Annotated in this window: 204 protein-coding genes, 4 tRNA genes, 3 rRNA genes, 1 other RNA gene and 1 pseudogene (2 of these 213 cut by a window edge); 72 read left to right on the forward strand and 141 right to left on the reverse strand. The window is 36.9% G+C overall.

Annotated elements, in window-relative coordinates; genetic code table 11:
* The 8 genes from nrfF to DYE19_RS06590 all read right to left on the reverse strand — a co-directional run.
* Positions 1 to 142, reverse strand: the beginning of a protein-coding gene (gene nrfF / locus DYE19_RS06555) for a heme lyase NrfEFG subunit NrfF (protein ID WP_115323035.1). It extends 353 nt beyond the left edge of the window; only the first 142 of its 495 coding nucleotides appear in the window; it begins with the start codon at positions 140 to 142; its stop codon lies off the left edge, out of view.
* A complete protein-coding gene (locus DYE19_RS06560) occupies positions 142 to 669 on the reverse strand; it encodes a DsbE family thiol:disulfide interchange protein (RefSeq protein WP_115323588.1) in 528 nt (175 codons plus the stop codon). Before DYE19_RS06560 ends, nrfF begins: the two co-directional genes overlap by 1 nt.
* A gap of 45 nt (positions 670 to 714) precedes the next feature.
* Entirely contained in the window at positions 715 to 2619 is a 1905-nt protein-coding gene (gene nrfE, locus DYE19_RS06565) for a heme lyase NrfEFG subunit NrfE (protein WP_115323036.1), read from the reverse strand.
* Between the two features lie 107 nt (positions 2620 to 2726).
* On the reverse strand, positions 2727 to 3686 hold the full coding sequence (gene nrfD / locus DYE19_RS06570; RefSeq protein ID WP_115323037.1) for a cytochrome c nitrite reductase subunit NrfD: 960 nt from the start codon (positions 3684 to 3686) through the stop codon (positions 2727 to 2729).
* Positions 3683 to 4363, reverse strand: coding sequence for a cytochrome c nitrite reductase Fe-S protein (gene nrfC, locus DYE19_RS06575; RefSeq protein ID WP_115323038.1), 681 nt, complete (start codon positions 4361 to 4363; stop codon positions 3683 to 3685). Before nrfC ends, nrfD begins: the two co-directional genes overlap by 4 nt.
* Entirely contained in the window at positions 4360 to 5007 is a 648-nt protein-coding gene (nrfB, locus tag DYE19_RS06580; protein WP_115323039.1) for a cytochrome c nitrite reductase pentaheme subunit, read from the reverse strand. Before nrfB ends, nrfC begins: the two co-directional genes overlap by 4 nt.
* A 90-nt stretch (positions 5008 to 5097) precedes the next feature.
* Entirely contained in the window at positions 5098 to 6558 is a 1461-nt protein-coding gene (gene nrfA / locus DYE19_RS06585) for an ammonia-forming nitrite reductase cytochrome c552 subunit (protein ID WP_049216246.1), read from the reverse strand.
* Between the two features lie 479 nt (positions 6559 to 7037).
* Positions 7038 to 7508 (reverse strand): surface-adhesin E family protein, encoded by a 471-nt coding sequence (locus DYE19_RS06590; RefSeq protein WP_115323040.1) that lies wholly within the window; start codon positions 7506 to 7508, stop codon positions 7038 to 7040.
* Positions 7509 to 7740: 232 nt separating this feature from the next.
* Here DYE19_RS06590 and purM point away from each other — a divergent pair, with 232 nt between their 5' ends.
* The 5 genes from purM to hda all read left to right on the forward strand — a co-directional run bounded on the left by purM (position 7741) and on the right by hda (position 12331).
* Entirely contained in the window at positions 7741 to 8778 is a 1038-nt protein-coding gene (gene purM, locus DYE19_RS06595) for a phosphoribosylformylglycinamidine cyclo-ligase (RefSeq protein WP_115323041.1), read from the forward strand.
* Positions 8778 to 9419, forward strand: coding sequence for a phosphoribosylglycinamide formyltransferase (purN, locus tag DYE19_RS06600; RefSeq protein WP_115323042.1), 642 nt, complete (start codon positions 8778 to 8780; stop codon positions 9417 to 9419). The genes purM and purN overlap by 1 nt, the downstream gene beginning before the upstream one ends.
* Before the next feature lie 149 nt (positions 9420 to 9568).
* Entirely contained in the window at positions 9569 to 10195 is a 627-nt protein-coding gene (gene upp / locus DYE19_RS06605; protein ID WP_049216250.1) for a uracil phosphoribosyltransferase, read from the forward strand.
* 94 nt (positions 10196 to 10289) lie between these two features.
* Positions 10290 to 11546, forward strand: coding sequence for a nucleobase:cation symporter-2 family protein (locus tag DYE19_RS06610; RefSeq protein WP_115323043.1), 1257 nt, complete (start codon positions 10290 to 10292; stop codon positions 11544 to 11546).
* An 83-nt stretch (positions 11547 to 11629) separates the two neighbouring features.
* On the forward strand, positions 11630 to 12331 hold the full coding sequence (gene hda, locus DYE19_RS06615; RefSeq protein ID WP_218017982.1) for a DnaA regulatory inactivator Hda: 702 nt from the start codon (positions 11630 to 11632) through the stop codon (positions 12329 to 12331).
* A gap of 43 nt (positions 12332 to 12374) precedes the next feature.
* On the opposite strand, the gene DYE19_RS06620 is transcribed toward hda, so the two are convergent.
* The 13 genes from DYE19_RS06620 to DYE19_RS06680 all read right to left on the reverse strand — a co-directional run bounded on the left by DYE19_RS06620 (position 12375) and on the right by DYE19_RS06680 (position 22604).
* Complete coding sequence (locus DYE19_RS06620; RefSeq protein ID WP_115323045.1) at positions 12375 to 12662, reverse strand: hypothetical protein; 288 nt, start codon at positions 12660 to 12662, stop codon at positions 12375 to 12377.
* Between the two features lie 19 nt (positions 12663 to 12681).
* The gene (locus DYE19_RS06625) at positions 12682 to 13296 is read right to left on the reverse strand and encodes a DUF8095 domain-containing protein (RefSeq protein ID WP_223667313.1); all 615 of its coding nucleotides are present in this window, start codon (positions 13294 to 13296) and stop codon (positions 12682 to 12684) included.
* 1 nt (position 13297) lies between these two features.
* Positions 13298 to 13690, reverse strand: coding sequence for an SMU1112c/YaeR family gloxylase I-like metalloprotein (gene gloA2, locus DYE19_RS06630; protein WP_049216254.1), 393 nt, complete (start codon positions 13688 to 13690; stop codon positions 13298 to 13300).
* A 131-nt stretch (positions 13691 to 13821) separates the two neighbouring features.
* Positions 13822 to 14748 (reverse strand): c-type cytochrome biogenesis protein CcmI, encoded by a 927-nt coding sequence (gene ccmI / locus DYE19_RS06635; RefSeq protein ID WP_115323046.1) that lies wholly within the window; start codon positions 14746 to 14748, stop codon positions 13822 to 13824.
* A complete protein-coding gene (locus DYE19_RS06640; protein ID WP_115323047.1) occupies positions 14745 to 15209 on the reverse strand; it encodes a cytochrome c-type biogenesis protein in 465 nt (154 codons plus the stop codon). The genes ccmI and DYE19_RS06640 overlap by 4 nt, the downstream gene beginning before the upstream one ends.
* The gene (locus DYE19_RS06645) at positions 15209 to 15754 is read right to left on the reverse strand and encodes a DsbE family thiol:disulfide interchange protein (protein WP_115323048.1); all 546 of its coding nucleotides are present in this window, start codon (positions 15752 to 15754) and stop codon (positions 15209 to 15211) included. Before DYE19_RS06645 ends, DYE19_RS06640 begins: the two co-directional genes overlap by 1 nt.
* Positions 15751 to 17706, reverse strand: a complete 1956-nt coding sequence (locus DYE19_RS06650; protein WP_115323049.1) for a heme lyase CcmF/NrfE family subunit — start codon at positions 17704 to 17706, stop codon at positions 15751 to 15753. The genes DYE19_RS06645 and DYE19_RS06650 overlap by 4 nt, the downstream gene beginning before the upstream one ends.
* A complete protein-coding gene (gene ccmE / locus DYE19_RS06655) occupies positions 17703 to 18242 on the reverse strand; it encodes a cytochrome c maturation protein CcmE (protein WP_115323050.1) in 540 nt (179 codons plus the stop codon). Before ccmE ends, DYE19_RS06650 begins: the two co-directional genes overlap by 4 nt.
* The gene (ccmD, locus tag DYE19_RS06660; protein ID WP_049216260.1) at positions 18239 to 18442 is read right to left on the reverse strand and encodes a heme exporter protein CcmD; all 204 of its coding nucleotides are present in this window, start codon (positions 18440 to 18442) and stop codon (positions 18239 to 18241) included. Before ccmD ends, ccmE begins: the two co-directional genes overlap by 4 nt.
* Positions 18443 to 18457: 15 nt before the next feature.
* The gene (locus DYE19_RS06665; protein WP_115323051.1) at positions 18458 to 19198 is read right to left on the reverse strand and encodes a heme ABC transporter permease; all 741 of its coding nucleotides are present in this window, start codon (positions 19196 to 19198) and stop codon (positions 18458 to 18460) included.
* Between the two features lie 12 nt (positions 19199 to 19210).
* The gene (gene ccmB, locus DYE19_RS06670; RefSeq protein WP_115323052.1) at positions 19211 to 19876 is read right to left on the reverse strand and encodes a heme exporter protein CcmB; all 666 of its coding nucleotides are present in this window, start codon (positions 19874 to 19876) and stop codon (positions 19211 to 19213) included.
* Positions 19877 to 19939: 63 nt separating this feature from the next.
* Entirely contained in the window at positions 19940 to 20581 is a 642-nt protein-coding gene (gene ccmA, locus DYE19_RS06675) for a cytochrome c biogenesis heme-transporting ATPase CcmA (RefSeq protein WP_115323053.1), read from the reverse strand.
* Positions 20582 to 20801: 220 nt separating this feature from the next.
* On the reverse strand, positions 20802 to 22604 hold the full coding sequence (locus DYE19_RS06680; RefSeq protein ID WP_115323054.1) for a monovalent cation:proton antiporter-2 (CPA2) family protein: 1803 nt from the start codon (positions 22602 to 22604) through the stop codon (positions 20802 to 20804).
* A 369-nt stretch (positions 22605 to 22973) separates the two neighbouring features.
* Between DYE19_RS06680 and DYE19_RS06685 the strand changes: the two genes are divergently transcribed.
* Positions 22974 to 23504: an NADPH-dependent FMN reductase gene (locus tag DYE19_RS06685; protein WP_049216265.1), complete on the forward strand. Its 531-nt coding sequence runs from the start codon at positions 22974 to 22976 to the stop codon at positions 23502 to 23504.
* A gap of 11 nt (positions 23505 to 23515) precedes the next feature.
* Complete coding sequence (locus tag DYE19_RS06690; RefSeq protein WP_115323055.1) at positions 23516 to 24412, forward strand: pirin family protein; 897 nt, start codon at positions 23516 to 23518, stop codon at positions 24410 to 24412.
* A 108-nt stretch (positions 24413 to 24520) separates the two neighbouring features.
* Here the strand turns inward: DYE19_RS06690 and DYE19_RS06695 are convergent.
* Positions 24521 to 25855, reverse strand: a pseudogene (locus tag DYE19_RS06695) (alpha,alpha-phosphotrehalase); the annotation flags it as partial.
* On the opposite strand from DYE19_RS06695, the gene DYE19_RS06700 reads away from it, so the two are divergent.
* The 5 genes from DYE19_RS06700 (at position 25856) to DYE19_RS06715 (ending at position 28463) form a co-directional block, all read left to right on the forward strand.
* The gene (locus DYE19_RS06700) at positions 25856 to 26866 is read left to right on the forward strand and encodes a recombinase family protein (RefSeq protein ID WP_255313156.1); all 1011 of its coding nucleotides are present in this window, start codon (positions 25856 to 25858) and stop codon (positions 26864 to 26866) included.
* A gap of 26 nt (positions 26867 to 26892) precedes the next feature.
* Complete coding sequence (locus tag DYE19_RS11620) at positions 26893 to 27054, forward strand: hypothetical protein (RefSeq protein WP_226690701.1); 162 nt, start codon at positions 26893 to 26895, stop codon at positions 27052 to 27054.
* Between the two features lie 91 nt (positions 27055 to 27145).
* On the forward strand, positions 27146 to 27325 hold the full coding sequence (locus DYE19_RS06705; protein ID WP_049216267.1) for a transposon-encoded TnpW family protein: 180 nt from the start codon (positions 27146 to 27148) through the stop codon (positions 27323 to 27325).
* A gap of 121 nt (positions 27326 to 27446) precedes the next feature.
* Entirely contained in the window at positions 27447 to 28049 is a 603-nt protein-coding gene (locus DYE19_RS06710; RefSeq protein WP_226690700.1) for a DNA alkylation repair protein, read from the forward strand.
* 57 nt (positions 28050 to 28106) lie between these two features.
* Positions 28107 to 28463 carry a VOC family protein gene (locus DYE19_RS06715; protein WP_049216269.1) on the forward strand — a complete coding sequence of 119 codons (357 nt, stop codon included), beginning with the start codon at positions 28107 to 28109 and terminating at the stop codon, positions 28461 to 28463.
* A 94-nt stretch (positions 28464 to 28557) separates the two neighbouring features.
* Here DYE19_RS06715 and DYE19_RS11465 read toward each other — a convergent pair whose 3' ends face one another.
* From DYE19_RS11465 to rsuA, 4 genes are all read right to left on the reverse strand, one after another.
* Positions 28558 to 28680, reverse strand: a complete 123-nt coding sequence (locus tag DYE19_RS11465) for a hypothetical protein (protein WP_255313125.1) — start codon at positions 28678 to 28680, stop codon at positions 28558 to 28560.
* A 114-nt stretch (positions 28681 to 28794) separates the two neighbouring features.
* A complete protein-coding gene (treR, locus tag DYE19_RS06720) occupies positions 28795 to 29739 on the reverse strand; it encodes a trehalose operon repressor TreR (protein WP_049216270.1) in 945 nt (314 codons plus the stop codon).
* A 1-nt stretch (position 29740) separates the two neighbouring features.
* Positions 29741 to 30943, reverse strand: coding sequence for a Bcr/CflA family multidrug efflux MFS transporter (locus tag DYE19_RS06725; protein ID WP_115323056.1), 1203 nt, complete (start codon positions 30941 to 30943; stop codon positions 29741 to 29743).
* 1 nt (position 30944) lies between these two features.
* Entirely contained in the window at positions 30945 to 31646 is a 702-nt protein-coding gene (rsuA, locus tag DYE19_RS06730) for a 16S rRNA pseudouridine(516) synthase RsuA (protein ID WP_049216272.1), read from the reverse strand.
* A 199-nt stretch (positions 31647 to 31845) separates the two neighbouring features.
* Between rsuA and DYE19_RS06735 the strand changes: the two genes are divergently transcribed.
* From DYE19_RS06735 to cpdB, 3 genes are all read left to right on the forward strand, one after another.
* A complete protein-coding gene (locus DYE19_RS06735) occupies positions 31846 to 34122 on the forward strand; it encodes an NADP-dependent malic enzyme (RefSeq protein ID WP_115323057.1) in 2277 nt (758 codons plus the stop codon).
* A 165-nt stretch (positions 34123 to 34287) separates the two neighbouring features.
* Entirely contained in the window at positions 34288 to 34932 is a 645-nt protein-coding gene (gene sodA / locus DYE19_RS06740; RefSeq protein WP_115323058.1) for a superoxide dismutase [Mn], read from the forward strand.
* A 181-nt stretch (positions 34933 to 35113) separates the two neighbouring features.
* Positions 35114 to 37087, forward strand: a complete 1974-nt coding sequence (gene cpdB / locus DYE19_RS06745) for a 2',3'-cyclic-nucleotide 2'-phosphodiesterase (RefSeq protein ID WP_115323059.1) — start codon at positions 35114 to 35116, stop codon at positions 37085 to 37087.
* A 68-nt stretch (positions 37088 to 37155) separates the two neighbouring features.
* Here the strand turns inward: cpdB and DYE19_RS06750 are convergent, their stop codons facing one another.
* The 35 genes from DYE19_RS06750 to rpsB form a co-directional block, all read right to left on the reverse strand.
* A complete protein-coding gene (locus DYE19_RS06750; RefSeq protein ID WP_255313127.1) occupies positions 37156 to 37599 on the reverse strand; it encodes a methyltransferase family protein in 444 nt (147 codons plus the stop codon).
* 22 nt (positions 37600 to 37621) lie between these two features.
* The gene (locus DYE19_RS06755; RefSeq protein WP_115323060.1) at positions 37622 to 39394 is read right to left on the reverse strand and encodes a J domain-containing protein; all 1773 of its coding nucleotides are present in this window, start codon (positions 39392 to 39394) and stop codon (positions 37622 to 37624) included.
* A gap of 21 nt (positions 39395 to 39415) precedes the next feature.
* Positions 39416 to 41122, reverse strand: a complete 1707-nt coding sequence (locus DYE19_RS06760) for a molecular chaperone HscC (RefSeq protein WP_115323061.1) — start codon at positions 41120 to 41122, stop codon at positions 39416 to 39418.
* Positions 41123 to 41519: 397 nt separating this feature from the next.
* Positions 41520 to 44666: an autotransporter outer membrane beta-barrel domain-containing protein gene (locus tag DYE19_RS06765; RefSeq protein ID WP_115323062.1), complete on the reverse strand. Its 3147-nt coding sequence runs from the start codon at positions 44664 to 44666 to the stop codon at positions 41520 to 41522.
* Positions 44667 to 44942: 276 nt separating this feature from the next.
* Positions 44943 to 46103: an ATP-grasp domain-containing protein gene (locus DYE19_RS06770; protein WP_115323063.1), complete on the reverse strand. Its 1161-nt coding sequence runs from the start codon at positions 46101 to 46103 to the stop codon at positions 44943 to 44945.
* 9 nt (positions 46104 to 46112) lie between these two features.
* The gene (locus DYE19_RS06775; protein WP_115323064.1) at positions 46113 to 46853 is read right to left on the reverse strand and encodes an esterase family protein; all 741 of its coding nucleotides are present in this window, start codon (positions 46851 to 46853) and stop codon (positions 46113 to 46115) included.
* A gap of 1 nt (position 46854) precedes the next feature.
* Entirely contained in the window at positions 46855 to 47679 is an 825-nt protein-coding gene (locus tag DYE19_RS06780; RefSeq protein ID WP_115323065.1) for an alpha/beta hydrolase, read from the reverse strand.
* 129 nt (positions 47680 to 47808) lie between these two features.
* Positions 47809 to 48420, reverse strand: coding sequence for a YfgM family protein (locus DYE19_RS06785; RefSeq protein ID WP_115323066.1), 612 nt, complete (start codon positions 48418 to 48420; stop codon positions 47809 to 47811).
* Between the two features lie 18 nt (positions 48421 to 48438).
* Positions 48439 to 49710 carry a histidine--tRNA ligase gene (hisS, locus tag DYE19_RS06790; RefSeq protein WP_115323067.1) on the reverse strand — a complete coding sequence of 424 codons (1272 nt, stop codon included), beginning with the start codon at positions 49708 to 49710 and terminating at the stop codon, positions 48439 to 48441.
* A gap of 31 nt (positions 49711 to 49741) precedes the next feature.
* Positions 49742 to 50845 (reverse strand): flavodoxin-dependent (E)-4-hydroxy-3-methylbut-2-enyl-diphosphate synthase, encoded by a 1104-nt coding sequence (gene ispG / locus DYE19_RS06795; RefSeq protein WP_115323068.1) that lies wholly within the window; start codon positions 50843 to 50845, stop codon positions 49742 to 49744.
* A gap of 26 nt (positions 50846 to 50871) precedes the next feature.
* Positions 50872 to 51825: a RodZ domain-containing protein gene (locus DYE19_RS06800; RefSeq protein WP_115323069.1), complete on the reverse strand. Its 954-nt coding sequence runs from the start codon at positions 51823 to 51825 to the stop codon at positions 50872 to 50874.
* A gap of 114 nt (positions 51826 to 51939) precedes the next feature.
* Positions 51940 to 52491, reverse strand: a complete 552-nt coding sequence (pilW, locus tag DYE19_RS06805; protein WP_115323070.1) for a type IV pilus biogenesis/stability protein PilW — start codon at positions 52489 to 52491, stop codon at positions 51940 to 51942.
* A gap of 35 nt (positions 52492 to 52526) precedes the next feature.
* Complete coding sequence (gene rlmN, locus DYE19_RS06810) at positions 52527 to 53621, reverse strand: dual-specificity RNA methyltransferase RlmN (protein ID WP_325065147.1); 1095 nt, start codon at positions 53619 to 53621, stop codon at positions 52527 to 52529.
* A gap of 337 nt (positions 53622 to 53958) precedes the next feature.
* Positions 53959 to 55212 carry an AI-2E family transporter gene (locus tag DYE19_RS06815; RefSeq protein ID WP_115323072.1) on the reverse strand — a complete coding sequence of 418 codons (1254 nt, stop codon included), beginning with the start codon at positions 55210 to 55212 and terminating at the stop codon, positions 53959 to 53961.
* Positions 55213 to 55551: a nitrogen regulatory protein P-II gene (gene glnB / locus DYE19_RS06820; RefSeq protein WP_049215205.1), complete on the reverse strand. Its 339-nt coding sequence runs from the start codon at positions 55549 to 55551 to the stop codon at positions 55213 to 55215.
* A gap of 26 nt (positions 55552 to 55577) precedes the next feature.
* A complete protein-coding gene (mog, locus tag DYE19_RS06825) occupies positions 55578 to 56165 on the reverse strand; it encodes a molybdopterin adenylyltransferase (RefSeq protein ID WP_049215207.1) in 588 nt (195 codons plus the stop codon).
* Positions 56166 to 56183: 18 nt separating this feature from the next.
* Positions 56184 to 57113: a phosphatidate cytidylyltransferase gene (locus DYE19_RS06830; protein ID WP_049215208.1), complete on the reverse strand. Its 930-nt coding sequence runs from the start codon at positions 57111 to 57113 to the stop codon at positions 56184 to 56186.
* Position 57114: 1 nt separating this feature from the next.
* Complete coding sequence (locus tag DYE19_RS06835) at positions 57115 to 57744, reverse strand: lysophospholipid acyltransferase family protein (protein ID WP_115323073.1); 630 nt, start codon at positions 57742 to 57744, stop codon at positions 57115 to 57117.
* Positions 57734 to 58420 (reverse strand): CDP-alcohol phosphatidyltransferase family protein, encoded by a 687-nt coding sequence (locus DYE19_RS06840; protein ID WP_115323074.1) that lies wholly within the window; start codon positions 58418 to 58420, stop codon positions 57734 to 57736. The genes DYE19_RS06835 and DYE19_RS06840 overlap by 11 nt, the downstream gene beginning before the upstream one ends.
* Before the next feature lie 15 nt (positions 58421 to 58435).
* On the reverse strand, positions 58436 to 60292 hold the full coding sequence (locus DYE19_RS06845; protein ID WP_115323075.1) for an SLC13 family permease: 1857 nt from the start codon (positions 60290 to 60292) through the stop codon (positions 58436 to 58438).
* Between the two features lie 31 nt (positions 60293 to 60323).
* Positions 60324 to 60917 (reverse strand): ribonuclease HII, encoded by a 594-nt coding sequence (rnhB, locus tag DYE19_RS06850; protein ID WP_049215216.1) that lies wholly within the window; start codon positions 60915 to 60917, stop codon positions 60324 to 60326.
* A gap of 9 nt (positions 60918 to 60926) precedes the next feature.
* The gene (gene lpxB, locus DYE19_RS06855) at positions 60927 to 62096 is read right to left on the reverse strand and encodes a lipid-A-disaccharide synthase (RefSeq protein ID WP_049215218.1); all 1170 of its coding nucleotides are present in this window, start codon (positions 62094 to 62096) and stop codon (positions 60927 to 60929) included.
* 76 nt (positions 62097 to 62172) lie between these two features.
* Positions 62173 to 62961: an acyl-ACP--UDP-N-acetylglucosamine O-acyltransferase gene (lpxA, locus tag DYE19_RS06860; RefSeq protein ID WP_049215219.1), complete on the reverse strand. Its 789-nt coding sequence runs from the start codon at positions 62959 to 62961 to the stop codon at positions 62173 to 62175.
* A gap of 17 nt (positions 62962 to 62978) precedes the next feature.
* Entirely contained in the window at positions 62979 to 63437 is a 459-nt protein-coding gene (fabZ, locus tag DYE19_RS06865) for a 3-hydroxyacyl-ACP dehydratase FabZ (protein WP_255313130.1), read from the reverse strand.
* A gap of 104 nt (positions 63438 to 63541) precedes the next feature.
* Positions 63542 to 64570 (reverse strand): UDP-3-O-(3-hydroxymyristoyl)glucosamine N-acyltransferase, encoded by a 1029-nt coding sequence (gene lpxD, locus DYE19_RS06870; protein ID WP_167409474.1) that lies wholly within the window; start codon positions 64568 to 64570, stop codon positions 63542 to 63544.
* Positions 64570 to 65151: an OmpH/Skp family outer membrane protein gene (locus DYE19_RS06875; RefSeq protein WP_049215223.1), complete on the reverse strand. Its 582-nt coding sequence runs from the start codon at positions 65149 to 65151 to the stop codon at positions 64570 to 64572. Before DYE19_RS06875 ends, lpxD begins: the two co-directional genes overlap by 1 nt.
* A gap of 110 nt (positions 65152 to 65261) precedes the next feature.
* The gene (gene bamA, locus DYE19_RS06880; protein ID WP_115323077.1) at positions 65262 to 67631 is read right to left on the reverse strand and encodes an outer membrane protein assembly factor BamA; all 2370 of its coding nucleotides are present in this window, start codon (positions 67629 to 67631) and stop codon (positions 65262 to 65264) included.
* Positions 67632 to 67662: 31 nt separating this feature from the next.
* Positions 67663 to 68991, reverse strand: coding sequence for a sigma E protease regulator RseP (gene rseP, locus DYE19_RS06885; RefSeq protein ID WP_115323078.1), 1329 nt, complete (start codon positions 68989 to 68991; stop codon positions 67663 to 67665).
* Positions 68992 to 69014: 23 nt separating this feature from the next.
* The gene (locus tag DYE19_RS06890; protein ID WP_115323079.1) at positions 69015 to 69881 is read right to left on the reverse strand and encodes a phosphatidate cytidylyltransferase; all 867 of its coding nucleotides are present in this window, start codon (positions 69879 to 69881) and stop codon (positions 69015 to 69017) included.
* 15 nt (positions 69882 to 69896) lie between these two features.
* Positions 69897 to 70616: a polyprenyl diphosphate synthase gene (uppS, locus tag DYE19_RS06895; protein ID WP_115323080.1), complete on the reverse strand. Its 720-nt coding sequence runs from the start codon at positions 70614 to 70616 to the stop codon at positions 69897 to 69899.
* 57 nt (positions 70617 to 70673) lie between these two features.
* On the reverse strand, positions 70674 to 71873 hold the full coding sequence (ispC, locus tag DYE19_RS06900; protein ID WP_115323081.1) for a 1-deoxy-D-xylulose-5-phosphate reductoisomerase: 1200 nt from the start codon (positions 71871 to 71873) through the stop codon (positions 70674 to 70676).
* 122 nt (positions 71874 to 71995) lie between these two features.
* Positions 71996 to 72553 (reverse strand): ribosome recycling factor, encoded by a 558-nt coding sequence (gene frr / locus DYE19_RS06905; protein WP_049215235.1) that lies wholly within the window; start codon positions 72551 to 72553, stop codon positions 71996 to 71998.
* Positions 72554 to 72641: 88 nt separating this feature from the next.
* Positions 72642 to 73358 carry a UMP kinase gene (pyrH, locus tag DYE19_RS06910; protein ID WP_115323082.1) on the reverse strand — a complete coding sequence of 239 codons (717 nt, stop codon included), beginning with the start codon at positions 73356 to 73358 and terminating at the stop codon, positions 72642 to 72644.
* A 142-nt stretch (positions 73359 to 73500) separates the two neighbouring features.
* The gene (gene tsf / locus DYE19_RS06915; RefSeq protein WP_115323083.1) at positions 73501 to 74349 is read right to left on the reverse strand and encodes a translation elongation factor Ts; all 849 of its coding nucleotides are present in this window, start codon (positions 74347 to 74349) and stop codon (positions 73501 to 73503) included.
* Between the two features lie 141 nt (positions 74350 to 74490).
* Entirely contained in the window at positions 74491 to 75213 is a 723-nt protein-coding gene (rpsB, locus tag DYE19_RS06920) for a 30S ribosomal protein S2 (protein WP_049215241.1), read from the reverse strand.
* Between the two features lie 258 nt (positions 75214 to 75471).
* On the opposite strand from rpsB, the gene DYE19_RS06925 reads away from it, so the two are divergent.
* From DYE19_RS06925 to DYE19_RS06940, 4 genes are read left to right on the forward strand one after another with little or no spacing between them, the layout of a single operon-like run.
* Positions 75472 to 76434 (forward strand): HlyD family secretion protein, encoded by a 963-nt coding sequence (locus DYE19_RS06925; RefSeq protein ID WP_115323084.1) that lies wholly within the window; start codon positions 75472 to 75474, stop codon positions 76432 to 76434.
* 15 nt (positions 76435 to 76449) lie between these two features.
* Positions 76450 to 79182, forward strand: coding sequence for a ribosome-associated ATPase/putative transporter RbbA (gene rbbA, locus DYE19_RS06930; protein ID WP_115323085.1), 2733 nt, complete (start codon positions 76450 to 76452; stop codon positions 79180 to 79182).
* Between the two features lies 1 nt (position 79183).
* On the forward strand, positions 79184 to 80308 hold the full coding sequence (locus DYE19_RS06935) for an ABC transporter permease (protein WP_115323086.1): 1125 nt from the start codon (positions 79184 to 79186) through the stop codon (positions 80306 to 80308).
* An 11-nt stretch (positions 80309 to 80319) separates the two neighbouring features.
* On the forward strand, positions 80320 to 81711 hold the full coding sequence (locus DYE19_RS06940; RefSeq protein ID WP_115323087.1) for a TolC family protein: 1392 nt from the start codon (positions 80320 to 80322) through the stop codon (positions 81709 to 81711).
* Between the two features lie 92 nt (positions 81712 to 81803).
* Here the strand turns inward: DYE19_RS06940 and ppiD are convergent, their stop codons facing one another.
* The 6 genes from ppiD to lysM form a co-directional block, all read right to left on the reverse strand.
* Complete coding sequence (ppiD, locus tag DYE19_RS06945) at positions 81804 to 83681, reverse strand: peptidylprolyl isomerase (protein ID WP_115323088.1); 1878 nt, start codon at positions 83679 to 83681, stop codon at positions 81804 to 81806.
* 134 nt (positions 83682 to 83815) lie between these two features.
* On the reverse strand, positions 83816 to 86227 hold the full coding sequence (gene lon / locus DYE19_RS06950) for an endopeptidase La (protein ID WP_115323089.1): 2412 nt from the start codon (positions 86225 to 86227) through the stop codon (positions 83816 to 83818).
* A 118-nt stretch (positions 86228 to 86345) separates the two neighbouring features.
* Positions 86346 to 87581, reverse strand: a complete 1236-nt coding sequence (gene clpX, locus DYE19_RS06955; protein WP_115323090.1) for an ATP-dependent protease ATP-binding subunit ClpX — start codon at positions 87579 to 87581, stop codon at positions 86346 to 86348.
* A gap of 16 nt (positions 87582 to 87597) precedes the next feature.
* Positions 87598 to 88179 carry an ATP-dependent Clp endopeptidase proteolytic subunit ClpP gene (gene clpP, locus DYE19_RS06960; protein ID WP_049215257.1) on the reverse strand — a complete coding sequence of 194 codons (582 nt, stop codon included), beginning with the start codon at positions 88177 to 88179 and terminating at the stop codon, positions 87598 to 87600.
* Positions 88180 to 88350: 171 nt separating this feature from the next.
* Complete coding sequence (gene tig, locus DYE19_RS06965) at positions 88351 to 89649, reverse strand: trigger factor (RefSeq protein WP_115323091.1); 1299 nt, start codon at positions 89647 to 89649, stop codon at positions 88351 to 88353.
* Between the two features lie 211 nt (positions 89650 to 89860).
* Positions 89861 to 90304: a peptidoglycan-binding protein LysM gene (gene lysM, locus DYE19_RS06970; RefSeq protein ID WP_115323092.1), complete on the reverse strand. Its 444-nt coding sequence runs from the start codon at positions 90302 to 90304 to the stop codon at positions 89861 to 89863.
* A 174-nt stretch (positions 90305 to 90478) separates the two neighbouring features.
* Between lysM and ypfJ the strand changes: the two genes are divergently transcribed.
* From ypfJ to leuD, 5 genes are all read left to right on the forward strand, one after another.
* Positions 90479 to 91309, forward strand: coding sequence for a KPN_02809 family neutral zinc metallopeptidase (ypfJ, locus tag DYE19_RS06975; protein ID WP_115323093.1), 831 nt, complete (start codon positions 90479 to 90481; stop codon positions 91307 to 91309).
* Positions 91310 to 91813: 504 nt separating this feature from the next.
* Complete coding sequence (gene leuA, locus DYE19_RS06980) at positions 91814 to 93373, forward strand: 2-isopropylmalate synthase (RefSeq protein WP_115323094.1); 1560 nt, start codon at positions 91814 to 91816, stop codon at positions 93371 to 93373.
* Between the two features lie 185 nt (positions 93374 to 93558).
* On the forward strand, positions 93559 to 94638 hold the full coding sequence (gene leuB, locus DYE19_RS06985) for a 3-isopropylmalate dehydrogenase (RefSeq protein ID WP_115323095.1): 1080 nt from the start codon (positions 93559 to 93561) through the stop codon (positions 94636 to 94638).
* A gap of 217 nt (positions 94639 to 94855) precedes the next feature.
* Entirely contained in the window at positions 94856 to 96262 is a 1407-nt protein-coding gene (gene leuC, locus DYE19_RS06990) for a 3-isopropylmalate dehydratase large subunit (RefSeq protein WP_115323096.1), read from the forward strand.
* A gap of 175 nt (positions 96263 to 96437) precedes the next feature.
* Positions 96438 to 97043 carry a 3-isopropylmalate dehydratase small subunit gene (gene leuD / locus DYE19_RS06995; protein ID WP_049215270.1) on the forward strand — a complete coding sequence of 202 codons (606 nt, stop codon included), beginning with the start codon at positions 96438 to 96440 and terminating at the stop codon, positions 97041 to 97043.
* Positions 97044 to 97693: 650 nt separating this feature from the next.
* On the opposite strand, the gene mreD is transcribed toward leuD, so the two are convergent.
* The 3 genes from mreD to DYE19_RS07010 all read right to left on the reverse strand — a co-directional run bounded on the left by mreD (position 97694) and on the right by DYE19_RS07010 (position 100374).
* Positions 97694 to 98182: a rod shape-determining protein MreD gene (mreD, locus tag DYE19_RS07000; RefSeq protein ID WP_115323097.1), complete on the reverse strand. Its 489-nt coding sequence runs from the start codon at positions 98180 to 98182 to the stop codon at positions 97694 to 97696.
* Entirely contained in the window at positions 98182 to 99240 is a 1059-nt protein-coding gene (mreC, locus tag DYE19_RS07005; RefSeq protein ID WP_049215274.1) for a rod shape-determining protein MreC, read from the reverse strand. Before mreC ends, mreD begins: the two co-directional genes overlap by 1 nt.
* Before the next feature lie 78 nt (positions 99241 to 99318).
* Positions 99319 to 100374, reverse strand: coding sequence for a rod shape-determining protein (locus DYE19_RS07010; RefSeq protein WP_049215275.1), 1056 nt, complete (start codon positions 100372 to 100374; stop codon positions 99319 to 99321).
* A gap of 273 nt (positions 100375 to 100647) precedes the next feature.
* Here DYE19_RS07010 and rnr point away from each other — a divergent pair, with 273 nt between their 5' ends.
* Positions 100648 to 103041: a ribonuclease R gene (gene rnr, locus DYE19_RS07015; protein ID WP_115323098.1), complete on the forward strand. Its 2394-nt coding sequence runs from the start codon at positions 100648 to 100650 to the stop codon at positions 103039 to 103041.
* Complete coding sequence (rlmB, locus tag DYE19_RS07020) at positions 103042 to 103779, forward strand: 23S rRNA (guanosine(2251)-2'-O)-methyltransferase RlmB (RefSeq protein WP_049215279.1); 738 nt, start codon at positions 103042 to 103044, stop codon at positions 103777 to 103779.
* A gap of 80 nt (positions 103780 to 103859) precedes the next feature.
* On the opposite strand, the gene sodC is transcribed toward rlmB, so the two are convergent.
* Both sodC and uvrA read right to left on the reverse strand, forming a co-directional pair.
* Positions 103860 to 104420, reverse strand: a complete 561-nt coding sequence (sodC, locus tag DYE19_RS07025) for a superoxide dismutase family protein (RefSeq protein WP_049215281.1) — start codon at positions 104418 to 104420, stop codon at positions 103860 to 103862.
* A gap of 72 nt (positions 104421 to 104492) precedes the next feature.
* Positions 104493 to 107324: an excinuclease ABC subunit UvrA gene (gene uvrA / locus DYE19_RS07030; protein ID WP_115323099.1), complete on the reverse strand. Its 2832-nt coding sequence runs from the start codon at positions 107322 to 107324 to the stop codon at positions 104493 to 104495.
* 167 nt (positions 107325 to 107491) lie between these two features.
* Here uvrA and DYE19_RS07035 point away from each other — a divergent pair, with 167 nt between their 5' ends.
* From DYE19_RS07035 to DYE19_RS07060, 6 genes are all read left to right on the forward strand, one after another.
* The gene (locus tag DYE19_RS07035; RefSeq protein ID WP_115323100.1) at positions 107492 to 108004 is read left to right on the forward strand and encodes a single-stranded DNA-binding protein; all 513 of its coding nucleotides are present in this window, start codon (positions 107492 to 107494) and stop codon (positions 108002 to 108004) included.
* A 154-nt stretch (positions 108005 to 108158) separates the two neighbouring features.
* A complete protein-coding gene (locus DYE19_RS07040) occupies positions 108159 to 108329 on the forward strand; it encodes a transposase (protein ID WP_115322249.1) in 171 nt (56 codons plus the stop codon).
* Positions 108330 to 108494: 165 nt separating this feature from the next.
* Positions 108495 to 109427, forward strand: a complete 933-nt coding sequence (locus tag DYE19_RS07045; protein ID WP_115322250.1) for a nucleotidyltransferase domain-containing protein — start codon at positions 108495 to 108497, stop codon at positions 109425 to 109427.
* Position 109428: 1 nt separating this feature from the next.
* Complete coding sequence (locus tag DYE19_RS07050; RefSeq protein WP_115323101.1) at positions 109429 to 111051, forward strand: ThiF family adenylyltransferase; 1623 nt, start codon at positions 109429 to 109431, stop codon at positions 111049 to 111051.
* A complete protein-coding gene (locus DYE19_RS07055) occupies positions 111051 to 111518 on the forward strand; it encodes a M67 family metallopeptidase (protein WP_115323102.1) in 468 nt (155 codons plus the stop codon). The genes DYE19_RS07050 and DYE19_RS07055 overlap by 1 nt, the downstream gene beginning before the upstream one ends.
* Positions 111505 to 112335, forward strand: a complete 831-nt coding sequence (locus DYE19_RS07060; RefSeq protein ID WP_115323103.1) for a DUF6602 domain-containing protein — start codon at positions 111505 to 111507, stop codon at positions 112333 to 112335. The genes DYE19_RS07055 and DYE19_RS07060 overlap by 14 nt, the downstream gene beginning before the upstream one ends.
* A 740-nt stretch (positions 112336 to 113075) precedes the next feature.
* Here DYE19_RS07060 and folD read toward each other — a convergent pair.
* Positions 113076 to 113924, reverse strand: a complete 849-nt coding sequence (folD, locus tag DYE19_RS07065) for a bifunctional methylenetetrahydrofolate dehydrogenase/methenyltetrahydrofolate cyclohydrolase FolD (protein ID WP_115323104.1) — start codon at positions 113922 to 113924, stop codon at positions 113076 to 113078.
* Positions 113925 to 114083: 159 nt separating this feature from the next.
* Here folD and DYE19_RS07070 point away from each other — a divergent pair.
* The 3 genes from DYE19_RS07070 (at position 114084) to DYE19_RS07080 (ending at position 115873) form a co-directional block, all read left to right on the forward strand.
* Positions 114084 to 114160, forward strand: a tRNA-Pro gene (locus DYE19_RS07070).
* 35 nt (positions 114161 to 114195) lie between these two features.
* Positions 114196 to 114272, forward strand: a tRNA-Arg gene (locus DYE19_RS07075).
* Positions 114273 to 114667: 395 nt separating this feature from the next.
* Entirely contained in the window at positions 114668 to 115873 is a 1206-nt protein-coding gene (locus DYE19_RS07080; protein WP_115323105.1) for a YadA family autotransporter adhesin, read from the forward strand.
* Positions 115874 to 115975: 102 nt separating this feature from the next.
* On the opposite strand, the gene tkt is transcribed toward DYE19_RS07080, so the two are convergent.
* The 13 genes from tkt to DYE19_RS07145 form a co-directional block, all read right to left on the reverse strand.
* Positions 115976 to 117982 carry a transketolase gene (gene tkt, locus DYE19_RS07085; RefSeq protein ID WP_115323106.1) on the reverse strand — a complete coding sequence of 669 codons (2007 nt, stop codon included), beginning with the start codon at positions 117980 to 117982 and terminating at the stop codon, positions 115976 to 115978.
* A 33-nt stretch (positions 117983 to 118015) separates the two neighbouring features.
* Positions 118016 to 118969 carry a transaldolase gene (gene tal / locus DYE19_RS07090; protein ID WP_049215362.1) on the reverse strand — a complete coding sequence of 318 codons (954 nt, stop codon included), beginning with the start codon at positions 118967 to 118969 and terminating at the stop codon, positions 118016 to 118018.
* A gap of 34 nt (positions 118970 to 119003) precedes the next feature.
* The gene (gene tpiA / locus DYE19_RS07095) at positions 119004 to 120053 is read right to left on the reverse strand and encodes a triose-phosphate isomerase (protein WP_115323107.1); all 1050 of its coding nucleotides are present in this window, start codon (positions 120051 to 120053) and stop codon (positions 119004 to 119006) included.
* A gap of 11 nt (positions 120054 to 120064) precedes the next feature.
* Positions 120065 to 120736 (reverse strand): cyclase family protein, encoded by a 672-nt coding sequence (locus tag DYE19_RS07100; RefSeq protein ID WP_049215368.1) that lies wholly within the window; start codon positions 120734 to 120736, stop codon positions 120065 to 120067.
* Positions 120737 to 120746: 10 nt separating this feature from the next.
* Positions 120747 to 122039, reverse strand: a complete 1293-nt coding sequence (locus DYE19_RS07105; protein ID WP_115323108.1) for a TRAP transporter large permease — start codon at positions 122037 to 122039, stop codon at positions 120747 to 120749.
* Positions 122039 to 122515, reverse strand: a complete 477-nt coding sequence (locus DYE19_RS07110) for a TRAP transporter small permease (RefSeq protein WP_115323109.1) — start codon at positions 122513 to 122515, stop codon at positions 122039 to 122041. The genes DYE19_RS07105 and DYE19_RS07110 overlap by 1 nt, the downstream gene beginning before the upstream one ends.
* 63 nt (positions 122516 to 122578) lie before the next feature.
* On the reverse strand, positions 122579 to 123556 hold the full coding sequence (locus DYE19_RS07115) for a TRAP transporter substrate-binding protein (protein ID WP_049215373.1): 978 nt from the start codon (positions 123554 to 123556) through the stop codon (positions 122579 to 122581).
* A 46-nt stretch (positions 123557 to 123602) separates the two neighbouring features.
* Positions 123603 to 124058, reverse strand: a complete 456-nt coding sequence (rpiB, locus tag DYE19_RS07120; RefSeq protein WP_049215375.1) for a ribose 5-phosphate isomerase B — start codon at positions 124056 to 124058, stop codon at positions 123603 to 123605.
* 22 nt (positions 124059 to 124080) lie between these two features.
* The gene (locus tag DYE19_RS07125) at positions 124081 to 125034 is read right to left on the reverse strand and encodes a sugar-binding transcriptional regulator (protein ID WP_049215377.1); all 954 of its coding nucleotides are present in this window, start codon (positions 125032 to 125034) and stop codon (positions 124081 to 124083) included.
* Positions 125031 to 125885 carry a sugar phosphate isomerase/epimerase family protein gene (locus DYE19_RS07130; protein WP_115323110.1) on the reverse strand — a complete coding sequence of 285 codons (855 nt, stop codon included), beginning with the start codon at positions 125883 to 125885 and terminating at the stop codon, positions 125031 to 125033. The genes DYE19_RS07125 and DYE19_RS07130 overlap by 4 nt, the downstream gene beginning before the upstream one ends.
* Before the next feature lie 178 nt (positions 125886 to 126063).
* Positions 126064 to 126690 carry a dihydroxyacetone kinase subunit DhaL gene (dhaL, locus tag DYE19_RS07135; RefSeq protein WP_115323111.1) on the reverse strand — a complete coding sequence of 209 codons (627 nt, stop codon included), beginning with the start codon at positions 126688 to 126690 and terminating at the stop codon, positions 126064 to 126066.
* A gap of 1 nt (position 126691) precedes the next feature.
* The gene (locus DYE19_RS07140) at positions 126692 to 127696 is read right to left on the reverse strand and encodes a dihydroxyacetone kinase subunit DhaK (RefSeq protein ID WP_049215382.1); all 1005 of its coding nucleotides are present in this window, start codon (positions 127694 to 127696) and stop codon (positions 126692 to 126694) included.
* Positions 127697 to 127716: 20 nt separating this feature from the next.
* Positions 127717 to 128730: a 4-hydroxythreonine-4-phosphate dehydrogenase PdxA gene (locus DYE19_RS07145; RefSeq protein ID WP_049215384.1), complete on the reverse strand. Its 1014-nt coding sequence runs from the start codon at positions 128728 to 128730 to the stop codon at positions 127717 to 127719.
* Positions 128731 to 129071: 341 nt separating this feature from the next.
* On the opposite strand from DYE19_RS07145, the gene DYE19_RS07150 reads away from it, so the two are divergent.
* From DYE19_RS07150 to DYE19_RS07165, 4 genes are all read left to right on the forward strand, one after another.
* A complete protein-coding gene (locus DYE19_RS07150; RefSeq protein WP_115323112.1) occupies positions 129072 to 130061 on the forward strand; it encodes a TRAP transporter substrate-binding protein in 990 nt (329 codons plus the stop codon).
* A gap of 24 nt (positions 130062 to 130085) precedes the next feature.
* On the forward strand, positions 130086 to 130646 hold the full coding sequence (locus tag DYE19_RS07155; protein WP_115323113.1) for a TRAP transporter small permease: 561 nt from the start codon (positions 130086 to 130088) through the stop codon (positions 130644 to 130646).
* Positions 130643 to 131923, forward strand: a complete 1281-nt coding sequence (locus DYE19_RS07160; RefSeq protein WP_049215390.1) for a TRAP transporter large permease — start codon at positions 130643 to 130645, stop codon at positions 131921 to 131923. The genes DYE19_RS07155 and DYE19_RS07160 overlap by 4 nt, the downstream gene beginning before the upstream one ends.
* A 252-nt stretch (positions 131924 to 132175) precedes the next feature.
* Positions 132176 to 132598 (forward strand): DUF417 family protein, encoded by a 423-nt coding sequence (locus DYE19_RS07165; RefSeq protein ID WP_115323114.1) that lies wholly within the window; start codon positions 132176 to 132178, stop codon positions 132596 to 132598.
* A gap of 67 nt (positions 132599 to 132665) precedes the next feature.
* Here DYE19_RS07165 and lipA read toward each other — a convergent pair whose 3' ends face one another.
* From lipA to rhlB, 10 genes are all read right to left on the reverse strand, one after another.
* Entirely contained in the window at positions 132666 to 133628 is a 963-nt protein-coding gene (lipA, locus tag DYE19_RS07170; RefSeq protein ID WP_049215394.1) for a lipoyl synthase, read from the reverse strand.
* A gap of 77 nt (positions 133629 to 133705) precedes the next feature.
* On the reverse strand, positions 133706 to 134362 hold the full coding sequence (gene lipB, locus DYE19_RS07175) for a lipoyl(octanoyl) transferase LipB (protein ID WP_115323115.1): 657 nt from the start codon (positions 134360 to 134362) through the stop codon (positions 133706 to 133708).
* A 6-nt stretch (positions 134363 to 134368) separates the two neighbouring features.
* Complete coding sequence (ybeD, locus tag DYE19_RS07180) at positions 134369 to 134665, reverse strand: DUF493 family protein YbeD (protein ID WP_049215397.1); 297 nt, start codon at positions 134663 to 134665, stop codon at positions 134369 to 134371.
* Positions 134666 to 134772: 107 nt separating this feature from the next.
* Positions 134773 to 135957 carry a serine hydrolase gene (locus DYE19_RS07185; RefSeq protein WP_115323116.1) on the reverse strand — a complete coding sequence of 395 codons (1185 nt, stop codon included), beginning with the start codon at positions 135955 to 135957 and terminating at the stop codon, positions 134773 to 134775.
* 22 nt (positions 135958 to 135979) lie between these two features.
* Entirely contained in the window at positions 135980 to 136858 is an 879-nt protein-coding gene (locus DYE19_RS07190; RefSeq protein ID WP_174694536.1) for a septal ring lytic transglycosylase RlpA family protein, read from the reverse strand.
* Between the two features lie 50 nt (positions 136859 to 136908).
* The gene (gene rodA / locus DYE19_RS07195) at positions 136909 to 138024 is read right to left on the reverse strand and encodes a rod shape-determining protein RodA (RefSeq protein ID WP_115323118.1); all 1116 of its coding nucleotides are present in this window, start codon (positions 138022 to 138024) and stop codon (positions 136909 to 136911) included.
* Positions 138024 to 139952, reverse strand: coding sequence for a penicillin-binding protein 2 (gene mrdA, locus DYE19_RS07200; protein WP_115323119.1), 1929 nt, complete (start codon positions 139950 to 139952; stop codon positions 138024 to 138026). The genes rodA and mrdA overlap by 1 nt, the downstream gene beginning before the upstream one ends.
* A gap of 15 nt (positions 139953 to 139967) precedes the next feature.
* Positions 139968 to 140435, reverse strand: a complete 468-nt coding sequence (gene rlmH, locus DYE19_RS07205) for a 23S rRNA (pseudouridine(1915)-N(3))-methyltransferase RlmH (protein ID WP_049215407.1) — start codon at positions 140433 to 140435, stop codon at positions 139968 to 139970.
* Positions 140436 to 140438: 3 nt separating this feature from the next.
* Positions 140439 to 140750, reverse strand: a complete 312-nt coding sequence (gene rsfS, locus DYE19_RS07210) for a ribosome silencing factor (RefSeq protein ID WP_115323120.1) — start codon at positions 140748 to 140750, stop codon at positions 140439 to 140441.
* A gap of 20 nt (positions 140751 to 140770) precedes the next feature.
* Positions 140771 to 142039, reverse strand: coding sequence for an ATP-dependent RNA helicase RhlB (gene rhlB / locus DYE19_RS07215; RefSeq protein WP_115323121.1), 1269 nt, complete (start codon positions 142037 to 142039; stop codon positions 140771 to 140773).
* 212 nt (positions 142040 to 142251) lie between these two features.
* Here rhlB and rho point away from each other — a divergent pair, with 212 nt between their 5' ends.
* Positions 142252 to 143514 (forward strand): transcription termination factor Rho, encoded by a 1263-nt coding sequence (rho, locus tag DYE19_RS07220; protein WP_049215412.1) that lies wholly within the window; start codon positions 142252 to 142254, stop codon positions 143512 to 143514.
* Between the two features lie 51 nt (positions 143515 to 143565).
* Here the strand turns inward: rho and DYE19_RS07225 are convergent, their stop codons facing one another.
* From DYE19_RS07225 to yceD, 9 genes are all read right to left on the reverse strand, one after another.
* Entirely contained in the window at positions 143566 to 144486 is a 921-nt protein-coding gene (locus tag DYE19_RS07225; RefSeq protein WP_115323122.1) for a DUF2167 domain-containing protein, read from the reverse strand.
* Positions 144487 to 144586: 100 nt separating this feature from the next.
* Positions 144587 to 145924, reverse strand: coding sequence for an anaerobic C4-dicarboxylate transporter (locus DYE19_RS07230; RefSeq protein WP_115323123.1), 1338 nt, complete (start codon positions 145922 to 145924; stop codon positions 144587 to 144589).
* Between the two features lie 238 nt (positions 145925 to 146162).
* Positions 146163 to 146393, reverse strand: coding sequence for an acyl carrier protein (gene acpP, locus DYE19_RS07235; RefSeq protein ID WP_034617387.1), 231 nt, complete (start codon positions 146391 to 146393; stop codon positions 146163 to 146165).
* Between the two features lie 263 nt (positions 146394 to 146656).
* Positions 146657 to 147385, reverse strand: a complete 729-nt coding sequence (gene fabG, locus DYE19_RS07240; RefSeq protein WP_115322252.1) for a 3-oxoacyl-ACP reductase FabG — start codon at positions 147383 to 147385, stop codon at positions 146657 to 146659.
* 20 nt (positions 147386 to 147405) lie between these two features.
* Positions 147406 to 148344, reverse strand: coding sequence for an ACP S-malonyltransferase (gene fabD, locus DYE19_RS07245; RefSeq protein WP_115322251.1), 939 nt, complete (start codon positions 148342 to 148344; stop codon positions 147406 to 147408).
* 73 nt (positions 148345 to 148417) lie between these two features.
* The gene (locus DYE19_RS07250; RefSeq protein WP_049215423.1) at positions 148418 to 149371 is read right to left on the reverse strand and encodes a beta-ketoacyl-ACP synthase III; all 954 of its coding nucleotides are present in this window, start codon (positions 149369 to 149371) and stop codon (positions 148418 to 148420) included.
* A gap of 43 nt (positions 149372 to 149414) precedes the next feature.
* Complete coding sequence (plsX, locus tag DYE19_RS07255; RefSeq protein WP_115323124.1) at positions 149415 to 150470, reverse strand: phosphate acyltransferase PlsX; 1056 nt, start codon at positions 150468 to 150470, stop codon at positions 149415 to 149417.
* 31 nt (positions 150471 to 150501) lie between these two features.
* Positions 150502 to 150672, reverse strand: a complete 171-nt coding sequence (gene rpmF / locus DYE19_RS07260; protein ID WP_005544470.1) for a 50S ribosomal protein L32 — start codon at positions 150670 to 150672, stop codon at positions 150502 to 150504.
* A gap of 17 nt (positions 150673 to 150689) precedes the next feature.
* Positions 150690 to 151214, reverse strand: a complete 525-nt coding sequence (yceD, locus tag DYE19_RS07265; protein ID WP_049215428.1) for a 23S rRNA accumulation protein YceD — start codon at positions 151212 to 151214, stop codon at positions 150690 to 150692.
* A 293-nt stretch (positions 151215 to 151507) separates the two neighbouring features.
* Between yceD and DYE19_RS07270 the strand changes: the two genes are divergently transcribed.
* The 6 genes from DYE19_RS07270 to DYE19_RS07295 all read left to right on the forward strand — a co-directional run bounded on the left by DYE19_RS07270 (position 151508) and on the right by DYE19_RS07295 (position 158754).
* Positions 151508 to 153157 carry an ABC transporter substrate-binding protein gene (locus DYE19_RS07270; RefSeq protein WP_115323125.1) on the forward strand — a complete coding sequence of 550 codons (1650 nt, stop codon included), beginning with the start codon at positions 151508 to 151510 and terminating at the stop codon, positions 153155 to 153157.
* Between the two features lie 99 nt (positions 153158 to 153256).
* Entirely contained in the window at positions 153257 to 154177 is a 921-nt protein-coding gene (oppB, locus tag DYE19_RS07275) for an oligopeptide ABC transporter permease OppB (RefSeq protein WP_049215431.1), read from the forward strand.
* 26 nt (positions 154178 to 154203) lie between these two features.
* Positions 154204 to 155115 (forward strand): oligopeptide ABC transporter permease OppC, encoded by a 912-nt coding sequence (gene oppC / locus DYE19_RS07280; protein WP_049215433.1) that lies wholly within the window; start codon positions 154204 to 154206, stop codon positions 155113 to 155115.
* 21 nt (positions 155116 to 155136) lie between these two features.
* Positions 155137 to 156129: an ABC transporter ATP-binding protein gene (locus DYE19_RS07285; RefSeq protein ID WP_115323126.1), complete on the forward strand. Its 993-nt coding sequence runs from the start codon at positions 155137 to 155139 to the stop codon at positions 156127 to 156129.
* Positions 156126 to 157115, forward strand: a complete 990-nt coding sequence (oppF, locus tag DYE19_RS07290; protein WP_049215436.1) for a murein tripeptide/oligopeptide ABC transporter ATP binding protein OppF — start codon at positions 156126 to 156128, stop codon at positions 157113 to 157115. The genes DYE19_RS07285 and oppF overlap by 4 nt, the downstream gene beginning before the upstream one ends.
* A gap of 322 nt (positions 157116 to 157437) precedes the next feature.
* Positions 157438 to 158754 (forward strand): hypothetical protein, encoded by a 1317-nt coding sequence (locus DYE19_RS07295; RefSeq protein ID WP_115323127.1) that lies wholly within the window; start codon positions 157438 to 157440, stop codon positions 158752 to 158754.
* A gap of 149 nt (positions 158755 to 158903) precedes the next feature.
* Here DYE19_RS07295 and DYE19_RS07300 read toward each other — a convergent pair whose 3' ends face one another.
* A complete protein-coding gene (locus tag DYE19_RS07300) occupies positions 158904 to 159662 on the reverse strand; it encodes a carbonic anhydrase (protein WP_115323128.1) in 759 nt (252 codons plus the stop codon).
* Positions 159663 to 160123: 461 nt separating this feature from the next.
* Between DYE19_RS07300 and asd the strand changes: the two genes are divergently transcribed.
* The gene (gene asd / locus DYE19_RS07305; RefSeq protein ID WP_115323129.1) at positions 160124 to 161011 is read left to right on the forward strand and encodes an archaetidylserine decarboxylase; all 888 of its coding nucleotides are present in this window, start codon (positions 160124 to 160126) and stop codon (positions 161009 to 161011) included.
* 25 nt (positions 161012 to 161036) lie between these two features.
* Complete coding sequence (gene bamJ, locus DYE19_RS07310) at positions 161037 to 161669, forward strand: BamJ family beta-barrel-assembly machinery protein (RefSeq protein WP_115323130.1); 633 nt, start codon at positions 161037 to 161039, stop codon at positions 161667 to 161669.
* 42 nt (positions 161670 to 161711) lie between these two features.
* Here bamJ and DYE19_RS07315 read toward each other — a convergent pair whose 3' ends face one another.
* Entirely contained in the window at positions 161712 to 162038 is a 327-nt protein-coding gene (locus DYE19_RS07315) for a hypothetical protein (RefSeq protein WP_049215446.1), read from the reverse strand.
* A 14-nt stretch (positions 162039 to 162052) separates the two neighbouring features.
* Positions 162053 to 163156: a glutamate 5-kinase gene (gene proB / locus DYE19_RS07320; RefSeq protein ID WP_115323131.1), complete on the reverse strand. Its 1104-nt coding sequence runs from the start codon at positions 163154 to 163156 to the stop codon at positions 162053 to 162055.
* 168 nt (positions 163157 to 163324) lie between these two features.
* Between proB and folA the strand changes: the two genes are divergently transcribed.
* Entirely contained in the window at positions 163325 to 163816 is a 492-nt protein-coding gene (gene folA / locus DYE19_RS07325; RefSeq protein WP_115323132.1) for a type 3 dihydrofolate reductase, read from the forward strand.
* 64 nt (positions 163817 to 163880) lie between these two features.
* Here folA and DYE19_RS07330 read toward each other — a convergent pair whose 3' ends face one another.
* The 3 genes from DYE19_RS07330 to DYE19_RS07340 all read right to left on the reverse strand — a co-directional run bounded on the left by DYE19_RS07330 (position 163881) and on the right by DYE19_RS07340 (position 166886).
* Positions 163881 to 166046, reverse strand: coding sequence for a heavy metal translocating P-type ATPase (locus DYE19_RS07330; protein ID WP_115323133.1), 2166 nt, complete (start codon positions 166044 to 166046; stop codon positions 163881 to 163883).
* A gap of 79 nt (positions 166047 to 166125) precedes the next feature.
* Positions 166126 to 166338: a heavy-metal-associated domain-containing protein gene (locus DYE19_RS07335; RefSeq protein WP_049215453.1), complete on the reverse strand. Its 213-nt coding sequence runs from the start codon at positions 166336 to 166338 to the stop codon at positions 166126 to 166128.
* Between the two features lie 77 nt (positions 166339 to 166415).
* Entirely contained in the window at positions 166416 to 166886 is a 471-nt protein-coding gene (locus DYE19_RS07340) for a DMT family transporter (protein WP_049215455.1), read from the reverse strand.
* 190 nt (positions 166887 to 167076) lie between these two features.
* Here DYE19_RS07340 and DYE19_RS07345 point away from each other — a divergent pair, with 190 nt between their 5' ends.
* Positions 167077 to 167784, forward strand: a complete 708-nt coding sequence (locus DYE19_RS07345; protein ID WP_115323134.1) for a 7-cyano-7-deazaguanine/7-aminomethyl-7-deazaguanine transporter — start codon at positions 167077 to 167079, stop codon at positions 167782 to 167784.
* Between the two features lie 35 nt (positions 167785 to 167819).
* Here DYE19_RS07345 and cpxA read toward each other — a convergent pair whose 3' ends face one another.
* From cpxA to yejK, 4 genes are all read right to left on the reverse strand, one after another.
* Positions 167820 to 169223 carry an envelope stress sensor histidine kinase CpxA gene (cpxA, locus tag DYE19_RS07350; RefSeq protein ID WP_115323135.1) on the reverse strand — a complete coding sequence of 468 codons (1404 nt, stop codon included), beginning with the start codon at positions 169221 to 169223 and terminating at the stop codon, positions 167820 to 167822.
* Positions 169224 to 169265: 42 nt separating this feature from the next.
* Positions 169266 to 169970, reverse strand: a complete 705-nt coding sequence (locus DYE19_RS07355) for a response regulator (RefSeq protein WP_049215461.1) — start codon at positions 169968 to 169970, stop codon at positions 169266 to 169268.
* A gap of 75 nt (positions 169971 to 170045) precedes the next feature.
* Complete coding sequence (gene bamE, locus DYE19_RS07360; protein WP_049215463.1) at positions 170046 to 170459, reverse strand: outer membrane protein assembly factor BamE; 414 nt, start codon at positions 170457 to 170459, stop codon at positions 170046 to 170048.
* A gap of 68 nt (positions 170460 to 170527) precedes the next feature.
* On the reverse strand, positions 170528 to 171544 hold the full coding sequence (yejK, locus tag DYE19_RS07365) for a nucleoid-associated protein YejK (RefSeq protein ID WP_115323136.1): 1017 nt from the start codon (positions 171542 to 171544) through the stop codon (positions 170528 to 170530).
* 140 nt (positions 171545 to 171684) lie between these two features.
* Here yejK and DYE19_RS07370 point away from each other — a divergent pair, with 140 nt between their 5' ends.
* The 3 genes from DYE19_RS07370 to DYE19_RS07380 all read left to right on the forward strand — a co-directional run bounded on the left by DYE19_RS07370 (position 171685) and on the right by DYE19_RS07380 (position 174916).
* Complete coding sequence (locus DYE19_RS07370; protein ID WP_049215465.1) at positions 171685 to 171909, forward strand: YejL family protein; 225 nt, start codon at positions 171685 to 171687, stop codon at positions 171907 to 171909.
* A gap of 5 nt (positions 171910 to 171914) precedes the next feature.
* On the forward strand, positions 171915 to 173654 hold the full coding sequence (locus DYE19_RS07375; RefSeq protein ID WP_115323137.1) for a DUF3413 domain-containing protein: 1740 nt from the start codon (positions 171915 to 171917) through the stop codon (positions 173652 to 173654).
* A gap of 272 nt (positions 173655 to 173926) precedes the next feature.
* On the forward strand, positions 173927 to 174916 hold the full coding sequence (locus DYE19_RS07380) for an amidohydrolase family protein (protein WP_049215469.1): 990 nt from the start codon (positions 173927 to 173929) through the stop codon (positions 174914 to 174916).
* Positions 174917 to 175099: 183 nt separating this feature from the next.
* Here the strand turns inward: DYE19_RS07380 and yjjG are convergent, their stop codons facing one another.
* The 6 genes from yjjG to rph all read right to left on the reverse strand — a co-directional run bounded on the left by yjjG (position 175100) and on the right by rph (position 179644).
* Entirely contained in the window at positions 175100 to 175774 is a 675-nt protein-coding gene (gene yjjG, locus DYE19_RS07385) for a pyrimidine 5'-nucleotidase (RefSeq protein ID WP_049215471.1), read from the reverse strand.
* The gene (dusC, locus tag DYE19_RS07390; RefSeq protein ID WP_115323138.1) at positions 175771 to 176712 is read right to left on the reverse strand and encodes a tRNA dihydrouridine(16) synthase DusC; all 942 of its coding nucleotides are present in this window, start codon (positions 176710 to 176712) and stop codon (positions 175771 to 175773) included. The genes yjjG and dusC overlap by 4 nt, the downstream gene beginning before the upstream one ends.
* Positions 176703 to 177317 carry a DUF2238 domain-containing protein gene (locus DYE19_RS07395; RefSeq protein ID WP_049215475.1) on the reverse strand — a complete coding sequence of 205 codons (615 nt, stop codon included), beginning with the start codon at positions 177315 to 177317 and terminating at the stop codon, positions 176703 to 176705. The genes dusC and DYE19_RS07395 overlap by 10 nt, the downstream gene beginning before the upstream one ends.
* Positions 177317 to 178180, reverse strand: a complete 864-nt coding sequence (gene djlA / locus DYE19_RS07400; protein ID WP_049215477.1) for a co-chaperone DjlA — start codon at positions 178178 to 178180, stop codon at positions 177317 to 177319. The genes DYE19_RS07395 and djlA overlap by 1 nt, the downstream gene beginning before the upstream one ends.
* 89 nt (positions 178181 to 178269) lie before the next feature.
* Complete coding sequence (gene pyrE, locus DYE19_RS07405) at positions 178270 to 178914, reverse strand: orotate phosphoribosyltransferase (protein WP_049215479.1); 645 nt, start codon at positions 178912 to 178914, stop codon at positions 178270 to 178272.
* Between the two features lie 13 nt (positions 178915 to 178927).
* Positions 178928 to 179644 carry a ribonuclease PH gene (gene rph, locus DYE19_RS07410; RefSeq protein WP_049215481.1) on the reverse strand — a complete coding sequence of 239 codons (717 nt, stop codon included), beginning with the start codon at positions 179642 to 179644 and terminating at the stop codon, positions 178928 to 178930.
* A gap of 139 nt (positions 179645 to 179783) precedes the next feature.
* Here rph and DYE19_RS07415 point away from each other — a divergent pair, with 139 nt between their 5' ends.
* Together DYE19_RS07415 and ygfZ are read left to right on the forward strand one after the other, a co-directional pair.
* Positions 179784 to 180647, forward strand: a complete 864-nt coding sequence (locus tag DYE19_RS07415; RefSeq protein ID WP_049215482.1) for a YicC/YloC family endoribonuclease — start codon at positions 179784 to 179786, stop codon at positions 180645 to 180647.
* 11 nt (positions 180648 to 180658) lie between these two features.
* On the forward strand, positions 180659 to 181543 hold the full coding sequence (ygfZ, locus tag DYE19_RS07420; protein WP_115323139.1) for a CAF17-like 4Fe-4S cluster assembly/insertion protein YgfZ: 885 nt from the start codon (positions 180659 to 180661) through the stop codon (positions 181541 to 181543).
* 132 nt (positions 181544 to 181675) lie between these two features.
* Here the strand turns inward: ygfZ and plsY are convergent, their stop codons facing one another.
* Positions 181676 to 182293 (reverse strand): glycerol-3-phosphate 1-O-acyltransferase PlsY, encoded by a 618-nt coding sequence (gene plsY / locus DYE19_RS07425; RefSeq protein ID WP_115323140.1) that lies wholly within the window; start codon positions 182291 to 182293, stop codon positions 181676 to 181678.
* A 104-nt stretch (positions 182294 to 182397) separates the two neighbouring features.
* On the opposite strand from plsY, the gene folB reads away from it, so the two are divergent.
* Complete coding sequence (folB, locus tag DYE19_RS07430) at positions 182398 to 182754, forward strand: dihydroneopterin aldolase (protein WP_049215488.1); 357 nt, start codon at positions 182398 to 182400, stop codon at positions 182752 to 182754.
* Positions 182751 to 183659: a DMT family transporter gene (locus tag DYE19_RS07435; RefSeq protein WP_115323141.1), complete on the forward strand. Its 909-nt coding sequence runs from the start codon at positions 182751 to 182753 to the stop codon at positions 183657 to 183659. Before folB ends, DYE19_RS07435 begins: the two co-directional genes overlap by 4 nt.
* 95 nt (positions 183660 to 183754) lie before the next feature.
* Here the strand turns inward: DYE19_RS07435 and DYE19_RS07440 are convergent, their stop codons facing one another.
* From DYE19_RS07440 to dapF, 5 genes are all read right to left on the reverse strand, one after another.
* Positions 183755 to 184177 carry a nuclear transport factor 2 family protein gene (locus DYE19_RS07440; protein WP_174694526.1) on the reverse strand — a complete coding sequence of 141 codons (423 nt, stop codon included), beginning with the start codon at positions 184175 to 184177 and terminating at the stop codon, positions 183755 to 183757.
* A 26-nt stretch (positions 184178 to 184203) separates the two neighbouring features.
* Positions 184204 to 184917, reverse strand: a complete 714-nt coding sequence (locus DYE19_RS07445; RefSeq protein WP_115323142.1) for an HAD-IA family hydrolase — start codon at positions 184915 to 184917, stop codon at positions 184204 to 184206.
* Positions 184914 to 185813, reverse strand: a complete 900-nt coding sequence (gene xerC, locus DYE19_RS07450) for a tyrosine recombinase XerC (RefSeq protein WP_115323143.1) — start codon at positions 185811 to 185813, stop codon at positions 184914 to 184916. Before xerC ends, DYE19_RS07445 begins: the two co-directional genes overlap by 4 nt.
* Positions 185814 to 185837: 24 nt before the next feature.
* Positions 185838 to 186527: a DUF484 family protein gene (locus DYE19_RS07455; protein ID WP_115323144.1), complete on the reverse strand. Its 690-nt coding sequence runs from the start codon at positions 186525 to 186527 to the stop codon at positions 185838 to 185840.
* Between the two features lie 93 nt (positions 186528 to 186620).
* Positions 186621 to 187445: a diaminopimelate epimerase gene (gene dapF / locus DYE19_RS07460; protein WP_115323145.1), complete on the reverse strand. Its 825-nt coding sequence runs from the start codon at positions 187443 to 187445 to the stop codon at positions 186621 to 186623.
* 372 nt (positions 187446 to 187817) lie between these two features.
* Between dapF and clpB the strand changes: the two genes are divergently transcribed.
* From clpB to DYE19_RS07475, 3 genes are all read left to right on the forward strand, one after another.
* On the forward strand, positions 187818 to 190385 hold the full coding sequence (gene clpB, locus DYE19_RS07465) for an ATP-dependent chaperone ClpB (RefSeq protein ID WP_049215501.1): 2568 nt from the start codon (positions 187818 to 187820) through the stop codon (positions 190383 to 190385).
* A 155-nt stretch (positions 190386 to 190540) separates the two neighbouring features.
* Positions 190541 to 190918: a thioredoxin family protein gene (locus tag DYE19_RS07470; RefSeq protein ID WP_115323146.1), complete on the forward strand. Its 378-nt coding sequence runs from the start codon at positions 190541 to 190543 to the stop codon at positions 190916 to 190918.
* Between the two features lie 17 nt (positions 190919 to 190935).
* Positions 190936 to 191664, forward strand: a complete 729-nt coding sequence (locus tag DYE19_RS07475) for a cytochrome c biogenesis CcdA family protein (RefSeq protein ID WP_115323147.1) — start codon at positions 190936 to 190938, stop codon at positions 191662 to 191664.
* Positions 191665 to 191894: 230 nt separating this feature from the next.
* Here DYE19_RS07475 and DYE19_RS07480 read toward each other — a convergent pair whose 3' ends face one another.
* From DYE19_RS07480 to DYE19_RS07490, 3 genes are all read right to left on the reverse strand, one after another.
* Entirely contained in the window at positions 191895 to 193037 is a 1143-nt protein-coding gene (locus DYE19_RS07480) for an N-acetylneuraminate epimerase (RefSeq protein ID WP_049215508.1), read from the reverse strand.
* A gap of 123 nt (positions 193038 to 193160) precedes the next feature.
* On the reverse strand, positions 193161 to 195044 hold the full coding sequence (locus DYE19_RS07485) for a TRAP transporter large permease (RefSeq protein WP_049215509.1): 1884 nt from the start codon (positions 195042 to 195044) through the stop codon (positions 193161 to 193163).
* Between the two features lie 68 nt (positions 195045 to 195112).
* A complete protein-coding gene (locus DYE19_RS07490) occupies positions 195113 to 196096 on the reverse strand; it encodes a sialic acid TRAP transporter substrate-binding protein SiaP (protein WP_049215511.1) in 984 nt (327 codons plus the stop codon).
* A 243-nt stretch (positions 196097 to 196339) separates the two neighbouring features.
* Between DYE19_RS07490 and DYE19_RS07495 the strand changes: the two genes are divergently transcribed.
* The 6 genes from DYE19_RS07495 (at position 196340) to nanA (ending at position 200996) form a co-directional block, all read left to right on the forward strand.
* Positions 196340 to 196939, forward strand: a complete 600-nt coding sequence (locus tag DYE19_RS07495; RefSeq protein WP_115323148.1) for an SGNH/GDSL hydrolase family protein — start codon at positions 196340 to 196342, stop codon at positions 196937 to 196939.
* A 181-nt stretch (positions 196940 to 197120) separates the two neighbouring features.
* The gene (locus tag DYE19_RS07500) at positions 197121 to 197807 is read left to right on the forward strand and encodes an N-acetylmannosamine-6-phosphate 2-epimerase (protein ID WP_049215515.1); all 687 of its coding nucleotides are present in this window, start codon (positions 197121 to 197123) and stop codon (positions 197805 to 197807) included.
* Positions 197808 to 197829: 22 nt separating this feature from the next.
* A complete protein-coding gene (locus tag DYE19_RS07505; RefSeq protein WP_049215517.1) occupies positions 197830 to 198723 on the forward strand; it encodes an N-acetylmannosamine kinase in 894 nt (297 codons plus the stop codon).
* A gap of 9 nt (positions 198724 to 198732) precedes the next feature.
* Positions 198733 to 199200, forward strand: coding sequence for an N-acetylneuraminate anomerase (nanQ, locus tag DYE19_RS07510; RefSeq protein ID WP_115323149.1), 468 nt, complete (start codon positions 198733 to 198735; stop codon positions 199198 to 199200).
* A 27-nt stretch (positions 199201 to 199227) separates the two neighbouring features.
* A complete protein-coding gene (locus DYE19_RS07515; protein WP_049215521.1) occupies positions 199228 to 200094 on the forward strand; it encodes a MurR/RpiR family transcriptional regulator in 867 nt (288 codons plus the stop codon).
* A gap of 20 nt (positions 200095 to 200114) precedes the next feature.
* The gene (gene nanA, locus DYE19_RS07520) at positions 200115 to 200996 is read left to right on the forward strand and encodes an N-acetylneuraminate lyase (protein ID WP_005764817.1); all 882 of its coding nucleotides are present in this window, start codon (positions 200115 to 200117) and stop codon (positions 200994 to 200996) included.
* 96 nt (positions 200997 to 201092) lie between these two features.
* On the opposite strand, the gene ligA is transcribed toward nanA, so the two are convergent.
* Entirely contained in the window at positions 201093 to 203114 is a 2022-nt protein-coding gene (ligA, locus tag DYE19_RS07525) for an NAD-dependent DNA ligase LigA (RefSeq protein WP_115323150.1), read from the reverse strand.
* A 218-nt stretch (positions 203115 to 203332) separates the two neighbouring features.
* On the opposite strand from ligA, the gene DYE19_RS07530 reads away from it, so the two are divergent.
* A complete protein-coding gene (locus DYE19_RS07530) occupies positions 203333 to 205867 on the forward strand; it encodes an autotransporter family protein (RefSeq protein WP_115323151.1) in 2535 nt (844 codons plus the stop codon).
* A gap of 76 nt (positions 205868 to 205943) precedes the next feature.
* On the opposite strand, the gene pgeF is transcribed toward DYE19_RS07530, so the two are convergent.
* Both pgeF and rluD read right to left on the reverse strand, forming a co-directional pair.
* The gene (pgeF, locus tag DYE19_RS07535) at positions 205944 to 206687 is read right to left on the reverse strand and encodes a peptidoglycan editing factor PgeF (protein ID WP_115323152.1); all 744 of its coding nucleotides are present in this window, start codon (positions 206685 to 206687) and stop codon (positions 205944 to 205946) included.
* Positions 206688 to 206699: 12 nt separating this feature from the next.
* Entirely contained in the window at positions 206700 to 207674 is a 975-nt protein-coding gene (rluD, locus tag DYE19_RS07540) for a 23S rRNA pseudouridine(1911/1915/1917) synthase RluD (RefSeq protein WP_115323153.1), read from the reverse strand.
* Positions 207675 to 207779: 105 nt separating this feature from the next.
* On the opposite strand from rluD, the gene DYE19_RS07545 reads away from it, so the two are divergent.
* Positions 207780 to 208562 carry an outer membrane protein assembly factor BamD gene (locus DYE19_RS07545; RefSeq protein ID WP_049215532.1) on the forward strand — a complete coding sequence of 261 codons (783 nt, stop codon included), beginning with the start codon at positions 207780 to 207782 and terminating at the stop codon, positions 208560 to 208562.
* A 45-nt stretch (positions 208563 to 208607) separates the two neighbouring features.
* Here DYE19_RS07545 and DYE19_RS07550 read toward each other — a convergent pair whose 3' ends face one another.
* From DYE19_RS07550 to DYE19_RS07560, 3 genes are all read right to left on the reverse strand, one after another.
* Positions 208608 to 209177 carry a 5-formyltetrahydrofolate cyclo-ligase gene (locus tag DYE19_RS07550; protein ID WP_049215549.1) on the reverse strand — a complete coding sequence of 190 codons (570 nt, stop codon included), beginning with the start codon at positions 209175 to 209177 and terminating at the stop codon, positions 208608 to 208610.
* 14 nt (positions 209178 to 209191) lie between these two features.
* Positions 209192 to 209373, reverse strand: a non-coding RNA gene (gene ssrS, locus DYE19_RS07555) — 6S RNA.
* A 79-nt stretch (positions 209374 to 209452) separates the two neighbouring features.
* On the reverse strand, positions 209453 to 209755 hold the full coding sequence (locus DYE19_RS07560) for a cell division protein ZapA (protein WP_049215534.1): 303 nt from the start codon (positions 209753 to 209755) through the stop codon (positions 209453 to 209455).
* A gap of 137 nt (positions 209756 to 209892) precedes the next feature.
* Here DYE19_RS07560 and DYE19_RS07565 point away from each other — a divergent pair, with 137 nt between their 5' ends.
* Genes DYE19_RS07565 through DYE19_RS07580 form a run of 4 tightly spaced genes read left to right on the forward strand, consistent with a single transcriptional unit; the run spans position 209893 to position 214179 of the window.
* Positions 209893 to 210441 carry a YecA/YgfB family protein gene (locus DYE19_RS07565; RefSeq protein WP_115323154.1) on the forward strand — a complete coding sequence of 183 codons (549 nt, stop codon included), beginning with the start codon at positions 209893 to 209895 and terminating at the stop codon, positions 210439 to 210441.
* Positions 210442 to 210464: 23 nt separating this feature from the next.
* Positions 210465 to 211790, forward strand: coding sequence for a Xaa-Pro aminopeptidase (gene pepP, locus DYE19_RS07570; RefSeq protein WP_115323155.1), 1326 nt, complete (start codon positions 210465 to 210467; stop codon positions 211788 to 211790).
* Between the two features lie 12 nt (positions 211791 to 211802).
* Entirely contained in the window at positions 211803 to 213008 is a 1206-nt protein-coding gene (ubiH, locus tag DYE19_RS07575) for a 2-octaprenyl-6-methoxyphenyl hydroxylase (protein ID WP_115323156.1), read from the forward strand.
* A gap of 1 nt (position 213009) precedes the next feature.
* Positions 213010 to 214179, forward strand: a complete 1170-nt coding sequence (locus tag DYE19_RS07580; RefSeq protein ID WP_115323157.1) for an FAD-dependent monooxygenase — start codon at positions 213010 to 213012, stop codon at positions 214177 to 214179.
* A 302-nt stretch (positions 214180 to 214481) separates the two neighbouring features.
* On the opposite strand, the gene DYE19_RS07585 is transcribed toward DYE19_RS07580, so the two are convergent.
* From DYE19_RS07585 to DYE19_RS07605, 5 genes are all read right to left on the reverse strand, one after another.
* Positions 214482 to 214557 (reverse strand) — tRNA-Trp (locus DYE19_RS07585).
* Between the two features lie 33 nt (positions 214558 to 214590).
* Positions 214591 to 214667 (reverse strand) — tRNA-Asp (locus tag DYE19_RS07590).
* 11 nt (positions 214668 to 214678) lie between these two features.
* Positions 214679 to 214794: ribosomal RNA gene (rrf, locus tag DYE19_RS07595) — 5S ribosomal RNA — on the reverse strand.
* A gap of 51 nt (positions 214795 to 214845) precedes the next feature.
* Positions 214846 to 214961: ribosomal RNA gene (gene rrf / locus DYE19_RS07600) — 5S ribosomal RNA — on the reverse strand.
* 171 nt (positions 214962 to 215132) lie between these two features.
* Positions 215133 to 216231: ribosomal RNA gene (locus DYE19_RS07605) — 23S ribosomal RNA — on the reverse strand; it runs 1799 nt beyond the window's last position.

Genomic DNA, 216231 nt, shown 5'->3' on the forward strand with positions numbered 1-216231 from the left:
GGCAACGTAATGATTTAGCTAACTCAACAGCACGCACACGATCTTCGCTACTTTTAAATACATAAGTATCCACTATGTTTGCTTGGACAAACGTAACCATAAACAAGAGAAAACTCCCCCAAAACCAACCGCACTTTTTCATTATTTTGCCTCTAGTTTATGCAATTCTGGTACAAACCATTGCTGCCATACTTGTGGATTTAATGGCCCAGAGTATCGATAGCGAACAATGCCATATTGATCAATTAAATAGGTTTCGGGCGCACCATCTACACCTAAACTTAACGCCAGCTCACCTTTACTATCATTAATCGTTAAGATAAAAGGATTGCCCATTTGAGTTAACATCGCTACAGCATGTGGGGCTCGATCACGGTAATTTAACCCAACAATCTTGATAGACTTAGCTAGCTCCATTAAAAAGGGGTGTTCTTGCTTACAATAACTACACCAACTCCCCCACACATTTAATAAAAAGGTGCCATGAGGTAAATCTTTATTCGTTAAAACTTGTTCCGTTTTTAATAAATTTGTTTGATAAAATTCAGGTATAGGCTTACCAATCAAGGCAGATACAATTTTTTTCGGATCTTGCTGTAAACCGATAAATAGTAATAAGCAAACCGCTAAAATGACAAAAAGAGGTGAAAATAAAAGGAGCCTTTTCATATTACTATGTTGCATAAGATTTTTCTTGCTTAGCATGTCTTTAGTCTATATGTGTTTTGAGCGCCATAACGCCAATGTTGCGAATAAAGCGCCTAGTGCCATTAAGATACCGCCAAACCATAGCCAGCGAATAAAGGGCTTATATTGTAAGCGAAAAGTGAACTCCCCTTCACCTAGCTTATCTCCCATGACAATATACACATCACCAAACCAGCCCCATTCAATACCGACTTCACTCATATTCATAGTGCGTACATCATAATAGCGTCGTTCTGGATAAATCGTTGCGTATCTTTGCTGGTTTTTATAAACCAAAAATTCAGCTTTTTCACTAGTATAATTAGGACCAATTTCATTTTTAAAACCAAGGTAATGAAATTGATATTCGCCCAGTTGTTGCCGTTGATTTGGTGCAAGACGCACACCAATTTCACTACTATAATAACTACTCATAATAGCGCCTATCGCGGTGATAGCCACACCTAAATGCGCGATTACCATTGCTAATTGTCGTAAAGACAGCTTATACCAACTCGTCCAAACTGTCGCAAATAACAACCATATACTTAAACTTAATAAAATATAAGCAGTCAGATTAAAATGCAGTCCTTCATCAGCTTGAACATATTGCTTAATCATGAAATAAGCAATAAATAAAGCGGGTATCAATAATAAACTACGTTTCAATAAAGCAGGTCGATAATAAGTTTTCCAGCGTAATGATAAAACAGCGATCATCGCAAGTATGATAATAATAAATAGTGGTAAAAAGATCGTATTAAAATAAGGTGCCCCAACTGAAATTGATCCCCACTGAAAAGCAGTAAATAAGATGGGATAAAAAGTGCCAAGAAATACGCTTAATGTTGCAATAGTCAGCAAAATATTCAGTAATAGAATGGCGTTTTCTTTTGAAATTAGGCCAAAACGCACCGCACTTTGTTTTAAATTTACGCGTAATGCAAATAAAGTCAATGCACTGACTGTCAGTAAAAAGAATAATATAAGTAAAGCAATTCCACGTTCACTATCAACAGCAAAGGCATGTACTGAAGTCAAAACACCAGAACGCACAATGAATGTACCAAGTAAGCTGAATGAGAAGGCGAGTAAAGAAAATAAAATAGTCCAATAGTTAAAAATACCGCGCTGTTCAGTAATAGAAAGGCTATGTAATAAGGCTAATCCTAATAACCAAGGCATTAACGATGCGTTTTCTACAGGATCCCAAAACCACCAGCCTCCCCAGCCTAATTCGTAATATGCCCACCATGAACCTAATACAATGCCTAAAGTAAGAAATAACCAAGAAACGAGCACCCAAGGTCGCATCATACGAGCTAACGCGGCATCTAAGTGTCCACTTAATAATGCGGAAATCGTAATCGCAAAATTAACCGCGAAACCTACATAGCCTAAATACAATAAGGGTGGATGAAAAATTAACCCAACGTCCTGCAACATGGGATTAAGATCACGTCCTTCCAAAGCTTGTGGAAAAACACGCTCAAATGGATTAGAGAAAAAGAGAATAAAGCAACAAAAACCTAAACAAATCAAGCCCAAAACGGACAAAGTACGTGCTGAAATAAAAGGGTCCAACTTTCGGCTAGCAAAAGCAAACAGCATTGTCCAAAGCGTTAAGGCAAACAGCCAAAATAACATGGAGCCTTCATGTCCTCCCCATGTTGCTGATAGCTTAAAAAACAGCGGTAATTGGGAGTTAGAATGATGAGCAACGTATTGCACAGAAAAGTCATCTACCGCAAATGAATAAACTAAACTGACTAAAGCAATCGCAGTGAAAATCCCAAGTAAATAACTCAAATTCCATGCCAAACTAATCCTAGTTGGCTTAGCTTGAAAAATACCGATATGTGGCACTATTGCGAGCAATAATGCCGTAAAAGTAGCAATAATCAGTGCATAAAAACCAAGTTCAGGGATCATATATTCAGCTCATGACTCTAGAGAAATGAAATATTAAGTCAATAAATTAAAAAGGCGAACCCCATGTAGCGCAAGGGAATCCGCCCTTATTACTCATTCTGGCGACATTATGCTAATGTCATTTGACCTGCGTAGAGAATAAAGAAGCGCAAACATAGCACGCCGATTAATCCTAAGCAAGAAACCAGTAGCATAAAGCCTTTATTATGTTTTAAGTTATCCGTTGCCACTACATTAAGGAAAAGTGGTAATACTAAACCAATCCCGACAACACCAAACCAAAATACATTTGCCCAGAAACCACCTAAAAGAGCGGTCTCAAATGCAACAGTTTTCTGCCCACCACCTAAATATAAACCAATAAAGAAGGCAGCAAGTAAGAAGATTTCAATATAAATCACAGGCAGTTCAACCTTATGTAAGAAGGCGAGTGATTTAGAATGCGTTTCTTCTTTAGTAAAAAGTAAACTACAGAAAATCAAGGCAGCAATACCAGACGAAGTACCAGATGCTAAAAATAAAATTGGTAACACGGGGTTATTCAGCATTGGATAACTTATTAAAGCAGATAATAAAAAGCCAGTATAAGCCCCCAACAGTACAGATAATAGGATTAAAATAATCTCTATTAAATCTGTAAACTTCGCTACAATCGCAATAAGTGTATTCACAAACACCAAAGGCTTAGCATATTTCTCAATTAAATTTGCCACTAACTTATGGAAAATAATAGCTAGCCAAATAATTAAGAACAGCATATATACTTGGAATAACATGACTCCCATCGACATAATGGATGTTGTGCTGTAATTAAACATCAGATACCAGAATGTCCAAGGTTTAGTTAGGTGGAAAATTAAAATCACTAAACCAACAATAATACTCAATGGCGCCAGCCAAGCTGTACAGCGAATAACATTGTTTTCGGCAGGGTCTTGTCCGACGAGTATCACTCGTTTTAACAGCACTGCTAACATTGTTGCCCCTGCGGAGATCCCAAGCAAAAACAAATAAACTGCAATGGTATGATCCCATACTAAAGACGGGAAATGAAATGGACTGTTCATCGTCTGAGCTCCCCTCTTTTCGCAGGTACATGGTAAAGATTTGGATCCGTTCCCAACTCTACTTTTGTACGATAGACTTGTTTTTCTTTTACTTTTTGCACGATTTCACTGTTTGGATCATTCATATCTCCAAAAGTTAATGCCTTCGTCGGGCAAGACTCAACACAAGCAGGTTGTTTCCCTTGTGCAAGATTAGTATCACGGCAGAAATTACATTTATCTGCAGATTTATACACTGGATGAATGAAACGGACACGATATGGGCACACGGCAATACAATACTGACAGCCTACACATAAGTCTTTGTGCACATCGACAATGCCAGTTTCTGGATCAACAAAAGATGCGCCTGTTGGACATACATGAACACAAGGTGCATTACTACAATGTTGACAAGAATGGCGGAAAAACTCATATTCCGCATTTGGAAATTCGCCATAAGGTTTACTACGGATAATCTCCAAACGTGAAACACCCTCTGGAACTTGGTTTGTTTCGCGACAAGCATCCATACATGCAGTACAGCCAATACAAGCAGTTTCATCATGTAACATTGCATAACGAATTGGCTTTTTCTCATCGCTAATCTGGTGTCCCACTGATTTAATTGATGTTCCCGTCATGAGGATTAATGCTCCCATGCCAGAAACAAAGTTTCGGCGTGAGCAAACTGTCATTTTTTATCCTTTTGTTCGGTCGCATAAATATGTGGCGATTTTAACGCCTCTATACGTTTTTGCTGTTCACCATGGCAATCTACACAAAGTTTCACTTGTTCTTTTTGTGGGATGCCTGACATTTTATCATTAGCAGGATGTAAAGTATGGCAGCTTGCACAAGGCAATTTCATGGCATGTACATCATGTGCCCACAGTTTTTCCTGTAGTTTTTTGGGTTGGTGGCAAGCAAAGCACACTTGATTTTGTTCTTGTACAGTATACATTGGCTGTTTATCACCAAAAATATCACCATGAAAACGCATCACGTCTTTTGCTCCACGACGGTGATCTTCTGAAATATTACCGTGACAATTTACGCAAGTGATTGGTTTACCTGTATTAGGATTTTTTTCAGATAAGTGTGTTCCAAGGAATTTACCAAAGTGAAGATCTCCACCTGACTGACTATCATTTGCTTCTAATTTATGACACTTAGCACAATATTGGTTTGGATCACGTTGGTTTTCTAATTGTGGCTCATAAATGAGCGGACTAACTTCACTATTTTTAGCCGTGTCTGCATTTGCAACAGAAATAAAGCCTAGTGCAGCTAATCCAAGCACAATCGCTATTCCTTGTTTTAAAACGGAATTTAAGCTCATTTTTATTCCCTCAAAAGTAGTGTTAAAAGCACCGCACTTTATCTCATGCTTGCACATAAAAGTGCGGTCATTTTTTTACAAAATTTCTGTTTATTTCTCTGCTGGAAGTAAGCCCTTTTCACGTGCTTCTTTATCCCATTGAGGAACAACAGTTTTGAGGAATTCTGCTTTTGCTTTACGATCTTTCTCAATATCCACCCCCGTTGCTTTCCACGCATCTTCAGGAGTTGAAATATTAGGTAATACAATCGGCTCAGTAATACCGTGTTTCGCCAATACTCTCACTAATTGAGTTCTTGCATCTGCTGCACGATCTAAACCTGTGCCAAGTACTTTTAGTAACACATCAGGCGCATGAATATGACCGCCATGTCCTGCTGCAGAGTAGTCCCAACGCCACTGTGCATGACGAATAGATTGTAAAGCATCTTTCATTTCTTCTTTTGTTGCACCAGCTTCCCAAGCGGCTTTTGCTTCAAAATGTGCTGCAACAAGCTGATCTTCTAGACGTAACATCACATCTTTAATTTCTGCTTTACGTGATTTCACAATTTCTTTTAATTTTTCTTTACTTTGATCGTGGCAATTTGCACAAGTATGCTCAAATGCGTTAAATGGATTACCTATTTGGTGATCTGTGTATACTCTACCATCTGCAGCCTGTACTTTTGGCATATGGCAATCAATACAAGTGACCCCATTCTTTCCATGTACGCCTAACATCCATGTTTCATAATCTGGGTGCTGTGCCTTTAACATAGGGGCTTTTGATACAGCATGAGTCCAATCGACAAAACCAATATCATCATAATATTTTTCCATTGCATCTACTGTAACACCATTATCCCAAGGGAAAGTGACTTGTTTTAAATCGCCCGCAAAATAGTATTCTACATGACAGTTTGCACAAAGCGCGGCTCGTTGATCTGTTTTATCAGAAGTTTCAAATTTATGATCAATTTTTTCTAAGGCACGTAACACATATGGACGCGCAATACGCAGTGCTGGTTTGCCTTCTGCAAAGTCTTTTGATGTAGTGTCATGGCAATCAGCACAACCAATTGGATTCACAACTTCAGCACCCCCACTCGCCCAAGTAGCACCGAAATAACCCGCCTCACCACGCTCTGCAATCAAGCGCGGTACATCTGGACTTTTACATGCCCAACACGCCATTGGCATTGGGCCTGCATCAGGTGTCATAGGCGAACCTGTACGTAAAATATTGCGTACATCAGTAACAGCATAAAAGTGACCACGAGGTTTATTGTAATCTTTAGCAAAAGCATAACCCGCCCATAACACAACAACGCGTGGATCTTCATAATTCACCGAATCAAGATCAGTAGATTGAGCGGTATTAGCCCAACTTTCATATTGTTTTGGGAATTGTGATTTAAAGAGATCATTCCTAGATTCAATCTTCAAATTTGGATTTGCTGGCTCAACTGGCTGTGCAATTGGTTTATATTCAGCTATTGCGCTTGGCACAACTGATAAACCCAATGCAACTGAAATAGCAATGAGTAGGCTTTTTTTGAATGCGTTCACGATAATTACTCCATAAAACAGGTTTAACCTTAAGATGACTTGTGTCTACAAATACTCATAAAAATCATCAACCACCACAACATTGTTAATGAGAATTTTTATCATTAAAAACAACATGATAATTGATAAAAAAAGATCTAATTCAGGCTAAAAATAACAAATAACCATGAGATTTGCTTAGGTATTTGATGATTTATTGCTTTGGATCAAAAATTTTAATAAGAACAATTAGAAAGGAAAAATTTGTAGCATACATAATACCTCTAAATAGGTATGTGACAAATGTTAATCACAAGGAAAAACATGTTTCAGTAACATTTTTTCAAGAACAAATCAAAATAACTATTTAGAGGTATTTGTTTTTTTATGCTACATAAAAACAAAAAATCAATAAAATTATTTTTTATGGATAAAATTATATAAAATGCAGCCAGTGCTAGCTGCATTTCTTCTCTATTTTAGAATAGAAAACAAGTAATTTAGTGCTGATAAATACCAGTACAAACAACCTGTCCTAAAATTCGGTAAGGAGAATTTTTATACAATCTAGCTAACGATGTATTGTGAATGGTAATTGGTGATTTGGTACCATCTCCCCAAAATTCTGTATAATAAGCACTATTCACTAAAGTTAAGCCATGGCTTTCACAATTAACTAGAAAAACTTTGCGCAATGATTTCGCATATTGTAGAGGTTGTTCAGGATACGCATAAACACTCTGAGGAAGATTTTCGACTAAATCAAAAGAAACTAAATTCTCATTTCCTGGTACTTTCTTTACAGTATAAGTATCAATAAATTGATCTTCTTTTAAACGCACAAAACCAGATTTAACTAATGAAGGTAGCGTTAGATTTATATTTTCAGGTTGAATTTTTTCTTCTACTGGTCGTTGAGTACATGCACTGAAGCTCAAAATAGCAAAAATAATAAACAATAATTTCTTCATGATTCCCTCTTTGTTAAATCATTTCTGTTGAGAAAAAACACTTAGCAAAACATACTTTTCTTATTCTAACGAGAGAATCCTATCGACAAAAGCACTTTCTCTATTTTTAGAGTAATAGCAGTTAGTCGTTTCAACGCAAGAAAATTATAAACAACTATCGCAAACGTTTGCCTAAGCATGATACAATTCATTATATTCAATTTTATCGTCTCTTACTGTATAGGAAATCATCGTGAGCAAACAATCATTAAGTTATAAAGATGCGGGTGTGGATATTAATGCAGGTAATGCACTTGTTGAAAAAATTAAAGCTGATGTAAAGCGGACTACCCGTCCAGAAGTCATCGGTGGATTAGGCGGTTTTGGTGCACTTTGTGCTATACCAAATAACTATAAAGAACCGATTTTAGTATCAGGTACAGATGGTGTCGGTACTAAATTACGTTTAGCAATTGATTTAAATCGTCACGACAGCATTGGTATTGATCTCGTCGCAATGTGTGTTAATGACTTAGTTGTACAAGGTGCTGAACCACTCTTTTTCCTTGATTATTATGCGACAGGCAAATTAGATGTCGATGTCGCTGCAAGTGTTATTAAAGGGATTGCAAATGGTTGTGAACAGTCTGGCTGTGCCCTTGTCGGTGGTGAAACAGCAGAAATGCCAGGCATGTATCATAAAGGAGACTATGACTTAGCTGGATTTTGTGTCGGTGTAGTTGAAAAATCTGAGATTATTGATGGAACTAAAGTAACAGCAGGCGATGCTCTAATTGCTCTAGGCTCTAGCGGTCCACATTCTAACGGCTATTCTTTAATTCGTAAAGTAATAGAAGTAGCGGGTATTAATCCAGCTGAGGAGCAACTTGCAGGAAAATCCTTAGCCGATCAAGTGCTGGCACCAACTAAAATCTATGTAAAATCTATCTTAGAATTAATTAAACGAGTTGATGTTCACGCAATTTCACATTTAACAGGTGGCGGGTTCTGGGAAAATATTCCACGTGTACTGCCAAATAATGTCAAAGCAGTAATTAATGAGGCAAGCTGGCAATGGCAACCGATTTTTAAATGGCTCCAAGAAAAAGGCAATATTGATACACACGAAATGTATCGCACATTTAACTGTGGCGTAGGTATGATTATTGCGCTACCACAACAAGATGTTGAAACTGCGTTAACCCTATTAAAACAATCAGGTGAAAACGCTTGGCTAATCGGTCAAATTGAGCCTGCTGCCCAAGATGAAGCACAAGTGATTATTCGCTAATGAAGAAAATTGTTGTTTTAATTTCTGGTCAAGGTACTAATTTACAGGCATTAATTGATGCCTGTAAATCAGGCATGATTCCAGCACAAATTGTTTCAGTTATCAGTAATAAAGCTGATGCATTTGGCTTACAACGTGCTAAAAGTGCGGCAATACCGAGCAAAGTTTTTCTACGTCAAGAATTTGAAAGTAATCTAGCCATGGATCGCCAAATAGCCCACTATATTGAATCTGTCCAAGCAGATTTAATCGTTCTTGCGGGTTATATGAAAATTTTGAGTGCAGAATTTACTCAACGCTTTGCAGGACGAATTCTCAATATCCATCCTTCTCTATTACCTAAATATCCAGGATTACATACTTATCAACAAGCTTTAGATGCTGGTGAGCAGGAACATGGTACGACAGTGCATTTTGTCAATGAAGAAGTCGATGGCGGAACAATTATCCTGCAAGCTAAAGTACCTATTTTTGACAATGACTGCATTGCTGATATTGAAGAACGTGTAAAAGAGCAAGAACTACGCATCTATCCTTTAGTAGTAAAATGGTTTGTAGAAGATCGACTTTCATTAATCGATGGGAAGGCTTTTTTAGATAGTCAATGTTTACCAAAACAAGGCTATGCTACAGAGGAATAAAATAATGATGAAAAGTGCGGTCTGTATTCAGACCGTTTTTTATATCGAAAAAATCTAAAATTAGATCGTATAGTTACTATTAATTTTATTAATTCTGTTTTAAAATTTGACGATTTTGTTTTTAATTATTGTAAATAAAGGAGCATACAATGAAATTAGTACAAGTACAGCATCCTCTTGTGAAGCATAAACTTGGTTTAATGCGTTCTGCTGATATCAATACTAAAAAATTTCGTGAGTTAGCCACGGAAGTTGGTAGTTTACTCACTTATGAAGCAACCTCAGATTTAGAAACAGAAAAAGTCATTATTGATGGTTGGTGTGGTCCTGTTGAAATCGATCAAATAAAAGGTAAAAAAGTCACTGTTGTTCCTATTTTACGTGCAGGTCTAGGGATGATGGATGGTGTATTAGAGCATGTCCCGAGTGCACGTATTAGTGTAGTTGGAATGTATCGTGATGAACAAACCCTTGAGCCTGTTCCTTATTTCCAAAAATTAGCCAGTGATTTAGAAGAACGTTTAGCCATCGTTGTTGATCCAATGTTAGCAACTGGTGGTTCAATGATTGCCACGATTAATTTATTAAAAGAAAAAGGCTGTAAACATATTAAAGTCTTAGTTCTTGTTGCGGCACCAGAAGGTATAAAAGCCCTCGAAAATGCTCACCCTGATATCGAACTTTACACTGCCTCAATAGATAGTCATTTAAATGAACAGGGTTATATTATCCCAGGTCTAGGTGATGCAGGTGATAAAATTTTTGGTACCAAATAATTCAAATATAGCAGCATATCAAATGCTGCTTTTTTCCATGTAATTTACGTCGCTGTAAATTAAAAGTTAATTCAGACAGAGAGTTGAAACTTAAATGACAAATCAAAATCAAACAATTCAAGCAATAGAACAAAATCAAGCCAAACAAGCTTTCGTCGGTCTACAAATGCTTTTCGTCGCATTTGGTGCCCTTGTGTTAGTCCCACTTATTACGGGTTTAAATACGAATACTGCCTTATTAACAGCAGGCATAGGTACACTCCTCTTCCAATTTTGTACAGGTCGGCAGGTACCTATTTTTCTAGCGTCTTCTTTTGCCTTTATCGCACCTATCCAGTATGGCGTTGCTACTTGGGGTATCGCTACAACAATGGGGGGGTTAGTCTTTACAGGTATGGTGTATTTTGCCCTTAGTACATTAGTAAAATTAAAGGGGGCAGGTGCCTTACAACGCGTTTTCCCACCTGTAGTAGTAGGACCCGTCATCATCATCATTGGAATGGGATTAGCGCCTGTTGCAGTAGATATGGCATTGGGAAAAAATAGCCCCTATGAATATAATGATGCTGTTTTTGTATCAATGGCTACATTATTAACGACATTATGCGTAGCTGTTTTTGCTAAAGGCATTATGAAACTGATTCCAATTATGTTTGGTATCACAGTAGGTTACATGCTATGCCTCTTCCTAGGCTTAATCAATTTCCAACCCGTTCTCGATGCACCTTGGTTTAGTGTCCCTGAAATTACAACACCAGAATTCAAACTTGAAGCTATTTTATATTTATTACCAATTGCTATCGCACCTGCTGTTGAACATGTTGGTGGCATTATGGCAATTAGCTCTGTTACTGGCAAAGATTTCTTACAGAAACCAGGGCTACACCGCACGTTACTGGGTGATGGCGTCGCGACAAGTGCAGCTGCATTCTTAGGCGGTCCACCAAATACAACTTATGCGGAAGTCACTGGTGCGGTTATGTTAACCCGTAATTTTAATCCAAATATTATGACTTGGGCAGCTATTTGGGCAATTGCAATCTCATTCTGTGGTAAAGTTGGTGCCTTTTTATCAACTATCCCAACGATTGTAATGGGTGGAATTATGATGTTAGTATTTGGCTCCATCGCAGTAGTAGGAATGAGTACACTTATTCGTGGTAAAGTGGATGTCACTGAAGCACGCAATCTCTGTATTATCTCTGTCGTCATGACATTTGGCATTGGTGGTATGTTTGTAAACTTCGGAGAAGTGTCACTAAAAGGGATCAGCTTGTGTGCGGTTGTTGCAATCTTACTGAATTTAATTCTACCAAAAGCAAAAAACACCTTTACTGAAGATAATCAATAAATAAAATCTGGGTTAAGTCTTGCTTAACCCTTCCTTTTTCGTTTACTCTTAACATTCATTCTCCGCATTAAATAGGCTATTTTTTGTTAGATCATTTTCAGCTACCGCTACCTATTCATCAACTTGATGATGAAACTTTAGAAAATTTTTATCCCGACAATAATTTGTTGTTGCTCAATTCACTGCGTAAAAATTTTACACAACCAGAACAGCAATTTTTCTATATTTGGGGAGAGCAAGGTAGTGGTAAAAGCCATTTATTAAAGGCAATCACTAATGAATTTTTCATTCAACAGCGTCCTGCTATGTATGTGCCGTTAGAAAAATCACACTATTTCTCTCCTGCCGTACTCGAAAATCTAGAATATCAACAATTAGTTTGTCTAGATAATCTACATTCAGTTATAACAATACCTGAATGGGAACTCGCTATTTTTGATCTTTTTAATAGAATTAAAACCGTTGGTAAAACCATTTTAGTGATTAGTGCAAGCCAATCACCAACAGCACTCTGTGTAAATTTACCCGATCTGGCATCTCGTTTACGCTGGGGAGAAAGTTACCAACTTAATCCATTAAACGATCAACAAAAAATTCACGTTTTAAAACAAAATGCACACCAACGTGGCATTGATCTGTCCGATGAAGTAGCAAATTTTCTGCTTAAACGCCTAGAACGAGATATGCACACTTTATTTAATGCGTTAAAAAAACTAGACCATGCCTCTTTACAAGCAAAACGTAAGTTAACTATTCCCTTTGTGAAAGAAATTTTAAATTTATAAGAAAAGACCGCACTTTATACGGTCTTTAAAAGAAATGGAAAGTTTAGTTCCAACGAGTATAATGGTAGCCTACGCTTGGCACTAGTATAACGGATGGCTGTTGGTATTTTGGACGAGGTTCAACGTTAGGACGATTATCACTGGCATTCAAAGGGGACTGAATATCTTTTGAATAGGCTTGCTTTTCACTCGCGGCTACTGTGTCACCACTTTTCACTCGTTGGTTATATTGTTCTAAAGTTTTCAAGTCCATTTGTACATTTGTTTGTTCAAGCTTTTGTGTACAGCCCACCAATAATGCAATCACGAATAATATAGCGACTCTTATCATAAATTGCTCCTTCTATTATTTAACGACAAATGACACCAGATAGCATATTTTTACGTTGCTGAATATTTTGATCTGCTAAATTTTTACCTTGTTTATGTTCTTCAGTTTGCACTTTTTGCGCTAATTTAGGATCTTGAATATAAAATAATGGGACATATTGCATATTTTTAGCATCTGCTTTTGATGAAACTGTCGCTGTAGCAATGTTGGTATAATATTCTGTCTTATTAACAGGTACAACATAATATGTCGTTGCATCAGTGACATCCACACCAACTTTAGAATTAAAACCACTGCAAATTCCAGCACCTGACTCAAAAATAGTATGCGATGATTTAGTTTCATTAATTTGAAAAACTTCAAACTCGATACTTGCAGCCAATGCTTTTGCATCTTTTATATCCATACTTGGATTTAATTTATGAGTAGCACCTCGATTAACATAAGCAATATGTGTCGGTTTTTCATTATGAATATCTAATAAAGAACGCTCTTCGTGCGGCGTTGATTCTTCTGACGAACCATAAGTCTTAGTAAAAGAATTTTCAGAAATACGAATAGACCAAGATTCAGCAAAACTTACACTCGATAGTAGCAAACTTCCTAACATTAATACTTTTAAATGCATTTTCATCTCACTTTTCATATATTTCTAAAGGTAAACCATCTGGATCACGAAAAAAAGTAAAACGTTTACTTGTGATAGGATCTATCCTAATTGGTTCACAGAGAATGCCATTCTGCTGCAAAAATATCACGGTCCCCTCAATATCTTTTACACTGAAAGCCAAATGACGTAAACCAGATGCTTCTGGATTTGTTAAACGTAAAGGAGGATTGGGAAAAGAAAATAACTCAATCTGGCTACCATCACTGAACTTTAAATCTAACTTATAGCTATTCCGTTCAGCACGATAAGTTTCGTTAATTATTTCTGCCCCTAAAACTTCAGTATAAAACTGCTTCGACTTACGATAATCAGAGGTAATAATTGCAACATGATGAAAGCCGATAAATGGCGACTTCATGGTTTTCCTTTTTAAAAATGTGAGTAATTATACGCCTTTCATAGTAAATGTAAAATGAGAGAAGTTCTCAATTGTTACTTGTCCTAAAATACGAAATGGTTAATTCAATATCATAAGTAGCCATCAAATGTTTATTGATGAGGTACAAGTTTTTCACGTTTTTCAGCCTCTTGTGCTTCCTGTGAAGCTCTTGCTGAGTGAATACTACGCTCAATTAATGCTCTTCTAGGATCGTCTTCTGCCAGTAAACGTAGCATCATAGACCAAGTCACTGCAGCCATTTTATAATCTTCCACTTCAAAGTAACGAAAAGCAAGTAAACCTAAAGCTTCAAGATTACTATGATCTTGGCGAATAACCTCTTTCAGTAAATTATCCCCCTGAGACTTATCTGTTGGATCTTCTGAAAACATTAAAATACGAGCATAAGATAATTTATATTCATTATTTTCAGGTTCAAGTTTGTTTGCCCTAGCATAGCTATCTAAGGCAAGTTGTGCTTTATTGGTATTCATTGCAATCTGCCCTAACAACCACCAACTCTTAGCATCTTGTGGGACTTTTTGTAAATGTAAGCGTAGTGCCGTAGAAAACTGTTGTAATTCAGTCTCATTCAATGGGTTATTCTGCTCATCTTTCAAACGCTCATAAAAGTGCGGTAATTTTTGGTAGGTTTTTCCCAACATTTCTTCGGCTTTCCATGAACCAACACTTAAATAGGTCATTGTGGCTAAAATACTTAACGCCAGAAATCCAGAAATAAACCATAATTTACCATAGCGTTTCTGTACTATTGACTCATCTTGAGCTTCAACTGGAATATCTTCTAACAAAGACTGTTGTAGTTCTATCTTTAACTGTTCTGCATTAGATAATAGCCCTTGTGCTTCATCCCGTTCAATTTCTGCTAACCGCTGGAAATACAATGCTTTATTTAATTCATCACGTTTTACTGCCTGTCCTGTTTTACGAGCTGGTTTTATGGCTTTAAAAAGTGGATAAAAACAAATTAATGCCACAATTAGTGTTAATCCCACTACACTTAACCAAAAATTCATGATTTTTTCTCTTTTAATAAATTATGTAAACGCTGTTTCTCATCATCACTCAAAAGGGGGGCAGTAGTCACTGTACTTTGTGTCGCTTTAGGTTGACGACGAAACAATATAACTACACCGAAAATAACCAACATGGCAGGAATAACCCATAGTGCAATAGTCGCAACAGTCAATGGCGGATCATAGGTTACAAAATGACCATAACGGTCAACCATATAATCAACAATTTCTTGCTTGGAATGTCCTTTTTGTAATAATTCAAGTACTTTATGACGCATATCAACAGCAATAGTCGCATTTGAATCTGCAATATTATTGTTTTGACATTGTGGGCAACGTAATTCTTGTGTTAAAGCATGATAATCTTTTTCTTGCTCTGCTGAGCTAAAATTAAATGCATCTATCGCAGCAAAGCTAGAGAAACTTAGCAACAACAAGAAAAGAGCGGTCAGTTTCCTCATTATTTTGTCTCCATTAATTTTTGATAAATGGGTTGCAATTTTTCATGCCAAACTTTTTCATTCACATCACCAGCATGGCGATAATGAATAATACCTTTGCCATCAATAATAAAAGTTTCAGGTGCGCCATAAACACCGAGATCCAATCCTAATGAACCTTTCTCATCTTTAAGTACAACTTGATAAGGATTACCTAAATCTTTCAACCATTTAATCGCTTTGTCTGTTTTATCTTTATAATCTAAACCAATAATTGTTATGCCTTGTTGTGCTAAATAGTTCAGATATTGATGCTCTGCATAACAAGTAGGACACCAAGTTGCCCAAACATTTAACAAAATTGGCTTGTCTTGCTGAAAAATATCAGCGCTATGCTGCTTCTCTTCTAGTAAATCAGCTGCCACTTTTATTGGTACTGGTTTACCGACTAAAGCAGATTCTAAAGCTTTAGGATCATCACCTTGTGCATTACGTTGCAATTGAACTGCAAATGCAATCACTAAGATGCAGAACAACGCTAAGGGAAGATAACGTTTTTTATTCATTCTTCACCCTTTTTTAATAATTTAGAAAAACGATAGCGACGATCAAACATACATAGCAATCCACCGAGTACCATGAATACACCGCCAAACCAAATCCAACGAATAAACGGCTTATAATATAAACGTAATGCCCAAGAACCATCACCTAAACTTTCACCTAGCGCGACATACAGATCGCGACTAAATCCCCAATCAATCGCCGCCTCTGTCATTGTCATTTTACTTACTGTATAAAACCGTTTTTCCGCAAATAAGATCGCCTCGACCTTTCCATCTTTCTTAATATCTACTTGAGCCTTACCCCCTAAGTAGTTAGGTCCATTCGCTTCAGTAATTCCTTGAAAAGTAAAGTGGTAATCTGCAATTTGTACTGTATCACCCACATTCATACGTACATCACGTTCTACACTATAGTTTTGGCTAAAAGCAATTCCCCACACAGACATAGCCACGCCTAAATGTGCTAATACCATTCCCCAATGAGAACGCGAAAGCTTAGTTAAACCAATCAAGAAAGTTGAACGATGGGTCGCACGCTGATGTAATTCATATAAACTCAATAGCACAATAAACACGACCATCATACATCCTAATACTGCACTTACTGTAACACGATCATGCAAAAAGTAAGGCAAAGTGAAACCTGCTATTAACATGATAAGTAGACTCAACAAGACAGGCATGCGGATCGCTGAAAACTCATCGCGTCTCCATTTTACTAAAGGTCCAATCCCAAGTAATAGGGAAAATGGGATCATAATAATCAGAAACATTTGATCAAAGAATGGGGCGCCAATAGAAATCGTACCTAATCCTAATTGTTTATGTACTAAAGGAAGCAGTGTTCCTAAGAACACCACTGAAAGTGCGGTCATTAATAAAATATTATTCAATAACAACATACTTTCACGTGAATAACGTTCTGCATTCTCCCTTGAGCGAATTTGACTCCCTTTATAAGCGTATAGAGCAAGAGAACCGCCGATAACGACAATTAAATAAGCGAGAATATACAAGCCACGAGTTGGGTCGGAAGCAAAAGCATGTACTGAAACTAAAATACCTGAACGCACAAGGAATGTGCCTAATAAACATAGCGAGAAAGCTAAAATTGCTAATAATACGGTCCATGCCTTAAAAGAGCCACGCTTCTCAGTTACAGCCAGTGAATGTAATAATGCTGTTCCCGCAATCCAAGGCATGAAAGAAGCATTTTCAACAGGGTCCCAAAACCACCAGCCGCCCCAGCCAAGTTCATAATATGCCCACCAAGAGCCTAATACGATACCTAAAGTTAAAAAGACCCAAGCTGCCATCGTCCAAGGGCGAGACCACCTTGCCCAAGCGGTATCTAGTTTGCCTGTCATTAAAGAGGCAATAGCAAAAGCAAATGCCACAGAGAAACCTACATATCCCATATAAAGTAATGGTGGATGGAAAATCAATCCAACATCTTGTAATAATGGATTTAACTCTTTGCCATCAACAGGAAAATCAGGAAATGTACGATTAAATGGATTAGACGTAAATAATACAAAAATAAGGAACCCAATACTGATAATCCCCATAATACCTAACACACGAGCAACCGCTTCTTGAGGTAATTGCTTACTAAATAAAGCAACTGCCGCGCCCCATAATGTCAGCAACCAAATCCATAATAAAAGCGATCCCTCATGCGATCCCCAAACTGCGGATAAACGGTAATGTAAAGGTAAATTTGTATTCGAATTATTTACTACATATTGAACAGAAAAATCATTTACTGCGAATAAATAAGACAGTGCAATGAAAGCCACTGTCAAGCTAATGAATAAACCATAAGTCATAGGGCGAGCTAATGACATTAATTGAGCATTGCCTTTTTCAGCGCCCCATAAAGGAAAAATTGCCACCAATACAGCAATGGCAAAACTTAAAGCTAAAGCATAATTTCCTAATTCAGCGATCATTTTTGACCTTCTTGTCCAGTTTTATATTCATATGCTTTTTCTTGGCGATCCCGCTCACTTTCGCCTTTAAGATCAGAAATGCCCATTGGTTTGTGCACTTTTTGCATTTGTGCATCTAATTCAGGTGGAACATAATTTTCATCATGTTTTGCCAAAACTTCCGTTGCAACTAAAATAGTTGGTGCTTTCAACACCCCTTGAGCTACAATGCCCTGCCCTTCACGGAATAAATCAGGCAAAATCCCTTCATATTCCACTGTAATGGAAGGACCTATATCATTAAGATCAAATTTAACTTTTAAACTTGTTGGATCACGCTCAACACTACCTGTCACAACCATACCACCGACACGTAAACGTTGACCGACTTGTGGTTTTTTATTACTGTCTTCTTCTTTCCCATACACAATTTCAGTTGGTGTGTAGAATAAATCAATATTTTGTCGCAATGCATATAAAATTAAACCTGAAGCAACAGACACACCAATTAAAACAAAAAGAATAATAGCCATTCTTGATTTACGTCTTGGATTCATAGTACACCTCTTGAATCATCTTTTTGCAAACGGGCTTGACGTTGTTGCTCACGAATAACATCTTTTAAAATAGACTTGCGTTCTTTTATGCTTTGTACAATCAAAAGTACCACTGAAACAAAACTAATCCCATAAGCAAGCCAGACATAAAAGCCATAACCACCCATATTGAAAAAATCATGCCAAGTTTCAAAAAACATCTTTTCCCCCAACAGTTACTTCAGATTATTCGCTAGTGCTTGTACCCAAGGACGTTTACTTTCTTCCTTCACTAAAGCTGTACGATAACGAATTAATGTTAACCAAATATAAAGCATCATAAAACCAAAAATACATAAAACTAATGGAATTAGCATAGGCGTTGCAATGGATGGCTTCTCAAATTTCGTAATACTGGCTCCTTGGTGTAACGTATTCCACCACTCAACTGAGAAATGGATAATCGGTAAATTAATTACACCAACTAAGCATAAAATCCCTGCCGCTTTCGCCCCAACAGCACGATCTTGAAATGCGGAATACAACGCCATCACACCTAAATATAAGAAGAATAGAATTAATTCAGAAGTCAATCGAGCATCCCAAACCCACCAAGTTCCCCACATAGGTTTACCCCAAACTGCCCCCGTCACTAAAGCCAAGAACGTAAATAATGCACCAATAGGTGCCATTGCGATCATTGCTAAGTGCGCTTGCTTAATTTGCCAGACTAATGCAATGAATGCTGCAATCGCCATTGAGCCATATACCCCCATGGACCAAATTGCAGTCGGTACATGAACATACATAATACGAAAACTATTCCCTTGCTGATAATCTGCTGGTGCAAAAGCGAGACCCCAAACGATACCTGTAATGAGTAAAAGTGCGGTTAAAATGGCAGTAACTGGCAAAAATTTACCACACAAGTAATATTGCGTTTCTGATTTCGCATAAGAGTGTAACCACTTCCACATAAAGCAATCCTTTTATTGATCTAAACTAATTCGCAATGCAGCGGCAATAGCAAAAGGTGATAAAGTTATCGCGCCAGCTAAAATTGCACCTAAAATGGCGAGTTGTCCATGATATGGCATACTCAAACTCGCGGCTTCAAGAGTCGAAGCCGAAAAAATTAACACAGGGATAAATAAAGGTATAACTAATAAACTTAATAACACACCGCCTTTACGTAATCCGACTGTTAAAGCGACTCCAATCGCCCCTAAGCAACTTAAAACGGGTGTACCAATTAACAAGGTTAATACTAATGCCCACCAAATGTGAATCTCTAATGAAAGAAGCAATGCTGCAATCGGTGATAATAAAATTAAAGGTAGTCCAGTTAATAGCCAGTGCGCAATGACTTTGACTAGAGCTGTTAATGCAAGCGGCTGCGCTGTCAGCATTAATTGTTCCAAAGAGCCATCCACAAAATCATCTCGGAATAAACGCTCAAAGGAGAGTAATGCAGACAACAGTGCAGCAACCCATGCAATTCCAGGTGCAATACGCGACAATAATTTAGGATCAGGTCCTATCACCAAAGGAAACAGCGTAATCACAATCAAAAAGAACCACAGTGGATTTAAAATTTCCGCTTGTTTGCGCATTGCAATATGGAGTTCTCGTTTGATGATTTGAATGAATATCATATAGTTACTTAATTATTCTGCTCTAATTTGTTTGTTTAATGAACTATCTGCTTCACAAAAAGTTTAATCCATAAATTTATAGTTTTCTAACTGCACTTTAGTTAATAAATGACTTTGTACATCTTGATGACTGGTGAAAATCACAATCCCCCCTTGTTGAACATGCTGTTCAAAAAGCGCTGTTAGCACTTGTACACCTTTTTTATCAATTGCGGTAAAAGGCTCATCTAAAATCCACAGCGGCGCTTTAGACAGCCATAATCGCGCTAATGCAATGCGTCGTTGTTGACCAGCCGAAAGCTGGGCAGCTGGAATATCTTCACGCCCCAATAATCCAACAGTTTCTAGCACTTGCCACAATATTTCTTCTCCTTGTTCACAAGCACTAATATGCTGGTAGAATTTCAAATTTTCCCAAGCGGTGAGTTCTGGTTTAATTCCTGAATGATGACCTAAATAGAGTAAATTATATTGATACTCTTCACGCTGTTTTTGAATCAGCTCATTATTCCAAAAAACATGTCCTTCAAGTTGTTGCGCCAACCCAACTAAAATACGTAATAAGCTCGTTTTACCAATACCATTATGCCCTTCAATCTGTACAAAATCGCCACTATTCACAGTTAAACTTAATGCTGTAAATAATATTTTGTCACCTCGCTGACAAGCTAGCTTTTCTGTCTTTAATTGATATGTTTTTTGCATAATTAATCAATTCCACCTATTAATGGTTCGCATTCTATCATAAGCAATGTACTTGGCGTAGTGATTGTACTTAGAAACAGATACCTCTTTAGAGGTGTATGATAGGGTTTATTGATTTAGAACAAAAGTTATGATTTATAACAAAAAAATTGCCTATTTATTCAATAGGCAATTTTATTTATTCAGACAAAATTGATTTACTAATTGAGAGTCTCGTTGCTCACTTTATTTTTTCTTCTTCGAGTAATATTTGTATCATTTCTGCAATTTTCTGGTCTTGTAACTTCCCTTCTTCTAGCATAGCCTCATTCGCAAAGAGTGATAATTCTGGATCATATAAACTCGCCATTTTCCCCATACCATTACGATCCATTCTAAAATAAAGCTCACCCACTTTCTCAGCCGTTTCTTTTGGCATACCTAAATATTCTAATGTGCGTTTACCTGAACGAACTGCAGAATCAAAGGTTTCACGGATGATATCATCTACACCTTTACCATATAGCCTAAAAGTATGTACTCGATCATAAGAACGAACAACAAGTTTAATATTCGGATTAACTTCTTTGGCAAATTCTACAATTCGCAATGTTTGTTCTGGATTATCAATTGCAACCACTAATACTTTAGCGTCTTCAATCCCCGCCTTTAACAAGAGCTCTGGACGACTTGCATCGCCAAAATAAGCTTTAATTCCATATTTATTGATACCTGAAATAGTCGTTTCATCTATGTCAATAATTGTTACTTTATAACCACTAAACTGCAAAATACGGTTAATAACTTGCCCAAAACGCCCCATTCCAACTAATAATACAGAATGCTTCTCATCAACATTGTCAGCTTCACGCAATGTTTTTACTTTAGGTTGTAAAAATTTTTGCTGTAAAATTAGTAATAATGGTGTAATTGCCATCGAAAGTACAACAATTGTTGTCATATTCGCATTATCCACTTCACTTAATACACCCTGCGAAGTTGCTGCAGAGTAAAGTACAAAGGCAAATTCACCACCTTGTGCCATTAAAAAAGCACGATCAATCGCCTCTTGATGATCGCTTTTTGCAATACGTGCCACACCATAAATTGTGGCAAATTTCACGATCATTAAAATAATTACACCTGATAAGATCAGCAGCAAATTGTCTGCGACAACTGCCAAATCTAACGCCATACCTACGCCTAGAAAAAATAAACCTAGTAGTAAACCTCTGAAAGGCTCGACATCTGCTTCTAATTGATGACGGAAACTAGATTCAGATAACAATACGCCAGCTAAAAAAGCGCCCATTGCCATTGAAAGTCCACCCCATTCCATTAATAACGCTGAACCTAATACAACTAATAGAGCTGCAGCTGTCATTACTTCTCTCGCTTTATAACGTGCTAAAACTTTGAATAGTGGGTTTAATAACCAACGCCCAATGACAACTAAAATCACAATTGAAAGTAAAGAAATACCGATGCTTTGCCATAAAGGCTTATCACTTTCAGTATGAATAGGAGAAAGAAAAGAAACAATTGCAAGTAATGGAACGATAAGTAAATCTTCAAATAATAATACGGAAACAATTTTTTGCCCACTTGAAGTAGAGAGTTGATTACGTTCTGCTAATTCAGACATGACTATCGCTGTTGATGTCAACACAAAACCTGAAGCACTAACAAAAGAAATGGGCAATGAAAAACCAAATGCAACACCTACCCCTGTTAATAATGCCGCAGCCAAAATAACCTGTAAGCTACCTAAACCAAAAATTTGCTTGCGTAGATGCCATAAATGTGAAGGGTGCATCTCAAGCCCAATGACGAATAGAAAGATGACAACACCTAATTCAGCAATATGTAAAATTGCTTGTGGATCCGTAAATAAACCAAAACCAAATGGACCAATAATAAGTCCCGCGGCTAAATAACCTAATACAGATCCTAATCCTAAACGCTTAAATAAAGGTACTGCAATTACTGCCGCCCCTAATAATGCGACGACTTGCACTAAGCTACTGGCTCCTTCAGCTGCCATCTTTTTCTCCTACAATATATTCAATGAAAAGTGTGCGTATTCTAGCTTTTTTACTAAAAAAATGCACATACAGGTTAAACAGCTTAAATAAACAAACTAAAAATAAACCGCACTTTTCTCACAAAATAACTGCTGATTATTGTATAAAAACAAGCACCTTTTTCTTGCTTATAAATGTCTGGCTATGTCTATTAACATAATACGCTTTCTATCAAAACGTTATCTGTCTATGTGATTTTGTGTCGATATGTTAAATTAGTCGTTTCTCATCACTTGCTTACTCTTTCTATCGATATGTCTTGTATCCAATGTAAGAACTGCAAAATATGAACACTCAAAAGTTTAACCGTTGAATTTAAGGAAGGAATTATGAAAATTGCATTAGTATTAGGCAGTATTAGTCAAAAATCGATGACACATAAGATCGCACGATTTATCGTGGAACAATTTCCAGAAAATATACAATGTGATGTTGTACAAATTCAGGATCTACCTCTTTATACACAAGATCTTGACAGCATCACTATCCCTGTTTATGAGCGTGTACGTGAACAATTAAAAACAGCAGATGCCGTATTAATCGTCACACCTGAGCATAACCGTAGCGTACCTGCTGCTCTCAAAAACTTACTTGATATTGGCAGCAGACCATCTGGACAAAATGTATGGGTGGGTAAAAAAGTCGCCGTTGCAACTGCCTCTCCTGGTTCATACGGCGGTATTAATTCTGGTTTACATACACGTCAAATCCTTCAAGCACTAGGCTGTAATGTACTGAGTGCTGAAGTCTATTTAAGTCAAGCACATACTGCATTGAGTGAAGAAGGACAAGTTACAAATGAACGTACAGCTGGATTCTTAGCTAAATTTGCCGCTAATTTTGTCACTTTCATAAAATAAGGAGATTGTTCATGAGCATTGATAAGTTTACAGCACTGACGAAAGATGTTGGTGGAATCCCTGTTGCTCGACTTTTACCCAAATCAAGCAAAAAAACAATTGGTGCATGGTGTTTTTTAGATCATGCTGGTCCTGCTGAATTTTCACAAGAATCAGATGGTTTACAAGTCGGCTCACATCCTCATACAAACCTACAAACGTTTACATGGATGCTCTCTGGTGAGGTATGGCATCAAGATAGTTTAGGTTTTCGTCAATTAATTCGCCCTAAACAAGTCAATTTAATGACGGCAGGAACGAACAATTATGGTATTTGCCATACAGAGCAAACACCTGAAAACATCAAAGATTTGCACGCGGTACAACTTTGGATTGCATTACCAATGAATCAAGAAATTAAACCGAATTTTGAACATTACTCGACACTACCAGAGTGGTCTGAAGAGGGCATTAATTTTATCTTAACAACAGGTAGCTTTGCTGGTCATACGGCACCCACAACGCAATTTAGCCCATTATTAGGCTTAGATGTACAGTTTACTAAAAAGACCTCGCTGACAGTAAAAGTAGAAAAAGGTTGGGAATATGGTGCGCTAGTGATTGGCGGTAGGTTATGTGTTAATGGTGAAGAATACCAACAAGATGAACTTGCTGTATTAACTGCTTGTGATGAACATGGGACATTTACTTTAGAAGGGGAAGAAGGCTGCCATCTCATGTTATTAGGAGGAGAACCGCTCCCACATCCCACTGTGATTTGGTGGAATTTTGTTGCGGACAAAGCAGAAACCTTAAAACAAGCGGTAGAAGACTGGAATAACAACCATCCTCGATTTGGCCATATTAATCTTGAGGGTACAAAACTTAAACGATTAATTGCTCCTAGAGTACCTGAAAAATTAAAATAACAAAAAAATCGTATTGCTAATATCCTAAAGTGCGGTCCGTTTAAAACACATTTTATCAGTGAGAAAAAAGTGAAAAATAGCTTATTTTTCACTTTTTTATTTCTTTAATTATTGATAAAGATAGACTGCTTGGTAAGGCATTAACGTAACGTTGCTAGTTTCAATTCTATAGTCTCCATAATTATTCATCAAACACATCACTTCCTTATGACACCACTCGGGAGGCAATTCAAATATCTGCTCTACCTCACTTAAATTAGCCAATACAAGTAATTTTGCATCTAAAGTCTGGCGTTGATAACACCACAATAAAGGATGCTCAGGGGCTAAATCTTGATAATCACCTTCTGTTAAAATTGGCAGTTTCTTACGTAATGCGATCAAGCTTTTGTAGGTATAAAACACTGAATTTTTGTCTGCCAGAGCAGATTTTGCATTGATTTTTAAAAAGTTTTTTGCCACTTCAATCCAAGGCTCACCTGTTGTAAATCCAGCCTGTACCGAGTCATCCCACTGCATTGGTGTTCGGCTATTATCACGCGATTTTTGTGCCAAAATTTGCATAATCAATGTTTCATCAATGCCTTTTTTCTGTAATTCTGCATAAGCATTTAAACTTTCTACATCACGATATTGCTCAATAGTAGTGAAATTTGGATTTGTCATACCAAATTCTTCACCTTGATAAATATAAGGTGTTCCTTGCAAGCCGTGTAATAACATAGCTAGCATTTTTGCTGACTCTTGATGCCATTGTGCTTCATTACCAAAGCGTGACACAATACGTGGTTGGTCATGATTACACCAGAACAAGGCATTCCAAGCTTTGCCATACATACCTTGTTGCCAATAATTAAAAATAGATTTCAATTGTACATAATCAGGTTGAGCATAAGTCCATTTTTCCCCATCTGGATAATCGACTTTCAAATGATGAAAATTAAAAGTCATCGAGAGTTCTGTGCCTGCTAAATTGGCATATTTTTGACAGTTTTCTAAGGTTGTCGAAGACATCTCTCCAACTGTCATTAAGCCATAAGGAGTGAGTGCATGTTGATTTAATAACTGTAGATATTGGTGAATTTTAGGTCCATCCGTATAAAAACGGCGCCCATCTCCTTCGTAGTCATCTTCAAATTGTTCAGGTTTTGAAATTAAATTCACCACATCTAAGCGCAAGCCATCAATGCCTTTCTCAGCCCAGAATTTACAAATATCAAATAATTCTTCACGTAATTTCGGATTTTCCCAATTTAAATCCGCCTGCTCGGGTGCAAATAAATGCAAATAATATTTTTGTGCTTTGTCAGACCATTTCCATGCTGAACCGCCAAATTTTGACTTCCAATTGGTTGGACTCTCACGCCAAATATAATAGTCGTGATATTCGCTATTTGGGTCCTCACCTTCAACAAACCATCGATGGAAAGTTGAGCTATGATTATCAGCAAGAAAGTCAAAACAAGCATTAAGACCAAAGGAGCATGCGGAAAGCCCGTTGCAACAGAAGCCCCGTACGGCTATATCAAAGACCCGAACAACAAAGATTTTTGGATCGTCGATAAAGAAGCTGCCGAAGTGGTAAAACTCATTTTTACGCTTTTTATGGAGGGGAAAAACCGCAATCAGATAGCCGTTTATCTGAAAGAAAAAGAAATACTAACCCCAACCTTTTATATGAAACTCCAAGACAGAGGAACCGCAAAAAGCAGAACACTCAATGAAGAAAATCGCTATAGCTGGAATAAAGCAACCCTAACACGCATACTGCAAAGGCAGGAGTATTGTGGCGATGTAGTCAACTTCAAAACCGAAAAGCATTACAAAGATAAGCGAAACCACTATGTCGATAAAGATAAGTGGCAAATCACCCCCGATGTACATGAGCCAATCATCGACCGAGCCACCTATGAAAATGTACAGCGGATATTGAAAAACGCACCTGTCAAAAGACCGAACGAAGATGGTGAAATTCACCCATTATCGGGATTGATGTACTGTAAAGACTGCGGTACGAAAATGCACATTCGCACCATACACAAGAACGATAAAATACAGCATGTAACCTATTGCAGTGAATATGCCAAAGGCAAAGCCAAACACCCCAAATGCCATTCTCCCCACCGTATTGATGTTGATGATGTCATGGAAATGCTCAAAGAGGTTTTACGAAAGATAGGCAAGTTTTCATTCACAAACAAATCAGAGTTTGAAGCACTGGTAAAAAACAGTATTGCCAAAGAACAGACCGAAGAAGTAGGGAAACAGAAAAAGCGTATCCCACAAATCACAGATAGACTGGAACAGATAGAAAGAGTAATGAATAAGCTCTATGAAGATAACGCACTGGGAAATATCGAGCCGATGTCAAAAGAGCAAAATATGCCGTTCAGCGAATCGAAGTCTATTTCAACTATATCGGAAAATTTGAAAATGAACTCACAAAACAGATAGAACCTACAGAACAAGAAATGATACAGATGAGGGAAGAAATCGAAGAAGCTAAGAAAGAAAAAGCACGAGCATATCGTAGGGAATATTACAAAGAATACCGAGCCAAAAATATTGAAAAATGCCGAGAGTATGAAAAAGAAAAAGCAAGAGAATACCGAGCAAAAAAGAAACGACAAGCAACAACCTAACATCAAAAACCAAAACGAAATATCAAGCAATATGAAAAGAGGTTTCCTAAGCATGGGAAATCTTTTTTTGTGCAAGTAAAAGGAGGATTAAATGACCGAAAAACAAAAACCACAGACCAACGAAGAACGAGTGACACCCCAAAAGCCTGATGGTATTCTCACAAAGAAGATAAATGGAAAGACCTTTGTAACAGAAATATATTTTGATAAAAAGAGCAAAGAAACATTTCAAGATAAGTTGTTCAAAGTAATGCATTCTAATGGGGAATAGTAGCGAGTGAGTAGGAAATCTGGCAGTAGAAAAAATCCCTAAAAAATGCTATAATATTAATCAATATAGATAAACAAAGTTGATTTTTGTGAGGTGGCGAGGCTATTTGAAAGAGTATATTATGAGTTTGGAAAAAGAATTTTCTTTGATAGAAAATGGATTTAAAGAGCAAGAGAAAAGAGCCTTTGCTGATTATAAATCTAATGATAATGAGCAAAGTAAAAAATTGGCATTTTTAGCTTATAAATCCAATGTTTATCAAGTTAGAATGTACGGTGTGTTTCTCTTTGGATATTTATCAGCAGATGAAGAAATTTTGACATTTATGAGAGATGAAGTTTCTAAAGATGATAATTGGAGAGTTCAAGAAGTATTAGCAAAAGCATTTGACGAATTTTGCAAAAAAATAGGATACGAAAAAGCTCTGCCAATTATTGATGAATGGTTGAAAAGTAACCACCCTAATACAAGGAGAGCTGTTACGGAAGGACTTAGAATATGGACAAGCAGACCGTATTTCAAGGAAAATCCGAATGAAGCTATTGAAAGAATTGCTGACTTAAAAGAGGATACGAGTGAATATGTTAGAAAATCTGTCGGTAATGCTTTAAGAGATATCAGCAAGAAATTTCCAGAGTTAATAAAAAACGAACTCTATAGCTGGTCTTTGGACAGCAAAGAAATGAAACAAGTATATAAACTGGCAAGTAAATTTATTGAGTAGATTTTCTGGTTGAAAGTGTAAATGAATCTTATTTAAAATGATAAAAAGGAGTTTAAAATGAAAAAATATGATAACTTTTTTGTTCCCGTTGATGACATTGAAATGGCAAAGAAATATTATGAAAATAACTTAGGATTAAAAGTAAAGTTTGACTTTTCAGATATGGGAATGATAGCATTCAATGTTGATGGCGAAGAGGCAGCAATAATATTAAAGGACACAAAAAAATTCAAAGACATGAAACAAACGATATGGTTTGAAGTAGATGATGTGAAATCTGAGTATCAAAAATTAAAAGAAAATGGAGTTGAATTTCTGTCTGAACCTTTTAAAATACGAACAGGATATGCTGCTGAATTTGAAGACCCGTTTGGCAATAGATTTGGTATAACAGATTATTCTGTGTCTGAATAGGAAGTTAGAACTTCAGCATTGAATTTGATAACAACCAATGATTTCTCAAATCTCAATTTGTCTTGTGGAATATACTAATCCGAAAAACAGTAAATCAAAACAGGTTTACTGCTGTAATGTTGTCACGACCACCAACATATTCAATAATTTTATCTACTGCACTTGGATCAATTTTTGCCATAAAATAGCCTCTTTTTTCATCAATGGGAGAAAGCATAAATTATTTCCTATTATAAATATGTTAATTATTCAATCAATGGGAACGTTCCCATAAAAGAGACATATAAATGAGATCAAGATCACAAATTGAATAAAAAGATTAATAAAGACATCAAATCACTAGTCGACAATCAAGACAATCGTGTTGAATAGGTTGATGTGCCAATAAAGCAAATAATTGTTTCACTGCAACTTCGCCTACTTGATCAAACCCTAAATCAACACTTAAAACCTTAGGAAATAAGAACTGTAACAATCGACTTTTGCCGACTCCACATACTTGAATATGTGATAGTTGTTGCTCTTGCAGATATTTTAGTGCGCCAATCGCTAAAGTATCAGTCGCACAAACAAGAGCGGAAACTTCAGGAAAAATAACCGCACTTGTATGATTATATGCCCATTCATACCCTAATTCACCTTGTAAAGAGCAAGGTTGTAAGCTGTATTGTTGACAAAAATGTAAATATGCTTGATGACGAGCATAACCAGTAGTTGTATCTTGATCGTTCACGCCTAAATAACTAATCTGACGATGTCCTTGTTCATAAAGGTGAGACATCAGCAAACGTACTGCTTTTGTATCATCATAGTAAATAGAGGAGAAAGTCGTATAATTCCTCGCAATAACGACCATATTATGCTGCCATCCCTCTAAATCTCTCTCATCTAACTCACTAAATGCAAATAAAATCACCCCATCTACACCACGTTTCTGGAAAAAGGCTAAATGTTCTTTCACTAATTCAGGCTTAAATTGACTTTCAACAATAATAGGTTCGCATTGTTGCCCATAAAGTAAAGGTAGAATACTTGATAACACTTGATTCTCAGCAGTCGAGGATAAACGTGTGACGATAATGCCTATTACGCGATCAGTCACACCACGCATTGCCCGAGCTGATTTTGAAGGCTGAAAACCATACTGTGCAATAACATGTTGTACACGCTGACGCGTTGCCTCACTGACTTTGGAATCATTATTCAACACTCGTGATACAGTAGATTTTCCAACACCACTTAAACGTGCAATATCTTTAATAGTGAGCTTTGTCATTTTAATCTTTAGAATGTCGATAAATTAAAAAATAATAGCAACTGACCGCTGCGATGCTACAACATGCCATAGTTAATAACATCGGTGCAGCGCTTTTCATTGGCATCAAAGCGACTAGAGAACCAACTATTGCTCCCGTACCAAACCGTACACTACCAACAACAGAATTGGCTGTACCAGCCATTTTGGGAAACTTTTCTAAAATAGATGCCATAGCATTAGATGAAATTAAGGGGTTTTGTCCTGCAAAAATAGCTAAACAAAATGTCATAAGCCAAAAACCAAGATCAAAAAGAGAAACCATGATCAAGCCAATAGCCGCGATAAATTGAATAAGCAAACCCGCTCTAAGCATCACTTCAGTCCCTACTTTATTAACAATACGACCATTAATGAAAGATCCGACTGTCATAACAGCAATATTAAACATAAAGAAATAGCCAAATTGATCGACAGGTATACCATAAAGCCCGACATAAACGATTGAACCTGCCGTAATCAAAGCAAATAGACCACCAAAACCAAAAGCAGAAGCAAACATATAACCTAACACTTCTCTTTGCTGACAAAGTGTTAAAAAGTTTCGTCCAACAACACCTAACCTAAGGGGGATCCGCTGTGCTTTGTGATGTGTTTCGGGAATGATCACGAAGACTAATAAACAGGATAAAAATCCCATAAAACTGATAACATAAAAAATAGAATGCCAATGGAACCAAGAAACTAAATGACCGCCAATAATCGGTGCTAATAAAGGTGCTAACATAAAAACCAAGGTAATTGATGACATGATCCTAGATAATTCATTTTTATGAAATAAATCACGTAGAATCGCCCCAACTAAGACTACTGGCGCTGCACCAAAAAAACCTTGTATAAAACGAAATCCTGTAAACTGACCAATTGAATAAATATGAGTTAAAATCAGTGCTGCAAGGGCACTTACGAGCACACCTAGTAAAATAATCGGTTTACGTCCATAGCTATCTCCTACAGGTCCCCAAAAAAGTTGCCCAATTGCCATCCCCGCGGCAAAAAATGTCAAAGTATGTTGAACTTGTTCAGGCGTGACATTTAAATCTTTCGCAATCAGTAAAAAAGCAGGAAGGTACATATCCACCCCTAAAGGTGGCAGCATGGATAAAATCCCTAATGTAATGATAAAAATCGCACCTGCTTTTATAGGCTTTTGTTCAGTTAACATATTATCCTTTATTAAAACTATTTATTTCTTGTTCGGAAAGTGAACGATACTCACCTTCTGCCAAATTTTCGTCTAATTCAATATCGCCAATTTTCCAACGGTGTAAATTAACCACCTTATTACCTAAAGCCGCAAACATACGTTTTACTTGATGATAACGCCCTTCGCTAATTGTTAAATTTACCTGATAATCATCCAGAATTTCTAATTTGGCAGGTTTAGTCGCGACTTTCTCACCACGTAATAAAATACCTTGCTGACAAGATTGCTGATAATGATTCTCTACTGGATCCGCTAATGTAACAAGATAGGTTTTCTCACAATGATGCTTTGGTGAAGTGATACGGTGGGACCACTGACCATCATCTGTCAATAATACAAGCCCTGTCGTATCAACATCTAATCGACCAGCACTATGTAATTTACTTGAAAGTGGATAATCAAAAAACTGATAAATACTTGGATAATCACCCTCATCATGTGAACAGATATACCCTTGGGGTTTGTACAACATAATATATTGCCCTTCTTCTACCCAAGTTAATAATTCGCCTTCAAAATAAATTTCATCTTGAGGCATAATTTTTACTGCGCCATTTTTTTCTACTTTTCCATTTATCATGACCGCACTTTGTTTTAAAGCTTTATTTGCTTGTGAGCGAGTCAATCCCGTATTTTCAGCTAAAAACTTATCTAATCGCATTGTTTATCCAAATAATCCAAGTCTTAAACTCAAGTATTCTACTACGTTTCACTTTTAAAGCGAGTTATTCAACCAAAATAAGCAATCACTCTTTGTAACTAAAATACCAATACTGTGTTTTATATCACATTTTTTCTTTTGATTTTCTTTATAATAAATAGTCTTAATTATTTTTATATCTCAACAAGAGGACTGTTTTATGGATGCACAATTACGTCAAGCCGCACTGGATTTCCACGAATATCCAACACCTGGAAAAATTGAAGTCACACCGACTAAATCTCTTGCGACACAACGGGATTTAGCATTAGCCTATTCGCCGGGTGTTGCTGTGCCTTGCCTTGAAATTCAAGCCGATCCTGCTGCCTCTTATCGCTATACATCACGTGGTAATTTAGTAGCAGTTATTTCGAATGGTAGTGCAGTCTTAGGTCTAGGTAATATCGGTGCACTTGCTGGTAAACCTGTTATGGAAGGCAAAGGCGTGCTATTCAAAAAATTTGCTGGTGTGAATGTTTTTGATATCGAGATTGATGAAAGTGATCCAGATAAACTTGTTGATATTATCGCCTCACTTGAACCTACTTTTGGCGGGATCAATTTAGAAGATATTAAAGCACCTGAATGTTTTTACATTGAACAAAAGTTACGTGAGCGCATGAAAATTCCTGTGTTTCATGATGATCAACATGGTACCGCAATTATTAGCTCAGCAGCCGTACTAAATGGTTTACGCATTGTGAAAAAAGATATCGCTAAAGTTAAATTAGTCGCCTCTGGTGCTGGCGCCGCATCTATTGCTTGCTTAAATCTATTAGTGAGCCTTGGCTTACCACGTGAAAACATTGTGGTATGTGATTCTAAAGGTGTCATTTTCCATGGACGCGATGAGCGAATGGATGAAACGAAAAAACTTTACGCGATTGAAGATAATGGTAAGCGTACTTTAGCCGAAGTGATTAATGATGCAGATATTTTCTTAGGTTGTTCTGCTGCAGGTACGTTAACACAAGATATGGTCAAAACTATGGCAGCAAATCCATTAATTCTTGCACTCGCCAACCCAGATCCAGAAATTCTACCACCACTGGCAAAAGCAGTGCGTCCAGATGCCATTGTCTGCACAGGTCGCTCTGACTACCCAAATCAAGTCAACAACGTTCTGTGCTTCCCATTCATTTTTCGCGGTGCATTAGATGTCAGTGCAACTGCCATTAATGAGGAAATGAAACTCGCAGCAGTCCATGCAATAGCCGATCTTGCTCTAGCAGAGCAAAGCGAAGTGGTGACATCTGCTTACGGTGAAACAGAATTGTCCTTTGGACCAGAATACCTTATTCCAAAGCCATTCGATCCACGTCTGATAGTCAAAATCGCACCAGCTGTGGCAAAAGCAGCAATGGACTCAGGGGTAGCAACACGCCCAATTGAAGATTTTGATGCTTATATTGAAAAACTGACACAGTTTGTTTACAAAACGAACCTATTCATGAAACCTGTTTTTGCCCAAGCGAAGCAAAACAAAAAACGTGTATTATTAACAGATGGAGAAGAATCTCGAGTCTTACACGCAGTACAAGAGATCGCCACTTTAGGGATTGCAACACCAATTCTATTAGGACGACCAAGTGTAATTAAACAAAAAATTAAACAACTTGGTTTACAGCTCCAAGAAGGACGTGATTTTGAATTAGTAGATATTGAAAATAACCCTTACTTTGAAGAGTGTTGTCATGAGTATTACAACTTACTCAAGCGTAAAGGGATTACTCCAGCGGGTGCACAACGTAAAATGCTTCATAATCCAACCGTCATTGGCTCCGTGTTACTTGAATTAGGGAAAGCAGATGCGATGTTATGCGGTCTAGTTGGTCCTTACGCATCTCACTTAAGTAACATCAAAGAAGTCATTGGAGTCCAGCCTTGTGTACCAACACCTGCGACAGTAAATGGGTTAGTTTTACCAACTGGTAATTTATTTATCACAGATACTTTTGTTAACCAAAATCCAACTGCACAAGAGCTTGCTGAAATTACGATTATGGCTGCAAACGAGGTAAGTCGTTTTGGTATTGAGCCTAAAATTGCACTGGTATCACATTCTAATTTTGGTACATTTGATGACCCAAGTGCGGTCAAAATGCGCGAAGTTTTAGCATTAGTAAAAGAAAAAGCACCAGAATTAATCATTGATGGTGAAATGCATTGTGATGTGGCGTTAAATGAAAAGCTACGTCACGAAACGATGCCTGATAGCCCATTAAAAGGCGCGGCAAACTTACTTGTTATGCCAAATATGGAAGCTGCGCGTATTAGTTTAAACTTACTACAGGGTACAGCAACACCAATTACAGTAGGACCAATTTTAATGGGAATGAAGAAACCAGTACATATTCTTACTGCGGCCTCTTCAGTACGACGTATTATTAACATGGTTGCAATTGCTGCTGCGAATGTCGATTCTCGTTGCGCCTAGTTATATATAAAAATCATAGAGCAGATAGTTTTAATCTGCTCTTCTCTTTTTGTTAAAAAAACAGAGAAATAATGATCTCAATCAATTTTTCTGTTAAAATATTGTTACCTTCTTGGCAGTATTGCCTTTTATTTATATTACTTCTACGCAATTAAGGAAATTACTATGGCTTACACTCTACCTGAATTAGGCTATGCCTACGATGCATTAGAACCACATTTTGATGCAATGACAATGGAAATTCACCATTCTAAGCACCACCAAGCTTATGTAAATAATGCAAATGCGGCATTAGAAAATTTACCTGAGTTCGCTAGTGCTTGCCCTGGTGAATTATTAAGCAAACTATCACAAGTACCTGCAGATAAATTTACAGCATTACGTAATAACGCAGGTGGTCATTTAAACCACAGTTTATTCTGGAAAAGTCTAAAAAAAGGTACTACTTTGCAAGGCCCTTTAAAAGAGGCTATCGTTCGCGATTTTGGTTCTGTTGAAGCTTTTCAAGCAGAATTTGAAAAAGCAGCTGCAACACGTTTTGGTTCTGGTTGGGCTTGGTTAGTTTTACAAGCCGATGGAAAATTAGCAGTTGTTTCAACAGCAAACCAAGACTCGCCTATTATGGGTAAAGAAATTGCAGGTTGTGAAGGTTACCCACTTTTAGGCTTAGATGTTTGGGAACACGCTTACTACTTAAAATTTCAAAATCGTCGCCCAGACTACATTAAAGAATTTTGGCATGTAGTAAACTGGGATTTTGTTGCAGAACGTTTTGCTAAGAAAGCAGAACATTGTAACTGCTCAAACTAGTTTATCGCGAATCCCCTCAATTGAGGGGATTTTTATAACAAAATCTGATAAAAATAAACCGCACTTTTTCTCTATTTTATGAGTCAGATCACATTCTCTGGTTAGAAATCACTAGAGAAGTCACTGTAATTTCTCTAGAATGAATACCCCCTAATTTTTCTCATTTCTACATTAAGGAGTCATTATGGATAGAAGACGTTTTCTACAATTAGGTGCTTGCAGTATTTTAACTTTTACTGCCTCTAAATATGTATCTGCTGCTGCGCAAAATTCGGTTTCATTACGCGTTATTGCCACAACAGATGTACACAGTTTCTTAACTGATTTTGACTATTACAAAGATGCACCAACCGAAAAGTTTGGCTTTACTCGCACCGCATCATTAATCAAACAAGCACGTAACGAGGTTCCAAATAGTGTATTAGTTGATAATGGCGACTTAATTCAAGGGAACCCAATCGCAGATTATCAAGCAGCTAAAGGTTACAAAGAAGGTAAATCAAACCCCGCTATTGATGCATTAAATGCAATGCAATATGACGTAGGAACCTTAGGTAACCATGAATTTAACTATGGATTAGATTATCTTGATGACTCAATCCGTCAAGCAAAATTCCCTATTATTAATGCTAACGTTGTCAAAGCAGATTCTAATGAGCCACGTTATCAACCTTATTTTATCCAAGAAAAAGAAGTCGTTGATAGCAATGGTAAAAAACACATGCTCAAAATTGGCTATATTGGTTTTGTGCCACCACAAGTTATGATTTGGGATAAAGCAAATCTTGATGGTAAAGTACTAGCACATGACATCAAGAAAACAGCAGAAAAATATGTACCAATTGTTAAACAAAAAGGGGCTGACATTATTGTTGCACTCGCCCACACGGGTCCATCTGATGAACCATACCAAGAAGGTGAGGAAAATGCCGCATTCCACCTTGCTGATGTAAAAGGGTTAGATGCGATTATTTTCGGTCACGCACATCGATTATTCCCAAATAAAGAATTTGCAAAGTCACCTAATGTTGATATCGCAAAAGGAACAGTTAAAGGTGTACCAGAAAGTATGGCTGGTTACTGGGGCAACAACATTAGTGTCGTTGATTTAACCTTATCACAAGTAAATGGCAAATGGTTAGTCACTGATGGTAAAGCAGAATTACGCCCTATTTATGATGCAGAAAACAAAAAAGCTACTGTTGAAAACCATCCAGAAATCAGCGCACTTTTAGCACCTGTTCACCAAGCCACTCGTGAATTTGTGTCACAGCCTATTGGTAAAGCAGATGATAATATGTACAGCTATTTAGCCTTAGTACAGGATGATCCAACGGTTCAAATTGTTAACCAAGCACAAAAAGCCTATGTTGAAAATGTAGTAAAAGGTTTACCAGAATTAACTGGACTACCTGTTTTAAGTGCGGGAGCACCATTTAAAGCAGGTGGTCGTAAGAATGATCCTACAGGTTATACTGAAGTCGATAAAGGCGATTTGACTTTCCGTAATGCAGCAGACTTGTATCTCTACCCAAACACACTCGTTGTAGTAAAAGTTACTGGTGCGGAGTTAAAAGAATGGTTGGAATGTAGCGCTGGTATGTTCAAACAAATCGATCCAAATAATGAACAACCACAAAGTTTATTAGATTGGACAGGTTTCCGTACTTACAATTTTGATGTAATTGACGGTGTGCAATATCAATTCGATATCACTCAACCAGCACGTTATGATGGTGATTGTAAATTAATTAATGATAAATCACATCGTGTCATTAATTTAACTTACCAAGGTAAACCAGTTGATCCAAAAGCAGAATTCTTAATTGCAACCAACAATTATCGTGCTTATGGTGCTAAATTCCCTGGCACAGGCGATAGCCATATTGTCTTTGCAGCACCAGATGAAAACCGTCAAATTTTGGCTAATTACATTACATCTGAAAGTAAAACACATGGACAGGTTCGCCCTAGCGCAGATAAAAACTGGCGTATCGCGCCAATTAATACAAAAGCCAAACTGGATATTCGTTTTGAAACATCTCCAAGTGAAAAAGCAAAACAATTTATTGAGGAAAAAGCACAATACGCAGTAAAACGAGTAGGCACAGATGAAATTGGATTTGCAGTTTATCAAGTTGATTTAACTAAATAATCTATTACTACAAACAAAAAAGCAAAGTGCGTTCAAGTCACTTTGCTTTTTTATTCCATTCTTTCATTTTATAACCAGCGTCTTACTTTCTGTTTATAATCTAAATAAGTTTGTCCAAATAGCTGCTCTAACACTTGTTCTTCTTGTTTAATTTGCCACTTTGTCATCACTACAATAAAAAGAATGAAAAAAATGACCGCACTTAAACTACCCAACCAGAGCGCCCAAGCTAATAACAACAAAGCTAAACTCAAGTACATTGGATTACGACTAATTTTATAGACACCAGCGACAACTAATGTAGAGGTCTGTTCTAATGCAAGTGGACTCACTGTTGTTCTCGCCTGTAAAAATTGCCACAAACTCATACCTGCGATTAACATACTCGCAAAAACTAAACTTGCTATCAACCAGATCCACTGTGGAAAAGTCATTAAAGCAGGCACATATCCCATTGCGGTTGCACAGCCTATAAATACAACAGGAGGAGGGAGTTTAATTTTATTCATCATGCGTTTTCCTTATTTATTATTTTCAATCCCACAAATAAAAAACGACTTTCTTGATAGCCAGTTGGAATAGATAAAGACATAATAATACTGGATAAAATAAAAATAATGCATAGTCAGTGAATTGACTCAAAGTAGCTAATATCAATAGCGCAATTACAACAATCTCAAAAAGACTACCTCTATCATGTGTCCTTGCTAACCAATTTCCCACCAATGATGGCAATAAACAGAACCATAATAGTATACTGATTAGGCTACTCAACACAAACAAAGGCAGCTCAGTAAATTTTTTAGGTAATTGTAAAAAAGGAGTCTTCATCTTGTCATATAAATACATATAAATAGCAGGATAATATTGAGTCAAAAATAAATTACTATTCAACCAAATTAGCCCCAACATCATAAGAAAACCATCTAACCCGCTATTTTGCCCTTGCAAACCAAATAACCAAAATAATCCTAATGTCGCTAAGTTATAACCAAACTTGTGCCAACCTAGTTCATTATCGATACAACCCCACAAAAAACACACCATGACAAAACATAACAATGGTTGTTGCATAATAAAGCTATCTAATTGCTGAAAATAGAGAGGTATCAACAGTAATATAGGCAATATCACGCCTACAACCAACCTAAAAGACTGATTTTTTGGTGCAAAATACAATACTATTGGAGCAAAAATGGCAAATAACCCCATCATCAATAAAAATAAAATACTCATCGAAAGCACTTGAGCTGTAAAACCAGATTGAGCTTGAATAGGTAAAAAACATAAAACATACATCAGATAAGCTCTCAGTAGCACTCTTAAATATTTACTACGTTGATGTATTTTTAAAAAAGCGAAATTATATTCATCAAATAAAAAACGATATCCCTTTGGTTGCTCATAACACAAGAATGGGTAGACCAAAAAAGTATAAAAAACATTGAGTAAAAAATGACGCCCTTTGGCTATTTGACTCATCAATTTCTTGGCTACTGGATATTCCTCAACACCAAAAGAACTATCACTAACTAAATCTGCAATAAATAAATACTCTCTTAATTGTTCTTGTTCATCAAAAGATAAAAAATTATCAACTTGATAATCATCATGCCAATTAAAATAATTTGACCACTGGGTCCATAAATAAGGATTTGTAATTAAATTATCTTTTAAAAATTGCCATAATAACCAAGAAGCATGATTGCTATCCTCCAAAGGTAAACGGGCTAACTGTGCTTGAATCTGTTCCCAATCAGCAACTAACCCTTTTGCCCCTTTTTGCTCAAAACGTTGTTGAATATCAGCTAGTGCATGCTCTACGGAGATTAAGCTAATATTCATAGTCTGTTGATTAACAAACGTATGGACATTTTGTGTCTCTGTTGGCGAAGTTGACCCAAGGGCAGATTCATCTTGGGTTAGAACTAACTGTTCATCAACCTGCTTACAAGTATCAAGATTTGGCGCTTGAATAGGAGTAAGAACTTCATCTTGACTTGTTGTAGCATCTAATAGGTTGCTTGTTAGGTGCTCTAGCGTAGCGATTTGTTGCTCAGCCACAACAACAGGTTGAGGTAATGCATCTGATGGAATAACATCTTCAGCACTATCCTCCCACCCCCACTCTTCTTGCTCTTGGTAATAGTGTGCAATAGATAATGCTTCATCAAATGCTTCTCGTAATTGTTGATAGCCTTGTGCATCCTCGTCAGGACGTGTTATTTTGACTTGCTTAGCATAAGCGCGACGAATAGCGCGCTCATCACTCGTCGGCTCAATATTTAAGATAGCCCAACAGTTCATAAAAAATCACCACCAACTTACTTATAACAACCAGCCACCATCATAACGGGATAGAAATTCACTAAAATGTTTTTGTGCTCGACGAATTTGAATTTCATCTTGGCTATCAAGTACAGCCAAAAAATAGCCCATATGCTCACTGATAATCTGGCGATTTTCACCAAGATATTCTTCATATAGACGTTTTGCTTTTTCCAATAAGTAAACATTTTGTGCTTGATCACGTGGATGTACTTTAAGTGCGGTCAATTTTTGACGAGATTGCTCGATTTCCTCTGCTGTTAAACTTTGTGCATTTTGTTGAAAAATATCCGATACTTGCAAATTTAACTCTTGATTACTAATATCCACTTCCAATAGCCCATTAGAATCATAACTAAAACGCACATCTACTAGCACTTCCCCTGCAGGTTTTGCGGGGACATGGATACTCATTTCACCTAACTGTAAATTTTCTTTTGCTAATGGTGACTCACCTTGCAAAATTTCAAAGTGAATTTGAGTTTGATTATCAAACACGGTACTAAAAGTCTGCACACGAGAAACAGGAACAGGCATGTTACGCTCAATAATAGGGGCAAATTGTCCACCAATATTCCGCCCATCAAACTCTTTCACCGTATTTGTCCCCAAGGAAAAAGGCATCACATCCGTCAGGACAACCTCTTCTACACTGGCATGACGCGCAATTAAAGCCGCTTGTACGGCAGCACCACGAGCAATCGCCTCATCAGGGTGAATACTAGCTTGTGGAATCCGTTGAAACAGCTGACCAATCATATGGCGAACCATTGGCATTCTTGTCGCACCACCTACAAGAATAATGCCATCAATTTGGCTCGGACGTAATTTAGCATCACGTAGCGCTCTTTCTAAAGGTTTACGTAAACGTGCTAATAAACCTTGTGATGCTTGATAAAATTCATCAAAAGTCACTCTCGCAGAATGTTCTCTTTCATCTATCACTAAAGTAATATCAACAAATTTTTCTTGGCTTAATGTACGTTTAGCACTTTCAAATAATTGCCAGAGAGCTTTATTTTCAGTAATTGTCGCGCGCTCTTTTTCTGTCAAGGTTTGACAACGTTGAAGGAAACAATGATAAACAACTTGTACAAAATCCTCACCACCAAGATGATTGTCACCCGCACTCGCCGATACTTGTACCACACCATCAAAATAATCTAGAATTGAAACATCAAATGTACCGCCACCTAAGTCGTAAATCATAAAGCGAGTATCATCTGGCTTTTCTTGTAAATTATACGCTAAGCCTGCCGCAGTAGGTTCATTAAGCAAACGTAATACGTTTAATCCAGCCATTTGTGCCGCGGCTTTCGTCGCTTGGCGCTGAATTGCATTAAAATAAGCTGGTACTGTAATGACAACATCCGTGACTTCTTCGCCTAAAAACGCTTCTGCATCTTCTTTCAAGCTTCTTAAAATCAGCGCCGATAATTCTTCTGCACGAAATTTTCTCTTTCCTAAATAAAAGACTTTATCCGTGCCCATAAAACGTTTAAATGCAGCCGCACTTAAATGAGGGTTAGTTGATAAGCGTTCACGTGCAGGTAAGCCCACTAAAAGAGAGTCGTCATCGCTAACACTAATCACTGACGGCGTTAAATAATGACCTAATCGATTAGGAATTAAACGCGTTTCTCCCTCTATAAATTGTACAATTAAACTATTTGTTGTACCTAAATCAATACCGATTTGTAATGCCATACTAAAACCTGAAAACTATTAAATAATTATTCAAATATAAAATACTATTATTCGATTGGCTTAATAAAGCCCTATTTTTCATACTGCTATCAAAAAACTATAAAAATAAGCAACAGCACAATGCATGCTTGATAAGTTATCTCCGATATCATATTCTCTTTTTCTTGATTCATGATATGTTTTTTCTTTAAGCCTTACGCATATTATATAAAATAAAAAAGCAACATTGTCATACGTTGCTTTTTTTATTTCGTTATCACATTATTGATAGCTTACATCACAAAGTGATCATAAGCCTGATAAACTAACATGGTTAATGAAACCAAAGTTAAAGTTATTAAATTCATTTTTTAGCTTGATAAATAAGAGAGAAATATTCCCCCTTATTTAACATTAATCACCAGTTATATTTTAAGCCTACTCCGCCACGATACCCTTCATGCTTTCTTTCTCCCGTAAAACTACCTTTATAACTTACATCAATATAAACATACACTTTTTGACTAATTGGATGTTGAATACCTAAACCAATATCCCACCAAGTTTTCTCATATTTATCACGTATCTTGTCTTTACCGATCTTGACTGACTTCGCATGATTAAGATCATGTAATAAATTTGCTGTTAAATAGAAAGTTTTTGTCTGAGAATTCTCATAGCCTGCAGGTTGATTATATGCCAGTCTTGCTCCTAAACGACCACGTAAACTATGTATATTACCTTGTTCAACTTGGCGTTGATTATCATTAAAACCTGCCATATCAAGGTATTGATAACTCAATTGAGCTTGTGGTTCAATTAACCAATTAGCTTGGTTTCTCTCATGTTTATTTAATACAAACGGGCGACCTACTTCTGCTGAAACTAGATAACTTGTTCCTTTATTTTTTGCACTATACAATTCACGAGATGTATATTTATTACTCAAAAAAGTCAATTGACCAACTAAGTCAAGATAACTACCGTTCTCTGCATAACGTGTATGATTTATACCAAGTGCCCAGCCTGTTGCTTTCCCTTTACCAGTGTATTTATCTTCTAATATTAATGCATGTTCTGCACGTAAATGATCGAAGAAATCAGCATTTGCTCGTGTATATGCTGCATAAACACCTGTTAAACGATATCCCTTATCATTTGTTCTTTGTAGTGCAAAGTCATAGCCAATTTGAGCACTTAACATATCTGTGTCATAAGCTAAACGTGTTTTACCTTTAGCGTGTAAGTGCGAACCTCTTATACGTCCCCAACTTTGACCTGAAATATCATTACTATAATCCCAATTAAATATTTGGTTTTCTCCACGGCGACTATGTAATGTTCCTACTGTCATATAGCTTTGTTCTAAATTGACTAGAGGCATTTGTGTGTAAGCTGCAACTGTTGAATCTAAAATTGGCTGAGCCGTATTTGCAACTGTTAAAGTCCATACATACTCACGTACCCTTTGACCTCCTGTTGGATCCATTTTATCTACTTCTTTCAACTGTAACTGACCTGCGCCAGTTGTTCTCGCCGTACCAACAAAAGCATGATGTTCACTTTCTATTGGATTATAAATACGGACAATAGGTGCACTATGAGTATTCAAGTCATTTTTTATACTACCAATACTCCCATCAATCAAATCTTGTTGATGTGTATTCACAGTTCTTGCAAAGACTTGTGTTTTTCCAGAAGCAAAGCCTTTTATTTCAAGTAAATCGGATTTCGAGTTAATGCCGTTTTCATCTCCTGGTGTATTCCATAAAGTATTAACTCTTAAAGTAGCACCTGATTTAGCAGTATAATTCCCTTCTAAAGTTAATACATCATTGTGGGAGTTATTATCCATAGTGATAGTACCAGAATTGGTTAACAAGCCATCACTTCTTGTACTGTCACTACTAAGTTTCAAAGTATAATGTGCTTTATCAGCCTCTGTGAGATATTTACCTGCATCCAAGATCGCTTGATTTGATAAAGTTAAGTTATTCACAACAGAAGTCGTAATATCGCCTTTCTTCTTCTTCAAATTCCAAACGGCATTAGTATCTACATTAACATTAAGTTTAGAGGACAGTGCTTTATACATTAATCCTTCAACAACAGCTTTATCGGAGATATCCACATTAAGATCAGATGAAATATTGCGTTGTCCCTGCACTTCAACCAACCATCCTTGTTCTGCTGCACTGGCGAATGATTTTTCTCCAGATAAAGTAAAAGTCGCATTCTTGACATTAAAATTACCATGCGTTAATTGATCTGAAAATCGACCTTGTTGACCAAAACTCTGGTCTCTTACTCTTTCTGCTTTAACTTTAATTAATGAGTCTGTTACAGATGTAGTCGTCAAAATAGTATTTTTGAGCTTCACACTATTATCTGTATTATTTTCATTACGAGAGGTTTCTATTCTTCCTGCAAACGTTACATCCGCAAATGTTTTATAGTCCTGTGTGTCAAATACAATAGCAGAATTACCTGACTTAATTTCAGATGCTTGATCTGTTTTTTCTCCTGTAATTTCAAACTTAGAGTTTTGTCCAAAAAGACGAACCGCTGCTGATTCTTTTGTCATTGTAGTATCGACTATAAGCTTACCATGAGAAATGACACTGGCACCTTTTTCACCTGTTTCAACACTTTTCTCGATTGGCTTACCAATTTTGATCCCTGCAGAGTTAATACCATTTGCTTTTACGCTAATTGTCGTATCACCATTAAATACTGCTTTCGACCCATTTCCGGAAATATACACTCCAACTAAATAGTCGCCTGCTTTAGCTGTACTACTATCTGTCACATTAATATTTAACTTACCATTTGAAATAAATTCAGGTGTTGCACCATTTTTTCTATAAATCTTCAACCCTGATAGTTGATGACCAAAAATAACTTTTGCTGTTATAGGAAAAACTAAAACAGACTTCGTAACAGTTTTACTCCCCTGTACAGTATTGACAGTATTAGTAACACTAATATCAGCATTATCTACAATTAGCCGAGCATATTTACCATTTTCTCCACCTTGAGAATCATAGCCTAATGCCACACCATAAGAGGCGTTACTATCTGGTGTTCCATTATCTTTATCTTCTTCACTAGCTAAGGTGACGTCCACATTCAAATCTTTAATCCGACTATTAGAATCACCACGAATAATCATACCTTTTGGTCGAGAATGCTTTACTGATGCTTCAGGTGTGATCATAATCGACAGCTTATCTTCTGTTACGAGACTACCATTTGTCACATCAATGCGTGTTTCATTATCACCATTCGCCTTGACATTAAAACTCATATCACCCTTGAGCGTTGCAACAGCACCGTTATTAATATTGAAGAAACTATTATTTAGAGTTTGATCATACTTTTTCCCTGTGACTTCTCCTGTCGTAGATATGGTAATAGGTAAGTTATTCGTTGCATTTACTATGCTCGATGCTGCCAATAAAATCATTCCACCACCAGCTATTTTACCTGCTCGTTTAGATAATTCTGAACATGCTACATAACTTTGTTTTACTGCACACCATTTAGATTTAAAAATTCGATTCATACTTAAATATCCTCTTTTTCCAACCACTATTCCAATAATATATATAAATTTAATTTTTTATGAAATATAGATATTTTTATCATCTTAAAGATCATTTATCAATCAAAATGATTGATTTTTAAACAAAAAATAATATTTATAATATGATTTATGCCATACTGGCTAATTAAAAAGAGGAAGGGAGTTAGGAAGCGAATTACTAATAGTATAATCTTAAATAAAAAGAATACTCAAAAATAACAATGCCCAAAAATATTTGGGCATTCTATTTTAATTTCAAGCACGTAAATAAATTGCTTGCATAACTTCATTGGCTAATGTTTGGCTCTCTGCTTTAACAATATAAACAACATCTCCTTGTAAATCAGCAAAAGCTCTTGGTGTTTCAAGTTTTGCGATAATATATTGCCCATATTTTTGATAAAGCTCCTGCTCAGAATAAGAATAATGAATATCGTAACGCCTTGATTGAGCAACACAGACTGTTTCATCGAATACAACCACTTTTTCTTGATTACCTAATACAGCCTTACCATATTCTTTATATAAGTCAATTTGATATGCCATATTATAGATATCCAGAATATAAGAACCTGGTGGACGATTATTGTATTCAATCACAACATATTCATCATTTGGTAATCTAAAAAACTCCAAATGGAAAAAACGCTCTTTCATACCAAAAGCTTGTGTAATAGCTTTACCATATTTTCTTAACTTTTCATCTGGCGCTTTAACAACATAATAACCAATATCATGTTCTCTCTTAAATAACTCCATTGGACTAATGGTATAAACTAAACTCGTTTCAAATAGAATATTTCCATACTGATCTAATAAGCCATCATATGTAATAATATCCCCTTCGACAAAAGGCTCTAAAAAATAATCCAATCCTTGCCATTGCTGTTTAAACGCAATAACATCCTGTTTTGATGCCAATTTAAATGTACCGCCTGCGCCTACACCAATATCAGGCTTCGCAATCAATGGTAATCCTAACTTTTTCACTGCATTATCAAGTTCTTTTTCCGTCCTAACTAATGCACCTTCTACAACAGGCACAGGGATAGACTGAAAAATTTTCTTCATCTCTGACTTGCGCTTTGTTTTTAACAAGTCATCTGATTTCAAACCAACAACATTAAACTGCTCTCGCAACAATACATCATTGTTGAGCCAATGTTCATTCTGCGATTCGATACGATCAATCGGACCATGTTTATAAAATAAAAAAGCGACAGCTCTTTTTACTTCATCAATATCTTCAAGATTATTGACTCTAAAATATTCAGTTAAAGAAGCACGTAAATTTTCAGGTAACTGCTCATAAGGCTCTTGCCCTATTCCCAATACATTGATACCTAACTCATGCATTTTGATAGAAAATGTTTGGAAATTAGGTGGATAATAAGGTGACATGACGATGTAATTCATAGAACACTCCTAAAAGTGAAGTTTACTTAAGAAATAAGGCATTTGGATACGCCACCAATCCCAATCATGCGCAACATCATGCCCCCAAATATCGAACCATGCAGGAATATGCTTCGCAGCAAATGCTTTTTGTAATTCATAAAATGAAGGCAAGCCATCTTGTTCCCAAGCACCAAGACCTGTACAAATAATAATATCCGCCTCACGATATTGATTTAAAAACCACTCATCTTGCTGTAACCACACATTTTGGCTAGGAGAATTCCGATAGACTAGTGAGTCATCACCATAATCACCAACAAAATAACGTACATCATAGACACCACTTAAAGCAATGACTTTGCTGAATACATCAGGATGTTGTAAAAAGGCATTTACTGCATGAAAACCACCCATGCTACATCCTGTCGCCATCATTGAGTCAAAAAATTGCGTATGATGTTTAATAAAAGGAATGGCTTCTTCAATTAAGTATTTTTCATAAGCAGTATGCATTTGAGCACGATCATGAGGTGATTTCCAATTGGCTAACCAGCTTTCACTATCCACGCTCGATAAAGTAAAAAACTGCACTTTACCCTGATTAATAAAATCCCGACAAGCGTCAATCATACCAAAATCAGCGTATTCATTATGTGTGCCACCCGAACTGGGAAAAACTAAAATAGGTAGACCTGTATGACCATAGCGATTTAACTTCATCTCTCTCTGGAGATGACCACTATAGTGGCTTAAATGTTCAAAATGCATATTACCAATCCTTACTTAAAAAAGATAAACAATCTGGAAGATGTTGTGCCCATTGTGTTTCTGAATGAATACCGTTTGCAATAATTTCAAGCTTTATTTGATCTATTGGCATTCCTTTTTTTAATAAAGTTTGATAATAACTTAATGATGCATCAATATACAATTGCTTTATATTATCTGTCGTAAACTGACTATCTGTATCATCACCTTCTTGTGTCCCTACTTGAATATAAATCTTTTGGCTAAAATCTAAATCACGGCTATCAAAATAAATTTGAAAGTCTTTTGGTGTTAGCCAGCTAGCAGATGAGAAAATACCTAAACGTCCAATATAACTTGCGTACTCTACCCCCATAAACTGAGTAATATTGCCACCTAATGAGCTACCTATCATTGCAGTATACTCTTTCTGGGGTTTAGTACGATACGTGCTATTTATAAAGGGTATAACAACCTGAATAATAAAATCTGCATACTCTTTACCTTTTCCACCAATATTATCTTTTCCTGAATAGACATTTGAATCAAATTGCCAAGTAGAATATTCATTTACTCTATTAGCACCATCATTATCAATGCCAACTATAATCATATCGGCTAACTCAACATTATTTTTAACTAAAGGAATTGTCTTCCATGAGTGTGCACTAAAAGACTCTTTACTATAAAACACATTTTGTCCATCATGCATATAAACAACTGGATAATATTGACTTAAATTTAGTGCATAATTTTTTGGCAATAACACGCGAATGCGTCTAGAAAGAGATTGATAAGGAACGGAAAGTTGATGGTGTTCAAGAGGTAAATAAAACTGCATGTCCATTTTTTATTAATTTATTCTTACAATACAAAAAATGGCAATATAGCATAAAAACAGTACAAAATGTGAATGGGATTTTATCTCATAAAAAATCCCCAAAAAAATTTGGGGATTTTTTCAACATAATGAAAACTACAAATTATTCAACCGCACTTGTAGCCATTGTGCCTCTAAATTAGACGCATGCTGTAAAGCTTGTTCATAACTAGCTTTTGCCGCAACTTTATCACCTTTCGCCAATAAAATATCACCAGTTAATAAACTTTTTCGGCTATCCCAACTTGTTTCTTTCACTAGCTTCAAACTTTCTAGCGCAGCATCAAATGCTTGTTGTTGAAATTGTACTGAGGCTAGACGTAGAGCACTAATTGAAGATAGTGTTTGATCCGTGGATTGTGCTAATGCTTGCTTCAACGATTGCTCTGCTTGGACAAAATCTTTCTTTTCAACCTCTAATTTTGCCTTTTCCAATAAAGCTAAAACAGCATAACTTGTTTTATGATTCGCCTGTACAAATTGGTCAATTTGCGCACTTTTAGTTGCAATATCTTGTGAACTATAAACCACCTGCTCATAAAGTGATGACATTTGTTGAGTCTTATTGATTTGATAACTTTGCCAATAATTCCAACCAAACACCCCCGCAAAGGCAACAACAACTGAAGCAATTAGGGTTTTATAATTTTCTGCCCACCACGCCTTAATTTCATTTAGCTCTTGTTCTTCTTCTGGTGTATAAGCCATTTTATTCTTTCCTCTTGCTTAAAAATGATTCTTAATGTAATCAACAACATCAACCAATGCAAGTGTTTGTTGTTCTGTGCCACTGAGTAAATCCTTCACTACAACTTGCTGGTTTTGCACTTCACTTTCCCCAATGACTAATGCTAGTGTCGCCCCGCTTTTATCTGCACGTTTAAATTGCTTTTTAAAGTTGCCACCGCTGCAATGTAACATTGTACGTAAATGTGGTAATGCTGTACGAATTGTTTCAGCTAATTGAAAAGCTGCTAGTGTTGTCCCTTCACCTTGATACACGAGATAAATATCTACTGCTTTTGGTAGTTCAATTGCTGCATTGACCTCTTGAACTAATAAAACCAAACGTTCTAAGCCCATTGCAAAACCAACGCCACAAGCAGCATGACCACCGAGCTGTTCGACCAAACCATCATAACGCCCACCACCACAAACCGTGCCTTGTGCACCTAATGCAGAAGTCACCCATTCGAATACAGTTTTATTATAATAATCAAGGCCACGAACTAACTTTGGATTTATTTCATATTGAATACCCACAGCATCAAGTAGGCTACATAATTGAGTAAAGTGCTCACGACTCTCGTCATCTAAATAATCTAATAATTTAGGCGCATCATTTAGTACTTCTTGCAATGCTTGATTTTTAGTGTCCAGAATCCGTAATGGATTTTTTTCTAAACGTTCTTTTTCTTCATCGCTGAGTAAATCAACATATTGTTGTAAAAATACCACTAATGCTGAACGATAATTTTTACGGGCTTCTAATGAGCCAATAGAGTTTAGCTGCAAAGTAACATGCTCAGAAATCCCCAACTCACGCCATAACCGTGCTGTCAAGATAATTAACTCCGCATCAATTTCTGGATTAGCGATACCAAACACTTCAACGCCCGCTTGATGGAATTGGCGATAACGTCCCTTTTGAGGGCGCTCATGGCGAAACATTGGTCCCATATACCATAAGCGTTGTTCATTATTATAAATCCAACCATGTTCAATAGCTGCACGCACACAACCTGCCGTTCCTTCTGGACGTAAAGTCAGCTGTTCATCATTATCCCAAAACGTATACATTTCTTTAGACACGACATCAGTTACTTCACCAATCGCACGCGCAAATAAAGGTGTACTTTCTACAATAGGCATACGAACTTCGGAATAACCATAATTTTGTAAAACTGACCGCACTTTTCCTTCTACCCATTGCCATAATGGGCTTTCAGTCGGTGAACAGTCATTCATACCACGAATTGCTTGAATTGTTTTTGCCACAATAATATGTCCTACTTTTTCTCTTGTTATTTTAAATAATCCTATTTTTTGGATCTTGTGCGGCAACACGCGCACGAATTTTCGCTTCTAATTGGTTTATCAAATCATCATTATCAAAACGTTCTTTTTGACGTTCACCATCTAAATAGTAACCACTTTTCTTATTACCGCCTGTCACACCTAAATCAGAGACGAGAGCCTCACCTGGTCCATTTACCACACAACCGATAATGGATACATCCATTGGTGTAGTAATATCTTCAAGACGCTGCTCTAGTGCATTTACAGTACCAATAACATCAAATTCTTGACGTGAGCAAGTAGGACAAGCAATAAAGTTGATACCACGTGAACGTATTCTGAGCGATTTCAAAATATCAAAACCAACTTTGATCTCCTCTACTGGATCTGCTGCTAATGATACACGTAAAGTATCACCTATGCCCTCAGCTAAAAGCATACCTAACCCAACCGCACTTTTTACTGCACCAGCACGTGCACCACCAGCTTCTGTAATTCCTAAGTGTAATGGTTGTTTAATTGCTTTTGCTAATAAACGATAAGATTCAACTGCTAAAAAAACATCCGAGGCTTTAACACTCACCTTAAATTGATCAAAGTTTAAGCGATCCAAAATCTCAACATGACGTAATGCAGATTCTAATAATGCCTCTGGTGTTGGTTCGCCATACTTTTCTTGTAAATCTTTTTCAAGGGAGCCAGCATTTACACCAATACGAATAGGGATATTATTATCACGAGCACAATCTACTACTGCTCGAATACGATCCTCTCGACCGATATTACCTGGATTAATACGTAAACAATCCACTCCATACTCAGCGACTTTTAATGCAATACGATAATCAAAATGAATATCGGCTACTAAAGGTACATTCACTTGTTGCTTAATCAATTTAAATGCTTCAGCCGCATCCATCGTTGGTACCGAAACACGTACAATATCTGCTCCAACACGTTCAAGGGCTTTAATTTGTGCAACAGTTGCCTCTACATCAGTTGTACGAGTATTTGTCATCGACTGTACTGCAATAGGAGCATCACCACCAATAGGCACACTACCGACATAAATTTTGCTTGATTCTCTGCGTTTAATAGTTGGTTTTGCTAACATTTTGCTTTGCTACCCTATGTTCCACATTATTGCAATTGTGGTAATTTAAATCTTGCTACTCGCCCATCTACTTTTAAAGGATAGACTTCTCCTTTATAAGTAATCTTCACATGGCTTGGTGCACCAATAATAAGCGAATAAGTAATATTATCATTAAAGCTTAATGTATCGCCCTCTTTATATTCTTTTTGTGCAAGCACTTTACCTTGCTCATTTTGCACACTAATCCAACAAGGACCTGTTACCTCAATATAAAGTTCATTTTGCTCTGTTAAAATAAGCTCATTATCTACGATAGTCTTATCTGCTTTTTCATCTAATTTATCCATTTCTGCTTTTAACACACCAGCAGACGTGATTGGTTGAATATCTTGTGTGTTATCTACAGGCATACTCACTGAGTGCATAGGAGTTTCTATTGAGGAAATTGCTACTGTTTCTGAGCCAATCTCTACAGGGGGGCTAGCTGAAATAGCAGAAGTTGTAGTTGTATAACTTTCAATAGGGAACGCTTTTGGTGTAGTTTCAACATAACTCTGCACTAAATTATCACGTTCAGCATTAGATTGTTTGTAGTTTTCCCACCACCAAAGACCCGTCATCCCAGCAACAACTAGGAGCACTAATAGGCTTAGCCAACCAATCCAATGGTTATGTGAGGAATAATGATTAACAGCTCTAGTAGCTCGTGCATTTTTACCTAAATCATTTTTATAATCTTCACCAAAACGGGCATGAACCCAGACTGACTCTGGTAGTTTCAAAAATTTTGCATAACTGCGCACGTAGCCTTTCATAAAAGCGGCAGGAATAGCACTTTGTACTAATTCATTATTTTCAATTAATTGTAGAATCGAGGGTTTAAGTGCAATTTTTTTAGACACGTCTTCAAGAGATAGATTGAGGGCCTCACGAGCTTGACGAAATTGCTCACCGAGAGTCGGTTCGTTAGGTCCAATATTATTTGTCGCAGTATTCATTTAGCACCATCGAGTTATACAAAATTCAAAAGGTAAAGTTTAAAGTTGTAAGATGCCTTTTGCAATAGTAATTATATAGATAACTATACCTAATCTAGGTTTTTAGAAAATTTACTAATTGTATGCTAATAAACGAAGAAGTCTTTGTGCTCTAGCCGCATCAATTTTTGCTAATAACAGTAAATTATGTTGATAACGTTCACTATCTTTTGCAGAAAACGCACAGAGGATTAAATTTTCATAAGTATCTGCTTGTTGATAATAATGTTTTATGTTTAAAGCATCATGGAATTGCTTATAAGCTTGCTCAAACGCGCCTTGTTTACACAAAAAAACACCATAATTATTCAATACATCACCTTGCTGATGATCTAAGTTAATCGCATTTAAATAGGATTGGTTCGCTAACTCAAATGCACCTTGTTCCTGATAAAAATACGCTAACGCAGAATGTACTAAATAATAATGAGGTGCATAAGACAATGCTTTATCGAAATTGAGCTTAGCTTGTGTAAATTGATGTTCGGCTAGATAACCTAATCCTAGTTCAATACGTGCTTTTGCTGCCAACTGCTTATTAAATACTGTTGTATATGTTTGAGAAACACAGGCAAAAAGAAAAAGAGAAAAAACATTTACTATCCATAATTTAAAATTGCGAGTCATTTTTTCTCCTTTTATATTTTGATACGTTGACTTACTTAGTGATTACGTACCTCAATTTCTTGTCCAAATTGCTTTTTCTGCGCAGTACGTTTCGTGCGGTCAATCACATCACCCGCTAACTGACCACAAGCCGCATCAATATCATCACCACGAGTCTTACGTACAATCACTGTAAAACCATATTCCATTAATGTTTTTTGGAAACGGTCAATGCGCGTATTTGAGCTTTTCGCATAAGGTGCTTGTGGAAACGGATTCCACGGGATTAAATTGATCTTACAAGGTGTATTTTTCAATACTTGTGCAAGCTGATGTGCGTGTTCAACAGAATCATTCACGTGATCTAACATCACATATTCAATCGTCACTTTGCCGTGGTTTGCATTAGAAACACTGAGATAACGATTTACAGAATCAATTAATGTTTTGATATTATATTTTTTATTGATAGGTACAATTTCATCACGTAGCTCATCATTTGGTGCATGTAACGAAATAGCCAATGCGACATCAATCATTTCACTTAATTTATCTAAAGCAGGGACAACACCCGAAGTTGAAAGTGTGACACGACGTTTTGATAAACCATAAGCAAAATCATCAAGCATAATTTCCATTGCCGGCACTACGTTTGCCACGTTTAACAGCGGCTCTCCCATTCCCATCATGACCACGTTAGTGATTGGTCGCACACCTGTCACACCAAAGTTACCAATGATTTTTGATGCCCGCCATACCTGACCGATAATTTCAGATACCGTTAAGTTGCGGTTAAAACCTTGTTGTGCTGTTGAACAGAAAGTGCAAGCTAGCGCACAGCCCACTTGTGAAGATACACATAATGTCGCACGATCCGCTTCTGGAATATATACGGTTTCCACTTGCTGATCGCCCACTTGCATTGCCCATTTGATCGTACCATCCGCAGAGCGTTGTTCCACCGCCACTTCTGGTGCTTTAATTTCAGCAACTTGTTTTAATTTATCTCTTAACTTTTTGTTAATATTAGTCATATTGTCGAAGTTATCTTCGCCAAAATGATAAATCCATTTTACTAATTGATCGGCACGAAAAGGTTTTTCACCCAACTCTTTGAAAAACTCACGCATTTGTTGGCGCGTTAAGTTCATTAAATTGATTTTTTTCGCTGGTCCTGCAGACACATCAACAGTGTTTACTGCATTTTCAGCACAAGTTTGTTGTTCTAACATAAAGCCTCGTTGTTACACATTGCGGCATTGATAATCGCCTCTAAAAAATGAGTTGCGATTGTACAGAGTTAGTACGCATTAATCTAGCAATTTCGCCAAACTCTGTAAAAAAACACCGCACTTTTTTGCGATCTCGATCGAGAAAGAAAAAAGTGCGGTAAGTTTTTTATGAGTATTAAAACTCTTTTTAAACTGACCGCACTTTTATGCTGATTTTGATTATCAAATTGAAATTCAATTCTCACTTAAAATAGTGTTATTTTTGATCTGCGGCTTTGGCGATGGCTTGGATTTCCGCTTCGATTTCGGCTTTTGCTTCAGCGATAACACCTGCGATGGCTTCGTTTTTCGCTTCTTCTTTTGCGGTGGCGATCGCTTCTGCGATTTCTTCCGCGTTTTCTTCCCATTCAGCTTGCTCTTTCATTCGCTCAGCAGCTTCTTGTTTCGCATCGATAATTTCCCGATTAATATCTTTTACATCACCTAATAAAATTGCATATTTAACTGTTTCAGGGCTCGCTTCAAGGGCAATTTTTAGTACCATTGTAAGTGGTACAGAAAGCAACATTCCTACTGTACCCAACAACCAGCCCCAGAATAACAAAGAAAGGAAAACCACAAGAGTAGATAAACCTAACGTACGCCCCATCATTTTAGGCTCAAGAATATTACCCACAATCATATTGATTGCTCCAACGCCAATAGCAACACCTAATCCAGTAGGAAAACCATTGAGTAGTAAGGCTTGCACAACGATGGGTACTGCAGCAATGATTGAGCCGATATTGGGAATATAATTTAAGATAAAACTTAGGGTTGCCCATAAAATCGCATATTGTACATCAGTGAGTTCAAGTAGAATATAAACACAAATCCCTGTTAATAAACTAGTTAAAGTTTTTACTCCCAGATAACTAATCACACCTTGTAAAATACGGTTGATATGATGTTCTTCACGATGAATATTCCGTACATCAGAGCTAAAAACTAGCGCTAATTTATGTTTTGCAAATGGTGCCTCACTTAACATAAAAATAACAACTAGAAATAATACAAATACATTAGTTACAACCCCTGAAAAACTCAGTAATGTACTACTCACTAAATTCATAATGACACTAGGATCCATATATTCCATTGCTCGCTCAACAGAAAGATCCAAAGGAATATTCCATTTCTTGGCTAAAATAATGACACTGGCAATACGTTCGGATAATAAAAGACGATATTGTGGAATAGATTGTGTAAATTCTCGTGCAGTACTATTAATCAAACCTAATAAGAAGAAAAACACAAATAAAATCATAATGAGAAGCAATGTAATCGCCAACCAATGAGGTACTTTTCTATTCGTCATAAATCGAATAATAGGAGAACAAATAATGGCGATAAAAAGTGATAATAAGAACGGGATCGCAATTTCACTAGCAACTTTCACCCCTGCTAAAATAATCACAATTGATGCTAAAGCAACTAATACTTTTAAGATCGGAGAATCCACTTTGATCATTTAAATTGCATCCTCATTTTCTTCACCAGTACGGATACGGATAACACGCTCAACATCATAAACAAAAATCTTGCCGTCACCAATTTTGCCAGTTTGTGCAGTTTCAATGATCGCTTCAATGCATTGTTCAACTTGCTCATCTGGCACGATGATTTCCATTTTCACTTTTGGCAGGAAATCTACCATATATTCTGCACCACGATATAGCTCAGTATGCCCTTTTTGCCGACCAAAACCACGCACTTCGGTGACTGTCATTCCCGTAATACCAATATCTGACAAACTTTCACGCACATCATCAAGTTTGAAAGGTTTAATAATTGCTTCGATTTTTTTCATAAAACTTTCCTATTTCTGACCGCACTTTAGTAGCTTTCACGGCGTGCCGATTTCGGTCTAAAACTTTCAATCACTTCGGGTTTAGTATCAATATAAATGCCATCAATCAGTTGTAAACAATAAGGTACAGCGCTAAAAATGCCTTTCACAATCACTTTACCATGCTCATCTTTGACCCCTTCCAACGTTTCCTTAATTGCTTTAGGTTGACCTGGTAAATTTAAAATCAAACTATTTTTGCGAATAACTCCCGCTTGGCGTGACAAAATTGCAGTTGGTACAAAATGTAAGCTAACTTGACGCATTTGCTCCCCAAAACCTGGCATTTCACGATCCGCTACGGCTAAAGTTGCATCAGGGGTTACATCACGTTTTGCTGGACCTGTTCCACCTGTTGTCAAGACTAAATGACAATGGCAGTCATCTACTAACTCACATAAAGTTTTTTCAATTTGTTCTTGCTCATCTGGAATCAAACGTGTTTCAACCTCGAATGGCTCACATAATGCCTTGGCTAACCATGACTGTAATTCTGGGATCCCTTGATCTTGATAAACCCCTTGCGAGGCACGATCAGACACTGAAACTAAACCAATCTTTAAAAGTGCGGTCATTTTTCCCTCTTTTTATCATTAAACCCAATAATATCTGACAACATGAAAAAAAATTGGTGCAGCAAAACATAGGCTATCCATCCTATCTAACATTCCTCCATGCCCACTAATCATGTTCCCCCAATCCTTGACTCCCATACTGCGTTTAATCGCAGACATAACCAGCCCGCCTAAAAAGCCCATCAAGCAAATTAATAAGCTAATTAAGATAGCTTGAATAGGCGTAAACGGTGTTAACCAATATAGTAATCCACCTAGAATTGATGCACTAATCACACCGCCAACAAAGCCTTCGACTGTTTTTGATGGTGATAATGTTGGAGCAATTTTATGTTTACCAAACAATTTGCCCCAAACATATTGCAGCACATCACTTGCTTGTACGACTAAGATTAAGAAAATCATCAGTAACAAATGCTTACCTTCAAAGCCTGCAATGTCTAACGTTAAAATAGCGGGAATATGTGAAATACAAAAAACAGAAATCATAATCGCCCACTGTACTTTAGTTGAGCGATCTAAGAAATGTGATGCATCGCCTAACAACGCAGATAAAATCGGTAAAAATAGGAACGCATAGACAGGAATAAAAATAGTAAACATACTAAACCAATCAATCGCGATAAAATAATATTGCACAGGCAATATCACATAAAAACACGCAGCTAACGCAAGATGATCACCACGACGAATATAAATCAAAGAGAGGAACTCACGTAATGCCATAAAAGAAATTAAGAAAAATAAAGCAATGACACCATAAAAACCCATAAAAGCGGCAGTAAAAATGATTAAAATCATTACCCACCATGCATTAATACGTGCATTGAGATTATCAATCACAGTATGTGGTGTTGAAAAGCCTACTTTCCATTTAAGTGCATAGCCAATAGATGATGCAATAATAAGTGTAAAAATTAATCCCCAGAAGAGTTGCCACATTTCCATTTTATTCTCCTTTATGCTTTGGGTTTAATGCTAACAAGGCTTTTTCTGCACGCATTAAAAAATCGCCCTTTTCCTCACCTTGTTGATAACATAATGGTTCACCCAAATATAAATCACACAACAATGGAATAGGTAGCATAAAACCTTTTGGTAACACATTATGCATATTACTAATCCAAACAGGTATCAGTTCTAAATCAGGATTCTGTTTAGCAACATGATATAATCCACTTTTAAACGGTTGTAGCTGGACATCATCATCGGTTTTACGGGTGCCCTCAGGGAAAATAATCAACGAACTTTCTTGCAGTACTTCACTGATCTTATCTGTAATCGCTTTAGGATCATTACCACCACGCTCGATCAATAACATATTAAATACTTTCTCAGCTAAGAAGCGACGTACTTTGCCTTTACTCCAGTAATCAGCTCCTGCAACAGGTCGCGTATTTTTACGCACCTCATAGGGTAGAGATACCCACAATAAAATAAAATCGCCATGACTATTATGATTGGCATAATACAAACGATTTTTACCGTTTGTTTGTTGTGAGATATTTTTTTGCGCTCGAACCCCTGTAATAAAAGAAGTAAAGCGACAGAGAATAAAATCGATAAGTTTAGCGAGCATTGTCTTCTCCTTGTTGTATACTAGTTGGCGTATCAAATGCAGCCGCTTTTTGAAGATTGTCTGCTGAGTTAAATCGAGGTAGCTCAGCTAATCCACTTCGAACACGTTTCACACAAGTTAGTACGAGCAATACAATCACACCCCAAGCTACCCAATATAACCAATCAGGTAATTGTGGTAAAAAAGTATACACTAAACCAAGTAGTCCAAATAAAAAAGCTCGGTCACTTTTACCTAACGGGCCATCATAACGACGTGTTTGTCCCTGAACTTGCCCTAACACACCACAAAATTCAGTGAGCGCAGCCAACCAAATAATCAAACCAATTAATAGAGGATCGAAAGGTGCAATGAGTGCAAATGGCAAATATAACGCAGCATCAGAAACCACATCCGTTACTTCATTTAAATAACCACCCAAACGTGATTTTTGATTAAACTCACGTGCCAGCATGCCATCAATCGCATTCAATGCCATTCGTACGAATAACCAAATTGGGATCAAAATAAACAACCAATGTACCGAAGCTAGGGTGCTTAATAAGATCCCTAACACGACTGAAATAGCGCAAGCAAGCAAAGTCACTTGATTAGCCGTCACACCTCGATTTGCTAATTTAACTACTGAAGGGCGCAGTATATTTTGAAATTTTGGCTTTAAATCATAAATACTCATTTTTCCCTCCTCTACTTAGAACGGAAACAATAAAGGAATTAAAAATACACTCACTACCATCACTAATAAAGTAAAAGGCACCCCAACTTTAACAAAGTCTGCAAACTTATAGCCACCTGGACCAAGCACCATTGTATTGACAGGCGAGGAAACGGGGGTCATAAATGCCGCAGAGGCCGCTACAGCAATAATCATAGCAAATGGCATAGGTGAAACCTGTAATTGATGGGCAATCGTAATTGCAATAGGCGCCATTAAAATAGCAGTTGCAGTATTAGAAATAAATAAACTCACTGCAGCACAAAGCAAGAATAAGCTGACTAACACAGCATGTAATCCCAATCCGCCTACCGCCTCTAGCATTAATTTTACAGCTAAATCTACCCCACCCGTTTTTTGTAAAGCAATAGAAAATGGCATCATGCCGACAATGAGGACTAAGCTAGACCAATGAATAGATTCATAAGCACTTTTACCATCAACACAACGAAAATAACCTAGCATTAAACAAGCAATCAACGCAGCAATCACATTGGGGACAACGCCTGTTACCATCAATACGACCATTGTCAAAATTGAAAATACTGCATGTGGTGCTTGGCTTGCAGCAGGTACAGCCCGTTCTATTTCTAACGGATAATTGAGAACATAAAAATCTTTAGTATGATGTTGCATTTGCTCAATCGCCTTCCAATCACCAACTACTAAAATTAGATCACCTAAAGAATAGCTTACTTCAGAAAAATTCCCCGTAAGTACTTCACCATCACGTTTTACACCAACAACATTTAAACCAAATTGTGAACGGAAACGTAATTCTGCAGTCGTCTTACCAATACAATCCGAATCAGGCACTAAGGTAATTTCGGCCATGCCAATAGATTTTGCTTGCTGAGAAAAATTCTGTGTTCTAATTTCAGCCATTTCTAACTGGTTTTCTTGACAAAATTGTTCAAGATCGAGATCTGGATCACTAATATCCATCAATAAAATATCTTTCTCACGCACTTCAGATGTCCCTAATGCGGCAATAAAACTTGGTCTGAAGCGTTTCCAACGCTCAATTGCTAGGACGTTTAAGCCATAACTAGAACGTAAATGCAATTCATCTAAGGTTTTACCAATAAATACAGAGCCTTTTTTGACCACAAGACGTTTGGTCCGCTCACGCAAGCCATATTCATCAATCAGATCGTTCATAGAACGTCTACTTGTATCTTTTGTTGTAGTTTCATTAGGTTCAGTGAGCCAACGACGTGCCACTAACATATACAAAATCCCCATAGTAAGTACAACTAACCCTATAGGCGTAAAATCAAAAAATTTAAAACGAAACTCTGTATTACGGATTAATTCAGCATTGACTACAAGATTAGGCGCTGTAGCAATTAAAGTCATCATGCCACTAATAAGACCTGCCACACTCAGCGGCATCATAAGACGTTTTGGAGAAATGTTCATTTGCTGACAAATGACTAATACCACAGGAATGAAAATGGCAACAATTCCTGTTGAGCTCATAAATGACCCTAAAATTGCAACAGCCAACATCAATAAAATCAGTACTTTCGTTTCATTATTGTTAGAGGCTTTCAATAGCCACTCACTTACTTGGTAAGCAATTCCTGTTCGTACTATCCCTTCTCCAACAATAAACAACAACGCAATTAAAATGACATTTGGATCACTAAAGCCTGCTAGTACTTCATTAACTGTCAAAATCCCACTTAAGGAAAATGCAACTATCACTAGTAAAGCAACCACATCCATACGGATTTTATTACGTACAAATAATATAATGGCACCCAATAAAAGTGCTAATACCCAGAATAATGGGCTTCCCCATAGTTCATTTTGCAAGCTGAGATCCACGATGCACTCCCCTAGTTAACTTGTTGATTAATTATACATTATCGAATAGTTTTCGCACAGGGGCAAAGCTACGTCTATGCTGAGGTAAAGGCCCAAATTCCGCAAGTTTTTCTAAATGCAATTTGGTTGGATAACCTTTATGTTGTGCAAACGCATATTGTGGATATTGTTGATCGAGTTCTTTCATCTCCTGATCTCTCGCAACTTTAGCCAAAATTGAAGCAGCACTGATTTCTGCCACAAGACTATCACCTTTCACAATGGCTTGTGCTGGTATTTCTAAATTTGGTACACGATTACCATCAACTAAAACCAAGTGTGGTGAAATTTTTAAATTTTCTACCGCTCTTTGCATCGCTAGCATCGTAGCATGTAAAATATTCAGCTCATCAATTTCCTCAGGCTCTGCACGCCCTAAGCTCCAAGCCAGTGCTTTTTGTTTAATTTCCTCTGCTAACAATAAGCGTTTTTTTTCAGATAACTTCTTGGAATCTTTTAATCCCTCGATTCGCTTATTAGGATCTAAAATAACAGCAGCTGTAACTACTGGACCAACAAGAGGACCTCGCCCTACCTCATCAACACCTGCAATTAACTCAACTCCCACAGGGTATTTAAATTCCATACTACTTCCTTATTCTGCTAATAAATCTACTACTGCCTGAGCTGCTTGTTGATCTGCATCACATTGAATCAACTTATGTAAATCAATAAAGCGCTGGATTAGCTGATGACGTTGTTGCAATGCACTTGCTTCCTGACTTAAATAGATAGAAAGCTTTTCAGCTAATTTCTCAGGAGTGCAATCTTCTTGAATTAATTCAGGTACAAGCATTTCATTGGCTAATAAGTTAGGCAGCGAAACATATTCTGTTTTAACTAAACGTCTAGCAAGAAAATAAGTTGTGCTTTTCATCCGATATCCAACAACCATTGGTGATTTACATAACATCGCTTCTAGAGCAGCAGTTCCAGAAGCAAGTAACGTTGCCTCTGCTACTATCATAGCTTGACGGGCTTTACCATCTAGCAAAATGACATCCAGTTCTGGCGCCACTTGTGATTTAATCTGTTCAAATTGCTGACGACGTTTAGTGTTTACTAAGGGGATCAAAAACTGTAAATCTGGATACAGCTGTTTTAATTGCTGAGCAGCTTGTAAGAAAGGGGCTGTTAAGAAATCGACTTCTGAACGACGACTACCGACTAAGATCGCAACATAACGTTGTTTCTCGTCTAACTGTAAGAATTCACAAGCTTCATAGCGACTTGGCTTCAATGCAATTGCATCTGCCATAGTATGGCCAATAAAACGACAAGGTACATCAAAATTATCATAAAATGCTTTCTCAAAAGGTAAAAAAGCCAATACTAAATTAGTCGCTTTCGCTATTTTATAAATACGATTTTGTCTCCACGCCCAAACTGATGGGCTAACATAATGAATAGTTTTAATTCCCTGCTGCTTTAATTTTAATTCAACATCAATATTAAAATCGGGTGCATCAATACCAATAAAAATATCAGGTTTCTCGACTAACATCGTTTGAATTAACTGGCGACGAATTTTTAATAAACGAGGCAAATGTTTTACAACTTCGGCGAGCCCCATTACTGAAAGCTCTTCCATATCAACTAAAGTTTCACACCCTTCAGCTAACATATGCTGTCCAGCAATACCAATAAAACGGGCATTAGGATAATGAATTTTTAAACTACGAATGAGTCCCGCGCCAAGAATATCACCAGATACTTCACCTGCCACAATTGCAATAGTTGGATTTGATTTTTTTAATGGTTCCATATTCAGATCCTAAATAAAAAATAACCGCACTTTTAACCTGAAAAAGTGCGGTCGATTTTTGTAAAATTTTAGTGAATTAACGAATAATTCCACGTGTTGAACGTTTGAAAAATTCAACAAAGAAACTAATTGCCGATTCTTTCGCCGCTACTTGTTCAATTTCAGGTAACACTTCTTCTAATGTCTTACCACTGCGGTAAATTAATTTATATACATTACGAACAGCATGTAATGTCGGTTTATCAAATCCCCGACGTTTTAACCCTTCAATATTGACGCCAAATGGTTTTGCATGATTCCCTTGTGCCATCACATAAGGAGGAACATCTTGACTCACCATTGAGCCACCACCTAGCATTACATGGGCACCTATAATGACAAATTGATGAATAGCTGACATCCCGCCTACAATAACAAAATCATCCAATTCAACATGACCCGCAAGAGTAGCATTATTCGCTAAAATACAACGATTTTTAATCCGACAGTCATGTGCGACATGTACATTTACCATTAATAAATTATCATCGCCAATAATAGTGACACCACCACCTTGAATTGTACCACGGTGAATAGTCACGCTCTCACGAATACGGTTACGATTACCGATAATCGTTCTTGTTGGTTCGCCTTGATATTTTAAGTCTTGGTTAGTATCGCCAATACTTGCAAATTGAAAAATTTGGTTATCATAACCGATTTTAGTAATGCCTTTAACGACAACATGAGAATGTAAAACTGTTCCGCGACCAATCTCAACATCTGCACCAACGATACAGAAAGGACCGATAACAACATCTTCACCAATTTTAGCGCCATCTTCAACAATAGCTGTTGGATGAATTTTTGCTGTTGAATGGATCATTCTTGACTCCTTATTTATTATGCTGGGCGGCGAGCACACATTAATTCAGCTTCACAGACAACTTGCCCATCCACTGTAGCAACACCTGTAAAACGTGTTACTCCACGACGCTCTTTTACAAAGTGAACCTCTAAAATCATTTGATCACCTGGTAAAACTGGGCGTTTAAAACGCGCATTATCAATTGCCGCAAAGTAATATAATTCATTTTCTAATTTACGATGCGTAATACAAGCTAGCACCCCTGTCGCTTGTGCCATTGCTTCTAAAATAAGTACACCAGGGAAAATCGGCTGTTCAGGGAAATGCCCCGTAAAACAAGGCTCATTTACACTCACATTTTTTACTGCTTTTAACCACTTACCTGCTTCATAATCTATTACACGATCCACAAGTAAGAACGGATAACGATGTGGCAGTAAGGTCATAATTTCATTTGCTTCAATGGTTTTTACTACAGTATTTTCAGTTGTCACAATAGTACCTTTAATTAAAAATAAAATGATAAAAATAGCTGAATTATACGGTATTTAACCGCCCAATACAAAACGAACCGCAAAAAAGTGCGGTTCGTTTTACGTTACTTCTTCTCAAATTGCTTTTCTAAGGCTTTCAGACGTTTATTTATACCATCTATTCCTAAAGTCAATGCAGCTGTTTTGCGCCATTCTTTATTTGTTTGTAAAGGAATTCCTGAAGAATAAACACCAGGTTCAGTAATAGGCCTCATCACCATTCCCATTCCAGTAATTGTGACTTGATCACAAATTTCCATATGCCCATTTATTACACTAGCACCACCGATCAAACAATAACGCCCAACAGTCAAACTACCTGCCATAATCACACCACCTGCAACTGCAGTACCCGTTCCAATATGTACGTTATGTGCAATTTGGCATAAATTATCAATAATTACATTATCTTCAATGACTGTCGCATCAAGAGCACCACGATCAATACAAGTACAGGCACCAATTTCAACATGGTTGCCAATAATCACTTGACCAACTTGCGGAATCTTAATCCAACGCCCTCGATCATTTGCATAACCAAAACCATCACTACCAATGACAGCTCCTGATTGAATTAAACAATGTTGTCCAATTTCAACATCATGGTAAACACTGACATTTGCCCAAAGCTGAGTATGTGCACCAATTTTAGTATTTTTACCAATAAAACAGTTTGCACCAATTACTACGTTATCGCCTAGTTCAACGTTCTCTTCAATCACTGCATTTGCGCCAATTGATACGTTGTCTCCTAATATCGCAGTCTCAGAGATAACAGCGGTTGGAGCGATATTTGAAGCTGCCTTTGGCGTTTTATCCATATATTGTGCTAAAACAGCATAAGCAACATAAGGATCTTTAACAATTAACAAATTACTCTCTTCTGCACAAAATTCAACATCTGCCTCTGAAACGACTAAAACAGCTGCTTTTGACTCAGACAATAATGTACGAAATTTCGCGTTGGAAATAAAAGTAAGTTGCTTATCACTCGCTTTATCTAAAGGTGCAATACTTTCAACAACAACATCGGCGTTACCACGAATGGTAGCGCCGATTTGTTGTGCTAATTCTTGTATAGAATAGACTCGCATTATTTAGCCTGTGTTGCAGGAATCGCTTTTAAAACATCTTCAGTAATATTTTTTGCATCATCTGCAAATACTACTGCGCTTTCATTTAACACTAATGTGAATTTTTTCTCTTTAGCAACATTATTTACTGCTGTTTGAATACTATTGACTAATTTTGTAGTTTCCTCACGCTCACGTTTTGCGTAATCTTCTTGATACTTATTCACTTCTTCATCATGAGCAACAACAAGTTTGTTGATTGCTTCTTGTTCAGCGGTTCCTAACTTATTGATCTCATCTTCACGTTTTTTAATATCTGCACTACGTAATTTTGGAGCCTCTTTTTGTAAAGCAGCAATTTTTGCTTCTACTTTTTTCTGTGATGCAGCAATTTTTTCATCTACTTGCTTTTTATTTTCTGCAAGTTTCTCCACTCTTTCTTTAAACTCAGATTCTAATTTCTCAGCAACCATTTTACGGTCAGGGTGATTTTGGAATAAATAATCCCCGCTTACAAACGCAATATTCTCACTTGCTAAAGCTAAAGAAGAAGTAAATGCTAAAGCTAAAGAAAGTGCGGTTACTTTTAATGTTTTTTTCATTGGTTCATTTTCCTATTAAGTAAATAATATTAAATAATATTCTATGCTCTTATTTCAAGGCACAGATATTTATTTAGACTACAAATTTTGTCATAAGTTCCAATATGTTATTAGAATGTTCCCCCAATACTAAATTGGAACTGTTCAATTTCATCACCTTGATATTTTTTAATTGGTTTAGCATAAGAAAAGACTAAAGGACCAATTGGTGACTGCCACTGTAGTGCCACACCTGCAGATGCACGAACACGTGTTGGATCGCTATAGTCTGGTAATTTCAAATTAGCAAATTTTGCTTTATCTTCTGATTTCCAACGTGTATTCCATACACTTGCGGCGTCAACGAAGAATGATGTTCTTACAGAATTTTGATTTTTATCAGCAACAAATGGGGTTGGTACAATTAACTCCGCACTTGCAGTTAACATGGCATTACCACCTATAATATCCGAACTTGGTACACAGTAACCTTGACAATTTTTACCTAAATAAATTGCATTCGGTCCAATTGCACCATAAGCAAACCCACGTAAGCTTCCGATACCGCCTGCACTATAATTTTGATAAAATGGTAGACGTTTATCACCAAATCCATCCGCAAAAGAAGCACTAATACGGCTAGAAACAACCCAACCATGTTCACGATCAAGTGGGTAAAAACCTTGTGCTTCAGCATTTAGTTTATAATATTTGTTATCTGATCCTGGAATAGTAATTCGTCCACCTACATTTGCTCTAACCCCCTTAGTTGGGAAATAGCCTCTGTTTAAGCTGTTATAATTCCATCCAAAAGAAAGATCAAAATCATGTGCTTTAAATGTCCAATTATCATATTTCATTGCAGATAAATAAAGCTCACGATTATATTCAGGCACAACATTTTTTAACTTATTATAAGTATAGCCAACGCCTAAATAATAAGAGTTATTTTCGTTTACAGGAAAACCTAGTGTTAAATTTCCACCATAAGTAGTACGCCCATAAGAAGCTGAAGTGCTACTTTTCGAGCTATCGTATTCCTCAAAAAAGACATTACCACCTAAGCTTACGCCATCTTTAGTAAAGTATGGTTCGTTATAGCCTAAATTAATCGTTGTACCATAATCATTGCGTGAACCACCTAAACTAATTGATGAACCCATTCCCAAGAAATTATCTTGTTTAATACTTGCCTGATAACTTAAACCACTTTCGGTACCATAACCAATACCAAAGTTAATGCTACCTGTATTACGCTCTTTCACTTTATAAATTACATCTACTTGATCTGAGCCAGGAATAGCTTCGGTTCTTGTTTCAACACTTTCAAAGAAACCTGTACGATCTAAACGTAATTTACCTAACTCAACTAACTCTGAAGAAAGCCAGGCACCTTCTTGCTGACGCATTTCTTGACGTAGTGTACTATCAGCACTAACGGTATTACCTTCAAAACGAATTTGACGAACAGTATAGGTTTTACCTGCTTCAACGATAAAATCTAATGAAATTGTTTTATTTTGTTCATCAAAAGTAGGGTGTACATTGACTTGTGCAGTTGCATAACCTCTTTCACCTAATTTTGCTTTAATACGTTGCTCAACATCTACGACATCAACTCGGCGAAAAGGACCATTGATTTGGATAGTCTCTAGAACAGGAGTAAGCTCATCAGACATGCCTCCAACATCGCCAATAATACGCGCATTTTTTACAGTAAATAAATCACCTTCTTTAACCTTTATTTTGACACGAGCTTCCTTTTTAGATTCATCTAATTGAATATCAGTATCTAAGATTTGGAACTGTGCATAACCACGATCTAAGTAGTAGCTACGTATTGTTTCAAGATCTTTGTTAAACTGAGTTTGATCAAATTTATTACCAAAAAGTTTCCACCAAGAATCAGTTTGCAACTCCATTTGATCAACTAATTTACCTGTGCTAAAAACAGTATTGCCTTCAAATGTAATATCTTTAAATAAAGCCACATCATCTTCAACAATTTGAATTTTAACTTCAGCACGATTATTTGGTAGAGTATTCACAATCGTATCTACTTTTGCATTGTAACGGCCAACACTATGGTAATGATCAAGAATACCTTTACGGAATTCTTCTAATTTTGCACGATTTAAAACATCGCCTACTTTAAAACCATTTGCATCTAAATTTTGCTTTAATGCGTCATCAGGAATAGATTTATTACCATCTAAGACTACGTCTGCAATAATTGGTTTTGGCATAACAGTCACAACTAACGTATTACCTTCTCGTGTTGCTCTAACATCATCATATTGACCAGTCAAAAATAATTTACGTACGACATTAGCAATATCATTATCTGTTGCACGTTGTCCAACTCGGACAGGGAGAGAGGCTAATACATTCCCTTCCATGCCTACTTGAACACCGTCTACACGAATATCTTTAACAACAAAGGGCGCAGCAAATACACTGGCTGAACCAAATAGTAAGCTCGCAATTAAAAGTTTTTTCATTGTGAATGTTATCCTGTAAGTAAAAAATGAATTATAAACGTAAAAAATCATTAAATAAGGCAAAGCTCATCAATGCAATTAATAATGCTGCCCCAATTCGATAACTTACGTTTTGAATGCGTTCAGAAAGCGGTTTACCACGTACTGCTTCTGCTGCTAAAAAAACTAAATGGCCTCCATCGAGTACAGGCAGAGGAAATAAATTCATAATGCCTAAATTAACACTGATAAGTGCCATAAAGCCTAAATAATAAATAAAACCAATTTCAGAGGATATACCCGCACCTTTTGCAATAGAAATTGGCCCACCTAAATTATTCAAAGATAAATCACCAGTAAACAATTTACCGATTACTTTAATCGTTAACCATGAAAGCTGGACAGTCTTCTCTACCGCTTTTTGTAAGGCTTCCAGAATATCATATTTTAGCTCTGTTCGATACTTATCAGAGATTGGATCAGCGGTAGGTGCAATACCAACATACCAATTCCCTTTTTTATTTAGCTCTGGTGTAAGTAGTGTTGAAAAAAACTGTCCTTCACGCTCAACCTTTACTGTAAAGGGTTTGCCAGCTTGTACCAACTGAAGAAAATCTTGCCAACTAATGAGGTTTGAGTTTTCATAAATTTTATCGCCGACTTTCAAACCCGCTTTATATGCAGGGGAATCAGTTTGGACCTTAGACAAAGTCATTTCGACTTTAGTTCGAACTGGTTGTAAACCTAATGCTGTTATTGCACTTTCTTTTTCTGGATCAAAACGCCAACCTGATGTATTAAGTATTTTTTGATATTCAATATCAGAACTGAAAGGCGAGACAGTGAGGACAATTTGTTGGTTACCTAATTTAGTGGCTAACAACATATTAATTGTTTCCCAATCAGTAGCACGACTACCATCAATCGCCCTAATCTCAAACTGTGGCTCAATCTGTGCTTGAGCAGCAATAGAATTTGGAGTGATTTCTGCGATTACGGGTCTTACACTAGGAATCCCAACGGTATAAATAGTAAAATAAGCTAAAATTGCAAATAAAAAGTTAGCAATAGGGCCAGCTGCAATCACAAATGCGCGTTGGGCTACAGTTTTTTGGTCGAATGCCTGTGATTTTAATTCCATAGGAACATTTTCATTACGACCGTCTAACATTTTGACATAACCGCCCAAAGGGATAACAGACAAAGCAAACTCCGTCCCATACTTATCTTTACGTGACCATAACACTTTTCCAAATCCGATAGAAAAACGGTGTACTTTTACACCACATTTTCTAGCAGCCCAAAAATGACCATATTCATGTACTGCTACTAAGACACCAATAACAATAATAAAGGAAACAAATGACCACAAAAACGACATAATTCTTTATTCCTAACTAAATGCTAAATAACAAAAAAATAAAAATAAGCAAAGAACGGAACAGCAGCAGTTAAGCTATCGATACGATCTAAAATTCCACCATGTCCTGGAATTAGTTGACTACTATCCTTAATACCACTTTCACGCTTAAACATACTTTCTGTGAGGTCACCCAAAATAGATACTGCAACTGTTGCAACAGAAAGTAGAATAAAAGCAGGTGTCGATACGTTTGATAATAAATTTTGTTGAGTAAATTGAATGAAAACTGTTGCCAATAAACCCGCCGTTAATAATCCACCAAAGACACCTTCCCAACTTTTACCTGGTGATACTTTAGGTGCTAATTTATTCTTACCAAATTGACGTCCCGCAAAATAAGCACCTGAATCAGCGCTCCACACTAAAATGAAGACATACAATAAAAGAACTAAGCCATGATATTGATCGGTAACATAATGATCTAAACGTAAACGTAATACGCCGACTAAGAAAGGGACAAGAGTAAAAAAAGCAAATATAACTTGCAGTAATTTATTTTTTCCCCAACTGACTGCCGATTTAGGATAAGTAACAACTAAACTCAATGCAATTCCCCACCATATCACAGAAGAAAAAAGCATGAGTGAGATATAACCCTCAAAAACACGTCCTGCATTCAGATAATGACTTTCACCATAAATCCATAAAAATAAAAATGCAGCTGCAACCCCCGTCATACCTAAACGCCAGAAAGGTAGTTTAAAGTGTAAAAATTGGCTCCATTCCCAAACTCCAAGAACGACAACCGTACCAACAGCAAGTGCTAAATAGAAAGGAGAAAAGAAAAACAATGCAACAAATACAATTGCAATCAAAATAATTGCAGACAAGACACGTTCTTTAAGCAAAATGTAATCCTCTTATTATTCTAAGCCACCAAAACGGCGATGGCGTTGTTGATAAGCAATAATCGCTTTATTAAATTCCTTTTCGTTAAAATCTGGCCAAAGCACATCTGAAAAATAAAGCTCAGCATAAGCAATTTGCCATAATAAAAAATTACTAATTCGTTGTTCTCCACTTGTTCTAATCAGCAAATCTACTTGTGGCTGCTCTTTAGTAACTAAACAACGTTGTAATAACTCTGCATTAATCTCTGAAACTTCAATTTTATTATCTTTAACTTGTTGTGCTAAATTTTGTGTTGCTTGTACAATATCCCAACAACCACCATAATTTGCTGCAATATTTAATGTTAAAGCAGAATTATTTTCTGTTAATTTTTCCGCTCGTGCGATCTTATTTTGTAAGTTAGCACTAAATCCTGCGACATCACCAAGAATATTCAACTTAATGTTATTATTATGCAATTTTTTTACTTCTAGATCCAAAGCCTGCATAAATAAAGTCATTAAAGCACTGACCTCTTGTTCTGGGCGTGTCCAGTTTTCACGACTAAATGCATAGAGAGTAAGGACTTTTATTCCTATCTTACCTGCATAAGATACAGCTTCACGCACGGCTTTTATTCCATTTTTATGACCAAAAATACGCATTTTGCCTTTTTGTTTAGCCCAACGCCCATTTCCATCCATAATAATTGCAACATGTTGTGGAATATTGTTTGGATCAAGTTCTATCATATATTTTAAAATCTCTGACCGCGCTTTGCCGCCACTATACCATAAGGGATAGTGATGTTAAAAACTTAAAATTATTGTTTTTGCTAATTCTCGCGCTTTTTGATCAACATCTAATACATCTTCAACACATGTAATTTTTTGTGGTACTATATTATCCACAACCTGCTGATTTACCTGTGCAATTTCGTTAAATTTTATCTGATAATTTAAAAAACTTTCTACTGCAATTTCATTTGCAGCATTCATTGCTGTAGTGGCATATTGACCTGCAGCGAATGCATCTATCGCTAATTTTAAGCATGGATAACGCTGATAATCTGGCTGAATGAAAGTCAGACCATTTAACTGGTAAAAATCTAACGGTTCAACACCAGCAAAAATCCGATTTGGATACGCCATCGTTTCAGCAATAGGCGTTCTCATGTCTGGATTCCCCATTTGTGCGATTACACTGCCATCGATATAGCGCACCATTGAGTGAATAATAGACTGAGGATGGATAATTACTTCCATTTCATCAGCCTTAGCATTAAATAACCAACGTGCCTCAATATATTCCAGTCCTTTATTCATCATCGTTGCAGAGTCTACTGAAATTTTTCTCCCCATAGACCAATTTGGATGAGCCACAGCTTGTTCTGGCGTAATATGTGCAAACTCACTTAATTCTGTATAGCGGAAAGGACCGCCTGACCCTGTTAGTACAATTTTACTAATACCTAATTCAAGAAGAGAACAATAGCCAATTTGCTGCTGGGCTTCTGGTGGTAGAGATTGAAAAATTGCATTATGTTCACTATCAACTGGCAACAATTTTGCATTACTACGGCGAACTTCATCAATAAATAATTGACCACAAGTCACTAAAGCTTCTTTATTAGCCAATAAAACACGCTTACCTGCTTTTATAGCAGATAAAGTTGGCAATAGACCTGCTGCACCAACAATTGCCGCCATAACCATATCGACCTCAGGATGAGCAGATAGTTCACAAATAGCAACTTGACCTGAGATTACTTTTGTTGAGCTTTGGTGAGCCTGTAATTTTTCAGCTAACTGTTTGGCGGCATTATTGTCATCTAGTGCCGCAAAATACGGTTGAAACTTCAAACATTGTTGGAACATCAACTCTACATTACGTCCACCAACTAATGCAAAAGCATGATATTTTTCAGGATTATGTTCAATCACGGATAAAGTACTAGTTCCAATCGATCCTGTTGAGCCTAATACAACGATATTTTGTTTATTTTGCATAAAATCCAAACCGCACTTTGAGTGTTAAACTAATTTTAATCAGAACTCTCTATTTTCTTTTTCAAAATAATAAAAGACGCAGTGAACCACTGCGCCTTTTATTTTAATCTATAATAAACAGTTTAGAAATCCAATAATTCTTTTTCTTTATCTGCTAATACTTCATCTACTTTTTTTACATAAGTGTCCGTGATTTTTTGAATCTCATCTTGTGCTTTACGTTCTTCATCTTCACTAATTTCTTTATCTTTCAATAATGCTTTAATTTGATCATTCGCATCACGACGAACGTTACGTACAGCAATTTTACCTTGTTCTGCTTCACCTTTTACGATCTTAATTAAATCACGACGACGTTCCTCTGTTAATGGAGGTAATGGTACACGAATAGTCGTTCCTGCTGATGATGGATTTAAACCTAAATCAGACGTTAAAATCGCTTTTTCTACCGCACTAATTAAACTACGATCAAATACAGTCACAGCCAATGTACGTGCATCTTCAGCAACGACGTTCGCTAATTGGCGTAACGGTGTTGGCGAACCATAATATTCTACTTGAATACCGTCAAGTAAACTTGGTTGTGCACGCCCGGTACGTACTTTAGAAATATGGTTTTTAAAGGTTTCTAAACTTTTTTCCATACGCGCTTGCGTATCTTTTTTAATTTCATTAATCACAAGAATTCCTTCTTTATAGTCAATAAATCTGAATTAATCACTTTGCTGTAAGTTTAATCTAAATTGATATAAAAATCACGATAACATTTTAGTCACAAATTAATGTGCCTTCAACTTCTCCTAAAATAACACGACGCAATGCACCTGATTTCCCCATATTAAAGACACGAATTGGCATATTATGGTCACGTGCAAGAGTAAATGCAGCTAAATCCATCACTTGTAGTTCTTGTTCAATGACATCTGCATAATTGAGTTTATTATAAAGTACCGCATCAGGGTTTTTCGTTGGATCGCAATTATATACTCCATCAACTTTAGTCGCCTTTAATACAACATCAGCTTCAATTTCAATACCACGTAAACAAGCTGCTGAATCTGTAGTAAAAAATGGGCTCCCAGTTCCTGCTGAAAAAATCACAACGCGTTTTTCGCGTAACATTTTGATCGCTTCAGACCAGTTATATGTATCACAAATACCATTTAATTGAAAAGCAGACATCAATTTTGCATTAACTTCTGCACGGTGCAATGCATCACGCATAGCAAGTCCATTCATCACTGTTGCCAGCATACCCATATGGTCACCAACAACACGATTCATACCTGCTTTTGCGAGTTTTGCGCCACGGAACAAATTACCACCGCCAAGAACAACCCCAACTTCAACGCCCATTGCAACTAATTCTTTAATCTCTAATGCCATTCTATCTAAGATCGAAGGATCAATACCGAAACCTTCATCACCTTGTAATGCTTCACCACTGAGTTTTAATAAGATTCGTTTATAAATTGGTTGGCTCATTTCGTACCTCTTTTTATTCTGTAAGCAACAAATTATCGTTATTTTTGACCGCACTTTGTATCAAGTTCTCAAAAGAGACGTCAGTGCTAATATCCATCTCTCCGATAAAGAAAAGGCGAGTTACCTCGCCTTAATTTAGAAATTAGATTTTTTGCATTGCGGCAACTTCTGCTGCGAAGTCAGATTCTACTTTCTCGATACCCTCACCTACTTCAAAACGAATGAAGTTAGTGACATCCGCACCATTTTCTTTTAAGAAGTCACCGACAGATTTAGACGGATCCATCACGAATGGTTGACCTGTTAATGAAACTTCACCAGTGAATTTCTTCATACGACCTTCAACCATTTTTTCTGCAATTTCACGTGGTTTACCAGATTGCATAGCAATGTCAACTTGGATTTGACGCTCATGTTCAACAACATCAGCAGGAACATCAGATGGGTTAACATAGTCTGGACGGCTTGCTGCAACATGCATTGCAACTTTTTTAAGTAATTCGTCGTCTGCGTTTTTACCTGCAACTAATACACCGATTTTAGCACCATGTAAGTATGAACCCAGAACATCGCCATCTAAGAATTGAACACGACGAATATTCATATTTTCACCGATTTTAGCAACTAATGCAGCACGTTTTTCCTCAAACTGTGCTTGAAGAGCTTCAATTGCTACACCTTTATTTGCTAATGCGAAATCAGCTACTTCATTTGCTAAACCTAAGAAACCTGCATCTTTCGCAACGAAGTCAGTTTCACAGTTCATTTCAACTAACACACCAAAACCTGCACCTACACGAGCAAGGATTACACCTTCTGCAGCTACACGGCCTGCTTTTTTAGCCGCTTTTGCTTGACCCGATTTACGCATGTTATCAATTGCCAATTCAATATCACCATTCGCTTCAACTAACGCTTTCTTACATTCCATCATACCCGCGCCAGTACGCTCACGAAGTTCTTTTACTAATGATGCTGTGATTTCAGCCATTTTTTAATCCTCTGTCCACTCTATTTCGTGCAAGTGTTTAAATGCACTTTGATATAAAAAAGCAGGGAACTTAATCAAGCCCCCTGCTAACCAATTAATCGTTGTGATTAATAATAAGGGCTTTCGCCTTATCTACTTGAATTATTCAGATTCTGCAACAAAACTTTCTTCAGATACAGTATTTTGATTGCGACCTTCTTTAACTGCCGCTGCTGCTGCTGAAAGATATAGTTGAATTGCACGTGCAGCATCATCGTTACCAGGGATAACGTAATCAACACCATCTGGATCTGAGTTAGTATCAACGATAGCAAATACTGGAATACCTAAGTTATTTGCTTCTTTTACCGCGATGTGCTCGTGGTCTGCACCAATGACAAATAATGCATCTGGTAAACCGCCCATCTCTTTGATACCACCAAGACTTAACTCAAGTTTCTCCATCTCACGAGTACGCATTAACGCTTCTTTTTTCGTTAATTTATCGAATGTACCATCTTGAGATTGAGTTTCTAAATCTTTTAAACGTCTAATTGATTGACGAACTGTTTTCCAGTTAGTCAACATACCACCTAACCAACGGTGGTTTACATAATATTGTTGACAGTCTAATGCTGCTGCTTTAACTGCTTCTGTTGCTGCACGTTTTGTACCAACGAATAAAATTTTACCGTTGTTACCTGCGATACGCGTTAACTCAACTAACGCATCATTGAACATAGGAACTGTTTTTTCTAAGTTAATGATGTGTACACCGTTGCGTGGTCCGAAAATGAATGGTTTCATTTTTGGATTCCAGTAACGAGTTTGGTGACCGAAGTGAACGCCAGCTTGTAGCATATCGCGCATTGAAACTTGTGCCATATAATATTTTCCTTTAAATTGGGGTTTAGCCTCCACATACCAAGTAAATCGACCGTTTGGCACCCCGATTTACCCTGAAGATATGTGTGTGATGTCTAAGTTAAAAATTAAATGTGAATGTTATTTTTTAAAAGTCAAAATAACGGGGTGCTTTATACCATAAAGAGCGGTCAAATTCTAGCAATTTTTTCACTTCAAACTCAATTTATGTTATAATTCCCAGCACATTACATATCTTTATGTTATAAGGGGATCGTAATGAAAAAAATAAGCTTTCTACTCGTAATTATTGCTATTGGTATTGGTTTCTACTGGCACCAATATCATCAAAAAATTGAGCCAACTAAATTTGCCCATTCAAATGGGCGTCTAGAATTTTCTCGCTTAGACATTGCAAGTTTATATGCAGGAAAAATTGATCAGGTTTTTGTCACTGAAGGCGAATATGTGACAAAAGATACTTTACTTGTTAGTCTTTCCTCTGACACTCTCCAAGCACAAGTGGATACTGCCGAAGCAAGAAAATTGCAAACACAACAAGTAGTTAAACGTACGCTAGCACAAATTGAAGCACAACAGCAACAACTCAAAACCGCACAACTTGATCTTGATAATGCAACACAATTGCGGCATAACAAATTAATCTCACAAACAGAACTAGAAAAACGACTCGCATTACGTGATGTAGCAAAAGCAAATTTACATGCTTTAGAAATTGCTACAACAGAAGCAGAAGCTGCTGTTGCACAAGCGAATGCACAACTCGTACAAGTCAAATCAATGCTAAATGATTTACAAATTAAAGCACCAAAAGCAGGGCGAGTTGAATATAAGTTAGTCGATAATGGTCATGTTATCCCTGCAGGACATAAAGTTGTCAGCCTACTCGATTTAACTGATGCGAGTATGAATATATTTCTCCCCGCACCAATCGTCAATCAAATTCCACTCAATACCGAAGCTCGTATTGTATTTGATGGACTAGATGCAGTTTTTCCTGCAAGAGTAACTTATGTCGCCGCAGAAGCACAATTCACACCTAAATTTGTTGAAACAGATACTGAGCGTGAAAAATTGATGTTTAAAGTCAAATTACAAATTCCCGATGATATTGCACAACAATACGCCAATTATCTAAAAGGCGGTATGACAGGTAATGGTTTCGTCCGTATCAACACTACTGACTGGACGCCTGAACTCCAAATTAAGCTACCAAAATAACAATAGAGGTACGCAATGGATGCTATTCGTTTGGTGAATGTATCACATTCTTACCAAAAAATGACGGCACTTGATCGTGTGTCCCTGAGTCTGCCGATAGGATGCACTGTTGGGTTAATCGGACCTGATGGCGTTGGAAAATCAACATTATTGTCTTTGATTGCTGGAGTGAAGATCATTCAACAAGGGCATATTGAGGTCTTTGGTTTAAATCAAGCAAATAAGACTGAACGTGAATCTTTACTGAAACGAATCGCATTTATGCCTCAAGGTTTGGGTAAAAATCTTTATCCAACTCTTTCTGTTTATGAAAATATCGAATTTCATGCACGTCTTTTTGGCTTAAATACACAGCAACGCCAGATACGTATTACACGCTTATTACATGCTACAGGCTTATCTCCTTTTGCACAGCGTGCTGCGGGCAAACTTTCTGGAGGAATGAAACAAAAGCTAAGTTTATGCTGTGCATTAGTTCATGATCCCGAACTATTAATTTTAGATGAGCCAACTACGGGAGTTGATCCATTATCACGCCGCCAGTTTTGGACATTAGTCAATGAGTTACGTAGTGAAAATCAAGATATGACTATCATTGTCGCGACTGCTTATATCGAAGAAGCTGAACAATTTGAATATTTAATCGCAATGGATGCTGGACAAATTCTACTTCACGCACCAACACAACAGGTGCTAAAAGCAACACAAGCAAATAATCTTGAACAAGCCTATATCAAATTACTACCAGAGTCTAAACAAACACACTGGGATTCGAGTCAAATCCCACCTTTTTTACCAGATCCTACCCAGCCATTTGCGATTGAAGCAGAAGGATTAACCAAAGTTTTTGGTGATTTTACTGCGGTAGATAACGTCAGCTTCCACATTCCGCAGGGTGAAATTTTTGGCTTTTTAGGCTCAAATGGATGTGGTAAAAGTACGACAATGAAGATGTTAACTGGATTATTAGATGCTACGGCAGGAAGTGCAACATTATTAGGTAACCCTATTGATTCAGGTGATATGCAGACACGCAAACAAGTAGGGTATATGTCACAAGCATTCTCACTTTATGAAGAGTTAACATTACGCCAAAATCTTATCTTACACGCTAGATTATATGAACTTGAAGGTGAAAAAGGACGAAAAGCAGTTAGCCAAGCATTAACTCAATTTCAGCTAGATGATATTGCCGATAGCTTACCTAGCGAATTATCACTAGGTATCCGTCAACGTTTACAACTTGCTGCAGCATGTTTACACCACCCTAAAGTACTTATTCTTGATGAACCTACTTCAGGTGTTGACCCTGCTGCACGTGATATGTTTTGGCAATACTTAGTCCAACTATCTCGATCAGAAAAAATGACTATTTTTGTCTCTACTCATTTCATGAATGAGGCGCAACGTTGTGACCGTATATCGTTAATGCATAAGGGGAAAGTCTTAGCGGTAGGTACTCCCGAACAATTATGTCAACAACGTAATGCAAAAACTTTAGAGCAAGCATTTATCAGCTTTTTAGCAGAACAAACTGCTGAACCAATATCACTACAAGTTACGCTAAACCAGCCTGTCACAGAGCAATTGAACAAGCGTCCAGCAGCTCTTGCACCTAATCCTGTGTTATCTTGGTTGAGTAATATCTGGACATTTGCACTACGTGAAAGTAAAGAAATTCTGCGAGATCGTATCCGCTTAGTCTTCGCAATTTTAGGTCCTATTCTTTTACTTTTTACTGGTAGCTGGGGAATTTCGTTTGATACGAATGAACTAAGCTTTAGTGTACTCGATCAAGATCAAAGTTATGAAAGTCGTCAACTTATTGAACAGTTTAGTGGTTCAGCTTATTTCAAAGCTCTTACACCACTTAAAGCGCGGTCGAATTTAAATGAATTTTTGAAGTCTGGAAAAGCAAGATTACTGATTGAAATCCCGCCAAATTTTGGACGCGATCTCTTACAACAACGTAAACCAGAAATCGCTTTCTATGTTGATGGTTCTATGCCTTTTACAGGCGAAAATATGGTAGCTCATATACAACAAATTCTGTTCCAATATCAAAAACAACTTTATCAACAAAATGGCATCATCTTACCTCAAATAGCTAATCTTGAAGTTAGATTTATGTATAACCAAACTTTCCGTAGTGTTAATGCTATTTCACCAGGATTAATCATGGTTACATTAATGTTAATCCCCTCTATGATGACAGCACTTGCTGTTGTACGTGAAAAAGAAATCGGTTCTATTACGAATCTCTATAGTTCCCCTGCCAGTGTTTTGCAATATGTTCTTGGTAAACAGCTCCCTTATATTTTTTTAGCTATGTTGAACTATTTAATGCTCGTTTCACTCGTAATTTGGGTCATCAAAGTCCCACTAACAGGATCTTTCTGGGCAATGAGCTTAGGGGCATTTTGTCTCATATTAGCCGCAACAGCTTTTGGTTTACTTATTTCTGCTTTTGTTAAATCTCAAGTTGCAGCTATTTTTGCTACGGCTATTATTACTGTCATCCCAACGATTAACTTTTCAGGTTTACTTTACCCCCGCTCAACAATCACTGGCATTGGTTATTGGATGGGAGTAGGTTTTCCAACTAGTTGGTATCACTTAATTAGCTTGGGTGCTTTTACGAAAGGTTTAGGTTTTAGTAGTTTTTTCGATTTATATCTCATACTACTACTCTTTTTTATAACTTATTTAGCAATCACTTGCCTGCTTTTAAAAAAACAGGAGAAGTAACATGCAACAATGGATAAAAAATGTTTATTTCTTATGTGGCAAAGAAATTCGTAGCTTTTTTAGTGACTTCACACTACTTATCCTTGTCATCATGATGTTTACTGTCACAATTTACTCAATTGCCAAAGGTATTACAACTGAAGTAAAAAATGCTTCAGTGGCTATTTTAAATGAAGATCGCAGCGCGCTTTCTTTTCATATTCAAGATGCGATGTTACCACCGCAATTTAATAAAGTTGTTGAAATCAAACCACAACAAATAGATACGGCTATGGACAATGGTGAGTATATTTTTGTACTAACTATCCCAGCCAATTTCACTGCCGATTTACTCGCGAACAAACAACCTGAACTACAACTATTAGTTGATGCAACAGCCATGTCACAGGCGGCCGTAGGTGCCAGCTATTTACAACAAATCATCAGACAACAAATTGTTGAGTATCTAAATAAAACACCAATAGACTATGACCTCATCACGCCTAAAATAAATGTCTTATTTAATAGTAATTTAAAAACAGAATGGTACATGCCAGTGACTCAAATCACTGGTAATTCAACATTACTGACATTAATTCTTGTGGGCGCTGCTGTTATTCGCGAAAGAGAGCATGGCACTATTGAACATTTATTAGTGATGCCTGTAAGTGCCAGTGAAATTGTTATTTCAAAAATTTTAGCTAATGGACTTATCATCCTTATTGCCGCATTTCTTTCTTTATATTTTGTTGTGCATAAATTCATTGATGTCCCCATTAATGGATCTATTGGATTATTTATTGCAACTGAAGCAGTATTCCTTTCTTCAATGGCGGGGCTCGGTATTTATCTCGCTACACATGCTCCAACAATGCCACAATTTAGCCTACTCTGTTTACCTGTATATATCGTCCTTTATTTACTTTCTGGCAGTTTATCACCATTAGAAAATATGCCACTACTGGTGCAATATATAATGCAACTTTCCCCCTTAACTCAATTTATTGCGATTGGTCAAGATGTGCTGTTTCGGGGAGCGGGTATGAATGTAATCTGGCCACGTGTTTTGATCATTACATTGATGGGAGCATTATTTATTCTCATCGCTATTTTACGTTTTAGAATTATGCTAGCTCGCCAAAACTAAGGAAAAACACTATGCAAAAAACACTTATTACACTTATTTTGAGCGTATTGTTAACAAGCTGTCAAAATACAAACATTGATTTGCCATCGCAGATCACATTACCAGCAAAATACACTCAAGAAACTATCCATTCTGGTCAACAAGCTATACAACAATGGTGGGAAAGTTGGCGTGATCCTCAACTGACAGATTTAATTCAACGAGGATTAGCACATAACCACGATATTGCAATTGCACAAAGTAAACTAACTGAAGCGCAAGCGATTGCTCAACTAGCACGTGCCTCATTATTTCCTAAATTAGCAGCAACTGGTAATTTGGGGAAAGCACATATAGATATTGAGCAGTTTAATATGCGCCCCCAAAATAGTATGGGTGGTGTCAGTATGGCTTGGGAACCTGATATCTTTGGACAAAAACAGAGCGACTCTGACGCGGCTCAAGCCGCAGTAGCGGCATCACAACAACAAGTTTATGGCAGTCAAATGCTAATTACTAGCGAAATTGCACATTACTATTTGAAAGCCCTACATACAGTAAAACAGCAATTGTTGTTACAACGTACACTAGACACGCTACAAGATTTACAACGTTATCTCAAAGGGCGTTTCAATGCTGGGCAAGTGACAGCCTACGAACTTGACGAAGTAACTAGTCAACTACAAGCAATCATGGCAAAGAATGCGACGTTACAAGCACAGCTAGAAGCATACCAACGTGCAATTGCCGTCTTGATTGGTGCTGTTCCTCAAACATTTAGCTTAAATTTAGCAAAAATGAGAAAAGTAGATGTACTGGCACACCTACCACCACCTCCTCAAGGTGGACGCCCCAGTGACTTATTAGCCCAACGCCCTGATATCCAAGCACAAGCAGAAAATGTCAAGATATGGGCAGCCAAATTGGCTAGTGCGAAAGCTGACTTATTACCTCGCTTTAATATTCAATTTTTATGGCAAACAGGACATATTGAGTTAGATAGTAATTTACCTCATTTAAATACATGGCAAAATCTCATTAGTGCGGGGATCCAAGTACCTATTTTTACGGCTGGACGCATAAAAGCTAATATTAAAGCGGCTGATGCACGACTGCAACAAGCCTTACTTCAATATGATCAAACTTTACTGAAAGCACTAGCAGAAGTCGATAGTAGCTATCAATTACAATTTGCCCTCAATCGTCAATCTTATTTATTAACACAAGCTCTAACGGCTAAACAACGACAAAGTGCAGATAGCCAAAAACTATTTCAATATGCTGAGCAAACTTTTGATCGCACATTACAAACAAAATTAGATCAATTACTTCTTGAGGAAAAAGTATTAGATAACCAACTGGCTAAAGCTACCAACTTAATTTCTTTATATAAAGCGATTGGTTTAGGCTGGCAAGCACAATAATGCTTGATTTTAAAAAGTTTGTTAAAATAACCGCACTTTAAAACAATAAAAAAGCCTAGTCAAACACTAGGCTTTCAAATCTGCTGTAATCACTATTCTTCGGTCTGTTTAAAGAATTGCTCATTCACTTCAATTTTTGCTTTAGCACGTAAGGCTTGTAACAGTTTATTCTGTAATTCAACTTGGCGAGCTTGAGCAATTTGTTGTGTAAAAATCTCACTTTCAGATGCAGTTAAAGCTCCCTGTTCAATCGCACTTAATTTAACTAATACAATATTACCATTACTTGTCTTTGCTGCGGTATAACTTGGTTTATCAGCATCAAGATGCATTGAGAAAATAACATTATTCAACGCAGGATCGCGATTATCCGCAAATACCCATTTTTCTTCATCTGCAAAATCAATACCTGATGGCAATGCTGCATTAGGATTAGCAGATAAGGCTTCTGCTGCTTTAGTTGCCTCAGCCAATACAAGTTCTTCTGCTTTCTGACGGGTTAAATAAGCTGTAATATCCGCTTTTGCGTCTTCTAATGTTCTAGTTCCTTCTGCTTTATGCTCTAGCACTCGCACTACTACAGCATGTTGTTCTCCCACATTCATCGGTTCAGAATTTACGCCACCTTGAGAAATATCTGAGTGGAAAACCGCAGCTACTACATTTGGATAATTTAATTCAGCTGGCACATCATTTGCTGAGAAATAATCAGTTTGCTGAATTTTTAAACCAGCTACTTCAGCCGCTTTTTCTAATCCTTCTGGATGCTCAAACGCTTTTTCAGCAATCTGCTTTTCAATTGAGAAATACTGATTATTGACTAAATTTTGACGAATTTGATCTGCTATTTGTGTTTTTACGACCTCTAATGGTAAAGCAGAGGCATCTTTACGCTCAGTTACTAAGATAATGTGATAGTTATTATCAACTTTTACTGGTTGACTATATTGACCAACTGCGAGCGCATTCGCTGCATCTTCGAAAGCTTTCGGGAAAGTCCCCGCACTTGCCCAGCTTAGGTCACCACCATTTTGTGCTGAAATCTTATCTAAAGAGCGTGCACCAGCTAAACCTGCAAAATTTGCACCATCTTGTAACTCTTTATAAATTGCTTGGGCTTCTTCCTCAGTTGCAACTTGAATATGAGATAAACGCTGTTGCCCTTGTGATACATAAAGTGCTTTATTATCTTGATAATATTGTGCAATCTCTACATCAGAAACATGAATATTTTTCTCAACATCAGCTCTCGTTAATGTAATATACTGTACTTTCGCTAATTCAGGTACTAAAAAGGCGCTTTTATTAGCTTCATAATAAGCTTTAATTTCATCTTCAGATACGGTTTGCTTCGCCATTGCATCTTCTACTGAAAATGAAGCTAAACGTACTTTCCGTGCTTGAAAAAACAATTCTGTCAATTGTGCTTGTTGAGCAGGTACGATAAATTCACTTTCTGCTAAGCCTGTTTGCAATTGCTCTAATCGTAATGCTTCGCGTACAATATTGGCATACGCATCAGGCGTAAGCCCATTCAATTGCAGCATTCTTTGATATAAATTATTATCAAACTTACCATCTGTTTGGAAAATTTGACTAGTTACTATTTGTTGTTTTATACGCTCATCACTAATCCCAATCTTCAACTCATCAGCATATTGACGCAATAATTCTTGGTTAATTAAATTATTTAATACACTTTCTCTTAAGCCAGTAATAAACTCTGGTGAACCTGACAAGGCTGCAAATTGTGCACCAAGTTGTTGTCTTAAACGCTCTGATTCAGATTCATAACGTTGATAAAAAGTTTGCTGTGAGATTTCTTCACCATTTACTTTTACTGCAGATGTATCTACACGAGTAAAGACATAACCAGTAATACCACTTAACACGAAAGCGACCGCAATGATACCCAATAGTAGCTTTGATACCCAACTGCTTGTCATATTGTGAAGTTTTTCAATTAACATTGTTGTTATCCTATAAATATTATTTTAATCAACCGAAAATGCCTACGATTATAATAGAAAGTCCCTCTATTGGCACGAGCAAAATAAAATTAAGCCAAATCATAACAATTTGGCTTAATTTAACAAAGTATCAATTAATTGACCGCACTTTTACGGGAAGTTGAACGGCTTTTACGAACTGCCTTAGCTGCTGTCACAGGTGAGAGCTTGACAAACTCCACTCCCGTTGGTGCATTTTCTAATGCAATAGTTAAAACTTCATCAATACTTTCTACGGCATGAATCGTTAAATTATTTTTGGCATTATCAGGAATATCCTCTAGATCTTTTACATTATCTTTCGGAATAATCACGGTCTTAATACCGCCACGATGTGCCGCCAATAATTTTTCCTTCAAGCCTCCTATTGGTAATACTTTTCCGCGCAACGTAATTTCGCCCGTCATCGCCACATCCGCTTTCACTGGGTTCCCTGTTAAACAAGATACCAAGGCTGTACACATTGCAATACCTGCACTTGGCCCATCTTTCGGTGTTGCACCTTCTGGCACATGAATATGGATATCTCGTTTTTCATGGAAGTCCGAAGCAATACCTAATTTTTCTGCTCTTGCACGGACAACTGTCATAGCAGCTTGAATTGATTCTTTCATCACATCACCTAATGAACCAGTATAAGTGAGCTTTCCTTTACCCAATACTGATGCAGTTTCAATAGTCAACAAATCACCACCAACTTCTGTCCAAGCTAATCCAGTCACTTCCCCAACACGATTTTGTGTATCTGCGCGACCAAACTCAAAGCGTTTCACCCCTAAAAACTCAGATAAATTCACCGCACTTACTTTGATTGATTTTAACTTCTTATCCAGTAATAAGTTTTTTACTGCTTTACGGCAGATCTTTGAAATTTCTCGTTCTAGACTACGTACACCAGCTTCACGTGTGTAATAACGAATAATATCAAGAATGGCACTTTCTTCAATTTCAAGCTCACCCGTTTTTAAACCATTACGTTCCATTTGCTTCGCGAGTAAATGACGCGTTGCAATATTCAGTTTTTCATCTTCGGTATAACCAGAAAGACGAATAACTTCCATACGATCCAATAATGGTGCTGGAATACGCATTGAATTCGATGTAGCAACAAACATTACATCAGATAAATCATAATCTACTTCTAAATAATGATCATTAAATGTGGTATTTTGTTCAGGATCAAGTACTTCTAATAAGGCAGATGCAGGATCACCTCGCATATCAGAACTCATCTTATCAATTTCGTCTAGCAAGAATAATGGGTTTTTTACGCCCACCTTTGCCATCTTTTGAATCAATTTACCTGGCAACGCACCGATATAGGTTTTACGGTGACCTCTAATCTCAGCCTCATCACGCACACCTCCTAATGCCATACGTACATATTTACGTCCCGTTGCTTGTGCAATAGATTGCCCCAGTGAGGTTTTCCCTACACCTGGTGGTCCTACTAAACACAAAATAGGTCCTTTGATTTGATTTAAACGTGTTTGTACTGCAAGATATTCTAAAATACGCTCTTTGACACGCTCTAAACCATAATGATCGGCATCTAACACTTGTTGCGCTTTCGCAAGATCTTTTTTCACTTTTGTACGCTTATTCCAAGGCACTTGTACCATCCAATCAATATAGCTACGTACAACAGTTGCCTCAGCAGACATTGGTGACATCATTTTCAATTTCTGTAATTCAGCTTCTGCTTTTTCTTTTGCTTCAGCTGGCATCTTAGCGTCTTCAATTTTTTGACGGAGTTGCTCAATTTCATCCACGCTATCCGTTTCACCTAGCTCTTTTTGAATCGCTTTAATTTGCTCATTCAAATAGTAATCGCGCTGTGTTTTTTCCATTTGCTCTTTTACACGGCCACGGATACGTTTCTCTACTTGCAGTAAATCCGTTTCAGACTCCATTAAACCGAGCAAATATTCAAAACGAGCAACGACATTTGGAATTTCCAATACTTTTTGTTTATGTTTTACTGCAACAGGCATATGCGCAGCTAAAGTGTCGCTTAAACGATCAAACTCCTCAATTCGTTCTAATGCGGAATGGACATCTGGCTGTACTTTTTTATTTAATTTTGCATATTTTTCAAACTCAGCCAGTGTGGCATTCTTAACAACAGACAATTCTTTCTCATCACCAAATTCAGTGTCGATCAATGTAATTTCTGCGGAGAAAAATTCACCATCATCTTCTAAATGGTTAATAGTCGCTCGTTGTTGACCTTCAACTAATACTTTTACCGTGCCATCTGGTAATTTAAGTAGCTGAATAATATTGGCAACTGTACCAACTTTATATACATCATCAACCGTTGGCTCCTCTAAATCAGCTTGCTTTTGCGAAACTAATAGCAATTGTTTTCCAGTTTCCATTGCCTCATCAAGGCTACGAATTGATTTTGCTCTACCGACAAATAATGGCATCACCATATAAGGAAAGACGACCACATCACGTAATGGTAATACTGGAATGGTTTGTTTCTGTTTTTTGACGCTCATTCCGAACTCTCTTAGTTAAATTAGAACATTTTGCCTAATATGAGGGTAATTTTGAATAAATCAAGTAAATAAACAAAAAGTGCGGTGAGATTAACCGCACTTTTATTTGATTGAATACTTATTTTTTATATTTTAACGTTGGCGGTTGTTTGTCAGTAATAGTCGTTTCTTCTACGATCACTTTATTTAGATTTTCTAAAGAAGGTAAGTCATACATAGTATCTAACAAAATCGCCTCAACAATAGAGCGAAGTCCCCTAGCACCTGTTTTACGCTCCAAGGCCTTCTTCGCCATCGCAGTCAATGCCTGTGGCGTAAACTCTAGTTCTACATCTTCTAAACCAAATAATGCTTGATACTGTTTGATAAGTGCATTCTTCGGTTCAGTCAAAATTTTCACTAACGCTTCTTCATCCAATTCAGCAAGTGGTGCGACTACTGGTAAACGACCAATAAACTCAGGAATTAAACCAAATTTCATCAAATCATCTGGTTCCACTTGTTCAAATAATTGACTTAATGTAGCTTTATCTTGTTTGCCTTTAACTTCTGCACTGAACCCAATCCCTGAGCCAACATGCACCCGTTTTTCAATGACCTTATCTAACCCTGCAAATGCACCACCACAAATAAATAAAATTTTTGATGTATCTACATGCAACATTTCTTGCTGTGGATGTTTACGCCCACCTTGTGGTGGAATGGATGCGACTGTACCTTCTATTAATTTCAATAAAGCTTGCTGTACGCCTTCACCCGATACATCGCGTGTAATTGAAGGATTTTCTGACTTACGTGTAATTTTATCAATCTCATCAATATAAATAATCCCTTGCTCTGCACGCGCTACATCATAATCACAGCTTTGTACCAATTTTTGTAATACATTTTCCACATCTTCACCCACATAACCAGCCTCTGTTAATGTGGTTGCATCCGCCATAGCAAAAGGTACATTTAACATACGCGCCATGGTTTCTGCCAATAAAGTTTTACCGCTACCTGTCGGTCCAATCAATAAAATATTACTTTTACCAAGTTCTACATCGGTTATTTTTTTATCCGAGCGTAAACGTTTATAGTGATTATATACTGCTACCGCTAGTACTTTCTTAGCGTAATCTTGGCCAATCACATAATCGTCTAAATGTGCACGAATCTCATGTGGCGTAGGTAATTTTTGCTGTTCAAATTCTTCTGGATTTGCTTCTTCTGTTTCATCTGATAACAACATATGATGGCACAATTCAATGCACTCATTACAAATATAACCCGATGTGCCCGCAATCAATTTACTGACTTCTTTTTGCTCTTTACCGCAAAAAGAACAATGTAATTCAGTGTCTTTTTCCATTTTTTATCCTAAATTCTTATCGTTTTTCTAACACTTCATCAACCAAACCATATAATTTTGCTTCTTCTGCAGACATAAAATTATCTCGATCAGTATCACGTTCAATACGTTCAATACTTTGACCTGTATGAAATGCCAAACGCTCATTCAAAGTATGTTTGATTTTTAAAATCTCTTGAGCATGAATTTGAATATCTGATGCTTGGCCACGGAAACCGCCTAGAGGCTGATGAATCATGACTCGCGCATTAGGTAAGGCAACACGTTTACCTGCCGTACCACCCGCTAATAAGAATGCCCCCATTGAACAAGCTTGTCCAACACAAAGTGTACGAATATCAGGTTTAACAAATTGCATAGTATCGTAAATCGCCATCCCAGCAGTGACAGAACCGCCTGGTGAATTAATGTAAATATTGATATCTTTTTCTGGATCTTCTGATTCTAAGAATAACAATTGAGCGACAATCAAATTAGCCATACGGTCTTCTACTTCGCCACTTAAGAAAATGACGCGTTCTTTCAATAAACGTGAATAAATATCATAAGAACGTTCTCCTCTTGAAGTTTGCTCTACAACCATAGGAATTACACTCATATTTACCTCTTTCAATCCAATCTAATAAAATTAACACATCTAATTATTCTACCTGAAAATTCAAATTTTTCTAACTTGAATATTTCACCATGACAAAAAAGTGCGGTCAAAATCATTAAAATTCTGACCGCACTTAATTCATGTAAAATAACTATTTAAAACGACAATAAATTACGCTTGAGTATTCATAACTTCATCAAAAGAAGCTGCTTTTTCAGTTACTTGTGCTTTTGCAAGTACCGCATCAACAGCTTGTTCTTCTAAAACAACATTACGAATATTATTCATTAACTCTTTGTTTTTGCTGTAATATTCAATCACTTCTGCTGGCTGTTCATAAGCTGAAGCAATTTCTTCGATCATCGCTTTAGCGCGTTCTTCATCTACTTTTAATTCGTTAGATGCAATAACTTCTGCTAATAATAAACCAACTTGTACGCGACGTTTCGCTTGTTCTTCAAACAACTCACGTGGTAATTGTGCTGCTTGTTCAGTATTACCACCAAAACGTTGTGCAGCTTGACCACGTAATACCTCGATTTCTTGTTCTACCGCAGCAGCTGGCACTTCAAGTGTATTCTGTTCTAATAAACCATCAATGACTTGACCTTTTACTTTCGCAGTTAATGCATTTTTGAGTTCACGCTGCATGTTTTTACGAATTTCACTACGTAAATCATCAACAGTTTTCGTATTTGGACCAAATTTTGCAACAAACTCATCGGTAAGTTCTGGTAACACCATCACCTCAACTTTTTTCAAGTTGATCGCGAATTTAGCCGCCTTACCTTTTAAGTTCTCTGCATGGTATTCTTCTGGGAAAGTCACATTAATATCGAACTGCTCACCCGCTTTACGACCAACGATACCGTCTTCAAAGCCAGGGATCATACGACCTTGTCCCATGAATAAAGTGAAGTCTTCTGCTTTACCACCTTCAAACTCTTCACCATCAACAGAACCAACGAAATCGATCACAACACGATCTTCCGCATTAGCTACTTCTGTGCTTTCTGCCCAAGTTGCTTGTTGTTTACGTAATACTTCGATCATTTTCTCGATATCTGCATCTGTAATTTCAACAACAGGTTTTTCAACTTTGATTTGCTCTAAACCTTTTAATTCTACTTCTGGATATACTTCGAAAGTCGCAGTGAAAACTAAGTCTTTACCTGTCTCAAATTGTTCTACTGCAAAAGATGGGCGACCTGCAAGATTCACTTTTTGCTCAATCATGACATTGAAAAAGTTGTTTTGTAATAATTCGCCTAATACATCATGACGGACAGATGGTCCAAAACGTTTTTCAATAATGTGTGGTGGTACTTTACCTTTACGGAAACCATCAACACGCGCAGTTTTAGCAACACGTTTTAATTCTTCACGTACTGCGCCTTCAACAGTGTCAGATGGAACGGTGATTTGAACACGACGCTCAAGACCTTGAGTTGTTTCAATAGTAAATGACATTATATTACCTCAAAATGAATTTGCACTCGGCGAACGCACACACCGAACACGTTAGTAAAAATTAAAGTTAAAAATAACCGACGAATTATAGCGAGATAAAACACATCAGTCGAGAAAATGCCAAACAAAAACGCATATTTGTACATTTTTTATACCAAAGCAAGAAAGGAAAGCGTTTTGGCGCTTTCCTTTCTTATGTTTTATACGTTAATTACAAGGCTTTTGGTAAGCGGATTTTTTGTCCTGGGAAAATTTTATCCGCATCTTTGATGACCTCTTTGTTTGCTTCGACAATCGCTGTGTATTTTGTACCATTACCATAAGTTTTTTCCGCGATTTTCCACAAGGTATCACCTTTTTGGATGACATAAAACTCCTCTTCACTCGCTAAACTTTCACCATTTTTGATCGTGACATTATCAACTTTCACCTCAGTAATACCAGCAACATTACCCGCCATCAATATGACTTTTTCTAGTGCACTCGCAGACTCTGCCGTACCTTCAATAATCGCAACACCATCTTCAACTTTTACCACAACATCTTCAATACCAGGGTTGTCCTCTTTAATATGTTGAACAACTGCATCTGCTGCATCTTCTTTTTTTGAGAAAAGTTTACGACCAATCTCACCGACAAAATCAAATAATCCCATGTTAAATTCCTCATTGTTATTAAATACTCGTTAACCACCTTAACTAAATAACTTGATGAAGTCCATTGTTACGCAAAATATTTACACTACTTGAAAATTCTTTCTTAAATTTGACCGCACTTTAAGCAATTTGCGCTAGAATGCTAGTTTTTAATTTCATAAAAGGGCATTAGTATGCGTTGGCGTGGCCGTAGAGAAAGTTCGAATGTAGAAGATAGACGTTCGCAAAATCACTATCGTAGTGGTGGCAAAAAATCAGGTATTTTAGGCTTAATCATTCTTCTGATTGGTGCTTATTATGGTATTGACTTATCAGGCTTAGTCAGTACACCAGATCTCGGCTTGCAACAATCTTCTTCGCTTAACTCACAGGAAAAACAAGAGCTAAATAGCTTATCTCGTGTAGTATTGGCTGACACAGAAACTGTGTGGGGAAACTACTTTTCTCAAAACAGTCAACGCTATCAAATGCCTACTATGGTGCTATATCGCGGTGTAACACACACTGCGTGTGGGACAGGACAATCTGCGATGGGTCCCTTTTACTGCCCAAATGATAATAAAATCTATCTTGATTTATCCTTTTATACTGATATGAAACACAAGCTTGGTGCAGGTGGCGAAGCTGCTTTTGCTTATGTAATTGCTCATGAGGTCGGGCACCATATTCAAAATCAGTTAGGCATTCTTTCACAAGTCAATCGCCTACGTCAACAAACTAACCAAAACGAAGCAAACCGCTTATCCATTAAATTAGAATTACAAGCAGACTGCTTTGCTGGTGTATGGGCTCACCAAGCAACCAAAACAGGCTTATTTGAAAGTGGTGACATTGAAAAAGCATTTAATGCAGCTGAAGCCGTAGGTGATGATCGTTTACAAAAACGTAGTCAAGGTTATGTTGTGCCTGATAGTTTTACGCATGGCACATCAGCACAACGTTTACAATGGTTTAAACGTGGTTTAAATACGGGTGATCCGAGCCAATGTAACACTTTCCAATAATATTGATTCATAGTTATCATCATTTAAAACGCGATCAAAAAATATAAAATAGTGATCGCTTTTTTTGTGAGTTTTTTGTAACTATAAAAACAAATATTTTGTATATTATCTAAGTAAACAGTTAGAACAAAACCGACCTTAACCCCAATAAAAAAGCATTTAAACCCAATAAAACAATATAAATCAGCATTTAAAACTAATTAAATTATAAAAAACACACCAAAAAACAAATTAAATACTAAAATTTTATTTGACAGCCTGCTTTTTATCAGTAAGATGAAGATTATCAAGTTTCCAATAATAGTTTGATTTTATGTGTAACATTATTTCTTTATCTCTCAGCCTCCTGCTCTCACACTCGTTGTGCGGCTCAGTTGTGGATAAAAAATAGTGAATAAAAAATCCAATAAATTTGACCCGCATTAAACAAGCGGGTTTTTTTATTGAAATTTTCTAAAAACACACCGCACTTTAGTCAAAAAAAATAAAAGCAAGGACAACAATATGGCAAACAACAACATCATCATTTTTGACACTACATTGCGTGATGGCGAGCAAGCCTTAAAAGCCAGTTTGACAGTAAAAGAAAAATTACAAATTGCCTTGGCTTTAGAACGTTTAGGCGTTGATGTAATGGAGGTAGGCTTTCCCGTTTCTTCTTCGGGGGATTTCGAATCAGTGCAAACCATCGCTCGCCACATCAAAAACAGTCGAGTGTGTGCATTATCTCGTGCTGTGGATAAAGATATTGATGCGGCTGCTGAAGCGTTAAAAGTGGCGGAAGCTTTTCGTATTCATACTTTCATCGCTACTTCAGCATTACATGTAGAGGCTAAATTGCGTCGCACGTTTGATGATGTCGTTGAGATGGCGATCCAGGCTGTGAAACGTGCGAGAAATTATACTGATGATGTAGAGTTTTCTTGCGAAGATGCAGGGCGTACAGGAATTGACAACATTTGTCGTATTGTAGAAGCTGCAATTCATGCTGGCGCAACCACTATCAATATCCCTGATACAGTTGGCTATACGTTGCCTACTCAATTTGGTGACATTATTCACAATGTGATGAACCGTGTACCTAATATTGATAAAGCGATTATTTCAGTACACTGCCATAACGACTTAGGTATGGCTACCGCCAATTCATTAACCGCAGTGCAATATGGCGCAAGACAAATTGAATGTACGATTAACGGCATTGGTGAACGTGCGGGAAATACGGCATTAGAAGAAGTAGTCATGGCAATCAAGACACGCCAAGATATGTTCAATAGTTTAGATACGCGTATCAATACCCAAGAAATTCATCGTGTAAGTCAAATGGTGAGTCAATTATGTAATATGCCAATCCAGCCGAATAAAGCTATCGTAGGTTCTAATGCGTTTGCTCACTCATCAGGTATCCATCAAGACGGCATGGTGAAACATAAAAATACCTACGAAATTATGTCACCAGAGACCATTGGTTTGAAAAAAGAAAAATTAAATTTGACTGCACGCTCAGGCCGTGCTGCAGTGAAAAATCATATGCAAGAAATGGGCTACCAAGACCATGACTACGATTTAGATAAACTTTATGATGCCTTCTTAAAATTAGCCGATAAAAAAGGACAAGTGTTTGATTATGATTTAGAGGCATTAGCGTTTATTGATATGCAACAAGGTGATGAGGATCGCTTAACTTTAGACGTCATCACTTCTCAATGTATCAGCCATTTACCAGCCTCAGCCTTTGTACAGGTAGAATTAGATGGTAAGAAAATCAGTCAAGTTTCAAACGGCGGAAATGGCCCTGTAGATGCGGTTTACAACGCGATTTTAACAATTACGGGCTTAAATGTGAAAATGTTGAACTATCACTTAACAGCTAAAGGTGAAGGTGCAGAAGCCTTAGGACAAGTGGATATCGTCGTCGAACATAACGGGAGACGTTTCCATGGTGTAGGCTTAGCCACAGATATCGTTGAATCTTCCGCTAGGGCATTAATCCATGCTATCAATGCAATTTACCGCTCACAAAAAGTGGCAGATTTAAAATTACATAAAATTGCAGGAGTATAAAAACTTTCGCAAAAAGCACCGCACTTTTCGGCTCGTAAACAGGCTGTTTATCCTTACGTAAACTGCCTGAGCACAAAAAATTTTAGAAAAATAAAGTTGTATAAATAAAACGAACACAACTGAGATAACAACGCAAAAAAGTAACAATAACAATTAAATAATTGCTCAAATAAAGGAAAAAACAAATGCAAACATTCAATATTGCCGTCTTAAGTGGCGATGGAATTGGTCCAGAAATCATGGCAGAAGCCATCAAAGTATTAGATGCCGTACAACAAAAATACAGTTTCAAGTTAAATTACCGCACTTTTGATGTAGGTGGTATTGCCATTGATAATCACGGCACGCCATTACCACTTGAAACCTTGAAAGGTTGCGAAGAAAGCGATGCGATTTTATTTGGTTCAGTTGGTGGTCCGAAATGGGAAAATTTACCCCCTAATCAGCAACCTGAACGGGGTGCCTTACTACCGTTACGCAAACATTTTGCTTTATTTTGTAATTTACGCCCAGCCACCCTGTATCAAGGTTTAGAAAAATTTTGTCCATTACGCGCCGACATTGCTGCCAAAGGTTTTGACATGGTGACAGTCCGAGAATTAACAGGTGGTATTTACTTTGGTCAACCAAAAGGCCGTGAAGGTGAAGGCACGAATGAAAAAGCATTTGATACCGAAGTATATCATCGTTATGAAATTGAACGTATCGCAAGAGTCGCGTTTGAAACAGCAATGAAACGTAGCAAGCATGTCACTTCTGTCGATAAAGCGAATGTATTAATAAGCTCAGTCTTATGGCGTGAAGTGGTGACTGAGGTCGCAAAAGATTACCCTGATGTGAAATTAGATCATATTTATATTGATAATGCGACGATGCAATTGATCAAACAGCCTGAGTTTTTTGATGTATTACTCTGTTCTAATATCTTTGGCGACATTATTTCAGATGAATGTGCCATGATTACAGGCTCAATGGGTATGTTACCTTCAGCTAGTCTGAATGAACAAGGTTTTGGATTATATGAACCTGCGGGCGGCTCTGCTCCCGATATTGCTGGAAAAGGTATCGCAAATCCAATTGCACAAATCCTTTCTGCTGCGATGATGCTACGTCATAGTTTTAACTTAGATGATGCAGCAACAGCGATTGAGAATGCGGTGAAAAAAGTGCTCGCAGAAGGCTACCGTACTATGGACCTAGCGGACGAAAGCAAACCGATTTCGACTAAAGAAATGGGTGATTTAATCGCCCAAGCTGTGAAATAAAATTGTTATAAAGTTGACCGCACTTTTACTGTTTAAAACAAAAACTCCCTTCTAAGCCATCGAAGGAATTTAAATTTTGGGACCTGTTATATTGTTTGAGTATAGCGTAACAAGTTTATACGTTTTGCGTTAAACAATGTAATAGAAAAGAAAAAGGCTTAGCTGGATTGGCTTTCTTGAATAACACATAGAAAGCCCCCCTAATAAGGAATAAAAAATGAGCAAAACCCTATACGAAAAACTCTTTGATGCCCACGTTGTCCATGAAGCAGAAGGCGAAACACCTTTAATTTATATTAATCGTCATTTAGTGCATGAAGTGACTTCACCTCAAGCTTTTGATGGCTTACGCGCGATGGGGCGTATCGTTCGCCAACCAAGTAAAACCATTGCGACGATGGATCATAACGTGCCTACAGATAGCCGTGATTTAGCAGGTTCTGGTGAAATGGGACGGATTCAAATGGTCGAATTAGCTAAAAATACGGAGCAATTTGGTATCAAGCTTTACGACATTAACCATATTAACCAAGGTATTGTGCATGTCATGGGACCAGAACAGGGCTTAACACTACCAGGTATGACGATTGTCTGTGGCGACTCTCACACCGCAACACATGGCGCTTTTGGGGCATTAGCATTTGGGATTGGTACGTCTGAAGTCGAACATGTATTAGCGACACAGACCATCAAACAAGCTCGTGCAAAAAAAATGAAAATTGAAGTGCGAGGTAAAGTAGGAGAAGGTATTACTGCCAAAGATATTGTATTGGCAATCATTGGTAAAACTACAATGGGTGGTGGTACAGGGCATGTAGTTGAGTTTTGTGGCGAAGCGATCCGCGACTTATCTATGGAAGGACGTATGACAGTGTGTAATATGGCTATTGAGTTAGGCGCAAAATCAGGTTTGATCGCACCTGATGAGACCACTTTTGCCTATTTAAAAGATAAACCTTACGCACCTAAAGGTAAAGATTGGGATGCGGCTGTTGCCTACTGGAAAAATTTGTATAGCGATGAAGATGCTGAATTTGATACTGTCGTCACGTTAGATGCATGTGACATTCAGCCTCAGGTTACTTGGGGAACCAATCCTGGTCAAGTTATTGGGATTGATCAAACTATTCCAAATCCACAAGAAATACGTGATCCGATAGAACGTCAATCTGCAGAAAAAGCATTAGCCTATATGGATTTACCACATAGTATTAAGTTAACAGAGGTTAGCATTGACAAAGTGTTCATTGGCTCTTGCACAAATTCACGTATCGAAGATCTACGTGCTGCGGCCGCAGTCGCAAAAGGACGTAAAGTTGCTGCTGGAGTTCAAGCCCTTGTTGTACCTGGTTCAGGCTTAGTACGAGAACAAGCTGAAAAAGAAGGCTTAGACAAAATCTTTATCGACGCTGGTTTTGAATGGCGTTTACCAGGTTGTTCAATGTGCTTAGCTATGAATAATGATCGCTTAGAGCCAGGAGAGCGTTGTGCTTCGACCAGTAATCGTAACTTTGAAGGACGTCAAGGACGTGGTGGGCGCACTCATCTAGTCAGTCCAGCTATGGCAGCGGCTGCGGCTGTTTATGGCAAATTTGTCGATATTCGCAATATCGAATTAAATTAATCTCCCTACACTTTAATAAAGTAAAAGAAAGAAGAAAAGAAAATATTAAAAAAAGTACCGCACTTTTATTTTATATTCAAACAATGCACTTTCGCTTTTATCTGAATATAAACAGGTTTTCTTTAAACAGATAATCATAAAAGACTAGGATCACTTTAATTAAGAGAGAAAATATATGCCTAGAGAATTTAAACAACATACTGGTATCGCAATTCCACTTGATGCATCAAATGTAGATACTGATGCCATTATCCCAAAACAATTTTTACAAAAAGTTACTCGTACTGGCTTTGGCGCTCATCTATTCCATGAGTGGCGATTTTTAGACGAAGAAGGAAAACAACCCAATCCAGATTTTGTATTTAACTTCCCTCGTTATCAAGGTGCAAGTATTTTATTAGCGCGTGAAAATTTTGGTTGTGGTTCTTCCCGTGAGCACGCCCCTTGGGCATTAGATGATTATGGCATTCGTGTGATTATTGCACCGAGCTTTGCTGATATTTTCTACGGTAATAGCTTAAATAACCAAATGCTACCTATTCGTTTAAGTGAACAAGAAGTCGATGAATTATTCCAATATGTAGTAGCAAATGAAGGAGCTACGATTGCTGTCGATTTAGAAGCGCAAACAGTGACTGCAAATAGTAAAGTTTACCGATTCGAAATTGATAGCTTCCGTCGTCACTGCTTATTAAATGGGTTAGATAATATTGGTTTGACGCTACAGCATGAAAATAAGATTGCTGAATATGAAAGTAAAATCCCTGCTTTTTTACGCTAATGTAAAAAATATAAAGAGGTGAACCTATATCACCTCTTTTATACCCCTCTTATTTTATAGTCGTTCAGTTCTGCCTTACGGCACAAAGGTTTATGAGAAAATATAAGGAACAGACATATTCTTGTATTATTTTATAAAATTCAGCCATAAGGTGAAGCCATATCAACAGATCACGACTTCTTTCGTAAAAAGAATTGAGAACAAGATATGCAAAACAAATTGTTGAGTTTATTCAAATAATAATATTTATCTACACTTGTCTACTCAAAAGATATCTTGTTTGGGCTAATAGACTTTACTCTATATTCGATGAAAGTTAAAAAAACTTCAGGAAAAAGCAGCAGAAGATAGCTTAGCACTTTACGAGGTGGCTTACTCTCATCAACTTATACGTCAGCTCTCAATATGGAAAATTGAATTAGAATATGTACGTTTAGTCGATAATTCATTAGATTTATTTGGCAAGATAGAGTGGAAAAAAGGCAAAAGTAGGTAATAATTATTTCTGAATACTTCAGACCTTGTTTTGAAAAAGGTTGAAAGAGCTTATATCCGTTTTTTATCTGTATTTTAAGTAAATAGACATTACATTACTATCATAAGTGGTTTTGCTTAATGCTCAATACTGCATCAGTGTCAATCGTTCTTCATTAACGCAATTGTAACTGACGGCGAATACGACGAAGTAATAAAAATACCCAAGGCCACAATAAACCACTAGCTAATGCACCATAAATTTCCTGCCAATTGAACGATGCACTATGCAAAAGTAACTCAATAAGAAAAATCCCAACTCTGATCGCAAATACGAAACAAACGACTAACAAACTTTGCATCCACAAAGATAAATTACGTAAAATCAAATGGTTTAACGCAACTAAATAAATAAAGATAGATAAAATGAGTGCATGTACACCTAAAATTGAGCCAAGTACTAAATCCCAAACAACACCTAACACAAACGCAGTACCAATACTCACTTTATTTGGCACGGAAAGAGCCCAATATAATAATACTAAAACTAACCAAGCAGGTTTAAAATTCTGAAAATCCACAGGCCAAGGTGCAATTTCCATCACTAACGCTACAATAAAAGTACAAATGAGAATTAACCATTGTAATAAAAAGCGCTTTTCCATTACTCTTCCTCTCTTTGCTGTTGCTCTTGCTGTACTTCTGGTATAGGTAATGATTGATTATTTTCAGCTGGATTCTCAAGTATAGAATTCACCTCATCCCCGATAAGATGATTTTCGGCATCTTCTTTTACGAGTGTTTTTCTAACTCTATCCGCCTCAACACCTTGATTTTCTAGACGTTGTTGTACAGTACGGCGAATATCTTCAGGTGAAATAGATTGGACCTTCCTCATTTCCTCATTCGTTGGCCATAACAATAATACATAACGTAAGCGTTCTATAGAGGCTAATGGTTTAGCTGTAACCGTAGCAAAATAATTTTGTCCATCACGTGAGACTGACTCTACAATAGCAACAGGGTATCCCTCTAAAAAACGACCGCCTAATCCCGAAGTAACTAGTAAATCCCCTTTTACAATATCCACTGAGCGAGGCACATTATCTAAAGTTAACTCATCATTCCGTCCAGTTCCACTTGCAATGAGACGTACATCATTACGTAAGACTTGCACAGGAATAGAATGTGTGACGTCACTTAATAACAAGACTCGGCTAGTACTTTCGCCTACAGAAATGATTTGCCCAACAATCCCTTTTTCATCAATAATTGGTTGACCAACATAAGCGCCATCACGCTCACCTTGATTAATAACAACTTGCTTACGATAGACATCAGTTTCTGCGGTTAATACTTCTGCAATTTTCTTGTATTCATCAGTACGCAAAGGAGAGTTCAACAGTAAACGAAGACGTTGATTCTCTACTTTAAGTTGATCTAACAACAATAAATCTGCATTTTTCTCACGTAACTGCTCACGTAATACTTTATTTTCAATTTGTAACTTATTAGTATCAACAAGATTATCAGAAACACCATCTAATACTGTACGTGGTGTATTGGCAAGATAATATAATCCACCCACTGCTGTTTCCATAACACTTCTCGCCTTAATCATCGCATTAGTTTGTCCATCAGACACAATTAAGGCAATAGATGCGATAACAGCTAAAATTAAACGAAGACCTAAAGGGGGGGCCTTTCCAAAAATGGGTTTCATACCTAAATCAGACTAATTATGTCAGTAATAAAAAGATGAGGAAAAGTGCGGTCCAACAGACCACACTTTTGTATCAGATCAAATATCGTCACTAAAAATATCGCCACCATGCATATCGATCATCTCAAGCGCCTCACCACCACCGCGTGCAACACAAGTTAATGGATCTTCCGCAATGATAACTGGTACGCCCGTTTCTTTTGAAAGTAATACATCAATATTACGAATGAGTGCGCCACCGCCTGTTAAAACCATTCCACGTTCAAAAATATCAGCCGCATGTTCTGGCTGACATTCTTCCAGTGCTGTACGTACAGCAGCCACAATACCATTTAAAGGTTGTTGAATCGCCTCTAGCACATCACGAGAAGTTAATTTGAAAGAACGAGGTGCACCTTCTGCTAAATTATGACCATGCACTTCAATTTCACGAATTTCATCACCCTCTTGGATACAAGCAGTACCAATTTCTTGTTTAATACGCTCTGCAGTCGGCTCACCGATAATTGAACCAAAGGTCTTACGTACATAAGAAATAATAGCTTCATCAAAACGATCGCCACCGATACGTACTGAAGAAGAATAAACGATACCATTTAATGAAATTACAGCAACTTCTGTCGTACCACCACCAATATCAATGACCATGGAACCTGTTGCCGTCGATACAGGTAATTTAGCACCAATTGCCGCTGCCATTGGTTCTTCAATTAAATAAACTTCGCGTGCGCCTGCGCCAATTGCCGATTCTTTAATTGCACGTCGCTCAACTTGAGTCGCCCCTGCTGGCACGCAAACTAAAACACGTGGGCTTGGGCGCATAAAATTACCACTGTGCACTTGCTTAATAAAATATTGCAACATTTTTTCAGTGACAAAGAAATCTGCTATCACACCATCTTTCATTGGGCGAATAGCCGCAATACTTTTTGGCGTACGTCCTAACATTAATTTAGCATCTTTACCTACTGCTGCGATGCTTTTCAATGCTCCTGAGCGCTCTTGACGAATCGCAACTACAGAAGGCTCATCTAATACGATACCTTGTCCTTTCACATAAATCAGCGTATTGGCGGTACCAAGATCAATTGAGAGATCATTTGAAAATAAACCACGAATTTTTTTGAATAACATAAGAATTCCGTCGAACTAAATTGAATGATGAATACTCAAGTTTGAGTAATAAAAAAATTGCCATAAATGTACCAAAAAATGTACCTTTATGACAGAAAATTTTCTGTAAATTATCGAAAATCCCCTCATGTTTTCAGATTTCATGATTATTGAATAATATAATATCTCACTGATTTTTTCGCTAACTCGTATTGTACTTGCTTTCAAAGCAGCAGGATGTCAAACTTACTTCAGTATCGAATGCCATTTTTTCATTTGAGAAAGGAAGAAGCTATGTCAAAGATCCAAAAAAATAAGTTAGCACAAGATCCTAACTATCAAGAGGAGCTAGCGAAATATGAAACACCTATACCTAGTCGTGAATTTATCCTCGACATTATTCGCCAGCACAATGCGCCTGTTTCAAAAGAAGAATTGCTTGTGGCATTTTCAATTCAGCAAGAAGAACAACAAGAAGCTATGCGCCGCCGTTTGCGAGCAATGGAAAATGATGGACAACTTGTCTTTACTAAACGTAAACGTTATGCCCTACCTGAAAAATTAGATTTACTGAAAGGAACAGTCTTAGGGCATCGAGATGGTTATGGTTTTCTTCAAGTAGAAGGTAAAGATAGTGATTGGTTTATCCCAAATAACCAAATGCAACGTGTTATGCATGGTGATTATGTTCTTGCACAACCAAGTGGATTTGATCGCCGTGGTCGACAAGAAGTCCGTATCGTCCGCGTATTACAACAACGTAAAAAACAAATTGTCGGTCGATTTTTCCTTGAAGATGGTATCGGTTATGTCGTGCCAGATGATAGTCGTATTAATCGCGATATTTTAATTCCAAATGAACATCGCCAAGGCGCACGTATGGGACAAGTTGTTGTCGTGGATCTAAAACCTCGTACAGCTACATTCAGCCAACCTGTTGGCATGATCACAGAGATACTTGGTGAAAATATGGCAAAAGGTATGGAGGTAGAAATTGCAATTCGTAATCATGATATTCCACATGTTTTTCCTGATGCTGTTTTAAAACAAACCGCAAAGCTTAATGAAGAAGTACCAGAACAAGCAAAAGCAGGACGTATTGATTTACGCCAACTACCATTAGTCACAATTGATGGCGAAGATGCACGTGATTTCGATGATGCCGTTTTTTGTCAAAAGAAAAGGGGCGGAGGTTGGACTCTTTGGGTTGCTATCGCTGATGTAAGTTATTATGTGCGCTTACGTACTGCATTAGATACAGAAGCACATGCACGCGGTAACTCTGTATACTTTCCAAATCGTGTTATACCAATGCTACCTGAGATCCTGTCTAATGGGCTTTGCTCACTCAATCCACAAGTTGATCGTTTATGCATGGTCTGTGAGCTTAATGTTTCAGCTAAAGGTAAAATCACGGGATACGAGTTTTATGAGGCGGTTATGAATTCACATGCCCGTTTAACTTACACTAAAGTTGCACGAATTCTCGAAGGTGATGAAGAGCTATGCCAGCGCTACCAAAACCTTGTTCCCCATCTACAAGAATTACACAAAATGTATCAAGCATTGGTTACAGCAAGACATCAACGTGGTGCTATTGATTTTGAGACTATTGAAAGTAAATTTGTTTTTAACGAAATGGGGCGTATTGAACGTATTGAGCCTGTTATTCGCAATGATGCACATAAAATCATCGAAGAATGTATGATTTTAGCTAATATCGCTGCCGCTAATTTTGTTGAAAAACACCAAGAACCAGCCTTATTCCGCATTCATGCGGGACCAAGTGAAGAAAAAATTACCGCTTTTCGTGGCTTTCTGAATGAATGTGGCTTAGGTCTAGGCGGTGGTTCAAAACCAACAACCGCTGACTATGCTGAATTATTAGAACAAGTACGACAACGTCCTGATCATGAGCTCATTCAAACCATGTTATTACGCTCGTTAAGTCAGGCTGTTTATTCGCCAGATAACATCGGTCATTTTGGCTTGGCTTTAGAAGAATACGCACATTTCACTTCACCAATTCGTCGTTATCCTGACTTAACGCTACATCGTGGTATTAAATACATTTTAGCTAAACTAAAAGGATCAAAACGGAAAACAACAGATACAGGTGGTTATCATTACTCCCTCGATGAAATGGATCTGTTAGGTGATCATTGTTCAATGACGGAACGGCGTGCTGATGATGCAACTCGCGACGTTGCAGATTGGCTCAAATGTGAATACATGCAAGATCATGTAGGTGAAGAGTTTAGTGGTGTGATTTCTTCTGTGACAGGCTTTGGCTTATTTGTACGTTTAGATGATTTATTTATTGATGGACTCGTCCATATTTCTACTTTGGATAATGATTATTACCAGTTTGATTTATCTAAACAACGTTTAATCGGTGAAAACAGTGGTATGATTTACCGACTAGGCGATAAAGTACGGATTAAAGTAGAATCCGTCAGTCTTGAACAACGTCAAGTAGATTTTTCTTTAGTCACAAGTGAACGTAAACCTTTACGCCAAGGAAAAACATTAAAAGACAAAATCAAGAAAAATCAACGTTATGCAGAAAGTATCGAAAAACAACGTAACAAAAGTAAAAGAAGTCCAAATTCGCTCGGCAGATCGAAAACATCAAATAAATCAGCAGCGAAGAAAACAAAGCCAAAATCAGCTAAAAAGAGAAAATAAATGAGTGAAAATATTTATGGCATTCATGCAGTAAGTGCCTTTTTAAATCATGCACCAGAACGTTTAATTGAAGTCTATGTTTTAAAAGGACGCGATGATAAACGCTTACAACCGCTATTAAATGAATTACATAGTTTAGGTATTTCAGTACAATTCTTAAATCGACAAACATTAGATAAAAAAGCAGATGGTGAAGTCCATCAGGGGATTATCGCACGTGTTCAACCAGCTAAAGAACTCAATGAGGCCGATTTAGATAAGATTTTAGAGAATAAAACCAATCCTCTATTATTAGTGCTTGATGGTATCACAGATCCACATAATTTAGGTGCTTGTTTACGTACTGCAGATGCGGCTGGTGTCACTGCGGTTATCGTCCCTAAAGATAAATCAGCACAACTCACTTCAATTGCGCGTAAAGTTGCTTGTGGTGCGGCAGAAGTCATGCCATTAATTCGAGTGACTAATCTTGCACGGACGTTACGTGATTTACAACATCAACACCATATTTGGGTAGTCGGTACTGCAGGTGAAGCAACAGAAACCTTATATCAAACTAAATTAACGGGCGGATTAGCTTTAGTAATGGGAGCTGAAGGTGACGGTATGCGTCGCCTGACTCGTGAACATTGTGATCAGCTCATTAGTATCCCGATGGCAGGATCGGTTTCTTCACTTAATGTCTCTGTCGCGACAGGCGTATGCCTATTTGAAATCGTGCGCCAACGGCTTGCCTAAAACGTTGCAAAAACAGACCGCACTTTAAACTATAAAAAAGCCTAGCACAACGCTAGGCTTTTGATTTATAAAAATTCAACTTAGTTGATAACACCACAAGCCATACGTGGACCACCACCGCCTAATGGCGCTGGGTGATCTGAGTGGTTATCTCCACCTGCATGAATCATTAATGAATGACCTTTAACTTCATCTAAATGTTTTAAACGAGGTGCCAATACTGGGTTTGTTGATGTACCATCTGCATTTACAGTCAACGCAGGTAAATCACCTAAATGAGCATCATCTGACCATGGGTAACCATGTTTACCTGTATTTTTTGGATCCCAGTGACCACCTGCGCCTAAACCTGCAACTAGCTTGCCATCTTTCTCTTTTGCTTCACAGCTTGGATTTTGATGAATGTGGAAACCATGTAAGCCAGCCGTTAAGCCTTTTAATTCTGGCGTAAATACTAAACCATAAGCTGACTCAGTAATCACAACTTTACCTACATCTTGGTTACCTTTAACAGGATCAAGTAGTTCAACTTTAACTTCTAACATCTTGCCATCATGCTTATGATCTGCTGCATGACTATGAGCAAATGCTGATGCAGCCACACCACATGAAAGCATAAGCGCTAATACTGTTTTTTTCATATCACTCTCCTAAATTGAGTATAAAACAATGCTAAATAGCCTTTTTATTCTAACGTAAAGCGACTTAATTTTTTAGCCTTTTTGTAAAATAGTTTTTAAGAATCGTGCAGTATGTGAGCCTTGTACCTCGGCAACCTGCTCTGGCGTACCTGTCGCGATGATCTGACCACCACCACTCCCGCCTTCTGGCCCTAAATCAATTATCCAGTCTGCTGTTTTAATTACGTCTAGATTATGTTCAATAACAACAATTGTATTCCCCTGATCACGCAAACGATGTAATACTGTTAATAGCTGTTTAATATCAGCAAAATGCAAACCTGTTGTTGGCTCATCAAGTACATACAATGTTTTTCCTGTATCGCGTTTTGATAATTCGGTCGCCAGTTTCACTCGTTGCGCTTCACCACCAGATAATGTCGTAGAAGATTGTCCCAAGCGAATATAAGATAATCCAACATCTATTAATGTTTGTAACTTGCGTGCAATTTGTGGAATAGCATCAAAAAACTCACGCGCCTCTTCAACCGTCATCTCTAATACTTGATGAATGGTTTTACCTTTATAACGAATCTCTAACGTTTCACGATTATAACGTTTACCTTTACATTGCTCACAAGGCACATAAACATCAGGCAAAAAGTGCATTTCTACTTTAATTACACCATCGCCCTGACAAGCTTCACAACGCCCACCACGCACATTAAAACTAAAACGTCCTGGGTTATATCCTCTTGCTCTCGCCTCTGGTACACCTGAAAATAGCTCACGAATTGGCGTAAATAACCCTGTATAAGTTGCAGGATTTGATCGTGGTGTACGCCCAATTGGACTTTGGTCAATATCAATTACTTTATCAAAAAATTCTAAACCAGAAATTGATTGATAAGGCGAATATTGTGTATTTTCAGCACGATTTAAAGCATTTTGCGCTAAAGGGAACAGGGTATCATTAATTAATGTCGATTTGCCTGAGCCCGATACTCCCGTCACACAAGTAAATAACCCTACAGGAATTTCTAAATTAACAGCTTTTAAGTTATTCCCTGTCGCACCATTTAATTTAAGCACTTTGTTCTTATCAAGTGCGGTTCGTTTTGGTGGAATTTCGATCTTCTCGATACCAGATAAAAATTTACCTGTGATCGAATTTGGATTTGCCATAATCGCTTTCGCTGGACCTTCTGCAACAACCTGACCACCATGTACGCCAGCACCAGGACCAATATCAATAATATGATCTGCTGCCATAATCGCGTCTTCATCATGTTCAACGACAATGACTGTGTTGCCTAAATTACGTAGGTGAGTCAATGTATTTAATAAGCGCTCATTATCACGTTGATGTAAACCAATCGAAGGCTCATCTAAGACGTACATTACCCCCACTAACCCTGCACCAATTTGACTGGCTAAACGAATACGTTGTGCTTCACCGCCTGACAATGTTTCTGCTGAACGAGAAAGAGAAAGATAGTCTAATCCAACATTCACCAAGAACTGCAAGCGCTCCTTAATTTCTTTTAAGATTTTTTCAGCAATTTGTGCGCGTTGCCCAGTTAAACTCATTTCATTGAAAAAACGTAATGTTTCCCCAATACTTTTTTCTGCTACATCTGGTAAATTTGTACTACCAATATACACATGACGGGCTTCTTGACGTAATCGAGAACCACTACAATCATGGCAAGGGCAAGTACTAATATTTTTAGCTAATTCCTCACGCACCGACATTGACTCTGTCTCTTTATAACGGCGTGACATATTATTCAAAATGCCCTCAAACGCATGGTGTCTGACTACAACATCACCACGATCATTCATATACTGAAATTCAATTTCCTCTTTACCAGATCCATGTAAAATAATATTTTTGATTTTTTTAGGAAGCTGCTCAAACGGCAGCTCAATATCAAAATCATAATGTTTTGCTAACGAAGTCAGCATTTGGTAATAATAAAAATTACGACGATCCCAGCCTTTTACGGCCCCACTCGCCAAAGAAATACTTGGATTTTGTACAATCCTATTTTCATCAAAATATTGTTGTACACCTAAACCATCACAAGTGGGACAGGCACCAGCAGGATTGTTAAAAGAAAATAAACGAGGCTCCAATTCAGGTACAGAATAACCACAGTGTGGGCAAGCAAAATTTGCTGAAAATACTAATTCCTCTGCATTATCATCATCCATTGAAGCCACTACAGCTGTACCACCAGATAATTCCAACGCCGTTTCAAAAGATTCTGCCAACCTTGTAGATAAATCAGCACGCACTTTAAAGCGATCTACCACGACCTCAATAGTATGTTTTTTATGTAATTCTAATTTAGGTGCATCGGATAAATCACAAATCTCACCATCGATTCGAGCACGAATATAGCCTTGTGACGCAATTTGCTCAAGCAACTTGATATGCTCACCTTTACGCTCTTTCACTACAGGTGCAAGCAGCATCATTCGACTGTCTTCTGGTAAACTCAACACATTATCAACCATTTGGCTAATCGTTTGTGCCGTTAACGCCACTTGATGTGTTGGACATCGTGGCTCACCAACTCTTGCAAATAACAAACGTAAATAATCATGGATTTCAGTGACTGTCCCTACAGTAGAGCGCGGATTATGAGAAGTAGATTTTTGCTCAATTGAAATAGCTGGAGACAGACCTTCAATGTGATCCACATCGGGCTTTTCCATTAAAGATAAAAATTGGCGCGCATAAGCAGAGAGTGACTCTACATAACGACGTTGTCCTTCCGCATATAAAGTATCAAATGCTAAAGAAGACTTTCCTGAGCCTGAAAGCCCTGTGATTACAATTAATTTATCACGTGGAATTGTTAAGTTTATATTTTTTAAATTATGGGTTCTCGCCCCACGTACTTCAATTTTATCCATAAATACAAAAAGCCATTAGAAAGTGTTCAAATTGCGATCATTATCGCACATTCTCAAATAACTGTGCAAATATCCAGTTAAACTTGTTTTAAGCATAGATTTTTTTGTGATTTTAGGGCAAAATAATAAGAATTTTCACCCCAATTCAAAATGAGAAAGAGGATTATATGGCTGGAGTAAATAAAGTAATCATTGTGGGCAATTTAGGAAATGATCCTGAAATTCGCACAATGCCAAATGGCGACGCCGTAGCGAATATTAGCGTTGCAACAAGCGAAAGCTGGATTGATAAAAATACTAACGAACGCCGTGAAATCACAGAATGGCATCGCATCGTATTCTATCGTCGTCAAGCTGAAGTGGCTGGAGAGTATTTACGTAAAGGCTCTAAAGTGTATGTAGAAGGGCGCTTAAGAACACGTAAATGGCAAGATCAAAATGGTCAAGATCGCTACACAACAGAGATTCAAGGCGATGTACTACAAATGCTAGACAGCCGCAATGATCGACCACAAGCAGGTGGTTACGCACCTCAAGCCTCTGCGCCACAATACAATTCGCCGACTAGTGGCAGCTATGGTAATAACTTTAGCTCACAATCTAACCGTCCACAACAGTCTGCACCACAAAGTGAGCCACCAATGGACATGGGCTTTGAAGAAGATAATATTCCATTCTGAATTCCATATAAATTAAAAATGTAAAATAAAATCTATATAAAGATGGAGAATCCTTTATTGATAAGGGTTCTCTTTTTTTACAGTAATGGTCTAACCAATTTCAACAAACCAAAGACTCTTTTTGATAAACTTTCTCAAAATGGATAATTGCAAAATGGGTAAATTGTTTACCCCTGAATATAAAAAGCAATGTGTTGAAATGGTATTAGATGGAAAACACAGTGTTACCCAAGTGTGTAAAATGATGCGAGTTAGCCAATCAGCCTTGAATAGTTGGCGACGACAAATTTATTATTTGACTATCTTAACCCAAATCGAGTTTTAGTCGTTATCTAGCACAGCACCTTATATTTTAATCAGAAGCATCTTTACTATCTGTTAAGGCTTGAAATCCTGTAGCATGACTCAATATAGTAAAAGCAAAACGATTTTGGGCTTATTAAAACCCAAAATAATCTATTATGTACTGAAAATTTTATGGAGATTAACTATGGCTAACTATAAAAGTGATTACTTGAACTCTGTGCTAGAAAGTTACAGGATGAAACATATTGAAGAGTTGATTAACACATATCGCACCAAACGAGATGAGATTAAGCAATTTTTAAATGAACAATATGGTAGTAAAATTTATGAGCCATTTAATTCTGGCTCGTATAAAAAACATACCGCCATCAATACCAAATTTGATTTGGATTTGGTTGTACCATTTAAACGCAATGTTTTTTCAACATTAGAAGACATGTTTGAAGATGTTTTTGAAAAATTAACTGAAAAATATCAGCATGAAACGACCATTAAAAAACAAGGTGTTTCGATTGGTTTGACTTTTGATGAAGAAGATGAAATTAATATTGATGTTGTCCCTGCAAGAGAGACAAGTCAAGATTCATTTCCAGTAGAAAAAAACTTAAATTTACATAAAACACAAAGTGATGGATATCTTAAAACCAATATTCATGCTCAAATTGAACACATTAAAGCCAAAGAAAATGAAAGAAAAGTTATTCGCTTGCTAAAAATATGGAAAGCTTGTCATCAATATAAATACAAGTCTTTTTTTATTGAACTATTGGTAATTAAGGCTTATGAAAAATCATCTCCACAGGGTAACTTATGGGAACAATTTAAAACTGTTCTAAATTATATTATTGATAATATTCAAAGCGAAAATTTTACACTCAAAGACCCTGGCAACAGCAATAACGATTTGGCATTATCGCTAGATGATATTGAGAAAAATATGTTGGTTTTCAGATTAAAATCTATGTTGGAACAAATTGAATCAAATGAGAAGCAAATAGAGTTTTATCTCCCATTAAATGAAAAATTTGCCGAAGATAATAAAGATGAGAATAAGGCTTATGGTCTTAAAAGTTCAGTTTTAATTTCAACACCGCCAGTTTCACAAAGATTTGGTTGATATGAAATTTTCGCAAATTGAATTAGAGCAAGCTATTCAATCCATTCCATACATTCAAAATTTATCTGCCCTTCACTTTTCACAAGAGCAGGTAAGTTTTGACATTACTTTTGATTTTGAAGAATTAGATAAACCTATTGATTTTAATATTATCATTGATCAAGCCTACCCATTAAAAATCAGTGATAGTGAGTCCATTGGCTTTTATCTAAAAGATGATGAGTATAAACAATTTAGCCATGTAATGTTGAACAATGCAATTTGTTTTCATAATCAACATTGCATTACTTTTCACAAAAAATTACAGCAGGATTTTCAAGCGATTAAACAATGGATTGTTAAATATGTTATTAACCAAGAAAAAGATGAGCATTATGAACATCTAATCACAGAAAATTGTACTTATAAAGAGACATATTTTTCTTTTCAATTTACAGATGTTGATGAATCATTTTCTCAAAATGAGATTGGTATTGTTACCAACACTTTCTTAACAAAATCAAAATATAAAGATAAGGATATGTACCATTATTTAGTGCAATCTTTTACGCATAATATTACCCAAAGAAATTGCCAATGGTCATCGTTTTACTCAAACAAGGAAAATGATTTATCAGGGATTTATGTCTTTATTGGTAAAAGACCATCAAATTATGATAGATTTTCATTTTCAAATTGGCAAGAATTTAAATCCTTATTTAACCAAGAAATGTTAAGTGAGATTTGGAAAATTACTTTTTCTATTCAACAAAAATATATACCTATTTTTATTGGATATAATACAAAAAATCAAAACATCCACTGGCAAGTTGCGATGATTGATTTGAAAGACCAATTTTTCAAAAATACGCAAGGAATATATGAACTTTGCGATAAGAAAATAAACTGGGTTATTTCAAAAAATTCATCCTATCATTATTTTTTCGGACGAGGTGCGTTTCATCCAAATCTAACCGATAAAAAAGTGCTTATTATTGGGCTAGGAGCGATTGGAAGTCAAGTTGCTAAGACACTTGTGCGTGGTGGTTGTAAGAATATTACCATTGCTGATTATGATGTTAAAGAACCAGAGAATATTTGCCGTTCAGAATATAACTTTCTTCCGCCTTATACCAATAAAACAGATGAATTAGCAGGTATTTTATGGAGTGTATCTCCTTTTGTTGAGTTGAGTTCTATTCGTCATTTGGCAACAGAATATATTAAATTTGATCTTCCATCAGTATATCTTAATTTTTTATCAGAGCAATTTTCAGAATTTGATTATATTTTTGATTGTTCTACCGATGATGATTTAATGTATCTTACAGGCAAGTTAAATTTAACCAGCACTATATTGAATTTATCTATAACAAATCACGCAAAAGCATTGGTATGTGGTGTTTCACCCAATCATTACCGCTTTGTTAGACATCAGTTTGATAATATTTTAGAGAATGATACTTTGGATTTATATAATCCTATTGGCTGTTGGAATCCAACTTTTAAAGCATCGTATAATGATATTGCCATTATGGTTCAACTATCATTAAAAACAATTAACTTAATGATTCAAAAGAATAATTATCAAAATTTTACTATTCAATATGATGATAATCTCAATTTAAAGGTTGAGAGGTTTTAATGATTATAAAAAAATATAAAAATCTTCAACTATGTATTGAATGCCCACTTATTAAACTGATGACGAAGACCGCAATTCATCATTATCCAAATGAATATGGTGGATTTTTGTTGGGTTATTATTCTGATGATTTTACCAAATTGTATATTAAAGATTTTTTATTGGTTGATAAATACGCCAGCTCACCAGTAGAATTTAGGCGTGAATTAAATGTAAAAATTCATGATTTTGAAAAGATATTTCAAGAAACTGGTTTATATTATATAGGTGAATGGCATAGTCATCCAAATGCATCAGCGTGGTATAGTTTAACGGATTTGCAAGCAATGAATAATATTGCTTCTTGTAATACAGTTCAGCTGAATAATCCTGTTTTGCTTATTTTAAGTATTTCTAACAATAAATTGTTGGATTTTAATTTCTTTATTTTTGATAAAGGTAGGTTAATTGTTTATGAATCATGTTGATTTATCAGCCTTGTTTCGTGGTATGCAAGGGCAAATGCAAAGCCAATTAAGTACCAATCGTGAATTTATTCATCATCCAGGTTCAAAAGGCGATGCCTTAGAAAATGCTTGGATTGAATGGTTGCAAAATTATTTACCAAATCGTTATAGTGTAGATAAAGCAATTGTGATTGATTACCACGGAAATACTAGTGACCAAATTGATATTGTTATTTATGATAATTGGTTTACACCATTTATTTTTAATCAAAATGGCTTTAAATACATTCCAGCCGAAGGCGTTTATGCTGTTTTTGAAGTCAAACCTGATATTCAGGGAAATGTAGGTGATATTAATTACATTAAGTACGCAGGTCAAAAAATTGCCAGTGTCAGAAAATTAGACCGCACATCAACATCTATGATTAATTCTGGGCAAAAACTACCTGCTCGCCCATTAACAAAGATTATTGGTGGGATTTTAACCACAACCAATTCTTTTACACATACTAACAATGATACCATTGAAAAGCATATCAAATCTTTAACTGATTTAGAGGGGATTGATTTGGGTTGTATTGTGGATTATGGTAGCTTCTTTGTGCAATATCAAGGGGAAGAAGATACCAATGAGAGAATAGATTTTAGCAAACGCATTCATGATTATTATCATAATCGAACTTTTCAATCATTAGTATTTAGTCAGCCTGAAAATTCATTAATCACTTTCTTTATGCAATTAACCCGTTATTTACAACAAGCAATCGGGACGGTGCCTGCTATTGATTTACAGGCATATATGAATACAATTCGGGAAAGAATTGATAGTGAGATTTAAGTGAAATTCTTGATTATTACCACTCTTTTATCTTATGAAATAATTATTCTGAATAATAGAACACTGTTTCCAAAGTCTGACAACGGTGTTTTTCTTACAAATAAAGAGATTACCCCTTCAATCTTTGTATATCAATTAGAAAGTGATATTTTACATCAGATTTTTGCGTTTCTTTATGTGGGGATTCTGGCATATCAAGCATTTCTATATCTTCCACGATATTATTCTCAATAGAAAATTCATAATTTTTGTGTTTTGGTCATTCGATCAATCATAATGTAGCAATCTTATGGTTGCCCATAATCAGGTGTAGTGTTAATGGTGTAAGCAACTATGAGCAATAAGTATAAAAACGGTATAATCAAACTCAATGACTCTATGACCAAATATTGTCTGCTTGGTATCTCATAGCAAGTACATTGTGTAAAAATAAAATCTGAAATCTAGCCTTTTTATTCTTTATTTTTACGTGTTCACACTTCAATTTTGACAAGTTAATATTTAATTGATTGATTTCAAATTGTTTTATAATTTACATTTCCAAATGATATAGAAACAACCGTTTTAAAACCTATACCTTTAAAACTGATAACATTCAATGATAAAAATACGCTATTGATGAAATAGCGTTTTTTTTATTATCGAAGATATTCTACAAGTTTACATATTCAGCATAATAGTAAATCTACTTCAAAAAAATGCGGTCAAAATCGACCGCACTTTTTTGTACTATTTGCTGATTATATCTGCTTTTCATAGGCAGTTAATGTATTAAACATCAACATTGCTACTGTCATTGGTCCAACACCGCCTGGAACAGGCGTAATATAGCTGGCTTTTTTTGCTGCTACAGCGTATTCCACATCACCAACGAGTTTGCCATCAAGACGATTAATGCCAACATCAATAACCACAGCACCTTCTTTGACCCAGTCTCCATTAATAAACTGTGGTTTGCCTACTGCTACAACCAAAATATCGGCTTGACGCACATGTGCTTCTAGATCTTTAGTAAAACGATGTGTCACTGTCACGGTACAACCCGCTAACAATAACTCTAATGCCATTGGTCTCCCTACAATATTTGAAGCTCCAACTATCACAGCATGCTGCCCATATAAATTAATACCCGAGGTTTCAAGCAATTTCATCACGCCATAAGGGGTACAGGCTCGTAATGTAGGAATACGCTGACATAAACGCCCGACATTATAAGGATGAAAGCCATCAACATCCTTTTCTGGTGTGATTCTCTCAATCACTTTTGTACTATCAATATGTTTTGGTAAAGGTAACTGTACCAAAATACCATCAATTTCAACATCTTGATTAAGCTGGTCAATTAAAGTTAATAATTCATTTTCCGAAGTATTTTCAGACAAGTCATAAGATTTAGAATGAATCCCAATTTCTGCGCAACTTTTACGTTTACTACCGACATAGACTTGTGAGGCTGGATCTGTTCCAACAAGGATTACCGCTAACCCAGGTGCACGTTTTCCCTGTTGTACATATTGTTTTATTTTTTGCGCTACTTCTGACTTAATTTTAGTTGACAATTCTGTACCAGAAATCACTTGTGCAGTCATTCGTTTTGTCCTTTGATTGAGTGAAAGAAAACGTTTGCTATTTTGTCAGAAAAATAGCTCAAATGTAAGTGAAATTGAGATTAATTTGTACGATTGAATGAAAAATAGAAAAAATTAATTGACTGTAATTAAAAGGAAACTATAATGCTACACATTAATCGGCGAGTAGCGCAGCTTGGTAGCGCAACTGGTTTGGGACCAGTGGGTCGTAGGTTCAAATCCTATCTCGCCGACCACTTTCCTTTGTTTGAAAAAAATGTCCATTTGAAATGCGCCCTTAGCTCAGCTGGATAGAGCAACGGCCTTCTAAGCCGTAGGTCATTGGTTCGAATCCAATAGGGCGTGCCATATATCTATATTTTTCTTCAATAACTATCATATGTTCAATTAAATTCTTATTCCTTTTCAAAATAAAGCTATTATCAGAACTATAAACTGGTCTATCCTCTTTCGCCAAATAAAAAAAATAAATAAATATTTTTTCTATCTAAGTCAAATATTTCTTAAAAAAAATTCATAAAAATTAATCTTTAATTATATAAAATTCAAAAAATAAGAAAGCCACACGAAAAAAAATTAAAGTAAATAAGTGTAAATAAATGTTTGCATTATGTATACAAATGTATACCTTTGAATACCAAATTAAATTAATTTGTATATAATGAACCCGTTTTTTGCTTAATGCATAAACAAATTTACATATAATTAATCTAATTTACTCTTTTTTTAATTAAGGACATCTTATGCTCAAAAAACATAACATTTTTACTCTAAGTATTCTGACTCTTATTGCTTCAACTGGCTACTCTGCACCTGATAGTAATGGAAATATTAAAGAGGGTAACAATGCAGGTACAAGCGTATCAGGGAAAAATAATATAGCTATTTCCACAAATGCAGGTACAAATGTAACTGGAAATACCAATGTGGCTATTTCTGGTGACGCTGGTAGACATGTCAAAGGCAATAACAATATTGCAATAGCATACAAAGCTGGTAACAACGTAACTGGAAATAACAATACTGCAATTGGACGAGCAGCTGGCTCTGAAGTAAGTGGCTCATTTAATCTTGCTCATGGGTATGGCACAGGGCAAAAAGTAAATGGCTCTTCCAATATTAGTTCAGGCACATACACTGGAGTTAATACAACTGGTAATGCTAATATTGCTAACGGCGCATATTCTGGGCAAAATGTTGAAGGAAATGGAAATATTGCTACAGGAAATGCTGCTGGTGTTGGTATAAAAGGTAATAGCAATATTGCTATTGGGAATGGCGCTGGTACGGCTACCGATGTAGAATATTTAATGAATCATAAACCGAAATCAGATCTTACTAAAAATACAATCAACGGTCCAAAACGTCCTGTAAACAACTCTGTAAGCTTGGGTACTAAAGCAATTTCAATTGAAGATGATGCTGTTGCATTAGGTAGTAACTCTAGAGCAGATATAGAAAAAGGCAAGACTGGATTTTTAGCAAACTCTGCAGATAAGACAGATGCAACTTGGACATCAACGCATGCGGGTATTTCTGTTGGTAATGAGGGCAATGACACCACACCAAGAGTTACACGTCAAATACATAACCTTGCAGCAGGGACAAAAGACACAGATGCAGTTAACGTAGCTCAACTTCGTAAAGTACATGAACAAGTTGCGGATCTCAGAATTGATTTTCAGCATATTGAAAATAAACTTAACCGCATGAACTCTGACTTGAAAGCAGGGATTGCTGGAGCAACAGCAATGGCAAACTTACCACAAGCTTTCCGCAATGGTCAGTCGATGGTTTCAGTTGCAGTAGGCTCCTACAGAGGTCAATCAGCAGCTGCATTTGGCATCAGTCGCATGGCAGACAATTCACCAATTGTATTTAAGGCATCAGGTAGTGCAAATACACAAGGTCATTTCAATGTTGGCGCTGGTATTGGCTGGGGCTGGTAGACTTATAATATAAAATATGGCTTCTATTGTGATAAAACAATAGAAGCCTCTTCTTATATCAAATGTTTTCTTTATTACTAGAAAAGCAGATTAAACAAGAAATTACAAAATCTCTTTTGCTTTAGCGACAACATTTTCAACAGTAAAACCAAAGAGCTTAAACAATTGGTCAGCAGGAGCAGATTCACCAAAACTATTCATCCCCACAACACGACCTTCAAAGCCTACATATTTATACCAGAAGTCCGAAATCCCCGCTTCAATCGCTACACGTTTCGTCACATTACTTGGTAATACGCTCTCACGATACGCCGCATCTTGTTTATCAAACACATTAGTACTTGGCATCGAGACCACACGGACTTTCACCCCTTCCGCATCTAATACCTCAGCCGCCTTCATCGCAAGCTCTACTTCCGAACCTGTCGCAATAAGAATTAAATCAGGACAGCTTTGTTTTTCACAGCAGTGACGTAACACATAACCACCACGGGTAATATTGGCTAATTGCTCTGCATTACGCGTCATTTGAGCAAGATTTTGACGAGTAAAGATAAGTGCACTCGGTCCCTCTTTACGTTCAACCGCCGCTTTCCATGCCACCGCAGATTCCACTTGGTCACAAGGACGCCATGTCTCAAGGTTTGGAATTAAACGTAATGTAGTGGTTTGTTCAACTGGTTGATGGGTTGGTCCATCTTCACCTAAACCAATTGAATCATGCGTATACACAAATAATGAACGTTGTTTCATTAATGCCGCCATACGCACCGCATTGTGTGCATACTCCATAAACATTAAGAAAGTCGCGCCATAAGGAATAAAACCACCATGTAAAGCAATGCCGTTCATAATGGCCGACATACCAAATTCACGTACACCATAGTTAATATAGTTACCATCTGCATTTTCAACTGCACGAATTGGTTTTGAGCCAGACCATAAGGTTAAGTTAGAGCTGGCTAAGTCCGCTGAGCCACCTAAAAACTCAGGTAATAATTTTGCATAAGCTTCAATGGCATTTTGTGAGGCTTTACGGCTAGCAATATTGGCTGGATTAGCTTGGAGTTGTTCAATAAATGCTTGTGATTCTGCGGCCCAATTTGCAGGCAATTCAGCATTAACACGACGTGTAAACTCAGCCGCTAATTCAGGATAAGCTTTTTCATAAGCCGCAAATTTTTCTTCCCAAGCTTTCTGTGCAACATTCCCTTTGTCTTTAGCATCCCACTGCGCATAAATATCAGCTGGGATATCAAACGGTGCATGTGACCAATTTAATGCCTGACGAGTTAAAGCAATTTCTTCATCACCTAATGGTGCACCATGACTGTCATGTGAGTTTGCTTTATTTGGTGAACCAAAACCAATAATCGTTTTACAAATAATTAAAGTCGGTTTGTCTTTTTCTGCTTGTGCTTGTTTTACTGCATCAATGATTTGTGCTGAATTATGCCCATCAATTGCAGGAATCACATGCCAACCATAAGCTTCAAAACGTTTTTGTGTATCATCTGTGAACCAGCCATCAACATGACCATCAATGGAGATATTATTATCATCATAAAAGGCAATTAATTTACCTAAGCCCAATGTACCCGCTAGAGAGCACGCCTCATGGGAAATCCCTTCCATTAAGCAACCATCACCCAAGAAGACATAAGTATAATGGTCAACAATCTCATGACCTGGACGGTTAAATTGGTGAGCAAGGGTTTTTTCAGCCAGAGCAAAACCTACGGCATTAGTGATACCTTGCCCTAACGGTCCTGTCGTAGTTTCAACGCCAGGGGCATAGCCGTATTCTGGGTGACCTGGTGTTTTAGAATGTAATTGACGGAATTGTTTTAGGTCATCGATAGACAAGTCATAGCCTGTTAAATGCAAAAGACTATAAATCAACATAGAGCCATGCCCATTGGACAGAATGAATCGGTCACGGTCAACCCAGCTTGGGTTAGTTGGATTATGTTTTAAAAAATCACGCCATAATACTTCTGCAATATCTGCCATCCCCATCGGGGCACCTGGGTGACCTGATTTTGCTTTTTGGACCGCATCCATGCTCAGAAAACGGATTGCATTTGCCAGTTCTTTACGTGTTGCCATTCTTTATCCTCTCCCTTTTCTACCTTCATTAAGTTAAAATTTTGCCAATAACATCGCTTCTAATTTTTCTTGGTCAGCTGCAAACTTACGAATACCTTCCGCCAGTTTTTCCACCGCCATTGCATCACTATTATGCTGCCAATAAAACTCCGCTTCTGTTAATGGCTCTGGCTTCGCCTTCACTTCTCCCGTATAACTTAATTTACGCTCAAGAGTACTCGTGTTTTCTTGTAATTCTTTTAACAGCGCTGGCGCAATCGTTAAACGGTCACAACCCGCTAATTCGGTAATCTCACCTACATTACGGAAACTCGCACCCATCACAATCGTGCTATAACCATGTTGCTTGTAGTAGTTGTAGATTTTCGTCACCGAAATTACACCTGGGTCTTCCGCTGGTGCATACTCTTTCTTATCACTATTAGCTTTATACCAGTCTAAAATACGACCCACAAATGGCGAAATTAAATAAACACCTGCTTCAGCACAAGCTCGTGCCTGCGCCTCTGAGAATAACAGCGTTAAATTACAGTTAATCCCTTGTTTTTCCAACACCTCCGCTGCACGAATACCTTGCCATGTTGAGGCGATTTTAATCAAAATACGTTCATTGCCAATCCCTGCTTCGTTGTAAAGTGCGATTAATTTTTTCGCCTTTTCAATCGTCGCTTCAGTATCATAAGAAAGGCGTGCGTCTACCTCTGTTGAGATACGTCCTGGAACGATTTTTAAAATTTCTAAACCGATGTTTACCGCTAATTTATCTTCAGCATCGATTAACTGCTGTTTTGAGCAATCACTTTTTGCTTTCGCATAGGCAATCGCATCATCAATTAATGAGGCATATTGTGGTAGTGCTGATGCACTTAAAATTAAAGAAGGGTTTGTTGTCGCATCTTCTGGTTGGTATTTTTTAATCGCCTCAATGTCACCAGTATCAGCAACAACAACTGTCATGTTACGGAGAGAGTCAAGTTGTGTAGTCATAATTTTCTCCTCATTCTACAAACATAAATTAAATTTAAAGTAATCTTTTCATTTCGCAATACACGCCTTCTACTGCTTTAGGTCCAACAATAATTTGGTATTGATTAGCGATAGAAAATAATCCATTTACTCCAGTTATTTTTTCAATAGCAGGCTTATTTATATGGCTTTCATTATTAATAATGACACGTATACGGCTCGCACAATGACTTAATGCACTAATATTTTGAATACCACCAAGTTGTTTAATTAATTGGCGGGCGACATCAGTAAACTCGTTCTCAACATTTTTAGTTGATAATGTGTTTAATGCATTCTTCATTAATAAGTGGAAGTTTTTTGCTTCCCAAGCACTGCGTCCTACAAATAGCCCATCAATATTAGACTGTAAAATCAATTCATTAGCGTTCTCTAAGTTAACACTCCCACCATATAAAACAGGTATTTTTTTACTTGCATCACCAAATAACTCAAACAAACATTCTTTAATTACGCCATGTTTTTCATTTGCATAGTCTGATGTTGCAGGGATCCCATTTTCTCCTATTGCCCAAACTGGCTCATAAGCAATCCATAAATTTTCTATAGCATCATTCGCTACAGATTGTAGACCGACTTTTAGTTGTACTCTCAACGCTTCATCAGCAGTATTAGTATTTTTTTGTGTGAGTGTTTCACCAATACACAATAATGTTTTAAAACCATGTTTTAAAGCTGACACAACTTTTTCATTTTCATCTTGATCACTTTCTTTAAAAATATGACGTCGCTCAGAATGTCCAATCATCACTAATTGCACACCTAACTCTTTTAACATTACTGGAGAAATTTCACCTGTGAACTGTCCTCTGTCATGCGGATTCATATTTTGTGCACCAATCGTAATCCCATGCTGACTAGAACTATTAGTGACAGTCGTAATAGCATCTTTTAATGCGATGTAAGATGGAATAACGAATAATTCAATATCATATTCTGAAGGAAGTTGTTGCCTCACTTGAGATAATTCTGATAGATAGTCAATCGTATCGTTATTCCCTTTATACATTTTTAAATTAGTACCAAAATAAACTTTTTTAGACATCATCTTACCCCTTAAATATTTTTGACTAGCACTCGGCAAGGCGCGCCATCTGCATTTTCAATTGCAATTGGCAACATTAATCCCTCTACGCGAGAGCTTGTAATTTTGTCTGTATTACAAATATATTCAACCAATGTCACTCCTTTTAATAACAAATGTTGATGAGTGACATGTTTTGACAGAGGTTTTTCTATCGTATTATTCAGCCATGATCGGATAGGATAATCCTGAGGAAAGTCAAAAGTAACTAATTTTAAGTTTTTCTCAGATAAATACTTTGCGCCATCTTCTGTAATATAAGGCGATTTTCCCCAGAAATCAGTTGTATTATAATGATAATGAGTATCCCAGCATGTTTTAAAAATAATCCGTTCTACATCCCCTTCTGGCCAAATTGATGCTAATACTTCAGCAGTAATTGCAAAATTATCTTGAATCTCTTTGGATAAATCTAAAACATGAAATAACCCGATATATACATCAGGTGAAATATCTAAAATATTGTAAGCATTTTTTTGAATATGGCTCAATGCATCCATATGAGTGAAAGCATGACAAGAAACATGTAACTGCGTTGCTTCAAATAAATCACCCGCATCAAAGCTACCTTTTTTCTCAATATGAGTTTGCCAACGAACATGATCTCGACAAATTGGCATTGACAAATCTATCCAATTACTCATCGTTTACTCCTTATTTAAATAGTAAATCTGGTAAGAAGGTACTAAACTCAGGTACCAAAATTAATAATACAAGTAAGCCTAACAATGATAATAAGAACGGAATACTTTCTTTTAATACTTTCATTGGCTCACATTCAGCAATATTAGCAGACAGGAAAATCAAATAGCCTACTGGTGGCGTGACTAAACCAATCATTAAATTCAAAATAATCACAAGACCAAAATGAACTGGCGCAATGCCAAATTGATTGACAATTGGCATAAAAACAGGAACAAGTATAGTAAGCGCTGCGGTTGGATCCATGATCATACCAATAAAGAGAACAATGATATTAATTAAGATCAATGCTTCTAATGGACTATCACAGACAGAAGATACCCAATGAGCAACTTGATGACTAATTTGCAGACGCGCTATCATCCAAGCAAAAATAGAAGATGCACCCACAATTAACATAACAGTAATCGTCCCTTTCAGAGAAGAAATAAAGGCTTTTTTAAGGCGCTCAAGATTTAGCTCTTTATAAACAAAAGTGCCAATTAAATAGGCATAAATAACTGATACAGCCCCAGCCTCAGTCGCAGTAAAAATCCCAGAAATTATCCCATAGAGGATGATGATTGGACAAAGTAACGCCCAAATCGCATCTTTTGCACTTTCTTTTACTTCTTTGAGGCTAAATTCAACAGCTTGATTACCATATCCTTTCAATTTAGAAATAATAAAAGTAATTAATATTAATGTGAGTGCTATCATTAACCCTGGAATAATGCCTGACATAAACATTTTTCCAACTGAAACACCAGCACCCGCTAATGCTGCAAAAACAATCATAGGAACGCTAGGTGGAATAATAGGACCTATAATTGAAGCTGATTGAGTCAATGCTGCTGAGAATGGCGCTGGATAGCCCCTTTTTTTCATTTCAGGGATAAGAGAACTACCAATAGCTGCTGTTGATGCTACTGCTGAACCACTTATTGATCCAAAAAACAAACTAGAAAAAATATTGATATAAGCGAGAGATCCTTTCCAACGCCCGATGATTGACGTTACAAAACGAATAATACGATTAGTTATTCCCCCAACACTCATTAGCTCTCCAGCAAGGAAGAAAAAAGCAAGGGCTTGTAAGGCATTAGTATCCAATCCTTGCATCACTTGTTGTGCAACAATAGTAACGGGAATATTCGGCAAGAAATAAAATAAAGTAACAATTGAAGCGAAAATAATGCTATAAAATAAAGGTAGACCTAAAACAGTTAATAAAAACATTGTGCCTAATAAAATGATGAATGACATTATAAATCCCTCACTTTTTTAGTTTGAACTAATGCTATTGAAGCCAATATGATTCTAATTACTTCTAAAGATAAACAAATAATAAATGGCACATACACCCAAGAAATAGAAATTTTAAATGCGGAGTAATAGCTATTCATATTCATTGTATAAAGTTTTATGCCACCTTTGATAAGTAAGAAAAGGCAAATTAACATAATACAGTAAAGCAACGATGATAATATCCAACCGTATTTAAACTTTTCAAAAATCATGATTCTTAATAATGGCACTTGAATTTGAGTTGTAGTCAAAATACCAAATATAATCATATAGGTATAACAAAAACGCAAAAATTCCTCAGCCCAAGGGAAGGATATATTGACAACATATCGAGTAATAACTTGTACAAAAGTCATTACAACAAGTACGGCAAAAAATATACATCCTAAAGAAAGGAAAGTGTTATTTATAAATTTATTATAACGCTCAATCATAATTCCCTCTCAAATATTAAAATGGCTAGTATTAATCTATTAAACACTAGCCATTTAACTATATTATTTGGTTTCAACGGTTTTATTAATTAATTTATCGCCAAATTTTTTCGCGTAATCATTCCATGCTTTCTTTGCCCCTTCTTGGAAAGAAGTGGTATCTGGTGAATATTCAATCTCCATCCCTTGCTCTTTCAATTTACCAAGATAAACCTTGTTTTCCTCTATATTTAATGCTTTTTCTAATTCTGCCCCCTCTTTTGCCACTTGCAATAAGATTTGTTGAGCTTCCTTATCTAATGAATTAAATGTATCTAAATTCATTGTCATAGGCGCTGCAGTATAGGCATGATGTGTAAGAGAAAGGTACTTTTGTACTTCTTGTAAATTATTGTTATAAATATGGTGAACTGGGTTTTCTTGTCCATCAATTACGCCTGTTTTTAAAGAGAAATAAACCTCATTAAATGGCATTGGCGTTGGATTAACTCCCCATTCTTTAAATGCAGAAATATGCGCTGGGTTAGGAGTGGTTCTTAATTTTAAATGAGATAAGTCAGTCACTGTTTTTATTGCTCGTTTATTATTCGTGATATCTCTAAAACCAACCTCATAAAAAGCTAAGCCTTTAAGACCCACTTTTTCAAAAGAAGCAAGTAAATGATCTCCAACTTCACTCGCTAATACTTTTTCTACATGCGCCTCATCTCTAAATAAAAATGGTAGGTCTAATAAGTTTAATTCTTCATTAAATGTTGTATAGTAAGGATTTCCAACGACAACAATATCAATAGTTCCCATACGAACACCATCAATTTGAGCCCCAGAATTTCCCAACTCACTATTAGGATGTAATTTTATTGTGATACGCCCATTCGATAATTCATGAGCTCTTTTTGCCATCAACTCTGTTGCTTTAGTTACTGTATCACTCGGTGAACCATAATGGCTTAATGCAAATGTGTAATTACCTGCTGCAATGGCTGTGCCAGAAAATGCAGTTAAAATGATTGCAGAAGAAATAAAGTTTAGTTTTTTCATAAGTTACACCCTATCGTTAAAATAAAGACAGATTAGATTCTGATATCTACGCAGAACGATGATATTTAGAATCTATTTCGTTAATTTGAGCAACTTTAGGTGCTGAACCACCTCCTGCAAAGTCACACTCCAACCACCTTTTTAGCAATGCTTTAGCTAACTCAACGCCTATAACACGTTCACCAAAACAAATAATCTGGGCATCATTACTTTTTCTTGCTCTTTCTGCTGAAAAAATATCATGACAAACAGCCGCACGAATACCAGGGATTTTATTTGCAGTAATACACATACCAATACCCGTTCCGCAAGTTAAGATGCCTCGATCATATTCACCTTTAGCAACTGCGACTGCTACTTTTTCAGCTACATTTGGATACAATGTTGTATCGCCAGCTCCCGCACCAAAATCATCACATTCAATGCCTAACGAATTTAAAAATTGAATTAATTCAATTTTTAAATTATAAGCTGCATCATCACAGCCAATCGCTATTTTCATTTTTGAGCTCCTTATCAATGTTTCAACTTTTAGTTAAACTTAAAATGGTATTAATATTACTCGCTGTAGTCGCAATAATATTGATGATCCCTGTTCTTAGTGCACCTAAAATCGCTGTTGCTTTTGTATTTTCAGATGCAATACCTATCACACAAGGTATATTTCTTAAATCTTCAAGGCTTAACCCTATTACTCTATTATTCATGACCGTGTCAGCTGGCTCACCTTGGAAATTAAAAAAACCATAGCCTGCAATTTCTCCGACCACACCTAAATTCATACGTGCCATCGTAATTTCCTGAGGAGTAAACCAACCTAGCTGTACCATATAACTATTCTCATTCATGTCGCCGATGCCTACTAAAGCAATATCCGCTTTACGAGCTTTATCAAGCGTTTCTTTTATTACTCCATTTTGCAAAAATATTTCTCTAAATTCTGGTTTTTCTAAATATGCAGGAGAATATAATGTTTCGTTTGTACCATTAAATTTACGCGCCAGATTACGGCAAATATGGTCCGCATCGATTGGTGAACCAATACGGTGCGTACCACCAATACCACAGATAAACTTACAATTTCGTTCTGGAAGAACACCAATATACTCCCCAACAGCTGCAACATTTCTGCCTTGCCCTACAGCAACTGTCATACCATCTCTTAAAGTACTCGCTAAATAAGCGTTCACTAATGCTGCAACTTGCTTACGCTGCTCTAATTCATTTTGAGTATCAATCGCAATTAATGCTCGTTGAATACCAAACTCGTCAATTAAACGCTGTTCTAATTTTGAAGTAAATATTGGATGATATTTCACATTAATATCGACAATACCTTCTTGTCGGGCTTTTTTTAACAAACGTCCTATTTTAACGCGAGATATATTAAATTTATTGGCAATCTCTTCTTGCGTTAATTCATGTTCATAATAAGATATAGCTATTTCTGTTAATAAATCCATTTCTTCTTCGTTCATTTTAAATCCGTTCCTTTTATCGCATTATCAATATATTCTCTTGATTTAACTAAAACATTCTCTATTAAGTCTAAAGAAACACGCTCTTCTTTCTTTACTGGCGTTGAATCTAATTCTCTATATATTCGAAGAGGAATTTCTAAACTACATGGTATATTTTCTTTCATTATTTCATTAATAATTGGTAAATAATTAATACTACCCTCACCAATCGTGACAAAATTAAACTTATCATCTTTACATGCAACATCTTTGATATGAAAATAACGACAATAATCTATCGATTTTATCGCCTGAGAAAGAATATCCAGATCAGGCTGATAGGTTGCCATATTCCCTGGATCAAAATTTAGTGCGTAACGTTCGAACCCTAAAATATTAAGTAACGCGATACCATCGTCTAAAGTTGTAAAAGCATTAAAATTATAATCACCTGCATTTTCTAAACATAATATACAATCAAACTCATCTAATAACGGTTTAAGTGAAATAAGATTTTCAATTAATTTTTCTTTATTCATTAATTTAGTAGTACAAACGTTTATATATTTCACACCAATTAAATTAGCAAATCTCAAACGAGGCAGAAAAATTGAATATAAACCTTCTGTAGATAAATCCATTGTACAACCTAAAGCAAGCGTATCTAATTTATATTTTTCTTTTAAAGAATTAATATAATTAGCATTTTCAATAGTAAATAAACTATCATTTAAATTACTCACATAACCTTGGTTGTATGCCAATTCAAAAAAATCAAAACCACATTTTTTAATTGAAGAAAAAGCAACATCTAAATCATAGCCATCATAAATAGAGGTATTTACTGCTAATTTAATTTTGTTATTCATCATTTACTCCAATTAAAATAAAGATAATTTCCACATAGTATAAAACTAGTAAATTTATTTATATAATCTGTATCTTAAGTTTAGCCGTAATAAAGAGTGAAATGACAATAAGTAAGCTTTTATTTTTTAAACATTACTCCAGTCATTTACCACTCTTTAATTAGCTGGATTTTAAAACTTATTGATTCACAAACTCAGCCATATATTTAATAATTAATGACATAGACACCGCGCCAGGATCGACATAGCCTAATGATCGCTCACCTAAACTTTTTGCTCGTCCAAAAACGGCAACTTGATTACGTGTACTTTCTGCACCATCTTCTGCTGCTTTTGCGACACTTAATAGCGCTTTGTTTAACTCCTCATTACTTACTTTTTCAGCTTGTTTCTCTGCTGCAACAAGTGCATCAACCATCGTTTTATCTCCAGGTTTAGCACCACCTCGAGTAAATACTGCACTTGAACCTGCTGCAAGAAATCTTGCTAAAACAGATGCATTAAATTCATTTTCACCTGCAATCGCCTTACCTCCAGCACGAAACAATGTACCGAAAATCGCACCAGACGCACCGCCCATACTCGACATCATCTTTGTTCCTGCTGTTAAAAATAAATCACCAATATCTTTTGGCTCAAAACTCTCTGATTGTAAAAGATCTCTTACTGCAGTAAATCCACGTAACATACCTAAACCATGATCACCATCACCAATTTTGAGGTCAAGTTCAGTCAAAGTAGGCTCACTCGCCATCATTTTTTCAGCGGTATATAACAATAATGCTTTTGTTTCAATTACATTCATCTTATTTTCTCCAAGCAAAGCCATCACAAGGTAAGTCATATAACTTTTGTAGTTCATCATCTAAGCGGAAAAGTGTTACAGAATATCCTGACATTTCTTGAGAAGTACAAAACGAACCAATTAAAGTGTCATAGACTTGGATACCACGTTTTTCTAGTTCCTGATGTACTTTTCGATTTGAGATAAGTAACTCAGTATAAGTTGCTGCACCTAGATTATTTATCGTCACACAAACTCTGTCTCCAGCTTGAAGTCCAATATCAGCACAAATGCGTTCAACAATTTCTTGGTTAATTTCATCCGCACTTGTTAACTTTTGTCTTCTCACGCCAGTTTCACCATGGATACCCATTCCTAGTTCTAACTCATCATCTGCAAGCTCAAAGTTGAATTTACCTGTCTGAGGGATAGAGCAAGCCGCTAAGGCAACCCCCATCGTACGGGTATTAAAATTTGCTTTATTAGTGACTTTATGGAGTGCATCAAGATCATAGCCTGCTTGTACTGCGGCACCTGCAATTTTTAATACATACATATCTCCTGCAACACCTCGACGTTCAGACATTCTCTCAATAGGTGCAGCAGAAATATCATCTGTTACTCGTACTGTTTTAACTGCAATTCCCTCTTCTTCTAATAATTCTGCGGCAATATCAAAATTCATATTATCACCAGCATAATTACCATAAACAAAAAGTACACCTTGACCTTTTTGGGCTGCTTTAGTGGTTTCGATAATAATATCAGGAGACGGTGAGGCAAAAATTTCGCCTAGTGCAGCAGCATCAGCTAATCCTTTTCCAACAAAACCAGCAAACATAGGTTCATGACCACTTCCGCCGCCAGTAACAACAACAACTTGTTGTTCAGCAATATCCTTACGCACTACACCGCTATACCCATCTACTTTAGATAATTTTCCACCACAAGCATATAAGAGCCCTTCCAATTGCTCTGCAGGAACATCATTTGGATGATTTAGTAATTTTTTAGGTTTTCTTGCCATTTCTATGCCCTCAACAAGGATTACTTTTTATTTAAAACACCTGTTCCCATTCGAACTGCAATATTAAACGCAGCCTCGAATGCAGTTGGGATTGCAATATTTTTGCCATGTAGATCAAATGCAGTACCATGATTAGCTGTCGTGATAGGAATTGGAATACCACCTTGAACTGTCACACCACGCTCAAAACCTAAAATTTTAAGTGCAGTAGAAAATTGATCATGATACATCGATACTACACCATTAATCTTTAAGCGTTCTACTTCACGCATCGTAGTATCACTTGGGAATGGACCATAAACATCAATACCAGCTTGGCGTGCTTTTTCCATACCTGGCTGAATAATAGTCATTTCTTCATCACCAAAAACACCACCTTCGCCACCATGTGGATTTAATGCTTGAACAGCAATTTTTGGATTTTCGACTCCCGCTTGAACCAAAGAACGATATAACAAGTGAATACAATCAAATACGGCTTTAACAGATAAATTAGGTACAATATCTTTGAATGGGATATGGGAGGTCACTCGAGCAGCCCAAATATCATCGACAACATTTAATTCACAAACAAAATCATTAAAATCTGTTTGCTCCGCAAACCAGTGTAATTCATCACGATAACGTAAGCCCCCTTTATGCATAGCTTGTTTATTCAGAGGTGCAAAACAAATCGCTTGTACATATCCCATTTTGGCTAAATTCAACGCAATCTTAAGTGTTTCTAAAATATAGACACCACTTTGTTCAGTTGCTTTTCCATACTCAAAAGGTAAGGGATGAGAAGATTTATGAGAGATTAAAACTGGAACACCCGCTTTAAACTCATATTGACCTAAATTATTAAATGTCACTTCTTCATAAATAAATCGTTCTTGAGCAATTTCCATTCCTTTCTCTAATTCATCTTTATCTGCAACCAAGACTATATTAGCTTTTTCTCTAACATTTTCTTTAGCTAATAGTTTAGCGACTAATTCTGGTCCAATACCTGCTGGATCACCTAGAGTCAATGCTACTGTAGATTTTGTCATGCTTAATTCTCCTAAATATATATAAAACGCTCAAAAGAACATTAACTTAACTTTTGTTAAATGTATTAAAACAAAATTTTTCTATTTTTGATGTGATATTTATCACATATTTGAATTTAAATAGAAAAAATTTTTAAAAAATTCTATATCTATTGCTAATTAAAAATTAATGAGCCAAAAACGTGAATAAGATCACATAATCAAAATTACACAGATTGAACAAATGAATAACCTTGGTTATATTGAAGTACATTCAATATATTTAAAGCGCTTTTTTACAACGAGGATTCATTTGGTTTTATCCTTCGATAAACACAAAACGACTAATGGAGACTGTAATTATGAGAACATCATTATTAAAAAAAGCAGCAATCACTGCATCTTTAGCCATATTACTCACAAATAGTTCTTTAGCTAAAGACCTTGTTGTATCAACAACAGCAAGTCTAGGCTCTCTTCAGTATGACACAACAAAATATTTTGTTGATGTCACAAATCAAAAGCTTTCAGAAGCAAAACTAGATTATCAATTAAATTTTTTTGGCTCTGGTCAACTCGGAAATGATAAAGATACACAACAGAAACTTAAATTAGGCACAATTGATATCGCTCTTCTTTCATCAACACTAGCAACTAATATTCCTCAAATGGCTATTTTTGAGTTACCTTTTTTGATCACAAATCGTCAACAGCTGAGTAAAATCGAGGAACATGTTTTTTATCCTCTAGTCGCGCCTGAAGTTGAAAAAAAAGGATATAAAATCATTGGTCTATGGGAGAATGGTTTTAGAAGTATCACTAATAATCATCATCCAATTAACCATCCAGAAGATTTAAAAGGGTTAAAAATTCGTACACCAAGTAGTTCTTGGCGATTAAAAATGTTTAAAACATGGGGAGCCAATCCAACCCCAATCCCATTTGGTGATGTATTTATTGGCTTAAGAACAGGTGTTATTGACGGTCAAGAAAACCCACTGACTAATATTTATGCAGCAAAATTACAAGAGGTACAACAGTATTTGAGTATCACTAATCATGTCTATTCACCCGCTTATCTTACTGTAGGCAAAAACTCATACAAAAAGTTACCAGAAAACGTTCAGAAAATTATCGAAGCTGGTGCAAAAGAGGCCCAAACATGGGGATATGCTGAAGCTGAAAAACGTGAAAAAGAATTAGAAAAGAAATTGGCTGACAGCGGTATGAAGATTAATAGTGCCAATATTCAAGCATTCATTGATGCAAGCCAACCTATCTATGATGAATTCATTTCTGAAGTGCCAAATGGAAAAGAATTATTAGATAAGATTAAGGATGCCATCAAATAAAATTGCCATTAGGAGTATATTCTTATGGAGACATTATTTAATTTGACAAAAAGAATCCTAACGATTATTTCCGTACTTATTTTAAGTTCATTAACAATAATTATCATCATCTCTATCTTTACTCGATTCCTAGGGAAATCGTTATATTGGTATGATGAAATTTCCGCTATATTGCTTGCTTGGTTGACATTTTATGGAGCAGCCTTAAGTGCTTTAAATCGAAGCCATATGGGATTTGGCAATTTCATTGCTTCATTACCAATAAATACGAAAAAAATTATTTTCTATATTACAGAAATATTCATTATTGGATTCTTTATTTTATTAGCTTGGGCTGGTTTTTATGTTCTTTCTATTTTTGGTGATGAAACCTTAACCAGCCTTGATTTTATTCCATTATCTGTTGCTCAATCAGCGTTACCTATAGGTTGTATCCTCTTTATAATTGCAGAAATTTTATCTATTCCCAAAGCGCTTAGTTCTCTCATCAAGGGAAAAACTCAAGATGATGAAGAAATAGAACAAGCACTCAAAGAAGTTGATAATAATGAAGATATTAAAATGGCAAGGGAGAAACTACAATGATTGCATTCTTAGTTCTGATCGGTCTTGTTCTACTTGTTATGATCAACGTACCAATTGCAGTCGCTATCGGTATCGTCTCATTAATCGGTATGTTAATCACTAATAGCTTTGATTCTATCTATAATGTAGCATTATCTATTTTTGATGGGGCCTCAAACTTCTCATTACTTGCTATTCCATTATTTATTCTTGCAGGTGCATTAATGAATACAGGTGGGATTTCAGTCAGATTAATCAATTTTGTTAACGCACTGATAGGCTTCGTTAGAGGTGGGCTAGCAATGGTTAATGTAGGTGTATCCATGATTTTTGCTGAAATCTCAGGCTCTTCTGTTGCAGATGTCGCTGCTCTTGGTTCTATACTGATACCAGCAATGAAAAAAAGAGGTTATAAGTCAACATTTTCTGCTGCTGTTACCTCTTCTTCTGCATCCCTAGCGGTGATCATTCCGCCATCTTTACCTATGATTATTTATGGTGCTATGGCTGATGTATCAATTTCTAAACTCTTTATTGCTGGTTTAGCATCTGGGGGAATTGCTTCTTTAGGTATGTTTGCAGTCTGTTACTATTATGCAGTGAAATATAATTTGCCAAGAGAAGAAAACTTTAGTTTACAGAAATTATGTATTGCATTTAAAAATGCATTTTGGGCATTAACTCTCCCTGTACTTATCTTAGGTGGAATTATCTCTGGTTTTACAACAGCTACAGAAGCTGCTGGTTTAGCTGTATTGTTAGCCCTCATTATTGGATTTTTCATTTACAAAGAGCTAACAATTCAGTCTGTCTACAAAGCATTAGTAGAAAGCGTAAATGGTACTTCTGTTGTAATGTTACTTGTTGCGACTTCAGCTGTATTAGGTCTATTTCTCACTGAACAAAAAGTACCGCAACAAATGGCATCCGCTATTTTAAATATATCGGATAATAAATATATCGTTTTAATGATGTTAAATGTCATGTTATTTATTATTGGTATGTTTTTACATGGTGCAGCTGCAATCATACTAGTTGTCCCAATTGTTATGCCACTTATTACACAATTAGGCATAGATCCAATTCATTTTGGTATTATTTTAACGCTCAATATTGCAGTGGGTCAGCAGACACCGCCTGTTGCTAGTGTATTAATTACTGCCTCATCTATCGCGAAAAAAGATATTTGGAGTGTAACTAAAGATAACGTTTGGTTTATTATTGTACTACTCACTTCTCTTATGATGGTAACTTATATTCCAGCACTCACAACTGGTGTAGTAAATTTATTGTATTAGTCTTCATAGTTCATCAATAATAAACAGAATACGGTAAGTCACCCCTTACCGTATTTCCATTTTAGCTATTAAAAATTCACTTAATTTTATTCTACGACACACTGTTTATTTTATTCACTTAAACTAAAAAACCCTGCAAATTTAACTAGTTAAGTTACCACTAATATTCTCAAGAAAATATTATGTAAGACGAATTATATTTCTTCGTCTAATCATTACAATTTGACTTCATAGATTATTAAAGGAGGAGAAATGCAGATATGGCGCCAGAAATTCCAACAATCAGAGATTGATATCGTGGTACTGCGTCTAAGCGTAATTATTCTATTTTTTGTCTTTGGTAACACAAAATGGTTTGAGTTCGAAGTTGAAGGGCTAAAACCTATTATTGCAAATAGCTGGTTAACTTTCTTATATGACCTATTAGGGTTTCATAACACAAGCTATGTATTAGGCGTAGTCGAAACAATTGCTTATGTGAGTTTAGCAGTAGGCTTTAGTCGACCTAAAATTGGCTTACTAGGTAGTTTCTTAGTTTTTGCTACTGCTATTGTCACAGTCAGTTTATTACCGCAACTTGGTTTTAATGGCTTTATTTTCAAAGATATTTTATTAATCGGCATGGCATTAGTACTATTTAAATATGATTTAAATCGTGCTTATCCAATCCAATAATTTTTGCAAATCACTACCAATAAAAAATGGAAAGTATTCTTTACTTTCCATTTTTATTGTCACTAAATCACTTCACTATTTCGCCTTTAGCCTGTAGATCAGCATGGTAAGATGAGCGTACAAATGGACCACAAGCAGCATGTTCAAAGCCCATCGCTTGTGCTTTATCCCGAAATTCATCAAACTCTGCTGGTGGAACATAACGTGCAACAGGTAGATGGTGACGGCTAGGTTGTAAGTATTGTCCCAAAGTTAACATCGTCACTCCATTTTTACGTAGATCTTGCATCACTTCTACAATTTCTTCATTTGTTTCTCCCAAGCCAACCATTAACCCTGATTTTGTTGGAATATGTGGAAACATCGCTTTAAAGTCATGTAATAGCTTTAATGACCATTCATAATCTGCACCAGGTCTAATTTCTCGGTATAAACGTGGCACATTCTCTAAATTATGGTTGAAGACATCTGGCGGATTATCTTTCAATTTATCTAATGCTTGTTCAATTCTACCTCGAAAATCAGGCACTAAAATTTCGATTTTAATATCTGGATTTAGTTGACGAATTTCTTTCACACATTCAGCAAAGTGACCAGCCCCACGATCAGGCAAATCATCACGATCCACAGAGGTAATCACAACATAACGTAACTTCATATCTTGTATAGTTTCCGCTAATTTACGTGGTTCTTCAGGATCTGGTGGTAACGGTTTGCCATGTGCTACATCACAAAATGGGCAACGGCGAGTACAAATCGCGCCTAAAATCATAAAAGTTGCTGTACCATGATTAAAACACTCATGCAGATTTGGACAAGACGCTTCTTCACAGACAGAGTGTAATCCATGGCGACGCATACCATTTTTAATACTATTAATTTTTTCCGAATTTGCTGGCAATTTAATTTTCATCCATTCAGGCTTTTTTAATAGTTCTTGATTAGGATCGATATTCTTTACTGGGATAATGGACGTTTTAGCTGCATCACGGTATTTTACGCCACGTTCCATTTTAAAAGGTGTGCCCATTTGACTTCCTTACTCTAATCACGCAATCTGAAAAAGTGCGGTCAGTTTTTCGCAAAATTTCAAATTTTGTTGAGATGTTAAAATTTTGTTGCATTATATCCTAATAATTGGGCAAAGTGTGTAACTAATTTTGGTGCAACTTGTTCACAAGTTGCTTCAGCTGGTTGAATAAAATCGGCTAGTTGGCACATTTCCAGTCCTACATAACCACAAGGATTAATGAAATGAAAAGGTGATAAATCCATATTGATATTCAGCGCTAACCCATGAAAGGAACAACCTTTACGAATGCGTAAACCAAGCGAGCAGATTTTCTTTTCATCAATATAAACACCTGGTGCATCGGCTTTCGCATAAGCCCTAATCCCATAATCTGCTAAGGTTTGAACTACAGTCTGCTCAAGTGTAGTCACTAATTGACGCACATTCAAATCATGACCTAATGCTTTTTGGCGCTTAATATCAATTAATACATACATGACTTGCTGGCCCAAACCATGATAAGTAATTTGCCCACCTCGATCCGATTGTATAACAGGGATAGTCGTTTGCTGGAGAAGATGCTCTGCTTTCCCCGCCTGCCCTTGCGTAAAAACTGACGGATGTTCAACTAACCATATTTCATCTGGTGTATCTATATCGCGCTCATCAGTAAACTTTTGCATCTTATACCAAACATCTTGGTAATCCTGTACCCCTAGTTGACGAACGACAAGTTCTGTTTGTTTTATCATGCGTGATTATAAGACCATTCTGACGCCATCAATCTTAGCAAGCTCTTCGTACAATGTTTCTACTTGCTCAATATTCTCTGCCACTATATCAATAGAGACTGAATTATAAGTCCCCTTACTACTGATTTGCTGACGGGGATTATAATCTCCCTTCGCGTATTTTTGCACCATTGCGACTACGTCATCAACTAAATCACTACGATTATTTCCAACGACTTTAAATGTGAATGCGCATGGAAATTCTAAAAGATCTTTAAGTTTTGCTTGCGGAAGATCATTTAACTGTATTGTTTTGTCTGTCATTTCAATATCCTAAAACTAACCAGAAAGTGACCGCACTTTTAAGCGTCCCAGCGAAAGTGCGGTTAGAAAAATATTCAATTTATTTATAAAATCGGGACAATATCATATTAATCAAACAGGCTTTTTACTGTTAAAACTAACCAATCCCAAGCATTACCAAATATGCCACCCTCTTGCACATCTTGCATAACCTGCAAATCAACTTTTGCGACATCTTTACCATCAAGCTGATATATGACTTGGCCCACAACTTGTCCTTTAGCTAAAGGCGCTTTTAAATATTTTGAATGTAACTCATAACGTGCTTTTAAATCTGTTTGTCTACCTTTTGGAATTGTAATAAAAGCATCCTGTAACATTCCTAATACTACATTACTCTCACCACCATAGTACACAGTCTGTTCAGAAACAGCTTTACCTGCTTCAAGTGTTTTAAAGGTTTCAAAATTAGCAAATCCCCACTGTAAAAGCTTTTTAGTTTCAACCTCACGACCTTTAATCGTCGGAACGCCCATTACTACAGAAATTAAACGCATGTTATTACCATTCACTGCTGAAGTAACTAAGTTATAACCTGCTTTATCGGTATGACCTGTTTTAATACCATCAACTTGTAAAGTTTTATCCCAAAGTAAACCATTACGATTACTTTGTTTAATTTTATTGAAAGTAAAGTCTTTCTCAGCATAAATTTGGTATTCTTCTGGTAAATCACGAATTAAATGTGCACCTATCAAAGCCATATCTCGTGCTGAAGAATATTGGTTATCATCATCTAAACCATGCACTGTCGTAAAATGAGTGTTTTTTAAACCAAATTGAGTAACATACTTATTCATTACATTAACGAATGCAGGAACAGAACCCGCAACATGTTCCGCAATCGCTACTGAAGCATCATTACCTGACACAATAATGACACCACGGTTTAAATCTGAAACAGAAACTTGCTGATTTAAATTTAAAAACATTTTTGAAGAGCCTGGAAAATTTTTGCCCCATGCACTTTCACCAATAGTCACTATATCTGTATTATTAATTTTGCCTTGTTTTAATGCATCGCCAACAACATAACTTGTCATCATTTTAGTTAAAGAAGCGGGATATTGACGTTGATCTGGATTTAATGAGGCAAGAACAGCACCAGAGTTATAGTCCATTAAAATAAATGTCTGTGCGTTTAATTGTGGTGCGGCAATGCCATAATTAATCTCTTGTGCAATAACATTTGATGCAATAAATAAACTTGCAATAAATGCAACTTGTGTGTTTTTTACAACTGTCTTAAACATACTGTCAGTGTCCTGATTTAAGTTAATCACTAAATGTATATACAATTAGTGGTTTGGAATAATTGAGTTTTCTCAATTGTGTTTTTAATTCATCAACTTGTGACTTCTCACTAAAAGGTCCAAAATAAATATCAAATTTTGCCTCATTTGGCATAATTTCTAATTTTAAGTCATCACGTCCAAGACGTGCTATCAAAGATTCTGCTTGCTGCTTGGAATCAAAATTAAGGACACGAATTTTATATGTCGTTATATGCGCTACAGATTTTTTTGTCGACGTAGTTTTATCTACTATTGGTTCACTAATCGCAGTGCCAATCGAATCCATCTCTAAACGAGCTAGTATAGCTTGATTTTTAGCTAACTTAGTTAAACTACTCGTTGCTGGACCACTAATTTTACCTTGTCTATCGACAGCGAACATTTCAACTCGTACTTTACTTATCCCGCTACCAACAATCCCAATTTCTCTTGCAGCTGCACGTGATAAATCAATAATTCTGCCTTTAACAAAAGGTCCTCTATCATTTATACGAACGATTACTTTACGGTTATTACGTAAATTTGTCACTAAAACATACGAATTTATTGGCAATGTTTTATGTGCTGCGGTATATAAATTTTCATTGTAAATTTCACCATTTGATGTTTTTCGACCATGAAATTTTCGGTGGTAAAAGCTAGCGACCCCTTCTCTTGAATAAGATTTGGCTTCATTCGTTGTTTGAGTACGGTAGCCAACACCTTTTATCCAATAAGAATAAGATTTCATTTCAGGTTGTTGATAAGTTAAGTTTGGTCCTTGTAAACCAAATAATTGCCTAGCTGTTTCTGCATTCACATTCAACGCAAGTAGCGCAGCAAAAAGTGCGGTCAATATTCGAAAAATTTGTTGTTTCATCATAAGTTAATTCTGTTATTTTTTAATCATAATCTAAGATGGTCAAAATGCTAATTAGTTCCCTTGAGAAAATGTTCCTTATGTGTATGAATTGACATAATCAAACCAAAGCCAGCCATCAATGTGACAAATGAAGTGCCTCCATAACTAAATAAAGGTAAGGGCACACCAACGACGGGTAAAATACCACTTACCATACCAATATTCACAAAAACATAAATGAAAAAAATAAGTGTAATCGCTCCTACTAGAATCCGCCCAAATGCACTTTGTGCATTTAGCCCAATGATTAATCCTCTACCTACGATAAACAAATAGATTGCCATTAACACCAGAAAACCAATCATGCCATATTCCTCACTTAATACAGCAAAAATGAAATCTGTATGCGGTTCAGGTAGAAATTCAAGCTGAGATTGTGTCCCTTCCATCCAACCTTTACCACTCAAACCACCTGATCCGATTGCAATTTTAGATTGCAAGATATGGAAACCCGCACCTAAAGGGTCTTTCTCTGGATCAAATAATGTCAATACACGTGTACGTTGATAATCATGCATAAGATAAAACCACATAATTGGAATAAATGCAGCCAATCCTACAAGGGCGACTAAGATTAGCCACCAGCTCATGCCTGCTAAAAAAACCACAAATAATCCTGATGCACTCACTAAAATCGAGGTGCCTAGGTCAGGCTGAATCGCCACAAGTAAAGTCGGAACTAAAATCAACATTAATGCAATAAATGTATGGCTTAATTTGGGAGGAAGATGACGTTTGCCTAAATAGACCGCCACCATTAATGGTACAGCTAACTTAACAATTTCAGAGGGCTGGAAACGAAATAGCCCTAAGTCTAACCAACGCTGTGCACCTTTACTTGTAGTCCCTATCGCATCAACCAAAATTAACAAAACAATGCCAATAACAAATAATAAGGGAGCAATACGTTGATAAAATTTTGGGGGAAATTGTGCCATAATCAACATTACAGCAAACCCTAAGCAAACTTGAATCAAGCGATTACGGAACATCGCTTCATTACCACCAGAGGCACTATATAAAACTAATAAACCATAGCCAGTAATTGCAATAAGTCCCACTAACAACCATAGATCAATATGTAACTTACGCCATAGTGAAAGCCAAATATTTTTTTCGCGCATTATTCAGTGTCCTCTGATTCAGTTTGTGGCGTAGCGGATAACTGATTCATTTGTGGTAGACGTTGATTGAGATAATAGTCCATAATTTGTCGTACAACAGGCGCTGCGACACTTGAACCTCCCCCTGCATTCTCTAAAATAATTGCCACTACTATTTTAGGGTCTTCATAAGGTGCATAAGCAGTAAACCATGCATGGTCATGTAATTCTTTTTTTAATCCACTTGCATCATAAGTTTGATTTTCTTTTAAGCTAAAAACTTGTGCTGTCCCCGATTTCCCTGCTACACGATAATTGGTGCCAACAAAGGCTTTACGCCCTGTCCCATGTGCCGCATTAACAACATTATACATACCACGTTTAGCCGCCTCCCAATAAGCAGCCTTAGGCTCTGTAATATCTTCATATAATAAAGGATCTCGATAAAATTCAACCGCACTTCCTTCAATACTTCTCATCAAATGAGGCGTATGCACTTTGCCGTTATTAATCAAAATACTTGTTGCTTTTGCAACTTGTAATGGTGTTGCAATCCAATAACCTTGACCAATGCCAACTGAAATCGTATCTCCTTGAACCCAAGGTCTTTTGTGTCGTTTTTGCTTCCATTCACGATCTGGCATAATACCTGCTGTTTCTTCTTGAATATCAATGCCTGTAGGCATGCCAAAGCCAAAACGTTTCATCCAGTCAGATAAACGGTCAATTCCCATATTATAGGCAGTTTGATAAAAATAAGTATCTGAAGACTCGACTATTGCCTTGTTTAAATCCGTATGACCATGCCCAGTTTTTTTCCAATCACGAAAACGTTTTGTCGTATTTGGTAAAATCCAATAGCCAGGATCAAAAATAGTCATATTCTGTGTAATCACATTTTCATGTAACGCTGCAACACCAATAAAAGGCTTAACGGTTGATGCTGGCGGATAAGCACCTTGCGTTACACGACTATATAAAGGTCGATTAGGGTCATTTAATAAACGTTTATAATCCACGCTTGAAATGCCACCAACAAACAAATTATTGTCATAGCTTGGCGTAGAAACCATCGCTAAAATACTATTATCTTTAGGATCAAGCACAACAACAGCACCTTTTTGATTACCTAATAAATCGGTAATATAACGTTGTAGCTCTAAATCAATCGTCAAATGAATACTTTTCCCTGCAATAGCAGGTTGTTCACGTAATTTACGAATCACTTTACCGCGGTTATTCACTTCAACTTCTTCAAAACCTGTCGTACCATGTAATTGCGATTCATAATAACGTTCAATACCTAGTTTACCAATATCATGTGTACCTGCATAATTAGTATACTTACCCTCTGTTTTTAAACGCTCTACATCTTTATCGTTAATTTTCGCAACGTAGCCCAAAATATGCGTTAAAGGCTCACCATACAAATAATGCCGTTTGAAATAAGGTTTGATTTCTAAACTAGTAAAACGGTACTGATTTACTGAAAATCGCGCAATTTGCTCTTCTGTTAAATGAGGTTTCAATAAAATCGATGTATAACGAGAGGAACGACGACGCTCTTTTTTGAATGATTCAATGTCTTCTTCAGTCAATCCAACTAATGCCTTCAGCTCATCAAAAGTGCGGTCTAAATTTTCCACTTTTTCAGGCACAATATATAAGCCAAAGAAGGTCAGATTTTCGGCTAAAAGTTTACCATAGCGATCGTAAATCAGTCCGCGAGTAGGAGGCAAAGGTAATAATTTAATCCGATTACCATTTGAACGAGTTTGATAACTTTCATAATTCACAATCTGTAAATGATACAAATTCGTAGTCAAAATTGCGGATAAAACTAATACAAAGATAAAAGAGATTAATGCTCGACGCGCAAAAAGATTGCGTTCTGATTTATTATCTCGAATAAGATCTTGTTGTTGTGACAGCAATTTTTTCAACTTCATAGCAGAGTCAATGAATTATTCACGATGATAAGGATGATTCGTCGTCAAAGACCAAGCTCGATATAAACTTTCTGCCACGACAATACGAACCAATGGATGTGGTAACGTTAAAGGTGATAATGACCAACTTTGTTCAGCAGCCGCTTTACATTCTGGTGAAAGTCCTTCTGGTCCACCAATTAATAAGCATACATCACGTCCATCATTTTTCCATGCTTCAAGCTGGGTGGCTAACTGCTCAGTGTTCCAAGCTTTACCTGGAATATCTAGAGTCACAATCCGACTTTTACCACAAGCCGCTAACATCGCCTTACCTTCTTGCTCCAAAATACGCTTAATATCTGCATTTTTACCACGTTTGCCCGCTGTAATTTCAATCAGCTCAAATGGCATATCTTTGGGAAAACGCCGCTGGTATTCTTCAAACCCTTGAGCGACCCAAGCAGGCATTTTTGTTCCAACAGCAATCAGTTGAATTTTCACAACCTAGCCCCACAGTTTTTCAAGTTGATAGATTTCTCGACTATCTGATTGCATAATATGGACAATAGTTTGCCCCAAATCGACAACAATCCAATCTGCTGTATCTAAGCCTTCATCAGCAAAAGTTTCAAAACCAGCACGTTTACATTCTGTAATTAAATTTTGTGCTAAAGAAGACACATGGCGACTTGATGAACCAGTACAAATCACCATGTCATCAGTTATCGGTGATTTGCCTCGTACATCAAGATGTAGAATATCAATTGCTTTTAAAGCATCTAATTTATTAATAATAAAATCAGTTAATGTATTCAAACTCATATCCTTTAATGTACTTATTTAAAATGCCGCTTTAGATGGCGTTTATTTGACGAACTTACCGTATTTTTATTCGCTGAATAACTACTACGCTTCGCTCTATAGGGCTTTGGCAATGTTAAGAGTGCATTCACGTCATATTGGCTGACAGGAATACTATGTGCAATATATTCCTCAATTGCAGGTAAATTCATTGCATACTCTTCACAAGCAAAACTGATTGAGACACCACTTTCACCAGCACGCCCCGTGCGTCCAATACGATGTACATAGTCTTCACGATCATCAGGTAAATCATAATTAAAGACATGTGTGACATCTGCAATATGCAAGCCTCGAGCAGCCACATCTGTAGCAACCAAAATATCTAATTGCCCATCTGTAAATTGTTTTAATAATGAAAGACGTTTTTTCTGTGCTACATCACCTGTTAATAATCCGACACGATGACCATCTGCAACTAAATAACGCCAGATGTCTTCACAACGATATTTTGTATTGGCAAAGATAATACAACGCTCAGGCCATTCTTCCTCTAATAGTGTCAACAACAACGCCATTTTGTCTTGATTAGAGGGATAAAATAGCTCTTCTTTAATGCGATGACCCGTTTTCTGTAATGGTTCTATTTCTATGTATTCTGGATCATTCATGTCCTCAAACGCTAGCTCACGTACTTTATAAGATAATGTAGCTGAAAATAACATGGTTAAGCGCTGCTGTGGCGGAGGACATTTACGTAACAAATAACGAATATCTTTAATAAACCCCAGATCAAACATACGATCTGCTTCATCTAACACTACTACTTGAATTTGGTCTAAACGAATAATGCCTTGCTTGACATAATCAATCACTCGCCCAGTTGTGCCTATTAAAATATCAACACCTTTTTCAATCGCTTTTAATTGCTTATCATAACCATCACCGCCATAAGCTAATGCTGTTTTTAGTCCTGTTGCTTGAGCTAATAATTCAGCATCATTATTAATTTGAACAGCTAATTCACGCGTGGGAGCTAAAATTAATGCTCGAGGCTGAGAGAAAGACGTGTCAGATATTTCATGCTCTAATAAATGATGAAAAGTGGCAGTTAAAAATGCCATCGTTTTCCCTGTTCCTGTTTGCGCCTGACCCGCAACATCTTTTCCAGACAAACTAATAGGCAAAGAAAGTGCTTGAATTGGCGTACAATAATCAAAGCCTTTCTCCTGTAATGCATTCAAAACTTTATGATTTAAAGGTAAATCAACAAAACGAAGTTGTGTTAAATAATTATTTTGCATAAAAAATAAGAAATCTCTTAAAAAAATTGTGCTAAGAATAGCACGAACTAGAAAAATCCCCAAAAATTGACCGCACTTTTTCAATTATTTTCACAAAACCTCGCCCTAAAACTAGACAGTAACGGGTTTTAGTGATAATTTACGCACATTCTAAAAATCACATATTCATTCATTTATTCTTTTTATCAAATCAATAACAACCCTCAAATATTATGCATCTTACAGAACTTAAAAATAAACCTGTTTCTGAACTCGTCGAACTCGGCGAAGGACAAATGGGCTTAGAGAATTTAGCGCGTTTACGCAAACAAGATATTGTTTTTGCTATCTTAAAACAACATGCCAAAAGTGGGGAAGACATCTTTGGTGGTGGCGTATTGGAAATTTTACCAGATGGTTTCGGCTTTTTACGCTCAGCAGACAGTTCATACCTTGCTGGACCAGATGATATCTATGTATCACCAAGCCAAATCCGCCGTTTTAACTTACAAACAGGCGATAAAATTGAAGGTAAAATTCGCCCGCCAAAAGAAGGTGAGCGTTATTTTGCTTTATTAAAAGTCGATCAAGTAAATGACGATAGACCTGAAGTCTCACGTAGCAAAATTTTATTCGAAAACTTAACACCATTACATGCAAATTCTCGCCTAAAAATGGAGAGAGGAAATGGCTCAACAGAAGACTTAACTGCACGTATCTTAGATTTAGCCTCCCCAATTGGTAAAGGTCAGCGTGGTCTTATCGTTGCACCACCAAAAGCAGGTAAAACTATGTTACTGCAAAATATCGCACAAAGCATTACTCACAACTACCCAGAATGTGAGCTTATTGTGCTTTTAATTGACGAACGTCCTGAAGAAGTAACCGAAATGCAACGTTCAGTAAAAGGTGAAGTAATCGCTTCAACTTTTGATGAGCCAGCTACTCGTCATGTGCAAGTCGCTGAAATGGTGATTGAGAAAGCTAAACGCTCAGTTGAGCATAAAAAAGATGTGGTTATTTTATTAGACTCAATTACACGTTTAGCACGAGCATATAATACTGTCACACCCGCATCTGGTAAGATTCTTTCTGGTGGTGTGGATGCGAATGCATTACATCGTCCAAAACGTTTCTTCGGTGCAGCACGTAATGTAGAAGAAGGCGGTAGCTTAACGATTATTGCGACAGCACTAGTAGATACAGGGTCTAAAATGGATGAGGTTATCTTTGAAGAATTCAAAGGTACAGGTAATATGGAATTACATCTATCTCGTAAAATCGCAGAAAAACGAGTTTTCCCAGCCATTGACTTCAACCGTTCAGGTACACGTAAAGAGGATTTACTCACAACGCCTGACGAGCTACAAAAAATGTGGATTCTACGTAAAATTCTTAATCCGATGGGTGAAGTGGAAGCAATGGAATTTCTGATTGATAAACTCATGGTTGCAAAAACAAATGATGAATTCTTTGAGATTATGAAACGCTCATAGTTTTAACGCCTGAATTTTAAAGCCTCAAAAATTAATTTTGAGGCTTTTCTATTACTCAAGTATATCATTGCCATTTAGTTGAACTAACGCTTTCCGCTCTAAAAATCGTTTAAATGCAACAACCGCAAACAATATGCCTCCAATAATAATGATCACGAATATCAAGAGAAACTCCTCTCTCTCCGCAAATCGACCATATGTACCGCTAATTAAAGTAGATATCCCAAACCAAGCAACTTTGTCTTGTTTTGGTATAAAATCCTCATACCCTTCTCCTTCATAAAAATGGATACCTTCAAGCAACTCCTCAGCGATTGCTTTTTCAGCCTCAAATTCTGATTCTCCGCTCAAGAATGATACCTCAATATACCCCCTACGACTAAGTATATAGGTCTTGTAATTAACAATATTGCCAGTCTCTTCTCTTACATTAGGCCCTATTGGTTTCAAATTAATAGCCCAACCTAGATGATGTTTTTTCTCATCATAAACTGGTTTTTTAACCCAACCTAAAGTCTCAATTTCAGGCATTCCTTTTTGGCGACGAATTTCATTTCGTTCTTTATCACCTTTTAGCTGTTTCTCAAACAACGCATCTACATCCCACGTTTTTGCTTCTTTGTCTGAGATATAACCGATATCAGAATAGACGATATCAAAAACCCAAGAAGGATTATCTTTTTTTATCACTACAGCTAAACGGCCTATATTCGAGTGATTACCAATAAGTTCCATGAATTGATCAGCATAAAGCCCTGGTAAAAACAGCATATCACTAGTCAAATTAAAAAAACCACCAGGAAAAGGAAATTTTAATGGTCCTTCTATCCCGCGAAAATGCAGAAGCTCTTCAATTTTGTCTAATTTTTCCTCTGAATCTGCTGTTCCTGCCACAGCCATCGTGTTGACACTGAATATAAGAAAGAAAAGTACAATCAATTTTGTGAAAATTTGTCTTAATGAGCTAAACATACATATTCCTTAAAAATATATAAAGGGAAATAAATAATCAGATGATAGAAAAAATGCGGTCAATTTTTTAAATTAACCGCATTTTTATAAGAAACACTAATTAAATCATGATTTGAGCTAACACATAACCAACACAGCAAGCCGTTACAACACCAATAAGCCCTGGTACCATAAAGCTATGGTTGAAATAATATTTACCTATTTTTGTTGTCCCTGTCACATCAAAGTTCACTGTTGCAATATCTGATGGATAGTTTGGAATAAAGAAATAACCATAAGTAGCAGGCATCAGACCAACTAATAATGCAACAGGCAAACCTAATTCAAGCCCAACTGGTAACATCATCACTGCTGTTGCAGCTTGGCTATTAATCACGACGGACACCGCAAATAATGCAAGTGCAAAAGTCCAAGGGTAATGTCTTACCATAGAAGTAATCCCCTCTCTAAACTCTGGCATTGCAAATTTAAAGTAAGTATCACTCATCCATGCAATACCAAAAATTGCAATAGCAGCTACCATACCTGATTTAAACACTACACCATTTGGTACAATCTGAGGATTTGTTTTTGTCACTAATAAAATAATACCACCAAAACAGAGCATCATCATTTGAATAATAAGTGACATTGAAATTGGTTTGACTTTATCGCCTTCACCGATAGTACGAATGTCAGGGAACATTGCGACAATGACGATAACGACTAGCGCTAACAAGAATAAATAAACAGATTGTTTTGCTGCTGGAGGCAGCTCTTCATTTAATGTTGTACTTGTCGTGTTTAGAATACGATCACGCCAGATTGGATCTTGTAGGCGACGTTGATATTCTGGATCATTTTCTAACTCCTTCCCACGACGCATACTGTATAAAGATAAAGCCAGAGTACCGACTAAAGTCGCTGGGACCGTGACGGAAATAATATCTAATAACGAAACGTGTTCAAAGCCTGGCAGTTCAACAATTTTTCCCAAATAGAAGACAACTGCGGCAGAAAGTGGACTTGACGTAATCGCTAACTGAGATGCAACAGATGCTGCCGCCATTGGACGTTCTGGTCGAATTTTATTTTTTAATGCAACATCACCAATAATTGGCATGATTGAATACACAGAGTGACCTGTTCCAAGCATAAATGTCATTAAATAAGTGACAAGAGGACCAAGTAATGTAATGCGTTTTGGGTTGCTACGTAAAATTCGCTCTGCAACTTGCAGCATGAATTTTAATCCGCCTGCAGCTTCTAAAATAGAAGCACAAGTAACAACAGAAAGAATAATTAACATTACATCAACAGGTGCCTTGCCAACTGGCATACGGAAAATAAAGACCTCGATCACTAATCCGATACCAGAGACTACTCCCAATCCTATACCACCAAAACGGCTACCCACATATAGCATGAGTAATAGGAATAAAAACTCAAAATAAAGCATAGATATACCTCTAAAATGTTACAAAAATATTAGCATCATCATACTTGATTTATATTTGTACACAATCCTTTTCACTTTCTTTTAAAGTGTTTTTTTAAAAAATAAAACAATTATTTGGTTTAAATCAAAAAAGCAAAGTGACGATAAAAAAATAGGAAATTCTTTAAATCAAATTAAGAGGTAATAGTGGCGAGAAAAGAAAAAATTTAGGCGGTTATAAGAACCGCCTAAATATGAATTATTGATTGTTTTGAACGTAATCAATCGCAGATTGAACTGTTGTAATTTTCTCTGCTTCTTCATCTGGAATTTCAATATCAAATTCTTCTTCTAAAGCCATCACTAATTCAACAGTATCTAAAGAATCCGCACCTAAATCTTCAACGAAAGAGGCTTCAGATTTAACTTCGTCTTCTTTAACGCCTAATTGCTCAACGATGATTTTTTTTACGCGTTCTTCAATGCTCATTTGTTTCTTCCTATAGTTTAGTTTTTCGCTCACTGCGACGAGTTAGTTAGTGTATATATTTTTTACAAAGTTACAATAATTTTTGTTGGTGGTCAAACCTTAAAACCATTTTAAAAAAACACATACAGTGAAAAATATAGTTACGTTACTTCATCTACGCTTAAAGTGGCGTAACCAAGTTACATTGCGATCAGGATTTTAACATTAACCTCAACCTTTGGCTACGCTTTTATCCCCTAAAATCAGTAATTGATTTTGTACAATTAGTTGGTATACATCCCGCCATTCACATGTAAAGTTGTACCTGTAATATAGCTAGCATCTTCTGAAGCTAAAAACGAAACTGCTTTAGCAATATCTTTTGGCTCGCCCAGACGACCTGCTGGCACTTGTGATAAAATACCCACTTTTTGCTCATCTGTTAAGACTTCTGTCATATCTGTTGCAATAAATCCAGGTGAAACCACATTCACGGTAATACCACGAGAAGCTACTTCTTTTGCAAGTGCTTTACTGAAGCCAATTAGACCTGCTTTTGCTGCACAATAGTTAGTTTGCCCAGGATTTCCCATTGAGCCCACAACAGAGCCAATAGTAATAATACGCCCAAAGCGTTTTTTCATCATTGAGCGTAACATCGCTTTTGATAAATAGTACACTGATGTTAAATTAGTTTGCATAATGTCAAACCATTCTTCATCTTTCATTCTCATCAATAAGTTATCACGAGTGATGCCTGCATTATTGACTAATATCTCAATATCACCAAAATCTGCTTTAATTTTCTCTAATGTGGCGTCAATTGAAGTGGGATCCGAGACATTTAAAACTAATCCTTTCCCTTTTTCACCTAAATAAGCAGAAATACTTTCTGCCCCTTTCTCTGATGTCGCAGTACCAATCACGAATGCGCCTTTCTCTGCTAATTCTTCCGCTATTGCTCGTCCAATACCTCGAGTTGCCCCTGTTACTAACGCGATTTTACCTTGCATTAAATATCCCCTTTTATGAATTAAGCCAACACTTCTTCAACTGCATTTAATGATGCAATATCATTCACTGCAATTGCCTGTAAATCTGCAACAATACGTTTTGTTAAACCAGTCAATACTTTATTTGGCCCGATTTCCACCAACACTTCTACGCCTTCATTTGCCATTGTCTCAACAGTTTCAGTCCAACGAACGGGATTATAAAGTTGACGAACAAGTGCATTTCGAATGAGTGAACTTTCTGTTTCTGTTGCAACATCTACATTATTCATTACATGTGTCGTTGGTGTTTTAATTGCAATATTATCTAAAGAAACCGCTAATTGATCGGCTGCTGGTTTCATCAATGCACAATGAGAAGGCACACTAACAGCTAAAGGAAGAGCACGTTTTGCACCCGCTTCTTTACAAGCCACAGCAGCACGCTCAACAGCTGCTTTTGCACCTGCAATAACTACTTGACCAGGAGAATTAAAGTTTACAGCTGAAACAACTTCACCTTGCTCTGAGTCCGCGCATGCTTTAATAATTGCTTCATTATCTAGTCCAATAATAGCATACATTGCCCCTGTGCCCTCTGGTACGGCTTGCTGCATTAATTTACCACGTAATTCTACTAATTTAATGGCATCTTCAAAATCAATCACATCCGCACAAACTAACGCAGAATATTCTCCCAGGCTATGTCCTGCCATTAATGTAGGCTTTAAGTTTGGATATTGTTGTTGCCAAACACGGTAAATCGCGACAGAAGCTGCTAATAATGCAGGTTGAGTTTGCCAAGTTTTATTTAATTCTTCTACTGGTCCGTTTTGCACTAACTGCCATAAATCATAACCTAATACATCAGAAGCCTGCTTAAAAGTTTGTTGCACAACAGGATATTGTTCTGCAAGCTCAGATAACATACCAACTGCTTGTGAGCCTTGTCCTGGAAACACCATTGCAAATTTTTTCATGTTTTTTCCTTAGTTTTTAAAACGCTTAAAACTTTTTTAAAATCGACCGCACTTTTATAAATGAACAATATTATTAAAACCTAACTAATGCCGATCCCCAAGTCAGACCACCACCAAAAGCCTCTAATAATAACATTTGCCCCCGTTGAATACGTCCATCACGCACCGCCTCATCCAATGCACTTGGAATACTGCCTGCAGAAGTATTGCCATGTCGATCTAATGTTACAACCACTTGTGACATATCCATTTCTAATTTTTTTGCTGTTGCCGCAATAATACGTAAATTAGCTTGATGTGGAACTAACCAATCAATGTCTTTTTTATCTAAATTATTTGCTTCAAGTGTTTCTTCTACTACATTTGCTAATTCACGTACAGCAATTTTAAAAGTAGCATTACCTTGCATTTCTAAATATGCTGGGTCACTTTCGACACCTCGTGCTTGATTAGCCAAAGTTAATACATCCGCATTTTCTCCTGTCGCATGCAAGTGAGTAGAGATAATACCAGCTTCCGTAGAACGCTCTAAAATAACAGCACCCGCTCCGTCACCAAATAAAATAATCGTACCGCGATCTTCTGGATTTAAAGTACGAGAGAAAAGATCAGCTCCAATGACAAGCGCTTTATTAACTTTTCCAGTACGAATAAACTGATCTGCAACTGTTAATGCATAGACAAACCCCGAACAAGCTGCTGCAACATCAAAGGCAATCGCATCTTTAATTTCAAGCATTTTTTGAATTTGACAAGCAGCACTTGGAAATGCATGAGTCGAGCTTGTAGTCGCAACAATAATCAAGTCAATTTCATTCACATCCATAGGCGACATATCTAAACATTTTTTTGCAGCTTCAAAGCCCATCGAAGCCACAGTTTCATGCTCCTCAGCAATACGACGCTCTTTAATACCTGTACGTTCGGAAATCCATTCATCAGAGGTTTCCACCATTTTTTCTAGGTCTGCATTAGTACGGATATTTTTGGGTAAATAACTACCTGTTGATAAGATTTTACTGTACATAATAAATCTCGTTAAAAAATAATAGCGAAGTCGCTATATTAAATTAATAATCACTTGTTATTTTTATATGCTCAGATGACTCGTATTTTTCGAGACCAGCTAAAATTTTTGTGGGGATTTGTTGACGTACTTGAAGCGCAGCATCAGCAATGGCATAAGAAAAAGCATCAACATTTGCCCCACCATGACTTTTCACTACAACGGATGTTAATCCAATTAGAGATGCGCCATTATATTCATCTGGGTTAATTTGTTTTAAACGCTGATAGCTATCTTTAAATAAATGGCGTAATAACCAAGAAAAAATCGGTTTCAGTAAACTATTCTTCGATTTACCTTTCAATAAGGCAATTACATTTTTAGCTGCGCCCTCAAGTGTTTTTAAGGCGACATTACCCGCAAATCCATCGCTTACAATAACATCTGCTTTTCCATTTAACAAAAAGTTACCTTCAATAAAACCAATATAATTAAGCGCAGTATCATTTTCTAACAAAACTGCTGCATCTCGAATGGATTTATGCCCTTTAATATCTTCACTACCAATATTGAGTAAAGCAATTCTTGGATAAACTAAATTTAAACTATTTTCAGCAAAAATGCTGCCCATCAAGGCAAATTGGTATAAGTTTTCTGCATCACAGTCAATATTGGCGCCAAGATCAAGCATCACGCTTTTTTCACCGTCAACTGTCGGTATCACTGAAATTAATGCAGGTCGCTGAATCCCTTTAAGGGGCTGCAATAAAATTTTTGAAAGTCCCATTAGTGCGGCAGTATTACCTGCACTAACACATCCTTGCGCCTCACCTTTTTGTACAGCTTCGATAGCTAAACGCATAGATGTACCTTTACTGTTTCTTAAAGCATAAGAAATACCGTGCTCATTATCAATTTTTCTTGAGCAATGACAAATTGTTAAACGTTGTTGAATCGAAACAGGTAGGTTTTCAAGTAAAGGCAGAATTTGTTGGCTATCACCAAACAATAATAAAGAAAGCATTGGATCTTTTTCCAACGCAATTATGGATGCGGGGATAGTAATACGGGGACCTATGTCCCCGCCCATCACATCTAACGCAAGGGTTAGACGACTCAAGTGATTACCTTATTTTTCTAATAATCTAGAATTACTTATTAATCACTTTACGACCACGATAGTAACCGTCAGCAGTTACATGGTGACGTAAATGAGTTTCACCACTAGCTTTATCAACTGATACTGCTGCTGTGGTTAAGGCATCATGCGAACGACGCATATCACGACGTGAACGAGATTTTTTGTTTTGTTGAACAGCCATTGGCTATACTCCTAAATTTACTTTTGCTTTAAACTAGCTAATACAGCGAACGGGTTCGGTTTTTTTGCCAGCTCTTCGGGCAATTCGCCAAAAACCTGTTCAGCCACGGACACTTCACAGTGTTCAGATGAATGCATTGGCACAATTGGCAGACTTAAAATTAATTCATCTTCAATCACACCAAGTAAATCTATTTCACCAAACGAATTAAATTCAATTGGCTCATAAATTTCGGGCAATACATCGGCTTGATCCAAATTAGCCACAGGACTATAACAAAACGTACAGTCAATAGTTTGCATAAAAGGTTTCTCACAACGCTGACAAATAAGTTCTACTTCAACAGTTGCTTGACCTTTCATAACCACTAATTTTTGTGGATCAATAAAAAACGATAATCTAACCTGTGCATCGCTGAGCACTTTGCTTACTGACTCAGAAAGTCGCTGCAATTGATTGATAGCATAATAACCATCATAATCCAATCGTCGTTGAGCATCTTTAACTGGGTCAACAGTTAGGGGTAATTTTACCTTTTGCATAGGGCGTGAATATTACCTTTTGAGAACAAAATAGTCAAAGGAAATTATAATTTTTTAACAGAATGTCACGATAAGCATTAACAAAGTGCTTTTTTATTTCTCAGTATGCTTTACTTACAATTATATAAAGCGTGATTCTCTATATTGTAGAAAAACTCCAAAAGAGAATCCAAAACGAATAATCTAAATCAAATTATTCTATCATAGTTCAAAAATAATACTTTCAAGACTTTACAGCTCAACATTTTTCCTTTATTAATAGAGTTTCTTTTACTCACAAAAAAGGTAAAATTATGACAAACACAATGAAAAAAACATTTCTTAACATTGCATTAACAAGTGCATTAACACTTTTAGCGAGCCAAAGTACTTTCGCTGCTGAAGTCCCTACTGGTACAACTCTTGCTGATAAGCAAGAACTCAGAATGAACAATGGTTCAGATCCAGCCTCGCTTGATCCTCATAAAATAGAAGGCACGCCAGAAGCCTTAGTTGCACGTCAACTTTTCGAGACATTAGTCATCTCTGATGCTGATGGTCATATCATTCCAGGCGCTGCTGAAAAATGGGAACATAGTCCAGATTTCAAAACTTGGACATTCCACCTTCGTAAAGATGGTAAATGGTCAAATGGTGAGCCAGTTACTGCAGAAGATTTTGTGTTTGCTTTCCAACGCTTAGCTGATCCAAAAACAGCATCACCTTATTCTAGCTATTTAAAATATTTAAAACTCTTAAATTCAGAAGATATTGTTGCGGGTAAAAAACCAGTAACAGATTTAGGTGTAAAAGCGCTTGATTCACATACGCTACAACTTATGCTTTCTGAAAGTGTCCCTTATGCAGATAAGCTCACAGAACACTATGTGCTTGCACCAGTTAATAAAAAAGTTGTAGAACAATTTGGAGATAAATGGACCGATCTTAAAAATATCGTTGGTAATGGTGCATTTAAAATTACTAATTGGATCATTAATGAAAAATTAGAAATGGTGCCAAATAATCATTATTGGGATAATGCAAAAACTGTATTAACTCATGTTACATTATATCCAATTACGTCTGAAAACACTGACGTTTCGCGCTACCGTGCAGGGGATCTCGATATCACAAACCATGCACTCCCAGTAGAACTTTTCGCTAAATTAAAAGCAGAACTTCCAAATGAAGTATATACACCACCAGTGTTATGTACTTATTTATATGAAATCAACCATAAAAAAGCGCCATTTAATGATGTTCGTGTAAGAAAAGCATTATCCATGGCAATGGATCGTAACATTATTACTGAAAAAGTTACTGCTCAAGGTCAAGTTCCTGCATATAGCTTTACCCCACCTTATATTAATGGTGGTGAAAAAATTGCAACACCAGAATGGGTAAACTTACCACAGGCAGAACGTAATAAAAAAGCAATTGAATTATTAAAAGAAGCTGGCTTCGATAAAAAGAACCCATTAACTTTCAACTTACTGTATAACACCTCTGATAACCATAAGAAAATTGCGATCGCTGCAACATCTATCTGGAAGAAAAATCTTGATGGTGCGGTCAATATTAAGTTAGAAAACCAAGAATGGAAAACCTACTTAGACTCACGCCACCAAGGTAACTATGATGTTACTCGTGCTGGCTGGTGCGCTGACTATAACGAAGCAACAACATTCTTAAATTATTTCTTATCAACCAGTAGCAACAATACTGCTTTCTATAAGAGCGCAGAATATGATGCATTGTTAGCATCGTCCTACCAAGTAGAAAGCGACGAAGGTCGTGCTGAAGTTTATGCTAAACTTGAGCAACAACTAGAGAAAGATGCAGCATTAGTACCAATGTATTACTATGTTGATCCTCGTATGGTAAAACCTTATGTGAAAGGTTTTGCGACTAAACATCCTGGCAAAAACTATTACTTAAAAGATGTTTATTTAATTAAGCAATAATTTCTCTACTGCTTTATAGTGCGGTCAATACTTTTGTAAAATCGACCGCACTTTCTTGTTTTTTTACACGTTGGCGTGTTTTAAATTGGATTATCTTGTATGTTTAAATTGATTATTCGTCGTTTGTTTCAGGCAATTCCAACGCTTTTTATTTTGATTACTATTTCATTTTTTATGATGCGATTGGCTCCAGGTAGCCCATTTACGAGTGAAAAAAATTATCCACCTGAAGTCATCGCTAATATCGAAGCGAAGTATCACTTAAATGAACCGCTCTATAAGCAATATATTATCTACCTTAAAGATTTAGCTCATGGTGATTTTGGCCCTTCTTTTAAATATAAAGATTATACCGTAAATCAACTAGTGTCCGCGGCATTCCCCGTTTCTTTTAAACTAGGTTTTTCTGCTTTTTTAGTGGCGCTAACATTAGGTATCACTGCAGGTACAATAGCCGCATTAAAACAAAACAAATGGGTTGACTATCTAATCATGACATTTGCAATGACGGGGGTTGTTATACCTAGTTTCGTTGTTGCGCCATTACTTGTCCTTATTTTTTCAATCTCATTACAATGGTTACCATCTGGTGGTTGGGAAGGTGGCGCATTTAAATTTATGCTCATGCCAATGATTGCGTTATGTTTATCCTATATTGCTAGCATTGCACGTATCACTCGTGGCTCAATGATTGAAGTACTCCATTCTAACTTTATTCGCACAGCTAAAGCCAAAGGCTTACCAATGCGTCGCATTTTAACCAAACACGCATTACGTCCCGCTTTACTGCCAGTCATTTCTTACATGGGACCTGCATTTGTCGGTATCATCACGGGTTCAATGGTCATTGAAAGTATTTTTGGTATCCCAGGAATTGGACAACTTTTCGTTAACGGCGCATTAAACCGTGATTACTCTTTAGTCTTAAGCCTCACTATTTTAGTAGGCGCATTAACAATCGCCTTTAATGCGATTGTCGATATCTTATATGCTGTTATCGATCCAAAAATCCGTTATTAATTTTGCAGTTATGACAGGAATTTAAAATGTTAAAAAATCAAAAAGATACTGAGCTGCTAGAAACTGTTGTCGAAACATTAGAAACAGTTGAAGGACGTAGTTTATGGCAAGACGCTCGCCGTCGTTTCTTCCATAACAAAGCAGCACTAACGAGTTTATTTATTTTATTTTGTATTAGCCTTTTTGTTATTTTCGCCCCAATGCTAATGCCGTATCCTTATGATGAGCTGGATTTCGGCGCAATTTCTATGCCGCCAGAATGGGAAAGTATGCACTACTTTGGTACAGATGCATCTGGGCGAGATTTACTTGTACGAGTCGCAATTGGTGGACGAATTTCATTATTAGTAGGCATTGCTGGTGCGTTAATCGCCGTATTAGTTGGCACATTATATGGCGCTACTTCTGGCTATATTGGTGGCAAAGTGGACACGTTCATGATGCGTTTTCTAGAAATTCTCAACTCATTTCCCTTCATGTTCTTTGTTATCTTGTTAGTCACTTTCTTTGGCCGCAATATTTTCTTAATTTTCGTGGCAATTGGAATGGTCTCTTGGCTTGATATGGCAAGGATTGTTCGTGGTCAAACTTTAAGTTTAAAACAGAAAGAATTTATTGAAGCCGCTATTGTATGTGGCGTTTCTTCTCGTCAAATTGTTTGGCGTCATATCGTACCGAATGTACTTGGTGTGGTGGTTGTTTATGCATCGTTACTCGTACCAGGTATGATTTTATTTGAATCATTTTTAAGCTTCTTAGGCTTAGGAACACAAGAGCCACTTAGCAGCTGGGGTGGATTACTAAACGATGGTGCTAAATCAATGGAAGCTGCGCCTTGGTTATTAGTATTCCCAGCCTTATTCTTAGTGATTACTCTATTTTGTTTTAACTTTATTGGTGATGGTTTGCGTGATGCACTTGACCCGAAAGATCGCTAATACATGCCTTTGGAGAACACAATGACAACAAACAATTTACTACTCGATGTACAAGACTTGCGTGTCACGTTTAAAACCCCAGATGGTGATGTAACTGCGGTCAATAATTTAACTTTTTCTTTAAATGCAGGTGAAACATTAGGGATTGTAGGTGAGTCTGGTTCAGGTAAATCGCAGACCGCCTTTGCCCTAATGGGACTACTTGCTGATAATGGACGTATTGCAGGTTCTGCTAAATTCAATGGTGAAGAAATTCTAAACCTACCAGAAGCACAGCTTAATCGCTTACGTGCAGAACAAATCGCGATGATCTTCCAAGATCCAATGACTTCACTCAACCCTTATATGAAAATTGGCGAACAATTAATGGAAGTGCTGATTTTACATAAAGGTATGGATCGCAAAACAGCATTTGAAGAATCTGTACGCATGTTAGATGCGGTAAAAATGCCAGAATCACGTAAACGTATGAATATGTACCCCCATGAGTTTTCTGGCGGTATGCGTCAACGTGTCATGATTGCGATGGCATTATTATGTCGCCCAAAACTATTGATTGCTGATGAACCGACTACAGCATTAGATGTCACCGTTCAAGCGCAAATAATGACACTATTAAATGAACTTAAAAGAGAATTTAATACTGCTATTATCATGATTACCCATGATTTAGGGGTAGTAGCTGGTATCTGTGACAATGTACTGGTAATGTATGCAGGGCGTACTATGGAATACGGCACCGCAGAACAAATTTTCTACAGTCCAAGCCACCCTTATTCAAAAGGATTAATTGGTGCCGTTCCACGCGTTGATGGTCAAGAAGAAGAATTGATCACAATTCCAGGTAATCCACCCAATTTACTCCAATTACCAAGCGGTTGTCCATTCCAACCTCGTTGCATTCATGCGACAGAACAATGCTTAAAAACACCAAAATTAGACTTATTACCAGATCAACGCCTACGCGCTTGTTTTGTGCCAGCAGAACAGTTAATTAGAGGAAACGCACAATGACAGTAGAGAGAAAAGTTATCCTAGAGGTCAAAGATTTAAGCGTTCATTTCAAAATTAAAGACACAAAATCTTTGATTTTCACTAAACATCAAACGTTAAAGGCCGTCAATAATGTTTCTTTTCATTTATATGAAGGAGAAACACTAGGGGTTGTGGGGGAATCAGGTTGTGGTAAATCCACTTTAGCACGAGCCATTACAGGCTTAGTGGAGAGTTCTGGCGGTAATATTCTTTGGCTAGGTAAAGATTTAACCCAACAAAATGCCAAAGAATGGAAAGCTGTACGCAGTGATATCCAAATGATTTTCCAAGATCCATTAGCATCACTCAATCCACGTATGACTATCGGCAGTATCATTGCTGAGCCACTAAAAATTTATCAACCTCACTTGACGAAAGAAGAAGTGAAAGAAAAAGTGCGTGCGATGATGATGAAAGTAGGATTACTACCAAATTTAATCAACCGCTATCCACATGAATTTTCAGGCGGTCAATGCCAACGTATTGGAATTGCACGTGCTTTAATTGTTGAGCCTAAATTGATTATTTGTGATGAACCTGTGTCAGCATTAGATGTATCAATTCAAGCGCAAGTGGTGAATTTATTAAAATCATTACAACGTGAAATGGGCTTATCTCTCATTTTTATTGCACATGATTTAGCAGTTGTGAAGCACATTTCTGATCGTGTTTTAGTGATGTATTTAGGGAATGCTGTTGAGCTTGGCGACTATGAGCAGGTCTACCACGACACTAAACATCCTTATACCAAAGCCTTAATGTCTGCTGTCCCTATTCCTGATCCGAAATTGGAGCGTAATAAACAAATCCAATTACTGGAAGGTGATTTACCTTCGCCGATTAATCCGCCATCAGGCTGTGTTTTCCGAACGCGTTGTCCATTAGCAGATCAACACTGTATTGCAGATAAACCGATACTGAAAGGGCAAAATAACCATTTTGTCGCTTGTTTTAAAGCAAACTAACCGAACAAACCGCACAAAAAAGTGCGGTTTGTTTTTTGTACATGCCAATACCAAGCATAAAGTAAAAGAGTGTGTTATTCGTTGTCCTGCCGACTTATTTTTAACGCAACGTTGGTAAAAGCACCAAATAAGTCTAAATATTATTCAAAATTAAAATAGCAACATTAACAAAGCATGATTAAATAGCCTATTTTATTAAATAAACCTCAATTTCTACGTATAAAATCCCTATACAACTATTCTGAAAAATAGGTACAATACGCCCACATCATTAAGGATAACAATGATGTGCAGTTTTATTTATGATAAAAGGATATTTACTATGAAAAAATCAATATTTAAAACGAGTTTACTCGTCACACTCTCAACACTTTTTGTTGCATGTGGAAGCCATAATCACACCTCGGTAAATAAAGAGACACCAAAACAGCCTCAACAATCACAAAAACCTGCTCCGCAAACAAAACCGCAAGCAAATTCGCAAGATAAAGCACCACAAGAAAAGCCAAATAATACTGAACAAAGCTCTTCTTCCTCAATGCAAACAGAAAATTCAACACAAAATCACTCAACTGAAGCAGGAAAAGAGCAAAAGCCTTCTAAGCCTGAGCAATCAATGAATACTGAGAACCCGACTGATAAAAAAGATGAGATGAATAACACAGATACAAATAATTCATCTAAAAATACGCAATCAGATATACCAGATTCAATGAAAGACAACCACAAACCTAATACGCAAGTAAACCCTCCTCAAATTCCACCTAAAACAGAAAATCCAACTAACTCAAATAACATGAGTAATAAAGATATGAGAAAGGAAAAAGAGAAAGAAAATCAATCTATAAAGACACCTAAGCCCGAAGAAAAACCACAAAGTGATACGCCAAATCCATCACTTCCACCACACCTATTGGGACTAGGAAATTGGGAAGGCAAAACATGTGATTCTCATGGTAACTGTCGAAATTCTGCTCAAGATCCTAAAAATATCTATGAATCCCCAATACCTCCTACTAGTAAAATTTCTCTTAAATTGGGCAAAAACAAAGAGGGAAAAAATAATTATGAGTTTATTTTATTAGGCGAAAGTGAAGATGGGAGCATTTATTACGGTTATCGTTCATATAATGTTTCATATCAAAATGACGAAACAAAAAAAGTTTATGATATCATCCAGGGAATAAATAAAAAGCGTATTAATAGAGAAAACATCTCAGATGATTTCAATGCAAAATATTATAAAAAACAAGGATTCCTTTACATTCCTTTTTCTAGCCTCTCTACTATTTCAAAAGATAAACACGCCCCTCAATATGCTGATATCAACATAACGTATAAAAATGGTAACGCAACAGGTACAGTGACCAAATCCGATAAAGATGGAACTGTTATATTTAATATTACAGACGATGGAAGTAGGAATACGGACAATTATACTTTAACAGTAACACCAACAGGAAAAGATTCTAATATAGAATCAGATGATAAAGCTAAATTTAACGTTTATTTTCTAGATGCCGAAAACAATAAAGAAGAGCATAAATATATTACAGGGGCAGGCTCAGGCAAAAAATGGGCTGGTGTATTTGCTGCCGAGAAACAAAAAACTACAACATCAACGACAAAAGCAGAATAACTTCCAAAATTAATTAAGAAATAACAAGCTATAAAACGCTGATGTTCAAACCGCACAACAAGTGCGGTTTGTTTTTTTGTGCAGCTTTAAACTAAAACTCGCAATAAAACTGACCTCACTTTTGCTTTAAATCTAAAAAGTTATGGTATTTATTCAACTATCACACGCGCATTAATTGGCTGTATAGGACGGTTATTATGCCCTTTCATCAATGTAGAGAAGGCATCTACTTGCGCTTGGCTGACGTTATCATATTGTTTTAACACTAACCAGTTGACACCTTCTGAGCAAGGTGGTGTGGTTAACGAACCACTAAAACGATAGTAATCACGTTTTTTAGGAATCAATTTTGTTGGGTCAAATGCTATATCAAGTGTATGCTTCTCACCTGCTTTTTGTGGGAAATTATGCCAAATTGGTGCTAAACGTTGATTTTCACTCGATAAAACATAAAGCACACCTAATACCGCAAGATTACCGTCTTTATCTGCATGGACAAAATGGGCTTCGAGTGGGAAAGATTTGCCTCGAATTTGGTTTTCACTTGGTACATGGAAATGGAATTGTTTTAAAGTATAAGTATGACCATTTAATTGCATTAGATTATTAGCGTCTTTGAAGTCCACTTGGATAGTGTGCCCATTATTGACAATCTCCACAGAAGAAGGATGATAGTCAATTTTAATTGGGGCTAACTTGCTATCAATCGCATTGACAATATTCACTGGCGATTGGCTTTTGCCTTCAGTACAAATTGCAAATTTTGGTGACAGTGTTGCCCAATGTTCTGGCGACTCATGTCCCGTATAACCCCAATGAGTATGCTTGTCAGCGGATTGCATTGTTTGACTACAAGCCGTCAGTGCGAATACTCCAAAAGTAAGCATAAAAATTTTTGACATTTTCATTGCATAACTCCTTAACCCAAATAAATAAATTGATAACATAGTGTAAACAACATTAAACCTTAATAAAGGCAAGGTTATGCTAGATAAAAAAACACTCCATTTCAAGTGAAAGATAACTTATTCTACCTGTCTAAACTGTAATAAAATCCATTACTTCAAATAAGTTATTAGGGAGATACCGTGCTAAATAAAATGTTGGGTTTCTTTGGTTGATAATTGCTACAAATCACTAAATCATCATTTTCAAATAATCATAAATACAAAACGACATTTGGTTGTATGCTCAAACTAGCAAAATAGATAATTAAAATGTAAAAGTGAATTGCCATTCACGATGAATAAGTCCTGTAAACTGCTGTAAATTAACACAGATACTTACATAAACGGAATAACTTGCTATAATCGCCCAGCGCTAAGGTTTGAAAGCCTTTTATTCTAACGTTAAAAGATGATTTATCACTATGAATATATTAGAAAAAAAATCTCAACTGAGTTATTGGCAGCGAATTAAAATTGCGTTCCAATATGTTATGCCTCAACTTTATTTGACACAACTTGCAGGATGGTTTGCCAAACAACAATGGGGTGCAGTCACTCACTTTGTCATCAAATTATTTGCTAAAAAATATGATGTCAATATGACTGAAGCCGCTAAACCTGCGTTCAGTGACTATACCAGTTTTAATGAATTTTTTATCCGTCCTCTAGCAGAAAATGCACGTCCAATTAATCAAAATCCGACCGCACTTTGTCTGCCTGCTGATGGTCGTATTAGTCAAATTGGACACATTGCACATGATCTTTTACTACAAGCCAAAGGTCATTATTTCAGTTTATCTGATTTACTTGCAGGCAACCAAACCTTAACCGATATCTTTAAAGATGGCGAATTTGCTACTATTTATCTTTCGCCGCGTGATTATCATCGTGTTCATATGCCTTGTGATGCGACTCTGCGTCAAATGATTTATGTGCCAGGCAATTTATTTTCTGTGAATCCTTTCTTGGCCGAACATGTACCTAATCTCTTTGCACGTAATGAACGTCTCATTTGCGTCTTTGATACTGCGTTTGGCAAAATGGTACAAATTCTCGTTGGCGCAACAATTACAGCCAGCATGAGTACAGTGTGGGCAGGTGTGATTAACCCACCTCGTCCAAATCAAGTGACAACTTGGACTTATGAAGGAGAAAATGCAATTAACTTAATGAAAGGACAAGAAATGGGCGCGTTTCAATTAGGATCAACAGTGATCAATTTATTTGAAAAAGATCATGTACAACTTGCCGATCATCTACAAGTCGATAGCCCTGTGCGCATGGGCGAAATTTTAGCGCACCAAAAATAATTTTTAACCATAATAGGAAAATAGAATGAGTAAACAATTTTTTGAACAAGTTTCATTAGACAGTGTTTCTGCTCAAGGCAGTTACGGTATCGGGTTACAAATTGGTCAACAATTATTAGAGAGCCAACTTGATGTCAACGCAGAAGCCGTTGCAAAAGGTCTCTTTGATGTATTAAATCAAAATCCACCAGCATTAGATTTAAACGTAGTTAGCCAAGCCTTACAAACATTACAACAGCAGGCGGCTGAAGCACAGAAAGCTCAATTTAAAGAAATTGAAGCAGCAGGTAAACAATTTTTAGCTGATAATGCTCAAAAAGATGGCGTTAATACAACAGAGTCTGGTTTACAATACGAAATCTTAGTAGAAGGTACTGGCACAGTACCAAGTCGCCAAGATCAAGTGCGTGTACACTACACAGGTACTTTAATTGATGGTACTGTATTTGATAGCTCAGTTAAACGTGGTCAGCCTGCCGAGTTCCCAGTAAGCGGTGTGATTGCTGGTTGGATTGAAGCCTTATCAATGATGCCTGTTGGTTCAAAATGGCGTTTAACCATCCCTCATAACCTTGCTTATGGTGAGCGTGGTGCAGGTGCATCAATTCCGCCATTTAGCACATTAATCTTTGAAGTCGAATTATTAGACATCCTATAACAAAAATAAAGCGGTGATATTCACCGCTTTATTTTGGTTTCCCTATCGTTTTATACCTTGCTGATAGCCACTTTCCCAAGCAGTCAAAAACGCTTTTGCTATCGCTTGTTGCGTTTGCTGTTCACAATAGGAACGACGTTGAGCAAGCATTTTTTGTTTATGCTGACGGAACGACTTACCTACACGATACCCCTCCAAATACCAATCGTCTTGATCTTGGCATGCCATCGTATTAATACGTTTTTCTGTTTGGGTCACTGAAAACGGTTTATGGGCTTCAATGTGTTGATGAGTAAAAACACTCGGTTGAGCACAGCCAACAAGGTTAAATGTTAGCACACTAAAGAATAGTAAATTCATCCACTTCATGGTCTTATCCTAATTTATAGCACAATCATATCATCTCGGTGTACTGCAACTGAGCCATATTCATAACCTAAAATTTGCTCAATATCTTGCGATTTTTTGCCTTTCAATAAATGCAATGCATCACTATTGTAGCGTGGTACACCTAACGCAATGTCTTTACCTTGTCGTGTGCGAATTTTCACTACTTCACCACGCGAAAAACGCCCCTCCACATGAACAATGCCCGCAGGTAGTAATGATTTATATTGAATCAATACCGCACTTTCTGCCCCTTCATCAATTGTAATCACGCCTGCAGCTGGTGCAGCATACAGCCATTGTTTACGCCCTTCTAAGCGATCCGCTTGAACAGTAAATTTTGTTCCAATGCCTTCACCATAAGCTAAATCAGTAATGACATTTGCGCGATTACCTGGAGCTATAATCGTTTCAATACCTGAACGCGTTGCAACATCTGCGGCACTAATTTTTGTGGACATCCCCCCCGTACCTAATGTTGTTCCACTACCACCTGCAATTGAACGAATATGATCTGTAATTTTATCCACTTCTGGAATCAATTTTGCTGCTGGATTTTTGCGTGGATCACTATCAAAAAGACCTTGTTGATCAGTTAATAAATACAGTTGTTCAGCTTGTACTAAAATCGCGACAAGTGCAGATAAATTATCATTATCGCCCACTTTAATTTCTGAAGTTGCAACTGCATCATTTTCATTAATCACAGGAATAATTTGATTATCTAGTAAAGCACGCAAAGTATCTCTCGCATTTAAGAAGCGCTCACGATCTTCAATATCTGCCCGAGTCAATAAAATTTGCCCAATATGAATATCATAAATAGCAAAGAGTTTCTCCCATGTTTGAATCAGTTGGCTTTGTCCAACTGCAGCTAAAAGCTGCTTTGAGGCAATTGTTGGTGGTAGTTTAGGGTGGTTCAAATAATGGCGACCTGCTGCAATTGCACCAGACGTCACAATGACTAAACGAAAACCAGCTTGATGTAATTGGGCAAGTTGGCGCACAATTTCCATCATGTGGGGTAAATTTAATTTTACTGTTCCTTGTGTCAGAGTGCTAGTACCAAATTTTACTACGATCGTTTTATCTATTTTCATATTAAGCACCATCTTATTTTTGGGTCTAAAATTGTGGCTAAATTACCATTAATAACTAAAAAAAGCATTAATTTTATCTTACCTAACCTCACAAGATAACGTCGTTTTTTACAACTGAAATTATGTTATAGTAAACGTACTTTTCTGGTTGAATCACAGGATAATTATATGACTTTTAGCCTTATCGTTGCGATGACGAAAAATGCTGTTATTGGAAAAGATAACCAAATGCCTTGGCATCTGCCCGCTGACTTAGCGTGGTTCCGTAAACATACAACTGGCAAACCTGTTATTATGGGACGTAAAACTTTTGAAAGTATTGGACGTCCATTACCGAATAGAACTAACATTGTGCTCTCACGCCAACCTTATCAACATCAAGGCATTATTTGGCGAAATAGTCTGGAAAGTGCGCTAGAATTTATTAACGACGCCACTGAAATTATGCTCATTGGTGGTGGTGAACTATTTAAACAATATTTGCCACAAGCAGACAAACTTTATCTCACAGAAATCCAAACTGAATTAGAAGGCGATACTTATTTTCCGACTATTGACTGGCAGGATTGGCAAATTGAGTATGAAGAATGGCGTAAAGCAGACGAAAATAACCCCTATGATTTACGCTTTGTTATTTTATCTGCTAAAATTAATAACTAACATAACAGAAAAAGCCTATCGAATAATGTTATTCCATAGGCTTTTTAATCTCAATTAACCTTTGCTATTGCTCCAGTTTCAGCGACTTTAAGCGTAGTGCGTTCATTAACACAGAAACTGAACTCAGCGCCATTGCAGCCCCCGCAATAATCGGGTTAAGTAAGCCTAACGCTGCGAGTGGAATTCCTAATATATTGTAAATGAAAGCAAAAAAGAGATTTTGTTTAATATTTCTTAAAGTAGCTTGTGAAACCAATAACGCATCTACCATCTGATTAACAGAATGTTGCATCAACGTTGCAGAAGCAGTATGTTCCGCAACATCAGCACCATTTTTCATTGCAAAGCTCACATTCGCAATAGCTAGTGCAGGCGCATCATTAATCCCATCGCCGACCATAGCAACAACTTTACCTTCCGTTCTAAGTTGCTGAATTTTGGCTGCTTTATCGCGTGGCGATAAGTTCCCATACGCTTGGGTAATACCCAGTTGTTGAGCAATGTAGTCTACCGCACTTTGTTGATCACCACTCATGATATACACATCAATATTTTGTTTTCTTAAACGCTCAATCGCAGTTATCGAATCTGCTTTCAAACTATCAGCAAGAGCAAATGCCCCAATAGGTTGCTCATTCACAGCCACAGCAACAATACTTGCGATTTGCCAAACAGGATCTGCCAATGTGGGTAGTGATAATTGGCAGTAATCTGGCTTCCCCACTTTTACAACTCCAATCCCTTCGACATTCGCTTGAATTCCTTCCCCAAGTGCGGTCTGAATTTGTGTTGTTTTGTACAAAGTCGATTGCTGCTCATTGGCTTGTTGTACAATCGCTCTCGCCAAAGGATGATTGGCATGTTGTTCAACCGAAGCAGCAATCCGTAATAGTTCTGTTGCTGAATAACCTATATCTTGCTCAAGCCAATAGGTCACAATCTGTGGTTTCCCTTCTGTTAACGTACCTGTTTTATCTAATACTACTGCATTGACAGTCGCACTTTCTTCCATCGCAGCCGCATCTTTGAACCAAATCCCACGTTGTACTGCATTACCCATACCAACCATAATCGCTGCTGGCGTTGCTAAACCTAAAGCACAAGGACAAGCAATCACTAATACGGCTACCGCATGAATCAAAGCTGTCACTGCATTTTCTTCAATCCAGTAAGTTAAAATAAAAGTCAATAACGCAATACTCATCACCACAGGCACAAATACAGCAGCAACTTTATCAGCAAAACGTGCAATAGGTGCTTTACTTCCCTGTGCATCTGACAGGGCATTCATCATATCACCTAATAAAGTATGGCTACCTAATTGCTCTGCTTTATAAACTAAAGTCCCTTCACTTAATATTGAACCCGCGAGTACTTTACTCCCTGCATTTTTCATTTCAGGTTTCGACTCTCCCGTCAAGTGGCTTTCGTCACTCCAACCACTACCACTTTGTACAATACCATCTGCCGCAATACGTTCCCCTTGATTCACACGCAATAGCTCACCAACTTGTACTTGATCCAATGCAATATCTTGCCATTGTTGTTCACGAAACACTTTTACTTGTTTCGGTGTCAACTTAAGCAATAAACCTAAACTATTTAAACTGTGCTTTTTGGTACGTTCTTCTAAAAATTTTCCTAGACTGACGAAGCCTAACACCATAACCCCTGCCTCAAAATACACAGGCGGCATACTATGCCCCGTATGTTCACCGCTATAAAGAAGCATAAAAACGGAATAAAAATAAATACTCAACGTCCCTAAACTGACTAACACATCCATATTAGCCAATCTTCCTTTAATACTCCCCCATGCGCTTTTATAAAAAGGAATCGCTAACCAAAACTGGACAATTGACGCTAAAACACATTGCCACCATGCAGGTAGCATCCAATGATGTTTACCCAATAACATACCTAACATGCCTATGGCAAAAGGTATATTAATCAACAGCAAAAGCCATAACCGCCAATGACTTGCTTGCTTTTCAACTACGATAGCTTCATCATCTGTTTTCACTCGCCCTGAAAAACCTGTGTTTTGAATAATCTGTAAAATATCTTGTATTGAGTGTGTATCATCTTCAAAGATGACTTGCGCTTGTTCGCTAGCAAAATTAACTGAAGCCTGCTGTACAAAAGTTTTTTTATTCAGCACTTTCTCTATGCGACTTGCGCAAGCTTGACAAGTCATTCCTTCGATTTGAATTGTGATTTTTTGTTGCATCTTTTATCCTATAAGTGAGCCATTAGCTTTGCTAAAAAAATAGACTGATAAATCAGTCTATTTATTTTGATTACAAATATTAGGCTTGTTGTGCTTCAAATCCAGCATTTTCAACTGCTTCGATCAACTCTTCAATACTCACTTGACTTGGTTCAAACGTAACTTCAGCATTTGCTGATTCTAAATTAACCTCAGCTATCTCAACACCATCAAACTCTTGTAAAATACGAGTGACACTTTTAACACAGCCACCACAATGCATTCCTTCAATTTTCAATGTTACTTTTTGCATGATTAACCCTCTATAAATAATCCCGTCTTAATAGAATCAAATTCTTACCAATACTCACCGCACTTTTCAGCCTTAAATTAACTCCAGAGCTTCATTAGCTTATCACCAAAAAAGAAAGTCACAAGTCCTAAGCCGACAATACTTAACCCAATTAACTTAAAGACATTCACCTCACGTACAGGCATATTAATAAGACCATAATGATCAATAATCATCGCTGTGATTAATTGCCCAACAATAATAAAAAACAACATATTCGTAATGCCCATTTTGGGGGATAATAATATTGTGGTAAACACGACTAAAACGCCTAAAGCACCACCAATAAATTTCCACCAAGAATGCTGCGTCACAGTAGAAAGATTTGCGAATAAATCTGTTTTAATGAGTGTCAATACTAGTAAAAGAAGTGCACCAGTACTAAAAGAAATAAATGTCGCAATTAAAGGCTCATTTCCCATTGCCTTAGCGAGCTGTGAGTTAATCGCGGCTTGAGAAGCCAGCGCTACACCAGCAGCTAATGCAATCAATGTATAAAGAATAAACATAACTGTCCTAATTTATTAAAATTGAACTTATTGTAACGAGATTCTTTATGACTGCAAATGTTTAATTCTGAAAGTCGCTTGCATTCTAAGCTGAAATCCGTATGATGTGGACCTCGCAAATTAGCGAATGACAATTTATTATTTACTTTTGGGTTCCCTCACCCCAATTAACAATCAAAAAGGTATGACAATGAAACATTCACTTTCGATCTTTAGTGATCAACAAACTCGTCGAGCTTTAATCGTTTTAAGCTTTTTTCATATTTTTATTATTGCTGCAAGTAACTACTTGGTTCAAATCCCATTTGAAATTACACTACCACTAAGTGTTTTAGGCGCATCAAAAGACTTTAGTTTCCACAGTACGTGGGGAACCGTCACTTTTCCATTTATCTTCTTAGCAACAGATTTAACTGTACGTATATTTGGCGCAAAAGAAGCAAGATGGATTATTTTTGTCGTAATGATTCCCGCCCTGATTATTAGTTATGTCATTTCTACTTTATTCTCTGATAGTCAATATCAAGGTATTAGTGCACTCAGTACATTCAACTTATTTGTGTTCCGTATTGCTATTGCCAGCTTTTTTGCTTATGTATTTGGTCAGTTACTTGATGTATTAGTATTCAACCGTTTACGTCAATTAAAAACATGGTGGATAGCCCCCACAAGCTCAATGATTTTTGGTTCAATGGCAGATACGTTCTTATTCTTCGCAATTGCTTTCTATGCAAGCAGCGATCCTTTTATGGCTGTACACTGGATGGAATTAGGATTTGTCGATTATTTATTCAAATTAGTCATCGGTATTTTATTATTTGTTCCTGCTTATGGTGTAGTATTGAACTTAATTGTACGTAAGCTCCAAACTCTCGCCGCGACACCTAAACTTAATTGAATTATAAAAAATGCCACAATATTGTGGCATTTTAATTAGCTATTAATCCATAAAGGAATACGTAAATTCACACATAATCCACCTAAGTGACTTGCACTTGCCCAAACAGCACCATGATGTTCTTTAACAACATTTGCCACGATAGCTAACCCTAATCCTGTCCCACCAGTCTCTCGAGTTCTCGTTTCATCGACACGATAAAAAGGTTGAAAAATCTTTTCATATTCGGATTCATCTAATCCGCTCCCATCATCATCAATAATGATCATTAACTCTTGTTTTTTTAAGAAAATGGAGGCTTTTATTTCACTACGCGTATATTTCAAAGCGTTACGTACAATATTTTCTACTGCACTAATCAACAATCCTTTATTGCCATTTATATAATACTTATATGGTTGAGAGACATTTTGTCGCACAGTAAAACGAAGATGACGATGTTCTGCTTCAAAAATAGCATCTTCCAATACTTCTTCCCACAACTCGTTAATAGGAAAAATTTCACGTACAACATGGCTATTTAATTGTTGGCGAGATAACAGTAATAAATCATTAATCATTTTATCTAAACGACGCGCTTCAATCTCAATTCGCTGAATCTCGCTATTTTCTTCACCCACTCGACGACGCAATAACGCTAGCGCCAGTTGTAAGCGCGTTAATGGCGTACGTAATTCATGAGAAATAGAAGAAAGTAATACTTGCTGACTAGACAGTAGTTCCTCTAATGATTCTGTCATCTGGTTAAAGCTTTGTCCTACTTGACGTAATTCAAGCGCCCCCTTAGTTTCCAACTCTTTATTTATTTTGAAGTCACCTAATGAGACCGCTTTTGCAGACATTTGTAAATTCTTAATTGGTTTACCAATACTTCGTGCCAACCACCACAATAAAGGTGTTGAAATTAAAATTAACAATGCTACAAGCACCACTGGGTGAGCAAAAACAAAGCTCATGATTTCTTTTTGCGCATTTACGCGATCAATAAAATATAACGTATAAGACTTATTTGCTTCACCACCTAACTGAATGGAAAAAGGACCAACAATCCTAACATCCCCAAAAACCTTTTTCAGTGGTTTAGTCGGATTAGAGGAAGAATACATAAATTGTGATAAAAGTGGAATTTCAGCAGCAGATGCACCCAAAATATTACGCTCATCACTTTCATCAACTAAAACAGGGCGAATCGCGTCAAGGCGATCTGTGTGAGAAAGAGGAACACCTGCTAAAATTCGAGCAATTTGATTGTGACGAATAGAGGTAATTATCTCTTGTTGATAAGCAGAAAGCTCTTTTTCACTTAATTCAGAATAAATACGAGAATCAAAATAAGGAATTGAAAAAATTAGAATTGATAACAAGGAAAAAGTAAGCCAGAAAAAGGCAAAAATACGGAATGAAATAGTGTTAAAATAACTTTCTTTCGCAAATGGCATAGAATACTCATAAGGCTATTATCTAAATAATAGCCTTTTTATTTATCTCTCTGAAACTAACAAATAACCACGACCTCTTAATGTTTTAAACCAAGGTGAGCCGTCTATACGAGGAGGTAATTTTTTACGCAAATTTGACATATGCATGTCAATTGCGCGATCGAATGGTGTGAGTTGCTTACCCAGAATCTCAAGACTTAAAGATTCCCGTGAAAGAATTTGTCCCGAGTTTAAGACTAGTTTTTGTAACAACGCAAATTCTGTACCTGTTAACTCTAAATCTTTATCATTATAAAAAGCTTGTTGCCGTCCAGGATAAAGTGTAATACCGCAGAACATAAACTCACTACGATTATCTTTTAATTCAACAATACCTAAAGGTGTTGCTTGGTGTGTACGACGTAAAATTGCTTTGATCCGTGCAACAAGTTCACGATCATTAAATGGTTTCGGGATATAATCATCTGCGCCGAGCTCTAAACCTAAAATACGATCAATATCATCGCCACGTGCCGTCAACATAATAACGGGAACACTAAATTCCTGACGAATTCTCTTTAACGTTTCAACGCCATTTAACACAGGCATCATAATATCAAGCAAGACTAAATCATAGCTAAGATCGAGTTTTTGTAATGCTTGTAAGCCATTATTTGCCATATCAATTTCAAAGCCTTCTAAGGTCAACAACTCCGCAAGAAGCTCTATCAATTCAACATCATCATCAACTAACAAAATCTTAGGCATAGATTATCCTCAACTTTGGCCAATCGAAAAAATACGCTCACGCGATAAAATAAAATATTACAACTTATAAGTTAATTATTTCCAAAACTGCCACCAACGCTTCGCAGCTGTATTTTCTGCTTGAATAATCGCATTATTAATTGCAGGTTTACTTTCATCTGGTAAAGGTTTATCTAAATCAAAACTTGTTACTAAGCCACGTTTATCAAAATTAACAATTAGTGTACGCTGCTCAGGTGTTTGATACGCTTTTTGTTGTAAAAATACATAATACCATTTGTTATTATTAAAAGGGTCGATTAATACAGGAGTACCTAATAAATATTGTACTTGTTGTACATTCATTCCCACTTGTAATTGGTTAACTGTTGCAGCTTCTAAATAATTGCCTTGTGGTACATCAATACGATAAACAACTTTATCTATACTAGAGCAAGCACTAATACTGAATGCAAGCACGATAACACTAATAACTGACTTAAATTGCATAATTTTTTTACCTTTTTATACACTGCAAATGATGAACGATAATACCGAAACTTTAATAGATTGCCAAATCAATTCTCTTCTTTTAATTGCCGTTGTAACTGGTCACGTAAATTTGGTGGTAATCCTTTAATAGTTAACGTATCCGTATTTTCATCCCAAAAAATACGATGATTAATTAATTCTGCTTCAAAACTAATAGTAATACCTTTGCCTGAACCTGAAAATTTTGTTAAAGATTTTAATGCTGAACGCACAGGTGGAATACTTGTCTCCAAACCATAATCCTGTTCATTAGCAAACTCGACAAAAGCACGCTCGTTTAGAGTTGGCATATTGGCAGAAAGTTCCCTTAATTCAATCTCTTCACCTGAGCTCATCTGTCCTTTGCAATATTCAAATACTTGTTTCTTCACTGCTTGAGTTTGTTCTTTACTCAACTCCCCTTGTTCACAATAATCACTGACTGCCTGCAATAAACATTGATTTTGTACTTGAGGATTTAATCCCTCATCAGCGCCCAAAAAATCCATAAAAAAATCGCCAATTTTACGCCCCACACGTCCTTTGACAAATGTTAAATAACGATTTGATCTTGCATCTAATTTTAATTCTGTCAGGTTAATACGCGCAGCAATATCAAACTGTGCGATATCAAGATACTGTGTACGATGAATATCCAAATGCTCATCCACTAACATACTCGCACGACTATCTAACAATGCAATAAACAGATAATCTGTTGCTAAAAAATTATAGCGACAAAAGACGAGAGTACCGTTATCAGCAAATGGATACTTACTTAGTTCTGTCGCTAAAAGTATGGTAGATTTTTGACTAAATTCAAGAAATTCATTCTCATTTTCGAGGAAACGATTTAAATCTTGGGCAAAAAGGGAGGTATCTTGAAATACACCATAAGCTTTACTTTTGTTTTGATAAGCTTGATGTAACTGCAACATCATTTGTTCGACTTCTGGTGTAATTGTAAGTACTTGTTCACGTAACAAAGTGCTTAATTTTACTGCATTTTCTTCACTCGACTTTATTAACTGGTGAAGCACAATTTCGTTCACATTTATACTCATAACTAATTTACTATTTTGCCTTAAAAACTTCTCCATATTATAACCGCACTTTTTTAACTATAAATAAGAAAAAATGCTGGGATATACAAAATAATCGGTTATGATATAACACAAATTTTATTTTATGGTTCAAAACCAGCATGGCAAAAAACTCAAAATATCAAGATAAACAAATAGATGTGATTTTAAATGATATGATTGCTGTTTTAGAAAAACATCAAGCACCAGTTGACTTATCCCTTGTTGTTCTTGGCAATATGGTCACTAATTTACTAGTGAGTAGTGTCGGAATAAATCAACGCACTGCATTAGCCAAGGCTTTTTCAGATGCCCTATTGCATTCAGTTAGTGACAAAAAATCGTAAAGATAATGTGGATTAAAGCAAACAAACAATATCGCGAAGAAACTTCAAGAAAAATATCTTGGGGTCACTGGTTTGCTTTCTTTAATATTTTATGGGCAATCGCTATTGGCACACGCTATGCCTTTATTATAGATTGGCCAGATACACTACTGGGTAAACTTTATTTTTTCATTAGTATTTTAGGGCATTTTAGCTTTGTTGTTTTTGCTCTTTATTTGTTAATTGTTTTCCCACTCAGTTTTATCATTAAAAATCAGCGTACTTTCCGTGGTATTACGGTTATTCTCACCACAATTGGTGCAACTTTATTATTGGTTGATACAGAGGTTTTCTCACGCTTCAATTTACACTTATCAACAGTGGTATGGAATTTATTAGTCAATCCTGAAAATGGTGAACTCTCGCGTACCTGGCAAATTTTCTTTGCACCAATGCCAATCATTTTATTAGTACAAATGGTATTTTCGCGTTGGTCTTGGCAAAAGTTACGAAGTCTAGAACGCCAAAAATGGCTTAAAGCTGTAGGTGTATTCTTTGTTTGTTCCTTCATTGCTACCCATTTAATGTATGCTTGGGCTGATGCGTTTATTTATCGTCCTATTACGATGCAACGCTCTAATTTTCCATTGTCTTATCCAATGACTGCTCGTTCATTCTTGGAAAAACATGGTTTTTTAAATAAAGAAGAGTATGACCAAATTATTGAGCAGCAAGGGCGACTAGATGCACTAAAAATCAATTATCCCAAACAGCCTCTCCAGTTTATGGATAGTCAAACACCTAACATGCTCCTAATTACTATTTCGGGTTTGCGCTATGATGCGATAACAGAAGTACAAATGCCTTACTTATCTCAATTTGCCGCAAAATCAACTCAATTTACTCATCATTATAGTAGTGGAAATACTAATAACACTGGGCTCACAGGTTTGTTTTATGGTTTAAGTGCAAATTACATGGATAGTTTACTTAGCAATAAAACGGCATCAGTATTAGTTGAAAAGTTAAAGCAAGAAAACTACCAGCTAGGCTTATTTTCTAGTACACAATTTAACTCGACCTTGTTCCGCCAAGCATTATTCCCAACTCTTGGTCACTCAACACGTAAAACAAATAATCAATCAGAAACTGCGTTATTTAAAACTTGGCTGGCAGCAACAAACGTACAAAATAAGCCTTTTGCGGCTTATTTAAGCCTCGATATTCGCCCAAATTTATCATATGAAAATTACAAATTAGAATTAGCTGAAATCGATCGCTTATTATCCTCGATACTACCAATGATTGACTTAACAAATACTTTCGTTGCAATTACAGCTGAACATGGCTATCAATTTAACGATCTAAGTAAAAAAGAACGCTATCATTACTTTGCACGAGATGAAATCCAAGTCCCGATGATTATTCATTGGCATTCATTACCAAGACAAAAAATTGACAAGTTAACTAGTCATATGGATTTATTGCCCGCAGTCATGAAACATATTTTCAACGTGCAAAACCCGATTGCAGATTACTCTCAAGGTAGAGATTTATTTAATTTAAATCAAGAAGCAAACTGGGTTTTAGTCTCTAACCACCGTTGGAATGTCATTATTTCCCCTGATAGCACACAATATCATATTGATCGTCAAGGTAATTATCAGAAATACAATCGTGACTATCAAAAAGAATCTTCCCAGCGACCACCGTTAGGATTATTCCTTGAGGTATTCAATCAAGAGCGCTCGTTTATAGAAAAATAAATATAAATTTACCCATAAACCAATAGCCAAAACCAATTATATTTTTCAGGTTTAACACTTTATACTAGCGGGCAATTTTTAGGATATAGACATAATGTTATTAATTAAAAATCAGAGAATTTTTCATAACATTGTTAGTTATTTTATCAGTCACTTTCGTGGCCTGATTTCATTTCTATTTTTAATTAATAAAAAATCCTCATTTATTGGGGATTTTTTTATATCTACGGCACCTCACTTCTTCCTCATGTTGATATTTTCACGGAGCTATTATGAAAAATCATGTTCGTAGTTTTAAAACTTATATTAGAGATGAAATTATTAAAAAAGGAGGCTGGGTAAATGCGCACGCACATGCAGATCGCGCCTTCACAATGACTCCAGAAAAAATTAGCATTTATCATACCAGTAATTTGCAACAAAAATGGGACTTAGTAGATGAGGTCAAACGTACATCCAGTGTGGACGATTATTATGCGCGTTTTTGCCAATCTATTGAATTAATGATCTCACAAGGTGTTACTGCCTTTGGTACTTTTGTTGATATTGATCCTATTTGTGAAGATCGTGCAATTATTGCAGCACATAAAGCACGTGAAGTATATAAGCACGATATTACGTTAAAATTTGCAAACCAAACATTGAAAGGTGTCATTGAACCTACCGCAAGACAATGGTTTGATATTGGGGCGGAAATGGTGGATATGATCGGTGGCTTACCTTATCGTGATGAGTTGGATTATGGAAGAGGCTTAGATGCAATGGACATATTGTTAGATACGGCGAAATCACGTGGTATTATGTGCCATGTTCATGTTGATCAATTCAATTCACCTAAAGAAAAAGAAACAGAACAGCTTTGTGATAAAACAATCGAACATGGTATGGAAGGTCGCGTAGTCGCTATTCATGGTATTTCTATTGGTGCTCACTCTAAAGATTACCGTTACCGTTTATATGAAAAAATGCGTCAGGCACAAATGATGATGATTGCTTGTCCAATGGCGTGGATCGACAGTAACCGCAAAGAAGACTTAATGCCCTTCCACAATGCCTTAACACCTGCAGATGAAATGATTCCTGAGGGTATTACAGTTGCAATTGGTACGGATAATATTTGCGATTACATGGTGCCATTATGTGAGGGTGATATGTGGCAAGAACTTAGTCTACTAGCAGCAGGTTGTCGTTTCCCTGATTTAGACGCAATGGTGAATATTGCGAGTATCAATGGCCGTAAAGTACTTGGATTGGATGTCTAATTCAGTTATTGCAAAAAAGAAACGCACTCCTAGCAGCTTGAAATCAGTATACAATATTCACTGCTAAACCTAGCTGACAAATCACACTAGGTTTAGCAAATGTCAATGTACAGCTTACTGCTCAACACTCGATATTTTCTCAAAAAAGACCGCTCTTTTGTTTTCCTCTTATATAAAAATAGCTTACTCAACAGAAACAATTTTTAGCAATTCATCAAAACGCCCAATGCTATAAGTAGGGGTAATATTTGTTGTATTTTCACGAGTATAATGTAACCAACATGTATCTAACTGTGCATTATGCCCACCTAAAATATCCGACTCCAAATTATCCCCAATCATGAGCACTTGACTACGATCAGTTACATTCGCTAAATTTAAACTATGTTCAAAAATGCGAGGATCAGGTTTCGCAATACCTACTTCCTCCGAAATAGTAATAAATTCAAACCAATCGGCTAATCCTGTCTTTTCTAAGCGTAAACGTTGTAAGGTTGTAAATCCATTTGTAATGATACCTAAATTAGCATACTCTTTTAAGACCGCTAAAGTTTCTACAACATGTTCAAGCGGCTTACAAATATCTGCCATTGCTATTAAATAATGATCATTTAATTCCACAGGTTTTTTATTGAGGCGAGCTGCCCAACTAGCAAAGCGTGTTACTTGCAATTGCTCTGCTGTAATTTCTGCATTTTGATATTGTACCCAAAGTGGTTTATTTATGCGCTGAAACTCCTCAAAATCCGTTTGTTTAAAATCAACTCCATAATCAGAAAATAATTTTTGTAACCCTGCAAATGCATCGAAAGAAAATAACGTTTCATCTGCATCAAAGAAAAGCCATTGGTATTTCATTTAATTATTGCTCCATCGATTTTTATTCTTAGCTCTTGCCCATCATGACAAGTCTTGATTAATTCAAATAAACTATGCGCTTCTGGATAGGCTTGTTTTAAATAACCTAACCACTGTTTAATCCGTGCTACATGATAGAAACCTGTATCAAACTGGTTCTCAGTATGTGCATATTTCTGCAATATTTTTTGGACTTGCTCCCATACCATTTTGGGTTGATTGAATTTGACTACAGTGCTTAAATTAGGGATATTCAGTGCACCACGTCCTATCATCAAATCATGACAGCCTGTTGCAGCCAAACAATTTTGTCCATCTTGCCAATTCCAAATCTCACCATTCGCGATTACTGGAATACGCAATTTTTGCCTAACCTCATTAATCTTCGCCCAATTAATACGATCTGCACGATAGCCATCTGTTTTTGTTCGCCCATGAATCGTTATTTCTGTTGCACCACCTTGCTGTACAGCGTCAGCAATTTCAAACGCCTGTTCAACACTATCCCAACCTAGACGAACTTTAACACTGACAGGTAAATGTTGCGGTACTGCTTGACGTAATGCGTGAGTTGCTTGATAAATCAACTCAGGTTGTTTTAATAATGATGCGCCACCATGACTGCCATTAACAGTTTTTGAAGGACATCCACAATTCAAATCAATCCCATGAGAACCCAATTCAATTGCGCGAACAGCATTTTCGCCTAGCCATTGTGGATGTTGCCCTAATAGTTGAATACGCACAGGCGTCCCTGAAGAGGTGAAACCTTGTTGATAAAGTTCGGGACAAAGCCGATAAAAGACTTTTGTAGGTAAAAGCTGATCAACTACACGCACAAATTCAGAAATGCATAAATCATAGGAATTAACTTCAGTGAGAAGCTGGCGAACAAAAGGATCAAGTACTCCTTGCATTGGTGCTAAAATTACACGCATTGTTTGTCCGTTCTCACCAAATAAAACAATACTAAGGCAGTAATAGCCCCTAAGGTGTCTGCTAAAATATCCTTTTGTGCATCCCAATTATCGCCTTGTGATCCTAAAAATGCGATTCCTTCTTCGCCACCAGCAATAACTGCATATTGCCACTCAATTAATTCATAAGCTGCGGCAAAACTCATAACAAAGAATAAAGAAAAAAAGCCTGCTAGTACAGGACCACATAATTTACGACGTAATAACCATTCAGCCATGGGAAAACTATAAAACCCAATAATATAGTGAGCGATACGATCAAAATGGTTACGTTCCTCTCCTAACCAAGACAAGTAAGAATTTGCCCAATCAAATGGGACGTGTTCAAAGGTATAATGTGCGCCAATAAAATGTAGAATCATCCAAAGGCTCATTAAAAAATAAGCAAGATGACTGAATTGAAAAATTCGGTAAGTAACGATAAGCAGTCCTAAAATTAAACATACTGGTAACACCTCTGCATACCATACTGCTCTCGAGAAAGGTTCAATACCTGACCATATTCCAGTCAATACAATAATTATTGTCAGTAAAAGTGGGATACGGTCTTTTGCTGAAAATAACATTATTTCCAGCCTTTAGTCTTACAAATTAAATCATAAGCAGCTTGGATTTGCTGTGTTTTCTCTTTCGCCATGTCCAGCATTTCTTTTGGTAATCCCTTCGCTACTAATTTATCGGGATGATTTTCGTTCATCAAACGACGATATGCACGTTTTACTGTCTGTTGATCATCTGTTGCTGTGACACCAAGTACTTTGTATGCATCCTCGACTGTTGGTCCAGAATGTGATTGATAACTACCATAACTTTGTTGGTCGTGTTGTTGATAGCCGTAACCGCTTTGATAACCTTGTTGTTGGTAACCTCTTCGTGTAAATTGACGAGCTGCAAACTCCATCGCTAACATCTGCTCAAACTGAAAACGTGATAAACCTAGCTCCTCAGCAACAACATATAACACCTCTTTCTCACCTTGCTCTAACTGTGCATCAGCAAAAGCAGCTTGTACTTGTACATGTAAAAACATTCGCAACAAGTCTGCTCGTTGTCCACAACCAAGGCGAAACTCACGAATCACTTGGCGCAGTGGGAAATCTGTTGATTTACCACGGTTAAACGCCTCTTGTGCTAAACGACGATTAGCGTCATCGAGTTGCATTTGCTGCATTAAATGTGTTGCCAATTGAATATCATTTTCCGTGACACGCCCTTTGGCTTTACTTAAATGACCTAACACAGCAAATGTCGTTTGCATAAATAATGATTGCCGCGTAATTTTACTTTTAAAAAAACTCGAATTGACAGTACCAAGCTCATACAGTTTCTTATCGCCTAAATGGCCTAAAATAACGCCACAAATTGCACCAAAAAAACCGCCAAACTTCCAACCTATAATTAATCCTAAAAATTTACCAATAAAACTCATTCTTTTTCTCCAAATAGACAAAAGTGCATCCTATTTTTAAATTAGCTCATAATACTTAAAATTTCCTTAAAACAGACCGCACTTTTCGCTTATTTCACCCCATATTGCTCTCGGTAAATACGCATAGCGGGTAAATATTGTTGATATTGCGCCTCTTGTTCAATAAATAGCATCAAGTCATCAAAATCAATAATAGATAAAACTTGGCATTGATAATCTCGTTCAACTTCCTGAATGGCTGATAACTCACCTTTTCCTTTTTCTTTACGGTTTAAGGCAATAAGTACTGCACTTAATTGTGCATTATTGGCAGCAATTAATGTCATCGACTCGCGAATGGCTGTCCCAGCAGTAATCACATCATCAACTAATAACACTTTTCCTTGCAGAGGCGCACCAATTAAATTACCACCCTCACCATGATCTTTGGCCTCTTTACGATTAAAACAAACAGGTTTATCAACTTGAAATTGATTAAATAACGCGACAGACAGAGTTGTCGCAATTGGAATACCTTTATAAGCGGGGCCAAAAATAACATCATACTCGGGTCTATGGGCTTGAATAGCTTTTGCATAAAACTCACCTAAACGTGCTAAATCAGCACCCGTATTAAATAAACCCGCATTAAAAAAATATGGGCTAATACGCCCTGATTTCAGAGTAAATTCACCAAATTTCAAGACTTGGCGACTTAATGCAAACTGGATAAATTCTAATTTATAGGCTTCCATTACAAAATCCTTTTTATTCTGCTAACGCTTGACGCTGAGCTGCAAAAATCACATCACAACCCTGTTTCGCCAATTCAAGTAACTTTAAAAGCTCTTCATGGCTAAATGGTTCACCTTCTGCCGTTCCCTGTACTTCGATCATTCTACTATCTTCCATCATCACGACATTCATATCGGTTTCTGCTGCAGAGTCTTCAACATATTCTAAGTCACACACTGCCTCACCCTCTACAATTCCCACTGAAATTGCCGCAACTAATCCTTTGATTGGATTCGTTTTTAAAGTGCCATTTTCAACTAATGTATTAATTGCATCACATAAAGCAACACAAGCCCCCGTAATCGAAGCTGTTCGCGTCCCACCATCAGCTTGGATCACATCGCAATCTAACGTAATAGAACGCTCACCTAATGCTTCTAAATCCACCATCGCACGTAATGACCGCGCAATTAAACGTTGGATCTCCATCGTCCGCCCACCCTGTTTACCTTTCGCTGCCTCACGTTGCATACGACTGTGGGTGGAACGTGGTAACATACCATATTCTGCTGTCACCCAACCTTGATTCTGACCTTTTAAAAAACGCGGTACTGACTCTTCAACTGTTGCTGTACATAATACTTTAGTCTCACCAAATTCGACGAGCACAGAACCTTCAGCATGTTTTGTGTAATGACGAGTTATTTTTATTGAACGAGGCTGATTATTTGCACGTGCATTTGGACGCATAAGTTATTCCTTTATTATTTGCTATTCTGATAAAAAATTCGCGTTATTTTAGCATGCAAACAAACTGACAGAAACGAAATTTACAAGTACAATAGCCGTGTTTAGCCGTTCATCTTTTCATAACACTTAAGGAATTCACATGATCTATAGTATGACCGCCTTTGCTCGCCTTGAAATAAAACAAGATTGGGGTGATGCCGTATGGGAAATTCGTTCAGTAAACCAACGTTATTTAGAAACATTTTTTCGTTTACCTGAACAATTTCGTGGTCTAGAAAATACATTGCGTGAAAAACTGCGCCAAAATCTCACTCGCGGTAAAATCGAATGTTCATTACGGATTGATAATAAAAAACAAATTGTAACTGAACTTAATTTAAACAAAGCTTTAGCCCAACAAGTCATTCAATCGTTGCAATGGATTAAACAACAAGCGGGCGAAGGAGAAATTAACCCAAATGATATCTTACGTTACCCTGGTGTCATAGAGGCTCCAGAACAAGATCTTGATCTTATCAGTCAGCAATTATTACAAGGATTCGATACTCTATTAGCGGATTTTATTGCTATGCGAGCTAGAGAAGGTGAAAAAGTACAAGCGTTAATTGAACAACGCTTAGCGACTATTTCTATTGAAGCAGACAAAGTGCGGTCAAAAATGCCAGAAATTTTACAATGGCAACGCGATCGTCTACTCCAACGCTTTGAAGAAATTAATTTACAAGCTGATCCGCAACGACTTGAGCAAGAAATGGTTTTAGTTGCACAACGTGTCGATGTCGCAGAAGAGTTAGATCGCCTGCAATTACATGTAAAAGAAACGCAAGCCATTTTGCAAAAAGGAGGCGCAATTGGTCGTAAATTAGACTTTATGATGCAAGAATTAAACCGTGAATCTAATACTCTTGCCTCAAAATCAATTAATACTGAAGTGACAAATTCTGCGGTAGAATTAAAAGTATTAATTGAACAAATGCGTGAACAAATTCAAAACTTAGAGTAAGGAAAAAGGATATGACTTATTCATTATTAACGGAAATGCAAGATTTTATAGCTTGCGATTTACAACAATACACCTTAATTGAAATTAAAGGGGAAGATGCTGAAAAATTCTTACAAGGACAATTAACTTGCGATGTAAGTCAACTTGCTGAAGGCGCTTCAACACTGACAGCCCATTGTGATCCTAAAGGTAAAGTCACTTCACTATTTCGATTAATTCGTACAGAAGCACAATGTTTCTACCTTCTAATTAAAAAAAACCTATTGCCCACCGCATTAGAACAACTCAAAAAATATGCTGTCTTTTCAAAAGTCACTTTTACAGAACTTGATTGGCACATCATTGGTTTAGCAGGTCAAAAAATTATTAATGTCTGTGATGAAGTTCCAGCTAAGATTCGTCTTCACCTCAATAGCCAACAACCTAGAATGATACTACTCCATCCAACGCCATTAGATATCACCCCTAATGCAGCCCATCCAGCATGGGATCTTTTGGACATTCAAGATGGTATTCCCATGTTAAGCACAGAAACACAGGGAGAATTTATTCCACAAGCGTTAAATTTGCAGAGCCTAGAAAATGCGATTTCTTTCCAAAAAGGCTGTTATATTGGACAAGAGATTGTAGCACGAGCTAAATATCGTGGTGCAAATAAACGTGCAATGTTCACTTTTGTTGCTCATAGCCAAGACATCCCTGAATTGAGGAGTGAAATTGAAATACAATTGGAAACAAACTGGCGTAAAACAGGTTCTATTATAAATGTAGCTAATTTTGAAGGCACTTTATGGTTACAAGTGGTGTTGAATAATCAAATCGAAGAAGGCTCTCAATTCAGATTATCAGAGCAAACTGAATTAACACCTTTTGCACTCCCTTATCAATTAGCATAATTTTGTTCCTCTTTAACTAAAAAAGCAGACTAATTAGTCTGCTTTTTCAATCTCTGTTTTGTCTTTATAACTGATTCTTTATTTTAAATCTCAATCAATCATTGATTAAAGAATTAAAATGACTTTGCTTACTTATTCTTTGCTAGACTGATTTTGCTTTTTTAATTTATGCCATACTTTATCTTCCTGCCCACGCCATAAACGTTGAATATTATCGTGGTGGCGATAAATCAATAAACAACATACTAACGCCACAGGAAAAGTAAATTCAGGCTTAAACCACCAAACATAAAAAGGAACTATGAGTGCTGTTAACACCGCACTTAAAGAAGAATAACCAGTGATTAAAAAGACAAGTAACCATGTACCTAACATAGATCCAGCTACACCCCACGAAATAGGTGCAATCGCGCCAAATGCAGTAGCTACGCCTTTACCACCTTTAAACTTAAAGAAAATAGGGAAAATATGTCCCAAACAGGCACCTAACGCAACCATACCTAACTCAAAGTGAGTGAGTCCTAAATAATACCCTAACCACACAGGTAGCATGCCTTTAAACATATCAAATAATAACACCCCCAATGCAATCCAACGTCCACCAATACGTAATACATTCGTTGCACCAGGATTGTTTGAACCACTGTTTCTTGGATCAGGCAGACCAGCTAAACGACATAACAAAATCGCACTTGAAACAGAGCCTAATAAATAGGCAACTACCATATAGAAAATAGCGAAAAGGCTCATTAGTTAGTCCTTTAGAGTGGCAAAGAGGAAAAATATGTTCGTCTATTGTACATAAACTTGGTAGCATAAGCCTACTATATTTTTCGATCAGAAGGAATAAATGAATGATTGATCACATTTTCATTGAAGAATTGACTGTTTTCGCTCAGATCGGTGTCTATGACTGGGAACAACAAATTAAACAAAAATTAGTATTTGATCTTGAAATGGCTTGGGATAGTAGCAAAGCGGCAGAAACTGACGATGTACAATATTGTTTAAACTATGCAGAAGTGAGCGAGTTTATTATTGATTATGTTCAATCAAAATCCTTCTTACTCATTGAACGTGTAGCTTATGAAGTGGCAGATCAATTACAACAACGCTTTGGTATTCAAGGATTACGCTTAAAATTAAGCAAGCCTAAAGCCGTCGCTCAGGCAAAAAATGTTGGCATTATTATTAAACGTGGCAATTTATGAGACAAAAACAAGGATACGGTTATTTTTGCTTAGTTTTAGCGACCTTATTTTGGGGAGGCAACTACCTTTTTGGTAAAATGTTAAGCAATGACATCGCTCCAATTCTGTTAAACTACTCTCGTTGGTTACCTGCTGCTTTTATTCTATTCCTCCTCTTTGGCAAAAACTTACCTCAATTTTTCCCGATTATTCGTCAAAATTGGTTAATTTTGACCGCACTTGCCCTGTTAGGTATCGTAATTTTTCCTGTTTTTCTCTATCAGGGTTTACAAACAACCACTACACTGAATGCTAGTATTTATCTGGCTGTTGTACCGATTGTTGTCTTATTTTTAAATCGTTTAATCTTTGCTGATCCAATTCGCCCTATGCTTTTATTAGGGGCGATAACAAGTTTTACCGGAGTACTCTGGTTACTCAGTCATGGTGAGCTAAATCGTTTATACCAACTCGACATCAATCAAGGCGATCTATGGGCAATTGGTTCTGCGATTAGTTGGGCACTTTATTGTTGTATTATTCGATTAAAACCAGCCACATTGCCTAATACGATGATGTTAACAGCCCAAGTCTGTATCGCAATGTTACTTTTTACACCTGTTTTTATTTGGCAATACTTACAGTTAGAACAGAATTTCATCTCTACACTCAGCAGTCACCAATACTGGATTATTGGTTATTTAATTATCGGACCATCGATTCTTTCTTATGCCTTTTGGAATTATGGGATTTCAATTGTAGGAGGTGCAAAAGGCGCGGCTTTCACTAATGCCACACCTCTATTTGCCGCAATATTCGGGATTTTAGTTCTAAATGAACAGCTGCATACTTATCATATTGTAAGTGCTTGCTTAATTGTCGTTGGATTATGGCTGTGTAATAAAAAAGCGGTTGATGAAAAATAATATAGACAGTTAGTTCAAGATATCAATCAGCCATTACTCACAGGTAGCATCTGAGATATTAAATAAACAAAATAAATGTTAAAAAGCACTCAATATTACAACCAATCTACTTGGTCATCTCTAAATTGTGGTTCTAAGCCTTTTTCGTAGGGGTTATAATTGTTTTGCTTACAGCCAAATTCTTTTACAAAGATGATCTGACCAGTTTCATTCCATTCAATAAGTGACATACCGTCAAACATATCGACTTTTCCATTATCCATCTCATCTTTAAAACACCATTCAACAACCGTTTGATTTCCATTGTGAAAATATTGTTTTATCACCCAGCTTACAACTTTTCCTCGCTGATTCCATTCTTCAAACCAATGCTTAAGCATTTTTCGATTAACATATTGTGGTCCCCAGCTTTCAATGTAGAGTACATTCTCCGCAAAAATGTCTACTATACCGAGATCCCTTTGCTGTAACCACATTTCAAACCATAATTGAATTCTGTTTTCACGTTCTTTTAACACATTTCACTCCTATTATTTGATAGGAATTATGCTGATAACAACAGCAATTGCGTCAAATCTGTAATTTCTACTGTTGGCACCAATGTTGCGTCTGAAAAGTCGCGTAAGTTTTTCCCAGACTGATTAATCCAAACTGCCTGACAATTGGCTTGAATTGCGCCTTGTATATCGGCAATTAAATTATCGCCTACATGCAAAATTTCTTGGGGCTGTACACCAAATTGTTGAGCAGTTTGGTGAAATAAATCTTGGTGTGGCTTCGCTCGACCCTGTTCGCCACCACGTAATACTAAATCAAACTGTGTCAAGCCAATACGTTGTGGTTCCACATTACCATTAGTAATCGCGACTAATGGATATTTGGCTTTTAAAGTATTCAACACTTGCTGGCTTTGGTTTGGCACTTCAATTTTGTGGCGCCATTCCACAAACACATCCATTACGGATTGTAAAATTCGTGTCATTTCGACCGCACTTTTTTGATGATAAGCCAAAAGTTGTCGCATACTTTCTATACGCCATTCCACTACATCTTCACTCAAAATCGAATTTTGTTGCGCCACTTTATTTTTCCAATCACGCCAAATGTCAGTAGTAAGCTCATGAAGTTGGCTTTCTTGTTTTAATTGTGCCAAAAAGTGCTGCTCTGCTAAACGAATGACTTCAGTATTATCATAAAGCGTATCGTCCAAATCAAAGCTAATCAGTTTAAAAGGTTGTAAAGTGCGGTAAAATTTCATTCCATTTTCCTATTTTTACGCTTTGCGCGTGGGTGGGCAGAGTCATATACTTCCGCTAAATGTTGAAAGTTTAAATGGGTATAAATCTGTGTTGTCGATAAATTACTGTGTCCTAATAGTTCTTGTACTGCACGTAAATCCGAACTAGCCTCAAGCATATGAGTCGCAAAGGAATGACGTAATTTATGGGGATTTAGATGGCTGTTTAAACCTTGTTTAATACCCCACACTTCAAGGCGTTTTTGAATAGATCGATGGGTCAAACGGTTACCAAGCTGACTCACAAATAATGCCTCATCTTTTGGATTAAAAAGTAACCGCACTTTAAGCCATTGCTGCAATGCATGAGCAGCATAACGTCCAAAAGGCACAATGCGCTCTTTATTCCCTTTACCAATCACACGGACCTCACGTACTCGAGTATTAATACTTGTTAAGTTAAGCCCTTGTAATTCAGACAAACGCAATCCAGAACTATAAAGTAGCTCAAGCATTGCTCTATCACGAATATCAATGGGTTCTTTACTGTCATTACTGAGTAATTTCTGTACTTGTTCCGCATCAATATTTTTAGGTAAATAACGTCCTTGTTTCGGTGCAGAAATGCCTGTTGCAGGATTCACAGACAGCTCCCCTTGCTGCACTAAGTAGGATAAGAATTTACGTAATGCAGACAAACGCAAAGCTAAACTTCTTTCATGTAAGCCTTCTTTTTTGCTTTGTGCTAAAATAAATCGAACTACACTAGCAGAAACAGATTGCCAACCAGTAATACCATTTTCAAGTAATATTTCCACAATACGATTCAGCTGACGTTGGTAATTACTCAGTGTATGAGGACTCACTTGACGCTCAATACGTAGGTAATTCCAATATTTTTCAAGCTGTGTTTGCATTCTGATCGTTATCCTTCTTCCGCATTAGCGTTTAAAATTATCTACCCAGCGCCCTAAATGTAGCTCTACAATATCCACTAGATGTTTTAAAAATTCCGTATCCTGTCCATTATGAAAATGGCGCTCATCTCTCGCAGAAAACAGCAAGAGTGCAGTGGCTTTCTGTCCTGTTTTACACCCAAGCAAGCAACACGCTACTGAGCCAATTGGAAACTCCTCTGGCAAAAATAACATTGTTTTTTCTTTATGCGTCATTTGACCAAGGTAAAAACGACGTAACCCAAAACGCTCCAAACGCACGATCTCAAAAGCTTTGCGATCGAGCCACACTTCCTCACTTAAACTCGTTCGTTTTTCCCATTCATCCGTAAATAACAGGATTTTGGCTTGCTGTAACTCAAATTTTTTTACCCATAGATCCAGTTTTTGGATCCCCTCTGTGATGTTGCTTGCTTGTGAAAGCTGTTGTTGTAAAGGCAACAGCCCGAGGAAAATATCACTATTTTGAATAGCTAATTGAGTAAATTTTTCTAATTCTGCCTCAAGTTCTTTAATTCGATGGCGTTGACGCTCAAGCTGTAATTCTACCAACGAAAGCGTATTTTTTTGTGAGTAATAAAGATTGAGGTAATCAAGCAATTCGGGATGATCGAGAAAAAAATCTGGATGCTGAGTGAGGTAGTCCCTTATTTGAGTATGGGTTAAATTTTGCATAATGTTTATTCACTTATTTTTTCATTTCCTGTTTCGCTGTGATAACAACCTACTTTTCTGTACTTGCAGAAAGCACAGAAAAGTAACAGAAAACTATAATTTAATTACTCCATCATACACGTGTGTTGCTTCCCCAGTCATAAACAATGGTTTTCCTACGCCTTCCCATTCAATTGTTAAACTGCCACCAGGTAGATCCACTTGTACTTTGTTATCTAACAAACCTTGCATAATACCTACAGCTGCTGCCGCACAAGCCCCACTTCCACAAGCTTGTGTTTCTCCAGCCCCTCTTTCATAAACACGTAATTTAATATGTCGCCGATTCACTACTTGCATAAACCCAGCATTAACACGTTCAGGAAAGCGCTCATGTTTTTCTAATAATGGTCCTAATTGTTCTACATTTGCTTTGAGAATATCATCAACTTGTACAACACAATGAGGATTACCCATCGAAACAGCGCCACACAACACAGTTTGAATATCCGTCCGCAAAATATAATTTTTCTCAAATTTATTTGCTGTAAATGGAATTTTGGCAGGTTCCCAAATGGGTTCCCCCATATTGACTCGCACTTTTTCATTTTCAAGTACATTCAAGATCATTTTGCCTGTTTGTGTACTAACCGTAATCTCTTTTTTATCTGTTAATCCTTTTAAAATCACAAAACGAGCAAAGCAACGTGCTCCATTACCACATTGTGCCACTTCACTTCCATCTGCATTAAAAATACGATAATGGAAATCTAAATCTGGATCATAAGGTGGCTCTACAACTAGCATTTGATCAAACCCAATTCCTCGATGGCGATCCGCCAATCGTTTAATTGTGTCTGCTGAAAAGTATAAATTTTGAGTAACTGCATCAATGACGATAAAATCGTTACCTAAACCATGCATTTTGGAAAACTGCATTTCCTATCCTTGTATAAAAAACTGTTAATTCTTCGCATTATAACAGTCAGAGAAAATGAGTAAACAGAGTACAGAACTTCAACGAGATAATCTTAGTCAGAAAGAAAATTAATCCGCTTTTGAATTATAATATCGATAGTTTTATTGCTCATTCATATTTTAATGCCACTGATATAAGAATGCGATTTTAATAAAAAGTTTAAAAAGCCATCAAAATTTCATACAAGCTATTAAAAAATAAAGTTTAATAGGCATTTCTTAAAATATTCTACATCCCCCCTTGAAAAACTAAAAAATGCGCTTATTTAATCCTTGTAAATCGAGGGGATATTGCCCTTTAACTTAATTTAGATGCAAAAGAGGACATGGAATATGAATATCGAAAAATTTACGACAAAGTTTCAACAAGCGATTAGCGAAGCACAATCTCTAGCAATTGGTAAAGATAACCAATTTATTGAACCTATTCATTTATTAACGGCTTTATTAAACCAACAAGATGGCTCTATTGCTCCAATTTTAACTGCAGCAGGCGCTAATTTAGCTTTATTACGCAATGAATTACATAGTGAGCTGAATCGTTTACCGCAAGTATCAGGAAATGGTGGAGATATACAGATTTCACGTAGTTTAATTAATTTATTAAACCTGTGCGATAAACTTGCCCAACAACGTCAGGACAAATTTATCTCATCTGAGATCTTTTTATTAGCTGCACTAGAAGACAAGACCTTAGGTGAAATATTCAGAAAGAGCGGTGTAAAAAAAGAAAATTTACAACAGGCTATTCAACAAGTGCGCGGAGGACAAAATGTCAATGACCAAAACGCAGAAGAAAGTCGACAAGCATTGGATAAATATACAATCGATCTGACCGCACGTGCTGAAAGCGGCAAACTAGATCCTGTGATTGGACGTGATGAGGAAATTCGTCGAGCGATTCAAGTCTTACAACGCCGTACTAAAAATAACCCCGTGTTAATTGGTGAGCCTGGGGTTGGTAAAACTGCGATCGTTGAAGGATTAGCACAACGTATTATCAATGGTGAAGTGCCTGAGGGTCTGAAAAATAAACGGGTACTTTCACTTGATATGGGCGCATTAATTGCAGGGGCGAAATATAGAGGTGAATTTGAAGAGCGCTTAAAAGCAGTTTTAAATGAACTTGCGAAAGAAGAAGGTCGTGTGATTTTATTCATCGACGAAATTCACACAATGGTCGGTGCAGGTAAAACAGATGGGGCAATGGATGCTGGAAATTTACTCAAACCGAGTTTAGCACGTGGGGAATTGCATTGTGTTGGCGCGACAACTTTAGATGAATATCGTCAATATATCGAAAAAGACGCCGCACTAGAACGCCGTTTCCAAAAAGTATTTGTTGGTGAACCAACAGTAGAAGACACTATTGCGATCTTGCGTGGTTTAAAAGAACGTTATGAGATCCACCACCACGTACAAATTACTGACCCTGCAATCGTGGCGGCAGCAACACTTTCGCACCGTTATATCTCCGATCGCCAATTGCCAGATAAAGCGATTGACTTAATAGATGAGGCTGCATCAAGTATCCGTATGGAAATTGACTCAAAGCCACAGCCATTGGATCGTTTAGAACGCCGCATTATCCAATTAAAATTGGAACAACAAGCGTTACAAAAAGAAGACGATGATGCCAGCCGTAAACGTTTAGATATGCTGGAAAAAGAATTGAGCGAAAAAGAACGTGAATATGCCGAACTAGAAGAGGTGTGGAAAGCAGAAAAAGCTGCACTTTCTGGTACGCAACATATTAAAGCGGAATTAGACAATGCAAAAACTCAAATGGAACAAGCGCGTCGTGCTAGCGATTTCGCTAAGATGTCTGAGTTGCAATATGGTGTTATTCCGACTTTGGAAAAACAATTAGCCCAAGCAGAATCAGCAGAGGGCAAAGAAATGACCTTACTCCGCTATCGTGTTACCGATGAAGAAATTGCAGAAGTGCTTTCTCGCGCGACTGGCATCCCTGTAGCAAAAATGATGGAAGGCGAGAAAGAAAAATTATTACGTATGGAGGACGAGTTACATAAACGAGTGATTGGTCAACATGAAGCAATTGAAGCGGTAGCGAATGCTATTCGCCGTAGTCGTGCAGGATTATCAGATCCAAATCGTCCTATTGGTTCTTTCTTATTCTTAGGACCAACTGGCGTAGGTAAAACGGAATTATGTAAAACATTGGCTAACTTCTTATTTGATGATGAAAACGCCATGGTACGTATTGATATGTCAGAATTTATGGAAAAACACAGCGTATCTCGCTTAGTTGGTGCACCTCCAGGTTACGTTGGTTACGAAGAAGGTGGCTATTTAACAGAAGCTGTACGCCGTCGCCCATACTCGGTGATTTTGCTTGATGAAGTCGAAAAAGCACACCATGATGTGTTCAATATTTTATTACAAGTGTTAGATGATGGACGTTTAACTGATGGTCAAGGTCGTACTGTTGACTTCCGCAATACCGTTGTGATTATGACTTCTAACTTAGGCTCACATCTCATCCAAGAAAACAAAGATATGGATTATGACAGCATGAAAGCTTTAGTGATGTCTGTCGTAGGACAACATTTCCGCCCAGAATTTATCAACCGTATTGATGAAAGCGTTGTCTTCCACCCATTAGGCAAAGAAAACATTCGTGAGATTGCGACAATCCAACTAGCTCGCTTGATCAAACGTATGGAAAGCCATGGCTATCAATTACGCTTTACAGATGCGTGTTTAGACTTTATTAGTGAAGTAGGTTATGACCCAGTTTATGGTGCAAGACCGTTGAAACGTGCTATTCAACAAGAAATTGAAAACCCATTAGCACAGCAAATTCTGTCTGGTAAGTTACTTCCTAATCAATTAGTCACGATTGATTATCTAGACGGAAAAGTGGTTGCTAATCAATAAATAACTTTCTTAGCTATCAAGCCCAATACTTATGTATTGGGCTTTTTTATAAAGTGCGGTCATTTTTATCAAATTTTCTGTAATAATTTGTATAATCTTTCGTCTAAATTAATCATGATACCCATTAATTTTTTAACACGCTTTAGGAGCATTTTATGAAAAAACTTTTTGTATTTCTTGCAACATTATTCATGTCAATTCAGATTCTAGCCGTTGATTTTAAACCTTTTGAGCAAGCTTCATTTGATGCTGCACTGCAAACGAATAAACCCGTTTTAGTCGATGTTTATGCTGATTGGTGCCCAACTTGTAAACGTCAATTAAGTATCTTAGAGCCAATGCTACAAGAAGAGCAATTCAATGATTACAGCGTATTTAAAGTTGACTACGACCAGCAAAAAGAAGTACTTAAACGCTTCAATGTAACGCGTCAAAGTACGTTAATTTTGTTCAATGAAGGCAAAGAATTACGCCGTGGTATTGCAGAAACCAATGAATCGCGCTTACGTCAGTTTATCACGGTATCTGAATAGTTCATGAGGTTGCTTATATGGATATTAGCCTAACAGTATTAGCACTAAGCTTATTAGCAGGATTACTGACAACGCTTTCACCTTGTGTATTACCTATTTTGCCTATCGTTGCCTCTTCAGCGATGGCAAAACGTAAAATAGGTTTATTTACCCTTGCTTTTGGTATGGCAATTTCTTTCACTTTGGTTGGTACAGTTATTGCCTCTATTGGATTAGCACTTGGTTTAAATAGTGAATATTTGCGTTATGGGGCAGCAATATTAATGCTGTTAGTCGCCTTTTGGTTACTCAGCAATCGCTTACAAGCCTTGTTTAGTCATTATACTTCCGCATTAAGTGGTCGTGGCGAAGCATGGTTAAGTGGCTTTAATCCTGAGTCTGCTATTGGGCAATTTTTAGTGGGTATATTGTTAGGTATTGTTTGGGCACCTTGTATTGGTCCAACATTAGGCGCAGCAATTGCACTCGCTAGCCAAGGAGAAGCCCTTGTAAGCGTTGCTTTAGTCATGGTGATCTTTAGCTTAGGTGCCGTTATTCCATTAATTGCAATTGGTCTCCTTTCTCGTCAATTTTTCCGTGACAAACGGGAGAAATTGGCCGATGCTGGTCAGAAAGGGCGCAAAATCATGGGTTGGAGTCTACTTGTTGTCGGTTTATTAGTCTTAACTGGATTTGACAAACAAATTGAAATTTGGCTAGTCGAATTAAGCCCTGCATGGTTAACTGACTTGACTACACGTTTCTAAATTAAGGATCAAAGTGCGGTTGAAAACACAAAAATTTTACACCTCAATATATCCTGCTTAGACAAAATCAAGGTAGACTGCATGTCTACCTTTTTAGTATGGTTGTTGACTGATTTATGCTTTGAGACAATCCCATTATTTGTAAAAACTAACAACGTAACCACATAAAAAAGGCAAGCCAACTCGCTTGCCCTTAAATAAAAAGATCATGTTTATGATCAATTCGACAATTATTCTACAGTTAGTTTTTTACCATCAAAGCTCATTGTCTGAACTGAAGTGAGTGGTTTACCACCATCAGTTTCACCACCGATCAATAATACTTTGTTATTATAAGAAACTGCTAGCCCATAGCCGATGTTAGCAGGAAGCTCACCGACAATTTTCCAGTTACCACTTTTTGCATCTAATGCATATACATCTTTATGATAAGTTTTCTTCAAACCACCTGTACGGTGCGCATCCATGATACCTTTTTCATAGTTTGCAAGCGCGCCTGGGAAGTTTGCACCACCTGTGACAATATAATGGCCGTTAGTATATCCGCCCATACCACCAGCAATACCGTCTTGTTTGTCATAACCTTTTGGTGCAGGTAAATCACCTAATTTTTTCCAAGTAACACCATCTTTACCAATAGTTCCTACTGCGCTGCCCGGTGAGCGTAAACCTGCTTTTACTTCGCCATTTACAACTAACAATTTACCATCTTTGATTGCCACTGCTGCGCCTGCACGACCTGAATATGGGAAGTAACCCTCATTACGCCATACATTGTTTGCTGGCTCATAACTTAGAATTTCAGGTGAGAAGAAGAAATCTTGTGCGCGTAAATTGAAATATGGATCAAAAATTGCTTTTTCTTTCTCTTTATCACCACCCGCTGCTTTGACATCTTGGAATAAACCATTCCAAATTTCATGGTTTACACCACCAACGAAATAAATCTTGCCGCCATCTGCTGCAACACTCGCACCAACAGAAGTTGAGCGTGGTGAACGCGTTGGTAATTTCATCCAAGTATTATCTGCAGGATTGTATTCATATGCATCATTGATAATTTGATTTTTTGCAACATCAGTATCTTGGAAGCCACCAAACACATAAAGTTTACCATTTACACCAGCAGCAACAGGTTGATTACGTTTACCACCTGGGAATTCAGCAATTTCTTTCCACTCTTTTGGATCTTTAAGATTTAATGAATAGAATTTAGTTGTACCAGTGCCACCTAAACCCACATAAACGGTATCACCAACTAATGCACCAGCGCCCGCTTTAATGCCTTCTGGTAAATCTGGATATTGTCCTGCTTGTGCTGCGAAAGCGGTTGCTGCTAGAGCTGCAAATAAAGCTGTTTTTGTAAATTTCATTTTATTACCTCAATTAGTTAGGTTAGTAAGAATGAATACCTATTCAGATACAACATTGAATGGCAAGTTTTAAGTTAAAGCCAGCCAAACACGACTGGCTTTGAATTCCATTTCCTCACGCCATTAAGGCATCAGAAGATTTGGTATAAAGGTGATAATTTGTGGGAAAATCGTAATCAATACTAATGTAACAAAAATTGGGACTAAGAATGGTAAAACCCCTTTCGCCACAGTACTTACTGGCATATTACCTACACGAGCAACTACGAATAACGCCATACCCATTGGTGGAGTTAAAATACCAATCATCATATTCAACGTCGTCATTACACCAAAGAAAATCAAATCAATACCAAAGTGAACCGCAATTGGAATTAACATTGGTAATACTAAGAATTGCAATGCTAACGCGTCAATGAACATCCCTAAGAATAACAATAATAAGTTGATCATTACTAATACTGTTGTTGGTGAGTCAGCAACTGCTACAAAGACTTCTGCGATCTTCATTGCAACTTGCTCACGTGCAATCATGTCACCGAAGAAGGTCACAGTCATCACCATAAGTGCGGTCACCCCTGTAATTGCCATTGCTTCAATACAGCTTTTAAATAGCATTTTGAAGTCTAACTCTTTATATACAAACATACCAATGATGATTGAATAAAACGCTGCAATAACCGCTGCTTCAGTCGGAGTAAATAAACCAGAGAAAATTCCCCCGATAATCAATATTGGTGTTAACACTGCCCAAATTGCTTTTTTAAATGCTTGACAACGTTGTTCTAAAGTCGCTTTTGGTGTTCTTGGATAACCACGTTTTTTAGCCACATAATAGTTCATTATCATTAACGCGATCGTCACTAATACACCTGGTACGAAGCCTGCAATAAATAATTTAGCAATTGACTGGTTAGCAATAACACCATAGATAATCATTGCAATACTTGGGGGGACAAGTGGACCGATAATACAAGAAGCTGCGGTAATACCACCACAAATATCATCATCATATCCAGCATCACGCATCGCTTTAATTTCTAATTGACCCAAGCCGCCTGCATCAGCGAGCGCTGAACCTGACATACCAGAGAAAATTAAACTCGCACCGATATTTACATGCCCCATACCGCCTCTATAATGACCGAGTAATGCACGTGCGAAATCAAAAATACGCTCTGTAATTCCCCCTGTATTCATCAAAATACCCGTTAAAATAAAGAACGGTACACTTAATAATGGGAAGCTGTTTAAACTATCTGTTAATTTTGATGATGCCGAGTTAACAATGTTCCAACGTGTCATTGCAAAATAAAGTAAAGTTGCAATGAATAGTGACCAACCAACAGGGGTCCCTATAAACATAATAATAAGCCAGACAACTAAAGTAATATAAACAGCATCACTACCAAATTTCACATAGTTAGAAATACGTAATACTTTATACCAATCTGGTTCAATAAATAAAATTGCAAAAATAATGACCGCACTAATGATAAAAGCAATAACTGGAATATAGCTTAATTTGTTTCTATAGTTTTCAGCTTGTGCCTGGAAAAAGCGGAATAACATTAAGCAAGAAATAAATGGTAATGCGGCATACATCCATTTTTCATAAATAATCGTTTCTCGACCAATTAAATCCGAGGCAAAAGCAGTTAATGCTTCCATTTTAAAACTAGAATCGAACCAAACTTTAAAACCTAAATGGATAAAAATAATGATCGAAATAAAAATGAGAATTTGTACAAAAGAGTTTGTCACTCTTCTCACTTTCTCAGGCATAAAATTAGTTAAAAAATCAATGTAAACATGTTGCTGGCTACGAATACCCATACTGATACCCAATAAGCCGACATAGATAAATAGCAATCTTGCGAGTTCTTCACTCCAAATAAATGGGGAATGAAAAATTTGACGAGCAACGATTTGTGCTAACAGAATCAGAAAGATTCCGATGAACATCACGCCACCGATCCATTCTTCTAATTTATTTATTATTTTCATAGATACCTCAACAACCCAATAAAAATGAACCTTATCCCTTAAGAATATAGGGATAAGGTTACTCACATTTATTTAGTTAAATTAGAAATTTCTTCTACAGCCATTTTACCGACTTCACCATTTTTCTTGAGATACTCATCATAGTATGGTGTTAATGCTGCTTTAAATGGTTTGAGATCTGGTGTAGTTACAGTTACGCCTTGACCTTTGAAAAATTCAACTAAGCTATTTTCACCATCAACGAAGAGTTTAGTATGGTACTCAGCTGCTTTAGCTGCCGCATCTTTAACCACTTTTTGTAAGTCTTCTGGTAAATCAGACATTGTTTCATTACTTACAAGATAAAGTTGGTCATTTAAGATATGGTTAGTTAACGCTAAGTATTTTTGTACTTCATAGAATTTTTGTGCTTGGATTGTTGGTAATGGGTTCTCTTGACCATCTACAGAGTTAGTTTGAAGCGCTAAATACACTTCTGAGAATGCCATTGGCGTTGGCGCTGCACCAACATATTTAGCATATGCAAGGTTAGTTGCTGCGTTAGGTACACGTAGTTTTAAGCCTTTCATATCATCAATGCTGTTAATAGCACGGTTAGATGTTGTTTGGCGAGTACCATTATAAGCAACAGATAATACTTCTACATTTAATTCTTTATCAATTTTTTTCAATAAACCTTGACCAAATTTTGTATCTAATAATGCTTTCTTCGCTGTTTCAAAATTTGGGATCATGTAAGGTAATGCAAATACTTCTGCTTCAGGGAAGTAAATTTGGAAACGCGCTGACTCACCTAATGTGAAATCTAATGCACCGTCTTTTAATTGTTTAATCATAACACGGTCATCACCTAATTGCGCACTAGGGAAAATCGCAACCTCAATTTTGCCGTTAGATTTTTCTTTCACTTCTTTAGCAAAAAATTCTACTGCTTTATATTCGTTCGAGCTTGGGCCTGCTACCATACCGAATTTAAGATCGTAATCTGCTGCAAAAACAGAAGCCGAAACGCCTAAACATAAAGATGCGAGTAGTAGTTTTTTAAATTTCATTATGAGTTCTCCTCTATTGGTTACGTTGGGATTACGTTAAAATAATGATGAAATAAATTTCACACGTCTGCATTCTAAAGTGAAAAAACTATTTTTTATATAGAAAATGAAGTTTTATTTCATAAATGATAGCTACGTCACAAAATTGAACATTTCTCCCCTCTAAAACGATGTAAAATGTTTACCAAAAAACGATGTTTTATATAATGCTTGGAGTTTTATTTCAATATAGGTAGTAAAGCCATGCTAAGTGACCAAGATATTTTTCATCGCTATCAAATAAAATCTAATGAGTTTAAAAAAAAAGCAGACATTAGTTTAATTGGTCATTCATTATTTGATATGTGGGAAGACCTACCTAATGGAACACCAACTCTAGCAAACCAAAGTGTCGCTAATTTAGGTATTTCTGGCGTAAGTACTCGACAATATCTTGATGTAATTATTAAACCTAAACTTATCACTCATTTAGGTAAACATATCTTCCTTTTCTTAGGGGTGAACGATATTTGTAAAGAAAAAGAGTATTCTCCCGCTAAAGTCATGGAGTGGTTGAATCAAATACTGGATCATTTACATACTATCTCTCCACATTCACACTACTATTTATTAGAAGCTACCCCAGTAAACGCTATTTCAACGGTCACTAATACACAAATTAATACACTTAACACTTATTTAAAAGCAAACTGCCCTGAGACTGTAACTTATATTGAAACACAATCGGTCTTTAGCAATAGTGACCATGAATTAAATTTAGCTTTATGTACTGATGGATTACATTTCAATCAAGAAGGTTATCAAGTTCTGGCTAATTTATTAGAAAAATATTTACAACAATAAACATTAAAAATGTCTTTAAATAAAAGAAATAATCACTGAAATAAAACCACAAAATACTTGTGTCTAAATATGCGACAGAGATCGCAAATTTTCATTATTTTAGTTGTTATTTTTTTATTCTAAGATTAATCTATACAAATTGGAGTCAATCTTCTTTTGACAAAATAAGACTGGAGTTAACATGTCAAAATTATCACATCAACAAATTTTAGAACAAATCAAATATGGATTAATTGCCTCTTGCCAACCTGTCGATGATGGTCCTATGGACTCACCTGAAATTGTTGCTGCTATGGCACAAGCCTCTGTGATTGGTGGTGCCGCTGGTTTACGTATTGAAGGTATTGAAAATCTCAAAGCGACTCGTAAAGTTGTTAATGTTCCTATCATCGGTATTGTCAAGCGAGATCTAGATGATAGTCCTGTTCGTATTAGCCCGTTTTTACAAGATATTGATGATTTAGCTGCTGCTGGTGCAGATATTATTGCATTTGATGGTACTGACCGTATCCGCCCTACCACACGCGAAGCAATTGTAAAACGGATTAAAGAGTTAGGTTGTTTAGCGATGGCTGACTGTTCTAATTTTGAAGAGGGTATGCACTGCCAAAACTTAGGTGTTGAAATCATTGGTAGCACAATGTCAGGTTATACAGGGGGGGAGGTCCCCTCAGAGCCAGACTATCAACTGGTTAAAGATCTTAATGCTGCAGGTTGCCGCGTGATGGCTGAGGGGCGTTACAATACACCTGAATTAGCAAAAGTCGCTATTGAAATTGGTGCTTATTCTGTCACAGTAGGTTCTGCATTAACACGCCTAGAACATATTGTCAGTTGGTTTGCTGATGCGGTTAAATCAGCCAAATAGTTTTAAGTAGAAAGGAGAAATTATGCGTTGTTTAGCATTGGATATTGGTGGCACTAAAATTGCCTCAGCAATTGTTGTTGACGGCAAAATCGAGCAGCGTCAACAAATCTCTACTCCACAGGCAGATGCAGCAAATGCAATGCATGAGACTTTGGCACAAATCCTAGCACAATATGCTGGACAATTTGATTATGTTGCTGTTGCTTCAACTGGCATTATTAATAATGGTATCTTAACTGCGCTTAATCCAAAGAATTTAGGGGGATTAGCTGAATTTCCGCTGAAACAAAGTATTGCACAGCATACAAATAAACCTATTGGTTTACTCAATGATGTACAAGCAGCAGCCTGTGCAGAATATAAAGATGAAGATAAAAACAAAATCCAAAATTTCGTCTTTATCACTGTATCAACAGGTGTCGGTGGAGGAATCATTTTAGAACGCCGTTTACTGACTGAACCTAATGGTGTCGCAGGTCACATTGGGCATACCCTAGCTGATCCGAATGGCCCTCTCTGCGGTTGTGGTCGCGTAGGTTGTGTAGAGGCAGTTGCTGCTGGACGTGCGATTGAAGCTGTATCTAGCCAGTGGAATCCGCCTTGCACCCCCAAAGAAGCCTTCGAGCTATTTAGAAAAAATGATGAAAAAGCGACCGCACTTATTCAACGTTCAGCAAAAGCAATCTCTCATTTAATCGCAGATTTAGTCATTGGTTTAGATGTACAAAAAGTGGTCGTTGGTGGCAGTGTTGGCTTAGCTGAAGGTTATTTACCTTTAGTCCAACAATATTTACATGCGATGCCACATTTCTATCATTGCACTGTAGAACAAGCTCGTTATGGACAAGATGCAGGGTTAATTGGCGCAGCTTGGTGGGTAGGCGATTGTCTACAACAAGGTATCAATTTGAAATAGGAGAAGATTATGTTTATTGGTGATTTAACTCGTGATGACTTTAGATTGGGTCTACCTAAAGTCATCATTGAGGTATGTGAATATTTAAATACGCTAGATTTAGCTGCATTAGAAACAGGTCGTCATGATATTACCGATCAAATTTATATGAATGTCATGGCATTTGATACAGCCGCAGCTGAAAGCAAACAGGCAGAATTACATCGTCAATATATTGATGTACAAGTATTGATTTCTGGCAAAGAAAACATTGAATATAGTGTTGCTTATCCAACACTCACTAATTATACCGACTATGATGAGAAAGATGACTATCAACTCACACCAGAAATTGAATATAAGAGTACATTGACCTTAAAACCTAATATGTTTGTCGTGTTCTTACCTTATGAGCCACATAAACCTGGCTGTAATGTTGATAATCAAGTGGTCAGTCTGAAGAAACTTGTGGTGAAAGTGCCAGTAGAATTACTGTAATTTTGATCGCACTTTTAAGGAGCCTCTATGTTAGTCAGTGGAAAAATTTTAGATACAATTGGTGCGCTACACGATAGCCTTACTAAAACAGAAAAAAGAATTGCTGCAACGATTCTTGCATCGCCAGATTTGCTCAGTCAGTCTTCTCTTTCTGATATTGCGAAACACCTTGATGTCGGTGAAGCAACATTTATTCGTTTCTGCCGTACACTCGGCTTCAGAGGCTTCACTGACTTTAAATTAGAACTTGCAATTGAATTAGCTACTAGAGAAAAGCAATACCATTCTTTACTCGATACGGATATCTCATCTTCCGATGATCCAAGAAGCATTGCCGCAAAATTACAAAGTACTATAACCAATGTCATCTCAGAGACAGTGAATCTATTAGATTTCAATGAGTTAGAAACCATTGTCAATTTGATGATGAAGGCAAAACGTATTTTCTTATTTGGTGTAGGCTCTTCAGGCATTACTGCAGAAGATGCGAAAAATAAATTTATGCGTATTGGCTTACAAGTGGACTCTACTTCGAATAACCACTTTATGTATATGCAAGCCGCTCTGATGCAACCAGGCGATGTGGTGATTGGTATTAGTCACTCTGGTTACTCTAAAGAAGTGATCCAAGCACTTAATATTGCGAAAAAAAATGAAGCGACAACTATCGCTATCACACATAACCTACGTTCACCAATTACCCATGCCGCTGACCACGTGTTGATTAATGGTAATCGTCAAGGGCAATTACAAGGTGATTCCATGGGAACAAAAATTGCTCAACTTTTTGTCTTAGATTTGATTTACACTTTAATCGTCCAAGCGACTGAAGATAAAGCAACTAAAACGAAGCAAAAAACAGTTAATGTCATTTTAGAACAACGTGTCAAATAACACATTTATAGGAGTGTCCAATGAAAAACTTAAAAGGTATCTTCAGCGCATTGTTAGTTTCTTTCAACGCTGATGGTTCAATCAACGAAAAAGGCCTACGCGAAATCGTTCGTTATAATATCGACAAAATGAAAGTCGATGGCCTTTATGTTGGTGGCAGTACGGGTGAAAACTTTATGCTTTCAACAGAAGAGAAAAAAGAAATCTTCCGTATTGCAAAAGATGAAGCAAAAGATCAAATTGCATTAATTGCACAAGTAGGTAGCGTCAACTTACAGGAAGCAATTGAGCTAGGTAAATATGCAACAGAATTAGGTTATGATAGCTTATCTGCCGTCACACCTTTCTACTACAAATTCAGTTTCCCAGAAATCAAACACTACTACGATAGCATTATTGAAGCTACAGGTAACTACATGATCGTTTACTCTATTCCATTCTTAACAGGTGTAAACATTGGTGTTGAACAATTCGGTGAGCTTTATAAAAACCCTAAAGTATTAGGTGTGAAATTTACAGCGGGTGATTTCTATCTATTAGAACGCTTGAAAAAAGCTTATCCAAATCACTTAATTTGGGCTGGTTTCGACGAAATGATGTTACCTGCAGCAGCATTAGGTGTCGATGGTGCAATCGGTAGTACATTCAACGTAAATGGTGTCCGTGCACGTCAAATTTTTGAATTAACACAAGCGGGCAAATTAAAAGAAGCTCTTGAAATTCAACATGTAACTAACGATTTAATCGAAGGTATTTTATCTAATGGTTTATACCTAACAATTAAAGAGTTATTAAAACTTGATGGTGTTGAATCTGGCTATTGCCGTGAACCAATGACAAAAGAATTAACACCAGAGAAAGTGGCTTTCGCAAAAGAATTAAAAGCAAAATACCTTTCTTAATTTCTCAAAAACTGACCGCACTTTGATAGTGAGAAGTGCGTTATATCCCATATAAAAAACCGCTTAAACGTCTATTTTAAGCGGTTTTCTTTTTTCTTAACGATAAGGTTGTGACCAATCTAAGAAAGTTTGCTCATCAATGACTTGTACATTCAACTCATTTGCTTTTGTCAGTTTAGATCCTGCACTTTCACCTGCTATCACTAAATCTGTTTTCGCGGACACACTACCACTCACCTTTGCACCTAAACTTTGCAATAATGCTTTAGCCTCTGTCCGCCCCATTTGAGTTAAAGTGCCTGTTAAAACGACTGTTTTTTCTTTAAATGGATTATCGTCTGCTTCTTTCAGCTCGACAGTTTCCCAATAAATCCCCTGCGCCAATAGGTCTTCGACAACTGCGACATTATGTGGCTCACGCCAGAATACAAAAATACGATTGGCAACCACCTCCCCAACATCTTGAACTTGCTGTAATTGTTCAAGACTTGCTTCTTTTAACGCGGTTAATGATTTGAAATAATTCGCTAAGTTTAGTGCAGTCGCTTCGCCCACTTCACGAATGCCTAATGCAAAAATAAAACGGGCTAATGTCGTTTTTTTCGCTTTTTCCAAACTGTCTAATGCATTTTGTGCAGATTTTGGTCCCATGCGCTCTAGACGCATTAATGTAGTAAGATCTAACTTAAATAAATCTGCTGGTGTATGAATTTGTTCACGATCGACTAATTGCTCGATGAGTTTAGCACCCACACCATCAATATCCATTGCTTTACGCGAAACAAAATGTTTTAGTGCTTCCTTACGTTGTGCTGCACAAAATAAACCACCTGTACAACGCGCAACAGCCTCACCCTCAATACGTACGATAATGGAATCACATACTGGGCAATTTGATGGAAACTCAATTTTTTTAGCATCCGCAGGACGTTTCTCATGCACAACACCTATAATTTGAGGGATCACATCACCAGCACGACGAATGATTACTGTATCGCCAATAGCAATATCTAAGCGCTCAATTTCATCACCATTATGTAAAGTCGCATTACTCACTGTCACACCCGCTACAAATACTGGAGATAATTTTGCGACAGGTGTAATCGCACCTGTTCTTCCCACCTGAAACTCAACACTATTTAATATTGTAAGTTCTTCTTGTGCAGGAAACTTATAGGCAATCGCCCAACGTGGTGCTTTCGAAATAAAACCGAGTTCTTCTTGTAACTCAATATCATTGACTTTAATCACTGTTCCATCAATGTCATAGCCTAAGTTACTGCGTTTTTGCATAATTTGACGATAAAAATCCAATACCTGTGTTATACCATGACACAACTGAACTTCCGTATTCACTGGAATCCCGATTGTTTTAAGCCATTGTAAACGCTCGAAATGAGTTGTCGGTAATTCGATCCCTTCTGCAATACCAATCCCATAAGCATTAAGTACTAATGGACGTTGACTAGTAATTTTAGGATCTAATTGACGTAATGATCCTGCTGCTGCATTACGCGGATTAGCAAAGGTTTTTTCTCCTCTTGCTAAGGCTTTCTCATTTAACAATTCAAACCCTGTCTGCGGCATAAATATTTCACCACGTATTTCCAAACGTTTCGGTGGCTTTTCTGTTAATAATTGCAGGGGAATATTACGTATAGTACGAATATTAGAAGTAATGTCCTCGCCAGTGGTCCCATCTCCACGCGTCGCCGCTTGTACTAATTTACCCTCGACATACAAAATACTTACAGCCAATCCATCAAGTTTGGGCTCACAACAAAAGGTCAATTGCTCTGGTGATACAATAAGACGATCATCAATACGCTTAACAAATGCCTTAAGCTCTTCATCTGAAAAAGCATTATCTAACGATAACATAGGGATTTCATGCTTTACTTCAGTAAACCCAGATAAAGGTTTTGCCCCAACACGTTGTGTTGGTGAGTCTGTGGTTATCAACTCTGGATATTGTTTTTCAAGATTTTTTAATTGATGAAACAAACGATCATATTCTGCATCAGGAATTTGAGGGCTATCCAGCACATGATATTGATATTCATGATAGCGTAAGGTATTCCGTAATTGTTCTAATTCGAGTTTGATACTTTTTGTCATATAAGATCCTGATAAAAACGCCCGCACTTATAATGCGGTTCAAGTGAGGCAAATTCTACAATATTTTTTTATCTCCGCATATTCATTAATATTCAAACTGCCTACACTTTGCAAACAAAAATCCACTAAAATCTTTATGGATTTTTTGTTTATTTTTAACTCATTAAGGTTTAAAATAATAAGTTATGCTATTTTCGCTATAACCCGAGTATTAATAAATGAAAAAACAAGTTTCTCTCATCTCTCTAACACTATCAGCACTACTTTATTCTAGTCATGGTTTTACAGAAACCGTGGCTAGTTGTGGAGAGGGATGTACAAAAACAGAAACCATTGATGCCTCAACAAATACACATAAAGTTGTCATTGATGGAAATAAAACAAAATCTTATTCGACCCAATTTGATAATCTGCAAAGTAATAAGAAATATCATCTTATCAATTATCTACACCTAGAAAATTCAGGTTATAAAATTTATGTGCCTGAGTGGCAGGATGCCACTAGTGCTGAAATAATCAACTATGGCAAACTCATTAGCCAAGGTAGTGGTGTGACGAGTGCTATTGATGCACAGTGGGGAAATATTACAGAAAAATTACATGTTACTAACTACGGTGAAATTCGTACTGAAGGTGGAGGCTATAATGAGTGTGGAGTTTGCTCAAGTTATTTTAAACGTAATGATGGAGGGAGAATCAAAGCACCAACTGAAGTCGTTTATGAAGTGAATAATTTAGGTAAAGATGCCCTTATTTCAGCGAATGGTGGCTTTGCAATTTGGTTAGATAATGGAAAATCAAGCAGAATCAACAATGAAGGCACAATCTCATCAAAAAGTACAAGTGTTCCTACAACAGTAATTAGATATGCCAATAATGTCGAAGTAAAAAACAGTGGAATAATAAAATCTGAAGGGCATACAGCAATTTTTATTCAAGATACGAATAATATTAAGTTGCACAATAACAATAAGATATTATCTGGAAATCCTGATAAAACTCTTATTATATTGTCAGGTGAGAATGTCTCTTTTACAAATAGTGGAGAATTGTCATTTACAAATCAAGACTCTACTAAACGTAACCAAGCTATTACTCTCGACGGGAAACAAAAATCAGAACTCACACTTCAATCAGGTTCAAAAATTAATGGCATTGTCAAAGCAAATCCGAGCAATAGTCAATTGATTTTAGAAGGTTCTGGTGAAGAAGTAGGGAGATTTAATAATCAAAGTAAATTTCAAAATTTTAATACTTTTATCATGCGTGGCGATACATGGACACTCTCTGGTCCATTTAGCTTTAAGCAATTAATCAAAGCTGAGTCTGGTAAATTAACATTCAAAGAGGGCAGTTTAACTGCACCGAATATTCAGTTAAATACAGGTACAACGTTTAATTTTACAACAGATTATGCATTAAATGGCTCGACGAATAACCAAGGTAGTTTCACATTCGAACATCAAGAACCTACACTGATGTTTAAAAATTTAACTATCAACGGGAACTACCGTGGCGACAATGGTGTACTACATTTATTTGCCGATTTTAATGGTTCTACAAATCTGACAGATAAATTACGCATTAATGGTAAAGCAGAAGGTACAACTCGCCTTGCAATCAAACATATTGGCAAAAGTGATGAAAAGGCAGTAAATGATGTCAAAATCATTGAAACCCAGCAATCTACTCATAATGCTTTTGTAATTGATGATTATCTTTCAAAAGGCGCATTTGTTTATCACTTAGAAAAACGGAATGAGAATAACCAAGATAATTGGTATCTAACAAGCTATATTAATGGTACACCGAGCTATCGACCAGAAATGGCAGGTTATGCCAATAACTTATATGCGGCGAATCATTTATTTAATTTACGCCTTGAAGACCGTTTAGCACACAATAATTTCATCAATCAATCTACTGACAAATCGCTTTGGTTACGTTTAATTAAGGGGACGACAACTAATCAAATGCAAGATCAACAAAACAAAACTCAAGCACGCCGATATATTATCCAACTAGGCAAAGATATGATTAAGGCAAATCATTATAAAGTCGGCGGAATGTTTGGTTATGCTAAACAACATAACAAAATAGAATCCTTACATACCCGCCCTTCTCGAGCAAAAATACAAGGTTATGCCTTAGGCATTTACAGCACATGGTATCAAAATACTGATCATTCTTCGGGTTTATATGTTGATGGATGGCTACAATATCAATGGTTCAAAAACCAAGTCATTAATCCTGATTTAGTAGATGAATCCTATCGTTCTCGTGGTTTCAGCACATCCCTTGAAACAGGGTATAGATTGCCATTAATACAGTATCGTGTCAGTGATTGGGCACATCGTTTAGAACTTCAACCTCAAGCACAAATGATTTGGCAAGGTGTTAGCGCTAAACAATATATTGATAAACAAGGTACTGTTATTGATAGTTTAAATAATCATAATTTACAAACTCGCCTAGGCATAAAATTAAGTTTAGACAGTCACTTATTAATCCAACAATTCAATATTAAGCCTTATTTAGTATTTAATTGGCTACATAATACAAAAACTTATGGCATAACAATGGATGGAGTAATAAATCATATTCAAGGAACAAAACATCTCTTAGAATATAAAGCTGGGATTGAATCTCAATGGAACGACTCTCTACAATTTTGGGCAGATACTACTCATCGTCGAGGTAAACAAAATTTCAAAGATAATCAGCTCAATCTAGGATTCAGAATCCTCTTTTAATAAAGACGACTGATTCGCTTATAAAAAAGTGCGGTGGATAATTTCAATATTCTCACCGCACTTTTTATCAATATTGCTATTTATCAGCAAACCAAATTAACGTTGCCATCCGCCCCGTTTGTCGTTCACGACGATAAGAGAAAAATTGATCGTGCTGAGTAAAAGTACAATATTCCCCTCCACTAATATTTGTTATACCTAGTTGATTTAAACGTTGTGTTGCTAATAAATATAAATTTCCTAAATACTTACCTGACTCATTAGGATCCTGTTTAAATGCCAATCCTGCTTGCATATTTTGCTTACAAAATTGTTCAACAACTTCTTGCCCCACTTGAAATTTTTTAGGACCAATAGCAGGTCCCAGCCAAGCAATGATTTGCTCTGTAGGACTGCGAAACTGAGAGACAGTTTGCTCTAAAATACCATTACATAGTCCTCGCCAACCTGCATGTACTGCCGCAACTTCATTACCCTGTTCAGTCGTCAACAAAACAGGTAAACAATCTGCTGTCATCACAAGACAGACTTGATTTGGTTGATCTGTATAAACTGCATCTGCAGTCAGACTTGATGTATTAGTTATGGGTAATTTGATAACTTTAGTACTGTGAATCTGTTCTAAAAAAACAGGCATTTGCGGTAACTGCAATCTTTCCATGAGTAAAGTGCGGTTAGTTCTCACCGAATTTTGATCATCCCCAACATGGCTACCTAAATTGAAACTATCATAAGGTGGTAAACTAACGCCACCTTGCCTTAAGGTACTAAAAGCAGAAACTGTATCTGGTCCATTCCAGTTAGGTTTAATCAGACTCATCTTCTTTTCTACTTAATAATCGAGATCATCTTTATGTAACTGATAATCTGCTTTTAAAACATCAACTAACTCAACAAAATCTGCGGGTAATGGGGCCTGCCACTCCATTAGCTCCCCAGTAATAGGGTGTTCTAAACGAAGCATAATCGCGTGTAATGCTTGTCTTTTAAACTCACGTAATACCGACATCAGTTCTTCACTTGCATGCTTAGGAGGACGAGGGCGACCACCATAAGTTTGATCACCTAATAATGGATGAGCAATATAAGCCATATGCACACGAATTTGGTGGGTCCGCCCCGTTTCCAAACGTAAGCGCAACCGCGTGTAATTACGAAAACGTTCCATAATACGATAATGGGTTACTGCTGGTTTCCCCATTGGATGCACAGCCATTTGAGTACGCTTAGTTGGATGACGTGCCATTGGTTGTTCAACCACACCACCTTTAGTCATAATGCCACAAGCAATCGCTTCATACTCACGAGTAATTTTACGTTTTTGTAAATCACGCACTAATTTTGTTTGAGCAGGAATCGTTTTTGCTACAACCATTAAGCCTGTTGTATCTTTGTCTAAACGATGTACAATCCCTGCACGTGGTACCTCTGCAATTTGTGGATAATGATACAAAAGTGCATTTAATACTGTACCCGATGGATTTCCAGCCCCAGGGTGTACAACTAAATCCTTTGGTTTATTAATCACTAAAATATCATCATCTTCATATACAATATTGAGAGGTAAATTCTCAGGTTCAAAACGCGTATCATCTTCAACTTCAACCGTAATTTCAACATGTTCCCCACCATATACTTTAGTACGTGGAATGTTTACAGGCTGCCCATTCATGTGGACTAATCCCTCCTCAATCCAGCTCTTTAATCGTGATCGTGAGTAGTCAGGGAACAATTCAGCTAAAGTTTGGTCTAAACGTTGTCCCATTTGAGATAGCTGAACTTCAGCCGACAAAGTAATTTGTGTCATAAAGAAAAAAATCCGTTAATGGAGTTTGCTTATTTAATAATGTTATATACAATATTGGGTCATTGTAACTCATTTATCATTGCTCGTAAAAATAAGGATTATCTAATGCGTAAATTAAAATCATTCACGCTTATTGCTTTAACCGCATTTGCTATTAGTGCCTGTTCAGGCTCTAAAGAGGTGGAACAACGTCCGGAACAAGAGCTTTATAATGTTGGTCAAACTTATTTGCAAGATGGCGATTATTCACAAGCTATCCGCTATTTAAATGCACTACATACTCGTTTCCCTGGCAGTAATTATAGCGAGCAAACTTTATTAAACTTAATCTATGCAAATTACAAAACTCAAGACTATACACAAACTCTGATTTTAGTTGATCGATTTTTACAACAATATCCTACTAGCCGTAATTTAGATTATGCTCTTTACATGGCTGGTTTGACTAACTCTGCATTAAGCGACAACTATATTCAAGACTTATTCAAGGTGGATCGAGCGACGCGTGAAAGCACATCGATTAAAACAGCATTTGCTAATTTCCAAACACTTGTACAACATTTCCCTAATAGCCCTTATACACCAGATGCCCTCGCTCGCATGGCATATATCAAGGCAAGTTTAGCTCGTCATGAATTATCCATTGCCAAATTTTATGCCAAACGTGATGCTCATATAGCAGTGGCAAACCGTGTGGTTGGTATGTTACAGCAATATCCTGATACACAGGCTACTTATGAAGCATTACCATTAATGCAAACGGCTTATGAGAAAATGAATCTAAAAGAGCTCGCAGCACAAACTGCAACTATTATTGAAGCCAATAAAGGCAGAACATTTGCCGAAGTAGAAAAACCTACCGAACCAAATGTGCAATTAGCACAATAAATTTAACATTTTAAAATAGGGATACTCTCAGTGGTATCCTATTTTTTATCCCACTAGAATCTGTGCTAAAGGTATATCCCAGCTTGCTAGTGGTAAGTGCTCGACTTGTTGACATTGGTGTGCTAGCCCAATAGGAATAAAAGATTTCTGTTGCCAATTTTGTAAAGTACGATCATAAAATCCTCCCCCCATCCCGAGACGATTTCCTTGCTGATCAAAAGCAACTAAAGGAACAAAAATAATATCTATCTCGTTCAATGGTAATACTTGCTGCACGTTTAATTTTGGCTGCCAAATACCGAATGTATTTTTCTGCATTAATGTTTTTGGCTGATACCCTAAAAATAATAAATATCCTGCACAAAATGGATGTAATACAGGTAAAAACACATTCTTCCCTTGTTCCCATAGATGTTCAATCAATAACTGAGTCGAAATCTCACCATCAAAAGCCAAATATAATGCAATATTCTGTGCTTGTTTTTGATCGATGAGTTGCAAAGCTTTCTGGGTAACAATAATTTCAGCTTGTTTTTGTTCAAATGTAGTCAACTTTTGACGAAGTTGCCTAACTTGGCGACGAATTTTTTGACGTAAGAGAGAATGGGTATTCATGAAATTGATCAAATGAAGAACCCGAGATGCCGCTGTAGGCATCAGTCCTTGAACCCAACGGTTCAAGGGAATCAGTTATAACTATTTTTAGGCTTCTTAGTAAAACTAAGCATGCACACCAACAATTAGAAACCAATTCATAATATAAAAGTATCGGCTCAGGGACATAACCCACTGGCAAACACCTCAGGTAATCTTTATTTTATACTAACTTAATTTAAGTCTATTGACTAGCGCTAATTCATTATTTGTTTATCAGTTCAACTAATTAGGCATTAATTGCTCGATTTTTGTGTCAAAATAGTTTCTAAAGAATGATCGAGTTGCTGAATCCTTGTTTTAAGTAAATCTTCAATAGATGTCGTTTTTTGTTGCTCCTGTAATAATTCATAACTTAAGTTTAATGCAACAATAGACAAGACTCGCTCTAATTGTAAAATACCTGTACGTTCTTTCATCTCTGACACTCGTAGATCAAGCACTTTTGCTGCTTGCTTTAGCGCCTCATGCTGCTCTTCTGGACAATTTAAACGCAAAACCTGCCCAAGTACAGGTAACTCAATACTTTTAGACGACATCTCGCCTCCATTCAGCTTAATTATTTTAAGTATTATTATGCCATAGCTAAAAAAATCCGTCTAATTATTGGTTGCATAGCATGAGAGTGGTAAACTGATACCCACTTATTAAATAAAGAATTATAAGGTCAGAATCAATGTTGTCTTATTCCGAATTTTCCCAAGATCTAAAAAATGCAGGTATAGCACTTTCTAGCGCCGAGCTCCATGGTTTTTTAAGTGGCTTAGTTTGTGGTGGCGTAACAGATCAAAGCTGGCAACCTCTCTTATTTCAATTTACTAACGAAAATCATGCTTACCCGCATACCTTGCTACAACAAGTTACCCAGTTGTATCAACAAATTCGTGAAAAATTAGCAGACATTGATGGATTTGATTTTGAACTATGGCTGCCTGAAAATGAGGATGATGTTTTTAGCCGCGCAGATAGCTTATCAGAATGGGCAAATCATTTCTTATTAGCTCTAGGATTAGCTCAACCCAAACTAGATAAAGAAAAAGGTGATATTGGTGAAGCACTCGACGACTTACATGATATTTGTCAATTAGGTTATGATGAGAGTGATGATAAAGAAGAATTAAGCGAAGCCTTGGAAGAAATCATTGAATATGTGCGCACCATTGCTTGCTTATTATTCACTCATTTTCAACCAGCCCAAACTGAACAAAAAACTGTATTACACTAATCCACATTATAAGGAGAATAAACATGGATTTAGCTTATATGGCTACGCTTCCGCAACAAGAATTTATTGAACGCCGTAATAAAGTTTTTGAGCAAATGCAAGATGATTCTGTATTTATTGTTTTTTCTGAAATTGAAAAGCGCCGTAGTAATGACTGTGCTTATCCATTTCGTCAAGATAGTTATTTTTGGTACTTAACAGGCTTTAATGAACCCAATTCAGTACTCATCTTACGTAAAAAATCAGGCAAACAAGAAAGTATCATTTTCGTTCGCCCTTCTGATCCTTTACGAGAAACATGGGATGGACGCCGTTTAGGTGTGACAAATGCACCAACTAAACTTTCTCTAGATCATGCTTTTTCGATCGACGACTTTAGTGCTGAATTTCCTAAAATTTTAGAAAATACTAATGCGATTTATCACTTACCAACTCTTCATCCTTGGGGGGATGAATTACTTACACAAAGTGCGGTCGATTTTAGCCAAGCTTTATGCTGGAAAGAGATGCTAGATGAAATGCGCTTATTTAAATCAGAGAATGAAATTGCTCTTATGCAACAGGCTGGACAAATCAGTGCTCTTGCTCATATTCGTGCGATGCAAAAAACTCGTCCAAATCGCTTAGAATATGAAATTGAACATGAAATTTTACATGAGTTTAGTCGTTTTGGTGCACGTAATCCATCTTATAACTCTATTATTGCAGGGGGAGAAAATGCGTGCATTTTACATTACACTGAAAATGACATGCCTTTAAAAGAAGGCGAATTAGTATTAATTGATGCTGGCTGCGAATTTGCAATGTATGCAGGAGACATTACAAGAACCTTCCCTGTTAATGGGAAATTCAGCCAAGCACAGCGTGATATTTATGAAATTGTACTCAATGCGCAAAAACGTGCTCTTGAGCTTCTTGTACCTGGTAATTCAATCCAACAAGCAAATGAAGAAGTTGTACGTATCAAAGTAGAGGGGCTAGTTAAACTAGGTATTTTACAAGGTGATATTAAAGAATTAATTGAAACAGAAGCCTATCGTCAATTCTATATGCATGGATTAGGGCATTGGTTAGGTTTAGATGTACATGATGTTGGTAGTTATAGCAAAGATGAACACAATAATAACCGTAATAGTAAAGTTCGCGACCGCCCATTAGAAGTAGGTATGGTATTAACAGTTGAACCTGGCTTATACATTTCAGAAAAAGCTAATGTGCCTGCACAATATAAAGGTATCGGTGTACGTATTGAAGATAATTTATTAATCACTGAATATGGTAATAAAAATCTAACAAGTGCTGTACCAAAAGAAATTGACGATATTGAAAAATTAATGGCAAATAAGTGATAGGATAGCGCAATGTCTCTGGATAAACACTACGATGTCATTATTGTTGGTGGCGCAATGGCTGGCGCTACATTGGCTCTTGCTCTCAGCGATCAAACGGCTGGCAAAATCAAAGTCGCAGTTTTAGAAAAACAAATTGCACACCAACATAAACAAAGTGGTTTTGATTCCCGTTGCATTGCTTTATCTGATGGTAGTTGCCAACGTTTAACACAAATCAATCTACCAAATGGTCAAACGTTGTGGCAACAATTCCAGCCTATTGTTACACCTATCAAAAAAATCCATGTTTCAGATAAAGGTCACAGTGGCTTAACCGAGTTTAGTGCCCATGAATTCGATTTATCCCAATTAGGTGGAGTTATAGAATTACAAGTTGCAGGGAAAATTTTACTCAACGCAATGCAGCAATATCCGCACATTGATTACTTCTCACCAGTTGATATTACAAACATTGAATACGATACCAATCAAGTAAAAATTTCACTTAAAAATGACCGCACTTTATGTACAAAACTACTTGTCGGTGCAGATGGTACACAATCATTAGTAGCAAATGCAGCTAAGATTTCACAAAAATTAGTCCGCCAATATAACCAAACTGCTATTATTACAAATGTATTACCACAACAAGCACACCAATACCGGGCTTTTGAACGCTTTACTGACGAAGGTCCTCTCGCTCTTCTACCCATGTCAAATAATTTGATGTCTCTTGTTTGGTGTGTACAAAATCCAGAAAAATTAATGCAATGTAGTGAAACTGAGTTTCTTGTCGCATTACAACACCGGTTTGGCTGGCGCCTAGGTAAATTATTACAATGTGGACAACGCTTTGCTTATCCACTAAATTTATATCAAGCAGAACAACATATTCAACCACGTATTGCATTAATTGGTAATGCTGCACAAACATTACACCCTATTGCAGGACAAGGCTTTAATCTTGGTATTCGTGATGTGATGCAATTAGCCAAGCTTGTCGCGACAAATTATAAAACAAAACAAGATATTGGTGACTATCAAAATTTAATGCCTTATGAAAGAGCACGTCAGCAAGATCAGCAACAAATTATCAATTTAACGGATAGTCTATTGTCTATTTTTGCTAATAACCTACTACCATTACAAATTGGGCGAACATTAGGTTTAATGGCGCTTTCACAATCACATTTATTACGTCAGTATTTCGCTAAACCGACTTTAGGATGGAAATAAGATGAAAACATTTGATATTACTATTATTGGTGGCGGAATGGTCGGTCTAGCGCTAGCTGCAAGTCTTGAAAAACAACCATTGCGCATTGCTCTCATTGAAGGTTTTCCTAATCAAGTGACGACTGATTCGATTACAAATCGCGTAAGTGCAATCAATCTTGCAAGTCAAAAACTCTTAACTGAGCTGAATGTGTGGTCACAACTTACTCAACTTCGTGCCACTGAATATAATTCCATGTATGTTTGGGAAAAGGATAGTTTTGCTAATATTGAATTTAATACGCAAAGTTTAGGTCTTCCTCATCTTGGACATATTATAGAAAATCATTTAATTCAACATTGCTTATGGGAAAAAGTAAAACAGCAGAAAAATGTAGAAATTGTTACCGCACTTCCGCAAGATTTGGGCATCACAGAAAGTAATGCGATTCTTACTTTAAATAATGGTCAAATTTTATCCACAAAACTTGTAATTGGTGCGGATGGTGCAAATTCTTGGCTGAGAAAACAAGCAGATATCCCTCTTATTTTTCGTGACTATGGTCATCATGCACTAGTTTGTAATGTACAAACAGAGGAGCCACATCAACACTGTGCAAGACAGGTTTTTGCAAAAGATAGTATTCTAGCGTTTCTACCATTACACCAAGATAATTTAAGTTCTATTGTATGGTCTTTGCCTGCTGAGAAAGCAACACTATTAACAACATGTGATAAGGAAGAATTTAATCGCAGTCTTTCTGCAGCTTTTGATATGCATTTGGGCTTATGTAAATTACAAGGAGAGCGTCGAAGTATACAACTCACTGCTCGCTATGCTCGTGATTTTGCAGCAAATAGAATTGTATTACTCGGTGATGCGGCCCATACTATTCACCCATTAGCTGGATTAGGTGTTAATCTAGGCTTTCAAGATGTCGTTACACTATCTAATACTATTCAAAACAATCTCGATCTTAATGTGGATATCGGTGAATATCGCTATTTGCGAGGCTATGAACGTCAATGCAAAAAAGAAGCTATGAAAATGCTGATTACTATGCAAGGATTAAAAGATCTCTTCGCTGGGGATAATCCCATTAAAAAATTAATTAGAGGTATCGGATTGAGCGCAACAAATAAATTAGACTTTGTAAAAACACAATTAATTAAACAAGCATTAGGTTTATAAACATATACTCAATTAAAAATCTCACTCAATAATCTCTAACGATATTTATTCAATAAAGATACTATAAGAACAAACACACTAAATTTTCATTTAAAAAATGGATTAAAAGATTTGATTAATATTTTAAAGCTGCAAAATATCATTATATTGCTGATTTATTTATTAGGAAAACTCATTCAAAAGAGAATTATCTTAGATTATATATTTTATATAAATATTGAACTAAACCTTACTTACTATAAGAACTTAGTCGTAAATATATTATAGAAAAACAGTTTATGAGATTAGAATGAATTATTGAATGGCAGGGGCGGAGAGGCTCGAACTCCCAACACCCGGTTTTGGAGACCGGTGCTCTACCAATTGAACTACGCCCCTAGAAAGAAAGCGAAACCTAATTCGCTAAATAAGTGGCGGAACGGACGGGACTCGAACCCGCGACCCCCTGCGTGACAGGCAGGTATTCTAACCAGCTGAACTACCGCTCCACTCAATTTATATTTGGTAGTGACCTACTCTCACATGGGGAAGCCCCACACTACCATCGGCGTTACAACATTTCACTTCTGAGTTCGGCATGGATTCAGGTGGTTCTGCTGCACTATTGCTACCAAAAAATTTTATTTCATTAATTCACTTAATTCCGAAATCAATTAATGAAATAATACCTGGCGGTGTCCTACTCTCACATGGGGAAGCCCCACACTACCATCGGCGTTACAGCGTTTCACTTCTAAGTTCGGCATGGAATTAGGTGGGTCCACTGCACTATCGCCGCCAAGATAATCCTGTTTGATGATTTACTCTCATCTCGTTCTTCACATCTTCATACTCTACCCTCATCCAGTACAGTATAAGATTCTCAATTGTCAACAAGCTGAACTACTATCCTTTCTCTCCAACCCCTACAGTCAGAAACATGTCGTCTTGTATTAAAAATACTTGAGCGTTGTATAGTTAAGCCTCTCGGGCAATTAGTATCTGTTAGCTCAACGTCTCGCAACGCTTACACACCAGACCTATCTACGTCGTAGTCTACAACAACCCTTACTGACTCTAAGTCAGGGATGACTCATCTTAAGGCAAGTTTCGTGCTTAGATGCTTTCAGCACTTATCTCTTCCGCATTTAGCTACCCAGCAATGCCTCTGGCGAGACAACTGGAACACCAGTGATGCGTCCACTCCGGTCCTCTCGTACTAGGAGCAGCCCCTTTCAATCATCCAACGCCCACGGCAGATAGGGACCGAACTGTCTCACGACGTTCTAAACCCAGCTCGCGTACCACTTTAAATGGCGAACAGCCATACCCTTGGGACCTACTTCAGCCCCAGGATGTGATGAGCCGACATCGAGGTGCCAAACACCGCCGTCGATATGAACTCTTGGGCGGTATCAGCCTGTTATCCCCGGAGTACCTTTTATCCGTTGAGCGATGGCCCTTCCATTCAGAACCACCGGATCACTATGACCTGCTTTCGCACCTGCTCGACTTGTCTGTCTCGCAGTTAAGCTTGCTTATACCATTGCACTAACCTGACGATGTCCGACCGTCATTAGCAAACCTTCGTGCTCCTCCGTTACGCTTTGGGAGGAGACCGCCCCAGTCAAACTACCCACCAGACACTGTCCGAGTACCCGTTTCAGGCACTTCGTTAGAACATCAAACGTTAAAGGGTGGTATTTCAAGGACGCCTCCAACAACACTGGCGTGTCATCTTCAAAGGCTCCCACCTATCCTACACATCAAAATTCAATGTTCAGTGTCAAGCTATAGTAAAGGTTCACGGGGTCTTTCCGTCTAGCCGCGGGTACACCGCATCTTCACGGCGATTTCAATTTCACTGAGTCTCGGGTGGAGACAGCCTGGCCATCATTATGCCATTCGTGCAGGTCGGAACTTACCCGACAAGGAATTTCGCTACCTTAGGACCGTTATAGTTACGGCCGCCGTTTACTGGGGCTTCGATCAGGAGCTTCTCTTTCGATAACACCATCAATTAACCTTCCAGCACCGGGCAGGCATCACACCCTATACGTCCACTTTCGTGTT

The sequence above is a fragment of the Pasteurella canis genome, assembly GCF_900454865.1.
Lineage (GTDB): Bacteria > Pseudomonadota > Gammaproteobacteria > Enterobacterales > Pasteurellaceae > Pasteurella > Pasteurella canis.

What these genes read in the sequence shown, in the direction of transcription:
- DYE19_RS06560 (WP_115323588.1), bottom strand. Translation starts at nt 669, where the DNA reads ATGAAAAGGCTCCTTTTATTTTCACCTCTTTTTGTCATTTTAGCGGTT.
- nrfE (WP_115323036.1), bottom strand. Translation starts at nt 2,619, where the DNA reads ATGATCCCTGAACTTGGTTTTTATGCACTGATTATTGCTACTTTTACG.
- nrfD (WP_115323037.1), bottom strand. Translation starts at nt 3,686, where the DNA reads ATGAACAGTCCATTTCATTTCCCGTCTTTAGTATGGGATCATACCATT.
- nrfC (WP_115323038.1), bottom strand. Translation starts at nt 4,363, where the DNA reads ATGACAGTTTGCTCACGCCGAAACTTTGTTTCTGGCATGGGAGCATTA.
- nrfB (WP_115323039.1), bottom strand. Translation starts at nt 5,007, where the DNA reads ATGAGCTTAAATTCCGTTTTAAAACAAGGAATAGCGATTGTGCTTGGA.
- DYE19_RS06590 (WP_115323040.1), bottom strand. Translation starts at nt 7,508, where the DNA reads ATGAAGAAATTATTGTTTATTATTTTTGCTATTTTGAGCTTCAGTGCA.
- purN (WP_115323042.1), top strand. Translation starts at nt 8,778, where the DNA reads ATGAAGAAAATTGTTGTTTTAATTTCTGGTCAAGGTACTAATTTACAG.
- upp (WP_049216250.1), top strand. Translation starts at nt 9,569, where the DNA reads ATGAAATTAGTACAAGTACAGCATCCTCTTGTGAAGCATAAACTTGGT.
- DYE19_RS06610 (WP_115323043.1), top strand. Translation starts at nt 10,290, where the DNA reads ATGACAAATCAAAATCAAACAATTCAAGCAATAGAACAAAATCAAGCC.
- DYE19_RS06620 (WP_115323045.1), bottom strand. Translation starts at nt 12,662, where the DNA reads ATGATAAGAGTCGCTATATTATTCGTGATTGCATTATTGGTGGGCTGT.
- DYE19_RS06625 (WP_223667313.1), bottom strand. Translation starts at nt 13,296, where the DNA reads ATGAAAATGCATTTAAAAGTATTAATGTTAGGAAGTTTGCTACTATCG.
- gloA2 (WP_049216254.1), bottom strand. Translation starts at nt 13,690, where the DNA reads ATGAAGTCGCCATTTATCGGCTTTCATCATGTTGCAATTATTACCTCT.
- ccmI (WP_115323046.1), bottom strand. Translation starts at nt 14,748, where the DNA reads ATGAATTTTTGGTTAAGTGTAGTGGGATTAACACTAATTGTGGCATTA.
- DYE19_RS06640 (WP_115323047.1), bottom strand. Translation starts at nt 15,209, where the DNA reads ATGAGGAAACTGACCGCTCTTTTCTTGTTGTTGCTAAGTTTCTCTAGC.
- DYE19_RS06645 (WP_115323048.1), bottom strand. Translation starts at nt 15,754, where the DNA reads ATGAATAAAAAACGTTATCTTCCCTTAGCGTTGTTCTGCATCTTAGTG.
- DYE19_RS06650 (WP_115323049.1), bottom strand. Translation starts at nt 17,706, where the DNA reads ATGATCGCTGAATTAGGAAATTATGCTTTAGCTTTAAGTTTTGCCATT.
- ccmE (WP_115323050.1), bottom strand. Translation starts at nt 18,242, where the DNA reads ATGAATCCAAGACGTAAATCAAGAATGGCTATTATTCTTTTTGTTTTA.
- ccmD (WP_049216260.1), bottom strand. Translation starts at nt 18,442, where the DNA reads ATGTTTTTTGAAACTTGGCATGATTTTTTCAATATGGGTGGTTATGGC.
- DYE19_RS06665 (WP_115323051.1), bottom strand. Translation starts at nt 19,198, where the DNA reads ATGTGGAAGTGGTTACACTCTTATGCGAAATCAGAAACGCAATATTAC.
- ccmB (WP_115323052.1), bottom strand. Translation starts at nt 19,876, where the DNA reads ATGATATTCATTCAAATCATCAAACGAGAACTCCATATTGCAATGCGC.
- ccmA (WP_115323053.1), bottom strand. Translation starts at nt 20,581, where the DNA reads ATGCAAAAAACATATCAATTAAAGACAGAAAAGCTAGCTTGTCAGCGA.
- DYE19_RS06680 (WP_115323054.1), bottom strand. Translation starts at nt 22,604, where the DNA reads ATGGCAGCTGAAGGAGCCAGTAGCTTAGTGCAAGTCGTCGCATTATTA.
- DYE19_RS06685 (WP_049216265.1), top strand. Translation starts at nt 22,974, where the DNA reads ATGAAAATTGCATTAGTATTAGGCAGTATTAGTCAAAAATCGATGACA.
- DYE19_RS06690 (WP_115323055.1), top strand. Translation starts at nt 23,516, where the DNA reads ATGAGCATTGATAAGTTTACAGCACTGACGAAAGATGTTGGTGGAATC.
- DYE19_RS11620 (WP_226690701.1), top strand. Translation starts at nt 26,893, where the DNA reads ATGAGGGAAGAAATCGAAGAAGCTAAGAAAGAAAAAGCACGAGCATAT.
- DYE19_RS06705 (WP_049216267.1), top strand. Translation starts at nt 27,146, where the DNA reads ATGACCGAAAAACAAAAACCACAGACCAACGAAGAACGAGTGACACCC.
- DYE19_RS06710 (WP_226690700.1), top strand. Translation starts at nt 27,447, where the DNA reads ATGAGTTTGGAAAAAGAATTTTCTTTGATAGAAAATGGATTTAAAGAG.
- DYE19_RS06715 (WP_049216269.1), top strand. Translation starts at nt 28,107, where the DNA reads ATGAAAAAATATGATAACTTTTTTGTTCCCGTTGATGACATTGAAATG.
- DYE19_RS11465 (WP_255313125.1), bottom strand. Translation starts at nt 28,680, where the DNA reads ATGCTTTCTCCCATTGATGAAAAAAGAGGCTATTTTATGGCAAAAATT.
- treR (WP_049216270.1), bottom strand. Translation starts at nt 29,739, where the DNA reads ATGACAAAGCTCACTATTAAAGATATTGCACGTTTAAGTGGTGTTGGA.
- DYE19_RS06725 (WP_115323056.1), bottom strand. Translation starts at nt 30,943, where the DNA reads ATGTTAACTGAACAAAAGCCTATAAAAGCAGGTGCGATTTTTATCATT.
- rsuA (WP_049216272.1), bottom strand. Translation starts at nt 31,646, where the DNA reads ATGCGATTAGATAAGTTTTTAGCTGAAAATACGGGATTGACTCGCTCA.
- DYE19_RS06735 (WP_115323057.1), top strand. Translation starts at nt 31,846, where the DNA reads ATGGATGCACAATTACGTCAAGCCGCACTGGATTTCCACGAATATCCA.
- sodA (WP_115323058.1), top strand. Translation starts at nt 34,288, where the DNA reads ATGGCTTACACTCTACCTGAATTAGGCTATGCCTACGATGCATTAGAA.
- DYE19_RS06750 (WP_255313127.1), bottom strand. Translation starts at nt 37,599, where the DNA reads ATGATGAATAAAATTAAACTCCCTCCTCCTGTTGTATTTATAGGCTGT.
- DYE19_RS06755 (WP_115323060.1), bottom strand. Translation starts at nt 39,394, where the DNA reads ATGAACTGTTGGGCTATCTTAAATATTGAGCCGACGAGTGATGAGCGC.
- DYE19_RS06760 (WP_115323061.1), bottom strand. Translation starts at nt 41,122, where the DNA reads ATGGCATTACAAATCGGTATTGATTTAGGTACAACAAATAGTTTAATT.
- DYE19_RS06765 (WP_115323062.1), bottom strand. Translation starts at nt 44,666, where the DNA reads ATGAATCGAATTTTTAAATCTAAATGGTGTGCAGTAAAACAAAGTTAT.
- DYE19_RS06770 (WP_115323063.1), bottom strand. Translation starts at nt 46,103, where the DNA reads ATGAATTACATCGTCATGTCACCTTATTATCCACCTAATTTCCAAACA.
- DYE19_RS06775 (WP_115323064.1), bottom strand. Translation starts at nt 46,853, where the DNA reads ATGCATTTTGAACATTTAAGCCACTATAGTGGTCATCTCCAGAGAGAG.
- DYE19_RS06780 (WP_115323065.1), bottom strand. Translation starts at nt 47,679, where the DNA reads ATGGACATGCAGTTTTATTTACCTCTTGAACACCATCAACTTTCCGTT.
- DYE19_RS06785 (WP_115323066.1), bottom strand. Translation starts at nt 48,420, where the DNA reads ATGGCTTATACACCAGAAGAAGAACAAGAGCTAAATGAAATTAAGGCG.
- ispG (WP_115323068.1), bottom strand. Translation starts at nt 50,845, where the DNA reads ATGTTAGCAAAACCAACTATTAAACGCAGAGAATCAAGCAAAATTTAT.
- DYE19_RS06800 (WP_115323069.1), bottom strand. Translation starts at nt 51,825, where the DNA reads ATGAATACTGCGACAAATAATATTGGACCTAACGAACCGACTCTCGGT.
- pilW (WP_115323070.1), bottom strand. Translation starts at nt 52,491, where the DNA reads ATGACTCGCAATTTTAAATTATGGATAGTAAATGTTTTTTCTCTTTTT.
- rlmN (WP_325065147.1), bottom strand. Translation starts at nt 53,621, where the DNA reads ATGAACTTAACGCGCCAACAAATGCGTGAGTTTTTCAAAGAGTTGGGT.
- DYE19_RS06815 (WP_115323072.1), bottom strand. Translation starts at nt 55,212, where the DNA reads ATGATCAAAGTGGATTCTCCGATCTTAAAAGTATTAGTTGCTTTAGCA.
- glnB (WP_049215205.1), bottom strand. Translation starts at nt 55,551, where the DNA reads ATGAAAAAAATCGAAGCAATTATTAAACCTTTCAAACTTGATGATGTG.
- mog (WP_049215207.1), bottom strand. Translation starts at nt 56,165, where the DNA reads ATGACCGCACTTTTAAAGATTGGTTTAGTTTCAGTGTCTGATCGTGCC.
- DYE19_RS06830 (WP_049215208.1), bottom strand. Translation starts at nt 57,113, where the DNA reads ATGGAAATGTGGCAACTCTTCTGGGGATTAATTTTTACACTTATTATT.
- DYE19_RS06835 (WP_115323073.1), bottom strand. Translation starts at nt 57,744, where the DNA reads ATGCTCGCTAAACTTATCGATTTTATTCTCTGTCGCTTTACTTCTTTT.
- DYE19_RS06840 (WP_115323074.1), bottom strand. Translation starts at nt 58,420, where the DNA reads ATGAGTATTTATGATTTAAAGCCAAAATTTCAAAATATACTGCGCCCT.
- rnhB (WP_049215216.1), bottom strand. Translation starts at nt 60,917, where the DNA reads ATGGAATTTAAATACCCTGTGGGAGTTGAGTTAATTGCAGGTGTTGAT.
- lpxB (WP_049215218.1), bottom strand. Translation starts at nt 62,096, where the DNA reads ATGGAACCATTAAAAAAATCAAATCCAACTATTGCAATTGTGGCAGGT.
- lpxA (WP_049215219.1), bottom strand. Translation starts at nt 62,961, where the DNA reads ATGATCCATTCAACAGCAAAAATTCATCCAACAGCTATTGTTGAAGAT.
- lpxD (WP_167409474.1), bottom strand. Translation starts at nt 64,570, where the DNA reads ATGCGAGTCTATTCTATACAAGAATTAGCACAACAAATCGGCGCTACC.
- DYE19_RS06875 (WP_049215223.1), bottom strand. Translation starts at nt 65,151, where the DNA reads ATGAAAAAAACATTAAAAGTAACCGCACTTTCTTTAGCTTTAGCATTT.
- bamA (WP_115323077.1), bottom strand. Translation starts at nt 67,631, where the DNA reads ATGAAAAAACTTTTAATTGCGAGCTTACTATTTGGTTCAGCCAGTGTA.
- rseP (WP_115323078.1), bottom strand. Translation starts at nt 68,991, where the DNA reads ATGTCGTTTTTGTGGTCATTTGTTTCCTTTATTATTGTTATTGGTGTC.
- uppS (WP_115323080.1), bottom strand. Translation starts at nt 70,616, where the DNA reads ATGATAGAACTTGATCCAAACAATATTCCACAACATGTTGCAATTATT.
- ispC (WP_115323081.1), bottom strand. Translation starts at nt 71,873, where the DNA reads ATGCAAAATAAACAAAATATCGTTGTATTAGGCTCAACAGGATCGATT.
- pyrH (WP_115323082.1), bottom strand. Translation starts at nt 73,358, where the DNA reads ATGAGCCAACCAATTTATAAACGAATCTTATTAAAACTCAGTGGTGAA.
- tsf (WP_115323083.1), bottom strand. Translation starts at nt 74,349, where the DNA reads ATGGCTGAAATCACAGCATCATTAGTAAAAGAACTTCGTGAGCGTACT.
- rpsB (WP_049215241.1), bottom strand. Translation starts at nt 75,213, where the DNA reads ATGGCACAAGTTTCAATGCGCGATATGCTACAAGCTGGCGTTCACTTC.
- DYE19_RS06925 (WP_115323084.1), top strand. Translation starts at nt 75,472, where the DNA reads ATGAAAAAAATAAGCTTTCTACTCGTAATTATTGCTATTGGTATTGGT.
- rbbA (WP_115323085.1), top strand. Translation starts at nt 76,450, where the DNA reads ATGGATGCTATTCGTTTGGTGAATGTATCACATTCTTACCAAAAAATG.
- DYE19_RS06935 (WP_115323086.1), top strand. Translation starts at nt 79,184, where the DNA reads ATGCAACAATGGATAAAAAATGTTTATTTCTTATGTGGCAAAGAAATT.
- DYE19_RS06940 (WP_115323087.1), top strand. Translation starts at nt 80,320, where the DNA reads ATGCAAAAAACACTTATTACACTTATTTTGAGCGTATTGTTAACAAGC.
- ppiD (WP_115323088.1), bottom strand. Translation starts at nt 83,681, where the DNA reads ATGTTAATTGAAAAACTTCACAATATGACAAGCAGTTGGGTATCAAAG.
- lon (WP_115323089.1), bottom strand. Translation starts at nt 86,227, where the DNA reads ATGAGCGTCAAAAAACAGAAACAAACCATTCCAGTATTACCATTACGT.
- clpX (WP_115323090.1), bottom strand. Translation starts at nt 87,581, where the DNA reads ATGGAAAAAGACACTGAATTACATTGTTCTTTTTGCGGTAAAGAGCAA.
- clpP (WP_049215257.1), bottom strand. Translation starts at nt 88,179, where the DNA reads ATGAGTGTAATTCCTATGGTTGTAGAGCAAACTTCAAGAGGAGAACGT.
- tig (WP_115323091.1), bottom strand. Translation starts at nt 89,649, where the DNA reads ATGTCATTTACTATTGAAACAACTCAAGGTCTTGAGCGTCGTGTTCAA.
- lysM (WP_115323092.1), bottom strand. Translation starts at nt 90,304, where the DNA reads ATGGGATTATTTGATTTTGTCGGTGAGATTGGTCGTAAACTTTTCTCA.
- ypfJ (WP_115323093.1), top strand. Translation starts at nt 90,479, where the DNA reads ATGCGTTGGCGTGGCCGTAGAGAAAGTTCGAATGTAGAAGATAGACGT.
- leuA (WP_115323094.1), top strand. Translation starts at nt 91,814, where the DNA reads ATGGCAAACAACAACATCATCATTTTTGACACTACATTGCGTGATGGC.
- leuB (WP_115323095.1), top strand. Translation starts at nt 93,559, where the DNA reads ATGCAAACATTCAATATTGCCGTCTTAAGTGGCGATGGAATTGGTCCA.
- leuC (WP_115323096.1), top strand. Translation starts at nt 94,856, where the DNA reads ATGAGCAAAACCCTATACGAAAAACTCTTTGATGCCCACGTTGTCCAT.
- leuD (WP_049215270.1), top strand. Translation starts at nt 96,438, where the DNA reads ATGCCTAGAGAATTTAAACAACATACTGGTATCGCAATTCCACTTGAT.
- mreD (WP_115323097.1), bottom strand. Translation starts at nt 98,182, where the DNA reads ATGGAAAAGCGCTTTTTATTACAATGGTTAATTCTCATTTGTACTTTT.
- mreC (WP_049215274.1), bottom strand. Translation starts at nt 99,240, where the DNA reads ATGAAACCCATTTTTGGAAAGGCCCCCCCTTTAGGTCTTCGTTTAATT.
- DYE19_RS07010 (WP_049215275.1), bottom strand. Translation starts at nt 100,374, where the DNA reads ATGTTATTCAAAAAAATTCGTGGTTTATTTTCAAATGATCTCTCAATT.
- rnr (WP_115323098.1), top strand. Translation starts at nt 100,648, where the DNA reads ATGTCAAAGATCCAAAAAAATAAGTTAGCACAAGATCCTAACTATCAA.
- rlmB (WP_049215279.1), top strand. Translation starts at nt 103,042, where the DNA reads ATGAGTGAAAATATTTATGGCATTCATGCAGTAAGTGCCTTTTTAAAT.
- sodC (WP_049215281.1), bottom strand. Translation starts at nt 104,420, where the DNA reads ATGAAAAAAACAGTATTAGCGCTTATGCTTTCATGTGGTGTGGCTGCA.
- uvrA (WP_115323099.1), bottom strand. Translation starts at nt 107,324, where the DNA reads ATGGATAAAATTGAAGTACGTGGGGCGAGAACCCATAATTTAAAAAAT.
- DYE19_RS07035 (WP_115323100.1), top strand. Translation starts at nt 107,492, where the DNA reads ATGGCTGGAGTAAATAAAGTAATCATTGTGGGCAATTTAGGAAATGAT.
- DYE19_RS07040 (WP_115322249.1), top strand. Translation starts at nt 108,159, where the DNA reads ATGGGTAAATTGTTTACCCCTGAATATAAAAAGCAATGTGTTGAAATG.
- DYE19_RS07045 (WP_115322250.1), top strand. Translation starts at nt 108,495, where the DNA reads ATGGCTAACTATAAAAGTGATTACTTGAACTCTGTGCTAGAAAGTTAC.
- DYE19_RS07050 (WP_115323101.1), top strand. Translation starts at nt 109,429, where the DNA reads ATGAAATTTTCGCAAATTGAATTAGAGCAAGCTATTCAATCCATTCCA.
- DYE19_RS07055 (WP_115323102.1), top strand. Translation starts at nt 111,051, where the DNA reads ATGATTATAAAAAAATATAAAAATCTTCAACTATGTATTGAATGCCCA.
- DYE19_RS07060 (WP_115323103.1), top strand. Translation starts at nt 111,505, where the DNA reads ATGAATCATGTTGATTTATCAGCCTTGTTTCGTGGTATGCAAGGGCAA.
- folD (WP_115323104.1), bottom strand. Translation starts at nt 113,924, where the DNA reads ATGACTGCACAAGTGATTTCTGGTACAGAATTGTCAACTAAAATTAAG.
- DYE19_RS07080 (WP_115323105.1), top strand. Translation starts at nt 114,668, where the DNA reads ATGCTCAAAAAACATAACATTTTTACTCTAAGTATTCTGACTCTTATT.
- tkt (WP_115323106.1), bottom strand. Translation starts at nt 117,982, where the DNA reads ATGGCAACACGTAAAGAACTGGCAAATGCAATCCGTTTTCTGAGCATG.
- tal (WP_049215362.1), bottom strand. Translation starts at nt 118,969, where the DNA reads ATGACTACACAACTTGACTCTCTCCGTAACATGACAGTTGTTGTTGCT.
- tpiA (WP_115323107.1), bottom strand. Translation starts at nt 120,053, where the DNA reads ATGTCTAAAAAAGTTTATTTTGGTACTAATTTAAAAATGTATAAAGGG.
- DYE19_RS07100 (WP_049215368.1), bottom strand. Translation starts at nt 120,736, where the DNA reads ATGAGTAATTGGATAGATTTGTCAATGCCAATTTGTCGAGATCATGTT.
- DYE19_RS07105 (WP_115323108.1), bottom strand. Translation starts at nt 122,039, where the DNA reads ATGTCATTCATCATTTTATTAGGCACAATGTTTTTATTAACTGTTTTA.
- DYE19_RS07110 (WP_115323109.1), bottom strand. Translation starts at nt 122,515, where the DNA reads ATGATTGAGCGTTATAATAAATTTATAAATAACACTTTCCTTTCTTTA.
- DYE19_RS07115 (WP_049215373.1), bottom strand. Translation starts at nt 123,556, where the DNA reads ATGAAAAAACTAAACTTTATTTCTTCTGCAATCATTTTAACTGCATTT.
- rpiB (WP_049215375.1), bottom strand. Translation starts at nt 124,058, where the DNA reads ATGAAAATAGCGATTGGCTGTGATGATGCAGCTTATAATTTAAAAATT.
- DYE19_RS07125 (WP_049215377.1), bottom strand. Translation starts at nt 125,034, where the DNA reads ATGAACGAAGAAGAAATGGATTTATTAACAGAAATAGCTATATCTTAT.
- DYE19_RS07130 (WP_115323110.1), bottom strand. Translation starts at nt 125,885, where the DNA reads ATGAATAACAAAATTAAATTAGCAGTAAATACCTCTATTTATGATGGC.
- dhaL (WP_115323111.1), bottom strand. Translation starts at nt 126,690, where the DNA reads ATGAATGTAATTGAAACAAAAGCATTATTGTTATATACCGCTGAAAAA.
- DYE19_RS07140 (WP_049215382.1), bottom strand. Translation starts at nt 127,696, where the DNA reads ATGGCAAGAAAACCTAAAAAATTACTAAATCATCCAAATGATGTTCCT.
- DYE19_RS07145 (WP_049215384.1), bottom strand. Translation starts at nt 128,730, where the DNA reads ATGACAAAATCTACAGTAGCATTGACTCTAGGTGATCCAGCAGGTATT.
- DYE19_RS07150 (WP_115323112.1), top strand. Translation starts at nt 129,072, where the DNA reads ATGAGAACATCATTATTAAAAAAAGCAGCAATCACTGCATCTTTAGCC.
- DYE19_RS07155 (WP_115323113.1), top strand. Translation starts at nt 130,086, where the DNA reads ATGGAGACATTATTTAATTTGACAAAAAGAATCCTAACGATTATTTCC.
- DYE19_RS07160 (WP_049215390.1), top strand. Translation starts at nt 130,643, where the DNA reads ATGATTGCATTCTTAGTTCTGATCGGTCTTGTTCTACTTGTTATGATC.
- DYE19_RS07165 (WP_115323114.1), top strand. Translation starts at nt 132,176, where the DNA reads ATGCAGATATGGCGCCAGAAATTCCAACAATCAGAGATTGATATCGTG.
- lipA (WP_049215394.1), bottom strand. Translation starts at nt 133,628, where the DNA reads ATGGGCACACCTTTTAAAATGGAACGTGGCGTAAAATACCGTGATGCA.
- lipB (WP_115323115.1), bottom strand. Translation starts at nt 134,362, where the DNA reads ATGATAAAACAAACAGAACTTGTCGTTCGTCAACTAGGGGTACAGGAT.
- ybeD (WP_049215397.1), bottom strand. Translation starts at nt 134,665, where the DNA reads ATGACAGACAAAACAATACAGTTAAATGATCTTCCGCAAGCAAAACTT.
- DYE19_RS07185 (WP_115323116.1), bottom strand. Translation starts at nt 135,957, where the DNA reads ATGTTTAAGACAGTTGTAAAAAACACACAAGTTGCATTTATTGCAAGT.
- DYE19_RS07190 (WP_174694536.1), bottom strand. Translation starts at nt 136,858, where the DNA reads ATGAAACAACAAATTTTTCGAATATTGACCGCACTTTTTGCTGCGCTA.
- rodA (WP_115323118.1), bottom strand. Translation starts at nt 138,024, where the DNA reads ATGCGCGAAAAAAATATTTGGCTTTCACTATGGCGTAAGTTACATATT.
- mrdA (WP_115323119.1), bottom strand. Translation starts at nt 139,952, where the DNA reads ATGAAGTTGAAAAAATTGCTGTCACAACAACAAGATCTTATTCGAGAT.
- rhlB (WP_115323121.1), bottom strand. Translation starts at nt 142,039, where the DNA reads ATGCAAAATAATTATTTAACACAACTTCGTTTTGTTGATTTACCTTTA.
- rho (WP_049215412.1), top strand. Translation starts at nt 142,252, where the DNA reads ATGCATCTTACAGAACTTAAAAATAAACCTGTTTCTGAACTCGTCGAA.
- DYE19_RS07225 (WP_115323122.1), bottom strand. Translation starts at nt 144,486, where the DNA reads ATGTTTAGCTCATTAAGACAAATTTTCACAAAATTGATTGTACTTTTC.
- DYE19_RS07230 (WP_115323123.1), bottom strand. Translation starts at nt 145,924, where the DNA reads ATGCTTTATTTTGAGTTTTTATTCCTATTACTCATGCTATATGTGGGT.
- acpP (WP_034617387.1), bottom strand. Translation starts at nt 146,393, where the DNA reads ATGAGCATTGAAGAACGCGTAAAAAAAATCATCGTTGAGCAATTAGGC.
- fabG (WP_115322252.1), bottom strand. Translation starts at nt 147,385, where the DNA reads ATGCAAGGTAAAATCGCGTTAGTAACAGGGGCAACTCGAGGTATTGGA.
- fabD (WP_115322251.1), bottom strand. Translation starts at nt 148,344, where the DNA reads ATGAAAAAATTTGCAATGGTGTTTCCAGGACAAGGCTCACAAGCAGTT.
- DYE19_RS07250 (WP_049215423.1), bottom strand. Translation starts at nt 149,371, where the DNA reads ATGTACAGTAAAATCTTATCAACAGGTAGTTATTTACCCAAAAATATC.
- rpmF (WP_005544470.1), bottom strand. Translation starts at nt 150,672, where the DNA reads ATGGCTGTTCAACAAAACAAAAAATCTCGTTCACGTCGTGATATGCGT.
- yceD (WP_049215428.1), bottom strand. Translation starts at nt 151,214, where the DNA reads ATGCAAAAGGTAAAATTACCCCTAACTGTTGACCCAGTTAAAGATGCT.
- DYE19_RS07270 (WP_115323125.1), top strand. Translation starts at nt 151,508, where the DNA reads ATGACAAACACAATGAAAAAAACATTTCTTAACATTGCATTAACAAGT.
- oppB (WP_049215431.1), top strand. Translation starts at nt 153,257, where the DNA reads ATGTTTAAATTGATTATTCGTCGTTTGTTTCAGGCAATTCCAACGCTT.
- oppC (WP_049215433.1), top strand. Translation starts at nt 154,204, where the DNA reads ATGTTAAAAAATCAAAAAGATACTGAGCTGCTAGAAACTGTTGTCGAA.
- DYE19_RS07285 (WP_115323126.1), top strand. Translation starts at nt 155,137, where the DNA reads ATGACAACAAACAATTTACTACTCGATGTACAAGACTTGCGTGTCACG.
- oppF (WP_049215436.1), top strand. Translation starts at nt 156,126, where the DNA reads ATGACAGTAGAGAGAAAAGTTATCCTAGAGGTCAAAGATTTAAGCGTT.
- DYE19_RS07295 (WP_115323127.1), top strand. Translation starts at nt 157,438, where the DNA reads ATGAAAAAATCAATATTTAAAACGAGTTTACTCGTCACACTCTCAACA.
- DYE19_RS07300 (WP_115323128.1), bottom strand. Translation starts at nt 159,662, where the DNA reads ATGAAAATGTCAAAAATTTTTATGCTTACTTTTGGAGTATTCGCACTG.
- asd (WP_115323129.1), top strand. Translation starts at nt 160,124, where the DNA reads ATGAATATATTAGAAAAAAAATCTCAACTGAGTTATTGGCAGCGAATT.
- bamJ (WP_115323130.1), top strand. Translation starts at nt 161,037, where the DNA reads ATGAGTAAACAATTTTTTGAACAAGTTTCATTAGACAGTGTTTCTGCT.
- DYE19_RS07315 (WP_049215446.1), bottom strand. Translation starts at nt 162,038, where the DNA reads ATGAAGTGGATGAATTTACTATTCTTTAGTGTGCTAACATTTAACCTT.
- proB (WP_115323131.1), bottom strand. Translation starts at nt 163,156, where the DNA reads ATGAAAATAGATAAAACGATCGTAGTAAAATTTGGTACTAGCACTCTG.
- folA (WP_115323132.1), top strand. Translation starts at nt 163,325, where the DNA reads ATGACTTTTAGCCTTATCGTTGCGATGACGAAAAATGCTGTTATTGGA.
- DYE19_RS07330 (WP_115323133.1), bottom strand. Translation starts at nt 166,046, where the DNA reads ATGCAACAAAAAATCACAATTCAAATCGAAGGAATGACTTGTCAAGCT.
- DYE19_RS07335 (WP_049215453.1), bottom strand. Translation starts at nt 166,338, where the DNA reads ATGCAAAAAGTAACATTGAAAATTGAAGGAATGCATTGTGGTGGCTGT.
- DYE19_RS07340 (WP_049215455.1), bottom strand. Translation starts at nt 166,886, where the DNA reads ATGTTTATTCTTTATACATTGATTGCATTAGCTGCTGGTGTAGCGCTG.
- DYE19_RS07345 (WP_115323134.1), top strand. Translation starts at nt 167,077, where the DNA reads ATGAAACATTCACTTTCGATCTTTAGTGATCAACAAACTCGTCGAGCT.
- cpxA (WP_115323135.1), bottom strand. Translation starts at nt 169,223, where the DNA reads ATGCCATTTGCGAAAGAAAGTTATTTTAACACTATTTCATTCCGTATT.
- DYE19_RS07355 (WP_049215461.1), bottom strand. Translation starts at nt 169,970, where the DNA reads ATGCCTAAGATTTTGTTAGTTGATGATGATGTTGAATTGATAGAGCTT.
- bamE (WP_049215463.1), bottom strand. Translation starts at nt 170,459, where the DNA reads ATGCAATTTAAGTCAGTTATTAGTGTTATCGTGCTTGCATTCAGTATT.
- yejK (WP_115323136.1), bottom strand. Translation starts at nt 171,544, where the DNA reads ATGAGTATAAATGTGAACGAAATTGTGCTTCACCAGTTAATAAAGTCG.
- DYE19_RS07370 (WP_049215465.1), top strand. Translation starts at nt 171,685, where the DNA reads ATGGCAAAAAACTCAAAATATCAAGATAAACAAATAGATGTGATTTTA.
- DYE19_RS07375 (WP_115323137.1), top strand. Translation starts at nt 171,915, where the DNA reads ATGTGGATTAAAGCAAACAAACAATATCGCGAAGAAACTTCAAGAAAA.
- DYE19_RS07380 (WP_049215469.1), top strand. Translation starts at nt 173,927, where the DNA reads ATGAAAAATCATGTTCGTAGTTTTAAAACTTATATTAGAGATGAAATT.
- yjjG (WP_049215471.1), bottom strand. Translation starts at nt 175,774, where the DNA reads ATGAAATACCAATGGCTTTTCTTTGATGCAGATGAAACGTTATTTTCT.
- dusC (WP_115323138.1), bottom strand. Translation starts at nt 176,712, where the DNA reads ATGCGTGTAATTTTAGCACCAATGCAAGGAGTACTTGATCCTTTTGTT.
- DYE19_RS07395 (WP_049215475.1), bottom strand. Translation starts at nt 177,317, where the DNA reads ATGTTATTTTCAGCAAAAGACCGTATCCCACTTTTACTGACAATAATT.
- djlA (WP_049215477.1), bottom strand. Translation starts at nt 178,180, where the DNA reads ATGAGTTTTATTGGTAAATTTTTAGGATTAATTATAGGTTGGAAGTTT.
- pyrE (WP_049215479.1), bottom strand. Translation starts at nt 178,914, where the DNA reads ATGGAAGCCTATAAATTAGAATTTATCCAGTTTGCATTAAGTCGCCAA.
- rph (WP_049215481.1), bottom strand. Translation starts at nt 179,644, where the DNA reads ATGCGTCCAAATGCACGTGCAAATAATCAGCCTCGTTCAATAAAAATA.
- DYE19_RS07415 (WP_049215482.1), top strand. Translation starts at nt 179,784, where the DNA reads ATGATCTATAGTATGACCGCCTTTGCTCGCCTTGAAATAAAACAAGAT.
- ygfZ (WP_115323139.1), top strand. Translation starts at nt 180,659, where the DNA reads ATGACTTATTCATTATTAACGGAAATGCAAGATTTTATAGCTTGCGAT.
- plsY (WP_115323140.1), bottom strand. Translation starts at nt 182,293, where the DNA reads ATGAGCCTTTTCGCTATTTTCTATATGGTAGTTGCCTATTTATTAGGC.
- folB (WP_049215488.1), top strand. Translation starts at nt 182,398, where the DNA reads ATGATTGATCACATTTTCATTGAAGAATTGACTGTTTTCGCTCAGATC.
- DYE19_RS07435 (WP_115323141.1), top strand. Translation starts at nt 182,751, where the DNA reads ATGAGACAAAAACAAGGATACGGTTATTTTTGCTTAGTTTTAGCGACC.
- DYE19_RS07445 (WP_115323142.1), bottom strand. Translation starts at nt 184,917, where the DNA reads ATGAAATTTTACCGCACTTTACAACCTTTTAAACTGATTAGCTTTGAT.
- xerC (WP_115323143.1), bottom strand. Translation starts at nt 185,813, where the DNA reads ATGCAAACACAGCTTGAAAAATATTGGAATTACCTACGTATTGAGCGT.
- DYE19_RS07455 (WP_115323144.1), bottom strand. Translation starts at nt 186,527, where the DNA reads ATGCAAAATTTAACCCATACTCAAATAAGGGACTACCTCACTCAGCAT.
- dapF (WP_115323145.1), bottom strand. Translation starts at nt 187,445, where the DNA reads ATGCAGTTTTCCAAAATGCATGGTTTAGGTAACGATTTTATCGTCATT.
- clpB (WP_049215501.1), top strand. Translation starts at nt 187,818, where the DNA reads ATGAATATCGAAAAATTTACGACAAAGTTTCAACAAGCGATTAGCGAA.
- DYE19_RS07470 (WP_115323146.1), top strand. Translation starts at nt 190,541, where the DNA reads ATGAAAAAACTTTTTGTATTTCTTGCAACATTATTCATGTCAATTCAG.
- DYE19_RS07475 (WP_115323147.1), top strand. Translation starts at nt 190,936, where the DNA reads ATGGATATTAGCCTAACAGTATTAGCACTAAGCTTATTAGCAGGATTA.
- DYE19_RS07480 (WP_049215508.1), bottom strand. Translation starts at nt 193,037, where the DNA reads ATGAAATTTACAAAAACAGCTTTATTTGCAGCTCTAGCAGCAACCGCT.
- DYE19_RS07485 (WP_049215509.1), bottom strand. Translation starts at nt 195,044, where the DNA reads ATGAAAATAATAAATAAATTAGAAGAATGGATCGGTGGCGTGATGTTC.
- DYE19_RS07490 (WP_049215511.1), bottom strand. Translation starts at nt 196,096, where the DNA reads ATGAAATTTAAAAAACTACTACTCGCATCTTTATGTTTAGGCGTTTCG.
- DYE19_RS07495 (WP_115323148.1), top strand. Translation starts at nt 196,340, where the DNA reads ATGCTAAGTGACCAAGATATTTTTCATCGCTATCAAATAAAATCTAAT.
- DYE19_RS07500 (WP_049215515.1), top strand. Translation starts at nt 197,121, where the DNA reads ATGTCAAAATTATCACATCAACAAATTTTAGAACAAATCAAATATGGA.
- DYE19_RS07505 (WP_049215517.1), top strand. Translation starts at nt 197,830, where the DNA reads ATGCGTTGTTTAGCATTGGATATTGGTGGCACTAAAATTGCCTCAGCA.
- nanQ (WP_115323149.1), top strand. Translation starts at nt 198,733, where the DNA reads ATGTTTATTGGTGATTTAACTCGTGATGACTTTAGATTGGGTCTACCT.
- DYE19_RS07515 (WP_049215521.1), top strand. Translation starts at nt 199,228, where the DNA reads ATGTTAGTCAGTGGAAAAATTTTAGATACAATTGGTGCGCTACACGAT.
- nanA (WP_005764817.1), top strand. Translation starts at nt 200,115, where the DNA reads ATGAAAAACTTAAAAGGTATCTTCAGCGCATTGTTAGTTTCTTTCAAC.
- ligA (WP_115323150.1), bottom strand. Translation starts at nt 203,114, where the DNA reads ATGACAAAAAGTATCAAACTCGAATTAGAACAATTACGGAATACCTTA.
- DYE19_RS07530 (WP_115323151.1), top strand. Translation starts at nt 203,333, where the DNA reads ATGAAAAAACAAGTTTCTCTCATCTCTCTAACACTATCAGCACTACTT.
- pgeF (WP_115323152.1), bottom strand. Translation starts at nt 206,687, where the DNA reads ATGAGTCTGATTAAACCTAACTGGAATGGACCAGATACAGTTTCTGCT.
- rluD (WP_115323153.1), bottom strand. Translation starts at nt 207,674, where the DNA reads ATGACACAAATTACTTTGTCGGCTGAAGTTCAGCTATCTCAAATGGGA.
- DYE19_RS07545 (WP_049215532.1), top strand. Translation starts at nt 207,780, where the DNA reads ATGCGTAAATTAAAATCATTCACGCTTATTGCTTTAACCGCATTTGCT.
- DYE19_RS07550 (WP_049215549.1), bottom strand. Translation starts at nt 209,177, where the DNA reads ATGAATACCCATTCTCTCTTACGTCAAAAAATTCGTCGCCAAGTTAGG.
- DYE19_RS07560 (WP_049215534.1), bottom strand. Translation starts at nt 209,755, where the DNA reads ATGTCGTCTAAAAGTATTGAGTTACCTGTACTTGGGCAGGTTTTGCGT.
- DYE19_RS07565 (WP_115323154.1), top strand. Translation starts at nt 209,893, where the DNA reads ATGTTGTCTTATTCCGAATTTTCCCAAGATCTAAAAAATGCAGGTATA.
- pepP (WP_115323155.1), top strand. Translation starts at nt 210,465, where the DNA reads ATGGATTTAGCTTATATGGCTACGCTTCCGCAACAAGAATTTATTGAA.
- ubiH (WP_115323156.1), top strand. Translation starts at nt 211,803, where the DNA reads ATGTCTCTGGATAAACACTACGATGTCATTATTGTTGGTGGCGCAATG.
- DYE19_RS07580 (WP_115323157.1), top strand. Translation starts at nt 213,010, where the DNA reads ATGAAAACATTTGATATTACTATTATTGGTGGCGGAATGGTCGGTCTA.